Raw genomic sequence first — 230,686 nt, 5'->3', positions numbered from 1 at the left:
TTGCCAAACAAAAAGTTGATGAAGTTGTTGCCTTGAAAAAGCTGGCATCCGGAAAAGCAGATTATCAGGCTTTACAGCAGTATGCCGAAAATAAAAAAGCAATTGACACCCGCAAAATCTCAGCGTTGATCCATAACCAGGAAGTAAAAGACCGCGTAGATGTAACAACTGTAGATGATGCCAGGAGAAACAGTCCATTCAGCATAAGGAAAGAGGAACAGCAAAAAGTTTTGCAGCTTCCTCTCTTTCCAACAACAACTATCGGCTCTTTTCCTCAAACTAAGGAAGTAAGAGCATGGAGATCAAAATTTAAAAAAGGTGAACTGACTGCCGGGCAATATGATGATCTTCTTAAGAAAGAGACAGAAAGAACGATCCGCTGGCAGGAAGAAATCGGCATTGATGTTTTAGTTCACGGAGAATTTGAGCGTAATGATATGGTGGAATATTTCGGGGAACAGCTTTCAGGGTTTGCTTTTACCCAAAACGGATGGGTGCAGAGCTACGGAAGCCGCTGTGTAAAGCCTCCGGTGATCTATGGTGATGTGCACCGACCGCAGCCGATGACTGTTTACTGGTCCCAATATGCTCAGTCTTTAACTCAAAAATGGGTAAAAGGAATGCTTACAGGTCCTGTGACGATTCTTCAATGGTCTTTCGTGCGTGACGACCAGCCCCGTTCTTTGACTTGTAAACAGATTGCACTGGCCATTCGTGATGAGGTAAATGATTTGGAAAAAGCAGGAATCAGAATTATTCAGATTGATGAGCCGGCGATTCGAGAAGGCCTTCCGCTGAGAACATCTGACTGGCAAAATTATCTGAAATGGGCGGTTGAGGCCTTTAGAATTTCAGCAAGCGGTGTTGAAGATGCAACGCAGATCCATACGCATATGTGTTATTCTGAATTCAATGACATCATCCAGAATATTGCCGATATGGACGCCGATGTAATTACGATAGAATGTTCCAGAAGCCAGATGGAACTGCTGAATGCTTTTGCAGATTTCAAATATCCGAATGAGATAGGTCCGGGCGTTTACGATATTCATTCGCCGAGAGTTCCGTCAAAAGAAGAAATGGTTGAATTGCTGAAAAAAGCACAAGCTGTTATTCCCGCTCAGCAGCTTTGGGTAAACCCTGACTGTGGATTGAAAACCCGCCATTGGGATGAAACTGAAAAGGCATTGATTGCGATGGTAGAAGCAGCAAAAGAAGCAGCAAAAGCTTTTGATAAAGAAGAGAATTTAGCTAATCAATAGTATTGGGGCAGGAGTTTCTAAGCTCCTGCTTTTTTTGTTTTGGTCAAATATTTATAGCATTTTTATCACTACTTTTCCTTTTGCATGGCCACTTTCTACATATTTCACCGCTTCATTAGTGTTTCCGAATGAAAAAACTTTGTCGATAACAGGTTTTATCTCTCCGGTTTCTATCAGCTTTGTAATTTCTGCTAACTGCTTTCCGTCAGCTTTCATGAAAAGAAAGGAGTAATTACTATTTTGCTTATCCGCGATTCTTCTGACTTTACGGCTCAACAATTTTGCAGCCAATTTTACGTACCAGGGCATATTAAATTCATTGGCAAATAAAGGAGTTGGCGGACCGGAAATTGAAATAATTTTCCCCTCTGGCTTCAGGATATTGAATGATTTTTCCAGAGTTTTACTGTCCTGACTGTTCAGTACAACATCATAATCAGTCAGAATATCTTCAAAATTCTGTGTTTTATAATCGATCAGCACGTCTGCGCCAAGGTTCTTTAGGAGTTCAAAAATTTTTTCACTGGCCGTAGTAGCAACCGTTGCCCCTAAATACTTTGCCAGCTGTATAGCAAAAGTTCCGACACCACCGGAGCCGGCCTGAATAAAAACTTTCTGCCCGGACTGAACATTAGATTTTTCAACCAAAGCCTGCCAGGCCGTTAAACCCACCAACGGAATTGATGCTGCTTCTTCCATCGTCAGATTTTTAGGTTTTAAAGCAATATCTTTTTCATTAACAGAAATAAATTCCGCGAAAGTCCCAATATGAAAATCTGCTGCCCTTGCATAAATCTTATCCCCTGCTTTAAAGCTTTTTACTTTTGAGCCTACTTTTGTGATGACTCCTGCAACATCGTGACCTAAAATCAACGGCATTTTATAAGGTAAAATCAGTTTAAACTCACCGCTTTTTATTTTAGAATCCAGGAGATTGACACTTGCAGCGTAAATCTGAACCAAAACTTCATTTTCTCCGACGGCCGGTTCGGGTAGATCTATCAACTGCAGCTCACTGTCTTTTTTGTAACGGCTAATACTAAATGCTTTCATGCTTTAAGTTTTTATTTTAGAATCTGTTCTGCTTTCTTTGAATTTATAAATTTTTAGAAGACATTTTTTAACACTTCTTTCTGCGGTCATTTCTGTGATTACTGGCTAAGTGTTAAAAAGAACATTCTCCATTGTATTTTAAAATTTAATTCACTAAATTCGCTTGCATTTTACAAGTACAAATCTATGCAATAACTTTTAAATTGCAAGTTATTTTTTTTTAAATTATTGATTTATTTTATGCCAGCTTCAAAAAAAAGATCAGACTGCCCTATCAGTTGCTCACTGGATATCTGGGGAGACAAATGGTCACTGCTTATTATAAGAGACCTTCTGTATGCCCAACAGTGCACTTATGGAGATTTCCTGAAATCTGAAGAAAAAATAGCCACCAATATTCTGGCTTCCCGCCTTCTTATGCTGGAAGAAAACAAGCTTATCATCAAACTGGAGCACCCGGAAAGTAAGGCTAAAGTATTATATAAACTTACCAAAAAAGGTATTGAACTGCTCCCTATCCTCATTGAAATTAGTCTTTGGTCCGAAAAATATTCTGACATTCCGGACGACAAGAAACTGATGTTAAAAGAAGTAAAAAAGGATAAAGAGGTTTTTATAAATAAACATATTAAAGAGCTGAGTAAGGGAATACGGTAAATGTGATGAACAAAGTAAATACTCAATGTTCTAAAATTACCTGACTAAATTATTATGCTAAATATAATATATTTGTTAAATGACTGTCGAAGACTTCGTGAAAAATTTCTATCAGGAAAAACAAAACATTCTCAATTCAAGTTTTGACCATCAATCAAAATACAGAACTCTTGTTTCCACCAAAATTGAAGAATTGCATTTAGATGATATTGAAACTGAAAAATTAAAAAAGATTATTTCCTATCTTTTAGATGATACTTTATACTCCATCCTACTTGGTTTGGATGGTTCTGCAAGTATTGGAGATTCGCAAGAGACTTTTAAAATATATGATGAAGAAGATAATTTAATTTCTGAAGGTGGAGATCTGGGAGGTCATGCTTACGAATATTTTCACGAAAATAAATTAGAAACTGGAAATTCTAAATGTGATTTTATTGCACAAATTCATTTTAAAAATGAGAATGAAGGCGGAAGAACACATTATGTAAAAAGTAATTACAGATCACAGTTAGTTTTCAATTTTGATGATTATCAAACATCTGCCCGCCAAATTTATATTGGGACAGATCATGTTTTCCCCGGAGATATGGTGAATGCCGAGATTGATATTTTATCTCAGGAATATTTTCACAAAAAATTAAAAGCAGGAATAGGTTTCAAGCTATATGAAGGTTCACACTTAATTGGAACAGGAAAAGTTATTAAAATTGTAAATCCAAAACTTCAAGAATAATATGCGATTTCTGTTTTTTTTTCTATTCATTTCAACTTCAATATTTGGACAGTCAAATAATGATTTAAAAATCAGGCTAAAAAATTATATCTATCTAGACAGTATTAATGTTTTTTCTAAAGATTATCCAACCAAAATTATTGAGGGCTCCGGTTTTATTACAAATAAAAACAACAAAAATATAGGTTCAATCGGTTTTTCAATTAAAGTAACAAAAGATATCAATAACAGAATAATCCGTGTTTTAAAATCTAAATCTGATCATTATGAGAATTATGATAAGAAGCCTCAAAAAAGTATTATCAGTAAAATCACAATCTACTTTGATGAGTTTCAACAACCGGATTTAGCGAAATACCTTTCAGAAACTTTTATATCTGGTTCATTAGTAACAACAAAAACCCTCTTCTTTGATTTAAAAGACAATAATGATGATAGTTATGAGTTTCGTCAAATTAAAGATTTGCTAAACACAGTCAAAAAGGAAATAAAACAACTTTTTTCAGCTACCAAACAAATTAATAATCAAAAACTTACAGTTTCTCAATTTAAAAGCTTAATTTTGCACCCCGAAATAAGGATCATACATATGAAAAGAGTTGGTGAGCACAGAAAGCTTCTTGGGGTCGATAAAAACGTTACGTTGAAAGAACTAAAGACCATTTACAGAAATACGATGAAAGATTCGCATCCTGATAAATTTGCCAATGACGAAGCCGGGAAACTGGAAGCAGAAGAAAAGAGCAAATCTGTGATTGAAGCTTACCACTTTCTGGTAAGTATCAATGAGGAAACACAGGAAAAATATAAAGAGGAATATACAGAAACCATCACAAAATCTAATATCCAGGATTTTTATCTGGAGAAAGCGGTTTTAAAAATTCAGCATCTGAACGGAATGATGTATGAATACATTGGAGTTCCAAGAAATACGTATATCAAAATGGTTAACTCCGATTCGCCAAGCCGTTTTGCAAGAAGACACATTTACGGAAGTTTTATCTACAGAAAAGCCGGTGAGGTAATGGCAGATTAATTTTCTACTTATAAGATAAGTAAAGGCTTCCAGATTATTCTGGAAGCCTTTTTTAATGAGTAAAGAAACTGAATGATCATCTTTTGAGATGGATACTTTCGTTTTTTTTGACGCAAAGGATTCATTATTATATTTTATAGAAAGGATGCAAAGATGGAATCAATCAGAGATTGATTTGATTAAGGAAACGTAAAGCGCATCAGAAATCTAATGCGCTTTAATTAATCAAGATCCGGAGTCCGGAAAAGGTTCTTTCGTTTATAGGGTGACTACAATTTTACCTACTACCCTTTTTGTTTCCATTTCCAAGTGGGCATTAGCCATTTCCTCAAATGGAAAAATCCGATGGATATGAGGAATTAAAGACTTATTCTCAAGTAAATCTGCAATGACCTGGATTGTTTCTCTTTTAGAAGCCACCATCATGAATTCAAGATTTACATTCTGCTTTTCTGCTTTATCCTGAATGTTTTGAGGAATTTCAGGCGAAGGTAATGTCACGATAACACCTCCCGGCTTTACCACATCAATTGATTTCAGCAGTGTTTCTCCCTGAATGGTATCGATAATAATATCGATATCATTGACCATATTCAGACTGTCTTTTTGGGTATAGTCAATATGCTCATCCGCCCCGATGGACAGAACAAAGTTTTTATTATTTGCAGAGGAAGTTCCTATCACATAAGCTCCAAAATATTTAGCAATCTGTACCGCAAAATGACCAACTCCTCCTGAGGCAGCATGAATCAGAACCCTGTCGTTTTTCTTAATTTTAGCAACATCCACTAAGGCCTGATAAGCTGTTACCGCCGCTAAAGTAGCTGCTGCAGCCTCTTCAAATGTATGATTTTCTGGAATCAGAGCCAGATGGCTTTCGGGAGCAGCTGTATATTCTGAATAAGCTTTTCCGTTCCCGAAAAAATTGACCATTCCAAAAACCCTGTCCCCAACTTTAAAACCGGTTACTTCTTCTCCTATTTCGCTCACTTCACCTGCAATATCCCAGCCTAAGATCACCGGTCTTTCATCACCATATATCCAATTAAGAACATGATCATAGGCTCTGGCATTTACATCAACCGGATTGATACTTATTGCTTTTACCTGTACCAATACTTCAGTAGTTTTTATTTGCGGTTTTTCCGTATCAGTCAACTGCAGCTTATCAACACCTCCGGCTTCATTTAAAATAATTGTTTTCATTATATTTTTACTTTAAGTTTAAAACAAAAGTAAATTAATGCTATATTAGAGACAAGTATGCACTTTTTTGTACTCTACATACTAAAAGTATACTAATACTGATTATCAAAGTATTAATTTTAATAAAATCATGAAAAAATATCTAAAAGACGAACCTTCCTGCCCTGTAGACTATGCATTTAAAAGAATTGGTGGAAAATATAAAGGTAGAATATTGTGGTATCTGCATGTAAAGACGATCATGCGTTACGGTGAATTACGAAAAACGATCTCCGATATCACTCCGAAAATGCTTACCCAGACTTTGCGTGAGCTGGAAGATGACAGCCTTATCAGCAGAAAAGTCTATCATGAAGTTCCCCCAAAGGTAGAATATTCTTTAACTGATGTGGGCCGGCAGCTCATTCCTTTCATTGACTATTTAAGGATATGGGGAAATGAACAAATGGAAAAACAAAAAGCAAAGCAGAAAGTGTAACGAGTACCTATATTATTATAAAATTAAAAGCGCATCAGAAATCTGATGCGCTTTTAGGTTAATTAAGGTTAAATATCTTAGTCTATGTGTTTAGGAGTAAATCCGTCTTCACTTAATTCTTTGTGTACATAGTCGGCTTTCATTTCAGCTTCGTAGTCTACTTTTTCATGTTTACCCATTCTTCTTAGAATTGAATCAAATAAAGAATACACTACCGGTACAATGATCAGCGTCAGGAATAATGATGATGTTAAACCACCAATAATAACCCATGCCAGTCCGTTGTTCATCTCCGCTCCTGCTCCTTTTGCAATCGCAATCGGGATCATACCGAAGATCATTGCAATTGTTGTCATTAAGATCGGACGAAGACGTGCGTGGTTCGCCTGAATCAAAGCATCATGGGTACTTGCTCCTGCCTCTTTCCTCATATTCGCAAAGTCGACAATCATAATTGCGTTCTTTGCTACCAGACCAATCAACATGATCATCCCCAGCATCGTAAAGATGTTTAATGAATTGGCGGTGATGGCAAGAATAACCATTACCCCGATCAATGCCAGAGGAATAGAGAACAATACCACGAACGGATATACGAATGAGTCATACAATGAAACCATTACCAGATAAACCAATACGATAGCCGCCATCAATGCAATTCCTAAGGTACCGAAACCTTCAGTCTGGTTTTCCATATCACCACTCCAAATATAGCTTACTCCCGCCGGTTTGGTCTTTTCGTTCTCCATAAACTGAGCAGCCCATTCGTTGGCAACATCTCCTACAGGACGACCTACCACTTTAGATTTTACCTTTACAGAAGGTGATTTGTCTCTACGTTCCAATAAACTCGGTCCTGAACCCATTTTTACATCTGCAAACTGACTCAGTCTGATCTGCTCACCCTGAGGGTTTGTAAACATCAGGTTTCTTACATCATCAATAGATTGTCTGTTGGCATCACCAAAACGGATGTTGATGTCATATTCATATTCTCCGGCTCTGAATTTCCCGTCTGTATTTCCACTGAATGCCGTCTGCATCGTTTGTCCTACACTGGAAAGATTTAAGCCTAAAGATGCCATTTTATCTCTGTCGATATTCACCTGAACTTCCGGATTTCCAGAGTCAGTGGACAATTCTGCATCTACAGAACCTGGTACTTTTTTAAGCAATTCAAGAATTCTGTTGGCTTCTTTATTGGCTGTTTCGTTATCCTGAGCGGTTACTACCATTTCAATTGGTGCGTTATCTGCTCCCATCAATCCGATTGGTGCTGTTTTAAATTCAACTCCTGTGAATTTTTCTTCCAACGCTCTCTTGATTTTGGCAGACTTGATATCTGTACTTTCATTACGTTCAGATTTATCTACTAAAATCACCTGAATCTCTGACTGATACAAAGTAGCCTGAGCTCCACCAAATCCTGATGACTGCTGACCAACCGTGGTGATCATATCTACAACATCTTTATCATTTCTAAGGTATCTTTCAACCGCTAAAGTAATCTGATTGGTTTTTTCTACGGAAGCATCTTTTGGCAATTCCATCTGAACAAGGAACTGTCCTCTGTCCATTTTAGGGAAGAATTCACCACCAATAAATCCGAAAGCCACCAACATGAATGAAGAAATCAGGATAATGAAGGTTACAACCACTGTCATAATTCTTCTTAATGTTGTTTTCAACGCCCACTCCAGAATTCCTGTGATCCAGTGAGTGAATTTTTCCAATTGCTTTTCAAACCAAAGGATAAATTTCTCAAAAGGATTTTTACCTGTCAAATGCACCAGTTTACCATATCTTGAAGATAACCAAGGAATGATGGTAAATGAAGCTAATAACGAGAATAATGTGGCAATAACCACGGTGACGCAGAACTGCGCTAAGATATCAGACACCAATCCTGAACTCATCGCGATTGGTAAGAATACCACCACGATTACCAGGGTAATAGCCGTTACCGTAAACCCAATTTCTGAAGCTCCATCGTACGCTGCACGAATTCTGCTTTTCCCCATTTCCATGTGACGGTAAACGTTCTCCAAAACTACAATCGCATCATCCACAAGGATACCAACCACCAATGAAAGTCCTAATAAACTCATCAGGTTCAGGGTATAGCCCATCAGATACATTCCGATTACCGTTGCAATCAATGACATCGGGATAGAAACCATTACGATGAATGCGTTTCTGATGTTGTGAAGGAACAATAACATTACTACCGCTACCAGGATAATCGCTAAGAATAAGTCGAAAATTACATGGTCTGCAGCTTCAAGCGTAAAGTCTGTGGTATCATCTACAATATTTATTTTAATTGCCTGCGTTTTATAGTTGTTCTGAACATCAGCAATTGTTTTCTGAATGGCTTCTGAAACGGAAACCGCATTGGCATCAGACTGTTTTTTAACCTGAAGTAAAATCGTGGAATTCTGATTGTATCTTGCCACTTTCTCCACATCTTTCTGTGTATCGAAAACGGTGGCAATATCAGACAAACGTACCTGAGCTCCGTCTTTATTGGAAACTACAAGGTTGTTCATCTCATCTACACTTTTATACTTTCCGGAAAGTCTGATCGTAGATCTTGAAGTTCTCGTCTTCAAAGCTCCCGTCGGGAAATCCAGGTTGGAGGAAAGAATGGCCTGCTGTACATCTGCAATAGCAATACCATATCCCTGCATTTTCTTTTCATCTAAATTTACCTGAATTTCTCTCTCCTGCCCACCTACCAGGTCAACCTGAGCGACACCGTTTACACGGGAAAAAATAGGTTCTATTTTTTTATCTAAAAGGTCGTATAGATCTTTATTATTCAGCTTATCACTGGAAATACTCAGCGTCATGATCGGGAGATCATCCAGTGAGAACTTTTGCAAAGAAGGGGGATCTGCATCATCCGGAAGATCTGCCAAAATAGCATTTACCTTTCTCTGTGCATCATTCAAAGCATAATTTACATCGGCACCGGTATTCAGCTGAACCATAATAACCGATAAACTTTCATAAGATGAAGATTCTACTTTTTTTACGTTTTCCAGGGAACCCACGGCATCTTCAATTTTCCGGGTTACCGAAGTTTCCACCTCAGCAGGCGAAGCTCCCGGATATACCGTAGAAATGGTTACCATATTGGTTTCAAACTTCGGAATCAACTCGTACCCCATCATGGAGTAACTTAATAAACCACCCAATGTAAGTATCGTAAACAATACGATAACAAGGGACGGCCTTTTAATGGATATTTCTGCTAACTTCATCTTCTGTTACTTTACGATATTGATTTTCGAACCGTTATCAAGGTTGATTTGTCCGCTGGTAATTACCTGTTCACCGCCATTCAGTCCGCTTAAGATCTGAACTTTATCACCATACACTTTTCCTGTTTGTACTTTGATCAGTTTAGCAGTTCCGTTGCTTACGATAAATAACTGCCCTGAGCTTACTCCGTTTACAAAAGCTTGTGCAGGAACGGTCAGCATATTCTGAGTTTCAGCACCATGATTGGTTTTAAATAAAGCTGTTGCGTACATACCTGCTTTCAGGTTTCCTTTATTCTGAACTTCAATTTCAACCGGGAAATTTAAAGAAGCATCACTTTTAGGAGCAATGAAGGTAATTCTTCCGCTGAAAGACTCTCCAGGTAAAACATTTACATTAATTGGAACTTCCTGGCCCAACTGGATTCTTCCAACCTGGCTTTCGTCCACTAATACAGAAAGTTTCAAGCTGTTGATATTTACGATTTCAAACATGGAAGTTCCTACAGAAACCACGGTTCCCGGTTCTACCATCTTTTTATTGATCGTTCCGCTGATCCCCGCACGGATGCTGGTATCATTTACTCTTACTCCCTGTGCTCTTACGGCTGCCTGGGCATTTTTCAGCTGCAGTCTTGAGTTGTCAACCTGCTGTTTGGTAACTCCTCCGGTTTTGAAGGCATTTTCGTAACGTTGGTTATCAATAATCGCGTTCTGCAAATTATTCTGAGCCTGAGAAACATCCACTTCGATTGCGTCTTTTTTTATCACTGCCAAAGTCTGTCCTGCAGAAACTCTTGATCCTTCTTTTACCAGAACACTTACGATACGTCCTGCAATTTCGGAAGACTGATTCATTTCCTGCTTTGGAATGAATGTTCCGTTGGCTGTATAATCTGTGTCGATATTTTCTCTTGCAACAGTAACAACATTTACGTTGATTTTATCTACCTGCTTGGCAACTTCTTTTACTTCCTGCGTCTGTTTTTCTTTATTATCTGCAATCTTGTAAGCTGCCAGACCTATCAGGACAGCTGCTACGATGATATATATTAAGGTTTTTTTCATAGTTTATTACGGGTTTTGTAGTGTGTTTAATTCTCCTTTAGCCTTGATTAATTTTATTTCCGCCTGTTTGTAATCTAGTAAAGCATTTGCATAGTTCTGTTTTGCCTGGGTAAGAGCATTTTCAGCGTCTAAAACCTCTGTAAGCGTTGCCAAACCATACTGATAATTGGCCTGGGTATTTTTCTGAACTCTTTCTGCAAGCCCTACATTATCTTTCATGCTTTCGATATTGATTAATGCATTTTCCATATTGGTAATTGCATTTTTATAATCTAAACTTAAGCTCAGCTGAGTATTCTGGATATCTAAATCTAAATCCTGAATATCAATTTCTGCCTGATTGATTTTGGCTTTGGTAGCTCCTCCGGTGAAAATCGGAACATTAATATTCAAACCAATTGCTGAATAATCACTCCAAAGAACTCCATTATTAATCCCGTTGGTAAGAGGGAATTTTGCTCCCTGGCCACCCCAACCGTAATTGGCAACCAAACTCACTGTAGGATATAAATAAGCTTCCGTAGCTTTTTTGTTAAACTGAAGAAGTTCTCTGTTTTTGTTTAAAACTTTGATTTCTGTACGGTCATCCAGGTTTACAGTGCTTGCTACCAATTCAGGTCTTGGCTCAATTGTTTTTTCTTCAAGCTCAATATCTGTAGAAATGGGAACTCCCATGTAAAATTTCAAAGCATTTTTTGAAAGCTCTACCGAGTTGATTAATGTCTGCTTGTTTGAACCAATATTGGTCAGCTGAACGTTGGTACGATCTAAATCAATGGCTTTTGCCAACCCGTTATCAACCAGGCTCTTGATTACATTTCTCGTTTTTTCCGTATTAGCGTAGCTGGCTTCAACCGTTTTAAGATTCTCTTCCTGAACAAAAACCTGATAATACGCTGTTGCTACATTTTCAATGATCTGTTCATTCGTTAACTGAGCATTTAAAACATAAAATTCTCTTGTTGATTTTGCCGCTTTAAGACCGGTAAAAACTCTTTGGTCAAATATTGCCTGCTGAAGCTGTACAGAAGCTGTTGAGCTCCATGGCTGTCCCAGCTGTGCTCTGATTCTCTCCCCACCGAATTCAAGCAAAGATTCCTGAATAACCGGATTGTAAGTTAAACCTGCCGTGGCACTTATCTGAGGTAAAGCTCCGGCTCTGGCCTCATCAATTTTATATTCAGCTTTTCTGATCTGTAATGCTGCTTTTTTGGCTTCTGCCTTATTTTGCAGGGCCTGCTTGATGGCTTCCTGTAAAGAAACCTGCTGCTGGGCAGATACGGATGAAAAACCGAAAATCATAAATGCTGCAGCTATCCCAATTTTTAGCTTATTAGCAGTTATACGTTTTCTTTTCATAATTATATACTTCGTTTATTTTTTTAATGTAATTTTTCTCGTCAATGTTTTTTATTTCTAAAGGACGAATCATTTCTTAAAATACTTTAACATTTTTTTAATTTTTGAAAAGCATGTTGATAATGATCTCTTTTCTTTCGGAAATAATTTTGTCATATTCTTCATCACTAATCATCAGATTCTCCATAAATAAAGGTCTTATGGCACTTGGAAACACAAGTAATGAAACCATATTCAGAATAAACTGAACGGGAGCCATTTTTTCAATATTTCCCAGTTCCATTTCTTTTTCAATGTCTTTATAAAGAGTTTCCAGTACATCTTCTTCTATTTCTCTCTGGTGACAGTTCCCTTTGTTGATCTGTGAAACGATGTAAGTTTCCAGGTATGGGTACTGAAGACTTGTAGAAAGACTGCCTTCTATAAACTTGCTGATCTTCACCTTAAAAGGCAGATCTGCGTTCTGAATAATCTTAGATTTCTCCTGTTCCACCCGTTGAGCTTCATCAAAAATGATCTGAATAAGATTATCCCTTGAACGGAAATAATAATTGATCAGTGTTCTGTTCACTCCGGCTTCATCTGCAATTTCCTGGGTAGTAGCGTCAAACTTCCCTTTCACAAAGAATAAATTCTTCGCTGTCTCTTTTATTAATTCCTGTGTTTGGTCTTTTTTTGCTTGATTTGACATTATTGTTAAACAATTTTGTGCAAATGTAAATCAAATTTTATTTTTGACAAAATTGTTAAACAAATTAATTAAACAAATTTGTCATGATTTACATCATGTTTTTTGAATGTTCATACTATTCAATCATAGCATGCGTTCAAAATATCAAAAACTATTTTATTTATCGCAAAGGCAAGCAAGTAGATTTCTCATTGTGTATAAAGGAAAACAAGGACATTCATTCAGCAAGGCAATACAAAATAGACTTTGCTCCGCCTGTGAAAAATTGGAGAAAGAACGTACAGCAGGACGTTCTGGGAATAGGGATAAATACAAAAACGGGCAGAAGATTCTGCCCGTTTTATTTTTATAATAATTTTATTTTGTCTTCTGAAATATCGACGATCTTATCTTTATACAATCCGCCGAGTGCTTTTTTAAAGTTCTTTTTACTCATCTGAAGTTCATCTTTAATCTCTTCAGGAGAAGATTTGTCTGACAAATAGAGAAGTCCGTAGTTTTCTTCCAGCTTGTCAAGAATCTTCTGTTTGAATTCATCTATATTCTCGAAACCTTCCGGCTGAAGGGAAACATCAATCTTACCGTCTTCACGGATAGCTTTAATATAGCCGCTTTCTTCCGATAAAGGATACAGCTTTTTGAATACGTCTGATGCATAAACAAGACCGATATATTTTTTATTGATCACCACATTCCAGCCTAACTCGCTTTCATTCATCATGAGAAGATCTACCTTTTCACCTTTTTCGAAGGGAAGGTCTTGATATTGTGGATTTCTTTTGAATTTTGTAGTTCCGGTAATCAGATCAAGGTCTTCATCCACATATAAATGGACGAGATATCTTTTTCCTTCAATAATTTTGGATTTCTGCTGTTTGTAAGGGATAAAAAGATCTTTTATAATTCCCCAATCCATAAACGCTCCGCTCGGAAGACTCTGCACACAGCTCATTACGGCATACTCTCCTACTTCAGCCAATGGAATTTCAGTGGTTGCTTTTAATTTACCGTCATCCTGATAAACAAAAACTTCAACATCATCACCAATTTCTTTTTCATCGCTGGTGAAAACCTTAGGCAAGAAAGCCTTCTCACCTGATTCGTCCGCCAGGATCCATCCTGAATAGTTTTTTTCTGAAATTTTTAAAGTCTGGGTTTTTCCGAGTTGCATTGAATATAAAATTAGCCACAAAGGTACGGAAAATTGAAGATTTAAACTATGTATCTTATTTTCATGTGCTCCTTCTGATATTCTGTAGCATTGAATTTTCAAGTTAATACCTTCACAGGATGCAGCTGCTGAAGTTTTTTCAGAAACTTTAATTTCCCGGTATTTTTTTATTCCTATTTTCTTAATTATAAAAAAGAGAAGCAAAAAATGCTTCTCTTTATCTATTTTGGCATCTGTGGCGCTCTCATTTTGTATTGATAACTGTGCAGCGTTTTCAGAAAATGTTCAAGGTCCGTGAGTTCAGTATCGGTAAGGTTCAGTTTTTCCAGCATACCTGACTTTTTGGGAGCCAGCGGACTGTCTCTGTTTCTTTTTTCATTGGGCATACCCGCATTGTACATATTCAGGACTCCTCTGATATTAGGAAACAATCCGTTGTGCATATAAGGTGCCGTTTGCGAAACTTCCCTTAAAGTAGGCGTTTTAAATTTTCCTACATCTTCATTTTTCTTACTGATATTATAAAGCCCAAGATCTTCATATTCTCTTCCGAAATAAGTAAGTCCAATATTATGAAACTTCTGATCCGAGAAGTAAGGTGTATTGTGGCAGTTGATACAGTTTGCCTTTGTTCTGAACAAATGAAGTCCATTAATTTCTGAATCTGTCAGCACATCCTTTTCTCCACCGATAAATCTGTCGAATTTCGATTTAGGACTGATGATCGTTCTTTCGAAAGTAGCAATAGCTTTAACGATATTTTCTTCTGTAATTTTATCGTCACCGAAAGCTTTTTGGAAATGTTCTTTATAGCCTTTAATTCTGGAAATAGTTTTTACGGCTAATCTTGAATGGAAATTCATTTCTACAGGATTTTCTATCGGAGCTTTTGCCTGTTCTTCCAAAGTTGCCGCTCTACCATCCCAGAAATATTTTTTGGCATAAATGATATTAAGAACGGTAGGTGCATTCCTGGTTCCCAATTGTCTGTCATGTCCATAAGCTACTCTTCTTCCGTCTGCCCAGGCTAATTCAGGATCATGGCAATTGGCGCATGAAATCTGTCCAGATTTGGAAAGCCTCGGATCAAAGAAAAGAATCTTTCCTAGTTCTTCCTTATCCTTGGAATAAGGATTCTCTTTAGGATACTCAGGTTTAGTCAGTGAACCTATATCTATAAACCCGTCTTTTGCTTCATCAAACAAATGCGGTTTCGGCCACAGATCCTGATTCCCGCTTCCATAAAGGTCTCTCAGTTCCTGTTGGGTGTATCCTTTCTGAATATTTCCAAAGTCAGAAAAGGAATAAATAGCAAATAATACTGCAGATAACGACAAAAGATACTTCATAATTTTCTAATAAAACAGGGATATTCCCGCATTGAAATACAGGTTCGGGTTTCCGTTATATTCCGTATTCTCTTCTAATCTATTATTCAGTGCGAACAATGTTGCAAAATTAGTAAATATTTTCAGGTCTGTCCTGGAAGTTACCTTCTGATAAAACTGAAGTCCGAACTGAGGTCCCATTTTTGAAGTGCTGTCGAACTCGTGGTCATTTCTAATCACATTGTCATAGAGCAAAGTATTGGAAGATGCCGCTGTGTAATCAAGACTTGTGCTCAAAGGAAAATAGGATCGTGCTCCTACTTCCAGATTTACCTTCTGTTTATCCGTAAAGAAAATATCTTTGTTGAATCTCAGGTTAAGGTTCAGGCTTTTTACATATTTATTAGTAGCTCCTAGAAGATCTATGGCAGAAAAATTACTGTAAACAGCCTCAAGCGTTGTTCCCAGCTTTATTTTTTCTCCGTCTCTCAAAAGAAAATGATTTGCCATTGCAACCTTATCCAGTGTCATTCTATAATTTTGTCCAAACTCTGAATTATTATAATTATCTCCGGTAATGCTCTGAAAGTTGACATTAGACATAAAATCCATCCTTTCACCTTTATACCAGTAGTTCGCATCAGTCCGGTAATTGATAAGCCTGTACTTCATTTTCTCCAGACTTTCATCAAAATAGGTAGATCCGCTTGTCTGATTTCTTTTTTCTCCATCATTTCCAAAAAGATCCTGCATTTTTTTACTGTAGGAAAAATTAATATTAAAGAAATTTCTCTTATTTTCAAATGCATATCCTCCTCCAAAATTACGGTCTATGGTTCTGTAGCTATAATCCGTATACGCAGGGAAATAGATCAGTCTGCCATAGCCATTGGAGAATCTTACATAATATTCAGGGTTAGCAGGTGCGTTAACTGATTCATTAACGGCTATAAGATCGTACGTTTCTGATCTTCTTCCCAAACCTCCAAAAACTGAAAGCTGATGCTTTCCTAAACGGTAACCTGCAAATAATTTCCCTGAATAATCTGCTGTATTAATATCCGGTCTCGGATCAGATTTCCTATATGAACTTTGGTTTTTATAATCAATAACAGCTCCAATCTCAAGACCTTTCCAAGGATTATAGGATAAACCTCCCTGCACACGGTAGTTTTGTGTTTCCCATTTTGCCTTTTTAGGAACGAAGAGATAATTTGGATTCAGGACAAACTGATCTTCGGTTCTACCATTAGTCAGATTATAACCTAGATCATCTTCTATAACAAACTGATAATCAAAACTTCCCAAAAGTCTTAATTTTTCAGAAATATTATATATCCCCTGGGTTCTAAAAGCAAATTCATTAGATTTCTCTGCAGTCTGTACTCTTTTTAGATTCAGATCTTTTATGGTTGCGCTGAGTTCTGTCTCTGTAAAATCCGAGAATTTTTGTTTTGAAAACTGAATTGGGTTTTCCCAGATTCTACCCAATTGATTATAATAGATCTGGTTTCTCGGGATAAAAATGCTGTCTTGCAGCTGTGCCGAAACACAACTGAATGACAGTATGGGTATTATATATAAAATTTTAAATCTCATTACTTTTTATTGCTGGAAACCTCTTGGGTCTGCCTTTTGTTTTACAAAATCGTTTGCCGAATTGTTGGTATCCGTCAAAACTTTTCTTTTACCTCCATTAGGAAGATCAACTAATTCTTTTGTCTTTCTGATCACGGCCTGGGAATTGAAAGAAGCATCGCAAGCAACAGAAGAAGCGTCGGTAGAAGCACTCAGCATTTTCGGTCTCTGGGAGTTTGGATTATAATGCTGAAGATCTACCCCATCGATAATAATACTATTTGGAATCTGTTTAAAGTATCTGGTATTGGAACTAACAGTAAGTACAGACGGGTCAGAATAGTCAGGCAGCGCATTAAAATCATCCGTTCTAAAAATGATGAAGCTGTCTCTTCCTAAATTATCCATAATGAAATCGTTATTCGGGCTCCAATATCCCTGTCTTCCCCAATAGGCAATCTGAACATCCGGCACAGCAGGATTTTGAATATCATATTTGTAAACAGGTTCTCCAATGGAAAGATTGAAATTTCCAAGATATACTTCGAAATTGGAAGTACTTAAATCCACGGTTAAAGCAGGATTCTGTACCGTTATAGGCGTTCCTGTATTATCTACCAATGGAGCTTTATGATTAACTCCGTTCTGAGCAATGACGATACTTTCTCCCGGAAAGATCGGGTACTGTGTTCCATTTCCGGGAATCCTAAATACATAGTCTGCATACACATAATCTGTATTAGCTGCGTTTCCGGCAGTCATTCCAAGAGATTTGCTCCAGTCAAACTGTCCGTTAGCTTGGGAATAGGCATTATTGGTTGCTGTATTGGTTTTACCATAAAGTTGCCCTATGTATAAGCCATCAGCATAGATCACTCCATTGGAATTGTTATAGATCTCAATAAACTGATCTCTGAATCCTGCACCCTGTGTGGTATGTGAACCGGCATATGAAATCTGCTTGATTAATAGGTCTCCAATCCTTGCTCCGCTTAATTCAATAGAAGTTTTCTGAATATTGGCGTTGATAATAGCATTTTCCTGTACTCCGTTGAAACTGATTTCTGCAGCTGGTGCCTGGTATCCAAATGTAGTGTTAAATTCACTGGCAATCATTTTTTTAGATACAGTGATCTTATAGATTCCCGGAATCACATTTTGAAAATTTGCAAAACCATTGGCGTCTGTATTTAAAGTATAGGTATCCCCGGAATTATTGTTAACCATTACTACTGTTGCATTTTTTGAATACTTCCCTCCATAATTGGAATCATATTTTACTTCAACCTGATAGCTTACCGGCTGCAGGGTACTTCCATTTCCGTTTCCGAAATCATCATCTCTGCAGGAAACCAGCATTAGCATAATTGTTAAAAAACTCAATAATTGTTTCATAAGATATATTAGTTAATTTTTAAAATTCATATTCTATTTTAGCTCCAAATGAAAGCTTCAGAAGATCTGTCTTTAATGTTTCATAGGTCCTCCCGTTTTCAGTTATCGTTTGAACCTGTTTCAGGTCCAGGAAGTTATTGGCATAGAAAGAAAACTTAAATCCGTTCTGAAAATCTTTGGAGACTTTAAGATTAAAGTTATGAAACACCTTTCCAAGCTTTGTATTTTCCTGATCTACATCTGTATCCTTGATGTTGGCAAACTGATTGGGATCATTGATCTGTTCCTGCGTCAGTTCTACTTTCTCAATATTTGTATTAATATAGGCGTACAGATTCTTTGGATTGAATACATCTTTATCATCAATAAAGAAATGCTGGGATCTCAGGGAAATCACAAGACCCGCTTTGGGAAGATGATAGTTCAATGCTGCTCCTACTGTCAGTTGCGTGTATTTTGGTTCGTAAGAACGATAAATTCCAAAAATAGCTCCGTTATTATAGTTTTTAGCAAAATAGTATCGGTCTGTATTGGAATTATTTTTGGTCTCCACATAACTTCCGTTAACTTCGAGACTTACATTTCTAACTGGAAGCTTATCCAGATTCATCATTAATTCGAAACCTTTATCCTGAGATTCCAGACTATTTACAATTCTGTTCTGCAGATAATACAAATCTTTGTATCCTGTGATATCATAGGTAGGAATGTTGGTCCCGTTATAGTTGATCTGAAGCTGTGCCTGTTGTCTTTTAGAAGCAAAATATTCGTTCGTGAAACCATCGTAGAGTTTGTTATAGTAAGCTGTCAGCCCTACATTACCCAATGGAAACTTGTAATCGAGTCCTACTTCTGAACGTGCACTTTTTGAAGGCTTCAAATCCTTATTATCAGCATAATCGATAAAAGTCTGTACAATACCCAGATTGTAATATCCTGGAAGACGTATATCTCCTAAAATCTGGTCATAATATCTTGGTCCGGTATAGATCATATTGATTGAAGGTGCTTTGGATGCAATACCAAAACCTCCTCTGAACTTGAAGCTTTTATAAATCAGATAGGTATTAATTCTGGGCTGCAGTACGGAAGCCCCAAACTGATTGTCAAATCTCACCCCGGCATTTAAATTGAAAATATAACTTCCAAATTTTTTGAATACATTATCTTCTGCATAGAATGAGTACTGATATTCAGCTCTTATGTTTTCACCATAATTATAAGGTCTGAAAGCCTGTCCACCACCTGCAAGAACAGTACTTAAAGTCTCCGGCGATCCTAATCTTCCCGCCCCTTTATTATCACTGCTTCTTAATGAGGTACCAATCACGAAGTTATGGATCCAGTTGCTTTCGGTTTTCAGATTTTTTTTCAGTTCTCCGGAAAAGAACATGGAAATGGGTTTTCCTTCTACTTCCATCACCTGCCTGTAATTAATTGGAGTATAGGAGCCTACATACACCCCTTCAGATGTACTTGTACCTACAATATCCCCGCCACTGCTGATTATTTTGGACTCATAACTGTTTTGATAGGCTTGACTGTAGTTTGCATTGATACTCAGATTATCAAAGAAAGAGTCTTTAAATCTCCAGTTAAAACGGTTAGAAATACGAAAATCTCGCTTCTTATTGTTAACAATCTTTTCTGTGATATCTTCCTGCTCTACATTGACATCATCAAAGTTATCTCCGTAATCTATAGAAAAAGAGTTGCTGATGTTCTTATTTTTATTGTATACACTCCACATCAAACTGGTAGCAACCCTTTGATATCTGTTGAATTTGGTTCTTGGATTTGAGTTTGAGCTGAGATAATTGACATTTAGATTTATAAAACCAAACCTGTCGTTGATCTTGAATCCTTTATTCAGATTAACCTCCTGTGTTCCTTCTCGTAAGGCAATATAGGCTCTGTATGGCGTTCTGCCACTTTTCTGCTGTATGGTAACAAGACCTGAAGTTAAATCTCCATATCTGGCAGAAGGTATTCCCTGCACCACTTCTACACTTTCAATATTGTCTACAGGGATCTGTCTTAAATCTGCTCCGTAATTGGCATTGGAAAAGTAACCGCCTTCGTGTCCAAAGCCGAGGGTATTGGGTGAAAATAATGCTCCCTCATGATTTAATGTTCTTGCAATTGGTGTATAATTTCCTCCGTAGCTCTGCATATTCTCATTATTTGAAATGGGAATACCATCCACTACAATGGCAGTACCGAAAGATTTGTTTCCGAAGCCTTCATTCGTAACACTGGTCGGCAATGATGACCGGAAAACAATGGGCTTGAATTCATTTAGGTTAAGATTCCGAAGCTTTTGTCCCGGGATCTGCTCCAACACCTCGTTTAATGAGAATGCCTGAATATTCTTTAACGCTTCTTCTTTAATCTCAATCTCAGAATAGTTTTTCTTTTTGGCAGCTAATGCAATTTCCTTGATACGGATGGATGCTGTCTGCATTTCTACAGTAATTCTGTCAGATGGTACCGTTATATACGTTTTCTTTTCTTCAAGAAGCCCTGATCCTGAAAAAACCAACGTCTCATTAGAATGATAATTGATTTTAAATAGCCCTGAATTATCCGTTACCGCCCAGATTCCTGTGTTCTCCACACCTACCTTGACTCCCGAAACCGGCTTCTTGCTGTCCGCTGCTACTACAATCCCGGTCACAGTCTGACCACTAACGGAAAGAATAACAAACTGAAAAGCAATCAGTAATACTCTTTTCTTCAACTTTAACAATTTTTGGTAAAATTATTTATAATTTTTCTAAATAAAAATAAAAGTTTCAGAATTTTTCATGATTTTTTTCTTCACAAATTGTAGAATTATTCAGAAAAGCAGAATAATAATAGTTAAAATCTATAAAAGTGCAGGAATGAGGATGGAAGCTCACTTTATCGAATTACTATCATAAAAGTTATAGAAGGAGAATTTCTTAGTATTCCTTATCTAACCCCGAGTAAAGAATAGTACAATAAAAAAGAGAAGCAAAATGCTTCTCTTTAATTAAATATTTTGAATTTAAATCTTTCAATCAAAATTACATATGAATTGGTCTCTTCCCTGTTGCATCCAATGCCGCTTCTTTAATAGCTTCAGCATAGGTTGGGTGAGCATGAGAACTTCTTGCAATGTCTTCAGCACTTGCACGGAATTCCATAGCAATTACTCCTTCTGCGATAAGGTCGGCAGCTCTCGCTCCAATGATATGCATTCCTAAAACCTCGTCTGTTTTTTCGTCTGCAATAATTTTTACAAGACCGTCGATATCACCACTTGCACGGCTTCTACCTAACGCTCTCATAGGGAAAGAACCTACTTTGTAAGCTACTCCTTCTTCTTTTAGCTGCTCTTCTGTTTTACCCACTCCGGCAACTTCCGGCCAAGTGTACACAACACCAGGGATCAGATTATAGTTGATGTGAGGTTTCTGGCCTGCCAGGATTTCAGCCACCAAAACTCCTTCTTCTTCCGCTTTGTGAGCAAGCATTGCCCCTTTGATCACGTCACCGATCGCATAGATATTGGCAACGTTAGTCTGTAAGTGGTCGTTTGTTTTTACTCTTCCTCTTTCGTCAAGTTCTACCCCTGCTTTTTCAAGAGCAAGACCGTCTGTATAAGGTCTTCTGCCTACAGATACCAAACAGTAATCTCCTTCTACCGTTACTTCTTCTCCTTTTTTGTCTTTAGCGGTGATCTTCACAGTATCTCCGTTTCTTTCGACAGCAGAAACAGCCGTAGAAAGCATAAATTTCATTCCCTGCTTCTTAAGAACTTTAGTCAGTTCCTTGCTTAAAGCTCCGTCCATTCCAGGAATGATCTTATCCATAAATTCAACAACAGTTACCTGAGCACCTAATCTTAAATATACAGAACCCAATTCAAGACCGATAACTCCACCACCGATTACTACCAGGTGTTTAGGAATTTCTTTAAGGTTTAAAGCTTCTGTAGAAGTAATCACTCTTTCTTTATCAATAGAGATGAAAGGTAAAGAAGAAGGCTTGGAACCGGTTGCGATAATGGTATATTTGGATTCGATGGTTTCAGAAGAACCGTCGTTTTTTGTTACTTTGATCTGAGTAGCAGATTCGAAGCTTCCCAATCCTTCAAAAACAGTGATTTTGTTTTTGCTCATCAGGTAGTTGATCCCATCTGTATTCTGTTTTACCACTTCATTCTTACGCTCGATCATTCTTGCGATATCAGCCTGTGGCTCATTGATAATGATTCCGTGGCCCGCGAAGTTGTGCTTCGCATTTTCGAAATGTTCAGAGCTGTCTAAAAGCGCTTTTGACGGAATACATCCAACGTTAAGACAAGTTCCGCCTAAAGTTGAATATTTTTCAATAATTGCTGTTTTGAAACCTAACTGTGCCGCACGGATAGCAGCTACATAACCTCCAGGACCAGAACCGATTACGGTAACATCGAATTGACTCATGTTATTATATGAATTTGTTTATTATTATCTTTCTTAATTCTCACAAATTTACTGATTAATTGCCACACCCCCAAGTGAGTTTTGTCAAGTTTATGTATGAATTTGGAATTTAAAAAAAACAAGTGTTATCTGTTTGCATTGATCCATATAATAACGGCAAGAAAAATCAAAGGAATTCCAATTTTAATTCCTCCTAAAATAATCACTACCATTCCTGCCAAGAGAACAACAGTACCTACTATATATAATACGATGCTTATAACAGAGCGGTATTTATTTTTTTGTTTTATAGCTTTTTGTTTCTCAGCATGAATGTCTTTCATAACTTCATCTACATCTTTTTGATCATACCCCTCTTGAATGATGAGTCGATAGATGTATTTTTCATTATAATTTTCAGCAAGATAACTTCTATACTTATTGTATATTTCTTGTTTTAATCCGCTAGTCATGGTTAAAAAATTTCAATTATTTTTATGGATTGTATTTTTTACCTATATTAAGTGTATACAACTAAAAAATGATCCTAAAATAATCAATAGAACTTTTATTCTCATTTATATTTTCACTTTATAACAGAAATCACGCATCTACGTCCATTTTTCCGGATCCAAACATTCCGGGACTGTCAAAAAAAGATCCACCATAAACATACCATTCAAGGTTTTCCAAATAGTCAACTGCATTTTCAGGGGTTATTTGTGAGCGGTCTTTTTTCGAAACGATTCCTTTGTACCATCTTCCCGATTTAGAATAATGTTCAAATTCAACAAAATAATGAATCCATATTCTTTGACAGAGTTTGCACTGTTGAATTGTTACTTCTGCATATCTTCCGTTAGTATGGTCTATGCCTAATTCAGAACTTCTGTATTCAGTATAGTCCGAAGTCGGTTTTTCACAACCACATCCAATCTTGGGAATTTTATTCATTGATGAATATTGATTTTATTTAAAATTAATGAAGGGTCAAATGTAAAAAATATGAACCCATAACGCAAATCCAGCAATTATTTTTTCATCAGGTCCAACAAAACTTTCTCATATTTATCCAAAATAATATCCTTTGAAAACCTTGATCTGATAGAATTTTTTATTCCATCACGGTTATAATTTCCCTGTAAAACTTTCATGACTTTTTGGGAAAAATCTTCATAATTTTCAATATTTGAAACTTCTCCGTTTACCTGGTGCTGGATGATCTCATTGATGCCACCAGGACAGTTATTGGCCAAAGAATAAGTTCCGCAGGCACCCGCTTCCAAAAGAACATTCGGAAAACCTTCATACCTTGAAGAAAGAATGAAGAGATCTGCATATTTTAAATACTGGTAAGGATTATCCTGTCTCCCATGGAAAATAACATTTTTAAGTCCCAGAAAATCCTTCATCTGGAGCAGTACATCTTTATCTTTACCGTCACCCAGAATATGAAGCATAATATTTTCGTTTTTAAGTCTCGAAAATACTTTCAGCAGGTTATCAAAACCTTTTCTGGCCGAAAGATTTCCTATGGCTACAACGTTTTTATAATTGTACTTGAAACATTCAGGTTTAGCAGAAGTTCCTAGTTTTTCATTGATAAAATCGAAATCAACAGGGTTGTTTATTTTTACAATTTTCTTTTTCTTAATATTAAAATTATCAACAAGATCATGCATCATATCGTCGCTCTGGGCGATGATCCTCTGATAGTTATTATAAAAATTATAGAAAAATTTGATTTCTTTCCGCGTTACATGCTGTGTTACCACATTCGTTTCCCTGGCAATGAATTTTGTCCTTGGAAAAAGCTTAATGAATAACGCCAGATAGGCATTCACTTCACCAAAGCCCGAAAACACAATATCTGGTTTTCTGCGGTAAATCTCTCCTAAAATAGGTTTCAAAGAATGCCTGATTCTTTCCGTATTGATGTCGATGATTTCAACATCTTTTTTAAGAAAATTAAGATATCCGCCCTGTTTGCGAAGCAATAGGATTTTGGGTTCAAACCGGTCTCTGGAAAGGTGATTGGCTATGGTGGTAACAATTCTTTCTGCACCACCGGTTTCCAAATCCGGCAGAATAAATATGACAGATATTTTTTTCATCAGTTAAAGTTAGTAAAAAGTTTTATTAAGTTTCAAATATTGATATTCGGAACATTTCATTAAAGTTAATAAAGCGAGTTATTAAGCTTAAAAAAGCCCTTCCAAAGAAGAGCTTATGTTTAAAATATCTTGATTTTTTTAATTTGCCACATCACTGATAAATTTTATCCTCAGCATTCTTACTTCTTCATCAGAAAGTTCATCTCCGAACTCATCGAGAAGCACTTTCATGCTGTCGCTTTCAGATTCGGTCATGAATTCCATGAAGCCGTCTACAATATCTTCATCGAAATTATCTTCGATATAATAGTCGATATTCAGCTTTGTTCCCTGGTAAACGATACTTTCCATTTCTTTTAAAAGCTCATTCATGGAAAGGTTCTTGGCTCTGGCAATATCTTCGAGGTCGATCTTTTTATCGGTACTCTGGATAATGAAAACTTTATGGCTAGATTTGTTGGCCACCTGCTTCAGTACCATATCCTGGGTACGCTCGATATTGTTCTCGTCAACGTAACCTTTAATGAAGTCTGCGAATTCTTTACCGTATTTTTTGGCTTTTCCTTCTCCCACCCCATAGATCTTGGCGATTTCTTCCAATGAAATAGGATACTGAACCGTCATATCCTCCAAACTTGGATCCATAAAAACCGTATAAGGCGGAATTCCATGTTTCTTGGCTACTTTTTTTCTCAGATCTTTTAACTGGCCGAAGAGATTCTGATCAAGGCCTGTGCTGGCCTGCATTTGTACCTGCTCACTCTCTGCTTTGGTCTGGGAAAGATCAAATTCCCTGTCTTCAGCAATTAAGAATAGTTCTTTAGACTGGTTTTCTAAGAAGTTTCTTGCTTTATCAGACATCTTTAAAACACCGTAGGTTTCAATATCTTTCTGCAGAAACCCCTGAACAGTTGCCTGTCTCAAAATGGTTTTCCAGTAGTTATCTTTTTCCTCTTTTCCGAAACCGAAATGAGAGGTCTGTTCTAATTTATAGGATTTCGTAACCGCATTTTCTTTCCCAACGATCACTGAGATCAGATCTTTAGACTTGAATTTTTCTCCTGTATCTTTAATAAGGGTTAAAGCTTTTCTCAAATCCGATGTCGCTTCTTTTAATTTCGGTGGGTTAGAGGAATTGTCACACATATTGGCTCCGTCTCCTTTCACCGGATCAAAATTTTCCCCGAAATAATAAAGAATATACTGTCTCCTGCTCATTGAAGTTTCGGCATAACCTACCACTTCATTTAAAAGCTGTAACCCGATTTCTCTTTCGGAAACAGGCTTTTGGGCGAGGAATTTTTCCAGCTTTTCAATATCCTTAGGATCATAAAATGCCAGGCAATAACCTTCGCCACCGTCCCTTCCTGCTCTCCCTGTTTCCTGATAATAGCTTTCCAGAGATTTTGGAAAATCATAATGGATCACAAAACGAACATCCGGCTTGTCAATTCCCATTCCAAAGGCTATTGTAGCGACAATAACGTCTACTTCCTCCATGAGAAATTTATCCTGGTTAGCCACCCTTACTTTCTGGTCAAGACCGGCGTGATAGGGCAGCGCATTGATACCGTTTACCTGCAGCAACTGAGCAAATTCTTCAACTTTTCTTCTGCTTAAACAGTAAATAATTCCGGACTTTCCTTTATGCTGATTGATAAATCGTACAATCTCCTTGTCTACATTAACTTTGGGACGTACTTCGTAGTACAGGTTCGGACGGTTGAAACTTTCTTTAAAAACCAACGCGTCGCTCATTCCTAAAGTTTTCTGGATGTCGTCCTGAACTTTCGGTGTTGCGGTAGCTGTTAAAGCGATCACCGGAACCTCCGCAATCCTGTCAATAATTGATTTCAAATTTCTGTATTCAGGTCTGAAATCATGTCCCCATTCTGAAATACAGTGCGCTTCATCAATAGCCACGAAAGAGATCTTAACTTCTTTAAGGAAATCCAGATAATCTTCTTTGATCAACGATTCCGGAGCGACATACAAAAGCTTGGTCTTACCGCCTTTAATGTCGTCAAAAACCTGTTTGGTCTGTGTCTTATTTAATGATGAATTTAAAACGTGCGCTACCCCATCATCAGATGAAAGACCGTTTACCGCATCTACCTGATTCTTCATTAACGCTATTAAGGGCGAAACTACTATTGCCGTACCTTCTGAAATAAGTGCCGGAAGCTGGTAACATAATGACTTACCTCCTCCTGTCGGCATTAAAACAAATATATCTTTCCCACTAAGTAGGTTTTCTATAATTTGTTCCTGCTGGCCTTTAAATGTAGAAAACCCGAAATACTTTTTCAATTCGCCTGATAAATTGGCTTTTTTTGCGTTCATCTAATTTTCTATTGCTAAATTTGCATCCAACCCAAAGTTATAAAAATTCTGCTTAAAATAAAAGCGAACGAATTTATAAAAAATAAAACTTATATTAAATATTCTTTTTTAAATATAACGTTTTTTAATGGATTTTTTGTATACCTTAAAATTATAAAATGGAAAGAGCCGACCTTATTTCAATTGCAAAGAGCACTTTAGAGATAGAAATTTCAGAACTTGAAAAATTAAAGAACAGGATAGGTGAAGATTTTGCCAGAGCAGTGGAGATTATTCATTCGGCAAAAGGGAAATTAATTGTTGTGGGAATCGGAAAATCTGCCCATGTAGGTAATAAAATTGTTGCTACATTAAATTCTACAGGCACTCCGTCACAGTTCCTCCATGCTTCTGAAGCGATCCACGGAGATCTTGGGGTGATCCAGAAGCAGGATGTGGTTTTATGCATCTCAAATTCCGGGAATTCACCGGAGATAGCTAATCTTGTTCCTTATTTAAGAGATTATTCTTCTGCTCTGATCGGCATGACAGGAAATAAGAACAGTAAGCTTGCTGAATTCTCCGAAATCGTTCTGGATACTCACGTAGATGTGGAAGCCTGCCCTAATAAACTGGCACCGACAAGCTCAACCACAATCCAGATGGCACTTGGAGATGCTATGGCTGTTGCTTTAATGGAGCTGAATGATTTCAGAGAAAATGATTTTGCTAAATTCCACCCGGGAGGAAGTTTGGGAAAGAATCTTGTTTCAAAAGTAGACCAGTTCTTATCCCCTCAGAAACCTCAGGTTGAGGGAAATGCACCGGTAAGAGACGTTATTATTTCAATCAGTGCATCAAGCCATGGAATTACGGTGGTAACACAGGACGAAAAAATAATTGGTGTGATTACCGACGGAGATTTGAGAAGAATGCTGATGAAAGGGGATGATATCACTAAAGTTCAGGCAAAAGACATCATGTCTGCCCATCCTAAAACCATCGAAAGGGATATTTTGGCCAAAGAGGCTATGAAAATCCTGAAAGAAAACAACATAGGCCAGCTTATTGTCACAGAAAACGGAACATATTTCGGAATCATTGATCTTCATACATTGCTGGATGAAGGGATCAATTGATCTATTTAAAATTATTTTCATTAACCCATAATAAATCAGCAGACGGTATCTACAAAATACCGTCTGTTCTTTTCTGAAACCAAACATAAAAGTATTTCCTTATAAACTTAGACAAAATCACATTCAATAATTCTAAATACTGATTATTATTTCATAATTTCGCAGACTTAAACGGCTTACCTTTTACAGGTTTGCTATTTTAGAGAGACTTAGTATATGGACGAAAAAAAAGAAATGTCCTTTTTGGGACATATTGGAGAATTAAGAGGCCACCTTGTCCGCTCAATTATTGCTATTATAATTGTAGCTGTGGCTGTAGGATTCAATATCAACTGGATCATGGACCACATCTTTTTTGGTCCGACCCGGAATGATTTTCCAACTTTCAGGGTAGTCAACCATTTCTCAAGAATGCTTTTAGGGGAAGACAGCATCCATCTTCCAAAAGATTTTCCGGTTCGTGTACAGCGGCTTTATCAGCAGTTCAATGTCATGATGGCTGTTTCTGTTTTCGGAGGTCTGGTAGGTGCTTTTCCTTATATTGTATGGGAATTATGGAGATTTATAGGTCCTGCCCTTCATCCTAAAGAAAGGAAGAATTCTATCTTTATTATCAATGCCGTATGGATCCTGTTTATGACAGGAGTTTTATGCGGGTATTTTTTAATTCTTCCGTTCGCCGTGAATTTCGGAGTTATTTTTAAAATCTCCGATATTATCATCCCCTTGTATGATTTAAGTGATTATACCACACTTTTTTTACAGGTAATTTTAGGTATGGGAGTTATTTTTCTGTTCCCTATTCTTATCTATTTCCTTACGAGTATAGGAATTCTGACTCCCATGTTTATGAAAACCTATCGCCGCCATGCTATTGTTCTGATTATGGTCGTTGCCGCGATTATTACGCCGGCAGATGTTTTAAGTATGCTGATGGCCGCTTTTCCGTTGCTTATCCTGTATGAATTCAGTATTGTCATGTGTTCTTTCACTTACAAAAAAGTGCAGAAAAATGCTGGAAATCTGCCAACTGTTCAATAATACAGATTAAATTAAATATAAAATACTATCAAACAACTCTTTACACTAAAGGAGTTGTTTTTTTTGATATTTTATTTTCAATAATTACTGAAAGTTCAAAAATATATTTACCTTTGAACTAAGATTTAAATAAAACAAATTCTTAATCCCATGAAAAGCCTTTATAACAAATTAAATTACGGAATTGCTGCAGTCTGGATTATCAATGGCCTTTTCTGTAAGGTATTAAACTTAGTTCCGCGCCATGAAGAGATCGTCACAAGAATTTTAGGTGGTAATTATTCAAGAACACTAGCCCTACTGATTGGATGTTCAGAAATTCTGATGGCTATATGGATCTTTACGGGCATTAATTCTAGGTTAAATGCCATTACACAAATCGTAATTATTGCTGCGATGAATCTGCTTGAATTTATATTGGCTCCCGATTTACTGCTTTGGGGTAAATTTAATTCATTATTTGCTTTTCTCTTTATCCTGCTTATTTATTTTAATGAGTTTCATTTGAATCCAAAAAAACTAAATCATCATGTTTGACTTTTTAAAAAACCATCCGTTCGCTGTTGAAGCTTTTTTCGAAAGTTCTCTTGTTCTGACCTTTGCAGTACCTAAAGAACAGCTGCAGCATCTTATTCCGGAATGTCTGGAACTCGACATTTTTCAGGATCAATGGGCTTTTGTAGCAGCAGCAATGGTTCAGACAAAAGATTTACGTCCAAAAGGCTTTCCAAAATTGATGGGAAATGATTTTTTCCTGATCGGCTACCGGGTATTTGTAAGATACAGGAGCAATACCGGAAAAAGATTACGCGGATTGTATATTCTTAAATCTGAAACAGATAAAAAGAAAATGGAATTCATGGGTAATGTGTTTACTCATTACAATTATTCTACGACAGACATTCGGCAGACACAAACAAAAAATGCAAAAGAAATACAGTCTGTGAAGTCCGGATTTAAAGTCCGCATCAGCAAAAAAGAAGAAAATATATCGCTGCCTCCTCAGTCGCCATTTGCAGACTGGAAAGAAGCAAGAAGGTTTGCGGGACCATTACCTTTTACTTTTACCTGCAATAAAGAAACTCAGGAAGTTCTTATTATAGAAGGCGTAAGACAAAACTGGACTCCTGCACCGGTGAAGGTCATCGATTATAATTTCGGATTTTTAGATACGCTGAAACTGGAAAATCCCATTTTAGCCAATGCTTTTATCATTAAAAATATTCCATACTACTGGAAAAAAGGAAAAACTGAATCATGGAAACAAAAAGAAGAAAATTTCAAGGCGTCTTAAATATTTTAAGCTTTAACCGCCATTTTTATATCATAGGAATAGGGATTTTAGCCTTAATTACGATGAGTCATCAAATATCTGAATGGTCAGATCTTATATATTGGCTTATCATGGCTGCCTTTCTTTATGGACTTATCATGCCATTAATTGTGTCAGCTTATGTTTATGATTTTTCAGGATATTATAATTTCCAATGGCTGGAAAACTGTTCAATTGATGAATCAAAAGTACAGCAGATTTTAAACATCAATGCCGGTTTTGATGAAACGAGCTACATTATTAAAGACAACTTTCCACAAGCCGGTTTAAAAGTGTTTGATTTTTATGACCCGAAACGACATACAGAACCGGCTATAGTAAGAGCCCGGAAAGTAAGTATGGTATATCCTGACACCCAGCAGATGCAGTCCAATTCAATCCCTTTGCCTGATCAATCGGCTGATATTGTTTTTCTGCTTTCTGCTGTACATGAAATAAGATCAAACGAGGAAAAAATCCTGTTCCTGAAAGAATGTCGGCGCTTATGCAAGACCGATGGAAAGATAATTATGGTAGAACACCTGAGAGATTTCCCTAATTTTTTAGCTTTTTCAATCGGTTTTACACATTTTTTCTCAAAAGCTGTATGGAAGAATGCTTTTAGCAGTGCCGGTTTTGCGTCATTCAATGAGGTAAAGTTTACTCCTTTCATGTCAATCTTTATCTGTACTCCTTAGTCATTAAATAAAATGGAACTTCATTTACAAATAACCGGAATGCTTCTTATTGTTTTAGCATTTGTACATGTTATTTTCCCTAAACATTTTAACTGGGAAAAAGAACTCCAGTCACTGAGCCTTATGAACCGGCAAATGATGTGGGTGCATACTTTATTTATTGCCTTAACGGTATTTCTTATGGGTTTACTCTGCATCACCTCTCCACACGAGTTAACAGATACCGGCCTGGGTAAAAAAATAGCCCTTGGATTTGCAGTCTTCTGGAGCATCCGGTTATTCATTCAATTTTTCGGATATTCCTCAAAATTATGGAAAGGAAAATCTTTTGAAACGATTATTCATATTATTTTTTCCCTATTCTGGATATACATAAGTGGTTTGTTTTGGATAATCTATTTCAATAAGTAGAATAAACCTAAATTATTGCCATTAATTTTTCTATTTTTGATTGAACTTAATTTAATTTTAATGAAAAAGCTGACCTATACACTTTTATTTGCTTCAGGACTTGTTTTCGGGCAGTTCTTTGAGAAAGATAAAGTCTTCACAAAACAGGATACACTGAAAGGTTCTGATACTCAGTTCAGAAATTTTTGGGATGTCAAAAAATATGACCTTTCTGTAGAACCGGATTTTGCACAGAAAAGCATCAAAGGATATAACAAAATCAGCTTTGAGATTACCAAAGACATTTCCGACCCTGTTTTCCAGATCGATTTGCAGAATCCGATGAAAGCAGATAAGCTAGAGGGTAATTTTCCTATTGCCAGCTATAAGCAGGATGGTGACTTTATTTTCGTCACGGCCAAAAAGAAATTCAAAAAGGGTGAAAAATATACTATTGATGTAACCTATTCCGGAAAACCAACGATTGCAAAAAATGCACCCTGGGACGGAGGCTGGGTCTTCACTAAAGACGAAAATGGAAATCCGTGGATGAGCGTTGCCGACGAAGGAATCGGAGCCTCCATATGGCTTCCGACAAAGGATATCTGGAGTGATGAACCTGAAAACGGTATCATTATGAAGATCATTACTCCCAATGATCTTGTAGGAGTTGGCAACGGAAGACTGATCAACAAAAAAACGGAAGGCAGCAAAACAGCTTATACCTGGGAAGTGAAGAATCCGATCAATGCCTATTCTATCATTCCGAATATTGGTAAATACGTCAATTTTAAAGATACGTTTAATGGTGAGAAAGGAAAACTTGACCTCGATTACTGGGTATTGAACTACAATCTTGAAAAAGCAAAAAAACAGTTCCAACAGGTAAAACCGATGCTTTCTGCATTTGAATACTGGTTCGGACCGTATCCTTTCTACGAAGATTCTTACAAACTGGTTGATTCTCCTTATCTCGGTATGGAACACCAGAGCAATGTAGCTTATGGAAATGACTATCAAAACGGTTACCGGGGTAAAGACCTTTCCGGAACAGGTGTAGGTCTTCAATGGGATTATATCATCATTCATGAAAGCGGCCATGAATGGTTTGCCAATAATATTACGGCAAAAGACCAGGCAGATATGTGGATCCATGAGAGTTTCACCATGTATTCCGAGGTTCTTTTCGTAGAAAAATATATGGATAAAAAATCGGCAGACATCTATGCTATAGGCGTCCGTAACAACATAGAGAATGACGTTCCGATTATCGGAAAATATGGTGTGAGAAATGAAGGAAGTGGCGATATGTATCCGAAAGGAGCCAACATGCTTCATACTATACGGCAGGTGATCAATAATGATGAAAAATTCAGGCAGATTTTAAGAGGTCTGGGTAAAGACTTCTACCATCAGACAGTAACCACCAAGCAGATTGAAGATTATATGTCTTCTCAATCAGGAATTGATCTTTCAAGTATCTTCAATCAATATTTAAGAACAGTAAAAATTCCTAATCTTGAGTATTCCCAAAACGGCGATTCTTTAAAGTTCCGGTACACAGATGGGGTTAAAGATCTTAAACTTCCCATCATTATTAACGGTGACCAGACCATTAATCCTACCGAAAACTGGCAGACGGTAAAACTTAAAAAGGCTACACCGGTAGAATTTAACAAGAACTATTATATCAATTATAATCAGGTTCAGTAAATAAAACAAAGAACAAAAGGCAAAATCGTTACAGTACGGGTTTGCCTTTTTTTATTTCAGCTCTGGAAGTTTCCTGCAAATTTTCAAAATAAGTAAAGTTCTTTTAAAACTTTAAGAAAAGTTTAATATTGTATTCCGTAACAAAATGATCAAATAAACTACTATTTAACTATAAAATTTAAACCTAATGAGAAAAACAGCAATCAGCCTAGGCCTTTTCGCCGCTTTTTTGGCTAATGCCCAGTCTATAAAAACAACGATTGATCTTGTGAATGTAAAAGACGACAAGGTAGCCGTTACTATGGAATTTCCGAAAATGAAATCCGGAGATATCAAGTTTCATTTCCCCAAAACCGTTCCCGGTACATACTCTGTAGATGATTACGGGAGATTTGTGGAAGGGATCAAATTTTATGATAACAAAGGAAAAGAATTGACCTATACTAAAGTTAATGACAATACGTATTCTTTAAAAAATGCGAAGGCATTAAGCAAAGTAACCTACCTGGTGAATGACAGTTTTGATGATGAAATGGACAATTCAAAGCATAAAGCTGTGTTTTCTCCGTCAGGAACCGATATCGAGGAAGGAAAAATATATATGATCAACACCCATGGCTTTATTGGGTATATCGACAATATGCAGGATGTTCCGTATCAGCTTATCGTTCAGAAACCTGCGGGCTTCTATGGAACAACAGCTCTGGTGGATCAGGATAAATCTGATGCTACAGATACGTTTACACTGGCCAATTATGCTAAAGTGACGGATTCTCCGCTCATGTATACGAAGCCGGATTATATTACCTTCAATGCAGGAGGAATGGATCTGGTGCTGGGTGTTTATTCTCCTACCGGAAAATATAAGGCTGCAGACTTTAAAGACAATCTTGAAAAAATGGTACTGGCTCAGAAGAAATTCCTGGGAGACATGAATACCAATAAAAAATATGCGATCATGCTTTACCTTTCGGGAGGCGAGGGACCGCAGATTAAAGGTTTCGGGGCATTGGAACATCACGAGTCAACCAGTGTTGTACTTCCTGAAATGATGCCTAAAGAAGCAATCGACAAAACAATTACAGATGTTGTTTCCCATGAATTTTTCCATACTGTTAATCCTTTGAAAACACATTCTGAAGAGATTCATTATTTCGATTATGCAGATCCTAAAATGTCGCAGCATTTATGGATGTATGAAGGAGGTACGGAATATTTTGCCAATCTTTTCCAGATTCAGGAAGGACTGATCAATAAGAATGAGTTTCTTCAGAGAATCAATGAGAAGATTACCAATTCAAAGAATTATGACGATACGATGCCGTTTACAGTCATGAGTAAAAATGTTCTGAAAGATGAATATAAAGATCAGTACAGAAATGTTTATGAAAAAGGAACATTGCTGACTATGTGTCTGGATATTGAACTGAGAAAACTATCTAACGGAGAAATGGGTTATCGTGATATGATCAGAAAGCTGTCTCAGAGATTCGGAGAGAACAAACCGTTCAAGGATGACAAGTTGATTGATGAATTGGTAACAGTAACCGGCTACCCGCAGGTAAAGGATTTTTACAATAAATATATCGCAGGAAACCAGCCGACACCTTATGCCGAATATCTGAATATGGTAGGCGTAGAAGCCAAAAAGCAGGATACACCTCCGCTTTTCTGGTTCATCAAAGATCCCAACCAAACAGGCTATAATGACAAAAATAATACTTTTGTATTTGACGAAAGCTCTGCATTATCACCTTTTGCTAAGAGTGTAGGATTTAAGATCACTGACGAAATTGTTGCGCTGGATGGAAAAACAATCGATATTCAGAAAATGCAGGAATTTATAGGATATACCAAAACAATCAAGGAAGGACAGGATGTTACTGTTACTATTCTCAGAAAAAACGGCGGCAAAACCGACAAGATAGATCTTAAAGGGAAAGCTATTTTAGACAAAATGACCATAGAAACATTGCAGTACAAAGCAAATCCTACCCCGGCAGAACAGAAACTGCAGAATCAGTGGCTGACCGGAAAAAAGTAATAGAAAATTTAAACAACAGATCATAAAAAAGCGGGAAAATTTCCCGCTTTTTCTGTATTCTTTATGGAGTACTTTGCTTATGCAAAAGTTCAAGAGTATGTTTTACATGATCATTGCCTTTCCATTCATCGTGGCCGGGAATGACCTTGGCACTGGAAGGATATTTAGCCTGCAGGTTTTTCATCGTCAACGGCCATTGCTGTATATTGGCTTCTCCGGTATAGCCAAGATCAACAGCAGAACTGCTTTTCACCAGGCAGCCGCCATCCAGAACATTATATTTTGGAAACCATACCACTACATTATCTGCCGTGTGGCCTTCACCCAGGAAATCTACAATAAATTCTTCTCCTCCTATTTTATATTTCTTTCCGGTTTTTATTAAATTATTTGAAGTTGCTTTGCCTTCTTTTTTCAATAATTCGTTGGTTTTAGCAGTAGCATAAGTTTTGATTCCTTTATTATTGTAAAAGCTCAGATCTCCGGCCCTGTCAGCATGTGAATGCGTTGCAAATACAGCAATTACCGGTAAGTTATGGCGCTTTTTTATGGTATCCATAAGGCTTTGATACTGGGTTTTCTGCCACGGAACATCAAACAGGACAACTCCTTTTTTCGTGATCAGATAAAGTGCGTTGGTTGAGTATTCTTTACCTCCAAAAACCCCAAATGTTTTATACAGATAGAGTTTTGAATTTAAAGGCGGTTCAATAACAAAATCGCGTACCTGTGCATAAAAAAAATTAGCCAGGAATAAAAACAACGCCGTAAAAGCCTTAACACTTTTCTTCATAATTTTTTATAGTATTTAATTGTTAATCAAAAATATAGATTGGAGTGGAATAATTGGAATCAATTTGTATCCGGAAGAAGTGCAAATCTATTTATTATTTACTGAAACCGGCTCACATCAAAAGGGGTTTAACTTTTTTTTATACTATAAAAACACTGAAAATCCGTTCTAATTCTTTTTTGGAAATAGAATAAATTTGAAAATTCGAACATAAAAGGAATTAATAAAGACTGGTTTGGAACTGGCTTATTTCGGCAATAAAGCTTGTGATTTACGCTTTCCTTATTGTTATTCTGAATGTAGTGCCCTTTCCTACTTCAGTTTGGGAAATTTTAATATCTCCGTTATGATATTCGTGAATAACCCTTCTAGCCAGTGAAAGCCCCAGTCCCCAACCTCTTTTCTTAGTTGAATAACCTGGTTTAAAAGCATTTCTTGCCTGCTGTTTTGTCATTCCGCTTCCGGAATCTTTCACTTCGATCAGGATATTTTTATTTCTCTCAAAAATGTACATATCCAATGTACCTTCTCCTTTCATGGCATCTACAGCATTTTTTACCAGGTTTTCAATGACCCAGCTCATCAGGATTTTGTTGTGGGGAACAAGAATAGTATATGTTGGAAGATGGAGACTGAAATTTATTTTCTTGGAGATTCTTGTTTTCAGGTAATTGTAATTCTCTACAATGGTCTCATTGAAATTCATGTCATTGAGTTCCGGAACGGATCCTATTTTAGAAAAACGCTCGGAAATAGTCCTCAGCCTTTCAATATCTTTCTCGATCTCGTAAATGCCTTCGGACTCCGGATTATCCAGCTTCATAATTTCCATCCAGCCGATCATGGACGACAGAGGAGTTCCGATCTGATGGGCCGTTTCTTTGGCCAGCCCGGCCCAGAGATAACCTTCATCCGTTTTTTTAATTGTTCGCAGAAACCAGAATGAAAACAGAAAATAGCACAGAATAAAAAAGCCCAATATAAAAGGAGAATATCTCAAATCATTAAGTAACCTTGAGTTATCATAATAAACAAACTGATTATTTCCATCAGGTATTTTTATTTCAATAGGCGGATAGCTTTTCGCCATTTTTTTAGCCAGAAGAGTGATCTGAACAGGGTCGTTTTCTATTTCCTGCGGAATATTCTTATGAACCATAGGCCGGTCATCCCTATCCAGCACAATCATTGGAATCGTGTTGTTAGAACTGTATATTTTGAGAATCAGTTCCTGAACTTCCAGGCTGGGAGTTACTTCCTGCTGAAATTTCAGCGCACTTACCAGAATATCTACGCGCTTGATTTCCTCTTTCCTGAGAAAGTTAATAAGAATCGTTGAGGCCACCACAATAGTGACAACTACTAAAGTCATCAGTAAAAATATAATCCAGTTATTCAGTCTGGTAAGTATGGATTTCCTCAAGCTGTTTTTTATTTTAAGACATTCAGAATTTTCTGCAGTTCTGTACTTCCGCTTCCCTGATAGTTATTAATGATGATTGAAAATACATATTTTTTACCGTCTTTTGCTGTATGATATCCTGCAAAAGATTTGGTATCCCTCATTGTTCCGCTTTTCATCTTTATTCCGTCCTGAACCGGGAAACCGTCGTAATAAACATCAAACCAAGGCTGTTTCTTTGCATACAGCAAAGCCTGAACTTCAGCTTTGGCAGCAACATAATTTTGCGGCGAAAGTCCGCTTCCATCAGCAAAATTGATCATATTCGGGTTGATTCCTTTAGATTTCCAGAAGTCTTTTAAGTAGGCAACTCCGTTCTTAAAGCTGGAATTCCCTTTCTTTTCTTTTCCTAAAGTTTTAATTAAAGCTTCCCCATAAAGGTTGACACTTTTCCGAAGAAACCAATAGACTATTTTATCTAAAGTTGGAGACTCATAGCTGGAAATTATATTTTTGGGAGCTCCCGGCATCACTTTTCCTTCCAGTTCGAGCTGTGAGCTGGTGGTTATTTTTCCGGAGAGTTCAATGCCTGACTCTTTAAGCCATTGCTGTACTTCTGCTCCCAGCTGCATTGGCGGATTGGGAACAGCACCGGAAACCGTAACTGTTTTTCCAGCTGGCAGTGTACCGTTGATTAATGCTACCTCAGAATGTGGTGCAGTAAAAATCAGACTCTGATCAGAACTTCCGCCTGTCTTCAGGTCATTCAGCCATTTTACATTTTCAAGCGGATAGGAAAAGCCTTTAAACTCTGTCCCGTTAATATTGATATCAAACTGATTTTCTCTCCAGTTGGTTCCCCAGATTCCTGCACCGTAATAGTTGCCGAGATCATCCCAGGGCCAACCTCCCGGAATCGTCTGATGGTCAAAATAGGAATCATCAATTATCAGATTGCCCGAGATCTTTGTGATTCCTGAGCTTTTAAGAGCATCAATGAGTTTCTTTTTAAAATTTTCAGGTTTGTAAGCTTCATACCTCCAGCTTCCTAAAGTGGGGTCACCGTTTGAACTGATAATGAAATCTCCGTTCACAATCCCGGCAGACAAACTTCCGGAATAACCTGCTGTTGTTTTATAGGTGTAATTTTCCCCCAATGTTTCAAGAGCAGCTCCTGCAGTGAAAATTTTCTGCGTAGAAGCTGTTGACAGGCCTTTATTACCCTGATATTCGTAAATAAATGTTCCGTTTTCATCGGTAACATAAAATGATAAGCCGGACGAAACAGCTCCCGAAGATTCCATAAGATCTTTGGTGGCTTTATCCAGTTTCTGCGCAATATTCTGGGCAGACAGTACCTGAACCGACAGTATAAGAACTGCAAGTGTTTTTTTCATTGCAAGGCTTTTATAAATCTAAACTTTATAGTCACGCTTCCCGGAATATAATTCACGAAGCGTCCATTATTCAATTCCTGATCAAATATAATAAAAATAAGAGCTTGTTTTTGACAGCTTAAAGTATACTTCCCGCCTCTATTTCATAAGGTTCTTTATCTTTCTCAAAGATTCTTGTCATTTCGCTGCCTTCTACTGTGATTTTATCTCCAGTTCTCCGGATCCAGTTTCCTTCACGAAGCCCGATTACTTTCGTGTCATTCTGCGTCAGGAATTCTCTGATCCTGGTTTCCCTTGTTTCTCCGTTATGCTTTAAATCAGGGTTTGGGTCCAGATAATGTGGATTGAGATTGAACGGAACAAGTCCCATACAGTCGAAACTTGGCGGATAAACAATAGGCATATCATTCGTGGTTTTCATATTCTGACCTCCGATATTGCTTCCGGCACTGCATCCCAGATAGGCTTTTCCGCTTTCAACATTTTTCTTCAGAACAGACATCAGGCCTTCCTCATGCAGTGTTTTTACCAGTAAAAAAGTGTTCCCTCCCCCTGTAAAATATCCCTGTGCATGATGTAAAGCTTCTGTTTTATTTTCAAATTCGTGAAGACCTTTTACTTTAATGTTGATGGTTTCAAAGAAAGAACGTGCCTTTGCTGTATAATCGTCATGGGAAATTCCGCCGGGCCTGGCAAAAGGAATGAAGATGATTTCATCAACTCCTTTATATAGTTCAATTAATTCTTCTCTTAAGTATTCTAAATATTCTCCTCCGAAAATTGTGGAAGTAGACGCTAATATGATATTCATACTGGGAAATTATAGTGATTATTAAAAACGGTTCAATTACAAAGATAAACTCAATCCCTGACGAATCAAAAATTAAGCTAAAAAAAATAGTTTATCCGTTAATATTCTCTAAAAAAACTTAAAGGCTCTAAAATTTAATTTTTTGTGGAATTATTATTGAATTTTAGAATTCAGTTTTAAAAAATGTAAGATTATGAAAATGAGTAAAATTAATATCAAAAATTTGTTTTTAGGGTTAATACTTGCCGGAACTGCAAGCCTTGTCAATGCACAGACTACTAAAGTGGACAGTGCAAATAATACAACAAATACGGCTGCTACAGCGCAGGCAGGAAGCAATTCAACTATTGACGGTCTTAAGAAGCAGATTGAAGCCAACCCAAAAGATACGGAAGCACTTTCAAAGCTAGCGACAGCTTATCAGGAAGCTTCAGACTGGACAAATGCGGTTGAAACATGGAAAAAAATATCTGTTTTACTACCGGACTGGGCTCCGTCTTATTACAGCCAGGCCTATGCCTATCAGTCTGCTAAAGATGATGCCAATGCCAAAATTGCTTATGAAAAGTATATTGCCACTGTAAAACCTGCAGAAGTAGAGCAAAATAAGAAAAATCTGGCGTATGCTTATTTTTATCTTGCCTTTACAGAACAGAAAAGTGACCCTAACAAAGCAAAAGAACATATTGCTAAATCTCTAGAATATGATCCTACCAATCAGGACGCTCTAAAACTTAGCAAAGCTTTAAATTCATAAAAAATAAATCCGGAAAATATTTTCCGGATTTTATTTTTCCCTATCGGCTTTAATTCTCAACAACTTATTTTAATCAATTTTCTTACCGAAGAAATCCGTTTCTCCATGGAGATGCCGGATGATCTTTTCGATATTCCTATCGATGCTGGCATCAGTTTTCAGATTGTTGATATACCGGATCAGTTCATGTTTCCTGGACGGGATCAGGTTTTCAAAATTGCGGGTGGCTACAGCACTTCCTTTAATAGCTGCATCCAGTTTGGGATGAATAGAAATTGTCCGGTCTGAATCATCAAATTCAATAAAAACTTCAATCATTTCTCCTATTCTTTTGGGAGAATTTTTTAGCATTAAAAGATTTACATACAGTCTCCATTCCCCTAAATATTTCATCAGGTTCTGTCTGAATTCTTTACCGTTTACCGTTCCTTTTACGGGAACAGGGCTTTTATCCTTCCCTGCGGCCTTGAAAATTTCAGTTAAGATCTCTTCAGGAACAAAAACAAAAGGATTGATACCGATAATTTCAAGTACGGCTGTAAAACTGCTGTTTTTCATGTTTAACAAAGATAATATTTTATAGTGAATGAGTTATTTGATGCGAGGTTGTGAGATTCGGGTAACTTCTAACTTCTAACTTCTAACTTCTAACTTCTAACTTCTACCAAAATTAAAATTTTCCACTCACAAAGGGAATCATTATCTTTGCAGGAATAAATCTATCGAACGAAATGAAATTTTTTATTGACACAGCCAATTTAGAGCAGATCAAAGAAGCAAGAGACCTTGGAATTTTAGATGGGGTAACTACCAATCCTTCATTAATGGCAAAAGAAGGAATCCAGGGGAACGAAGCGATCAAAAATCACTACAAAACGATCTGTGAACTTGTAGACGGAGATATTTCTGCTGAAGTACTTTCCACTACATATGAAGAAATGATTAAGGAAGGTGATGAATTGGCCGCCATTCACCCGAATATCGTGGTAAAGATCCCGATGATCAAAGACGGAATCAAAGCTTTAAAATATTTTTCCGATAAAGGGATCAAAACAAACTGTACGCTTATTTTCTCTGCAGGACAGGCTCTTTTAGCCGCTAAAGCAGGAGCTACTTATGTTTCTCCTTTCTTGGGAAGATTAGATGATATTTCAACTGACGGATTAAACCTTATCCAGGAAATCAGATTAATTTTTGATAACTATATGTATGAGACTGAGATTCTGGCAGCATCTATCCGTCACTCTATGCACATCATCGACTGTGCTAAAATCGGGGCAGATGTGATCACCTCTCCACTTCCTCCGATCTTGAGCTTGTTGAAGCATCCTTTAACAGACAGCGGATTGGCTCAGTTTGTAGCAGATTCTCAGAAATTAGCTTAATTATTGAAAAGCTATTCAGATATACAATCCCGGAACTTTTTCGTTTCGGGATTTTTTTATTGTAACGGATGCAATTCGTCTTCCCAGTTTAATCGATATTTTTAATAATCTTACATGGATTTCCCACAGCGACAACATGATCAGGAATATCTTTAGTAACAACACTTCCCGCTCCTATCACCGTATTATTCCCGATAGAAACCCCGGGCAGAACCACTACATTACCTCCCAGCCATACATTATCTCCTACTGTGATCGGATGGGCATATTCCAGCCCTTCATTTCGCTGTTTTGCATCCAGCGGATGGCCTGCGGTATAAAAACTGCAATTCGGACCGATAAAAACATTGTCCCCGAATTTCACTTTTGCACAGTCTAAAACAGTGAGATTATGATTGGCATAAAAATTCTCTCCCACTTCAATATTGTAGCCGTAATCGCACCAGAAATTAGGTTCGATACAAATATTTTCTTTTGTGCTTCCGAGAATTCTTTTAATCAATCCGTTTCTGTTCTGCGTATCCGAATTTTTCAGCTGATTGTACTCCAGGCACAGATCTTTGCATGCCATACGTTCACCGATCAGCTGCTCATCATAGTTGGCATTGTACAGAAGTCCGGCCTCGCATTTTTCCTTTTCTGTCATAATATTTAGATTCAAGGTTTAAGGTTTAAGGTTTAAGGTTTATTAAAGATACGGACAATAACAAAAAAACAGAATAGTCATTAATAACCATTCTGTTCTCTATTAAAAAATTATGCAGATTACTTCACCAGATCAGGTTCGATCGGGTTGTTATTTTTCTGAAGCGATTCTTTGGTTCTTTTTTCCATTTCCTTGAAGACCTGGTTGGGGTCTGACAGCTCTTTTCCGTCTGGAGTTTTCATTTTAAAGGCTACTTTTGTATTTGAATCGCCTCCATTTCTCATCAACATTTCTCTCATATTTTTAGTTGGATCATTTACGTAGGCTTTCCATACTTTTTTATACTGGTCTTTTGTGATTTCAAGTTCTTTTCCGCCCATTCCCATTATTCTGATATTATCCGGAAGTTGTGCGTCTTTTTCCTCTGAAGGATTCTGTATCGTTTTATTTCCTACCAGTGTCATGATATGTGAGCCTGTTGCATCCTCCATCTTTACGATAAGCCCCGGAAGGCCATAGAATTTATAGGGTCCGTCCTGAAAAGGAATATCTGCCGAAAACCAGGCAGTCCATTCTCTTCCGCCATAGCTTGTAACAGCTTTCTGGGCGTTGTACTCCCCTATTTTCTGTTTTTCAGGAAGAATTTTCCATTCAGGCCTTTTATCTTCCACTACTTTATATTTGTCTGTACTTATCGTTGTGAAAAGATAAGTTTTGAAATCGGGGTAGCTTTTTGTCACTTTATAAGATACCTGACCGGGTTTTTCTCTTCTGTTGATACTGATATTGCCACTGCCTGAATTTATCTGTTTCTGCACCTCTGCCGCGGAAGTGGAATCTGAAACAAATTTATCGTGGCTGTAATAGGATGATCCGGTTTTATTGATATCCAAAAGCATCATTTCCTTTTTCACGTCTTCTTTATTATTGGAATCGGGAATGAATTTATATTCATAAAAAAACCTGTTGGTCTGGGCTTGGGATAGTATGCCCAGAAGCAAAAAAAATAAAATTTTAGTTTTCATCATAATTTGAATTTAATAATAAAAAAGCTCTGCCAATAACATTGACAAAGCTTAATGATACTTATTTTTTTGTCTGAATTCTTATTTCGCCACGTCTGATATTCGCTCCATTTTCTTTGTTAATGGTAATGCTTGCGATATTTTCGGGTTTTACTGCATCCATTTCACTTTTGGTTATTTCTCTTCCATCCAGGAAAATCTTAGTATCGTCCCAGCCATTCACTTTGAACTTTTTCACGCCATTCATCGCAATCATTCCGTTGGCATCTTTCTTAATATAATCTGCTTGCAGCTCCATGGTTCTGTTTAGTGAACCCGGTTGAACAGTATTGGTACTTTTGTAAAAATAAACATTTCCTTTAGCTCCCTTTAAGGCATCCAGTCTGGCTTTTTCACCTGCTTTTCTTGCTTTTTCTCCTTCAAGCCTAGCTCTTTCACCGGCTATTCTGGCCTGCTCACCTGCTATTCTTGCGGCTTCGCCGTGTATTCTTCCGAAATCTCCTGCTTTCATGGCTTCAATTCTGGCTTTCTCTCCCATTTCTCTGGCCTTTTCGCTTAATTTCATGGCTTCGATGCTCGCCTTTTCTGCTCTCTTACTGGCTGCTTTCCTTTCTCTGATTGCTTTTCTTGATACTTTCGAATCTCCTGAATCCCAATTTTGAATATTGTTAAATTTCATTACCCTTACCCTCGGAGCATTGGGAGCTGCAGGAGGTTCCGGAACGTCCGGGAAGTCTATATCTAAATTTGAAAGATCCGGCATTTCCACGTCAAGTTCCTCAAGGGCTTTAGTCTTGTTTTTCCACTCATCAGATTTGAAGAAATCATTTATTCTTTTTGCTTCTGCATGGGGAATGGTAAAAGCCATTTTAAAATCATCAGAATTGGTAATTCTTCCTATTTCACCTGAAAGCTCACTGATTTCATCCACTTTCTGCTGAAATTCTTTGCTTTCCGGCTTCAGGGATTTTAAAGCTTTACTTTTCTCTTCTATTTTCTTTCCAAGTTCTGCTATTTCTTTCTCACTGTAAGATTCTTTGAAGAATTTTGGGCTTATGATTTCTCTTTTTTCAGTTTCCTTAGGGGTTATGGTATCTCTTTTGATCTGAGAAACGGCTTCTTTAATCGCTGTATTGGTTTCTTTAATTTCTTTGTTCTTGGCATTCACCATATAGGCGAAAGCTACTGAAAATAAAACCGGTAATGCAAAAATTCTCCGCGCATATCCGAATTTGGTTTTTGGTTTTTGTAACATTTTGAGTCGTTTTTTTAGATTTGAACTGAGAAACGGACTGGCAGCAGGCAACTGTGTTCCGGAAAAGTGGCTTACTAAAAGCATCTGCGCAAATGCTTTGGTATCCGATTGTTTTACGGCCTTTTTATCGGCCAGGTATTCGTGGATCAGACTGATCTCTTTTTTAATGATATGAAAAAACGGATTGAACCAGAAAACAGAGGTAATGATCTCAATAAAGATCTTATCGAATGAATGTTTCTGTTCAATATGAACCATCTCATGTTTTAAAATCTGTTCTCCCACATCAGAATTCAATGTGATGGTGTTTTTCCAGAAAAGATTTTTAAAATATGAAAACGGTGCTTCTGTCAGGTCTGTACGGTAAAAGTTGATCCCGTCAAAACTTTCTTTTTGAAACTGCTTTTTAAGCTTCTGGATCTTGAGGATCCCAAAAATCAGCTTCCCTATAAAATAGAGAGAAACCAGTCCCAAAGCTGAAAAAATAATTCTAAAATAAATGTGGCCATTGTCTATGTTTTTTTCTGTATTAAAATTCTGTATCTTATCTAGGAGCAAATACATATCACTATTTACTTCTATTGTAAAATCATCTACCCTGATCAGGGGCAACAGCAGGGATACGACCATTGCAAACAGGAGATAAAATCTGTTATAATGATGAAATGTCTTGTCTTTTAAAGACAACTGATAATATAAAAACATTACACCGGAGCATACAATTACTTTTCCCAAGTATAAAAACACAGTTTCCATGATCAGTTAGTTTTTCTTTTTGAGTTCGTTCAGAAGCATTTCGAGGTCTTCCACGGTCATTTCATTCTTTTCTACCAGGAAAGAAACGGCACTTTTATAAGAACCTTTGAAATAATTTTTTACAAGACTTTTCATGGTTTTCCCGGAATACTGTTCTTTGGTAATCAACGGGAAATATTCATGCTGCCTTCCATATACATGATAGTCTACAAATTCTTTGTCCTTTAATACTTTTAAAATGGTAGAAACGGTATTGGTATGGGGTTTTGGTTCCGGAAAAAGGTCCAGAATATCTTTCAGAAAACCTTTCTCGAGTTTCCATAAATACTGCATCACCTGTTCTTCTGCTTTTGTTAAATTCTGAATTTTCATATCCTGTTCATTATCATTAAAATGATATATCATTTGATAAAATTCTATATCACTAAGAAATTAGTTATACAAATGTAGAAATAAAATCGAATCAAACAACTATTTTTTTAGTGATAAAAGATCAATTAATATAATCAACTGATAATCAATGTAATAAATTATATTAAAATATGTTAAATTTTTAATATACCTCTTTTATTGCCTGTTTAATCTACATAAAAAGTCAGCATAAAGCCATAAATTCTTAAAACTTGTTAATTTTTATTAAATAAAATTAAAATGAATTTGTTTAAAGTGAGAAAATATATTTATTTTAGTGCTTTAAAAATTTCTCATGAAAAGATATAACTTATTGATTGTACTATTACTGCTTATTTTTAATGTGACTACAGCTCAAAAGAAAAATTCTCCGGCTGCAGACCTCAGTATCTTAAAGGAAACGAAAACGAAGATCGAAAACACTGTTCCATTGGTAATCAAGCACCTTCAGGCTATCGCTGATAAGGAAGGTGACAACAATATCGTTGCCAACGGAAAGACTGCTTTAGGAAAAGAATATGGTATTCTGGAATCTGAATGGTTCCTGTACAGAAATAATATGAAGAACTGTATCCTTAACAATTCTTCCAAGAAAGCTAAAAAATGTATGGAATATCATACGCAGTACCTAAGAAATACATTCATCAACTACAACAATTATATCTCAAACCTTACAAGAAAGAACGGATACCTTGGTGTGGAAGGGGATACAAAATTTGATTTCAAGCCGGCAGAAATCAGTACAAAATTAAGTGAAGCTTATTTCAGTGCCAGTGATGCGGCAGGAAGAATGAAAAGTGGGCAGAAAAAAGAGTTTTTGGAACAGACCATGTCTGAGGATAACAAGCTTACGCCTTACGGTCAATTGGCTCAATAAAATATTAATCTAAACAATAAGAAATCCTGCTTTTTAAAGCAGGATTTTTGTTTTAAATACATACATTACAATTTCCCGGCCCAGAAACATCATCAGATTGCTCAAACTTACATAAAAAAGAGAACTGCAAATGCGGTTCTCTTTTTAGTTAGAATATATACAATACATTAATCATTATTATATTCTGATGAAAAATCAGGTGTGTTATGAAAAAGTCTCCGCCGGAATGTTATGCACTATTCATAAAAACATTCAGAAAAAGTAGAAAAATGAGGCGGAGATCTTTAACATAAATAAACTCTGACTCCAGTTTCCTGATCAGTAAGAGCAATACAAAAGTAAGCTTCAGATCTATTCCGGTAAAAAATATACTGTAGAATTAAATAAAGCACTTTGTAGAAGTAATACTACTTTGAGATAACAGTATAATTGATGGCATGATCTGATGATGTATGTTCATCTGCTGATTGCTATACCCTACTTCCACCAGTGATAATAATTGTGAAGCCCGTCATACTCAAATCCACAACGCGGATACAAGGCATTTCCGATATCATTGCTTTTTTCTGTTTCAAGCATCAATCCACAGGCATCCGTTTCTTCACACCATTGTTTACTCCGGTCTATAAGCCCTACGGAAATTCCTTTTCCTCTGTAATCCGGATGTACAAAAAGATCACTTAAAAGCCATTGTTTCTGCAGTCTTGTGTAATGGAACAACTTATAGAGCTGTACAAAACCTATGGCTTTTCCATCAGCAAATGCCAGAAAAATATCTGATTCATTATTCAGAAATCTTTCTTTAAGGAATATTTTCCCTTTTTCTACATCAGATTCCTGACGGTAAAAAATGCGGTAAAGGTTGAAGAGTTCTGCAGTTTCGTTCAGGTCTTCAAGGCCTGCTTTCTTAATTGTGTAATTCATCTCTTTAATTATTTTAAAATTAACAATGCAAAAGTATTTTGAAATAGGACTACATTTGTACTCCAGATATTAAACAACTGATAGTCCAGCATGCTTCCATTCGAACACATCATCAACATTGATAAAGAAAACAAAATTGCAGTTTACAGACAGATCGCGGTTTCTATTATTACAGCCATAAGAAACGGTGTGCTAAAACCACGTTATCATCTTCCCGGAACCCGGGAACTTTCAAAAGCATTGGGAATACATCGCAAAACAGTCATTGCAGCCTATGATGAATTACATGCGCAGGGGTGGATTACGATCATTCCAAGAAAATACACTGCTGTATCCGACCATATCCCATTACTGAAGCCTCAACGATGGAACGCAGCGGATGCAGTCCCTTCTTACGAAAACAGCTTCAGTCTTCCGTTCAGACGGATTGATGAAGAAATAGAAAAATCACGATCTGGATTGCTTCCTGAAATCATTATTGACGACGGACATCCTGATGTAAGGCTTTCACCAATTGATGAGCTTTTGAAAACCTATCGTTCGTACACATCCAAAAGACACACCATCAAAAATGCCAATATCGGGACAGAACAAGGCACTTCAAGGCTTCGGGAAGAGCTGGCCCATTACCTTTGCGAAACAAGAGGTCTTACTATAAGTTCAGAAAACATACTGATTACTCATGGTGCACAGATGAGCATTTATCTTGCCGCACAGCTTATTCTGGGACCTGATACCTATGTCATTGTAGGATCGCCCAATTATCCGGCTGCCAATGCTGCATTTGAGCAGACCGGTGCAAAGCTTATAGAAGTACCTGTGGATGAGAACGGCATTAACACCGAAGATGTTGAACTGATCTGTAAAAAGAAAAAGATTAGTGCGGTTTACGTTATTCCCCACCATCATTATCCTACCACAGTCACGCTCAGCGCTGCCAGGAGAATGAAACTGCAGGAGCTGGCGGCTACCTATTCTTTTGCAATTATTGAAGACGATTATGACTATGATTACCATTATAACTCTTCACCGTATCTTCCTCTGGCTGGAAGCGGCCATAATGGAAATATTATTTATATCGGATCTTTCTCCAAAATCCTGGATCCTTCTCTCAGAATCGGTTTTATGGTGGCTCCAACAAACTTTATTGAGCAATGCACAGCATTACGGAAAATCATTGACGTAGGTGGTGACGGCTATATGCAAAATGCGGTGGCTTTTCTGATCAGGGAAGGTGAGCTTAAACGGCATCTTAAAAAGGCAAAAAAGATCTACCATCAACGCAGAGACTTTCTGGACGGTTTATTGAAAAACAGATTAAGTCCATATATTTCCTATGCTCTGCCATCTGGCGGAATGGCTTTCTGGATCAGATTGTCACCTGAGTATCCAGTACGCCATTTAATAGAGATTCCACAGTTAAAAATTTTACGCACTGATGAAAAACTGAATGCTTTCCGGTTTGGTTTTGCTTCAATGGATGAGAAGGAATTAGAAATAACAGTAGATTTTTTAAAAACAGCTTTGGATCGTTTCTGATGATCAATAGATTTTAAGTCAGTCAAAAAATACAGCATGTTCCGGATTTTATAAAAGCAATGAGCTTCAGAAATTTGCATTATAAAATGTAAAATAATGAAGAACATCATCCGGAGAATTGAAAATATAGACTGGCAAGACGTCACTGAAGCCCTGCATCAAAAAGGATATGCCGTGATACCCGGTTTATTATCAGATAATGAATGCGAAGCATTAAAATCAGATTATGACAACGTGGACTTATACCGCAAAACGGTTGTTATGGCCCGCCACCGTTTTGGATTGGGTGAGTATAAATACTTTAATTATCCGTTGCCAGATTTGATTCAAACAATAAGAACAAGCATATATCCGCATCTGGTTCCTGTTGCCAATGCTTGGTTTAAGGTACTTAGGATTGATATGGATTTCCCATTGGAGCATACGGCATTACTTCAGCAGTGCCATGACAACGGCCAGCGGAAAGCAACTCCTTTAATTTTAAAATATGGAAAGGGAGGTTTTAATACTTTACATCAGGATCTTTACGGAGATATTTACTTTCCAATTCAACTCGTTTTGATGTTAAATGAGCCCGAAAAAGATTTTACTGGCGGAGAATTTGTCCTTACCCAACAGATTCCCAGAGCACAGTCCAAAATTATTGTCCTCCATCCTAAGAAAGGTGATGCTTTGATTTTTACCACCAATTTTAAACCTGAAAAAGGAGCTAAAGGATATTACAGAGTAAATATGAAGCACGGTGTGAGTGAAGTAAAAGAAGGCAGCCGTTGTACATTGGGAATTATTTTTCATGATGCCGTCAGTTAACAAATGGAGCAGCATACTGAACTATCTCCCGATGTTTTAAGAAGCCGGATCAGAAGCGGGGAAATTAAATTCGGGGGAAACCGTAGACTAAAAATTTACGGAATGCTCCACTGCTCTTCCGGTAAGAGGATGAAACAGGAAAACAGGGTCTTTTTTAAATCTGAAAAAGAAGCAATAGAAAATAAGTACCGCCCATGTGGACACTGCATGAAGGCGAAATATAAGCTATGGAAAAATAAAGAATAGGTTTTGTATCCTTGATGAAATTGTTTCATTCATCATCCCGACGTTGAAATAAGTATGCAGTTTTCAATAAAATCTTTCATTTTTCTTGTAAAAATATTTTTCTTGAATGAATATTTTTCTCGAGCTTCTATAAAAATAAAAAATATTTCACTCAAAAATTTCATTTCCCTTTGTTGAATTATACATAACAAAAAAGTTTTAGAAAACATGAGTTCCCGTAATTGTGAATAAGTTTTATATTGTACATTGCATTATAATAAATAGATAAATGAAAAAGATATTATATTCATTTTGCTTAATCCCAAGTTTTATTTTAGCACAAAATAATAAGGCTGTCATTGAAGTTAACTATGAAACCAAACTGATTTCCGACAGCCTTAACAGAGACAAGGTAAATATTTATGCTTCAACTTTACTGTGCAATAATGTGGAATCAGTTTATTTTAGTAGAGAAGCTAAAGCATTTTATAACGGAACATCAAAAGAAACGATAAGTACAAGTGCAGGTGCAATTCCTAAATATCCTAAATCAGTTGGAAGCGTGTATAAAACAAAAGAAAATTTATTTGTGTCCCTTCCAGTTGGTAAATACATATTTACTTATGAGGAGCCAAAGTTGCAGTGGGAAATCTTAAACGACACAAAGGATATAAAAGGTTTTAAATCCCGATTAGCTAAAGCAACAACCGACACTGGTGATATTTATTTTGCCTGGTTTACAAATGATATTACCATTCCCGATGGACCATTTCGATTTAAAGATCTTTCTGGGTTGGTTCTTGAAGTCTATAATAAAAATAAGACAATAGAAATTTACGCAACAGATATTAAAAAATCCAATGAATCAATCGAACCATTAAATTATGGGAATGATGTGAAAACAAAATCTAAACAACAGTTTTTAGAGGCGAGAAAAAATTACACCGAGAACCCATCAATGTATAACGGAAATTTAAAGGTTGTGGATTCTAACGGAAATGACAGAACAAAAACAATGTCAGATCGATTAAAAAAAATGAACACTTTTCTTGATTAAACTTTAATTTTAAATATTTTGTCTATGAAAAAATTACTTTTTGTGGGCGCATTAGCCCTTTCAGCATTTACTTTTGCAAATCCAAAAGATGAAGCAAAGCCTGAGGTACAACAAGAGAAAACAACAGAGGTTAAGGAACTTACCCAAGAACAAAAAAAAGCATTAGCTTTAATGTTTCAAACATGGTCAGTTTCCTATACTAATTCATGTGGAACAACAAATACAGTTTTTTTCCAATCTGATAACCCAGATGGAAGCCAAGCGTTTATTAGAGAGTTAGCCTTTGCGGTGAACTCTACATATGATATTTGCTAATTGTTTTAAATTCAAAGAAAAAAGAGTCCGTTTTCACAAGTTGTGAGACGGACTCTTCAATTAAAAATTTCAAATTATTCCTTCAAACACATAATAAAAACAGAACGATTGAGATTTATGCTATTGTTATCAGGAAATCAGAAGAAATAATAGAGCCCGTTAAACTATGGGAATGATGAATATGGAAACGAAAAAACTAAAAAGATGACCGATCGAGTAAAAAGCCAAACTACTTTTCTGGATTGAAATCTGATCTTGAAACTGCTTAATATTTAATTGAAACCTTCTCTGTTAATTTGCAGATCATTCCGATTTCATGTATTAAAGATATAAAGCAAAAAGAAGCAATAATTTATTGCTTCTTTTGTCTAGTAGCGGGAACCGGACTCGAACCGATGACCTTCGGGTTATGAGCCCGACGAGCTACCTACTGCTCCATCCCGCGGTGTATTTTTAGAGTGCTTACCGAAAGCACTTAACTTAGTAGCGGGAACCGGACTCGAACCGATGACCTTCGGGTTATGAGCCCGACGAGCTACCTACTGCTCCATCCCGCGGTATATTTTTAGAGTACTTACCGAAAGTACTTAATTTAGTAGCGGGAACCGGACTCGAACCGATGACCTTCGGGTTATGAGCCCGACGAGCTACCTACTGCTCCATCCCGCGGTGTATTTTTAGAGTGCTTACCGAAAGCACTTTCTTAGTAGCGGGAACCGGACTCGAACCGATGACCTTCGGGTTATGAGCCCGACGAGCTACCTACTGCTCCATCCCGCGATATTGTGAGTGCAAAGATACGGCTATTTTTTGAAAATCCTAATTTTTCTTTTAAATAAAGGACTTTTATGAAAACTATTTTATTATTTGTATCTTTGTTTTATGGCAAAAATACTGAAAATTTACCCTGACAACCCTCAGGAAAATCTTGTGAATGAGGTTATTAAAACCTTACAAAACGGCGGACTGATTATCTATCCTTCCGATACGATCTATGCTCTGGGATGTAATATTTTTGACATAAAAGCCATGGAAAAACTGGCCCAACTCAAAAAAATCAAGCTGGAAAAGTCTCAGTTCTCGATTATCTGCAACGACCTGAGTCATCTTTCAGATTTTACAAGACCTATTGACACCTCAGTCTTCAGGTTTCTGAAAAGCCACCTTCCCGGACCGTTTACCTTTATTCTGGATGCCAACAAGAGCCTTCCTTTGGCGTATAAAAATCATAAAACCATTGGTATCCGTGTTCCTGACCATCCGATTCCGCAGCTTATTGTGGAAAAACTGGGCCATCCAATTGCTTCAACATCTATAAAGGACGATGACGAAATCATTGAATATTCTACAGATCCGGAACTGATCGCTGAAAAGTATGATCATCTGGTGGATATTGTCATCGATTCCGGATATGGTGACAATGTAGCTTCCACTATTGTGGATCTTACCTCAGGAGAACCTGAAATTATCCGTCAGGGAAAAGGAATTATTTAATTTGAAAGTTAAAGCGATCGTTTTTGAAGTATGAGTTGGTACGGTAAATATGCAGTAGGTATTCTTTTTACCTTTGTACTTCTTGCTGCGGTGATGCTTTATATCTTTCCGGTTATTTACTTTATTACAGGAATAAAGGGAATTACATCAACCAATTTTTTTTATACCAGGATTGCTCTTTGGGTGGTTCTTGCTTTGGTCTTTCTTTATAATTTCTCCGTAGAAAAAATGCCTTTTCTGCTATGGAAAGAGAAAAAATATCCTGTATTATTTTATATTAAAACTTTTATTAATTTATATCTGATCTGTGCTTTAGGCAGTGCCTTTCTTAACCTTATTATCCAGGTTTTTGTCCAGGAAGATATAAGCAGAAAGCTGATACAGATCTCATCACTTTTTAAGAACAATTATTGGCTGATTGTCTTTATCTGCCTTACCGCAGGTGTTGTAGAAGAATTTCTAATGCGGGGATATATTCAGCCAAGAATTGAAAAAATATACAATAACCAATATCTCGGCATTTTAGTTTCTGCTGCGTTATTTGGAATTTTACACAGCACATACGGAACGGTAGCCCAGGTCGTAGTCCCTTTTTTTATCGGAACCGTTTTTGCTTTATTTTATAAAAAATATTCAAACATTAAGATCCTGATCATCTCTCATTTTATGTACGACTTTGTCTCTATGATGATCATGAATTTTATTGATACTAAACATTTATCTGTATTCTAACATTATGAAAATTATAACTTCTCCAGCGAAACTGATGAACGTTGAGAATTCAACCGACTTATTAAGATCAACAACTCCAAAATTCATCGAAGAAGCTGCATTCATCCAGTCTTATCTGAAGCATAAATCTCCGAAATACCTTTCGGAACTCATGGAAATATCACCTAAACTGGCCGATGAGAACTGGGAAAGAAACCAGAAATGGAAAGCTAAGCCAACGGCAAAAGAATCTGCTCCTGCTCTATTTGCTTTTACAGGAGAGGTTTACAGAGGGCTGGATGCAAAAACTCTGGATAAAAATGCTGTTGATTATTTACAGAAAAACCACAGGATGCTTTCCGGATTGTACGGTCTGCTGAAGCCTTCTGATAAAGTAATGCTCTACAGGCTGGAAATGGGACGACACTTTGAATTCGATCAATACAAAAATTTATATGAATTCTGGAGAGAAAAGGTGACAAAACAGTTGAACTCCGAGATGAAAAAAGGTGAAATCCTTCTTCACCTGGCCAGCAATGAATATGGAAAAGTAATTGACAGGAAAAAATTAAATCATAAAGTCATTGATTTTGATTTCTATGAATTAAAAGACGGAAAACTGAAAACCATCGTTGTCTATACCAAGCATGCAAGAGGCCTTATGGTAAGATTTTGTGCGGAGACCAATGCCAAGACCGTGAATGACGTGAAGGCATTCAATTATGAAGGTTATCTGATCGATGAGGAAAAATCTACAGACACTAAACTGGTTTTCACAAGATAAATGACAATATCAGCATTCAAAAAATATTTTAAAACTGAGCTTTCCGAACTTTATAACGATTCGGAAACTTCTTTTTTATGCAGTGTTTTTATACAGAAAATTACAGGTTTTGACTCGTTTCATCAGAGAAGACTGACGGACCAGGAACTTCTTATTGATGATGAAAAACAACTTATCCAGGCTGTTTCAGACTTAAAAACCGGAAGACCATATCAGCAAATCCTTGGGGAAACAGAATTTTACGGAATGGTATTTTTTGTGGATAAGCATGTCCTTATTCCGCGTCCTGAAACGGAGGAGCTGCTTGAAATAGCAATTCATACCATCAAAAATTCAGAATTAAATGTTCACGGTTTAAAGATTCTGGATATCGGAACCGGAAGCGGTGTGATTCCACTGGTCTTAAAAAAATATTTTCCCGGAGCAGAAATTTCATCCATTGATTTTTCTGAAAAAGCTTTGGAAACGGCTAAGCGAAATGCAGAACATCATCAGCTGGAGATCAATTTCATTCATGCGGATTATCTGAACTTTGAATTAACAGAAAGTTATGATATTATCATTTCCAATCCTCCCTATATAGGAATTGAAGAGGACACTGAAATTGCTGATTCAGTTAAGGAATTTGAGCCAAAAATGGCGCTCTTCTCCCCTGTTCAGGACGCTTTGATCTTCTACCGTAAAATTGCAGAAGATGCTCAACAACATCTGAAAAACAAGGGCTTTTTATTTTTGGAAATCAATCAGAAACTTGGCCCCGAAACACTTGAATTATATACCGGATATTTCTCTGAAATCCAACTGATCAAAGATTTATCTGAAAATGACCGTTTTATTATGGGAAAGAAATAAAAATTGAATCATGGAAATCATCGCACACTCTGTCAACGAAATTAAAATAGCCGAAATTGTTTCCGATGAAATGATCATTCAGTCTGCTCAGGATGGGTTGGATCTTCTCGGAAATGTTTATTATCAGGGCTTTGATAAGGTAATCATTTACGAAAACAATATCACTCCTGAATTCTTTGATCTTAAAACCAAAATGGCGGGAGATATACTGCAAAAGTTCTCTAATTACCGTATAGGACTTGCCATCGTAGGAGATTTTGAAAAGTATCAAAGTAAAAGCATCAGAGATTTTATTTTTGAAAGCAATAAAACGAAGCATATTAACTTTACTGAAACACTTGAAAATGCTTTGGAAAGGCTGGGAAACTGACAACTATTTCAAAAAATATACATCTGCTCTTATACCCCAAATCTGTGGGAATATTTTTAACGCAAAGTTTTGCTATTCTTACTGTTTATTAAAGAATGCAAAGATGTGATCAACAAGTTGATCTGATGAAGCAGATGGATAAACAGGACTTTATATATTCCAGTTATTTATATCGGTCTTTCAATTTCAACTTCCTCTTTTTTCTTTTCAAAAAAGCGGATCGCATCTTCAACTGCCTTATCAACAGGTTGATACCGAAGCCCTAATTCCTCTGAAGATTTCCGGTTCGAGTAATAATTATTGATTATTAAGGCTTTCATATTTGGAGAGCTCAGACTCGTTTTTATCTTCAGTTTTCTCATCATATCTCCTATTATTCCCAATACAGCCAACGCTGAGTTGGGTAACGGGATCATAACGGGAGTCTGCTCTGTTATGGTATTCACTTTTCTGAAAAACTCTCTGTAAGTAAGATTTTCATTAGCCAACAGGTATTTCTCACCGTCCTTTCCTTTTTCAACGGCTTTTATAATTCCTTCGGCCACGTCTTCAGCATGAACAAAATTTTTTCCGCCTTTTGGATAGAAAACAAACTTCTTATTCCATGTCCAAAAAATGATTTTCCCTGAGCTTGGCTTGCGGTCATAAGCGCCGATCATGAAAGTAGGATTCACAATAACCACTTTTGTTTTCCTGCTCTGCTGCAAAAGGTAATTCTCAGTTTCCAGTTTGCTTTTAGCATAGTATGAACGGGTAAATGGATATCGCTGCGGAGCTTCTTCATTTCCCAAGACCGCAGAATTTCCATAGCCTAAAGTGTTGGCCGTACTTACGAACAGGAATTTTTCTGCTCCGGCGGCCTCTGTTTGAGCAAACAGATGAACCACAGCGTCATAATTCGTCTTTCTATAGTCTTCATAATGCAGCAGGTCCTGACTGGTTTCAGCCGCAATATGGATAACCGTATTCACCTCCTGCAGATGTTCTGAAATATCTGAAAAAAGATCTCCTTCTATGAGTCTGAAATTTTCATTTTCTTCGCCCATCCAGCTGCTTTTCTTACGCACCAGAGCAGTAACAGAATAATCATATTTTAATAATTTAATGATGGTATTGGTACCCAGAAGCCCTGTGGCTCCGGTCACAAAAACTTTTTTCATGCTTCAATCTCTTTTTTAATGGCACTGGTCATCAGAGGCAGTTTGATCCATATCGGCAGGATCTTCATGATCAGCCAGCTTATGGGATTCACCATAATAACGGAATCTTTTCTGAAAAGTTGCCTGATGCAATACACTGCTACCTTATTCGGATCCAGGAGGGTAAGCTTTCCTAAAATGCCTTGTTTTTCAATTCTTTTACAGACATCAACGTTGGTTTTCATTGCTCCCGGATTTACCACACTTACAAAAACATTGGTGTCTTTCAGCTCTTCATGGAGTCCTCTTGAGAAGGAATGGATAAAGGTTTTGGAAGCAGGATACACTGTTTTAAAGCCTATGGGAGAAAAAGCGGCCATGCTGGATACATTCAGAATATACGCTTTGGGCTGTCTCAGCAGATTGGGCAGCAGCTGATGGGTAATCAGTGAGGTAGCGGCTACATTCACCTGTAAAATGGTATTGATATAAGATGGCGAAGCATCTACAAATTTCTTCGTGCCTCCAAGTCCTGCATTATTGATCAGGATATGAATTTCAAAAGACCGGTTCAGCCATTCGGTAAGCTTCATAACATTTTCATTCACGGAAAGGTCTGTTTCATAATAATGCGCTTTGATCTGATAGGCCTCTTCAAGCCACTGGGACAATTCCTTTAAATGCTGTCCCGGAAGACTTACCAGAATAACATTGATATTCTTACTGGCCAGATTTTCAGCAAATGCTTTTCCCAGTCCCTGACTCGCTCCCGTTACTACAGCATATGATTCTTTGGTATCCATAAAACAATTTTATGATGCAAAGCTATCCTGAAAAGTATCATTGAATGTTCAGGGTTATCTGAGTGAACCTATTTTTCAGTTAAAAGAAAACAACCGTAATATATTGATCTTAAATCAATTAATTAAAACAGAACGTTAAAACTTATAAACCCGAACCATTTTTATACTCAGAAGGAGTCTGATCGGTCAGTTTTTTAAAAGTAGTATTGAAAGAAGTTTTGGAATTGAATCCGGATTCATAGACAATTCCTAAAATTGACAGTTTGCTGTGAGGATCTTTAAGAAGTTTCTTCGCATATTCTATTCTGTATTCATTCACGTACTGGAAAAAGTTCTTTTTAAATCCGGTATTGATCACATAGGACAGATGATGGGTGGAAATAGACAGGAGCTCAGAAAGACGGATCAGATTGAGTTCACTGTCCAGATAAGGCTTTTGCTTGTCCATAATTTCTTCCAGCTGGTTTTTAATCTTTATCAGTTCGTCATCGGAGATCAGCTTTTTCTTTACTTCTTCGGTTTCCGGATCTTCATCAATGGAGATCAACTCTTCGCGCTGTTTTTCTTCCAGGGGATAAATTTCTTTCTGTTTTAAAGAATAATATCCAACAAAATAAATAACCAACAGAAAAGCGCCGTTAATGAAAAAATTCAGTGCAGTGGAATCATAGAATAAATTATAAACTACGTAGACAATGTTGATGATGAAAATAATAACCGTAATATATTCCAGCCAGTTCAGATTGATACCTTCCGTATTCGCAGAAAACTGCTGGATCCTTTTTTTGTGCTTCCGGATAGTGAAATAGGAAAGACTGGTATAAAATAAGGTCTGAAAAAGAATTAATCCTATAAAAACAAAATTAAAAACAGCATCGTTTTCGAATTCTCCAAAGCGCTTTACTATAATATTGATCCAAAAGATGACAGGCAGAATCAGATATTTCAGATCTGAAACTTTAAATTTAAATGAAGGATTGGTATAAAGTAACACACTGAAATAAAATATGATTGGCGTCAGAAACTGGATTATCTGGACGGAAATGATGGAGTGAACCTCTACCGGAGCATCGTTCACCAAAGTAAGAACCTCATCCAGCCAGAAACTAGACCATAAAAAAAGAAATATCCCAAACCAAAAATTGGCCTTTCTGTTCACCCTTAAAGGATTGGACAGTTTCAGTAAAGAAAGCAAGACCAATGAACCATAGATTAATACAACGATGAAGCGGTTTAATTCTGATGTGTTCATTGGTCTTGATATTTTGATTAAAGATAATCTTTTATCCTATTCTTTTCCTGACGAAAATTTCGTAGCCCAGATAGATCAGCGGAAGCGACATGATACCCAGATACAGCGCATTGTGTATGGCAGCATCCGGAGCTACAGCCACTGCATAAACCAATCCGAAAAACGCGCCTCCAAGATGGGCAGCATGTCCGATATTATCGTGCTGTCTTGGGTTCATCATCATATACACAGAATATCCAAAATACAGCAGTCCGAAAATATACCCTTTAACCGGAATCGGAATAAAGAAGATATAGATACCGATATCAGGAATCATAGCTATAGATGCGAATAATATTCCCGAAACGCCTCCACTTGCCCCTACTGCAGAATACCACGGCTGTTTCTGGTAAATGTAAAGCGAGAGGAAATTCCCCAGCAATATGGAACCCAGATATACAATCGTGAAACCGAGATTTCCGAAAGTCTGGATAACAATGGGACCAAAGAAATACAGTGTCATCATATTAAACACCAGATGCATAATGTCAGCATGCAGAAACCCTGATGAAAGCAGACGGATGTATTCTTTTCTACCCAGAATGGCTCCTACACTGAATTTATATTTCTCAGTGATACCTGGATTATTGAAGGCAACAAAACTGATAATGGCCGTAATTATAATAAATAAGATGAGAATATTCATAATTTTAATTCTTAATTTTCTGGTTCCCCGTTTTCAAACAGATCCCCGATGATAGTCCGGTCATCATCTACAATACCGTCTCCTGTTTCCGGTTCCTCATAAACTTCAGGTTCTTCTTCTACAGGCTCAGGAATGCTGATATTGATTGTTTTTACTTTAAATTTTGTGAACTGGTTTCCAATAGCCTTTATTCCTTTTACGGCAATGAACTCGTCAATAGGTATGGTTTCCGGATCACGGTCTTTACCTTTATCTTTAGCAAAAATAATTTCCGCCGAAGCACCGTCTGCTACGATTACATTTTCAATAAATGATTTCGGGTGTTCCGAAGGCATGAAAGTCTGTATATTGGCTGTATTTTCCAGCAAAAATCTCTTGATAAAATACATTTCCTTCTCTCCGTCGTAGTAAATACAGGTTACCGGCTGTTGCGGCTTCCATTTTTCCAGCACCAGATATTCATCATCGAAACGGTTTCCAAGGTCGAAAGACACCAGCTTCACTTCACCATTGGTGTTGATCGTCAGAATTTTGTCGTCTCCTTTAAAACTCCCCAGAAGAGTTCCCCTTGCATCGGCATTCAGTCTTCTCACGGTATCATCAAACCAGATTTTTCTGGGAGCCAGCGTAGAAACACCTTCCTCTTTCATATCGACCTTTTTCACGGAATATTTGGTGACCAGATTTCCTTTTGAATCTCTTCCTTTGATGGCAAGATCGGAGAAATCAATTTCCATTTTATTTTTCCTGATCCTTGGATTCGGTTTTAAAAGGACGGTCACTGTTTCCGCTTCCCCGTTAGGATTGGCCGAGAAATACAGGGTTTCCGAACCTTTTTTATCAGAAGCCAGCGGATAATCCGTATTCCTGGTCACCGCCGTTACAGAAAAACGTTTCATATAATACGGCCCGTCTCTGCCTTCGCGGTAGATCATATTGTAAACCGTTCTTTTATCGTTTTTCTTCCATATGGCGACGTGCAGGATATCTTTTCCTACGAATGTTTTGGCATCCACCTTTACCACCTTCATGGTTCCGTCTTTTCTGAAGATGATGATATCATCAATATCCGAGCAGTCGAACAGATACTGATCTTTTTTCAGTGATGTCCCGATAAATCCTTCCTCAAAATTGGCATAGAACTTTTCGTTGGCCACTGCTACTTTGGTAGCATCAATAGTATCAAAAATTCTAAGCTCTGTTTTTCTCTGCTTGTCTTTTCCGTATTTTTTCTGAATATTTAAATAATACTCAATAGCATAAGCAATCAGGTTGGCCAGATGGTGTTTTACCTGTTCTATTTTGCCCTCAAGAGCGGCTATATTTTCTTTAAATTTATCTAAATCGAATCTTGAAATCCTTTTGATCCTGATCTCAGTCAGTTTTAAAATATCCTCTTCTGTTACCGCTCTTAAAAGATGTTTGGTATGAGGCTTCAATCCCATATCAATGGTTTTAATAACATCTTCCCAGGTCTTTACCTCTTCAATATCATGATAGATCCTGTTCTCGATAAAGATCCTTTCCAGTGAAGAGAAATGCCAGCTTTCCTGAAGCTCGTGAAGCTCAATTTCAAGCTCTTTCTTAAGCAGTGAAACCGTGTGTTCCGTATTCATTTTCAGGATATCGGACACATTCATAAACATTGGCTTATCCCCTACAATCACGCATGCATTCGGAGAAATTGTTACCTGGCAGTCTGTAAATGCATAGAGTGCATCTATGGTTTTGTCCGGCGACACATCATTGTGAAGATGAACGAGGATCTCTACCGTATCAGAAGTATTGTCTTCAATCTTTTTGATCTTGATCTTTCCTTTTTCGTTGGCCTTCAGAATAGAATCAATCAGATCGCCTGTATTTTTTGAGAAAGGAAGTTCTGAAATTACCAGCGTGTGCTTATCAGTTTGGGTAATTCTGGCTCTGGCTCTTACCTTACCGCCCCTGTGGCCGTCATTGTATTCGGAAACATCAAGGTAACCGGCGGTCATAAAGTCAGGAAACAGTTCAAATTTCTTTCCTTTTAAATGAGCAACCGATGCGTTGATAAGCTCATTGAAATTATGGGGCAGAATTTTCGTAGAAAGTCCCACACCAATCCCTTCTACCCCTTGTGCAAGCAGCAGTGGAAATTTTACAGGAAGATCAATAGGCTCATTGTTTCTGCCGTCATAGGATTTGGCCCATTCCGTAGTTTTAGGATTAAAGACCACTTCCAGTGCGAAAGGTGTCAGCCTGGCCTCGATGTATCTTGCCGCTGCTGCTGAGTCTCCGGTATAGATATTTCCCCAGTTTCCCTGGGTATCTATCAGGAGTTCTTTCTGGCCGATCTGCACCATGGCATCCGTAATGGAAGCATCTCCATGAGGGTGATATTTCATGGTATTTCCTACGATATTGGCTACTTTATTGTAACGGCCGTCCTCCAGTTCCCGCATAGAGTGCATGATCCGTCTCTGAACAGGCTTTAGCCCATCATAAACGGAAGGAATCGCTCTATCCAGAATTACATAGGAAGCATAGTCCAGAAACCAGTCTTTATAAAGTCCTGAGACTTTTTTCAAGCTCTCACTTTCGTGCGAGTTTTCTTCTGTCGTCATCTGTTTTTAATCGTTTTTCTCTTTATTAGTTTTTACTACTTTGTTCAGAGAGAGTTTTAAATCATTTACTTCTTTTCCGCTCAAATAAGATATTTCATATTTGAGGATGGTAGAACCACTGTTCTTGCTTGAGATGGTAACGTATAGCCTTTTAACAAAAAAGACACTGACGATCTCGTACTTTATCAGTTTATATTTTGGAAATTCATCATGAAGAGGTTTATCCAAAAAAGGAATGATATTCCTGTTCTTAAAGTTCAGGGCTTCTCCATCACTGTCATATTCAAATATTTGTCTGCCGTTCAGGTGAAAAACCACCATCAGTATGATTGGAACAATAACAAGAATATAACTTTCTTTTCCTACAGCATGAAACCTGTACTCATTCAACAAAAATGCTGCAATTCCAAATATGACCATCATTATCAATAATGTATGTACAAAATTGTAAACCGAAGCCTTGTTGCGGTTGCTGAGTCTCATTTGCGATATTTGTGTTTATTGGTTTTTAATTTTATCCTGCTATTTCATCCAGGATTTCTTTTTTATCAATATCCGGATCTTCTACTACAAGATTTTCAAGGATAAACACCTGCCTGTCCGGTGTATTTTTACCCATATAAAATTCAAGCAGCTGATCTATTGTCTGGTCTTTGCCTATCACGACAGGCTCCAGACGGATATCTTTTCCGATAAAATGTTTGAACTCATCGGGTGAAATTTCTCCGAGTCCTTTGAATCGGGTAATTTCAGGGTTCTTCCCAAGCTCATTCAACGCTTTTATTCTCTCCATTTCGGTGTAGCAGTATCTTGTCTCTTTTTTATTTCTCACCCGGAACAATGGGGTCTGAAGAATATAAAGATGTCCGTTCTTAATCAGATCAGGGAAGAACTGAAGGAAAAACGTGATCATCAGAAGACGGATGTGCATACCATCCACATCGGCATCAGTAGATATAATTACCTGGTTGTATCTCAGATCTTCGAGACTTTCTTCTATATTCAATGCAGCCTGAAGAAGATTGAACTCTTCATTTTCGTATACTACTTTTTTCGTCAGTCCGTAGCAGTTCAAAGGTTTCCCTTTCAGCGAAAATACGGCCTGGGTCTCCACGTCTCTGGATTTGGTGATAGATCCGGATGCGGAATCTCCCTCGGTAATGAAAATCTGGGTCTCCCCTTTTCTTTCATTCTTCTGGTCGTTGTAATGCTGTCTGCAGTCGCGAAGTTTTTTATTGTGAAGGGATACTTTTTTGGCTCTTTCTCTTGCCAGCTTCTGAATTCCTGAAAGCTCCTTTCTTTCTCTTTCGGAGATAAGGATCTTTCTTTGGATCGCTTCGGCAATTTCCGGATTTCTATGCAGGAAATTATCGAGTTTGCTTTTCAGAAAATCAATGATAAAAGTCCTTACAGTAGGTCCGTTGGGTCCCATATCACTGGATCCCAGCTTCGTTTTGGTCTGGGATTCGAATACAGGCTCTTCTACGTTGATAGAAATGGCTGCAATAATAGATTTTCTGATATCTGAAGCATCAAAGTTTTTATTGAAAAACTCACGGATCGTCTTTACATATGCTTCCCGGAAGGCATTAAGATGTGTCCCTCCCTGTGTGGTATTCTGCCCGTTCACGAAAGAAAAATAGGTTTCAGTCTGTGATTTGTCAGAATGCGTAATGGCGAGCTCTATATCCGTATCTTTCAGGTGAATGATGGAATACAGAATTTCGTTTTCCATTTCCTCTTCCAAAAGATCTTTAAGTCCGTTTTCAGAATAATAGGTCTCGCCGTTGAAAATAATTTTCAGTCCGGGATTCAGGTACGCATAGTTGCGCAGCATCTTTTCTATATATTCTTTCCTGTATTTGAAATGAAGGAAGATCTCTCCGTCAGGAACAAAGGAAATCTCCGTTCCGTTTCGGTCTGAAGTATCTTTTTCTTCATGGTTTTCCGTGATCAGTCCTCTGGAAAATTCCGCCATTTTCATTTTTCCTTCACGGAATGATCTTACGCGGAAATATTCTGAAAGGGCATTAACAGCTTTGGTACCAACCCCGTTCAATCCTACAGATTTCTTGAAGGCTTTGCTGTCATACTTTCCACCGGTATTCATTTTGGAAACGGCATCTACGACCTTTCCCAGCGGAATTCCACGGCCAAAGTCACGGATACTGACTTTACCGTCGTCCACTTTTATTTCAATTCTTTTCCCTGATTTCATTCTGAACTCATCAATAGAGTTGTCCAGAATTTCTTTAAGCAGAATGTAAATACCGTCGTCCGCAGAGGAACCGTCTCCGAGCTTCCCGATGTACATTCCTGGGCGCAGACGGATGTGTTCCTGCCAGTCGAGGGTTCTGATATTATCTTCGGAGTAGATTGGATTTATTTCTTGTGACATATATGATTTCAGCAAACATACAAAAGTACGAAATTGTACAAAATTATCCGAATTTTTTCGATTCGTTTTTTTTAATATTTAACCTTAAAGATTGTATTATTATTAATCAAATTATATATTTACCACATTATTCAATAACCAGTGAAAAAAATTATACTTTTTCATCTATTTTCTTTTATCTTGTTATCCTCATTATTTTTTGCCCAGATCCCCGGAATGGTCAATTATAATGATGGAGATGGCCTTAACAATTCGTATACCTACTCAATCAGTCAGGATAAAACCGGCTTTTTGTGGATAGGAAGTGATAACGGACTGTTTCGGTTTGATGGAAAGGAGTTTAAGCATTTCACCAATAAGCAGGGTTTAAAGAACATCGAAGCCCTGTCATGCATTCCTTTATCCAACGGGGAAATTTTTATTGCCCCTTTTCTGAATGATTTTGCCTATTTGAAAAATGGCAGGATTATCAACTCGGATTTTAACAGAGAACTACAGAAAATGCAGTTCACCGTTAATCCCGGGTATTATCTTGACGGTGAATCTCTTTATCTGTACTCTGCTTATAATCTGGACAATATTTACATGTACCGGAATGAAAAGGTGAGCACAATTCCTTTGGAAATCAAGAGCCAGACAGATTCTTATTATGCTTTCGGCCTGAACATCGCGGATAAGATGCTGTATCTGCATCGTCAGGGAAAAAGGGAAAATATTCAGGCTTATAATATCATGACGAAAAAGAAAATAAGCTGCAATATTTCTATGAAGAAAAACACGGTGATATTTAGGAAAGGTGACATTTTTGTTTTCAGAAACAAAAGAACAATAGAAGTTTATAAACTCTATAACAAATTGTATTTCAAAAAAATCAAAAGCTATACCGCACAGGAAAATATTCACCGGCTGGTTATAGATAATAACTACCGGCTCTGGCTATGTCCTGAAGAAGGCGGAGCTCTTTATTTTAAACAGCCGTTACTGGATGAGAGCAGGCTTTCCGATCCTGTCCGAATGATGGAAAACTATATTCTCAACGATATTTTGGTGGACAGAGACAACAATACATGGTTTTCTACCCGGAATAATGGCATTTTTTTCATTGCTGACCAGTTTTTTAAAAATTATGTTCACTTCCCGATTAAAAATAATTCATCAAACATAAAGGCCATTGCCAAAAACAGTCATGGTATTTTTCTGGGCTATAACGAAGCTAAGAGTGGCATTTATCACAACGGACAGATAACAGATCTTGTTTTTGAGAGAAATATTAAAATAGAGCACAAATCTATCTTTTCTGAGGGAAATACAGTCATATTCGGGCTTACAAGAAGTCTTTTTCAGTATGATATCGTAACCAGGAAAAAATATTTTTTAAAGGATTATCTTTTAAAAAATATTGTGCCCTATACCCCGGGATCTATCATATTATGCACATCATACGGACTTATTGCGTATAATTACAAAACAGGCAGCTATACGGAAATACTCAGTAAAGAAAGGATGTATACAGCTCTCCCGTATGCCAGGGACAGCCTGCTTGCCGGAAATTTTAAAGATCTTTATAAAGTAAATACCGTTTCTAAAAAGAAAAAAATATTTTTGAAGGGATACTATTTTACGGATCTTAAAAAATTCGGTCATAATCTGTATATCGGGGCTACTAACGTTAACGGCATCATTCTTTTTAGTAACTCCAAAATCCTCAGGAAAATTACTGAAAAAACCGGACTGATTACAGGTCAGGTCAAAAAAATTGAAGTAGAAAATAAACATGTATTCTGGGCAAGCACCAATTATGGACTCAGCAGGGTTGAGCTTAAAGGTTCTGCTGTCAAAATCAATAATTTCACACAGACAGACGGCCTGCCATCAAATGCGGTGTCCGGATGTATTATTTCCGGTGATACCATTTATGTAGGAACCTCAAAAGGCCTGGGAATTCTTTCTGTTAAAAACCTGATGAGCCAAAAGAAATTCATCAACAAAAAAGTAATCATCAATTCAGTTGTGATTGGCGGCAGGGAAATTTTTGACATCAGACAGCCGTTAACGGGCCAAACTCCTCACAATGATGTTACCTTCAATGTAAGTTTTCCGGATTTCATTTCCCAAGGAAAGATAAGTTACCGGTATAAGATCGATGGACTCAGCAATGCCTGGCAAACGGGCACTTCCCAGAAGATCATTTTTTCTTCTCTTCCTCCGGGCAGTTATACATTTAAGATTTTCGGTATCGGTTATAATGGGAAACAGTCTTATGGCTCTACGAATCTGCAATTTGAGATTCTTCCCAAATTCTGGCAGACCTGGTGGTTCAGGCTGATGATGATAAGTCTTGGTGCTGCTGTCCTGTTTATTCTGATCCACTTTTATTTTCAGAAGCAAAGAAATAAAAAGCTGGAAACATTATACTATGAAAAAAAGATTGCCGAGCTTGAACTGCAGGCGATCAAAGCACAAATCAACCCCCATTTCATTTATAACTGCCTCAATTCTATCCAGTTTCTTCTGTATAAAAAAGATTATAAAGAAACAGAGAACTATCTTGAAGTATTTGCTCAAATGATCCGGAAAACCCTGTATTATTCAGAGAAAACATTCATGTCTATCAAAGATGAAGCAGATTATCTTTCATTATATCTGAGTATGGAAAAACTCAGGTTAAAAGATCTGTTCGACTACAAAATCAGCTTATCTGAAAACATCAACGAAAACTGGGTGCTCCCTTCCCTGCTGATCCAGCCTTTTGTAGAAAATGCCATCAAACACGGAATTGCCGGATTAAAGGACAGAAAAGGAAACATACAGGTATCTTTTGAGCATACCGGAACATCAATCTGTATCATAATAGAAGATAATGGTACAGGCATTAATAGCAAAAGAAAAACAAGCCCTGATTCTTTTGGGGTAAGATTATCTCAGAAAAGGATTGAAACATTCAGGCAGCTTTTTGAGACTCATATCATACTTGAGATCCATGATCTTTCTGAAAAAGAGCAAAGACCGGGAACGCAGATTAAACTTTATATAAAACCTTATGAAAACCAAAATACAGGCATACATCATTGATGATGAACAGGACGGAAGAGATTATATCGCTCTTTTGCTGAAGAATGAATTTCCTGAGATCCAGGCGGTATTTCAGGCATCAAGCGTAGAAGAAGCTTATATTTATCTTACTAAAAATTCACCGGATATTCTTTTTCTGGATGTGCAGCTGAAAGACGGTACTGCTTTTGATCTTCTTTCAAAATTCAGAGAAATAGACTCCCGGATTATTTTCATTACGGCATTTGAAAATTTTGCGATCCAGGCTATTAAAAACGGTGCAGCAGATTATTTGCTCAAGCCTATCAGGAAAATAGATTTTATCATTGCCGTGAATAAAGTACTGGAATCGATTAAAAAAAGTAAAAGCCAGCCGGGGATTTCTTCCAGCGAGAACAAAATCAGCCTTCCTACCCTGCAGGGTTTCAAATTAACCAATATCAGTGATATCATCCGCTGTGAGGCAGATTCCAGCTATACAACCTTTTATCTTACGGATAAAACGAAAATCATTGTTTCCAAAACACTGCATGAATTTGAAGAGCATCTTACAAAATATAATTTTTTCAGGATCCATCATAAACATCTGATCAACCTTTTTCACCTTAAAGAATATATTAAAGGGAAAGGCGGGCAGGTCGTGATGGCAGACCATTCTGTCCTGGATGTTTCTGTGCGTAAAAAGAATGATTTCTTAAGCAAGATAGAAGATTTAGAATAAAAACTGCAGTTCAGGATTCTATTTCCGTTTTGTTATCTGCCTTCCAGTTTTTTAATCATCTTTTTCAGCATAACCGGAACGATCAACTGGTGGAAAGGGCGTACAGGAATGAAATACAGCATTCCCATCCGGTTGTGGTATTTCACGGTAGTTGAAATTGTTAAAAAACTATTTTCAGTGCCGTGCTGTATATTATCATAAAAAATGGAAACCCTGAAATCAAGGTGTTTGTCATTCTCCCCTATGATAATTTCGCGGTCCGTTTTATCGAATATTTGGAAAATTCCTATCTGATCTCCCACTTCAAGTTTAAAATCATCCGGTGATAATGGTTTACTGCTGCCTGTTCCGGTTTTCAGTCCGAGCATTTTCACAATACTGTTCCTGAAAGCAAACATCTTCTTTCCCCACTGAGGAGTGCTGGTGAAAAAAGCCCTGCCTATTTCTTCCGTGCTGATATTTCGTTTAGTATTCAATTCTCCTTTAAAACTGTCTGTATAATCAAAAAGCTTTTCTTCCTTAAATAAAACAGACCCTTCCGGTATTGAAGTCTTTATAATTTTCATGGTATCAGAGTGGATTTGAGTTTCGTTCTTACAAATGTAGTTGGCTTGCTGCAGAAAAGAAGTGAGGAATCTCAGTTTTCTTTTTTTAATTACAATTATGAGCAATCAGGCTTCACTTATTAGAAAAATGTATTCACTTATTAAATCACACTAAAGAGATTTTAAAAACTGTTCTAATTTTACTCTGTACCCAATAATTATTAATCATTAAAGTTTTTGTTGGTTTTTGATGTATAAAATCAATGTAATATTATGATAAGAATATATTTTTTAACCATTTATCTGCTTTTGGGATACCTTATAGTGAATGCCCAGGCACCATGCTCAGATTTTAATGATCCCAGTAATCCTCCCGGACTTTGGACTCCTGCTCCCTTTCCCAATGGAAATGTAGGCGTTTCTGCCGGTACTCCGAATGCGCTAGATGGCTCCCAGTATATTATTCTTGATGATGATTCAGGCGGATCATGGTATATCAATCCTTCCGATTTTAAAAATTTAGGGCAAAGGTTTTTAGGCCAGTGTCTTTATTTTGATTTCTATCTTGAAAAAGATGGTGGTTATGGTGCTCCGATTCACCCTACCATCTACATCATGTCCGGCAATCAGTACATTACTTTTGTAGCCAATGTCACCGTAACTCCTGGAAGTGGATGGGTTCGTGTGCGTGCACCGATTGCCAATAGTACAGGAACTGCTCTTCCAAGCAATTCGGATGGAACCTGGACGCTGGGCTCAGCAATAACGACTACTGATTTTAATAACATTATGAACAATTCCACGGCTGTTATGATATCTCCGGATTATACTTCAAATCCAAGCGAAAGAGTATGGTATGATAATATCTGCGTGAAATCGTGTGACGGATGTACTGCAGATTTTAAACTTGATACTTCATTCAGCACCGTAACCAATGCAGCTACCGCTAATTTAACCCTGATGAATCCAGTTCTGGTTTCTACGCCTAACAATCCGGGAAGTACCTATACCGTGGCATGGGGTGACGGAACTTCTTCACCTTACATTACTTCTACTCTAAGCCATACTTATATGACTCCCGGAACGTATACAATCTGCGTGACTGAAAAGAAAGATAAAATGATCATGTGTACCAGATGCTTTACATTCTGCTACTCAAAAAGAGACACTATACCTGCAAAAGACGACGGAGCAACCGCATTGAAATCTCCACTTTCCGACCTTGAGAGCATTGCTAAAGCAGAACTTCAGGCAGGCAAACAGAAAGGAATTAATATGGTTCCTAATCCAGCTAAAAACCATGTGGACCTACAAACCAACCTTCCTAAAAGAGAACTGGTGTCGGTAAGATTGATGGATCTTTCGGGAAAAATAATGCTTGAAAAATCTGAAATCCTCAACAGCGGGTCCCAGACCCTTACCCTGAATACGGAAAAGCTGGTACAGGGTGTCTACATCGTTGAAGTTAAATCTGAACATATCAAAAGTTCTCAGAAACTCCTGATTTCAAAATAAAGTCTCACAGAATGATACAACTTCAAAGACTGTCCTTGCATGGGACAGTCTTTTTTTATGGAATTTCTGCTTCTGATTACAAAAAATGAATTAAATTCGAAGTAAGTAAAAAAAATCCTTTAATGATACAACTTCCATTAACCAAGCTTTCAGATGTAGGAACTACTATTTTCAGCCAGATGACACAGCTCGCCAATGAAAATGAGGCCATCAACCTTTCTCAGGGATTTCCTGATTTCATGCCGGATGCTGAACTGCTGGATCATGTCAGTCATTTTATCCAAAAAGGATTCAACCAATATGCTCCGCTGGGAGGGATGATGCCGCTCAAAGAAGAGATTGCAAGAAAAATAGAGAACAGTCACAAAGCGGTTTATCATCCGGATACTGAGATCACAATGACTGCCGGCGGAACCCAGGCTATTTTTACAGCCATTGCCACTTTTGTTAAGAAAGATGATGAGGTAATCATTTTTGAACCTGCTTACGACTGTTATGAGCCTACAGTAGAGCTCTTTGGAGGAATTGTAAAGCGTTTTGAGATGAAAGCTCCGGATTATGAGATCGATTGGAATACCGTAAATACTCTGGTGAGCGATAAAACCAAGATGATCATCCTTAATAATCCCAATAATCCTTCCGGGAAAATTTTAAAAGAAAATGATCTGCAGGAACTCATCAAAATTGTAAAAGACACTTCCATCCTTATCCTGAGTGATGAAGTATATGAAAATATTGTTTTTGACGGAAAACAGCATTTGAGTATCTGCCAATATCCTGAACTTAAAGAAAGAAGTCTTCTCGTTGCTTCGTTTGGAAAGCTTTTTCATGTCACAGGCTGGAAAACAGGCTACTGTGCTGCTCCAAAAAACCTTACCGATGAATTCAGAAAGGTTCATCAGTTCAATGTTTTCTGTGTCAATACGCCTATCCAGCTTGCCCTTGCTGAATACATGAAAAATGATGAACATTATCTTAACCTGAACAGTTTTTTTCAGGAAAAGAGGGATTTTCTAAGAAAAGGTCTCGCAGGTACATCCTTCGGGCTTCTTGACTGTGAAGGAACCTACTTCCAGGCTCTTACCTATGATAAGATATCTGATAAAAATGATTTTGATTTTGCCTCGGAACTGACGATCAGTCATAAGGTGGCAAGCGTTCCTTTTTCGTCATTCTATAAAAATAAAAGGAATGACCACGTGATCCGCCTGTGTTTCGCAAAAAAGCAGGAAACACTGGAAAGAGCCATAGAAAATCTTTCCAGGCTTTAGTTTAGATTTTTATATAAGAGGTGAAAGGAGCCTGGCCAGATACTCGAAGAATACTTTCGTTTTCGGTCTTTTTTTCCATGATGCAAGACTAATTTCCTCGCAGTCATTCATATCTTCGTGAAAGAGGTTCTGAAGCTTTTCATTAATTTTTTCATTAAAAACCAGGGCATTGACCTCGAAATTCAGTTCCTGACTTCTTACGTCCATATTGGCTGTTCCTACAGATGAAAAGTTATCATCAATAACCATTGTTTTAGCATGGATAAAACCTTTTTTGTAAAAGAAAATCCTCACATTATTTTCCAGAAGCTCTTCGTAATAAGAATAGGCCGCAGCATTCACAATCATGGAATCGCCGGATTTAGGAACCATAAGCCTTACATCGATTCCGGAAAGGGCTGCCTGCTTGATGGCATTCAGCACAGTCTCTACCGGGATAAAGTATGGAGTGACAATATATATTCTTTTTCTGGCTGAAAGTACCGCTGAAGCCGTACTGAGCATAATGGAAGGCTTGGTATCAGGGCCACTGGCCGCCGCCTGAATAAGCGAATTTCCCTCCTCCTGGTTCTTAAAATCAAAATAAAGCTTAGAAATTTCAGGGATCTTCTCTGTGGCAAAGATCCAGTTACTGAGAAATAAAAACTGAAAGTAGAAAGCTGCTTCCCCTTTTATATAAAGATGAACGTCTCTCCAGTACTGGATAGGATTAGGATTAATATATTTGTCAGAAACATTGATTCCGCCCGTAAAAACCTCTGCCCCATCTACAATAATGATCTTTCGGTGATCCCTGTAATTGACTCTGTTAGCCAATAGTCTGAATGTAATTTTGTTAACAGGAGACAACTGGACACCTCCTTCTTTTAGCCTTTTCAAAAGATTACGCCCTATTTTCCCACTCCCCATATCATCATAGAGAAAACGGACGATTACACCTTCTTCTGCCTTTTTGATCAGCAGATCGGCAAGCCTGTTCCCAATTCCGTCATTGTCATAGATATAATATTCAAGGTGGATATGATGAACTGCCTTTTCAATGACCTCAAAAACTTTTTCAAATTTACCTTCTCCATTGATCAGTATTTCTGCATGGTTTCCCGGTGAAAGCGGAGAATGGGAAGCATTATAAAGAAAATTGACTGTTGTTAAAAACTGCCCAATTTCTTCTGTATGCTTTTCTAAGGTTGCATGATGTGTTTTCTTTATATAGGCACTTACATCCTGATAGACCCGTTCGTTCCGTGCAATTTTAAAAGTATAGAACTTATTTTTCCGGTAATTGACTCCAAATACAAAATAGATGATGATCCCAGCCACCGGAAGAAAAATGATCAGCATAAGATACGCAAGGGTTTTACCCGTATTTTTGGTATCCATAATAATTTTACCGGCCAGAAAAACAATCCCGACAAGATAAAGACCTTCAAGCATCAGAAGGATATAGGGAAACTGATCGAAAAACTCTTTTATCATATGATGAACTTTGCAGATACTAAAGATAAGTAAAAAGGCAAAAAGATGAAGAATGGAATCGGTAATCCGTGTTTCTGTTTACAAAAAAACCAGCTCGTTTCAGATCTGGTTTTATTTTTTTGATTTAAAAGCTGTTTGTCTATTAATGATATTTTATAAAAACATGCCACCGGAAGCTTCTATTCTCTGTCCGTTGATCCAGCCTGCATCTTCGGTGCAAAGGAAAGCCACTACCCCTCCGATATCATCCGGAAGTCCGGCTCTGCCCAATGCAGTAACATTTGAAATCATTGAGTTTACACTCTGATCATCTCTTGTTCTTCCGCCTCCAAAATCTGTTTCGATGGCTCCCGGCGCTATAACGTTTGCCTTAATTTTACGGGGTCCGAGTTCTTTGGCCATATATTTTGTCAGCATTTCTACGCCTGCCTTCACAGAACCGTAAACAGAAGATCCCGGTAGAGCAAATCTTGCCAATCCTGATGAAATATTGATAATCCCGCCGCCGTCACTGATGAAAGGAAGCATTTTCTGTGTCAGAAAGAAAACTCCTTTAAAATGAACATTTACGATGTCGTCCAGCTGTTCTTCCGTAGTTTCCATAATAGGAGCATATAAAGCTGTTCCTGCATTGTTGATCAGGAAATCAATGTTTGGGCTGCCTGTTTCAGTTTGCAGATGATCTGTGATTTTTTTTACAAATGCATCGAAGCTTTTTACATCTCTGGTATCCAACTGGTAAGCAGCTGCCTTTTGGCCCAGTGCTTTTATTTCGCTAACTACAGCATCAGCTTCCTCACTGCTGTTTTTGTAAGTAATAATGACATCTAATCCTTTTTGAGCAATCTTAAGAGCTGCATTTTTTCCAAGTCCACGGCTTCCGCCTGTAATTAATGCAATTTTAGTTTTTGTATTCATCGTTTTATATTATTTATTTTTAATGATACAAAGTTGGAAAATTCCACAGAAGGAATGTTTGCCTGAATCAATCTGAAATTTGCAAAATTCAAATCATGTCCGGAACTGCATTGGGGTAAATGAAGTCTTTCTTTTGAAAAAGTTGGAAAAATGAGCGATTTCTTCAAAACCCAGGGCATAAGAAATCTCGGAAACATTCCATTTAGTTTGCCTTAAAAGAATTTTAGCCTCCTGAACCAGTCGGTCAGCAATAAATTCAGTGGTTGTTTTTCCGGTACTTTCTTTTAATTTTTTATTCAAATAATTCACATGAACGGCCAGTCTGTCGGCATAATCTTTTGCCGTTTTCAGCTGTAATCTCTGATCTGAAGATTCTATCGGAAACTGTCTTTCCAAAAGTTCTATAAATAATGACACTACCCGTAACGAGGCATCATTGGATGCGGACAGTTTTGCAGCAGGCTGCAGCTTCTGCCCGTAATGGATCAGCTCCAGCACATAATTCCTGATCAGGTCATATTTGAAAATATAGTCGGAAGCTATTTCCTGTTTTATTTTTGTGAACAGAATTTCAATTTCGTCCGCCAGCTTATCATCAATTTCAAACAACGGAATATTTCCCGGCTGAAAAATTGGAAGGTCTTCCAATGAAAACCGGGATTGTGATTTGATGAAAAAATCCTCCGTAAATACACAGAAACTTCCCGACTGGTCAGGGTCTTCCGGCACCCAGTGATACGGAACTTTTGGGGTAGCAAATAATAAAGCATTCTTTTTGATGGCTATGATTTTGTCCGCATATTCTGCCCTGTTCTGTCCCCTGATCAGGCTTATTTTGTAATATTTCCTTCTGTTGTAAGGCATTTCCGAAGTAGTTCGAGCCCTTTCAATAGTCTGCCTGATATCGAAGACATTAAAATGCCCGATATCTTTATGAAGCCCTTTCGGAAAAATACTTTCGAGATCTTTCCCCAGTTTGGCAGCCATCTCTTTATAGAAGTCTTCAAGGGATGAATGAGTAATCTTTTCCATAGCTGAACTGTTTGTAAAATTCAAATATACAAAGTTAGCCTAATTTGAAAATGAAAAAATATTTTACTTTTTTTTCTACAGCAGGTGATATACCTATTAATATTTTTCTTACCTTAGTTTTCAAACTAACCCACTAAAAATCAAAACAATGAAAGATCAAAATTTACCAAAAGGAAAAAAACTGAACAAAAAGCAATTAAGAAGCATTACCGGAGGATTACTGGACTGTATTGATCCTATGACAGGAGGCTGCAAAAAAGTGTCAATAAGCTGTGCGCAGCTGCAATGCAGACCTGGAATAGAGCCTTAATAAAGAATTAAAACCGTTCAGTTAATGAGCGGTTTTTTTAATTATTTTCCATGAAAAAACGCTCCAGAGATCATCTCCGAAGCGTTTTCTATTATAACTAACTTTAATATATTCTTATACGTTGAATCTAAAGTGCATGATGTCACCATCCTGAACGATATATTCTTTACCTTCAACAGAAAGTTTTCCGGCTTCTTTAATTTTTACTTCCGAACCATAAGTGATATAATCATTATACTTGATTACTTCTGCACGGATAAATCCTTTTTCGAAGTCTGTGTGGATCACTCCGGCAGCCTGTGGAGCTGTCCAGCCCTGTCCAATGGTCCATGCTCTTACCTCTTTTACACCCGCTGTAAAATAAGTCTGAAGTTTCAATAAATCGTAAGCTTTTCTGATCAGACGGTTTACGCCCGGCTCTTCAAGTCCCAATTCTTCAAGGAAGATTTCTCTTTCTTCAAATGTTTCCAGTTCATTGATATCTGCCTCGATCTGTGCTGCTAAAACAACAGTCTCTGCGCCTTCGCTTTTAGCCATCGCATCGATCTTTTCTATCCATTCGTTACCGTTTTTGATAGAATTTTCGTCTACGTTACATACATATAATACAGGCTTTTTGGTTAAAAGCTGAATATCTTCTATGATAGGCTGAGTTAAATCATTAACCGGAAATTCTCTTGCATTTTTTCCATCTTCGATGAATTTTTCCAGGTTCTGAAGTGTTTCATACACCAGGATATCATCTTTTTTTCCGGATTTGATGAATTTTTTAGCTTTTTCAACAGCTTTTCCTACTGTTTCAAGATCTTTAAGCTGTAATTCGATGTCGATAATTTCCTTATCTCTCATTGGGTCTACAGAACCTTCAACGTGGATAATATTACCGTTATCAAAGCATCTTAAAACATGGATAATTGCTTCACACTCGCGGATGTTGGCAAGAAACTGGTTTCCCAGTCCTTCTCCTTTGCTGGCTCCTTTTACAAGACCTGCAATGTCAACAATTTCAACTACAGCCGGCAATACTCTTTCTGGATTAACTATTTTTTCAAGTTCAAAAAGTCTCTGATCCGGTACAGATACCGTACCCAGGTTCGGTTCTATCGTACAGAAAGGATAGTTTGCAGATTGAGCTTTAGCGTTGCTTAAGCAGTTAAAGAGAGTTGATTTACCTACATTCGGAAGGCCTACAATTCCACATTTCATATTGTAAAATTCAAAGTTTAATATTCAATGATGCTATTTAAGTCCAGGCTGGAAGCTGATGTTTACATTCATACTCCGGACCACTGAACTTTCAGCCTGCAAAGATAGTGAATTTAAAAGGAGTTTCATAATAAAAAAATCTGCCAGGGTTTAGGCAGATTTTTAATAATTTTTTGTCCATCAATTGGTTTTTATGGATTGTCTCCCGTGGCATCCTGAGCCAAAGGAACATCATTCGGTGCATCCTGCAATGTTTTATCTAAAGTAAATAAGGACTCATCTGTAGCACGGTCACCGCCAGCAATTTTCAATTTATCAATCAGGTTGGCAGCCAGTGTTTCTTCTTCTATCTGCTCCTGTACAAACCACTGCATAAAATTCCATGTAGCCCAGTCTTTTTCTTCCAACGCCAGGTCTACTATTCTGTAAATTGCTGTAGTATTATCGACTTCATGTTTAAAGACACCGTCGAAACAGGCCGTTAAAGATTCCGGATCAGCAGGAGGAGCCGGAATGGCATCTACTTTCGGTTTCCCACCTCTGTTCAGCACATATTCCATAAACTTAATAGAATGATTTCTTTCTTCCTGCGCATGCCTGTAAAGGAAATTGGCAATTCCCTGATATCCTTTATCATCTGCCCAGATCCCGTAAGACAAAAAAACATGTGATGCATGAATTTCTTTATTCATCTGATCACTTAATGCCTTTTCAATGATCGGGGAAAGTCTGTTGGTATTCATAATGCTATATTTTTGTGATTATTGAAATAATAATGCAAAAATAGTTCCGCCACTGTTTTATCTTTTTTCTAATTAATTTTTAAACATTTTTAAGTCACTGATATAAAGACGACTAAGTATTTAATTTATAGTTATTCTAAAATAAACTGATCTTCAATTTTTTAAATCAATTTTGTTTTTGGTAACGCAAAAACGCAAATTCTTTCCACTTTGAATGTTTTAAGGCGCAAGGATTTTATCTCCGATACAATTTTTGTTCTGTTGAATGTTCGAAAAAAACCAGCTCTCACTGAACTGGTTCTGTTATTTAAAGGTTATTGTTTTATTGTTTTTCTTAAGGTAAATTAGACCAATGGCAACTTTCTAAAGCTATTTTACCTTTTTAGCCATATAGTCACTTTCATTTCCAAGTCTGTCTACTGCTTTTATTGCAACGGCATTCAGTTTTCTGCCTTCTTTAGATTTTGGAATATCTCTGGAAAGGGTATCCAATGTAAGGATTTCTGTTTCCCAAACTCCGTTGTACTGGGTAAAAAGCACCCACTGGAAGACATTTCCTATATTTTTTGTACTCCAATTTGTTTGTACGAAACTTCCGTTATCAGCTATAAATAAAGTGGGAGTCTGTAATGGAACTGCTTTTATCCATGGTGTTTTCGGAACCAATGCTTTTTCGCTGTAAGGTCCGTTTTTCAGAGCAGGAAGCATGCCTGCATTTTTCGTTAACCCTGCAATGCTCCAATGAATTTCTCCGGCATTGTTCTTCAGGATCTGTCTGGAGATTTCAATCTGATTTTTAATTTCCGTAGGACGGTCTGATACCTTGATCTCAACGGTATTAAGGCCCGGCCAAAGATGACGGTTCATTGTATTTTCGGATTTCCACCAGTTCAGTAATGCTTCAAAGCCCTGGCCTTTGGCATCGATCGGCCAGTACAGCTGTGGGGAAAAATAATCTACCCAGCCTTTATTCAGCCATAATTTTGCATCAGCATACAGTTCGTCATATTGAGAAGAACCAACGATCCCTGCAGGATATCCGGGCTTCCAGATTCCAAACGGACTGATCCCGAATCTTACATACTCTTTCTCTGCATGAATTTCTTTGTAAATCCTCTCTACAAATTTATTGACATTATCCCTTCTCCAGTCTGCTCTGGATAATGCACCGCCGCTTCTCTGGTATTCATTCCAGGTTGCATTGTCAGGAAAGTCTGCTCCCCTGTTGTAGGTAGCGTAAGGATAGAAATAATCATCAAAATGTATAGCATCAATGTCATATCTTTTCACAATATCTTTTACAACATTGGAAACATGCCCCTGCGTTTTGGGATTGGCAGGATCGAACCAGTACATTCCGTTCTTTAATCTTACCACAATATCGGAAAGTTTGTTCGCCATAGAGAGGCTGTTTACAGCTCCTCCGTTTGAATGGTGGGCACGGTAAGGATTTAACCACACGTGCAACTCTATGCCTCTTTTATGCGCTTCTTCAATCCAGAACTGAAGAGGGTCATAATTGGGATAGGGAGCCACTCCTGTTTCTCCGGTCAGAAAGAATGACCAGGGTTCTATATTACTGGTGTATAATGCGTCTGCAGAAGGTCTGATCTGGAAGATGGCGGCATTGAAGTTGTTATCTTTCAGCATATCGAGCATGTTTATAGCTTCTGCTTTCTGCTGATCAACCGATAAATTATTCCTTGATGGCCAGTTGATATTGGCTACACTGGCGATCCAGGCTCCGCGGAATTCTCTTTTAACCTCCGGAAGAACGGTTCTGAAGTTCTCCTCAGCCGGAGGTACTGCTGTTACAGGTTTTACGGCTGTAACCGGATCTTTAGGCTTTATGGTATTATTGCTGGGTTTCGCTGTATTTTTTGTCGGTGTTGTTTTTACTGTATTGTTCTGGACGGAGCAACTGGCAAATGATGCAAAAACTCCGGCTAAAACAGTAAGCTTTATGATATTCATTCTCATCGTTTGCAAACTACTTTAATTTTATTTCTTCTAAGAGATTATTATGCCAAAATAAACATTTTAAGACATAGTGTAATAAAAAAGCCCCGAAAAATTCGAGGCTTTTCTATATTATATAAGAATTTCTTATGCTTTCGCTGATCTGTCCATTCTTTTTCTTTCTTCTTCAGAAAGGATTTTCTTTCTCATTCTGATGAAGTTTGGAGTTACCTCAATTGCTTCGTCACCCTGGATGTATTCCATACATTCTTCCAGTGAGAATAAGATTTTCGGTGCCACACCAGTATCTTTATCTTTTCCGGAAGCTCTCATGTTGTTCAGCTGTTTTGCTTCTACGATGTTTACCACCAAATCTCCAGGCTTGTTTTGTTCACCGATGATCATCCCTGCATAGATTTCCTCACCCGGATCAACATAAAACTTACCTCTGTCCTGTAATTTAGCAATAGAATATTCTGTAGCCGGACCTTGAGTTTTGCTGATCAAAACACCGTTGCTTCTTCCAGGAATAGCCCCTTTGAAAGGCTTGTATTCTGTGAAACGGTGTGCCATAATAGCTTCACCAGCAGTAGCAGTCAACATTTGGGAACGTAATCCGATTAAACCTCTTGAAGGAATTTCGAATTCCATATGCTGCATTTCACCTTTAGTTTCCATAATATGAAGGTCACCTTTTCTCTGAGTAGCCAGGTCGATTACTCTTGAAGCATATTCTTCAGGAACGTCAACTACCAAAGATTCGTAAGGCTCACATTTTTCACCGTCAATTTCTCTAAGGATAACCTGTGGCTGACCGATTGTCATTTCGTAACCTTCTCTTCTCATGGTTTCAATTAAAACTGACAAGTGAAGAATACCTCTACCGAATACCAAGAAAGTGTTTGCATCATCAGTTTGCTCAACTCTTAATGCTAAGTTTTTCTCTAATTCTTTTGTTAATCTTTCTTTCAGGTGGTTAGAAGTTACATACTTACCGTCTTTACCGAAGAAAGGTGAATTGTTGATAGAGAACGTCATGTTCAGGGTAGGCTCATCAATGGCTGTTCTTGGCAATGGCTCCGGATTTTCAAGATCTACGAATGAATCACCGATCTGGAAAGCATCAAAACCTACAACAGCACAGATGTCTCCTGCTTTTACTTCTGTAACTTTTTTCTTTCCTAATCCTTCAAAAACGTATAATTCCTTTACTTTTCCTTTCAGAACTTTACCGTCTGCCTGAGCAAGACCGATCCACTGAGATTCTTTGATCTCTCCTCTGATCACTTTTCCGATTGCAATTCTTCCCAAGAAAGAAGAAAAGTCAAGAGAAACGATCTGCATCTGTAGGTTTCCTTCCTCTACTTTAGGTTCAGGAACATATTGTAGGATACCATCCAATAATGGAAGAATATCTTCAGTTTGCTCCAGTGAAGTATTGAACCAACCTTGTTTGGAAGATCCGTAGAACGTTGGGAAATCCAATTGTTCTTCAGTAGCCTCAAGGTTGAAGAATAAGTCAAATACCTGGTCATGAACTTCTTCAGGACGACAGTTTGGCTTATCTACTTTGTTGATAACAACTAAAGGTCTAAGTCCTAATTCCAATGCTTTCTGAAGTACGAATCTCGTCTGAGGCATTGGTCCTTCAAAGGCATCAACCAACAGGATTACCCCGTCTGCCATTTTTAGAACTCTTTCTACCTCACCACCGAAATCGGCGTGACCAGGAGTATCAATTACATTAATTTTAGTGTCTTTATAGGTAACAGAAATATTTTTGGATAAGATCGTAATACCTCTTTCTCTTTCAAGGTCATTGTTATCCATTATTAATTCTCCACTTTCCTGATTTTCTCTGAAAATGTTTGTAGCATGAATAATCTTGTCAACCAAAGTCGTCTTCCCGTGGTCAACGTGTGCGATAATCGCAATATTTCTAATGTTTTGCATGAATGATTTTTACGGGTGCAAAAATAGTGATTTCTAATGAATAATGAGCAAGAATATAAATTAATTAACAAATTCATAATGAGCAAGTTCACAACTAAGCCCCGGTAAAGCTTTAAAATTGAAGATTTTATAAATTTATTTAAATTAAAGTTTAAGAATCTACCATTGGGTTTTAATGATCAGGTCTGCCAATATTTTTGTAAAAAATAAATGCAAAAGACCTGAATTAAAATAATTGCTCCAAATTTCAGCAAAAATGATTTTTTTGAAACTTTATGCCTGAAAATGAGCATTCCTAAAATTGCCCCTATAGTTCCTCCTATAAAAGCCGTTCCTAAAAGTGTACTTTCCGGAACTCTTCTTTTATGTTTAATCGAAAGTCTTTTATCCCAGCCGAAAATAATGAAAGTAAAAAGATTTATTATCAACAGAATGTATATCGTAACCATAGGGCAAAAGTAGTGAATTAGGCGGTGGCTTCGAGTGCCTCAGCCACCTTGTATTGGTCTTTTGATGATAAATTTGTCTTTTTATTTCTTACTATAATCTAAAACAAAAAGTTATTTCTGACTATATTTCCAAAGGTGGCAGCCACCTTATCTCTCAGCCATTTCATTCTTCAGAAAGTAAATCTCTATATGCCACAGCTAATTGAGGAAGCAACTCAGTATGTCCATTAATCAATGCTTCTTTTTTCTTCCGACTCCATCCCTGTATCTGTTTCTCTCTGTAAAAAGCAAGATCAATACGTTGATATTCTTCATAATAGATAAGCTTAACGGGGAGTCTGTTTTTGTATGATTAGAACCTTTCCCCAATTGATGCTGAAGAATTCTACGTTCAAGATTATTTGTACTTCCGGTATAATAACTGTCATCTGCACACAATAAAATATACATCCAACCCTTGCTATCTTCTTTCATATTTGTGTTTTCATAAATATAAAAAAGTTTTATCAGTTCTCTAAATTTAATGCTTTAGCCTCATAAAAAAAGCTGCCTTCCTAAGAAAGCAGCTCAGAGTATTTGTATCTAACAAATTATTTTTTAGCTTTTACATCAACAGCAATTTCGATGTCTTTGCTGATCATCCATTCTGCCGGATCTGCTTCTGAAGTACCGAATTTGATTCCCCAATCTGCTCTGTTCACTGTAAATTTAGCCTGAACTGAAGCCGAACCTTCAGTAACATCTACTTTAGCAGGGAAAGTTACGTTCATTGTTTTTCCTGATAATGTAAGGTTTCCGCTTACTGTTTTGTTAGCTCCGGCTACTGCATCTGCAGGTGCTTCTTTAAGATCTGTAACACTTGTAATTTTAAAATCTGAAGTTGGATTCTTTGCTGTATCAAAGAAATCAGGATTTTTTAAGTGCGCTTCAAGATCTGCAGGTTTTTTATCTTTTTCTGTTACTGAAGCCGGATCTACTTTAATAGAATTCATATCGATTACAAAGTTTCCAGCTGTTAGCTGACCTCCCTCGATGCTTAGATCTCCTGATTTTACGTTAAGTGTTCCCCAACGAGGAGCCATACCTCCTTTGTGGAAAGCTTTCCAGTTTACTACAGAAGTGGCAACATCAACTGGCAAAACTTCACCTTTGCTCTCTGCTACTTTCTGCTCTGTTGCAGTTGCAGCAGTATCTGCTGATTTTTCTTTTGTACACGATGCTGCAAGTAATCCTATTCCTACTAATGCAATTACACTAAGTTTTTTCATATTGTTTATTTGTTTAGAAAATTGTTTAAAACTCTAAATTTAAGAATTTCAAAAATAGAAAACCATATTAAATATCAACTTAACATACATCAAGAAATGAAAATTTCTGTTTTTATTTGCCATTATAAAAAATGAACAGCTGAAAAAGGGCGATCCAAAATATTACTCTCCACAGTAAAATTGCCTATTTTAGCTGTTTAAAATTATTATCTTCGTGATTGATCACAGCATCCTCCGGATGAAAATCCTTTTACACTGAGTTGTGAATTGCTTTCAAAAATTATTATCTTCGTGATTGATCACAGCGTATTGGCTCCTGGAATGGATCACAATTTAGTTGTGAATTGCTTTCAAAAATTATTATCTTCGTGATTGATCACAGCGTGACGGGTAACGTCAAAGGATTTTCATTGGTTGTGAATTGCTTTCAAAAATTATTATCTTCGTGATTGATCACAGCGTGACGATGTACAGTTAGGTACGTTGCTTAGTTGTGAATTGCTTTCAAAAATTATTATCTTCGTGATTGATCACAGCGGGATATGATGAGGTTTCAGATTATAGCGAGTTGTGAATTGCTTTCAAAAATTATTATCTTCGTGATTGATCACAGCTATTACCGGATTGCCTTCATACTTTGCAGCGTTGTGAATTGCTTTCAAAAATTATTATCTTCGTGATTGATCACAGCTCTTCTGAGAAAGTTCCTTAAAGTCTGTAGGTTGTGAATTGCTTTCAAAAATTATTATCTTCGTGATTGATCACAGCTCTCGATAGTTACTGTATTAGATGGGAAATGTTGTGAATTGCTTTCAAAAATTATTATCTTCGTGATTGATCACAGCAAGATCATATACTTCTTTTGCGTACTCTTGTTGTGAATTGCTTTCAAAAATTATTATCTTCGTGATTGATCACAGCTTTTAGACTTTCAGAAGTTGGCGACGAATAGTTGTGAATTGCTTTCAAAAATTATTATCTTCGTGATTGATCACAGCTATCTTTGTTGCCGTACTGCATCTTGACGAGTTGTGAATTGCTTTCAAAAATTATTATCTTCGTGATTGATCACAGCCAGATTTCTTCTTTCCTGGTCCAGCTGTAGGTTGTGAATTGCTTTCAAAAATTATTATCTTCGTGATTGATCACAGCGTTGTTCAAAGTAAGTCGGATAACTATTAAGTTGTGAATTGCTTTCAAAAATTATTATCTTCGTGATTGATCACAGCTAAGGCGCGGTACTGTCGATTTACGGGCTAGTTGTGAATTGCTTTCAAAAATTATTATCTTCGTGATTGATCACAGCTTCGCAAGTCTGTAAGCTGCATGCCCATTTGTTGTGAATTGCTTTCAAAAATTATTATCTTCGTGATTGATCACAGCTATTTTCATGTACTGCATTGCTTAAAATGGGTTGTGAATTGCTTTCAAAAATTATTATCTTCGTGATTGATCACAGCCTGCTGTCTAGTTCACTAAATGAAATAACGGTTGTGAATTGCTTTCAAAAATTATTATCTTCGTGATTGATCACAGCGCAACACGAACAATATTATAATAGTAATGAGTTGTGAATTGCTTTCAAAAATTATTATCTTCGTGATTGATCACAGCAGGGAGAACTTGTAGGTCAGGCTGTTGATAGTTGTGAATTGCTTTCAAAAATTATTATCTTCGTGATTGATCACAGCTGCTTTGGTTGCTGCATCTAAAAAGGATGAGTTGTGAATTGCTTTCAAAAATTATTATCTTCGTGATTGATCACAGCAATCGTGCATGATTTTTGGCAATGGGAATCGTTGTGAATTGCTTTCAAAAATTATTATCTTCGTGATTGATCACAGCAGATATAAAAGCGATAACGGGACAAAAAGAGTTGTGAATTGCTTTCAAAAATTATTATCTTCGTGATTGATCACAGCGCTTCATCGATATAGATAAAGTGAGGAATGGTTGTGAATTGCTTTCAAAAATTATTATCTTCGTGATTGATCACAGCAAGTTTCCTGAATTAGAAAGGGAAACTATAGTTGTGAATTGCTTTCAAAAATTATTATCTTCGTGATTGATCACAGCATGAATGAGATATTCGAAGAGCAAGCAGAGTTGTGAATTGCTTTCAAAAATTATTATCTTCGTGATTGATCACAGCTTATCGTGAAAAGCTTCCAAAGTTCAATAAGTTGTGAATTGCTTTCAAAAATTATTATCTTCGTGATTGATCACAGCCACCTAAGGGAATGATTGAAGCAGAAGGTGGTTGTGAATTGCTTTCAAAAATTATTATCTTCGTGATTGATCACAGCTATGACGTTAGCTGCCTTCCTTAACAAGCTGTTGTGAATTGCTTTCAAAAATTATTATCTTCGTGATTGATCACAGCCAGCGGTGGCTAACTCCATGAGACCTACCTGTTGTGAATTGCTTTCAAAAATTATTATCTTCGTGATTGATCACAGCGTTATAAGAATGGCGTAATAAAAATTTATAGTTGTGAATTGCTTTCAAAAATTATTATCTTCGTGATTGATCACAGCAAACCTACAGAAAAGACTTCTTATTGTGGAGTTGTGAATTGCTTTCAAAAATTATTATCTTCGTGATTGATCACAGCCCAATCCATAAATATTCTTACAAGCCGTAGTTGTGAATTGCTTTCAAAAATTATTATCTTCGTGATTGATCACAGCTCAATATGCAGAACATTCTTATAATGAGCAGTTGTGAATTGCTTTCAAAAATTATTATCTTCGTGATTGATCACAGCTGCTCAGCTAAAGCCCAAGAAACATTACTAGTTGTGAATTGCTTTCAAAAATTATTATCTTCGTGATTGATCACAGCTTGTATTGGCTGAAACCGTTACACCGACTCGTTGTGAATTGCTTTCAAAAATTATTATCTTCGTGATTGATCACAGCCGGAAGCTATTATTCATTATACTTCGAGCTGTTGTGAATTGCTTTCAAAAATTATTATCTTCGTGATTGATCACAGCCTAGAGAAGCAAGTAGTTATCACACCGACAGTTGTGAATTGCTTTCAAAAATTATTATCTTCGTGATTGATCACAGCCTCAAAATTTAATCCATTGATTTTCAATGGATTTTTTAATTATTCAGGATCTGAAAATTAGAATAATTCCAGCTGCTGAAAGGTGGGAGGAGGTTCTTCTCTATTCCTGGCAAAGAAAATCTCAATATCCCCAAATTGCTTATCCGTAATAGACATTATGGCTACCTTACCTGCTTTAGGCAGCATATTTTTAACTCTTTTGATATGCACTTCGGCATTTTCCCGACTCGGGCAATGTCTTACATACATTGAAAACTGAAACAGAGTAAATCCGTCATCAAGCAGCCGCTTTCTGAACAAATTAGCATCACGCATATTGGCTTTGGTTTCGGTTGGTAAATCATACAGTACTAACACCCACATAATTCGGTATGCATTAAACCTTTCGGCATTCATAAAAACTGAGGATAAGAGACCAGACGTTTTTCTCCTGTATAGCATTTATAAAGGGAAGAAGCAGTTGTTTTTACGGCAACCAATAATGGTCTCGTCTTATCATCAATCAAAACATCCACTGTTGCAATTTTCAATAGATGGGCTTTAAACTCTTTTGTGAGATCCTCGGAATCCGGATTTTGCATCAGCCATTGCATCACGAGGGAATCTACAAATGGTCGATATGGCTCCATAATATCATCTGCTAGGCAATATGGATTATATTTATTTTTATGAAAAATTCCCAACACAGGCAGTAATCCCGTTTCTACCAATGCCCGGGCAACAATACTTCTTAATACAGCATAACCAAAATTAAAAAAATGATTAGGTGAATCTCCAAAACGCTGTCTTAAAAAATCCAGGCTAATAAGATATTTCCAGTAATGTTGCGCAGCAATTCCTTCCATATTGGTGATATCTCCACTTTTTACATTTCGTTGATATTCAAGCATAGGTTCGTAATAATTACCTAATTTCAGAAGAACCTCTTTTTGATTTTCTATTTTACATTCTATCGTTTGCTTCCATAGCTGCTTCTTGAGTGGTTCACTTGCATCCAGCTGATCTTTTATACGATCTGAGTGCTCTGTATGCCCATACAGCGGCAACATAATACCATGAGGAAGATGATGTGCATCACAGCTTACTACAACCACATTATTCCCCATCATTCTTTGAATCAGCTGATGTGAAATGGTAATCTGAAAATGATCCAACATCAGCAATCCTAGATCCTCTACCGGAACCTTTCCTTTCAGTTCACGGGAGGAAGGCTCCAAAATGTACATCTGCTCATCCTTGAGCTTTAAATAGGCTGGATTGCCAATATAGATAGAGCGGGTAATCATAATTTATTCTCCTACTTTAATGATGGAACCTAAATGATTAATCTTGATTTTCTGTAGTCTATTTAGATTTGTATTTGAAGTTATTATTTCCCATGTTATATTTCTTAAAATAGGATTATTACGATCAATTGTAGTTTCCAAATGATGCCTAAAATCAATTTGAAATTGTCCGTTAGATTTTTTACTCATTTTTTGAAGTCTAAATAATTTCTTACTAATCACTGCCCTATTTTTGGTATCAAAAAAATCTAATTCATTCTCTTCCATAGGATGTGAAGAATGTTTTAGGTCCAAAACAAATAAGTCATTAATCTGCATTGAAAACTTAAAACTACCTAAATCAGCAGCATCATTCCTATTAATAATCGGATATGGTTTTCCTACCTGAGAAATATTAAACTTTCCAATTTCAACTGCATCCCAGAAAGAAACTACTTTTTCATTGTACTTTCCTTTATCGTCAAAGTAAATTAATGCATGATGATTTCCACCTGTTTTCACATATCCATCTCTTACTTTTTCAACCTTGCTTTCTTCGTAAACTTTTACAGATTTGATTTGAATTCCTTTTTCTTTATTTAACCAAATCGGATCTTCTTCTAAATTGGAAAATGCTTTTTTTATTCCTCCTTTTTCTTCAATCCGAGGTTTAATAATTTTTTCTTTGATTTTCTGATCAACAATTTTTTCTACCTGAGCTGTGGTAAAATTTTCATTTAGAGAAACTCGTTTTACACATACATTTTCATAAACGAAAACTTCTTTAAGTTCACCATCTTGAAATAGTATGGGATCTTTTTTAATATTTTCAGAAGAAAAAGCGTCATCAATACTTCCATATTTCTCAACCCTTTTGTTAATTAATTTTTTGACAGATACATCAACTATATTCTCTAGATTATTAAATTTATGATTTAGTTTTTCCTTTTTCTCCGAAATCCTTTTTATTCTTCCCATTACAGTTTCTTCGTGAAGTCTGCCTCTGGGTGTCCAGGTTATTTGCTCTCGTAATGAATTCTTTGGCTTGTTTATATTTTTACTTAAGACTTTTGACGACTTTTTAACAGATATAAAAATTTGATCTAAGTGTTTACGAGTTTCTTCTCTTAAATTTTCTATAGGAGTTTTTGACCAATCGTCAATCTGATCAGCAAAAGCCTTTAAATCAAAATTTTCTACATTTAAAAATTTCGCATTCGACTCAAGTTCTTCTTTTGACATTCCACTTTTTTCGTACTGATAAAGTTTATTAAGGTTATTGAGTCTGAAGATGATCTTCTGATCTGTCAAAGCACAAATTAGTGCATCTACAGCGTGATGCCGATGATCATCTCTTTTTGACCAATCTCTGATTATTTTTATTTCTTTTGTTTTGTTAATTCCATCTTTTATAATCTTAGTATCTACCAGATCTAAGAGTTTATATTTATCATAATTTACTTCCTGCATTACTTGCTTCAACCTCCATTTATCTCTAAGAAAATCTGTAACCTGTCCGGTTGTAGTAAATACATTTTCACAAATATTTTTAAGAAGTTTTACTGTTTCTTTGGAAATATATTGAGAATCTTTTTTCATCCTTTCTACAAAATCAGACGGAATATCATCTCCCTTACAAATCAGATTATCAAATTTTGCTTTACTTATCTTTCCTTTTCCATCATTATAAAGTTCATTTACTTTTTCTAAATATTGCCCAAATATATCTTCATTTTTCCCACTCATAAAATCGTAGGCAGTCAATTGATTTTTTGTTGAATTACATTTTTTATGAGCAAGAATAAAATTATTCATATTGTTCGTAAATGATCTCGATTTTGGAAGTATGTGTTCAATATCTGCCTGACCAGAAATAAAATCAGACATTGTAATTTCCCGGCTGCAGTAAAGACACTGTCCATTAGATTCCTGCCAAAGTCTGTACCGCTGAATATCCCTTCCATTAACAATCTTGTACTGATATTCATTGCTTAGTACCTCTCTGATTTTATCATTTTCTTTTTTATTCCTGAAATTGGAAACACTTATTCTTTTTCTTTGTTTAGCACTATTTCTAAGTTCCCGAGCTAACTCAACTCTTATTTCATCAATTTGCCCATACTTATCAATGATTTGATTTATAATATTCACAACCTGATTAAGTACTTGTTCAACAACCGGATTTCTCAAGCTATTTTTAAGGATTGGCTGAAGTCTGTTTATAATTTCAATTTTTGTTTTATATCCGCTATGATCATAACCAACTTTGTCATAAGCCTCACTATATCCCAAGCCTTGTTCCATAAAAGGAAGAATTTTCTTAATAGCTCTTGTTGATAAGCTTCCATAATCAGCATTATAGGAAACTTCATCCGCAAAAACTTTTGCCTGTACTTTAGTGAAGCTAAATCTTTTTTGAAGCGTATTTATAATTTCATCATCCGTAGGTAATGAATAGGTAATATGCCAAAGTTCAAATAATCCTCCTTTTTCATCATTATTATAAGGATTAAATTGTAGATATCTTTCACATTCATTATCATTTAAACCTACATTCTTTAAAGTCTTTTTAATTACTGAATATGTTCTGCTTCCATCCAGTTCAGGGAAATTGAGATAAACATTCTGACCTTGAAATGAAAGTATTCTTTTTATTTCATTAGCTGATAATTTGAATTTTGTATTTAATTTAATCCCAGTAAATAAATTATTTACAAGCGTTTTTTTCTGTTCCAACGTCGGTTTATATTTATCGCCATTTTCAAAAGTAATTTCAAGATCATTTACTTTTTGCCAAATACGGAATAGTTCAAAAAAAGGAGATGATTTACTTATTGTTTTATGAAATTTTTCAAAAGCACAATCAGAGACAAGCCCTTTTTGACTCTTCAATGGTCTTTGATAAAAAAGAATTTCATTTTTTATTTTGTGATATAATGTATTTTTATTTTTTGAGCCAGAATTTCCTATTAAGACCTCAGGATAAAAATGGTTTTGAAAATTCCATATTCTATCAAATTCTTCAATATAGGAGGATCTTAAATAGGTTCTTTTACGCAAGTTTGTATTTTGCACACTATCGGCCGTCAATAGTTCATTATACAATTGTTGTCCAATAGTTTTATTTTCCAGATTGCTTTCCAATTGAGCAATTGCCAATTTGTATTCTGAAGAATTTTCTTCAGCAGTTTTAGATTTCCTATTGCTCAAAAAGCCTCTCCTTTGGTTTAAGTGTATTAACACCCTCCCTATTTCCTGCAATGATAATTTTCTTTCTAACGAATCGTTTCGTAATTTATAAAGACTTAATTCATCTAATCTTATTAAATTTTCATCAGGATACATATTTAATTCCCTTAAAAAAGTATATAATTTACTCTTTCTCAGTTTTGTTCTCTGATAACCTCTCCTAATTCCTCTTGAGGTAGTTCTTGGCAAATTTTTGCTTGCCGTATTACCAGAATAGAACTTACCATGAAAATTTGGATCTTCAGGTATAATTCTTACTGCTAGCTCTTTAATTTCTTTTTTATTATTTTCTTCTTGGACGACTGCAACTCCTACAGATGAAACACCTACATCTAATCCTATTATTAGTTTCATAATTATTAGTTTTTAATAAATATAAAAATAGAAATAAAAAAAACATTCGAATTATGGATTCCCATAATTACAGTAAAGATTTTTTCTTCTATATTTGTATCAATAATTTTGAAAGCAATTCACGATAAGGATTATTCCGTTGTGAAAACATTCAAGGCGGGGCAACTCGCCTTTTTTCATTCTAAAGCAGTATTTTAGCCTTCGAAAACAAAATAATGACAACCGTAACCTTTATACAGCAACAGCTCAACATCTCCGAAAAAAGCATCAACAATACCCTTCAATTATTAGCAGAAGACTGCACTATTCCGTTTATTTCACGCTATAGAAAGGACAAAACGGGAAACCTGGACGAAGTTCAGATCGAACAGATCTCGAAGATCAGTAAGCAGTTTGAAGAAATTGTAAAGCGAAAAGACAGCATTTTAAAATCAATTGAAGAGCAGAATGCTCTGACAGCCGAACTGAAACAGAGAATTGAGGAGAGTTTTGATATTCTGGAGCTGGAAGATTTGTATTTACCCTTTAAAAAGCGCAGAAAAACAAAAGCAGATACTGCCAAAGAGAAAGGTTTGGAACCTTTAGCAAAAATCATTATGAGCCAGAAAAGCAATGATCTGCAGTTTCTTGCCTCAAAATACATGAACAATGAAGTTCCATCGGAAGAAGAAGCACTTCAGGGGGCAAGGGATATCATGGCAGAATGGATCAATGAAAATATGTACGTCCGTAAAAATCTTCGCCGCCTGTTCCAGCGTAAGGCGGTCATCACTTCTAAAGTAGTGAAGGCTAAAAAAGATGAAGAGGATGCACAGAAATTCTCACAGTATTTCGAATGGGAAGAAAATCTTAACAGAACGCCTTCTCACAGGCTTTTAGCAATGCTCAGAGCTGAATCTGAAGGTTTTGTGAAACTGAATATAGGAATAGATAAAGAAGAGGCCATTGATTTTATCGAAAAAGCCATCATTAAATCCAATAATGAAAGCTCGGATCAGATTGCTCTTGCCATTAAAGACAGCTATAAAAGACTTTTAGAACCTGCTATTTCCAATGAAGCTTTGCAGGAGGCTAAGGAAAAAGCAGATAAAAAAGCAATTGAAATATTTTCTGAAAACCTGAGCCAGCTTCTTCTTGCCCCGCCTTTAGGTGAAAAGAGAATTTTAGCCATTGATCCGGGGTACAAAAGCGGCTGTAAGGTGGTCTGCATTGATGAAAAAGGTGATCTTCTCCATAATGAAACCCTCTACCCTCACGCTCCACAGAATGAAAGCGGGATGGCCATGAAAAAGATCCGTTCTATGGTAAATGCCTACAATATTGAAGCGATCTCCATCGGAAACGGAACGGCAAGCCGTGAAACTGAGTTTTTCATCAAGAAAATTGCTTTTGATAAGCCACTGCAGGTTTTTGTGATTTCTGAGGCAGGAGCATCGGTATATTCTGCAAGTAAAATTGCGAGGGATGAATTCCCTTCTTATGATGTAACGGTGCGTGGTGCAGTTTCTATTGGGAGAAGACTGGCGGATCCACTGGCGGAATTGGTGAAAATTGATGCAAAATCTATCGGTGTAGGCCAATACCAGCACGATGTAGACCAAACCCAATTGAAAAACGAACTTGATTCTACAGTTATGAAGTGTGTAAATTCTGTAGGAATCAACCTGAATACAGCAAGCAAGTCACTTTTAAGCTATGTTTCGGGGATCGGGGAGAAAATGGCGGAGAATATTGTGAATTACCGAACGGAGAACGGCGCTTTTGAAGACAGAAAACAGCTTAAAAAAGTTCCGAGGCTTGGTGAAAAAGCTTACCAGCAGGCTGCAGCTTTTGTAAGAATTGCCAATGCGAAAAATCCACTCGACAATTCTGCTGTACATCCTGAAGCGTACGGAATCGTAGAAAAAATGGCCAAAGACCTGGGCATTAAAACCAATGAACTGATTGCCAGCAAAGAAAAAACAGCTTTGGTAAATCCTGAAAATTATGTTACAGAAGAAATAGGAATTTTAGGAATTAAAGATATTTTGAAAGAACTTGAAAAACCGGGATTAGATCCCAGAAAAGCGGCTAAAGTATTTGAATTTGATCCTCATGTAAAAAGTATCCGGGATTTAAAAGCCGGCATGATTCTTCCCGGAATTGTCAATAATATTACAGCTTTCGGGTGTTTCGTGGATATGGGAATTAAGGAAAGCGGGCTTGTCCATATTTCCCAGCTGAAGGACGGATTTGTTTCTGATGTAAATGAAGTGGTAAAACTTCATCAACATGTACGCGTAAGAGTGACAGAAGTGGATGAAGCAAGAAAAAGAGTGCAGCTAAGTATGATTTTATAATGCATTTAAAAGACCGTTAAAACACCAACCCAATAAATAACAATACACTTGAGCTATAAGAATTTAATTTTCGACCTGGATGGAACACTTTGGGATCCCAGAGCCACAATCATCAAAGTATGGAATGAGGTCCTGATGAAACATGAGCTGATAAAAAAAGAGATGGAACCCGAAGATATGAACCAATATCTGGGTTTACTGGCAGATGATATTTTGAAAGATATCATTCCGGGAATTTCTGATCAGAAGGTAAAGGAAGTTCTTTCTGAGGTTGTACAGCGTGAAAGTAAAGTCCTGCGCCTTTATGGCGGCATTTTGTATGACAGGGTTGCAGAAACCCTGCGCCATCTGGCAGTAAATCATCAGCTTTTCATAGTCAGCAACTGTCAGGACGGATATATTGAAGCATTTTTAGACTATTACCAGTTCAACAACTTATTTACAGATATTGAATGTTACGGCCGGACTCAAAAACCGAAATCGGAGAATATCCGTCTGATTATCGAAAGGAATAATTTAACCCCTGAAAACTCGGTTTATATTGGTGATACGCAGACGGATTATGATTCTGCCACCTCTAATAATCTGCCGTTTGTTTTCTGTGAATATGGCTTTGGAAAGTTGAGTACAGGTGATTATAAACCTTCGATTTTTAAATTTTCGGATTTAGAAGTCTATGTTTAATCTTTATTTTTAAACTCTAAGAAAAGCATTCAGGCTATGAAATTACCGGAATTAAGCGTATCATGAGAATATCAGAACTTAAGGACAGAAGAATTATCCGCAGAGCGACCCGCCAATTTGATGAATTCGGATACAGGATTTATAATTCTTTTGAATATGATTTTCCATATGACGTAACTTATAAAGGTAGCGAAAGAGAAAGACTTTTTGCTAAACTTATAGATATGTTGCCGTTTTTCCTGGTTTTCTTATTTGTGTTTGAGAAAATGACTTTCATTAGTTTTCTATACTCCATTCCGTGTGTTATTATTTCAGGAACTTTATATGAATGGTATTGGGGTACGACTTTAGGTAAGTCTGTATTTAAAATAAAGGTGATTAATGATTTTGGAAATTACCCCAGCCTGTTATTATCTTTAAAAAGAAACTTTTTGTGCCTCACAAATTTATGCCCAACTTTCACAGATTACATTCCTCCAGTAAACCACACATGGGAAGAGGAGAGCACTCAGATGAATTTCAGTATGAATCTGAACAACAAGATCTGCAAAACCTATATCGTTAAGAAAAATAAAATTCAGGAGATAAGAAATCTTCTCTACCCACATAAGACAAAGGCTATACACTAATCTGTACAGCCTTTATTCTTAAGATTTAATAAAACTAAATCATCTATATCTCAATCTGAAACCTACCATCTTTACTTATAGTCCTTAGAATCTCTCCTCGGCTCTCTGGCTTCCGGCCATTTTACCGTTTCACCTTTATCGTCCTTAGGCAATACTCTCCTTTCTCTGCTTGTAAATTCAGGATCTTCTGATGCCATATAAGCCAATGCAGCTGTTAAAACCACATTATTTTTCACCTCATCAAAAACGATTTTGTCATAGGTATCTTTCGTCGTGTGCCATGTGTAGCCGAAATATCCCCAGTTCAGAGAACTTAAAGAAAAGCCAGGTACTCCGGCTGCTACAAATGATGCATGATCAGAGCCACCTCCGCCAGGCATTCCCGGAAAGTCTGTTTTTATATGGTCTCTCACTGTTTTTGGAACTCCGGTTAGCCATTTTCCGATATAGCTGTAAGAATCCACGAATCCCTGTCCGCTGATATTGATCACACGTCCCGTTCCGTTATCCTGATTGAATACTGCCTGGGTTCCTTTCATGATCTGCGGGTTATCTGCCACGAAGCCTCTGGAACCGTTCAATCCCTGCTCTTCACTACCCCAAAGTCCAACAACGATAGTTCTTTTATTATTTGGGTAATATTTTTTCAGTATTCTCATGGTTTCAAGCATGGTAAGTGTACCTGTTCCGTTGTCTGTAGCTCCCTGTGCTCCGTCCCATGAATCAAGGTGGGCAGAAAGAATCACATATTCTTCAGGTTTTTCTTTTCCTTTGATGATCCCGATCGTGTTGAAGTTTTTTGCATCAGGAAGAATTTTAGACTGCGCTTCTACCTTAATCTTGGGTTTCGCTCCCTTTTCTGCCATTCTGTAAAGCATACCGTAATCTTCTACATCGATATCTATCATTGGAATCTTTGACGTTTTAGCTCCGAAAATCCTGTTTGCTCCCATGATTCCTGTCCAGTTGGAAATAGCAATTCCTGCTGCTCCCGCCTTTTCCAGCGCTTCCGGAAGCGTATTGTTATCATAACCTATATTTTTTATATAATCGCGGAAGTCTTTTCCGGCCTGCTCTTTTTCTGCTTTCAGTTTTTCATACAGTTCCGGAGTGGCAAATTCTTTAATCTGCTCGTCTGAACGCCCGATCTTCTGGTACTGTGCCATAAGCACTATTTTTCCTTTTGCAGAAGTAAGCCACGCATCAAATTCAGCTTTGGAAGAAACTTTTGGAAGTACTACCACCTCAGCTTCCACTGCTTTTTTCGTTGCCGGACTCCACGCAAGCTGTGTTGCAGCCAATGATTTCACGCGGGGATACACCATGTCTACATGGGTAATTCCACGCTGCCATCCTTTCCATGTACCGAATTGCTGAAGGCTGGATTCTATTCCCCAGGAACGGAGTTTTGCCGCCGACCATTCATTCGCAGCCAGCATTTCAGGAGTGCCCACAAGACGCGGTCCGATACCGTCCAGAAGCTCATATGCCATATTTTCCAGTTGGGAACTGTTATTAATTTCATCTACAAAGCTTTTCACAATAGGATCAAGCTTTTCTTTCGGATCTACCTTCACCTGAGCCCATGAGAACTGGGCGGCCAGCATAAGTGCAGGCACAGCAAAAAATTTATTTATCTTCATAACATATATTGAATGCTTAAAGATAGCAGAATTTGCGTGAATAAAGAAGAAAATACAGAAATTAAAGGGCTATTTTACAGATTTGCCAATATAGTAATTTTGGTCAAACAGGATCATTTGATCAGTGAAATTAAGGCATAAAAAAAACCGGCTCAGTGAGCCGGTTTGGGAACGAATTATTTTTTAGCTTCTTCTACAGAAACTTTTCTGAATTCTTTGAACAGTTTGCTAAGTTCTAAAGCTGATTTACGAGCTCTTGTACCTGCAGCTTTGTTTCCTTTTTCTGCTTGTTGGTTAGCTTCAGTTGCGAACGCTTCGAATTCAGCGTTGATTTTTTCAATTAGTTCTTTCATTATTTTTAAAATTTAGGGTGCAAATATAGGTTTTATGGTAATTCCAGCCTAACTCCGACTAAAAAATTTTGAGCCAAAATGCTATTTTTTTCTTCTTTTCCTTCACCGGACTGTCATTTTTTATGGTTATAATAAAAATTCAGTGCTTTTATTAGGTCTATTTAGCTTGTAATAGGAATATCCGGCCATTATATTTTCATTTCATCCATCCATTTATTCTTATTCAAAATTCTATCTTTTTTTAATGATAACCTTACAAAACTGTTTGCTTCTTAAAATTGACAGTTCCCAGATAATAAAACAGCAGACTGAAAAGCAATAGCGGCCCCAACATGGCTAACCAGTTGATTTTGCTCCGTTCATTATAATATTCCAGTTGAAATTGCTGCCAGTTGATACGGTCTGTCGGTTCATTCGCAAAGATTTTAGGATAAAACAAAAGCCTTTTGCCTTCATGAAAACGTTCTGCGGCCTGCGTAAACCTCAACTGATCGGCTAATCCGGATCCTGTAAGATCACTCAACTGAAACTGTACGTGAAGTCCGGGTACAAAGTAAGAAAGCGTACGGCTCATTTCTTCTCTTTTCCAAAGTTTTGCCTTTAAATGATCGGACTGACTTTTAGATTCATCATCTCCCATTTGCTGCATCGCGTAATACCAAAGCCAGTTGAAGCTTTCTTTTGGGAAACCATACGATCTGAACTGCGGGTAATGTCTGTAAAATTTTTCTATAGTCGGTTGCTGATCGGTATCCCATTTTTCATGATAGGCTTCTCTCTGCTCAATTGCCGTATCCAGTGCTTCCGGTAAAGGATATCTGCTTAAAATAAAAGTATTGAGCACGGCAGGAAGAATAACCGTGAGTACAATCCAGAAACATAAAAGCCCGGCAGCACCTGCTCTGGAACTTTTATTCCAGGAAACTACCCAGAAACTCAAAGCAAACCAAACGATAATATAAAAGACCGATACCAGAACAAAACCTGCCAGTGCTCCATTAATCCTCAAATCCAGGATGGGAACTGCCAGAATAATCAGCAACAGTAAAACCCCGGTAATAACCGCAAAACGGACCATGAATTTTTTAAACAAAATCCTGAAAGGTCTTTGGGACTGTACGGAAAGCAGAATCCATGTACTTTCCTCTTTTTCTTCGGACAGAAGATTATAACAGTAGGAAATAATCACTAACGGGAAGAGAAAAATAATTACAAAACCCAGATCCAGGCTGCCCAAAAGCAGACTTACAGGATTCTGAAGATCCGTATCATATTTCTGTCCTTCCAGGTTTCTGATTGTTAAGCTCTGTATGGAAGGATTCACGTCCCTCTGCCCTATTGAAAGTGCATTCAGGTTGTCTGTTTTATTAACCAATCCAAATTTCAGGTAATATAATAAGAGTCCGAGATCCTTTTCTATATAGCCCGTATATCTCTGGATATGTTCTTTCTGGTATACAGCCGTATGCTCAATATTGGCTTTCTGTTTTTCTATAAACTGTCTTCCCACAAAAATACTGACCAGTCCTGATAACAGCAGGAACAGCATTCCCAGATAGGCAGACTGGGAACGGATAAAGTTCTTAAATAATAAAAGATACATGATTAATTTATTTTTATTGTTTTAGACATAAAATGAAGGACAAAAAGAAGACCCAATCCCCACACCAGAAGGGAGAGTACAGAAACCATCTCGTTCTGAAACAGTGTTCTCTGACCAATAAACCGGTATTGAAAATCAGGGAGTTCTTTCCAGTGGTCCCTGCTGATGGTGTAAGGTCTATCATTATTCTGTTGCTTTTTGTTGCTGATGTTTTCCATCTGCAGTTTGTTCATTAGCTGTGCCAGCCGATATCTGTATTCTTCAACCTGCTCCTGATAATTGATATAGGAATTAAAATCTGAACCGGTAAGTGCTGCCGATAAATCTTTAACCGCCTGGAAAGGATTCACAAAGGCCAGTGAACGGTTAATGCTGTTCTGATCTTCATAAATATCAAGCTGTTTTTGCCAATTTCTGTTGTAAATTCCGGAACTGATTTTTTCTCCTTCGGCCATGATATAGCCACTGTAATTAAAAGGCAGTTCTTCCACGGTTTTCACCTGATAAGCACTCAGAAGGGAATCTTTTATTCGTTTGTAATAGATATCATTCGGATTGTGGCTGTCTCCGGTTTTCACCAGTTCGTTTTCCACTTTGGTATCAAAATCTATCTTTGAGGGCGCCGGATGCAGATAAGCACCGAAAGCCTGTGCTGTCCTGGGAATAATAACGATAAACAGCAGCCACAAACCAATCAGCTTCACTAAAGAAGATCTTGAAGTTTTGCTCACTGCGGATACCATCACGCAAACGCTGCAGACAATAAAAAAGTAGATCAGATAAACCCCGGCGATCCAGAACAGACGCAGAAATGCATCACCCGTACTTTTAAAGCCTGTCTGGGAAAACCACATGGCTGCAGACAGGATCATCACCGGAATAAAAATGAGCCCCACCAGGCAAAGCAGTCCCAGTATCTTTCCCGCCAGCAGCTCTTTCCATCGTACACCCTGACTGATCAGTACTTTCAAAGTATTATTCTCACGTTCTGCCGAAATACAGCTGAATCCCAGAAAAAATATAAATAATGGAATCAGAGTCTGCAGGATCATGGCCGTGCTTACTTCTCCGAATCTCAACATTCCAGATGAAAATCCAGCCTCCGAGAAATTAACGGTATTCTGCTTATGGGCTTCCAGAAATACTGAATTTCCCATATATCGTTCCAATCCGTAATCAAAAAAGCTTAAAGGATATCTTGCCCTGAAGATCAGATAACCGTAATGAGCCATTCTGTGGGGATGTTTATCCGGCTTCCCTTCCCATTGCTGGCGTACATCCACCTGATGTTTTATTCTGGCATCTTCCTGTACTTTATAGTCGTGCCAGCCTGTATAGGCAGCAAACACAAACAGAAGGCTGAGGATCAGCAGAAGAAAAATGACCGCCTTATTCTGCAATGACTGTTTCCAAAGCTGTATTGAAATCAGACGGATAATATGTATTCTCATAATCTTAATATTTAAAATTTATAAACTGCCGTGAGCACTGCATTTCTTGGCGCTCCGGGAAACAGACGGAGATAATTCTGCGCACCCAGCCAGTAAGTCGTATTAAAAAGGTTATTGATATTGAGCGAAATTCTTACAGGCCCTTGTTTCGGGGTGTAATAAACAGCCGCATCAAAGACTGTGTATTCAGGGACCAGGAACGAGCGGTTATACATAGGAACTTTATTTCCGCTGTACTGAACACCTAATCCTAGGGCAATATCTTTCAAAAAAGAGGTTTCTCTAAAACTGTATTTCTGCCAGATATTGGCACTGTGAAACGGGGTATTCTGTTTTCTGGCGCCTATCAGCGCAGGATTGATATCGTCAATAATTCTTGCATCATTATATCCGTAAGAGGCAAACACCTGCCATGCCCGCGATATATTCCCGATAATGTCCATCTCAAAACCCCGGCTGCGTTCCTGTCCTCTGGTTATCAGACGATCCGGTTCTGCAGGGTCGTTAGCATTCAGCAGTATATTTCTCTGGCGAATCTCATAAACAGCAACATCAATATGGATTTTTTTATTAAAGAAATCAGCTTTCATCCCAACCTCTTTGGACTGACTTCTCAGAGGGTCGAAAGCCCGGCCCTGAGGAATCACTACCGGAGCCAGTGATGCTGTGTTCGACTGTGGCTGAAATCCTTCGATATAGGAAGCATAGAGATTCATACGTTCATTCAGATTATAGGTAAGACCTATTCTCGGGATCAGTTTGCTGTCTTTGACAACGATTTCATTATTCTCCTTATATTGGGTAACATCCTGAAACCATTCCTGTCTGAGACTCAGGAACAAATTGAACCGGTTCCATTTCATCTGATCCTGAATGTAAATCCCATTAGACTTTATGAGAGCCGGCGGCAGCGCAGTCTTTGAAAATACATACTCATCTGTATTTTTTATATTGTAAGCTGAATTAACCAAATTAAAGTGCTCCACATTGGGCTTAGGCATTGTAATTCCGTCAACAGTCACCATTTGATAGTCACCTGCATTCTGAGGATTATAAGAAGAAGCTGTTTTTCCGCTGGTCAGAAGGTATCCTCTGGCTGTATTCTGTGCTCCGCCTTTGTACTTATGGGTGCTTATAAAATCATAGCCTGTAAGAATTTTATGTTCAATGGGTCCTGTTTTAAGATTAAATACCAGATAAGCGTTGAGATTATCTGTATTCCAGAACTGGTTTCTCTGGACCATCTGCATTCCGGCCAACGTTAGAATAGGTTTGTTGTCCGCATCTACAGCAAAAGCATTCGTCGTTCTGTGTTCCTGGAGGTCTTCCTTCCAGGTCTGTTTCATATAGGATGCATTGATGCTGATCTTATCGGTAATCCGGTGCGTAAAATTGGACATAATGATCAGCTCCTTTGATTTGAAATAATCATTAACGGCTCCAAGATTGAAACTGATGGGAGTACTCCGCAGATCTGTCATTCCGTCCACCGCTCCGAAGATGGGTTGCCCTCTGTCTATTTTTCCGTTGAGGTCGCTGTAGATCATTTCTACGTTGATGGCAGTCCTGTCATTTGGGATATAGGAAATTGAAGGAGACACCAAAACACTCTTCTGCGCCTGAATATCCCTGAAACTCTGTGCCTGCGCATAGCCGGCATTAAATCTGTATAAAAGTGTTTTCTCCTTGTTCAACGGTCCTGTAAAATCCAGGGAACTTCTTATGGTGCTAAAGCTCCCCACGCTCATCGTCACTTCCCGGCTTGGGGACTTCAATGGCTTTTTAGTCACCAAAACAATGCTTCCTCCAGGATCCACACTGGAAAGAACAGCACTGGCCGGACCTTTTATAACTTCGATCTTTTCAAGGTTGGTGGTAATGGGCTGCATAAAATAATACTGCCGGGTCCGCATTCCGTTGATGATCGTTCCTTCTTCATTCTGTGCAATTCCCCGGATGCTGAACTGGTTGTAGTAACTCACAGGAGTTACGCTGCTGGCCATTTTTACCGCATCACCCAGCTGAAAAGCCTGCCGGTCACTGATCAGTTCCTTGCTCACCGTAGAGATTGAAAAGGGAATATCCTTGTTCTGAACTCCAATTTTAGTGGCCGAGAAAGAATAGTCACTCTGGTATTTTTTTGAGGCCCTGCCTAAAATCTCCACTTCCTGAATAGTTCCAACTTTATACAGGCGAATAATCAGTTTTTTGTTTAAAAATGTACTGTCCGCCTCAATCTGTTCGGTATACGTATCGTAAGATTCAGCATTGACACTGATTTCATAGGTTCCTCTTCTGATATCCGGAATGCTGAAATTCCCGTCAGAGGATGTTGCCTCATATCTGTTTTCGTTATTTTTAATAATGATTCGGACCTCTTTTAGCCTGTGATGATTTTCGCCAATGACTTCCCCGGACAATGTTTCCTGCGCACAGATCTTCACACTGGCGGCGGCCAGTGCTACTGCGATATATAAATGTTTCATTATCCGGTTTTTAAATGGTTTCTAAGTAAATTTTCTGCAGTTCATCAGCAGTTACAGATTTAGCATCAAGGATATGAACCAATCTTCCTTCTTTCATGATGCCGATCCGCGTTCCCACATTCACTGCATTGAAAATATCATGGGTTGCCATCATAATGCTCTTCCCTTTTGCAGCCAGATCTTTACAGATTCTGGTAAATTCTGCGGTAGCTTTCGGATCAAGTCCCGAAGTGGGTTCGTCCATTAAAATGAGATCTGCATTTTTTGCAACAGCGATGGCAATGGCCACTTTCTGACGCATTCCTTTGGAGTAGGCAGCCAGCTTCTTTCTGTGGGCTTCCTTCTGAAGACTTGTGTTCTCCAACAACATTCCCAGCTCTTCTCCGGAATACCTGAAACCTGCCATCTGACTGAAGAAATCTAAGTTTTCAATCCCTGTAAGATGAGGATACAGCTGTACCACTTCCGGAATATAAGCCATATACTTTTTGGTAGTTTCCCCATTGATTTCCACCGGAATACCTTTGATAAGGGCCTGACCGGAACTTGGTTTTAAGAAACCTAAGAATATATTGATCGTTGTGGTTTTGCCGGCTCCGTTTTGTCCGAGCAGACAGAAAATTTCTCCTTTTTGTACGGATATATTGAGTCCGCTTAGCGCAGCAACATGGTTGTACTGCTTACTAAGCTCAATAGCTTGTAATATTGACATGAAAATGTATTATGTAATTAAATAATTAAAAGAAGTTCAGCCCGCAAAGGCAGGCTTGGGATTTTTAAAAATTATAATACAGCCGGTGGGCCTCTGTCCGATAAAGAAAAAAGAGTGTAAGAAAATATAAAACCTGGAGAAGAAAAGATCTTATCCGTGATTTTTGTTAAAGAAAAAGCAGCAGTGTATATCTTCCCGGTTTCACCTTCGCCCAAGAGTTTGTGGTGACAGATGGGGCACTTTGTATCACAGGATGAAAAGGCCTTTTTGAATATTTTTCCATTTTCCCCTTTTGGCTGCTGGAAGGAATTTCCTGCATTCTGACTGTGAAGAAAATGGTGGTGGAGATATTCCGCCGGAGAAACAGCAAAAGCATAAACAGCAATGAAAATTGCCGTCAAAAAGTTTTTAAAATGCCTTGTGACTCTCAATGGATAGATTTGCTGATTGAAATTGAATGTTGCGAAATTAAAAAAATATTTAATTAACATAAGGTTTTACTGGGATCAATTTCAAAATTTTCCGGAAATCCTGGTCATTCAACGCAGCTCCTTCACTTTTCTTCCTGCATTCTCCAGCAATTTCATACTTTCCTGCGTGATCCGGTCAGCAAAAACGATCCGGAAATGATGACTGTATTCATCCGTTAATGAAAATGTATTTCCGGGGGTGAACAGAATTCTGTTTTTGTCACAATAATCGAAGAATCTCTTCATGTCAGTTCCTTCCGGGAGTTTTCCCCAAATGCTGTACCCCCCTTCCGGATTATGAAAATAGGAATCTTCGGGAAAGTAATGCCGTAAAGCTCCCAACAGCTCCATAGCCTGCCTGTTCAACTGTTTACGGAATGACCGAAGGTGCCGTTCATAAGTATTTCCCTGAAGAAGCTTTAGCATAAGCTCCTGATAAATGGGCGAAACAGATCTTCCCAGGACAAACCTTGCCTTTTCCGAGCGGGCATAAAAACGTCCGGTATGCAGCCATCCCAAACGGATGCCCGGCGCCAGCGTTTTTGAAAATGAAGAATAGGTCATCACCCATCCTGAATGGTCAAAGCTTTTGATGCATCCTGGTCTTTTGTTACCAAAATAAAGATCGCCGTAGATATCATTTTCAATAATCGGAACCTGATAAACAGAGGCGACAGCCAACAGCTCTCTTTTAGCATCATCACTCATTACAATCCCAGTTGGGTTGTGAAAATTTGGAGTGACTACTACAGCTTTTATATCATCCGAATCACAGACATTTCTGAAGTATTCTGTATCAAAGCCGTTCTCGTAATGCACAGGGATTTCGATCATTTTAAGTCCAAGATTCGCCACCGCCTCCAAAACGGAGAAAACACACGGACTTTCAACGGCCACAATATCTCCGGGATCAGTTACTGCCCTTAATGCTATTGTCAGTGCCTGCAGTGCACCATCCGTAATGATAAGTTCATCAGGGTTCATTAAACATCCGTGAGCTGACATCTGTATGGAAATCTGCTTTCTCAGTTCGTACAAACCATTTGCCGGGTAATAACGCAATAATGCAGTTCCTTTTTCGCGGATCACTTCCTGCATTGTTCTTAGGATCAGCTTTTGCGGAATCAGAAGGTCACCCGGTGCTGCCATATTGAAAGAACTGGACTCCGAAGGTTTATTCCTGGCAGAAGTCAGCATCACATTTTTTGCAAATGCGGCATCTCTCACAACAGGAATCAGCTCTGTTCTGGCTGTTGAAATATGGTCTTCAACAGAGGTTACAAAATATCCTGAACGCGGGCTGCTTTCTATCAGTCCTTTCATCATCAGATATTCAAAGCCACTTTGAACAGAACTTATACTCAGCTGATATCTGTTTTTAATCTCGCGTACGGAAGGCAGGCGATCTCCTTTCAGCAAAATCCTGCTTCTGATCTGCTCTTCAATAACCGATGTAAAAATTTCATATTTATAGGATCGCATCATCATCTCGTCACACTGTACTGTACAAATTTATAAAATAAATAACTGTACCGATAAAATTTATGAAAACTGTATCCCTTTCGAATTCAATAATCTTCTAATTTTGAATAAAAAAGATTCATGAATATAATTTCAAAATTTACAGTGGGTTCTGAGGAGGGAATTTCTGATCTTATAACCATTATCGATTCTTCAGTCTATGCTATGCACAGGGAACTGGTTCCTGAGGAGAACATCAAAAAATATATTGAAAATGATATTGATCCCAGGAAAATGATCAATGACCTGAATGACCTTTCCAACCAGTTGATCATTATGTATGCAGATGATCAGCCCGCAGGCTACAGTATTCTGAAAAGCGGTTCCGGCCATCCTGGGCTGTCCGAAGGGAAAAGAACTACGGAGATCAGCTTTGTTATCCTTCCGGAATTCGATTCACCGGAAACCAGGGAATCGCTTTGGAAGAAATGCAGGTCTGCAGCTAGTTTTACAGAGATCATCTGGATTAATATGATGGTTCATGATCCGCTTTTGGAATTTTTAAAAGAATCAGGTTTTACCCTAGTTGCTGATGCTGCAGCCGGACCTTTTCAGCTTCCTTCTCAGATATTAAAATTCGAAATCATTAAAGGTTAAATTCTTGCGAAATTTTCGGGCTTCTACGTTTTAAAATAGTTTGGCAGCTGTATTTTTTTGAACCAAAAAAGGCAAAATAAATTGAGTAAAACTATTTTACCGATGATCAGGACATAACAGAAATTGTTCAGGATTCATTATGATTTACGTATCTTTGATTTTTATAAGTTCTATATCATGAGTGATCAACTGGAAACTATTGAAGATTATTACAGACGCATCCGGAACAATCAGATAAAAATGTTTGATTCGGATGATTTTGAGACAGGAAAGTCGCATTTTAACGTCTCCATGCGCAAGTATTGCAGTTTTAAAAGTCCGTACAACCGCCGTGATTATTATAAGATAAGCTTTATTATTGGAAAAGGCAGATTTCAATATGGATCGCATGAACTGTATATTGACCGTCCTGCCCTCTTTTTTCCTTCGCCTAATATTCCGTATTCATGGGAATGTGACGGAGATCTTCAGGAAGGGTATTTCTGTCTCTTCAATCAGGAGTTTTTTAGCGGAAATACTGAATTCAACCTTTTTAAAAAAACCTCGCTGTTTAAGGAATGGAGCAAACCTATTGTTTTTTTAACTGATGAACAAACCCAGCTGGCTACTCTTTATTTTGAGCAGATGCATAAACTGAATAATTCGGCCTATCCATTCCGGTGCAACAGTATTAAAAGTCATCTGGCCTCTGTAATGCACCTCGCTTTGGAGAACCGTGTAGATGATATCAATCCGAATGAACTTCCTGCCAATATCCGTTTATACCGCCTCTTTGATGAGCTGCTCAACAAGCAGTTTCCCCTGGACTCTCCTGCTTATCCGCTCGCTCTGAAAACGGCCTCTGACTTTGCAGATCAGCTTAATGTGCATGTGAATCATCTGAATTCATCGGTAAAATCTGTCACTCAGCTTACCACAACTCAAATTATCAAAGACAGAGTATTTGAAGAGTCCAAAAACCTTTTGAAGTACACTAACTGGGATATTGCTGAAATAGGATATACTTTGGGGTTTGAACAGCCTTCCCATTTCAATAATTTCTTTAAAAAACATGCAGAGGTTTCACCCTTAAAATTTAAAAACGCATTTTAAATCTTTGATTTTTGTAATTTTTACTTTGTCTTTTAAAATTGTATTTCTGTATTTCCGGCCTATTTTTGCCTAGTAAAATAACGAACGAATATGTTGTTGAAAGAAGCATCTGAAAAAAGAATCAGATTAATCACCATTATGGCTTTTGTGTCGATCCCCCTTTCGGGATTTGTCACTGATATTTATTTACCATCGTTTCCATCGATGGCAAAGGAGATGCAGGTCTCTGAAAAGGATATCCAGATCACTTTAACGTCTTACTTACTGAGCTATGGGATTTCACAGCTTTTTGTCGGAGGAATTCTGGACAGTATCGGGCGTTACCGTCCAAAGCTGATCGCTCTGTTCCTGTTAATTATCAGCAGTATTCTGATTACAATGACTGACAGTATTCTGCTGATCTGCCTGCTCCGTATTCTCCAGGGAGCCGCAGTTTCTGTACTGGTTGTTGCCACCAGGGCTATTTTTGTGGATCTCTATGATTCTGAAAAAGTAAAGCATTATCTGAGCTATTTCACGATCGTCTGGTCATGCGGACCTATTTTAGCTCCTTTTTTGGGTGGATATCTTGAAAAGCTTTTTAACTGGCATGCCAATTTCCATTTTCTGGCTTTGTATGCAGGAATCCTATTTTTATTTGAATGGTTTTTCAGTGGTGAAAGCTTACCGGAGAGAAAGAAACTTAATCTTTCTGAAAACATCAGCCTGTATAAAATGATGCTGAAAAACAGAATTTTTATGCTCGGGATTTTTATTTTAGGGCTAAGCTACTCTATTGTGATGCTTTTCAATATTACAGGCCCTTTTATCATTGAAAATACGTTTCACTTTACCCCTGTAGTTATCGGATACTGTACCCTGATCTTAGGATTTTCATGGATGATTGGCGGTTTTATAGGAAAACGGAGACTTAAGCTTGATTTTAAAGAGAGAATCTTACAGCCTATCGTTTTACAGCTGATCCTGATTGCGGGACTGATTGCAACCAGTTTTTATGCGGAAAGTCTTTTCATTATGGTCCCTTTTGCATTTTTTATTCATATCTGTTCCGGGATCTTGTTTACGTCATTTTTTACCACGAGTATGCTTTATTTCCCTAAGAATGCCGGGACTGCAGGTGGACTGATGGGTGGACTGGTCTATGTAATTACTTCTATTACAAGTTTTATTATTTCAGTCAGTGGAACCGTCACGGAACAGGATGGTCTTGCCTGGCGTTATCTTGTAATTGCCATTATACTTTTAGGAATTATCCTGGTCATGCATCAGGCCGTTAAAAAAGAACAAGCAGAGAATTGATCTCTGCTTTTTTATTTTCAATGAAATCTTCACTATTTTTTAATAAATGCAATGGCATCTACTTCTATCAGCATGTCCTCTATTGCCAGCCGGGGAACCGGAATTAAAGTACTTGCCGGGAATTCATTATTTTTCCATACTTTATGCATTTCCTCGGTCCATATCCTAAGTTTCTCCTGATCATGATCAACAATTAAAATCGTAATTTTAAGAATATCATTCACTCCTAACTTATAATCAGCAAGCGCGGTTTCTAAATTGTTCAGGGAAAATTTAACCTGGGTTCTAAAGTCTTTAGAAAGATGATGTTCCAAGCCTTCTCCTCCGCTTTGCCCGGATATAAATACATATTTTCCCTCAGCTTCATTTGTTGTAGCGTGAGAAAAAGCAAACGGAGTCGGATCAAAAAGACCTTTTGGATTTTTGTGGGTGATAGTAGCCACATTAGCTGTTTTTTTTGATTTATGGTGATTTGTATTTTGTGAAAAAGCTAAAAATCCCATACAGAGCGTGGATAAATTAAATACTATACTTCTCATGATGTCTATTATTTTGTTCTGAATATGGAAGCAAATATAGATTCCAATATGTTCAGAAACATAAACATATGTTGAAGCTTTTAGCTTTTATAGACGGTATATTTACCCATTTTATTTGGAATAACGGCAATATAAGTACAGAGCACTTTGATACAAGCATATGCTTATTTCGGGTAAACCCATACAATCAGCTTTTCTTATCTTTATTAAATATTACAAATTCTCATAAGTCTGTTCTATTAAAAAAGATACTGCTTTTTTAATTTTATCGCGACCGTCATCAGTATTAAGGTCTATACCACAAAACACACTGCCATTTACGGAAGCATACATATTCAGGTAATAAAGTCCTGAAACTAAAATGGCTGCTATGGCACGGAAATCCTGCGAGCGTTCTCCGAAATGAGGATCAATAACTAACTTAAAAAGAGCTTCCCCGTTTTCTTCCTGCATATTGGTAAGCTTTGTAAGGGATTTCCGGGATTCAGACAAGCGCCACAATAATAGTTTCTGCAGCTCCTTGTTGCTGCGCACATAATCAAATTGCTGCAGTAACATGGCCTCAGTAAATGCTTTTCCCCCGTCTTTTAGGTCGGGCATCATTGTTTCGGTGGTTACATTACTCCAGTAATCCTGGGACCGGATATATTCATCCATCAGGCCATCCATTCCGCCAAAATAGGTATAGATCATTTTTTTATCTACTCCGGCTGTGGCTGCGATGTCGTTGATCTTCAATGCCGCATATCCTTTTGTTTTCAATATCTTTCCAACGGCATCCAAAAATTTCTTTTTACTGCGTTCCTTGTTCCGGACACTTCCTGCAGCTGATTTTCTTTCCATAGCTAAACATTCGATGATACAAGTTTAAGGAAATTTTAATTATTTTAGACACCACTTAGTGTCCTATTTCGTATATTTGCGCAAACTAAACCATTCAATATATATTTTAAACACTATTTAGGTTGAAAAAACTAAAACAATTCAGGTCGTACCATTGCTGTGCATTTTGAGGCAGAACAGCATTCCGATGCAGGGAAAAAATGAGTTGATGATCAATAAAGGCTTCATCTTCATTCTCATTCCGAAGGCTGTACAAACGCTGATTTTAAACATTAACCGATCTGAATTCCAAATTTTGCACAGGAGGTCAATCATAAATCAAGCAGCCAGCTGAAGATAAATTGAATGATCGCACCGTAAAAATGGGATTAGTTTATTTCCTCAGTTTAAAAATGCTTCAGAAATAATGATAAGATAAAATGATGATGAAATGGTTACCTGGAAACAACTGATGGCGTGGTATTAAAGCATTACAATCAGCTGTTCCGGTACAAAGATGATTCCGAATCTAAACAACTAAGGTAAAAACACTAAATGTGACAGCATCATTAAAATTTAATGATGCTGTCTTTTATTTTATATGAAATAGTTAATATTTAATCTGAATAGCTACAGTTACACTTCATTAAATTAAAGAATACAGACCAATAAACATCTACTGACACCCTCTTGTCACAACTCTATTCTAATTTTGCAGCATAATTTAAAATCTTAAACAATATGAATTTAGTATCAATACGTATTATCACAGCTAATATTGAGAATTTAGTACCATTTTATGAGCAAATAACAGGAATTCAGGCTATACGATATACTCCTGATTTTGCTGAGCTGAAAACAGCAACCGCAACTATTGCTATCGGAAGTATAAGAACACTGCAGTTTTTTGGTGGGGAAAGTGTGGCACAGCCTGCGGAAAACCGTTCTGCGATTATAGAATTTTTAACTGATGATGTAGATAGAGAATTTAAACGGTTACAAAGCTTTCTGTCTTCTTACCTTTTACAGGAACCTACTATGATGCCCTGGGGGAACAAATCATTATTGTTCAGAGATCCTGACGGCAATCTGGTCAACTTATTTACGCCTGCAACAAAAGTTTCAACAGAAACATTTACAGCTAAAAAATAAGTAAAAGATTAAAAGGCATTTATCTGTATAACTGACAGGGATAAAATAAGAAAAGTGACCATTTAAAAATGGTCACTTTTAATTATCTTAAGTCTGCTGGCAGTGTCAGCTCAATGGACAGTATATTTTTATATAAATGATTTGGTATTAATTTTTATTTATCCGACTGCCACCCAACGTAGACCTGGATTACCTCATCACTGAATATTCTTTCTTATTTGCAAGGACATCCAGCATTACTTTTGCAATTCTGGCTCTTTCATCCTCCGAAAGATTAGAACCTGAAGGCAGGCACAGGCTATTCCCAAAAAGGTCCTCTGCTACTGTCCCACCGTAATAGGGTGCATCTTTAAATATAGGCTGCAGGTGCATTGGTTTCCAGATAGGACGGGATTCGATGTTTTCTTTCAGAAATGCCAGACGTAAATCTTCATAATTTTTTGATGATTTTGTTTTGGTATCGTCTATGGTAATAACGGATAACCAATGATTACTGAAAAAATCTGAATCAGGTTCTGAAAATATTTTCACTCCTTCTATATTTTCACAGATTTCAGAATAAAAACTGTGCATTTTTCTACGGCCTTCTACTCTCTCAGCCAACACTTCCATTTGCCCTCTTCCTATTCCTGCACTGATATTACTCATTCTGTAATTGTATCCAATCTGAGAATGCTGATAATGCGGGGCATCATCTCTAGCCTGAGTAGAGAGGAATACAGCCTGGTCTTTGTCTTCCTGGGAATGGCATACCAATGCGCCACCTCCGGAAGTCGTAATAATTTTGTTCCCGTTGAATGACAAGATACCAAAACGGCCAAAAGTTCCGCAGGCTTTTCCTTTATATGTAGAGCCTAATGATTCAGCAGCATCCTCAATTAAAGGAATATCATACTCAGCAGCAATTGATAAAATTTCATCCATTTTTGCAGGCATTCCGTAAAGATTAACCACAATAATCGCTTTGGGCTTTTTGCCTTTTGAAATCCTGTCTTCTATCGCTTCCTTTAAAGCCACAGGACACATGTTCCAGGTATCTTTTTCGGAATCTATAAAGACCGGCACAGCTCCCAGATAGACGATAGGATTAGCAGAGGCGGAAAATGTCATAGACTGACAGATAACCTCGTCTCCATGAGTGACATCGCACTCAATTAATGCCAGGTGTAAAGCAGCAGTTCCCGCAGAAAGTGCAGCTACTTTTACATCTTCATTTAAGAATAACTCCAAATCTTGTTCAAAACCATCAACATTCGGTCCTAAAGGTGCTACCCAATTTGCGTCGAATGCTTCTTTAATGTATTTTAATTCATTTCCTCCCAAATGGGGAGATGACAACCACACTTTTGATTTCATATTTTACTATTCTAAATTTTACTAAATATTTAAACTTCTACTTTTTATTATTTTACCCGGATTGCCTACTACTGTAGCACCATCCGGTACATCGCTAATAATGACAGCTCCTGCACCAATGGTGCACCATTTGCCAATTTCTATTCCCTGTATCACACTGGCTCCAATTCCAATATGGGATCCTTCCCCTACATATACGTTCCCGGCCAGCGCCACATTGGGAGATATATGAACAAAATCTTCAATTATACAATCGTGATCAATAGAAGCATTGGTATTGATAATACAGTGCTTCCCTATCTTTACTGCTGCATTTATAGTAACACCGGGCATCACGATAGTTCCTTCTTCGATTTTTAATCTCTTAGACAGTATTGCCTTGGGATGAAGGAGGGTAACATAATTGAAATGCTCACCTCTATTAACTACTCTTTTCCGCAACCTGTTATTTCCTATAGAAATAAGTACTTCTATAGCATAGGGCGGAGCTTCATGAATAACAGTATAATTCAATACTCTCTCCTTCGACGGATTTTCGTCTATATAAGCTTCAATATTATAACCGCATTCTTCGGCGATTTCAGCCACTACTTTGCCATGACCACTTGCTCCGTATAAATACATATTCTAACTACATTTAATTTAAATTAATTATTTCCTGTAAAAGCCTCTACCGTGGCCTGATCAGCCTGGTTTATGCCTTCCTTTTTAATTACTTTTTTTAAAGTAAGGAACATCACTTTGCAATCTGTTGCAAATGATACATTATCTATGTACCAAATATCTAATTCAAATTTCATCGTCCAGGAAATGGCATTTCTCCCATTTACCTGCGCCCAGCCTGTAATGCCGGGGCGTATATTGTGTCTTCGTTTTTGAGATTCGTTATATAAAGACAGGTATTGTGGCAACAGCGGTCTGGGACCTATAAGCGCCATGTCTCCTTTCAATACATTAATCAGCTGCGGAAGCTCATCGAGGGAAGTCTGACGTATAAAACTTCCAATACGTGTTAAGCGTTCCGAATCAGGCAGGTAGTTACCCTGTCCGTCTTTTTTATCATTCATAGTCTTAAACTTGATGATATTGAATATCTTCTCATTTAATCCCGGCCGTGCCTGCAAAAAGAATGGTTTACCCTGATTTGCGAAATACAGCAGGACCATAACCACAATGAAAACAGGTGATAACAAGATCAGTCCTATTAATGCAATCAGAAAATCTATAACCCTTTTAAAAAAAAATTTATACACGGTAATCTTTTTCTTTGATTAGTTTTTTGTATTCACTCAATAAAGCGTCCCAAATGACAGACTGCTCGTAACGGGATTCTATCATTGGACGGGCATTCATTTTTAATTTCTGGTAATAATCGGTGTCCGATTTCATTCTTTCCATTGCTTCACCAAGCTTCTCACTGTTTTTCACAGGAACTATTACTCCATTCTGGTTTTCTATAATAATTTCGTTGCATCCGTTGATATCGGACACTATACTCGGCAATTCCATCGCTCCCGCCTGCATCACTACATTTGGAAATCCTTCCCGGTAGCTTGGAAAGGCCAATGCATCAGAAATAGCAAAATAAGGGCGAACATCTTTCTGAAAACCTACAGATATGATGTCCGGGTTATTTTCAATTTCTTCCAATGTATCCGGATGCAGAGGATCCAGCTCCTGTTCCAGTGGGCCAACCAGTAATAATTTGGAGTGGCGCTGTGAATTTTCTTTTTTATTTATCTGAGAAAAGGCTTTAACCAATTCATTAATTCCCTTATCTCCTACCAAGCGTCCTACAAAGACAAAGACAAAATCTTCCTCTTCTATATTCAGCTCTTTTTTTAAAAGTGTTTTCTGTTCTTCTGTAACCTGGTCAGGCGAGAAATGTTTCAGATCGATACCATTCACATTGCCATTTCCAATAACTTTTAAAGATTTTGAGGTTATTTTGTAATTAATTAAATCTTTTCTCACTCCTTCGCCTTCCGGATAAATGTGGGTAGCCGCGGAACATAATAGCTTATCCATACTGATAAGAAGTTTCTGCGTCATCCCTTTTCTTGTCGGAAAAATAAGCCCGGTAAAGGTGTGTATACGGATTGGCACTCCTGCCATTTTCCCTGACAGCATGGTTAAAAGTCCTGCTTTAGGGGTCATAGAATGCACAATGACCGGCTTTTCTCTTTTTAAAACTTTATACAATTTATAGAGAGAGGTCAGATCTTTTAAAGGACTGATTCCTCTTTCCATATTCACTTCAATCGTTTTTATACCTTCCCTTTGTTTTACTTCGTCAAGCAGCTGACCTTCTGAAGATATACCTACAATATCATAAAACTCGCTTAAAAACTTCAATTGTCCTTTTAATAAAACATTCAAAGACAATGGTATTGTTGATGTCCGAATTATTTTCATATTAGTATAAGGATTGAATATCTTTTATTAATCTGTTTCTGCTATCCGTCACCAGACTCATGGATTGCTCCAGCTGTGATTTTATATGATCATATTCGGAAATGGCTTTATCAAACTTGTTAATCAGCCAATCTGACTCTACATCCTGAATCTGAACCACATAATCATCTAAATTAAAATCGCCCATGATCCCCAGCGCTTTATTACCTCCATATCCAATAGCAATGGAAGGCACCAGAGATGTCAATGAAAATATAATTGAATGAAAACGCGTCCCTATGAAAAAGTAAAAATTGGAATAAACTGCTTTCAGTAGATCACAAGATAAATTTTCGTTGATCCAGATGATATTAGGATCCTGAACTTTTTCAAGCAAATCTTTGATGGCATTACGGTCGTCTTCGTGGGAATTGGGGCCTAATGACTGGTTACATAAAGCGACCTTATACCCTTTACTCAACAGGTGTTTCGTAAGATCTGCAACTGAGTTGATGTATTTTTTGTACAGACCTTCCGGGTTTGATAATCCTGGAAAACGCCATGGACGGATGGTAACGCCTACAATTTTATCTTCTGGTGTTAAATTATATTTCTGCAATATCTTTAAAGCTTCTTCCTGACTTCCTTTTTCCAGGAAAAACCCAAGATCCATTTCTACCGGAATGTTTTTTTCCAACAGCTGGCCTAAGCTTTTGGAAGAAACATTTTCCCGTGCATACACCAAATCAAGCTGATTAAATACTGTACGTACCTGCTGCTTAACCGTTAATCCGATAAATGGTCCATATGAATTGGGTAAAAAAACAACTTTCTTCCCTAATGCTTTAGCCAGTCTTACATAGAATAAGAAATACCACATTAGGTAAGGCGCCGTTTTTTCACCGTAAGCATGGATAAAGCCTCCACCTTTCACAAAAATGGTTTTTGCCTCATGAAACTGTTTAACGGTTTGATAGGTTTTATGGTCAAAGTTTTTCTTTACTTTATCAAGATCATTACATATTTTAATTAAATATCTCGTGTTTTTAAAGTCCAACCCTGCATTTCTAATCTGCTTTAAAAGTTCAAATTTTGATTCTTTAATATGCTCTCCTGATTTATGCTGTCCTCTGCGGGGATGTTTTAAAATATTATCTAATAATTTAAAGCCATGCTCTTCAGACTGCTTACACAATAATGCTCTTTCTTCGTCATTATCACCGGCATCCAGTATATATACTTCGTCATAAAGCCCGGTATCTTTGGCCAGCCTCCAGCTTTCCCAAACCAATGCCTGGTCTCCTTTATTTAAATCTGTTACTCCTGGTACTATTATAGCATTATTCATTCTAAATCAATTTTCCTTGTTTAATCCTGTGTGTGTTTTGCTTTACTTTATGGTTGATGTATATATTCAGTGCTATTCCAAAAGGAATTGCGATGAGGGTATACAGCTTATTGGGGGAACCTTTAAAAAAATTCCATTTTTTAGCAAAAAGACATGAGGATATATAGTGTACTGAGTTCTTTAGCACTATTTTTTTATTTATCCCATACTTCATTTTCACTTTTCTATATTCAATAAATGAATTGGGGCTGTCTTTATATCTTTTATACAATCCATTGGACAATCCGTCCTGTTGGTATTCAATGATACAGTAGATTTCATTTGAGAGGAGAAATTTATAATCCTGATCAATCAGTGTAAATATCCAGCTGACCTCATGAAAAATTTCATTTTCAAAATAAGGGTATGGCAGATACTTTTTATAGATTTCTGTATCAAAAATATATTTCTTGTCTCCTTTAATTTTATAATGATCTACTAATTCGGAATAGGTAGATTCTTTTATATCCGGTAACTTTTCTCCTGCTACGGAACCGTCTTCATAGGCATCCAGACCAATAATTCCTGCAGAATTGCTTTTTCTATTGGCTTTCCAGAATTTTAATATTTTTTCAATACCATCAGCAGGCAGATAATCATCGGAATCTATACAGGTAAACAACTCAGTATCTATATAGTTCAGGGCTAATATCTGAGCGGCCAGCTTTCCTTTATTCTTCTGATAATAATACTGTATTTCGATCCTGGCTTCTTCTTTCCATATTTCAACCTGGGCGGAAGTATTATCTCCGGAGCCATCATCTACAATGATCCATTTAAAATCCTGACTGCTTTGACTGCATAAAGAGTCATACAGCCTGATCAGCGTTTTTTCTCTATTAAAGGTTGGCGTAAAAACAGTTATTGACTTCATGATTTACCCAATTTTTTAAAGATTTTATCAAACTCTTCCACCTGGTTGCTTTTATCATAGTTATTGACAATCAATGATTTTCCATTGCCGGCAATGAACTTGTACAGCTCTCTGTCATTATAAAGTTTATAGATGTACTCATAATAGTCGTCTACACTATTGTGAGTGGCAATATATCCGGTAAAATTGTGCAGAATATAATCCGTCACCCCTCCCACCGGATTGGCAATAACGGGTATTTCAAAAGCCAAAGCTTCCATGATGACACGAGGTAATCCCTCTGTATCGGACGGATGTATCAAAATATCGCTGTTTTTGAAAATGCTGTATGGATCTTTTTGATTGAGCAGGATCTCTACATGATCATCAAGTTTATATTGACTGATGTCCTTACGGATTTTATTTAAAAAGTTCTCTGAAACGGGCGTATCATATACGGCTCCCATTAAGATTATTTTAAAATTAATGTTGTTTTCTTTTAATCTTCTGGCTAAAGAAATTGATAAGTCCTGTCCTTTTGCCGGTAAAAAGCCACCACAATGTAAAATCACCATGGGATCGTTATCCTTCCTCTCTGGTTTTTCTTTTCTGTACTGATCCACTTTTGCTAAATCAATAGCATTCGGCACCACAAAAACATTTTCTAAAGGAGCCAAACCTCCTGTATAAATAGCCTGTCTGGTAGCCTGGGAAACTCCAATAAAATAATCGGAATTGTACTTAAACATCAGCTTTTTAAGGAAGCCAATAGAGTTGTAAGCGAACCAGCCCCGGGCAAAATAAGCTATCTTATAATCCTTTCCTTTCTTTAAGATGGAATTGGTTTTAATATTATTTACAATAACTACATCCGGCTTAAAGGTGTTCTGAAATTTTTTGAATTCTTTTTTCAGCCTGATCCAGTCTAATAAAAATAAAGTGATATTTATACCGACTTTAAGGGGATTTCTGGTACTGAAAATCGCAATAGGGCTATCATTTTTCTTTAAAATCTTTATTGGGATTTTATTGGCTTTTACATCTTCAGTAAATTCATTGCAACTGCCCCAGAAATCTACGATAACCGAATTATGCCCCTCTTCATTTAGTCGTTTCGCCAATTCAATAGTGCTCTTACGGGCACCACCATGAATTTGAACGGCTTCAAGGAAAATTATGTTCATTTTTTATATCACTTTCATTATATAATTAGATAAAATTCGGGTTATTAGTTTTTAGCTGAGTTTTAACTTGAATAAACAACTACAACACTTTCAGAGCTATAAAGCCAAAAATATTGCCGCTATTTTCAATAATAAAAATGATTTTTTTTCAGATCTGTGTGTTCAGATATCAATAGTAACGTAGCAAAATTATCTTTAAAATAATACAATTATGTGAATTATTTGTTACAATAATTGAATTATTAATGAATTTTTAACTACATAAAACAAATATACAAAAAAATAATATGTCACGAATATTTGAATCAAAGTTTATATTTTATTAACTATTGATAAAATGGTAAATAGAAATAATACATTAAAATCCATTTAAAAAATTGTGAACAATCTCGTATTCCAAATTAACCTTAGATTCATTCCAGTTTAGGGCTGTATCATAAAATCCTAAGCATCGATCATATACATAAGGCTGGAATCCGTAGCTGATCTCCACAATTAAGGGCTGCTCCTTGGAATCGAATATAAAATCGTAGGCAACACATACCATATTTAACTGCCGGGCCGCTTTAAAAGCGATATTTACAGCTTCCAAATTAAATTTTCCCGGGGCAAATTCCAGCATTCCACTGCCTGACGCTCTAAAATCGTTATCTCTTGTATTTCTTTTAAGATAATAGCATTTATCACCAATAACAATAAGCCTTATATCGTATGTCAGGTTAGGAATAAATTCTTGAAAATAAACGTAGTTTCGTTGTTTTGGGAAAACTTTATATTGTTTATCTACAAAAATACCTTTGAATCCCCATTTAATAATTCTCAGAAAATTATGTTTTGTTTTCTGTCTCCAGAATCTTTCGATGGTATCTGTAAAAACCGCCCATGAATCAAAGGCGTCAAACCCGCGTCCAAATGCCTGCTTTACTATTTTTCTTGCCTGGCTTTTTGTTTTTACAAGCTTTACATTGATTGATCCTGCGCCTCCTTTTAATTTAAAAACTTTTGGGAAGGATGTATTTTCTACATACTTTTCTGCCTCTTTTTTATGATAAAAAACATCTGCTTTTACCAACGGTACCCCTAAAGCTTCCAGAAGGTATTTCTGCGCCACTTTATCATCAAAATGCCAGTAAGCGTCTTCATTAGGAAATGTTTTTACACCTATCTGGTTGACTGACCTGAATAAGCTTTTTGCATGCAGCATATCTTCAAAATAATTCTGATTGAAATGCCACATAAAATGAGTAACCTCATTTACCTTTATCTGCCTGATAATATCATTATCAAAAGCATTCAATATCACATAAGGTATCTTTTTTTCTTCCAGATATTCAATCCAGCGGTCAGAAAAACTTCCTTTACGATGATGTATTCCTATCTTCATTTTATTAATATTGTTTAATCACTTTAAACGAGTCTGTTCCATATATACTTTTAGGAGGAACCTCTCCTTTAACAACACTCCCAGCCATTATTACAGATCCTTCTCTGATAATAGCTCCACCCAAGATCATCACATTTGATCCTATCCAGACATTATCTTCAATAATAATTGCTCTTCCTTCATCAGCTATGGTTAATCTATCAATTGGATTGTCCATAGCCAAAATATGTCCATTGGAATCTATAATATTTGTATTGGCAGCAATCAAACAATTGTTTCCAATTTCTATTTTTTTCACTGCATGAATGCAGGTCCCATGTATTCTACAATTCTCACCAATAATGATTTCAGCCTGTGGCCTGTCTGCCAATAACTTACACGGGGAGTGCATGTTTATGTGATATTTTCTTTTTGATGAATTAATCAATGTATTTTTTCCTATTAGTATTTGGGCATCTTTATGTTTAAAGATCACAGGGATTCCTTTAAAATAGATATTTCCTAAAAAGTCAATACCTTTTAATCTTTTATAATAGCCGCTTAGGAATAGGTTAATAACCTTGTTATAAATTTTATTTATTATCATTTTTCAGCCATTTAAAAAAGAGATTAGAACCGATTAAACATCTTACCAGACTCAGGCTTATGGCTGACCCGAAAATCGTAAAATAGTTAATTAGTGGAATTGTAATAAAGAAGCCCAATATGGAAAATAATAATGTATTCTTCATGACCAACTTGTCCTGGCGGTTCACAATAAAATAATTAAGTCCGAAGATATTATATAGTGTATAGCCGAACAGCCCTATTGATAATATTAACAGTATCCAAAAGGCGTTATCATAATTTACATTTAAATACCAGAAAATCAGCTTATTAAAAACTAAAACCCCTATTATCATTACTGTTATTGTGGTCAGCATCATTTTCTTATACCACTGAAATGCATCTTTCCTGCGATTTAAGAACGGGAAAAATACACGGGACAGGATTTCGATTAAGGTGACAATCAGATTGACTATCGTCAAAATAGCCTGATAAATACCTACCAGCTTGGCTGTTCCTAAAATTCCCAATACGAAAGTACTGGTATTGTTGTACAGGGTAGGAACAAACTGGTTGATGAAAATAGGCAGATTAACTTTAATAGATTTAACAATCATCTTATAGGGTAGAAAAATAAATTTCAGTTTATATTTCTTAACCAGTACATATTGCCCCACTAAACCAGCACCAACATACCCGGCACTTTGTAAGAGAGGGTAAATCCAGAAATCACTTTCTTTTTTAATGAAAATAAAAACGCATAAAGTAAAAAACAGCTTAATTCCTAAATTCAAATAAGTGATATAGCGCATTTTTTCAATTCCCTGAAAAAACCATTCAGGAAATAATACATATCCCAATAAAAGTAAGCTTGTATAAAAATAGATTTCTTTGTTTTCGTAAAACGGTGGATACAAAAACACTGCTATAGCGATCAATAGCCAGGAAAGTAATAAGAACAGTGTTTTAATCGTCAGAACTTTACTGTAGATAATATTCAGTTTTTTAGGACTGTCTCTATAAATGGCTACATCACGGGTCGCTGTGATCCTAAAACTAAAATCAGTTAAGGCTGTAAAATAAGCTATCAGCGATGCTGAAAAGACAATAACACCATATTTTTCAAATCCTATTACTCTTAAAATATAGGGTAAAGTAACTAATGGCAACAGCATTCCTATTAACTGCAATGCAGATAATGAAACAAAGTTTTCCAACAATGCTTTTTTATCCTTAGTATTAAAAATCTTTTTTATTCTGTTAACCATTATTTTAAGGTAATCGTTTCGTCATTACTTTTAAACTTTTGACCAAAACTATTTGCATTTTTAGAAGCCGCCCCCAGTTTTCCAAAATCCATATTTACATTGACCTGATGTGAAGCTCCTTTAAATGATCTGAATTTTGCTGTTGCGTTATTTTGTGAAGAAAAATTACTAACACTAATATTTCCATTCAACTGAGGAAAGCCTGCATTAGGCTTATCTCTGGTCACGGCCATTCCAAAGCCAATTTTGGATCCATTATCCTTAAAATTGTTGATCGCAACTGAGATTGCTTTCTGTTGTTTACCCACCATATTTCCTGGGGAGATTATAATTCCATAGTTTCCGTTATTTACAGTCTCTATATTATTAAGCTTAACATTTTTCACATCGTAGGCATTGCTGTCCGGCTCAATGTCTATACCCGCCTGCGGATTGGTTCCTGATGTATTGGCAATGTAAGCGTTTTCCAACACCAGGTTAGTTACCCCTCCTATGGTCAGTCCGTTTCTACGGTTATCTTTCAATATAACATTCTTAATCGTTATACCCGAAGAATTGATGCCATTTCTGCCACCTATACAAATACCGTCTCCCCACGTGCTTTCAATTGAAGATCCGATAATATTAATATTACTGCTTGACAGTATGTATATTCCCATTCCCCATTCTCCGGTAGTAGACAAATGTTTATGTTTATCTCCGATCAGACTGGGATAATAAATATCTACATTCTGAATATTGAATAAATTGAGTATGCCGTTGCGATCCTTAGCATTAGGTTTCATAATCAGCTTTGAATTCTTCTGAAACAGAATTTTTTGATTCGACTTTAATGTCAGTCCGTTTTCGTTAACCAAAACAGGAAAATCAGGCATAATTAAGGTTGAGTTTTCATTGAGTCCTTTCTGAATAAAGTCAGTGTAATCTTTATCTCCTTTATCAGAATATCCTTTTGGCAGATAAACAGTAAGGTCTTTTGCCGTCTTAAAATATCCGCTTTTGACTGCTGAATAGCCTGAAAAACGGTCTTTGACATAATATTGACAATTTCCATAAAAATATATCAATCCAAAAAATAACAATATTACCTTTTTCATTTTGCTGAATTTAATTTATTAATCATTGTAAAGAATGGTATAAACACAACCAAGTTGATAAACAGTGTCGCAGAAATAGATCCTATATTAATCATCATTGAGGTTGAACACCCAAAAGCAAGAATAACATATAAAAAGAACAATACGGGTGAATTTGTAGCATAAGCTTTTGTCTCAAATCTAAAAGCTAAGACAGTTAAAACAAATATATAGATGTAGAAGAAATACTGTGAAAAATGATAGAGCCCTGCTACAGAAATCGGCACAATCTGATCTCTGGAACGGCCGGCACCGTATATCTGGTCATTGAACTTAATGTTGGTCTTATAATTGTCATTGGAAAATCTGGAGAGTACGGGAATATTTTGCGTAATATCAGAAATAAAATAATAATATTTATCAAAAGGATTTACCTGATTCTTTTGATAAGAATCATATCCTATTGCATAATTGGCTACCCCTCCGAAATACGCATTCAATTGATGGAGGGTGAAAAAACCACCTACATCAGCATTTTTTGTATTTCCGGAAAACTTAGCCAGCGAAGCCACCATTAATATAAGCCCAAAGAAAACAGTAGTATAAGTAAGCACTTTTTTCCTGTATGCCGGATAAAAATAAATCAATAAGAGGATTAAAGGAAAAGAAGCATATACAATACTGAAACGGCTGATCCCGACAATAATGGTCGCATTTATTAATACAACAAGTATGGAAAACATAAGCTTCGTACCCTGCCTGAGCTTGAATGAATTGATAACTGAAAAAATAAAAAGAACAATATATGCCCTCATTACAGGGAACATGATACTTACCAGTGGGGAAATATTTTCCAGATCCCCTGAAACTTTAAGTTTTAAATAAGTGGAAATATCCCATACAAAACTTAATTTATGTAAAAAGCTTCTATTAGATGCAATAATCAGTATGAATAGAAAAAATAAGCCTGTAGTAATAGTATTTAACGGTAAAAAATTTAATTTGCCGGCTTTCTGTTTTGCCTCTTTCGAATAAGTGCAGATATGATAGGCAATTAAGATAAACAACAGCTCAATAAGCATCATCGAAACAGCATAAGCTTCGTTAACTGTGCTACTTCCAAACCTTAGTTTATCACCTCCTATAAAAAGAAGAGGAATAACAATATAACGTACAATCTGCTGAATGGTTATGATCCAAAAAATGAAATAGGATTTAAGTTTTACAAATATATTTGCAATAAACAGTGTAAAAAAACCCAACCCTATTGGTAAGAAATAAACATCCTGATAAGAAGTATTACTGACTTTCCCATAGATAAAAAAACCTATAGAGAAAAACAGAAAACTTAAAGTGAATAAAACTAATTTATATGATTTATTTCCCTCCATGCTCAATAGGCTGCTTACTTCTTAGTTAAAATAAATAGTATAATACGGTACAAACATTTCAAAATCGGAATAAAATCCGGAAAAGCCAGGAGAAAAAGTAACCTGTACCTTTTCTCCCTACTTTAATTTTTTATTACAGTCTGGAATCACATTCTTCCAGGATTCCCTTTACATCATAAATGATCCCTTCCTCCTTCAGGTAATTATTCAGGTTTATATCCATAAATTCCTTGTGTGCAACGGTAAGAATGATTGCATCAAACTTTTCATCCGGAATCCCGTTGATCACATCCAGGTCGTACTCATGTTTTACTTCTTCAGGCTTAGCCCACGGATCAAAAGTAGTGACGTGCAAAGCATAATCTTCAAGCCCGCGGATCACATCTACCGCTTTGGTATTACGTACATCCGGGCAGTTCTCCTTAAAGGTAATTCCTAAGTTTAAGACTCTGGCACCATTGATCGTGATCTTCTTTTTAATCATCGTTTTTACGAGTTGGGAAGCAACATACTGCCCCATAGAATCGTTAAGACGACGCCCCGCCAGGATAATTTCAGGGTGGTAACCGTTTTCCTGTGCCTTCTGAGCCAGGTAATAAGGATCTACTCCAATACAGTGACCGCCTACCAAACCTGGTTTGAATGGCAAAAAGTTCCATTTGGTTCCTGCCGCTTCCAATACAGCATGGGTATCAATTTCCAGAAGATTGAAAATTTTTGCCAGCTCATTTACAAAAGCGATGTTAATATCTCTCTGCGAGTTTTCAATAACTTTGGCAGCTTCCGCAATCTTAATAGTCGGGGCCAAATGAGTCCCGGCAATAATCACAGATTTATATAAAGTATCTACTACTTTTCCTATTTCCGGTGTAGAACCTGAAGTTACTTTCAGGATTTTCTCTACCGTATGTTCTTTATCTCCGGGATTAATACGCTCCGGAGAATATCCTGCAAAGAAATCCTGGTTGAACTTCAATCCTGAAACTTTTTCCAGAACTGGGATACACTCCTCTTCAGTAGCACCCGGATATACAGTAGATTCATAAATGACAATATCTCCTTTTGACAATACCTTACCCACAGTTTCCGATGATTTATATAACGGGGTCAGATCGGGACGGTTATGCTTATCAACCGGCGTTGGAACCGTAATAATATAGATGTTTGCATCCTGGATATCATTGATATCGGCAGAACAGTACAATCCATTTTCATTGGAATGGTGAAGAGGGTTTTCCTGTTTTAATATAGCTTTCAATACTTCGTTTTCCACTTCTAAAGTATTATCTACACCAGTATTTAATTCCTCAATCCTTTTCTGATTGATATCAAAACCTACAACCGGATACTGGGTTGCAAATAATCGTGCTAAAGGCAGACCTACGTATCCTAATCCGATAACGGCAATTTTATATTGTTTTTCCACAAAGACTCGATTTAAACTTGTTTATTTTAAATTTTCCCAATACCAGCTGATAGCTTCTTTCAATCCTTTTTCTATCGTATGGGTAGGCTGATATCCTAATAATTTTCCTGCTTTTTCAACAGATGCTAGTGAGTGCGGGATATCCCCCACACGGTTTGGACCATAAATGACATTAACTTCAGCAATTTTTTCATCGAATTCACTTAAATACTTTTTAAGATATCCAATCAGATCATTCAGTGTTGTACGGTCACCTACTGCTGTATTGTAAACCGTATTGACTGCCTCAGGATTCTCGGTAAGCATCGCCAGCTCATTCATCTGAATGACATTATCGATGTAAGTAAAATCACGTGAATAATCTCCGGTACCGTTAATGGTAGGTGATTCATGGTTGATTAACTGCTTTACAAATAAAGGAATCACAGCAGCATAAGCTCCGTTCGGGTCCTGTCTGCGTCCAAATACATTGAAATATCTTAAACCAATACACTGCATTCCGTATGTTTTTCCAAACACATCAGCATACAATTCGTTTACATATTTGGTAATGGCATATGGTGATAACGGTTTCCCGATCACATCTTCCACTTTAGGCAATGATGCCGAATCACCATAAGTAGATGATGAAGCAGCATATACAAAACGTTTTACATTGGCATCACGCGCAGCAATCAGCATATTTAAAAATCCTGAAACATTAACATCGTTACTTGTAATAGGATCTTTAATTGATCTTGGAACAGAGCCCAGTGCCGCCTGATGCAATATATAATCTACATTTTCTACTGCTCTTTGACAAATTTCCAAATCACGGATATCACCTTCAATCAGTTTATAATTTGGATTTCCAATGAAAGGCTCAATGTTATGACGATGTCCTGTTGCGAAATTATCTAAACAAACAACATAATAACCCTTATTTAAAAAATACTCTGTTAAGTTAGAACCAATAAATCCTGCTCCTCCTGTAATTAAAATTTTATGCATTTCTATGATTTAAAAATTTTCTTCCACCAACTGCTTTTATCCTTGGTCTGGCTGTAACCATAGCCGTAGCTGTAGTTATACCCATAACCTCCTGCCCGTCTGGAAACATCATTAACGACAAAAGATACATTCGTCAGTTTAGAGTCTCTTACCAGGTCGTTGGCAAAATCTATCAATATATTTTTTGATACTCCGGATCTTACTACATACAATGTTGCATCTGCTGCATCTGCAATACTCAATGTATCCGAAACCAGCATTAGCGGTGCAGAATCTATAATAATATAGGCATACTGAGAAGACATCTGCTCAATAAGCTTCTGATATCTTCCATTAGAAAGCAATTCCTGAGGATTGGGAGGAATGGATCCTGCATAAATGACATCACATGAAGGATTCGTAGTTGATGTATGGATAAGGTCTTCCACATTTACCGAATCATCATATAAATATTCTGTAAGACCTTTTCTTTTCACAGGTTCACTGTCATATCTCTGAATCTGAGGGTTACGGATATCCGAACCAATCAGAAGGGCTCTTCCGTTTTTATTAGCTATGGTAAGGGCAAGATTTACGGATACCAGGGTTTTCCCTTCACCTTTTACCGAAGAAGTTACCATAATTACTTTGGCAGAATCTTTTGTAGGCAAAACGAATTTAAGATTGGAAACAAGAACCCTGAATGCCTCAGCCAGCTCAGAAAAGTCGTTTTTCTGCACCAAATGGTTTTCATTATCTTTAAGTGACGGAATATCTACCAGTACGCCCAATCCGGAACGCTCCTTAATATCATCTCTGTTATAGATTTTGTCATCCAGCATAAACAGTAAATAGAAGACTGCAAAAGGAATGAGCATCCCAAGAAAAAGAGCTCCTGGAAGAATAATATCTTTTTTAGGTGATACAGGAGTATCTTCTGTAAATGCTGGGTTTACAATTTTCGCTTTCGGCACTTCTACCGATAGATTGATTGCATTTTCTTCTCTTTTCTGCAGGAGAAATAAGAAGAGCTGCTCTTTAAGATTTTGCTGACGTTCTATTCCTCTGTAAACCTTAGACTGTCCCGGAACTTTTTCTATGACATTATTACTGGTTGAAATTTGGTTTTGAAGTTGGGCAATTCCTGTCTGTACCGTTTGCTTCTGCTCATTGATATTGTCGCGAATAATGTTCTTCAGAGAAGCAATTTCCCTGTTCATCTCTATAACAGCAGGGTTTTCGTTGGTCGCTTGCTTAAGAGTTTTATTTCTACTGATAATAAGCAAATTATATTGGGAGATAGACTGTTCCAATGAAGGACTTAGCCCCAGATTAGAAGGCATAAGCTGATTGTTGCTTTTTAAAGCTTCTGCTGAAAGGGAATTCAGAAGATCAAGCTGTGCCTGCTGCTGAAGAAGCACTTTAGTATTCTCGCTTGTATTCTGCAGGGCAAGTTCTGCCTGCGCCTGCAAATCAACGATGCGGTTACGGTTTTGGAAATCTTCTTTCTGGTTTTCTACTCCGGAGAGATCTTTAGTGATCACTTCCAGTCTTTTATCAATAAATGCCTGGGTATTCTGAGCCTGAAGGTTTTTGTCCCTCAGTCCGTCCAGATTATACTGTTTGGTCACTTCGTTCAGAATGGCCTCTGACTTTTCAGGAAGAGATCCTATCAGGCTAATTTCCATTAGCATAGCTTTTTCATCCGGAATATTTACCCGTATTGTTTTTTCAAGCTTTTTTACTTTTTCAATGGGACTTGAGAAAATAATTTTATATTCAGAATTCGCTGTAATAGCAGCATTTCTCTGCAAAATCACCGTTCCAAAGTCCAGTTGTAAAGGAATATTAAATTTCCCTATGACATCCTTTTTTTTCTCACTGTGAAGCGTAAACTGATCTCCCTTTATTTCCGATATGGAGTATTGGGAGGATACAAACTTTTCATTAGTATAGCTTAATATCTTTGCAGTTATAGGTGCTTTGGCAAACAGCTGTGAATCTTTAATTTCTCCTGCATTAAAATATTCTACATTGAGATTAAGGTTTTTCACCACCTGCATCAGTATAGGCCGGGAGTTCACCACTGCTGCCTCACTTTTCAGTTCATCTGCATTGCCCAGACCTATTCCGAGATTATCAAGATCAGCCAAAGCTGAAGAAAGGTCATTTTGCTTTTTATCAAATTTGAGGGTAGTCTTTGACTGATATTTGGGAACACTGTATCTAAGATAAATGTAAGCACCTGTTACAAAAACTATGATAGAAGCAATAAACCATGGCCATTTGTACAGGTATTTAGAAATGGTTTTTCTTATATTCAATTTTTCCTGCTTTGCCTGAAATTCTGTCTGCTGCATATTTTTATTATCTTGTTAAAGCAACAATAAGTGTCCCTGCCGTTAGTAATGCGCCAATAATCTGGAATGTAAGAGCTCTGTTCGGATTGGTATTGGCCTGAACCTGCTTGTTTTTATCCGGCTGTACATATAATATGTCGTTTTGCTTCATATAATAATACGGTGAGCTTACAATATCCGATCTGGAAAGATCAATATTAACAACCTGATCTACACCATCGTCCCCTGTACGGATAAGTTTTACATTCGTTCGGTCTCCATAATCCGTCATATCACCTGCAAGACCAAGTGCCTGAAACACATTAATTTTCTGGGAAACACTTTCTTTCTGACCCGGATCTTTAACTTCACCCAAAATACTTACATTGAAGTTTTTTAGAGTAATCGACACCATAGGATCCGTAAGATATCTCTTCAGACGGGACTCTAAATCCTGTTTTAGTTGTACCTGAGTCATTCCTTTAGTGTAAACATTCCCCAAAACAGGGAAAGAGATATATCCCTCTTCATTCACTAAATATTCACTTGGCTGTACATATTGATTGATTCCGGTAGTAGCCTCGCTTCCTACCTTATTGGTGGTATTAAGGTTGAAAGGCTTTACAGCAATTTCATCGAGTGCAGAAACAAGGATCAAAAGAACATCCCCTTCCTGAATATGCAAACCCTGAAACTTTGCTTTAGCCACTTCCTCTTCCATATTATCCTTTGACATATACACCATATTCTGCTTGGGCTTACATGAAAGTAAAGTAACCGATAACAGTATTATATATGTAATAATAGTTTTCTTCATATGTTATTTAAATCTATTCGAATTAATACTCAATTTTATTAAAGATATTTACAACAAAAGTCAGAATTAAGTATATTTTTCATATTAAACACAAATTCACTTAAATTTGAAATAGGTCTAAATGAATATATCTTATTTTAAAAGTCAATTCATTTTGTAGCAATTTTCATTCCGATTAGAAATAAAACAGTAAAAATATTTGTTTATTTTCCACTTATTAATATCATAATTTCAACTATGTTATTGATAGACTTCATGTTCCGGTGTCTTATCTAAAATTTCAAATTCTGAATTATTACTTATAAATTCCGGCACAATTACTTTTAGAATTTTAACCACCTGTAAACTCTCTTTTTTTAGAGCCGACCGCATAATCTGTTTGCACAATAGCTCAATATCCTCAAATTCCATCAATGGATCTCTTGATATCATTATTTTATCATGATGGGTAGGAATAGTCGTAGAATTATCCGTTAAAAGTTCCTCATACAGCTTTTCGCCTGGCCTTAAACCAATAAAATCAATTTTAATATCAACATCCGGTGTATATCCCGACAACTTTATCATTCTTTTTGCCAGATCCAGGATTTTGATAGGCTTCCCCATATCAAAAACATAAATTTCACCTCCTTTTCCCATTGTTCCTGCCTGAAGCACCAGCTCACAAGCTTCGGGAATAGTCATAAAATAACGGATAATATCAGGATGGGTAATAGTAACCGGACCTCCTTTTTCAATCTGTTTTCTGAAATGCGGTATTACAGAACCGTTAGATCCCAATACATTTCCAAAACGGGTGGTAATAAATTTCGTAGTATTATCCGGAGAGTTTTGTAAAGACTGCACAAAAAGTTCGGCAGCTCTTTTAGAGGCACCCATCACATTGGTTGGGTTCACTGCCTTATCAGTAGATACCATCACAAAACGACTGACATTATATTGTCTGGATAATAATGCTAAGTTTCTGGTGCCTCCGATATTTACAAAAATAGCTTCATGAGGGTTATCTTCTATCAAGGGAACATGCTTATAGGCTGCTGCATGATACACTATTGAAAAACGGTAATCCTCAAATAATTTTTCAAGCCTGTAGTGGTTCGAAATATCTGCCAGCACAAATTTGAAATTTTGGTCCGGGAATCTTTCCAGCAATTCAAGTTTCAGCTCATGTAAAGGTGATTCAGCCTGATCCACAACCACAATAAGGGATGAATCCAACTGGGCAACCTGCCTTACAATTTCGCTTCCAATAGACCCCGCGCCTCCGGTTACCAGAATACTTTTATTAAAATGACGGCTTTTTACCTCTTTACTTTCTATCTTTATAGGACTACGGTCCAGCAAATCTTCAATTTGAAGGGGAGTGATACCTCCCACAATACCATCTTCCTTTATTTTGTTAAGGCATGGCGCTTTCAGCACTTTCAATCCTCTATCCAATGCAAGGGCCATCCATTCTTCCATTTCCGTTTTATCAATCCTTCCCCGGATTAAAACGGCATCAAATTGATGGGTCAGATCTTCACTTTTAAGAAGTTCCTTCTTATTATAAACTTTATGGCCTAGCAGCATTGCTTTTTTGGAGTCCGATCTGGCACTAAAAAAACCCGCCAGCTGATAAGCATGCCCCGGATTATGAATGATCGCATTCGCCAATGAGACGGATTCGCCTTCCACTCCTACAACAGCAATTCTTATTTTGGATAAAGCACCCTTATACTTACGATCCATAACCATACTAAAAAGCTGACTCGTAAGCATTCTGAAAAAGAACATCAGGAGGGTGGAGATGAAAAAGAACAGAAAAAGAGCCGGATATAAATAGAGTGGCCTGCCCAACACCATAGCGGATATAAAATTCAGCCCCAGCAACGCTATAAAGGTACTACCTGAAGACCACAGGATTTTAAAAAAATCAAAAAAAGTAGAATATCTTATAATTCCTGCATACGTTTTGAAAAGGAGCATAAACAGAATATTTACTCCAATAATCGTTAAAATTTTTTCATTGAGATATTCAACAAAATAAATTGTAACGTGCAGTTTTTTTAATAACAGGTAGATCGTTAAGACAGAAAAAGAAACGATTGAAATATCTATAAAAAAAACTAACCACCTAGGTACATACCTTAACTCTTTAATTTTAAAAACATTCCCCATACTACAGATAAACCTAAAAATATTATATTTTTTTATTTAATTCAACATTTGGTGGTTTTTAATTTTGAACAAATATAATTAATTATTAATATATTATTTAGCCTCATATATTAATTTAACATATTATATAATGAAATTATCTCCTATTTTAATCTTGCAAAATTTATAGCTTTCATATCTTATTGCAACACAGTATTTTTCAAATTTTAAACTAAAATGTTAAAATATGATAATGTTAAAAAAAGATTTCCCAGTGTTTATTTTATTATGGTTGACCTATTATTACGACCAAAGCATATTAATAAAAAAAGAAGACCGTTTTAGGTCTTCTTCTTAGTTCATGACAATTGAAATTACCTTAAGATATTTCGATTAATCTCGGTGGTTTCTGTTTGGCATCCTCTTTCTTTGGAATGGTCAGTAAAAGCAGTCCATTCTCATATTTTGCATTGATATTATCCTGATCAACAACATCCTTTGGAAGCTCCAGACTTCTTTGGAAAGACTGATAACTGAACTCCCTGCGGGTAAAATTATCCTGCTTTTTTTCGCTGGTATCCTGCTTAGAGGATGAAATGGTCAAGAGGTTTCCATCGAGTTTTATCTCGAAATCTTTTTTATCCATTCCCGGCGCAGCAATCTGCACCTCATAAGCATCTTCATCTTCTCTGATATTTACTGAAGGAACCGTTGTACTGGTTGATGAATAATTGTTGTTTCCCCAGTTAAAAAGTTCACGATTAAAAAAATCATCGAAAAGACCTGGAAGAGCTAAATAGCCATTCGGGTTTCTTTTAATAAGACTCATAATAATCCTTTTAAGTTAAGTTAAACAATCATTTTACACACAATCAGCTGGCCAGCTGTACATGAAAAACATCAAAAAAAATACCATGCTGGAAAATGTGTTTTTTTTTCACAAAAAGTGACAAAATTTCACTTTATACTTCAAAAATTTCCCGTTTTTTATTTTAAACTGAATAACCTGCGAATCTTATTATGTTACTCCCGCCTGCAGTTAATCTATTATGATCTCGCTCATAGAAGCATTGATGAGTAAATATCTAATTTTGAACAACCATAGCATTTAAAACACTAACTCATCATTAAAATAAACTTATGAAAAATTTATTCTTATCAATCATGGCCGTAAGCTTTATCGTTTTAGCTTGTAAAAAAAATAACGAAGATAAAAATACAGCGTCTGCTGATTCAGCCAATACCCAAAGTTTTTATCCCGATACTGACACAGCTGCCTCATCCCCCCGGAACTCTGCAGACAGTACAGCAGGTCGGGACAGTATAAACACTAAAACTCATATAGGCGGTAGAAAAACAAGCAATAATAATACCGGTAATGCCACCGGTACTATCAATGCAGCAGTATCAGACAGTGCACGTCCCAACAGATAAATTATAACTTGTACCGGAACTCCTACGGTCAATCTCATCTGTAAATCCATGAAAGGTTTGCCTACTATTTGATTTGGGCAATGTCTGCTGATGTATTGATGAACCGAAACATTGTTTCAGTTGTTTTATATTTTATGACTTTAAATAGTATAATGTTTTAAATAGCTGATCTTTAATTATTTGCCTCTGCCTCCATTCACTCTCTGTTATAAAAAGATAACTTTATCCTGCTATGATTTTTGAATTAACCTTTTTAAGGCTTTATAAATTGTAAAAAAATCAGTATTTTCGCAGTCGGAAATCATAAGTGACAGGTCTTTTGAGACTATTCACTGCTGATGAACATGGCTGCATAGTTTAATGGATAGAACTTCGGATTTCGGCTCCGACAGTGAGGGTTCGAATCCTTCTGCGGTCACTTTAATAAAAGAGAATTTGTATATTATTGATAATTAAATAATTGCATTTTCTCTTTTTTGTTTTGTGATAATTATTAAGCATACTTCCCTTTAAAATAAAGCAGACAGCTATAAACAAGAAGCCTTACATTTTAGAATGTAAGGCTTTTATTGTATTGAATTTTTTAAGCTTAGAACGTAATCTTCACTCCTCCCAGAATCTGGGCACCTAAGACTTTATAGCCTTTATAGGTCTGGTAATTAGAATTCAGAAGGTTGTTTCCGATGGCAAAAACGCTGAAGTTTTTGTGGAACTTATATTCTGCAGAAAGATTTAAATCTGCATAGCCTCCCACTTTATCATTCCTGTTTTCCGTAGACTGATAAACCAGATCAGGATTGGCTACTCCTTCGATAGCAAAAGAATTGGTTGTTCTGTCGCTGGCAAAGATTCCTTTGAATCCTAACAGTAATTTTTTATCCAGCATGGTGTATTTTGCTCCGATGCTGGCATTGACTAAAGGAACATTATAAATATCCTCGTAATTCTTCAGGTCGTATTTGGTAAACCTTACTTCTCCGTCTAAAATCAGGTTTTCAAGAGGAAAATACTGTACACTTCCTTTGATATCACTTACATTTCCGTCATCATAAACCGCAGAAAATGTATTGGCAAAATTATAGGCAGAACGGTTCAAAGTATAAACGTTGTCGAAAAGGCTGTTTCCCTGGAAGAACATAATATCTTTCATCTTTCCGTAGCCGGCAGAGAAGTCATATTTGAATGTTTCATCAATATCCCCTCTCAATCCTATATAGAAATGATATTTCGTCTCTGTTGGCTTTAAAAACTGGTCAGAAACAATAAATGGATTGACCTGCAACATATCTCCGAAAGTATTAAGCTTTAAGCCCCCGTCTACCCCACCGTAGAATTTAAATTCTTTAGCAGCAGCAAACTGGAACTCTGCCTGCGGAAACCAGTATGTTTTATTATTTTTGACCTCACCACCAAGCACATCATTTGAATTCTTAGCATTTAAGAAAGAAAATGTAGATCCCAGCATTAAATAAGAGTCTCCTTTTCTGAACGTCACTTTCGGGTCTAAAGTTGTATTAAAGAAATTGGATGAATTTTTGTCAACAATGGCAAATTCCGTTTTCACAGCCTCTAATCCTACTCCTAAGTCCGCATTTAAATTAATTCCTGACTTTCCGATCTCAACAGCATGCTTGGAAAGGTTCGCCAAAATGGAAACCTGGTTTTCCTGTGCATCAAAATGATCTTTAAGGAAAGATGATTTTACTCTTACATCATTTAAAATCTCATTGGAGTAAAAATCGTAATATCCGTTCACCTTGAACTGGCTTACTCTCTGCTTCAGATCTACATCTGCTGCAGGTTCCAGAGCATAGATCCCGTAATATCTGTTATTATCCAGTCCATACTGTGCATTCAGATTAAATTTTCCTTTTTCACCATATGAGTTCAGATAAGCTCCGATCGCCGTAGCACTCTGCTTGGAATCCCAGGCATATTCTTTTTTCAGACCCAGGGTGGAAAGAAAATGGAAATCTGCCCCTACTTCCAGCTTATTATCAAGCGTCTTGGAAATATTGGCATCGGCAAGGATTTTCCCGAAGTTACCCATTCCGAACTGTACATAATTATTCTGAGCTGTTCCTTCGAATTTCGGAGTTACATCCTGTCCTTGTATTGTGGAAGTTTTAAAATCAGAAACCGCAGGCACATCTGTAATCGTATATTTCACAGGGTTCTGGGATTTCTCTTCCGGCGGATAATTCTTAATCGTTTCCACAGAGGTTTTCTTCTTCTCGATCTTCTTCACCTCCGGTTCCCTCTTCTTATTAAGAATCAGTTTCTCCTCCTTGATCTGGGAAAACGCAAACTGCGAAAACCCTAAAAATAATATGGATAATAATTGAATTTTTCTGTTCATTGTTCAATATTTGTATTAATGTATAATATCGGATGTATAATGTACTTACTGGGTTCTACATTACACTTTATACACTTTACTTTTTAATCTGCTTTTTAACCTCTTTTGCTTCTGCTACAATCTCCGGGAAATCTTTATAGTTCTCAATGATCTGGTCGCAGGTATAGCTTGCCTGATAATTATCTTTCAGTCCCACATAGTTTTTCGCCATCAGTACCAAGGCTTTTGCTCCCCAATAGTCTTCGGATGCATAGTTATTGGCCAGCTTGAAGATGGTCTCATTTGAAGATTTGAATGCTTTTCCTTTATTCTGATAATAAGCTTTTGCATACAATGCTTCTGCCGCCACCGATGTGTTGGATGATTTTTCAAGGGAAGTATAAGCGGTCTGTGCGTCTTTATCTTTTCCAGAATTCATTAAGCTTCTCGCTTTGATCACTTTCGCTGTTTCAATGACTGCTGAAGAGTTTTTCGTGTTGGCAATCACTGCATCGGCCAGCTTTTCAGCCTGAGAGAAGTTTTTCTCATCCGCATACATCTTCATCAGCTCTACATTCGCATAGTTCTTAATGCTGATATCTGAAGAGTTTTTGAGGTTCTCAAGGTATTTTTGGGCTTCTGCCGTATTCCCCTGAGCAATGAAGATCTGCGCCAGGCGGGTTTGTGCATCATCCTGGTAATCATTCTGAACCGAGGCCACTTCCTGAAGAACCAGAAGGGCTTTCGTAGCATTATTGGTTTGATAATAACTTTCTCCCAGTTCGTATTTAGCCTGATAAAGGCCTTCTCCCGTAGGATTCTGTGTTAAATATTTTTCGTAGTAAGAAATAGCGTTTTTGTAATCTTTCTTGGTGAAATACTGTTTTCCGGTAGAAAGATTAATTTCGTCGATCTCAGAAGCATCCACATTCACACCGATGCTCTTTGCAAAGTTTTCATATCCTGAAACATCTCCGTTCTTCGTGAAAACAGGTTTGGCCGCCTGAACGATCTTCTCAGCATATGCTGTATTTTTATACTGCTCACCTAAAGATTTAAGCTCAGAAAGGGCTTTATCGCTTTGGTTCAGGTCAATATAATTTTGTGCTCTGTAAATAGATGCGTTGGCAATAAGATCTTTATCCGAAGATGTTTTGATCACTTTGGCAAAAGCATCATTGGAGTTCGCAAAATCATCCTGGGCAGCGTAAGCCGTTCCCATTTCATACTGAGCATCGTCGTAATATTCTGAAGACGGATATTTGGATAAAAGATTCTTTAAATTGATAATCTTAGCCTGCGTATCTCCTTTAAATCCTAAAGCCATCGCTTTCTGGTATAAGGTATAATCCATAGCATCTTCATTTTTATCATAAATCGCAATCGCCTCGTTCAGGTCATTATTCGCGTAATGAATATCTGCCAAGCGAAGTTCCGCATCATTTTTAAATTCAGGCTTCGGATTGCCCAGATACTGTTTGAAATAGGTCTGTGCCTGATCAAACTTTTTAGCTTTGAAATAAGCATAGCCCAAATCGTATGGAAGCTGCTGTTTTTCAGGGAAATTTTCGTTAATAAGCTTCTCATAACGGGCAATGGCAGACGGATAATTTCCTTTCTGGTAATACACCTGGCCTAACCAATATAATGCTCTGTTATAAAACTCTTTATTGATATTGAATCCCAGGCTTCTCAGAAAATATTTTTCAGCTTCATCATAATTTCCTTTGTTGAATTCTTCTGTTCCCAATAAATAAGAAACCTCCTGATCTACTTTATTGATCTCGGGAGTAGAGTCCTGAAGTCTGTCGATCGCATTCAGGGTTTCTTTATAGTTTCCGGAATATAAATAAGATTTCACAAGGAGCGATCTCATTTCCGGAGCATTCGCATCATTCTGATTGTTGTTGATATAGCTTTGGATCACTGCAGAAGGGCTTTCGAACGGGTTTCCGATATCATAGCTTAATTTTGCATACTGTTCGTGTGCTAATTTCTTTACTTTGGCATCATAATCCATCTGGTAGGAAGAACGGAACGCGGAAAGGGCTTCCTGCTTTTTATCTACTGCCAGATAGGCATTTCCTAACTGATAATAAGCATTTTGTGCCAGTGCCGAATTGCTATTGATAAGCTGGTTATAATAAGAAACAGCCTCATCATATTTTTTCAGCTGTGCAGCTACAAATCCCATTTCATAAAGGTCATTTTCAGAAGGATTCTGCTGTACATTCAAATAATCTTTAAGGTGTGGATATGCTGAATTATAGTCATTCTTCATGAAATAACTTTCTCCAATAATCTTATGAACCTCTGCTTTATAAGCTTCAGAAATGTCCTCGTTCAGGAGAGCAGTTCCTTCGGTAATTGCCTGGTCATAATTCTTGTCGTTATAGTACATCTGTACATAATAAGGACGCACCAGTTTAGAAAACTTAGGCTGGTCCTTTACCGAATCGAAATACTGAAATGCTTTGTCACTCTGTCTGTCTGAATAGTATAGGTGCCCCAGCATATAAGCAATGTCTCCTTTCTGGGATTCATCTGCTGTTTTATAGGCTTCCTCAAGAGCATCTGTAGCTCCTTTGGTATCACCCATCATGAATTTGGCATAGCCCAGCTTCAGAATATACTGCGTATTCTCTTCTTTTGAAAGTTGGTACTGATTCACTTTTTTCAGTGTCTCTAAAGCTTTTTCAAAGTCTTTTTTAGCCAGATAGTAATCGGCCAGCGGAAGATTAGCCTGAGCAAAATACGCAGAATTTGGATATTCTTTCATGAAGGCCGTTAACCCTTCCTCCGCATGGTTTTTCTGCAGAATTACCCCGATCACGTTATCAAAAAACTGCGCTGCTTCCTTTCTCGATTTGGACAAATTCTGGTTATAGAAATACTGTCTTGCATATTCGAACTGGGAAGCATTGTATATTTTGGTCTGATAAAGATTTTCTGCGAGGCTAAATCTGTAATTTTCTTTCTGTGTAAAGTACTGTGACTGTTGCGCTTCGGAAGTTCCGAAATAAAGCACGGCAGCTGAGAGAAGGATTTTTTTTGAATTCATTCTTTTTCTGAATAAAAAGATTAGTCTATATAAGTTAACGAAAATATTAAAAACTTATTGTTTAAGCAAGTTTTAAAAGGTTTAATAATCCAAAATACCCATTGAATACATTTCACTGCCTGATGATAAAAAATGATTACTTTAGTATCATAAAAGTTCAATGGATATCAATATAGAATTATCATAAAAATATTTTGATTTAATTCTCATTCTACAGCAGCTAAAAACATACCATATCATGAAAATTAAGATACTTTTAGCATTAATATTTGTCAATCTCATGCAGGCTCAGAAGTTTTACTTCCCGAAAACAGCAGTAACCGACTCTGCTGTTCTGGAAAAACAAATGCCTCTGCTGGCTTCAAAACTGATGACACAACCGGAATTGCTTAAGCTTAAAAAAACGAACAGACTCGCTTTTTCTGATAACCTGTTACGGCTGCAGATGGTCGCCAAAGACTATAAAACATCTATCACAACATTAGCAGATTACCGGAATCAATTTGCGGATCATCATATGGCCGGAAACAAATTTATTGCCTATGAATTTTACAGTATGGCAAAACTGGTGGAGGAAAAAGAAAAAATAAGTTTCTCCGATGCACTTCAGAAAGCATTCAATAAAAAGTATGAAAGCCTCCCGGAACAATTGCTCACCAAAATAGGTTTAGCCGTTGACGGAGATGTTTCTGCCTCCAGAAAGTTATTGAAAGAAACACTGAGCAAACAGAAAGATAAGGACAGTATAGATTACGCCCCGGCTCTGGCCTTATGTAAAAGTTACCTAAACTATAAGATCTTTTCCGCTACTAAACCTCAGATTGTACAGTTGGCGGAGTTAAAAGACCGGGAGAAATTCATTACCGAAACAAAGGATCTGAAAACAAAAAACGGAAATACCCTGACGATCACTATTGTCAGAAAAAAGGAAAACACCTCTCCTCTGCCCGTTATTCTTACCAATAATATCTATGCCGGACCTTTTGATTCATATTTTGGAAAAAGAGCTGCCGTTTATAATTATGTAGGAGCTGTTGTAAATACACGTGGCAAAAGAAACAGCAATGATGAAAACAATCCTTTCGAGCATGAATCACAGGACATTTATGAAGTGATCGACTGGGTAAGCAAACAGCCCTGGAGCAACGGTAAAGTGGGGATGATCGGTGGAAGTTATTTAGGTTTCAGCCAGTGGGCAGCTGTAAAAAAACTGCATCCGGCGTTAAAAACAATTGTTCCGCAGGTTGCTGTAGGTATTGGAATAGATTATCCTTCCCAAAATAATGTATTCATGAGCTATATGCTGCAGTGGATCAATTATGTCACGAACAATAAGCTTACTGATGAAGCCGATTTTAATAATTTCACGAAATGGGATTCTATCAATACGGCATGGTACAAAAGCGGAAAATCGTTCAGGGCTTTAGATAGCATCAGCGGTAAGCCCAACAGGATATTCCAAAGATGGCTGGATCATCCGGGTTACGATCAGTACTGGCAGAAAATGGTTCCTTATAAAGGAGATTTTGCAAACATCAATATTCCTATTTTAACGACTACAGGATATTATGATGATGACCAGATTGGAGCACTCTCCTACTTTAAGGCTCATCATCAGTATAATAAGAATGCCAATCATTACCTGGTCATGGGTCCGTATGATCATGGCGGCGCGCAAAGCTTTGGATTTACCTTCGTAAACGGCAGACCCATAGATCCTGTGGCCAGAATAAGTATTGATGATTTAGCTTTTTCCTGGTTTGATTATATTCTGAAAAACGGTAAAAAACCAGCCCTTTTAAAAGATAAAATTAATTTTCAGGTGATGAATACCAATACATGGAAACATGTTCCCAGCCTTGAAAAAATGCATAATTCAACGCTTAAGTTTTACCTTCAGGACCGTAAAAGCAGTCCATCTGTTTTTAATCTGCCCACAGAGAAAAGCTTTATTAAACAGACGGTTGATTTTAAAAACCGGGATCAAAAAGATACTTATCACTCCGTAAGTAAAACAGACAGCATAAAAACCACGAATTCAGTATATTTTGAAAGTGAGGTTTTGGGCAAAGACCTTATTATAAGTGGAAACCCGGCAGGATTCTTCAATGTTTCCATTAACAAAAAAGATTTTGACACGGATACTTATCTGTACCAGATACAACCGGATGGCAAAGCTGTCCTGTTATCAACCCATATGGTAAGAGCGAGCTATGCAAAAGACAATGCTTTACGACAGCTTCTTGAACCTGGTAAAATAGAACAGATTCCTATAAAAAATTCAATATTCATCAGCAAAAAAATAGAAAAAGGAAGCAGGCTTGTTCTGTTGGTGGGCGTCAATAAAAGCCCAAGCTGGCAGATCAATTACGGAACAGGAAAAGATGTGAGCGATGAAACGATCAAGGATTCCGGCGAGCCGCTGGAAATAAAATGGTACAATGACAGCTATGTCGAAATTCCTATTTATCAAGAATAAAGGCCTTTGACGCTTAAAGTCTCAGCCCTTTTAACAAAATATTATGATTACACCCATCACCAAAATAAAAAATCATTACATTTGCTTTTTTTCAAACTCAAATACATATTGAATGAATCAACTTTTTAGAAGGAAAAACTATTCAGAAACAGATACTTCTACCAGCCTTTTAAGGGTCTTAGGTGTTTGGGATATTGTTTTTTTTGGTATAGCAGCCATTATTGGAGCAGGAAGTTTCAGCAGTTTAGGTGAAGCAGTTTTCAGAGGCGGCCCCGGAGTGATTCTATTGTATTTGATTTGTGGCTTTGCCTGCGGTTTTACCGCATTATGCTATGCTGAATTTGCGAGCAGAATTCCTACGGCGGGTTCTGCCTATACGTATGCTTATGCCAGCTTTGGAGAACTGATCGCATGGGTGATCGGATGGGCCTTAATTATGGAATATTCTTTCGGGAATATTTATGTGGCTTTTTCCTGGTCCGACTATTTCACCAGCTTTTTAGAACGTCTGGGCATGCATATCCCTGATTATCTTACCTGCAGCTATACAGAAGCCCGGAAGGCTTTTCAGAACGGTTCTGAGAATAAGGAACTTTTAAACGCTTGGAAGTCTGCCCCACTGATCGGCAGTTTAAAATTCATCGTTGACGTTCCTGCATTAGTGATCAACGGTCTCATTACGTGGCTATGTTACGTAGGTGTAAAAGAAAGTAAAAACTTCAATAATTCTTTAGTTATTTTAAAACTTGCGGTTATTGTTTTAGTGATCCTGGTAGGCTTCGCTTATATCAATACGGATAACTGGACACCGGTAAATCCGGAAACGCAGGTCGCTTCCTTCATGCCCAACGGTTTTGCGGGAGTAATGAGTGCAGTTTCAGGAGTTTTCTTTGCCTACATCGGTTTTGATGCATTGAGTGTTCTTTCCGAAGAGACCAAAGATCCTCAGAAGACCCTTCCAAAAGGGATGATCGTTTCTCTTGTGCTTTGTACGGTAATTTATATTGCTTTAACACTTGTTCTAACAGGAATGGTTGATTACAGGAAGTTTGACGGTATAGGAGATCCGCTTTCATTCATATTTGAAAAATCAAATGCTAATGTGGCCTGGATGGAACTGGTCGTTTCTTTCGTAGCTATTGTTGCCATTACTACTGTATTATTGGTATTCCAGATGGGGCAGCCGAGAATCTGGTATGCGATGAGCCGCGACGGACTGATGCCTGAGAAATTCAAGACTGTACATCCAAAATACAAAACGCCTTCATTTGCTACCATCATTACAGGTATTGCAGTAGGAGTTCCGATCCTTTTTACGGATAAAACTTTTATTCTAGATTTCACAAGTATCGGAACGATCTTCGCTTTCGTGCTGGTTTGTGCGGGAGTTTTAATGCTTCCTGCAAAGGAAAAGATCAAAGGCCGATTCCACCTTCCTTATATTAATGGTAAATTCATATTCCCTGCTATCTTTATCGGTGGATTAATTGGGTTCTATATCTGGCAGCCGGAATTTTTCATTAACCTGACGGACTGGAGTGATCCAAAAGAAGGCGAGTTCAGAGCTTCTATTTTCGTTTTTATTCTGATCAATCTGGTTCTGTGTGTTTTTACTTTTATTAAGAATTTCTCTTTAATTCCTTTAATCGGATTAAGCTCCTGCTTATATCTTCTTACGGGGATGAGCCATGAAAACTGGTTCTGGTTCGGACTTTGGTTTGCTTTGGGGCTGGTGATCTATTTCTGTTACGGTTATAAAAACAGTAAGCTAAGAAAAGAAGCGGTATAAAATAATCAACATAAATATAAATAAAGTATAATAAAGGGCAAATTCGCAGATCAGCAAATTTGCCCTTTATTTTTTCATCAAATCGGCAGAATTATTGCATAGGTCTCCACAGAAACTATAACTAATACTGCCATGTCAGAAAGAATAAAAACTTACGGGGAATTTTATCAGTTCTATCTTACCGAGCACAGTAAAACAGGAACAAGAATCTTTCATTTCATCGGAACACTTCTGGTATTTGTTGTGATCTGGTATGTTATCAGTTCAGGCAAGGAGAGGTTTTTGTGGTATATTCCGATCGTAGGATATGGTTTTGCCTGGTTCAGTCATGCAGTCATAGAGAAAAATAAACCCGCAACTTTCAAGTATCCCCTGTGGTCATTGGTTTCGGATTTCAGGCTGTTTTTTGAGCTCCTGACCGGGAAACAAAAATTCAGAGGAATAGCTCCGGCACCAAAGGAAACAGAGAGTTCTGAAAATGGGTAAGAACTTATTTACTTTAACTACAAAAGCTTTTACCAACTGGGATCTTTTAAGCTTAATAATCAGGGGTTAGAAGCATTTTCTGATTCTATAGATAATCAATACTGCTTTTCCAGAATATCATAATGGATGGTATTTATTATTTTCTCTGCTAAAGCATCTCCATCCACCTTGGTATGTTCCGGTCTGTAGGTCGAAAATGTAACCGTTTTGTCTTTATTAAATGTAACGGTCACTTCTTCAAGAATCTGACCTTCAACATAAAACTGAAGCCTGTCATCCACTATCTTCCAGAACGAAAGCCTGGGTTCGGAGGGCATACAGTCTCCCGCGCTTCCTTCCATATAATTATAGACAGCAAAACCGTCATCCCTTATAGAATAGTTTCTCATCAGGCGGCAATTGTCAAAATCCTTAATTACTTTTTTATTGTTTTCATAAAAACCGGATTCTTTCAGTTTCCAGAATCCTGTGATATCCTCTTTCTTTAATTGTTGAGCGCAGAGAAAGGAACTGGCTGTTAAGAACAGTATTCCTGTATATATTTTATTCATTATACTGATAGGTTGTATTTTATTTATTTGAGAGAATTTGAGATAAAAAGGTTTTAATTTTCGGCGGCCTCCGGCCGCCGAAAAATAAAACCCAACATTAAATATAACTTTAAGTACAAAACACAAAGTATTATATATCAATCTATTTAAACTTCTTTCTAAAGTTAAACTTGATCATATTCATTAGACCAGGTTCAATAATATCGATCCCCAATCCAAAATTACTGTCTGCAACCGTATGATGATCTTCCCGGAATTTTTCAAACTGATCCTGCGGAATTTCAAGATTCACCAGAGGATTGTATTCTATAAAAACAGCAGCACCATTCTTAGCAATTTTCTTACGGCTTTTATACTCAAAATAGGGATTGCTTATCGTGCTTTCCTGAACGGTATATTTTTCCTGGGTATCAATCTTTTGATCTGTATTCAGACTGATCTCATACTTTTCACTGTCGAAGTTATGCCAGAAAGGAAGATCTTTATGTATAAAATCTCTTGCACTTGCCTTAATGACATTGCGGTCAAAATACATTAAGAAACGGTTTTTCTGGGGATCTACATAATAAGGGTTTTCTACTGTAGCGGTATAATAAATTTTGAATTCATTCAGCTTTTTATCATCACTAACAATATCAATGGCTGCATCTTTAAAAATATTCCTGATATCTGTTCCGTTCCTGTCATTAGAATAATTAAGCCCATAAAACAGAAAACTGTTCCAGCTGTCCACGATTTCCCTTTTGTTGGTCGTCTTAAAATATCTTCTCATCGCATTGGCGCGGTTTCCTTTATACGTCGTGGTCAGCTTCAGCCGCCCTGTTGTATTTTGGGCATTGAACTCAATCTTTTCATCAATACAGTAATAGGGAAATTGATATGATTTTCTTTCCTGCAATATCTGATCCGGTTTTACTTCAAGATAATGCATAAAATAAATAAATCCACGGTTTTCTATCAGTCCGAATTCATCCCGGACCGTAGCATCCACAAAATATTCCTGACCCTTATAGTTAATCTTTACCACCACGTGATTAAAGCTAAGCAGTGAAGGCAGATAGTATTTAATATAATAATCTGTATGAAAGTTAACGAGAATCACTGAAGAATCAACGCCGATGTAATCTAAAATAATCTTCAGTAAAACGCATTTGGCCTTGCAGTCGCCCTGCTTATTTTCATACGTGAGAGAAGGTTCCTGCGGCCTGTGTCCATTCATCTCATCGGCATTGAAGATATAGTAAATATGATTCTGAACATATTCTATGGCAAACTGCAGCTTTTCATCCAGGCCGGCAATCGCATCCAGTTTTTCAGCAAGATTGGGCGCAAAATCCTTTAAGGAATATGCAGTGAACATTTCTTCATAAATCGGAGCAATATAATTGGACAGGTCTTTCCAGCTGTTTTCGGTTGCAAAATCTATAAACGGGAAAATTTCACGGCTGGCATCTGCCAAATTAATGTAATTTTCCTCTTCTATGATGAACTTCTCCCCTTTTTTCAGATGATGGATTTCAGGTTTCAAAACATTTCCCTGTTCATCCCTGAAAAATGTTTTTTTATAGGCAATATCCTGTTCCCGGTCATTGATAAAAGTAAACTTAAAGCTTCCGTATGCCCAATAATTATCCGGACTCACCCATACATGTTTTGAAAATTCCTTTCTCAGGAAATCACGCTCTGTAAATGCTTTAAACCGCGAATCTTCCAGGATCAGTACATCATAAAGCCTTAGATCCTTAATTGTAATATTGATCTTTTTATTACTGCTTAAAATTCCACCGCTGCTCTGGTTCTCGCTGTCGAGCACTTTTATCTTGGTATCCGGAATCTTATCGATCAACACACCGTCTCTCAAGACACTGATCCTGTGAATACTGTAAACTTCATTTTCTTCTACAACAACCTCCGAAACAGAAGCCCGCTCCAGATTTACCGGCTCATTAAGAGTATAGGCCATGCAGACGTATTCGCTGTTTTCATTATTGCTGGTATAATATTTTTTATCTAAAAAATAACAGTAATCTCTTCCTTCATCAACCTGTTTCCTCGAAAATTCAGAGTCTTTGATTTTATCAATCAGCTCATGATCTTCTATATTTCCAGCCCATGCTTCAGGCTTCTGAATTTTGTAATTTTCAATTTGAATCGGATTATTCATAGTATATTCTGGTAATAGTGTTCTTTGGTTAAAATTTTAGAAGTGCTCAAATTAAATAATTAAAAACTAAAAAACAATAGAAGAACTGCGTCAAAAACTTCGGCACAGTAATTGGAACCAAGAGGTAAAATAAAGTTTATGAAAATTATCGCAACCATTCTAAAAGGCGCTGTTCCTGCAGTAGCACTATTCGCAATGACACAATGTACCACAACGGCCAATACTGCCGGAGCCGATGAAAAAACCTTCATTGTAGGACCTGAAACTGCAGACTGTACAGGAGTAGCACCAATGAAATGCCTGCAGGTAAAAGAAAAAGCATCAGAAAGCTGGACCAATTTCTACACGAATATTGATGGATTTACTTATGAACCGGGATATGAATACGTTTTGAGAGTAAAAACCGAAAAAATTGCCAATCCTCCGGCGGATGGATCTTCCATAAAGTATACTCTGATCAAAGAGGTTTCGAAAACCAAGAAATAAGACGCAAAACTCCCGGAATCTCCGGGAGTTTTATTTTTATTGTTGTTCAGATTATACAGTCATTCCTATATCAATTCCTTTGATTTTTCTGTAAAGATCGGTGGCAAAGTTATCGGTCATTCCTGAAACAAAGTCTATCACCCCTAATACTTTCTGATAATCTGTTCCTTCTTCGTAAACAAATTGTCTCGGAAGAAGTTTTAATGCTTTTTTATCGTAAGATTTTCTTTCATCCTCAGGTTTCAGAATAGAGGGAATAAAATGATCAAGAAGCTCATACATGACATTATAGCCTGCATTCTCAATTTCCACCACAGCTTTATGGTTGTAGATTTTCTCAATAGAGAACGCCTCGATGTCCTGCAGGGCACGGTTCTCCGCTTTATAAATATCAAGAAGCCCGTTATCCAGATTTCCCTGGAGAATGTTCTCAAAATTATGCTTGTAAATCTCAAGGGATTTGTTAATCAGGGCATTAATCGCTTTTGCTCTCAGATATGAGATCTTTTCATTCTCATTGGAAATGGAAGCCAGCTTATTTTTCACCTTGTCCGTATCATTGCTTTCAGACTTTATGAGTTCAAAAAACAGATTCTCACAGTCTGCAGTGGATACAATTCCCAACCGGTGGGCATCTTCCATATCAATAATATTATAACAGATATCATCTGCAGCTTCTACAAGCCATACGAAAGGATGTCTTTTGAATATATAGGGCTCTTCATTTTCTAAGATTAAATTCGTTGCCTTTGCTATTTCCAGGAAAATTTCTTTCTCATTCTGGAAAAACCCGAATTTCTTTCTGTGAATGATCCCTTTTTTTCTGGCAACGGCTTCACACGGATATTTTGCAATACTCGCTAAAGTAGAAAAAGTAAGCTGGATTCCGCCATCGTCTTTTCCCTGCTGGCGCTGGGCCAGAACTCTTATGGCATTGGCATTTCCTTCAAAGTTCACAAGATCTGCCCATTCTTTTTCATTAAACTTCAGCTTCAGGTCTTTTTCATTCCGCTCAAAATAACTCGCAATCGCATCTTCTCCTGAATGCCCAAAAGCCGGGTTTCCGACATCATGACACAGACATGCCGCCGCAATTACGTTTCCTAAATTATGAAGATAAAAATTTTTAGAATCTTCTGTAAGGTCATTTTTATAGGCCTCAAAGATAAATTCCCCGATAATACTTCCCAAACTTCTGCCTACCGACGAAACTTCCAGCGAGTGCGTCAGCCGGTTGTGTACAAAAACACTTCCGGGAAGAGGAAAAACCTGGGTCTTATTCTGCAGCCTTCTGAAAGCAGAAGAGAAGATAATTCTGTCGAAATCTCTCTGAAAATCAGTTCTTGAAGCTTTAGTATGCGGATTGTTTCCTGTACGCTGATTCGTGAAAATCTGGTTTAAATTCATCATTTTTCAAAATTACTCCAAATTTTATTTTTACGGAATAGTATTTGAACTTTTATTGAAAAGCAAAGCCATGCCTGAAGGACCATCTATTATTTTAATGAAAGAAAGCCTGCAGCCGTTTACCGGAAATCAAGTGACGGAAGCTTCAGGCAATGCCAAATTCGAGAAGGAAACGCTGATTGGCCAAACTCTTCGTGAGATCCGCACCTTCGGAAAACAGACGTATCTTGTCTTAGATAATACAGCCATTCGTATTCATTTGCTGATGTTCGGGTCTTACAGCATTGATGAACAGACCAAACCTGACAAAAGCCTGCGCCTGTCTTTATTTTTCAAAACCGGAAGCATCTATTTTTACACCTGCTCCGTAAAATCTGTAGAACTGGAATTCCTATCCACGATAGACTGGGAAGCCGACATTATGAGTGATATCTGGAACCCTGAAAAAGCGGAGAAAAAACTGAAATCCAAACCGGATAGGATGGTCTGTGATGTCTTGATGGATCAGGATATTTTTTCCGGCTTGGGAAACATTATCAAAAATGAAGTTCTGTTCAGAATTGGTGTTCAGCCGGAAAGTAAAATAGGGAATCTGCCTGCGAAAAAAATGAAAGAGCTTATCGCTGAAGCCCGAAATTACAGTTTTGAATTCCTGGCCTGGAAGCGGGAATTCGTCTTAAAGAAACACTGGCTCGTCCATACCAAAACAATATGCCCGGAATGCGGACAGAAACTCGTGAAGAAACAGACGGGACTGGGAAAAAGGCGAAGCTTCTACTGCGAAAAGGATCAGACGCTTTATTAAACAATTTACTGCAGCCTGCATTTCAAAACTTATTTACAAAATCTATTTTCATCAGTGCTTTTTCCATTCACGGAAACGGCCGGAAACATCCTATATTTGGGTCTTTCAATGAAAACTATGATTCATCAGCGACTGATGAATAAATAACCAAACAACACTTAAATTCTTACCAATGACAGATAATACATGGCTGAACAGATGGAACGACCGGTACAGCAGTGAAGAATTCGCTTACGGAACAGAGCCCAATAATTATTTAAAAGAGCAGTTAGAAAAACTGGAACCCGGTTCTATCCTATTTCCTGCAGAAGGTGAAGGCCGGAATGCTGTTTTTGCAGCTACAAAAGGATGGAAAGTTTCCGCTTTCGATATCAGCAGCGAAGGTAAAAGTAAAGCGCTACGGCTTGCTGAAAATCAAAAAACATCTATTGACTATCAGATTGGCGAGCTTGAGACCCTGAACTTTCAGACGGAGCAGTTTGATTCCATTGCTCTTATTTATGCACACTTCCCAGCCGAAATTAAGTCTTCAATTCATCAGATGCTGGATAGGTATCTGCGTAAGGGAGGTATTATTATTTTTGAAGCCTTCAGCAAAAGTCATCTTGATTATGTAACAAAAAATGAAAAGGTGGGCGGGCCTAAAGATATTGGGTCATTATTTTCAATGGATGAGATCAGAGCTGACTTTCCCAACTATGATATTATAGAGCTTGAAGAAAAAGAAATAGAGCTCAGCGAAGGCATATTTCACAACGGAACAGGTTCTGTGATCCGTTTTACAGGCCGAAAGCTGTAATTTATCCCTCAGAATTCAGAAATCCACCGGCGTATTTTGTGAAGAAATCGGATCTGTAGACTTCACCTATGGGAATTTCAGATTCATCAATATAAATATTATGATTGTCAAACGAATCGATAAAATCAAAATTGACTACATAAGATTTGCTTACTCGCAGAAAAGTTTCCCACGAAATTTTCTGGTGGATGGTTTTCAGGTTCATGGCTGTAATGAGCTTCTGCTGCCTGGTATGGATAACAACATAATCTTTCAGGCCTTCTATAAATTTAATATCTGAAAAACTGATCTTGTAGAATCTCCGGTCTGCCTTAATGAATAAGAAATCTGCCGTATTGGATTCTACTGTATTTTTTACCGTATCTTGTGATAAGAGCTCTGTATAGAGAATGGCTTTTTCCATAGCTTTCTCCAGTCTTTTGCTATCTATTGGTTTCAGCAGATAGTCTACAGCTTCCAGTTCGTAACTTTTTAAGGCATACTGGGAATAGGCTGTAGTGAAAATGATCAGGGATTTTTTGGGAAGCATTTCAGCAAATTCCAGCCCGGTTACCATCGGCATTTCAATATCCAGAAAGATCAGATCTACGTTGTTTGTGTTAAGGAAGTCCAGAGCTGAAGGAGCATTGGAAAACTCTCCCAGGATTTCGGCTTTTGATGTTTCATTGATCAAAGAACGCATTTCTGCTCTTGCCAACGGTTCGTCATCTACTATAATACAGTTCATACAGGAATTTTTAAATTAACGGTGTATTCTTTTTCTCCGGAAGCAATTTCCAGGCTGAATGTGTTTCCGTAGAGAAGCTCAAGCCTTCTTTTAATATTGGCAAGTCCCAGTCCGCCGTAGTTTGCATTGGATATATTCAGACTCGGATTCATTGAATTGGTACAGGCAAAATGGAGTATTTTATCTTTAACGCTTATATCTATTGTCACATACGATGTTCTACTGCTGATATCCACACTGTGTTTTACGGCATTTTCAACAAAAGTCGTAAATAAGTTGGGAGGAATAAAAGTACTTTTTAAAGTTCTGCTTTCTGTTTCTGCATTTATATCAAAGGCAAAATTTTCTCTTCTTATTTTTTCAAGATTAAGGAAGTTGGACAAAAAATCTATTTCCGAAGTCAGGAGGGTTTTCTCTTCACCATTTTCATACAGCTGATACCTTAAAAACTCTGAAAGTTTAACAATTACTGCAGATGCTTTTTCAGGATCTGTTCTTGTAAGCGCTTTCACATTATTCAGCATATTAAAGAGAAAATGCGGATTGATCTGGTTGCGGAGTTCATTCAGTTCCATCTGCAGGGTAAGATTATTGAGCTCGGTTATCCTTTTGGTATCATTGATCCATTTCTGAAGCAGCTTTACCGTAGTTGTGGTCAGAATAATCGGAATACACATGATGATCCCTTCATAGATGCTTCCTTTCTCTCCTTCCTTCCTGATATTTTCCACTCTGAAATCTTCAAAAAAGAATTTAAAACCATTGCCTATCATATTCAGTCCCACCACACCCATGAGCACCAGGAGGATCAGATAGGTAATATATTTTGTTTTAAAGAAAAATTTTGGCACCAGGACATAGATATTAATATATACCATTACAATCAGTACGGTATATACAAACAATAAAACATAATACTGATAAATCCCGGAATACCAGTGCCAGAACCGTGCACTGTAGAGCAGTAAGAAAAAGAAAATAAGAAACAGCAGATGCCTGCGGAACTTAAACCGGTCTTCAACCAGAAAGTCCATGACCAGGGTTTCCTTAAATCTTTGTGTGCTGTATTTCATAGTCCGTTTTTAATACAGAACAAAAATAGAGAATAACGTAAGAAGTCTCTATAATATTATACAAACCCTGGATTTTTTTATACGAATTGTAAAGTACACAGGTTTCGTATAAAATAGAAGCGGTTTGGTATAAAAAAAAATTCCGGCTCTGTTATTCTGTCTTTCTTTGACATGAATTTTTATGCTTATGGAATTAGCCGTTTTTCAGGAACTCACAGAAGAAATAACCTCAGAATGTTTTTATATGACAGAATCCCAGCAAGAAGAGAAGGTAATACAGATGATCGACCTGCATCATTTCGTGGAATGCTATCATTCGGAGATCAGGATTTTAAACTATATTCAGCATCCTGTTAATATTGTAGAGGAGAATGGGGATAAGAAAGGGATCCTGTTTTATAATCTGAAACATTCTTCCCCTTTTGACTGGAATAGTTTTGAGGAATTTAAGAGACAGAACCTACTTAAAGAGATCTGGTTTGTCTTTGTGGAAGAAGATGTCATTGCTGATACCTTTCGCCATAGAAATTTTATCATAGAGAACAGCATCGAGATATTTTATGACAAGATATTTGTGTTCCATTTTTTTCAATCCGCCATCCATACTTTACAATAAACCATGAAAACACTGAGAAAAGTCCTTGTACCGCTTGCTATGTTCCCTTTAAAGAATATTGCCTATGCTCAAAAAAGAGACAGTATTCCACTGAAGGTAAGAGCATTTTTTGCTGACAAATTTCCACAGAACCGCGATCTTAATATTGATTATACCCAAACAACACCCTACCGTTTTTCTTCCAAGCTTCAGGAAACAGAACTGCCTGACAATAAGATGAAAGGTTTCCAGCAATTAAAAGTTAATGCCAATATTTATTTTATAAAAAATAAAAACTGGCTGTTGAGCACTGCCCTGAATTATCGTTATACGGCATTCAGTACTGAAGAACCGGTTTTATCCGGAACAGAAAAAAAGAATGATTTCCATTATCATTCAGAATCTGTCAATCTCAGTTATTTTTCCAAGTTATTCAATAAGACAGCAATCTATACTGCCAGTGCTTCGGTGGATGGAAGTGACCGGCATTTTGAAAGAATCAGAGGGCTGATGACTGCTTCTATTGTTTTAAAAGCTACTCCAAAAACAAAAATGCTGGTGGGGCTGGCCGGCTTTATTGATCCGAGTGCTCAGATTCCCCTGTTGCCGATATTTACCTATGAAAACAAATTCAGCAACGGATGGGTTCTTGACATCCTGCTTCCTAAAAAACTGCTGATCAGAAGAGATATTTTCACTAACAGCAGAATTTCTCTGGGTACAGAAATGGATAATACGTCCTTTTATATATACCGAAATACTAAAACTTATGAATTCCGGCAGCTGGAGATTAATTCCGGGGCTATTTATGAGCATAATCTCGGCAGTAATTTCATAGGAACTCTAAAAGCCGGAATCAGAGCGGTTCCACAGGCAAGAGTGTTTGATAAGGAAGAATCTTTAAAAGATTATCTCTTTGAAGCCAGTTACAAACCTTCATTCTATTTCAACATCGGAATATCTTACAATCCTTTTGCAAATCCCAGAGTAAAATAATTTCAAATATCGGTCTTAAACTTAAGAAAGTCCTTAATGGTTTAAATCTTTAAATAATTAAATTTTATCAAAAAATCAATGCGTCCCCATTTTTGAAAACACATTAATGATGATCACTCCTATAACGATCAGTGCAATTCCAAGAATGGCGGGCAGATCCGGAACCTGTTTAAAAGCAATAATCCCAATGAGTGTTATAAAGACAATCCCTACTCCGGACCATATTGCATAGGTTATTCCAACAGGGATCTGCCGTAAGGTAAGGCTCAGGAAATAAAATGCGGTAGCGTATCCTATAACCGTAACTACGGAAGGCCAAAGCTTTGAAAACTCTTCAGACTTTTTCAGAAAAGTTGTCGCTATAATTTCAAATACGATTGCTAAGGCCAGAAATATATAACTGCGTCCCATAATAAGGCTTATTTTCTACAAAAATAGGGAAAAGCTGTTTCTTGACGCTAAAAACTGAACAATAAGATCAACATTATTGCTCCATCTTATTCCTGTTATCTAACTTCTTATATTTCCTTTTGTTATATGAATGATATGATAAAGAATATTTTAAGAAAATGCTTCTTTTAATATCACTCTCATGTGAATATTTATCAAAGTATTTACTATTACAATTTACAAAAATAAAAAGTGATCATTCTTAAATAGTTCTGACAGTAGATGTTTCAAACTGTCATTATTTCCAAATCATGTGACAAAATTTTCAATTTGGTGTCATACAATTTGTCAGTCTTTAAATATTCCGGGATAAAATTTGTTTCCGAACAATAAGTTTTCTTAACATAATAATTCTTTTTCTACACTAAATCTGACGTTCAAATGGTATGCTAAAAGTGAATATTATGCATGGCATTTTTAATTTTTTGTTTTATCAAGTCCAATATAGAAGTATTGAAACAGTTATCAACTTTTCAATTTTTTACAGATAAGACAATAAACATATTAATAATTTCATAAAAACGTATTAATTTTATGTAAACAAATAGTCAACAAAAACAAACAATTAAAACCTATAACACACTGATATACATCATGATTATTTGCTTTGGCACGTGATTTGAAAACTGTAATATTGCAATTAGAAAATTGATAAAATAAAGTCAAATAATTAAATAAAACAAAAAATGGTAACTTACATCGGTATCGCAACATGTGTAGTAGTATTCGCTTCTTACTTTATGACAGTAAAAAGAGAACAAAGAAACTAAGTTCTATTTAAGGCAAGCCTATAGAACATCTATATTAATTGTATTGTTTATGTTTTTTAATCTGAATATTCAGATTCTGCTCTTTTACTCAACGGAGTAAAAGGGCCTAAAAAACATATCCTTTAACAGAATTTCATAGCAAATTTTATATATCCCAATAGTCAAGCCGAACACCTAGTTCGGCTTTTCTTGTTAAATATCTGTGAACGGGCTAAAGCCCATTTCTATTGACATTCTCCCTTTCCCGGTCTGGACTACCTTCTAAATCTGATTCAGGCTCCACTCATCATTCAATAAAGCTTTATCTTTGTACAGATAAGAATTATTTAGTTTTAGCATGAATCTGTACAATCTCATCATTCAGGACAAAGAGGAAGTGACCCTCAACGACGTATTTCTCGGTAACGACAACAGAGCTCAACTGGTACAGCTCATTAAAGAACATACTTACGTAAAAGAACTGCAGGAATATGGACTTCCTGTAAATAATAAGATCCTTCTGCAGGGCAATTCCGGATGTGGAAAAACGATGACTGCCAAAGCTGTTGCCAATGCTTTGGGCAAAAATATACTGATCTTAAACCTGAGCAATATCGTTTCTTCCCGTATCGGGGAAACTTCGCAAAACATTAAAATGATCTTTGATAAAGCTGCAAGGGAAAGATCTGTTCTTTTTCTGGATGAACTGGATCAGATCGGGAAAGCGAGAGGAAGCGATGATAAAGATGTCGGTGAGATGAGAAGACTGGTGAACACTTTGCTCCAGCTGATCGATTATTATCCTGAAAATGCTCTTTTAATCTGTGCCACAAATCATGCAGAAATCATTGATACAGCCTTACTGAGACGTTTCCAGCTGAAAATCAGCTATGAAATGCCTGCTGCTGAATTTCTGGATACTTTTTATGATGATCTCCTGTCAAAATTCCCGGAAGAACTGAGAAAAATAGACCGTAAATACAGCATTTCTTTTGCTGAAGCGAAAGACCATGCTTTAACATCGGTAAAATCAGCTTTAATTAAAAAACTGGAAGCCAGAGAAATTACGCAGCCATGAAAGACGATATCCTCCACAATCTTGAGATCATCAATAACAGAATAAAGAAGGCCTGTGAAAAAGCGGGCAGAAATCCTGATGAAGTCAGATTACTGCTGGCAACAAAAACTGTTTCTGCTGACCGTATTAAAACAGCTTTACAAAACGGACAAAACTTAATTGCAGAGAATAAAGTTCAGGAACTGAAAGAGAAATATGATGAGCTGAAAGATATACCACATGAAAATCATTTTATTGGACATCTTCAGACCAATAAGATCAAGGATATTTTAAAGTATGATGTGGTCTGTGTACAGTCTATGGACCGTCTGGATCTTGCAGAAAAGCTCCATCAAAGGCTTTTACCGGAAGGAAAAACAATGGAGGTACTGATTCAGGTGAATACTTCTAACGAAGAAAGTAAATTCGGAGTGCATCCGGATCATGCTGTTGAACTGACAAGAAAAATTTCTGAATTCAACACATTAAAGATTAAAGGACTGATGACCATTGGCCTTTTCAGTGCAGAAACAGAGAAAGTAAGAAGCTGTTTTAAAATCCTGAGATCCCTACAGCAGGAAATCATCAGCCAGAGTATTCCCAACGTAGAAATGAAGGAACTGTCCATGGGAATGAGCGGCGATCTGGAAACAGCCATTGAAGAAGGTGCCACCATTGTAAGGGTGGGAACGGCTGTTTTTGGAGCAAGGATGTATCCGGATTCTTATTATTGGAACGAGGGGAAATAGTAACTTAAAAAATCATATCGGCTTTTATCTTTTCAAAATAACCTCTCGCAACCGCTCTTCATGTTGATCTCCCCAAGCCCCCAATATGGAAATTACAGGAATCAGTGTCTTACCAAAATCCGTAAGATAATACTCTACTTTTGGTGGAACCTGAGCATAAATAATCTTTGAGACCAGTTCATGTTCTTCCAGTTCTTTCAGCTGAATATTCAGTACCCGTCTTGAAGCATCAGGAATTTTGCGATGAAGTTCACTCGGACGTTGATAGCCTTCATTAATAAACCACAGCAAACGGATCTTCCATTTTCCGTACAGTACTTCGCCGATCAGGTCAAGACCGCAATTTAAGTTCAAAGGAATTTTTCTTTCATACATACTGTAAAATTAGCCCAATGTTCCAAAATGTACAATAGGGGAAAAATTACTCCCTATGCAATTCGATTTTCCCTTATTGCCGGAAATGAAGATACTTCGGAAATTTGTATGAAAGAATTTAAGAAATGGAAAATCAATTTAATTTTAATGATGAGCTAAAAGACAAAACAGCCCTGGTCACAGGTGGCACAAAAGGAACTGGAAAAGCCATTGCAGAAAGATTATTAAGTGCAGGAGCTACCGTAATTATTGTTGCAAGAAACCCGCCTGAAGAAGAAAATCCGGGTCTGCATTTTATTTCAGCAGATCTCAGCTCCCCTCGGGGAACTCAAAAAGTGGTGGAAGAGGTTATACAGAAATTTGGGAAACTCGATATTTTAGTCAACAATCTTGGAGGCTCAGAGACCAAAGGAGGAGGTTTCGCCGTGTTGACCGACGAAGACTGGCTACAATCCCTACAGACCAACCTTTTATCGCCGGTACGCCTGGACAGAGGTTTTTTACCACAAATGACTGAAAGGAAAACCGGTGTCATTATTCATATTGCCTCCATTCAGGCCAGATTACCATTATATGACAGTACGCTTCCCTATGCCGCTGCAAAGGCGGGCTTACTTAATTACAGCAAAAGCCTATCCAACGAAGTTGCTCCAAAAGGAGTCCGCGTATTAACTGTTTCACCCGGCTGGATCATGACTAAAGCTTCTACAAGGATGATGGAACGGATAGCTGAAACCAATAAAAGCAGTGTAGAACAGGCTGCACAAAGTGTAATGGATGCATTGGGAGGAATTCCTTACGGAAGACCGGCAAAACCCGAGGAAGTAGCTGAACTGGTAGGATTCCTGGTTTCACCAAGAGCTAATTATCTCACAGGAACGGAATACATTATTGATGGAGGAACGATACCCACGATTTAATAACTTAAAAATAAAACAAAATGAATTTACCCAACATCATTTCAAAATTAGTGAAAGCACAAACCCAATTTGACAGCCATGCCTATGCTGATTGCTTTACCGACACCGCTGTTGTATTTGACGAAGGCAAAACCCACACGGGCAAAACAGAAATACAAAACTGGATTGACGCAGCCAACAAAGAGTATAAGATAACCATGAAACCTTTAGATTACATCGAAAAAGACAATATTTTGTCAGCGGAAATTTCAGGAACATTTCCAGGGAGCCCACTTATTTTAAAATATAATTTCGAACTAAGCGGAGGACTTATTGAGTCATTGAAAATTACAGGTTAAAGACAAATAATACAATTGCCCATAATTTCTTCCCATTTATATTTATACGCAGTAATTTCCTGAGTTCAGGATAAGAGAATATCTGAACAATTGTATTTTTATTGCAAAGGCAAACAAAGTAAATTCTCTGGCATGTTAATAAAGAAAACAAGGACATTCATTCAGCAAAGTAAAGCCAATATATATCCTTGTATGGCTTAGCAATAAATGAAACGGCTCTGTTATCTCAAATAAATGTTTTTTTAAGGTTTGTCCATTTTTGCATTTAGTTTAATCATTATTCCAAAAATTAGTTTAATTTAATATTCCTATTTATCACATATAGAATTATTATTCATATAGGTTAGTTGGTATCTTTTTTGATCATAAAATATTTAAAACCAAACAAATACATCTATATGATTAAAAAATTATTCTTGAGCTGTCTATTCATGGCAGTAATGTTCCTGTCTTCGTGTGAGAAGGATCATAATACATCACAGACAAATAATAGTGAAGTATCAATTAAAACAGTTTCAATGGTAACTTTTGGTACCATGGCTGTAGCACTTCTTGTAGCATACAGCTCCCGAAGAAGATAACATGATAAAAATAATAAAAAAATGACCCGCCTGGATTCCAGACGGGTCATTTTATATGAATTATATTCTGATTACATATAAGCTTCAATCGGCTCACAAGTACAAACCAGGTTTCTGTCTCCGTAAGCTTCATCCACTCTGGATACGGAAGCAAAGAATTTATGGTCTCTTACCCACTCCAGCGGATAAGCTGCCTTTTCTCTGCTGTATGGCTTATCCCAGGAATCCGAGATTACCAGCTGCTCGGTGTGGGGAGCATTTTTAAGGACATTGTTGGCCTGATCTGCCTCTCCGTTAGCAATCTCATCAATCTCTTTTTTGATTGAAATTAATGCCTCTGCAAAACGGTCGATTTCAGACTTGCTTTCAGATTCTGTAGGTTCAATCATTAATGTTCCTGCTACAGGGAAAGAAACCGTAGGAGCATGGAATCCATAGTCCATCAGTCTCTTCGCAACATCCGCTACTTCAATTCCTAAAGATTTGAACTGACGGAAGTCTACGATACATTCGTGAGCCACTCTTCCACTTTCGTTTGAATACAGGATCGGGAAATGCTCTGCCAAAATCTCTTTAAGGTAATTGGCATTTAAGATGGCGTGGCCTGTTGCTTTTTTCAGCCCATCAGTTCCTAACATCTTAATGTAAGAATAAGAAATGTTAAGAATCAAACCTGAACCGTAAGGTGCTGCAGAAATACCTTCGATAGCTTCTTTAGTTCCGACTCTGATATTCGCATTGGAAGGTAGGAAAGGAACCAGGTGCTTAGCCACACAGATTGGTCCAACTCCAGGGCCTCCTCCTCCGTGAGGAATAGCAAAAGTCTTGTGTAAATTCAGGTGACATACGTCTGCTCCGATGTTTCCGGGACTTGTAAATCCTACCTGAGCGTTCATATTGGCACCATCCATATATACCTGTCCGCCATGTTCGTGGATAAGGCTGGTAATTTCTTTAATGTTTGCGTCAAAGAATCCGTAAGTTGACGGATACGTGATCATTACGCAGGATAAATTCGCAGAATTCTGCTCTGTCTTAGCTTTTAAATCTTCAAAATCGATTTCTCCGCTTTCAAGATTTTTCACCACTACGATTTTCATTCCTGCCATCGCTGCAGAAGCCGGGTTTGTTCCGTGTGCAGACTGAGGGATCAATACTACATTTCTGTGGCCTTCACCTCTTGAAATGTGATATTCTCTGATCACCATTAATCCTGCATATTCTCCCTGAGCTCCGGAGTTCGGCTGTAATGAAGTTCCTGCGAAACCAGTAATCTCAGCAAGGTCTTTTTCCAGTTCTTTGATCATTTCCTGGTAACCTCCGGCCTGATCTACCGGTACAAACGGGTGAACACTTCCCCAGTCTGCCCATGAAAGTGGAAGCATTTGGGTAGCTGCGTTCAGCTTCATGGTACAAGATCCAAGAGAGATCATTGAGTGCGTTAATGATAAGTCTTTTCTTTCAAGACGCTTGATGTAACGCATCAATTCTGTTTCTGTATGGTATTTGTTGAATACCTGCTCCGTAAGAATTTCGTCTTTTCTCAACAATTCTTCAGGAATGCTGTATCCTTCTTTAATTTCTAATTTGAAAGTCTGCTTGTCCTTAAACTGAGCAAAAGAAGCCATCAGAACATTTAATTTCTCCAATGTTGTACTCTCGTTGATCGCTACACTTACTACACCTTCTGTGAAATAGTTCAGATTAAGTCTGTGATCAAGCATCATTCTCATTAATCTTCCTTTTTCATCCTCGCTCATTGTGATTTTCACAGTATCGAAGATCGGCTCTTCAACCGTCTGGTATCCTAATGCTTTAAGACCGTTTTTCAAAGCATTTGCTTTAAAGTGGATCTGATCAGCGATGTAGTTTAACCCTTTCGGACCGTGATACACTGCATACATTCCTGCCATTACCGCAAGAAGTACCTGTGCTGTACAGATATTAGACGTTGCTCTTTCTCTTTTGATGTGCTGCTCTCTGGTCTGAAGCGCCATTCTCAGTGCACGTTTTCCGTACATATCCTGAGAAACTCCGATGATTCTTCCCGGAATGTCTCTTTTATAATCTTCTCTGCAAGAGAAAAATGCTGCGTGAGGTCCTCCGTAACCCAGTGGAATACCAAATCTCTGTGAAGTTCCAACAGCACAGTCAGCTCCCATAGAAGCCGGTGATTTTAATTTAACCAAAGCCATCGGATCACAAGCTACAACCACCTGCAGATCTAATTTCTTATAATTTACAATATCTTCCGTGTAATCTAAAACGATCCCGTTTTTTCCCGGATACTGTAATAGGACACCGTAATACGTTTCGTCAAGCTGGTGAGTTTCGTGGTCACCTTCTACGATTTCGATGGCTAAACCTTCTGCCTTTGTTTTTAAAACAGAAACTGTCTGAGGTAAAACAAGATCGGAAACGAAGAATTTGTTGGCATTCGCTTTTTTCTGGTCCTTCGTTCTGTTGTTAAAGAACATGTGCATAGCCTCAGCAGCAGCAGTGGATTCATCTAAAAGAGAAGCATTAGCCAGCCCAAAACCTGTAAGATCACACACTACTGTCTGGAAATTCAGAAGAGCTTCCAGTCTTCCCTGTGCAATTTCAGCCTGATAAGGGGTATACGCAGTATACCAGCTAGGATTTTCGAAGATGTTTCTCTGAATAGCTGAAGGCAATAAAGTATTGTGGTATCCAAAACCGATATAACTAGTATAATCAGTATTTTTCGACGCCAGCTCTTTGGAATGGTTCAGCATTTCGTATTCTGAAAGTGGCTCAGAGATCTCAAGATCTTTCTCTAAACGGATAGAAGAAGGAATGGTCTGAGAAATTAGTTCTTCAATACTTGAAACGCCCAATCTTTCCAACATTGCCTGTTTATCGGCTTCATTAAGGGAAATGTGACGGCTCACAAACTGTTCTGTATTCATTTTTATTTATTAGATTTTGTTCGTAAAAAAGATTCGTAAAATTACAATTTTTTAAGCGACTGTACAAGGGTTTCTACATTGCCAAAACGATAGAGAAAAACTCTTGCCTGTTTTAATTTATTAAGTCTAAGTTTTCAACTTTCTATTGTAGAGTTTAAATCGTTCAGGGAAATATTTTTATCATTACGCCTGCATTTTCAGCTTAAAACAAGGGATTAAAATCACCTTAAACACACTGATATACAGATGTTATAAGATTTATGAAATTTTATTAATTATATTTATTCTAAATTAATATATTTGCAGCATGAATATGATTGTCCCATTTAAAGTACCGCCTTTATCGCCAGTATACGCATTCAATAATGAAGACCTGTTTTGTGAAAAAAAATCATGTTGTAAGAAATTCAAAAAAGGAAAAAGATGCAAAAAGTGTCCGGGAAGAAAAAAGATGGCTTAAACTAGCCAAAATTTCTGAACAGGAAATATATTGCTGCCGCCAAAATAAGAATTCCCCAGATCAACATCATGATCTTTGGCTGGCCTGTTCTGTTGACCGGTGTTCTGGGCTGAGGCTTAAACATTTCTTCAACGTTGTCTCTAAACTGAGCAGCATCATTCTCAAAGACTTCAGTAATCGTAATTCCCTGTACTGCCGTTTTGTGAAGCAGAGAATTTGTAGCATGAAGCAATAGCTGAAATTTCCCGTCTTTAAATTCTGTGATCTTAAATATTCTTTCTCCAAAAGGTTTTTCAAGGCCGAAAGGCAGTATTTTTACCACATCGGCATTATTCGTCTGCCAGTTAATGATAATCTCCTCTCCTTTTTTAGCATGAACTTTATTAGAAGTAAAAGTCTTGATGGAAGGCGGAGTATTATACCTGAAACTTTTCTGATGGTTCTCTAAATTCTGATCATAGGTACGTCTCTTTCCTGAATCACTCAATATTTCATACGCTTCCTGAATTTCACGGAAGCGCCCGGCAAAGAAATCGTCGTTATCATTCTTATCCGGATGGTATTTTAAAGATAATTTTCTATAAGCCTTTTTGATGTCTTCTTCTGAAGCATCCGGAGAAATTCCGAGAAAATAGTAGTAGTCTTTCATTGAGCTATACAAAAATAGGAATTTATTTTTTTCTGTATTGCTTCTGTGAGGTAAAAAAAATTCCGGCGCGGGAAGCTTTGCTTCCCGCGCCGGAATTAACAATTTCAATTTAGTTATTTACTGCTTATGCTTCTACAGTATTATCCTTATTTTCTTTACGGCAGCATCTTGAAGCAAATTCTTTTTTGAATTTTCCTTTCAGTTCCTGATACTGCTCTTCGTCCATTTCTCTGATCTTATCAGCCAAGCCGAAAGGTGATTTTTCTTTGATTCCGTATTCGCTGAAAATACCTTTTATAAATCTTTTTCTTTGTATTGCTTTTTTGGCGATTAATGCCACCCCAACAACAGCTAATGCTCCCAGAGCTCCTTTTAATGCTGAATTTTTCATTTTTTCAAAATTTTAAATTTTACTACTTCTTGTTTTTTATATAGACGGATGAATTTCAATTTTACTTTACTACTTCTTAAATTTTAAATTATCCGTTGTTTCTGTTGAAGAATCCTCCCGAACATCTGTTTTTCCAAACTTCCTTAAATTTCTCCCGTTCTTCAGGGGACAGTCCAGCCATTTTCTCTCTCATCTTTCTTTCTTTAAAGTCTCTCATTCCCTTTCCAAAATGGAATCCTCCAAAAAGGATCTTACTTAAGATCAGAATTCCCATCGCCTGCCAGAATGTAATGGATTTCACACCCAGGATCTCAGGAAGCAGACAGTTCCAAAGCCACATTACAATAAATGTAACGGTAACTAAGATCAATGGTGGACATAAGAGTAAAAAAATCCAGCCTTTTTTGTGTTTATAATTCATAATTTCTTTTTTACTAACTATTTAAATCTTCGTATAATTTTCTCAGTCGGTTTCTTAAATGCTTCACAGCATAGTTTTTCCTACTGATAATGGTCTTGATATTGTCACCCTGTTCATCGGCTATCTGCTGTAGAGTTTTGTCATTAAGTTCATTTTCCACATACACGAGTCTTTGTTTCTCAGGAAGTTCATCCAATGCTTCAAAAAGCTTTTTCCAGATTTCGTCCTGGAACATCTTAACTTCAGGACCTGCGCTTTCGTCCAGCAATAAGATATCTTTGATAGAAAAACTTCCGTCTTCATCTTCATAGACGAAATCTTCAAGATTTTCCGTTTTCTTCTTGCGGTAACGGTCGGTGATTTTATTTGCAGTCACTCTATACAGCCAGCCACCAACGTTCACAATCTCAGAAAGATTGGTTAAACTGCTGAACTGAAACCACACTTCCTGCAGAATATCTTCCGCATCTTCTGCGTTTTTCACTTTCGGACGAATATAAGACATCAGCTTTCCTCCGTACTTTGAAACGGTTTGTGAGATGATACTTGCTTTCTCCTCCTGTGGCATTGTTATTTCTTCGACAACCTCCATATTGCTATGACGATCTGCCTTTTGGTTTTACTTTAATAAATTTAAAATATTTTTTCCGGAAATTCGGATTTTCTTTTGTTGGCCGTAGTTTTAATTATTTTTATTTTGTAATCATTGAGTTTAAAATAAACACTAATAACACAAACGTTTACACTAATATCACAAATAATTCACTGTTCATTTGTGAAAATCATTAGTCATTATTTGAGTTTAAATAAAAAACGGAGAGCATTACACTCTCCGTCTCTATAATTATAAAAATGAAATTTTATTTCTTATTGAAATTCTCTGCAAAAAAACCCAGCATATATTGATACAGCTCCAGTCTGTTCGGTTCTTTTCCAAATCCATGCCCCTCATCATATTTTACCAAATATGGAACTTCAAAACCTTTGGCACGCATTGCTTTTACAATCTGATCAGATTCATTGATATTAACTCTCGGATCATTGGCTCCCTGCACTACAAATAAAGGTTTCTTGATTTTATCAATCTGAAAAACCGGAGAAACTTCTTTGGCAATTTTTGCCTCTTCAGGATTGTCAAGATCATACCAAATCTCTTTTACCATTTCTTTGTAAGGCTTCCAGTACTCCGGGAAAGAATCGAAGAAGGTGAAAATATTGGATACTCCTACATAATCTACACCGCAGGCATACAGATCCGGAGTCTTAATAAGGCCCATAAGAGTGGCATAACCGCCGTGGCTTCCCCCATAAATCGCAATCTTATCTTTGTCTACCCAACCCTGTTCTATCGCATATTTTACACCATCTTCCACATCATCCATTGCTTTTCTTCCGATCTGCTTGTATCCTGCTTTCTGGAATTCTTTTCCATAGCCTCCGGAAATTCTAAAGTTCACCTGAAGCGTTGCATATCCTCTGCTGGCAAAAAGCTGTGTTTCCGGGTTGAATCCCCATTCATCACGGATTCCCTGCGGACCGCCGTGAGGATTCACAATTAAAGGTACTTTTTTACCTTCAAGAGCAGCTTTGGGAAGGGTGATGTATCCTCTGATTGTTAATCCGTCCCTGCTTTTGAATTCGATAGGTCTCATTTCTGCCATATCTTCTTCTTTCAGCTGAGGCATCAGGTTGTAAAGAAGATTTATTTTTTTACTTTTTGTATCATATTCGTAGTAAGCTCCATAAAATTTGTCGCTTCCCACATAAACCAAAAGTTTATCATTATTATCATCTGAAGATACGATAGAAAACTGTTTGTCTTTAAATTCAGATTTCAGTTGAGCATCAATTTCTTTATAAAACTGACTTACCGGAACGGTTTCGCTTTTGATTCCGTCATAGCTTACATAATCCAATTCGTAATTCCTGTTTTTCCCGGCAACACTGATGGAGCTTACATCAAAAACAGGATTAGAATATATTTCTTTGATCACAGCATTCTTCTTCAGGTCATACAGCACAATCCTGGACTTGTCACTGTCCAGATTGGTAACAACATACGCCTCATCTTTATTCTTGGAATTATCATTAAGTCCTATGATGCTGAAGGTATCTTTCCAGTCTGTAGACTTAAGCAGATTAAATTTTCCTGTCTGCAGATCTTTATAGTAGGTTTTGGTTGTCAGCCCATTTTCAAGAACGGTATATCCTCTGAGATTGCCGTCTTTATCAAAAATATAATCATCAATAGGACTGTTGACATCTTTATTTTCATAAAGCTGGGTCATTTCTCCCGTGTTGAAATTGATCTTATACGGTTCGAAAATCTGCTTGTTATTTTTGTTCATTGTTACCACAACAAATTCCGTATCTTTTATCAGCCTTACTGATCCCAGTGTAATTCCTTCAAAAGGCGTCAGATCTTTAAGGTTTTTCCCATCGATATCTGCTGCGTAAAGGTGAATATTTTCATTTCCTCCTCTATCCTGGGTAAAGAAAAGGCGTTTTTTGTCAAGCCAGCCATAGCTTTTGATAAGGTCGTCTTTTTCAACAATAGCTTTGGTGATTTTCCCTGTTTTCAGTTCTTTTACATAAACATGATTCTTCTTGTCCTTATCCTTTTCTTTGTAGGAAAGATACAGCCCATCCGGAGATATTTTAAACTGAGAAGCATTGGGTCTTGCAAAATAATCTTCTACCTTATATTTGAAGTTTCCTTTATCATAAGAGATCAGTTTCTCAAGATTTGCTTTAGTGGATGGAAGCGTAGGGTCGCCCGGCAGTTTTGCCGTTGAGGTCTGTGCATTAATCATAATTGCTGACAGTACGACCTGAGCCGCACCAAAAATTTTAGTATTAATATTCATAATTCATATTTTGGATGGTTAAATTGTCTAACTGCGATCTTTAATTAATAAAAATCTTATACATAATATGACAGTCTTCCCAACAAAATGTTACATTCATTATGAAATTTTATGAAAAAAAAACGGGTTTAAGGTATAAAGTCTGTTTCTAATTTAAGTAAATTCCGAAATACCAAGTCCACGCAATCAGGATAAGCTGCATTGGGATCCTTTGAGCGTAAAGATATTTCATACCCGGCCCGGTGTAATCTGCTTTGAAAATATTAATGTTTTTCCTGGAAGAATTGATGTTGGCGATAAAAACCAGAATATAAAAAATAATCAGCAGTATGGCCGTTACTTCTCTTACTGAAGGAATCATCAGTCCAATTCCCGCAGCAATTTCCAGAACTCCTGTAAAATATACCCAGAACATTTTGCCGGGAAGAAAATCAGGGATCATCATGGCCATTCCTTTCTGGAATTTAAAATGAGAAAACCCTGTAAATATGATAAATACAGCCATTCCCAGATTTCCTGAAAATAAAAAGTCCGGCTTTCCCTGAAAAGCCCAGGTTCCCAACAGAGCCAAAATAAATGTACCGAAAAGGATCGTTAATAATTTCATGTTTTTATATTTATCGCTATAGAAAGATAGTGTAAATTTTGCATAAATAACCCTTACAGGTTCCAGAAAACTGTAAGGGTCTTGCTTTTTAAATAAATTTACTTTGTTACGCTTTTTCAGCTAGACTTTTGACCACTTCCAGTCCTTGTTTAAATCCTGTGTCCATGTGCTCTTCCCATTCTTTGTCGACCTGTACCTCAACATGAAGCTTTGTTTTCCCCTCGAAATCAATAAGGATATATTTTTCAAAACACCCGCTCCATTCCATTATTTCTTTGCTTTGGGTATCTTCATTTCCTTCTTTATCTACCATTCCCAGATGTTTAAAAATAATCTGGTTTGGCTCATCCAGGCTGTCAATGGTCGATACCATTCCTTCACCTTCTGCATTTACAAAATAGGTTTTTCCGCCCACTTTCCAGTCGGATTTCATTTTGGATCCGGAACCGAAAAATTGGGTCCATTCGGTATAGGTATCAGGATTCCAAAGAACGTCCCAGACTTTTTGTAATGGAGCGTTGATTATAATTTCGTAAGATAAAGTTTCCATATTGTATATTTTTGTGATGAGTATTTATAGTTGATTTTCTGAAAGATTTTTCACAATTCCCAAAGCATTTGGAAATTTTTCTTCAAAAAAATCTTTAAATTCTTCAGGAGTCTGAATTTCAATCTTCAGTATTGTCCCTGTCGGTGTTTCTTCTAAAATATACCTTTCTGTAGCTTCTCCCCAGTTCTGCTCAGTCTCTACTCCTCCATAAATCTCCCCGAGATGCAGAAATTTCATTTCTTTATTCGGTATATTTTTTTCAACCCGGCTGTACATGCCGTTGTTATCCGGATCAAAAAATTTCATTATACTTCCTTCTTCAAAAGTTCCCATATAGAAAGAACCTTCTGTAAATGCCGTTGTCCACTGTCTGTACGTCATATCGCTCCAGAGAACATCCCAAACTTTTTCAGGAGGAGCATCAATTTGGATCTCAAAAAATAATTTCTGCATTGCTGTTTGTTTAGATGTTAGATAGTTAGAAGTTAGAAGTTAATTTTAATCATTAGATTTTAGATCATAGATGCCTCATTTTTCTAACTTCTAATTTCTAACTTCTTGCTTCTACTTCAATTAGCCTCCTACAAAATCACCGCCATTGATGTGGATCACTTCTCCTGTAATATAATCTGCATCTTTAGAGGCAAGGAAAACATAGGCCGGTGCGACTTCTGATGGCTGCCCCGCCCGTTTCAGCGGTGTATCTTTTCCAAATGTTGACAGATCATCGAAGGCTTCTTTCACCAGAGGTGTCCATATGGGACCGGGAGCAATTCCGTTGACTAAAATTTTCTTTTCGGCGAGATTGGCTGAAAGAGAGCGGATAAAGGATAAAATAGCTCCTTTTGTAGCCGCATAATCGATCAGGTGATCACTTCCTCTGTAGGCTGTAACGGATGTAGTGCAGATAATCCGGCCTCCTTCACCAATTAATGGTAAAAAGTCTCTCGTAAAAGAAATCATGGAGATGATATTGGTATTAAAAGTTTCCTGAATCTGCTCATCGGAGATTTTTTCAAGACTGCTTTTTGAGGTATGAATTCCTGCATTATTAACCAGGATATCCAAATTATCCCATGTTTTTTTTATCTTTTCAGCACATTTTGTTCTGAAAGCTTTTTTGGTAAGATCTCCTTTGATGAGAATACACTGTCTGCCTTCTTTTTCAACAAGCTTTTTTGTTTCTTTGGCATCATCATCGCTTTCTTTATAAATAATCGCGACATCTGCCCCTTCTCTTGCAAAATGAACGGCTACAGCCTGTCCTATTCCACTGTCTCCGCCTGAAATGACGGCGTTTTTTCCTTGAAGTTTCTGACTTCCCCGGTAATCGTTCCGGATGATCTCCGGAAAGAGTCCTTCTTGGGGAACTTTTGATTTAGATTGTGATCTGTTCTGTGTTTTCATAAGCAAATCTTTTATAAGTCACATCAAACAGCAAGCCGAAAACTGAAATTCAAAAGTGTAAAACAGGCAAATCCGTCGTTTCGTTTACGAATGGTAAGCCTCTTCCAGGTCTTTTATAACAATCTTCTGCATTTTCATCATCGCCTGTACTACTTTTTGCGATTTTGACTGATCTGAATCATTCATCAGCTGAATGAGCCTTTTCGGAACAATCTGCCAGCTGAATCCATATCTGTCTTTCAGCCATCCGCACATGCTTTCTCTTCCTCCATCAGAAATAAGGGTATTCCAGAGATAATCGGTCTGTTCCTGATCATCCGTCATGATCACGACAGAGATCCCTTCATTAAAATCAAATGGATGGTCATAAGAATTATCCATACAGAAAAAGCTGTAACCATTAATAGTAAAATGGGCATGCTGTATATTTTCTGCCGGTTCGGGGATAGGATGTCCTTCTCCTCCATCGCCATATTTCAGGATATTTCCAATGCTTGAATTGGGGAATGTCCTGGTATAAAACTCCATGGCTTCCTTTGCTTTTCCATTATTTTGATGGATAAACATCAGCGTAGGAATAATTTTCTGATCTTCCGGCTTCTCACCTAAAAACAGCTGCCAGGTAACACCATATTTGTCCTGTACCCAACCGTATTTCGGGCTCCAGGAATAGGAATCCAAGGGCATGAGAGCAATTCCACCTTCCATAAGTTTGTCCCAATACTGCTGTACTTCCTCTTCTGTTTTACAGATGACCATGAAAGAAACTGAAGGATTTTTTTTAAAATGAGGCCCGCCGTTCAGCAGCATCAATTTCTGCCCGAACAGATCAATGTTCATGACTACCGGAGTATCTGCAGTGATCTTTCCGTCAAAGACCTCGCAATAAAATTCTGCAGCCTCTTTTGATTCTTCGTCAAACCAGAGACATGGAAAAATATCGTTATTCATAATATTAAATTTAAGGGTAAAAAATACAGTCTATTGATCTTCGCTGATGAAAAAGCATCATACGATAACAAAGATATCCGGTATTCTGTAATTAGTTTTTGAAAGAGACCTGATGTTCTTCCATATGGTTTTTCAGTCTTTCCATAGCATTTCTTCCGATACCATGAAGGTTCATGATCTCTTCTTCAGAATAGCCCGAAAGTTTTTCAAGAGAATCAATTTTTTCTCTTTCTAAAGCTCTTCTTGCCGGTGCTGCAATAATGCCAGACAGGAAATTATTATTTCTAACAACATGATTAACAGCACAAATGGAGCTTAAACATTTTGCCATTATGACCAGATTTATCATGACTGAAATTGGGTGTTTTAGTGATTTTCAACATACTTGTGAAAATTATTGAGAATAGCATACCAGCCATCCCGCTGCATTTCCACGGAGTTTTGTTTTTCGGGGTCAAAAATTTCGGTAACTTTTGTGGTATTTTCGTCTATCTTATCAAAAATAACCTCCACTTTCCGGCCGTCTTCCAGATGGTATTTAATAGTGGAATTCGTAACCACTTCATCATAGATTCCCTCAAATTCAAAACCGAAGCTTTTGTCTTTTGCTTCCATTCTGGTTTTAAATTTTCCTCCCACTCTCAAATCGTTTTCGGAACTGGGACACTGCCAGGATTCATCGGCAAAATTCCATTTTGTAATATGCTTGGGCTCATTAAAATAATTCCAAACCTTTTCTACCGGGGCTAAAATTGTAATGTCTATCTTAATTGGGTCCATTTGTTTTATTTTTTAATATTGAAAATAAGAAGGCAGTCCGGGTTTGAACTGCCCTCAATAAATTTAGTTAAATATAAGATTATTTTGCAGATTCTTCATTATAGTTCACCATCCAATGAACTCCATATTTATCCTGGAAGCTTCCGAAATAGTCTCCCCAGAACTGGTCTTCAATTGGCATTTCTATGTTTCCTCCTTCGGAAAGCCCTTTAAAAAGCCTGTCCGCTTCTTCTTTGGATTCAGGGAAAATAGATACATAATTATTATTTCCCACGTTAAGGGTCTGTCCGAAGCTTGGAACAATATCCGAAGCCATAAGAAGGTCGTCCCCGATTGGCAGAGCAATATGCATCACCCTGTTTTTTTCTTCGTCTGATAAGTTTTCGGTACCGGGAGCATTACCCATTTTGAAAACTTCTCCACGAAATTCCCCTCCGAAAACAGATTTGTAAAAATTGAAAGCTTCTTCTGCTTTCCCGTCGAAATTTAAGTACGGATTTAATTTAGCCATGATTTCTGATTTTTAAATGTTATTGTTAATTAGTTAAATGTAAGTTTTAAATTAACCATCAAGCCTGATTAAGCTTTTAAGAATTTATCTTCATACAGCCTTAATGGTTTAAAAATTTCGTCACCTCGCTTACTGTAAAGTTGATGAGTCCGGAATCTGTGTTTCCTTCGAAATCTGCCATCATATAAGAGCCGTGGCCTTCCGGCAGGATCATCAGTCTGGATCCGGGGACCAGACGCCACATTTCCACTACATGTTCAGGTTTCATAACATCCTGGTCTCCGCTCATGAATAAGGCGGGAACTTTTATGGATGTCAAAATCTTCTCGTCCCAGTCTTCAAATGTCTGCATCCTTTTGCTGTCTTTATCAAACAGGTTTTCAAGTTTTGAAAAGTCAGGATTCAGGTTAAGAAAATTGATTTTAAGAGGTTCCGGCATAGATTCGAGAGTGGCTTCTTCCATACTTTCAAAAAAGCCTTCCATCATACCGTTTCTTTTATAAAATGCAGATGCAATGATGATCTTTTCTGTTATTTCAGGGTAGAGATTCGCTATCTGCAGCACGGTGTTTCCTCCGTTGCTGAATCCCCAGAATAAAGCTTTTCCGATCTGAAGTTCCTTTAAAAGAGCTGCTACATCATGGGCATCCTGTTCAAAGGTTTCGGGAATATCACGATGATCGCTCATCCCGTGGTTCTGCAGATCAATGCCTATGAGCTGAAATTGGTTTTCAAGCCTGGAAATTATTTCTTTAAAATCAAACAGGAGGGAAGAACCTCCGCCATGGACTAGTACCAGAGGTTTTCCGGAACCGTAGATCTCATAGTACATGCGGATTCCGTTGACCTGTTTATGGCCTTTTTCTTTAGGTTCCATTAATTAATATTTCAGATTTTCATCCACATCATATTTCATTCCCGGATAATCCAGAATTCGTCTCATCAGACCTATCTGGCCGCATAAATAATCCTCACGGCCGATACACATTCCTACGAAATTAAGTTTGGTTTCACGGATAAAAGGAATATTCATCCCGATTTCAAAGATTTCATCCAGTTCTTCATCTGTAACTTCCCAAAGCTTCTGATATACTTTTGGTGAAATGTCATGGAAATTTTTCTCCAGCTCATCTAAACCCGGATAGCTGAAATTTTCGTCCAGAGCTTTTCCCTGAAAAAAAAGGTCGCTGTGAGGATCTTCATCCTTCAGTCCTAAAACCCAGCCCAAGGCATAACGCATATTGACAAAGTTTCCTGCCATCCATACGATATGATTGGTTTTTCCTTCAATTCTTTTCAAAGCATCTTCTTCCGAAATACCGTCCAAAACATTAAGAAAGTTTTGAGAATGCATTCTGTAAGCCGGAATCACGAGCTCCATTTTTTTTGATTTTGGTGTGTCCATTCTTTAATTTTTAGTGATTGGTGTGTTTTGTAGAGAAGGTGAACTTCTTCTACAGTTCTTTTATTCTAAGCATGGTTATTTTACAGCACCGGGCTTGCCTAAGATTCTTCTGAGATAACCCAGCTGCCCGCTGTGATAAATTTCGTGAAGGCAAAAGATGGCAATATCATTAATGGCTTCAGGATTAAATTTTTCAATACTGTTAAGTTTTGCTTCGAGCTTGTCCTGGGACTTTTGAAGGTAAGATTTTAATTCTTCAAAATCTATCAGTTCATCTTTTCTTTCCAGTGGAATCTCTCCTCTGTTGTAGCAGGAAAATTTTTCGCTGTCCCAGACAGATTCTTCTCCAAGCGTATTGAGAAATCCATTTCTTATATAAATTAAATGTCCCAGAATCCAGTTCATGCAGTTGGCTTCACCATTTGGGAAGATCATAGATTCTTCCGGGGTAATGCCTTCGGTATTCATAGAAATAACTTTGTAATTGCTGAATACCTGAACTTTCACTATTTCAATGTCGTTTGATTTTGATTCCATAGCGGTAGATTTTGTTGTGATATCATCGTTGATCTTTATTCAGCAGGCATCTGGGAAATATCGGCAAACGTAATATTCCAGCCATGTCCGTCTAAATCCCAAAAAGAGTTTTGGTACATCCAACCGTAATCCTGAGGCTCCTCATGTTGTGAAGCTCCGTTTTCCAGAGCTGTATTCACCACCTGATCAACTTCTTCACGGCTGTTCAACGCAATGGCTACAAGAACCTGTGTGGTATCGCCTTTCGGAACAGGTCTTTCGGAGAAAGTCTGAAAATATTCTTCTGTCAGGAACATGATGTAGATGTTATCTTCCTTCATCACCACACAGACTGCTTTATCATCTGAAAATTGCTCATTAATTGCAAATCCGAGTCTGGTCCAGAATTCTTTTGTTTTCTGCACATCTTTTACGGGAAGGTTGACATAAATTTGATTGGCTTTCATAATAGTAATTTTTTTGTGTTAAACTTTTAACCAAAATTACCAAGCCCTGATGAAAATCAACTTGCCATAAGGCAAGATTTAATTTTTCTTCGAATGGGAAACAATTTCTTTGCGGATACGGCTTAAGGAAGTATCTGTAACTCCCAGATAAGATGCGATTTGTTTAAGGGGAGCAAACTGTACCACCTGAGGTTTCTGCTCCAAAAGATTAAGATAACGCCTGGTAGCGGAAAGGGTAAACATTTCTACAGAGCGCTGTTTGTAGACAAAAAGTTCTTTTGACATCCATGCTCTTCCCCATTCTCTGAGATTGGGTATTTTATGGAAAAGCTCCTGAAATGTCTCATAATCAAATTTCCAGCATTCACAGTCTGTGATACAGATGATATTCTCCTGGGTTGGGATTCTCTGAAAAATTGACAAGACCTCAATAATAATCTCGTTATCAGCAAAGAAGTGTGTGGTTACCTCATTTCCGCTGAAATCATTCACGTATGAACGGGCAAGGCCTTTTTCCAGGATATAATATTCATTGGCCGTCTTTCCTTCTTCCAGAATAATGTCTCCTTTCTGGAATGAAACTTTTTCGTGAGCCTGAAATATTTCGTCAAGCTCTTCCTGAAGAAAAAACGGGAAATCGTAACAGATCTCTAAGGCTTTGCTGGTCATTGAGTTGTTGCTTTATTAAAGCTTTAAAAATATAATTTTTAATTGAAACCGGGATATAAAAAATTAAACAAATTAATGGAATACATCAAAAGAAACCCATTTTACTGTATTGTTATCAATTGTTTTTATTCTTTCTAAATAATTAAACAGTTTTTAGTGATCCCTGTCAGCCTAAAATATCAGAACAAAGAAAGCTGGATCGGTTTTGGATTTTTGGGAGGCTGCGCGTCCCCGAAGACTGTTTTTCCTCCGAAGCGCCATGAATTCTGTCTTTCTTCCTCAATAACCTGCTGGATATCAAAATCGGGAGTAAAATCTTTTTCAGTGGCAGCTACAATCTGATGCAGCTTATTTAAAGTATTCAGCTTATCGGAATTTCCAAGTTTTGATTTTTCAATTCCTTTTCTGAGAATGGTGATGCTTTCGTCATAGGTTTTAGTGGGAACCGGGAAAGGATGCCCGTCTTTTCCTCCATGGGCAAAGGAAAACCTCGCCGGATCGGCAAACCTTGAAGGCGCTCCGTGGATCACCTCACTCACTAAGGCTAAAGACTGCATGGTTCTGGGCCCTACTCCTTCCAGCATTAAAAGGTCTTCAAAATTCTGAGGCTGCTGCTCACGGGTTACATACAAAAGAGCACCGAGACGTTTTAAATCAATATCTGAAGCCTGTACATCATGATGAGCCGGAAGAATTAACCTCGAAAAATCTTTCATCACATCAATAGAATCAGTATGGGAAATATCCAGAATTCCCTGGCGGTTTTCTGAAGCATCGGCATCCGTAAGATTGAGGATTCTTCCTCGTGAAATACCATTGATACCTGTGTGGGGCTCTTCTATAAATGATTTGATATTTTCTGAATGCCAGTGATACCGTCTTGCAGTACCATCGGTCTCATGCATTCCCTGCTGTACCACGCTCCAGCTGCCGTTATCTGCCAGAATAAAATTGTGCAGATAGAGCTGGTAACCATCCTGAATGGCTGTGTTATCCACTTTTGCAGAGAGTTTGCTGGCTCTTACGAGTTCATGCCCGTTCAGACCTGTTTTATCAGCAATATGAAGGAGCTCGGAAGGAGTTTCCCTTGAGAATTTGCCTTTTCCGCCACAAATATAAAGGCCCAGCGACTTTGAATTGGGATTTATGGACCGCTTCAAAGCGCCCATTACAGAAGTTGTAATTCCTGAGGAGTGCCAGTCCATACCCATCACAGCACCAAAGCTCTGGAACCAGAACGGGTCTGCAAGCCTACGGAGAACCTCATCTTTTCCGTAATCCATCAGCATCACTTCAATCATGGAAAGTCCAAGCACAGACATGCGTTCATACAGCCATGGCGGTACTTTTCCGTAGTGTAAAGGCAGATCTGCTGTTCCTGAACGTTTCATTGTATTTTAAAGTGTAAAGATAGCTAATTTACGGTTTCTTTTTGATGATTTGAATCATCAGTTCCGCTATAATAAGTTGTAGTTAAAGCCTTTTTATAACTGTTTTTTTTTTATGTAGTCTGTTGCATTGAATGAATTAATGAATAGAGAAAAATTCAAGATCTCTGTGTCTTTCCTCAATATATTTCTCATTAAATATAATGGTGTTTCCGAATGGATCATTTACCGTAAAAGATACGGCACCATAAAATGTTTTCTCGAGACCCGGACGGTTGTATTTATATTTTTTATCAATTAATTCTTTGTGGTAAGCTGGAATTCCCTCGCCCCAGATCATAATTCTGGTTCCGGGTGTTCCGTCTCCGTGATGTTCGCTTAAATGAAAAACCATATCTCCTTTTTTCACTTCCATGTAAACGGGGGTATTTTCTTCAAAACAATGTTCCCACACTACTTCAAAGCCCAACCAATCTACATAAAACTCTATGGTTTTTTGATAGTCAAAGATCCGGAAGACAGGAATGATCTGTGTAGCTTTCATAATAATTTTTATAGTGAAAATGATATTTCTGTTGATAAATAAAGCTACTGATGTGAAAGTATATTGATTAAATTTCCGAACGGATCTTTTACAAAAAACCTTCGTACTCCCCATTCTTCACCGGTGATCCCATAAGTGATTTCAAAACCGGCCTGCTTCATTTTTCCGTAAAGCTCATCCAGATTATTTACTCCTATTGAAAGCAGAGGAACTTCTGTATCATTTCCGCCCTGAGTGGCAAAACTTATCTGAACCCTGGCCTCTTCCTGGTTCCCGAAAGTTTTGATCCAGCCATGATCCATGAGAATTTCAAGACCCAGCATATCTTTATAAAAACGATCTGCCTCAGCCAAATGATCTGCTTTTATATTGGCCACAATTCTTTTTACCATTTTATATAAATTAAGAGTTTACAATATAAGTCACTGTTAATAATAAGTGATTGTTCTTACAATTTTCTGTATAATTTCTTTATCATCCGGAGTTTCTGAATCATAAAACTCTTCAGATAAAGTACGCTCTACCCAGTTACCTTTTTCATCATACTTATATACAAATTTAAAATATCTAGGCTCTTCATCTTTTCCGTCAGTAACGATGTAGTCCTGTAAGTCACCATATTTATTATAGTAGTATTTAATATATTCATTTTCAGCAATAAGCTTTTTGGTAACCGGATCTACTTTTGATGAATAAGTCAGGTAGTCAATACTTATGTCCTCAATAGATGCAGATGTTAAAAGGATTACAGGTTTTTTTTCATATACTATATTTTCTATTTTACTATCCCGGGGCTGCTGATAGGCCTTTATAGATTTACTCACAAGCTTCACCAAAGAGGGTTCTCCTTCTTTACTGAAATTTAAATCAATTTGGTCAGTATATCCCTTATAATAATATTTACTTGTATTTCCTGAAGTATCATAGTTGAAAATTTCCCATTGGGTTGTTTTAACTTTACCTATCAGATCATAATTTTCATATTGCTTGTTTTGAAATTTTTTGGGAGTACTGGTTTCTGAACGGAATTCTGTTTTCTTTTTCTCCTGTCCGCTACAGCCAATAAAGAAAAATAAAAGCAGAAGTGTTGAAAAGCCTGAGCTGTAAACTCTTCTGTTAAATTTAATTATTTTCATGGTATGAATTGTTTGATGTTGCTAATAAAGAAACCGGGAACTCAATTATTGGACTATGGGTTAGAATTACCGTCACTTGTTTAGATAATTCTTCAGAGTCAAAAAAGCCTTGTGAATGAGTTTTTCACAAGGCTTATACAATCTTATTATTATATTACTTCAATGCGTCAATTGCTGCGCTGTAATTAGGCTCGGTAGTAATTTCCGGAACCTGCTCCGTATACACTACTTTGTTGTTTTCGTCTGTAACAATTACGGCGCGGCTCAGCAGTCCTTTCATAGGTGAATCTGTAATAGTCACTTCGTAATCATCTCCAAAGCTGCTTCTGAAATCTGAAAGCGTTTCTACATTGTTTAAGCCTTCAGCTGCACAGAATCTTCCTAATGCAAATGGAAGGTCTTTAGAAACATTGATTACTACCGTATTATCAAGTTTTGAAGCTTCTTCATTGAATTTTCTTGCAGAAGCTGCGCAAATCCCTGTATCAATGCTCGGGAAGATATTGAATACCTTCTTTTTCCCATCAAAATCTGAAAGAAGTTTCACGTTCAGGCCGGAATCTACCAATGCAAAATCTCTTACGGTTGTTCCTACTGACGGAAGGGTTCCTATTGTATTTACTTCGTTTCCTTTAAGGGTAATCGTTGACATAATTTTATTTTTTTAGTTTTTCAAATTTACTTAAAATAGAAAGTTTCTGAAGTCAATTAAAGGTTAAATAATTCTTAAAGTCCTTAGAATCTAGAGCATTATTAAGTCTAAGTTTCAGTAACTCTGGCGCTGATCATAAAACATTATTGTATTTTTCTTCCCGGTTAAAGGTAGAATTTCGGCTTCAAAGTAAAAATAGAGAGAAACAATTGTTTAAAAAGATATACTGACTTCTTTTTTTATGCAAAATACCCTTATAAAACAATCATATTTAGTAAATTTGTGATTCTTAAAAAATCAAATAATAAATAACAGTATAATGTCAGACAAATCAAAAATCTATTACACCCTTACGGATGAGGCTCCAATGTTGGCAACACACTCGTTTTTACCTATTGTAAAAGCTTTTACAAAATCAGCAAACATTGAAATTGCAGTTCCGGATATTTCTTTATCTGGAAGAATTTTGGCTAACTTCCCTGAGTTTTTGAAAGATGACCAGAAAATCGGTGATGCCTTGGCTGAATTAGGTCAATTGGCCACTCAACCGGATGCAAACATTATCAAATTACCTAATATTTCGGCTTCGGCTCCACAGCTAGATGAGGCTATTGCAGAATTGCAGTCTAAAGGTTTCGCGGTTCCAAATTATCCTGCAGAGCCTAAGAATGATGAAGAAAAAGCAATCAAAGCTAAATATGCCAAAGTTTTAGGAAGTGCCGTAAACCCTGTGCTAAGAGAAGGAAATTCTGACAGACGTGCTCCAAAAGCAGTTAAAAACTATGCAAAAGCCAATCCTCACAGAATGGGTGACTGGGCTTCTGACAGCAAAACTGATGTTGCTCACATGGAAGGAGGGGATTTCTACGGAACTGAAACTTCAACCACTGTAGAAAATGCTACAAAATTCAAAATTACATTCAAAGATAATGACGGCGCTGAAACTTTACTAAAAGATTTCGCAGGTCTTCAGGCCGGAGAAGTGATCGATTCTTCTGTAATGAATTTAAACTCATTAAAAGCATTTGTTCAGCAGGCTATTGATGAGGCTAAAAACAAAAACGTACTTCTTTCTGCACACCTTAAAGCAACGATGATGAAGATCTCTGATCCTATCATCTTCGGTGCTATTGTTGAGACATATTTCAAAGATGTTTTCACCAAATATGCCGAGACATTCAAGTCTTTAGATGTTAATCCAAATAACGGTCTTGCTGATCTTTTCGAAAAAATCAAAGGAAATGCCCAGGAAGCTGATATTAAAGCTGATATTGAAACGGCTTTAGCCAGCGGACCAAGAGTGGCTATGGTAAATTCTGACAAAGGTATTACCAACTTCCACGTTCCTTCTGATATCATTGTTGACGCATCTATGGCTGCACTGGTAAGAGGAGGCGGTAAAATGTGGAACAAAGACGGAAACGAAGAAGATACGGTATGTATCATTCCGGACCGTTCTTATGCAGGTTTCTATCAGTCTGTTATTGATGATATGAAAGCTCACGGAAAACTGGATCCTACAACTATGGGATCTGTTCCGAACGTAGGTTTAATGGCTCAAAAAGCTGAAGAATACGGTTCTCACGACAAAACGTTCCAGGCAACAGCTGACGGAACCATCGAAGTTCAGGATGAAGCAGGAAACGTTCTTCTTTCTCAAAAAGTAGAAAAAGGAGATATCTTCAGAATGTGCCAGACTAAAGATGCACCAATTCAGGACTGGGTGAAACTGGCAGTAAACAGATCCAGACTTTCTGATACGCCTGCTATTTTCTGGTTGGATAAAGGAAGAGCACACGACAGAGAAATCATCAAAAAAGTAGAGAAATATCTTAAGGATCACGATACGGCAGGTCTAGACATCAGAATTCTTGATGTAAAAGATGCGATGACTGAAACGCTTAAAAGAGCAAGAGAAGGAAAAGATACCATTTCTGTTTCAGGAAACGTATTAAGAGATTATTTAACTGACCTTTTCCCTATCCTTGAACTGGGTACTTCTGCCAAAATGCTTTCTATTGTTCCATTGATGAACGGAGGAGGTTTATTCGAAACAGGTGCCGGAGGTTCTGCTCCAAAACACATTGAACAGTTCCTGGAAGAAGGATATCTTAGATGGGATTCCCTAGGTGAATTCTTGGCGCTTCAGGCTTCCTTAGAGCATTTGGCTCAAACACAGGGAAATACAAAATCCCAGGTTCTGGCTGATGCATTAGACGAAGCTAACGCCAAATTCTTGGCTACAGATAAATCTCCAGCAAGAAAAGTTGGTCAGATTGATAACAGAGGTTCTCACTTCTATTTAGCCATGTATTGGGCTGAAGCTTTGGCTAACCAGACTGCAGACGCTGAATTGGCAGCTCATTTCGCTCCGGTTGCAGCAGCATTGCAGGAGAGCGAAGCTGTGATTAACGAAGAATTAATCAGTGCTCAGGGTAAACCTCAGAATATCGACGGCTACTACAAAACTGATACGTACAAAACGTATGCAGCGATGAGACCAAGCACAGTATTAAATGAAATTATTGACGGAATTTAATTTCTGACCGATATAAATAGAAAGCTCCTTTTTAAGGGGCTTTTTTTGATTCATAATATCCAAATGAATAGGTTTTACAGCCCAAAGAGTTTTTTTGTATATTTCCTGCATTGAAAACAATTTTATAAACCATCAATATGAAAATCATTAATTATATTTTAATCATATTATTCTTCAGCAGCGGCTGCTCTGCCCAGCATTATCAGCTGATTGAAGCAGTTCATACAATAAACCCCGGAGGTGTAAGAGGTTCCAGATCGGAAAACTTTGCTATCAAAGCAAAGAATATTTCAAAAATGGACCCCAAATATCTATTGGCAGGAAATGTAAAAATACCTTTAAAAAAAGAAAACAAAAACGGAATATTACATCTGCAGGGAATCTACTTTCCTGAATCCCCCGATCAAATAACCATAGATGAGGATGGTACAATAAAAAAGCCAGAACAGGATCAGGTATTTGATCTTAACAAGGTATATCTGGTATCTGAAAATAAAAAAAATAAAAAACAGATCAAGCAGAAAATAAATTTTCTTCACAAAAACAACGAAAACAATAATAAAATACCAACAGATAAAGAAAATCTTCCTGAATAAATTTGATTTCATTGAAATAAATATTTTTTTTGACAATAAAAAAAACCTATTTTTATAGAGTTAAAAAAACAAGTATGAAGTTAAAATCAATTTTCGGAGTGGGCCTTACAGTGGCTTCACTTTATCTTAATGCACAGGAAGTGCAGAAAAGCACAGCAAATAACGCCTCAAAGGTTAATAAAAAGTATCTGAAACACATTCAGGATATCACAAATTCTTATCAAAAAAAAGTTCAGGACGCCAGGGATCATAAGCAAAAGCCACCTGATGAATATTATTTACATGATTTCATTGCTACTATGGACCCTGAAACCGGAACTATACACAACAAAAATTATGTGGATCTTGAACAAAAGGTAGCAAGCGGCAAATTTCAGCCTGAAAAAAGTTTAAAACTATTCAATGGTGCTACCGGAGGGCAGGCCAGTAAGAACATTAGCAATCTATGGATAGAAAGAGGCCCTTATGAAACAGGAGGGAGAGTAAGAGGCATCATGTTTGACCCTAATGACGCTACAGGCAAAAAAGTTTGGGCAGGTGGTGTTTCAGGCGGATTATGGTTTAATAACGACATCTCCAATCCTAATTCCGAGTGGACGCTGGTAGATGCATTTTGGTCCAATACCACGGTATCATGCATTACTTCAGACCCTAATAATCCCCAGATTTTTTACGTAGGAACCGGAGAAGTTGAAACCGGGGACTTCAGCGGTTTAGGGATCTGGAAAACAACCAATGGCGGCGCTACATGGCAGCAGGTATTTAATCTGGAAAACGGATATGCTTCCAATGGGGTAAAAAAAGGGATGTACAATATCCCTTCTATTAAAGTGGTAAATAATAACGGAGTCTCCGAAGTATACGCAGGAGTTGCAGGAACTTATTTTGGTGATGCGCTAACTTTTGCCGGATTATATGAAGCCGGACTCTATAAATCTACTGACGGAACAAATTTCACCTTAGTAAACAGTTTGCTTTCTACAGCCACTAGGGGATATGATATTCAGGATATAGAAGTAGGTACAGATAACGCTATATGGGTATCCACAAGACGGAGCGTTTTCGGCGGTTCCACCTCTGGCGGAAAAATTTTTAAATCTACCGATCATGGTGCTACATTTACCAACGTATATGATGTAGGAAACAGTAGTGCAAGGGTAATGGTAGAAGTTTCCAGCACCAATCCTTTAAAGGCTTATGCATTAATGCAAGGAGAAACAACTGCGGAACCGGTCAGAATTGCGAAAACAACAGACGGCGGTACGAGCTGGATTTCCACTAATGTCGCAGGATCAGGGATTACACTGCCCAACCCTGTAGATACAAGCCAGCCTGACAACGATTTTACAAGAGGTCAGTCATTTTATGATTTAGTCATTGAAACAGATCCTGCCAATGACGATCATGTTTACGTAGGAGGGATAGATTCTTATAAAAGTACGGATGGCGGTACAACCTGGGCCCAGTATACCAAATGGTCCAATAACAATGTACTTAATACTACTAATATTTCTTTGGTACATGCAGACCAGCATGCGTTGGTTTTTAATCCAAAGAATCCAAGCCAGTTTGTCATGGGTAATGACGGAGGTATTTTCTTTGCTCCAAATAAAGATAATCTTGCCACTACAACAGCCATAGGAATGAGAAATAAACGTTTTAATGTGACTCAATTCTATCATGGCACCTTAAATCCTTCTGCGACAGCTGCAGCTGAAGATATGATTCTGGGCGCTCAGGACAATGGCACGAAAAGGCTTTCAGGAGCTGTTTTGGCCAATAATTTCTATAACACTTCAGAAGTATATGGCGGTGACGGGGCTTATACAGCGTTTGATGATCAGAATAAATACCTTATCGCATCTTATACTAATAACTACCATTTTATTTTTAATGCACAGGGAGGATATTATCTTCTGGCTGCAGCGCAAAGAGATGCCGGACAATTTATAAACCCTCTGGCAGTGGACAGAAATCTGGATATCGCTTATACCAATGCCAATGGATCAGGCTCAACTTCTATTGTATTAAACAGAGTAAGCGGTCTGGCTAGTGTACCATTAAGCCTTGTGAGAACCCAGCTAACCATTGCTACAGTAGCGGCAGGTGAATTTGTTACCGATATTTTTGCTTCGCCATATACCACTGCAAGCTCTACCCTTTTCATTGGTCTGTCTTCAGGAAAATTGTACAAGGTGACCAATGCCAATACAACACCTAGTACTGCAACCATCAATTATAATTTCGGAGGATATATTTCCGATATCAAACTGGGAGCTTCTGAAAATGAGATCATGGTCACAGTTTCCAATTTCAATAAAACAAGTGTATTTTACAGTACTGATGGGGGAACAACATGGGTTTCAAAAGAAGGAAATCTGCCTGATATTCCTGTAAAAGCTATTTTCATGAATCCTCAGGATAATAATGAGGTTATTCTGGGAACTTATTACGGAGTATGGGGAACCTCTAATTTCCAGGCTGCTTCACCTACATGGGCTCTATATTCCGATGGTTTAGGTAAGTTTAAAGTTAATCATTTTGATTACCGTCCATCTGATAAGACTATACTAGCAGTAACTTACGGAAGAGGGGCTTTCACTACCAAGGTTAATGACGTCACTTTATCTACAAGCAACGCCCAGTATAACCTTATGAAAAACCAGGTATATCCTAACCCCACCAGAGGTCCTCTTCATGTAAAGCTTGAAAACGGGAAAGCTGCAGATATAGAGATTTATGATGCTTCCGGAAAACTTGTTCTGACAAAAAACAATATAAAGTCTGGTGAAGAATTTAATATTGAAAATCTAGGAAAAGGTGATTATGTATTAAAGGTTCTCCAAAATGGAACTATGGTCTACACTTCCGTGATCATAAGAAAATAAGAAATAAAATTTAAAATAAAAACAGCAAGGTAAGGCAGTCTTATCTTGTTGTTTTTAATATTTATAATTGATGAAAAAAAGCTACATATTCGCGCTGTCATTAGGGATGATTGGATTTGTACATGCGCAGGAAAGTGAAAAAAATATTGATGAAATAGAAATCCATGCAAGAGCAAAAGTCATAAAAGAGCGTGAAGAATTTAAAAAACATGCACAGTCTACAGAAATCATTTCCGAATATGAAATCAACCGGAATAATCCCGCATTTATAGAACAGAGCCTCAATACCATGGCAGGAGTCCAGGTGGAAAAAAGAACCCAGCTGGGAGGCCAGAGAATTATACTGAGAGGCTACGGAAACGACCAGAAATTCAACAACTGGGGTATCAAGATGTACCTGAACAATATTCCTCTTACCGGTGCAGACGGAGTTACCATTCTGGATGATGTCAATTTCGGCCTGATCAACCATATAGATGTGATAAAAGGTCCTGCAGCAACATTGTACGGTGGTGGTTCCGGCGGCGCTGTAAGGCTTTATATAAAACCGGAAAATCAAAAAGGAACTTCTGTTTCCGAACAGTTCAATACCGGATCTTTTGGCCTTTTTCAGAGCTCTACTTCAGCTTCCAGCGTTGGAGAAAAACATTCTGTAACGGCTAATTTTACCCATATCGGAAGCGATGGATACCGCCCTCATGGAAAAAGCATTAAGAATTTCTACAATATTAACGGTGAATTTAAGCTGAATCCAAAGCAGACCGTCACCCTATTGGCTTCCCATGGAAATTCTCTGGAACAGGTATCAGGGCAGATTTCCTATGACGACTACTATAACGGTATTGATAATGGAAATTTCGCCTACATCAGAAGAGGTGCAAAGACCAAATTTGTTACTTCCAGAGCTGGAATCGGACATATCTGGAAGATCAGCAAAAACTTCAGCAACAATACTACTCTATTTTATACCGGGACTACGGGTGACAGGATTGCAGCTGGAGCTTATGAAACTTCTTCGGCATCCAATTACGGTCTCAGGTCAGTATTTCTATTCAACAAAGACTGGGATCATTTCAAGAGCCAGACAGAATTCGGAATTGAAATCCAGCAGTCGAATTCTACCATTTCCAATTACCGTTTCAAAAGTGTAAAAATTACGGATCCTCCCATATTAAGACCTTTATATGAAGGTTCCTATTTTAAATACACCAATGACCAGTCCAATTATTTTGCTGTTGAAAAAATCACCTATAAACCTTGGAATTTAATGTTCCTGGCAGGGATCAGCATCAATCAAATCAGCTACAACAGAAAAGATCTGTTTGCCCTTCCCGGTCTGTTCTTAGTAAATGGCAATGATCTTTACAATAAGGATCTGTCTTTTGATAAGAAATTTAAAGCAGTAGCCACCCCTCATTTTGCCCTTCAAAAAACATGGAAAAATCAGATCTTCAACCTCAGCTACAGTGAAGGGTACAATGCGCCGACTTCTGCCACCTCCTTTACACCCGTTCTTAATGAAATCAATGATAACCTTATTGCAGAAAAGGCAAAAATGTGGGATTTCAGCATTCAGGGACTGATCGGAAATACGTCTATAGATTATCAGTTCTCATTATTCAGTATTCATATTAAAGATAAACTGACCCAATTAAGAGACAGACTCAACGATGCAGAAAAAACACCATATTCTTACTGGGCCAACACAGGAGACCAGAAAAATAAAGGACTGGAAATAAGTGCCGGATATTCTTACAAGCCTAAAAATTCCTTTGTTGCTAAAATCCAGCCTTTTGTAAGCTATACATACAGTGATTTTAAATATTCCAGGTTCAGTACCTATCTAAAAGAATCTGACCGCGCAGCAGATGTCTATTCTTATGACAACAACAGCGTGGCCGGGGTACCCAAAACAAAGTTCACTTTAGGATTAGACTTTGATACTAAAATGGGGTTATACTGGCAGAATACATACAGTTTTATGGGAAGTGTGTACACTGATTTTGAAAACACAAACCAAATGAAAAGCTTCGGACTGCTCAACTCTAAAATCGGCTACAGGCATACTTTCAATAAATTTGATGTAGATGTATTTGTGATAGGAAATAATTTAACCAGCCAGATTAATTATACTTTCCTGTTTTACGGAAACAGTATCAATGATACAGATATGGACAACCAATATAACAACTCTGCTGTTTATACTGATGTTAATCCAGGCCCCAGCAAAGCTTATTTCTTTACAGGATTTAAAGTGAAATATAATTTTTAAAAACCTTCACAGGCTGTACAGCAATAAATAAATCCCCTCACTTTTGAGGGGATTATTATTGTAAACTATGTTGTAGAAAATTTAAGTGAAATCTAATTCATAAAGCTCTCAGGAATCCATTCGTAAGCAGCATCTTTCGTTTTTGTAAAGCCAAGTCCCGGCCAGGGAAGATGGTAAGCAAAAGCCTTCGTTTTACTTTCTGCCAGCTGTTTAAGTAATTTTTTTCGGGATTCCGCAGCAATATCCAGGTCTGTATCTCCTGAAAATCCCCATTCGGGATGTGGAAAAAGAATGACATCAGAATGAATCAGATCTGCAATATACATCAATTTTTCGCTGCCCGAAGTAATAGTAATCACCGTAAGGCCCGGCGTATGTCCCGGAGCCAGCTGAAAGCTGAAATGATCAAACAAAGGCTTTTTAAAATCATAAAACTTCAGCTTCGGACGGATCGTTTTCAGAATATTCTGGATGGGCGGAATGATCTGGTTAAGGAATTCCGGCTGACTCTTCAGAAAACTGTTTTTAAAATCTTTAATCGAAGCCTGAAGCCAAAAGTCATGCTCAATTTTTGAAATATAAAGATCGGCGTTAGGAAAAACAAGATGGTTCTGTTTGTCCACTACCCCGCCAATATGATCCGGATGAGCGTGAGAAATAAAAACATCGGTGATATCTTTTGGAGAAAATCCTGCTTTCTGCAGACTCTTCAGAATAAATCCTGTTCTTTCATCTGCAAAAATTCCCATTCCGGCATCCAGTAAAACAAGCCTGTCCTTGGTCTTGACAAGCATGAGATTCATTGCCATATCAACATAATCATCCGGACGGAAATTATCTCTTAGAAGAGATTTTAATTGAGAAATATCTGCCCTCGGAGCAAATGTATCAATGCTTTTCTCATGAATATATCCATCCGAAAGGATAAACAGCTCCAATTCGCCAAGCCTGATCTTTTTAAATGCTGAAAGGTCTTCTCCGGAATGAGATGAAAATATTCTGGTACTTCCAAAAGCATCAGAAAACGGAACAAAACTGAATGCTCCGGCCATGAGTCCGTTTTTTAAAAGTTCTCTTCTGTTCATAATCAAATGTGCATTTATATAACTTCCGGGATGCTGAATATCAGACAGCAGCCCGGAAGTATGGTGGGTTTAGTTATTGACTAATTTCATAGAACCTTCTGTGTATCTTTCTCCCACGTTGGGATATTTTTTCAGAAGTGCATCAATTGTTTCCATATCTGACGGCGACAGATCGATGTTTACGGCTTCAATATTCTCTTCAAGATATTTAATACGTTTCGTTCCCGGAATCGGAATAATGTCTTCTCCCTGGTTTAGTACCCAGGCTAAAGCTAACTGAGTCCCTTTTACGCCTTTAGACTGTGCAAATTCATTGATTTCTCTTGCCAGGTTTCTGTTATTTTCCAGATATTCTGCCTGGTAACGCGGTAATGTTTTTCTAAAATCTTCGTCACCGAAATTCTGCACTTCATTGATGTTGGCAAAAAGACCTCTGGCCAGCGGAGAATACGGCACCAGGGTAATTCCTAACTCTCTGATGGTTGGAAGTATTTCTTTTTCCACATCTTTGGTTAAGATAGAATATTCTGACTGCAGTGCTGTAATAGGATGAATTTTATTCGCTTTTCTGATAGACTCTGCAGAAGCTTCTGATAACCCAAGGTATTTTACTTTTCCTTCTTTCACCAGCTCAGCCATTGCACCTACCGTTTCTTCCACCGGAATATTCGGATCTACCCTATGGGCATAATAGAGATCAATCGTATCGATTTTAAGCCTCTGAAGACTCAAGTCAACAGCCTGTCTGATCCACTCCGGTGAACCGTCAAAATAAGTTCCGGGAGCTCCGCTGTGGCTTGGCTTTCCATCTTTAAACCTGAATCCGAATTTGGTGGCAATAAAGATCTTATCCCTGTTGGGAACCAGAACTTTTGAGATCAGCTTTTCATTGTCTCCGGCAGCATACATATCTGCGGTGTCCCAGAAGTTCACCCCTAAATCCAATGCTCTGTGTAAAGTATTGATGCTTTCCTGTTCATCGGCCGGACCATATGCAAAGCTCATTCCCATACACCCTAATCCTATTGCAGATAACTGCTCTCCTGTGTTTCCTAATTGTCTGAATTTCATAATCGCTGTGATTTTTAATTGATAGAACAAAATTAGAACAAGAATGGAATGAATGGAATATAGAATTCAAACTAAGAATTATAAAATTCAAACAATCTCTGTTCTTACTGCATTGGGAGCCACACCAGTCTGCTTTTTAAAGAAATTGGTAAAATAAGCAGGTTCTTCAAACCCTAATCCATAGGCAATCTCGGAAATATTCCAGTCTGTGTGCTTCAGCAAAGCATTGGCTTCCTGAACAACCCTCAAAGCAATCTGCTGGCTTGTCGTTTTTCCGGTCATTTCTTTTACGGCACGGTTTAAAGAATTCACATGGATAGAAAGACTCTGGGCATAATCATTAGGTGTCTTTAATTTCAGGCATGCTTCGGGACTGTCGATTGGGAACTGTCTTTCCAGAAGTTCCATAAACAATGATGCTACTCTCTGAGAAGCATTCTGATAAGGCTCAAAGCTCTCTGCAGGCTGCATTTTCATCGTTTCATGGATCAGAAGATGAAGGTAAGCCCGAAGCATATCATACTTGTGCATATATTCCGTTTCGATCTCGGTCATCATCTTGGTAAAGAGGTCCGAGACTGTTTTTTGCTGTTCTTGATCCACAAAGAAAACAGGAGTTCCGCCAATTTTAAAAAGCTGTGAATCCAGAAGATTTCCAAGGCGTATCCCATTCTGCAGGAACTGGTCTGTAAAAAGGCAGAACCAGCCTTTCTGGTCTTCATCATCTGTTTCCCACGAGTAAGGAACCAGAGGATTGGAAAACAGCAGCGCAGGACGGTCTACATCAATCCACTTGTCTGCATAGTGAAGTTTCCCTTTCCCTATAATAAGTGAAATTTTATAATAGTCTCTTCTGCTGTAAGGTGAGATCAGTGCACAGCTTTCGCGTGAAAAGACATTGAAATGTCCCAAGCCGGAAGTTGCGACCGCATCCGGCCTTTCCATAGTTGCATTCCGAAGATAAAATCCGTTTATTGTTTCTTTAGATTCCATACTGCTAAGTTATAAAATTCAAACAAATAAAACATCCTCCTCATGGTCACAGATATAATAAAAAAGTGACCGGCAAATACCGGTCACTTGAAAAATTGAATATATAGTTGTTAAACTGGTCTAGTGCTTATGTCCGTTTTTCTTATTCACTTTATACACTTTGGATTTTTGGACTTTAGCCTTCTTGTAGTTGTTTTTATTACGATTATAAACCGCTACAGGGTTCTGGCCTTTATAATATTTAGTTTTAAACTTAGTATACTTTTCTCTTCCAAGTATCCTTTCTATTTCATAATATCTGTCCTCTCTCCATCGGTCCGGATTGCCTACGTATACCCTGTTCCAGGAATCATAATCACGGTATCTGTCGTTCAGTGCATTCAGCTGCGTCGTCTGTACTGCAGAAAGCACAAGGTCTGTAGCTACCCTTTGCCAGTTGATGTCTGTTATACTTCTTCTGTAATCGTTATAATAATCTGATTGTGCATAAGTGAGGCCAAATGTGCCTGCAAGCATTAATGCGATTAACATTTTTTTCATCTTTAGTTTGTTTTTAAGTTAAACTGTTTTACCATAGCCAATTTAAGTGCCAAAGTTTATTACAGTTATTTATAATATTGTTAAATAAAACACAACATGCTGATAATCTGATGAATAAAATCACGACCATCAATCTGTTTTATAGAAAAAATTACTTTCTGAAATATCGTCGGATAATAAATCAACAAATTTCTCCTACAAATAATGCGATTTAAATCTATTTCACAGCCATTTTCTACTTTAAAACTTTAAATACCTTAAAATTCGTTAAGTTTCAGGAAAACTCATGTTTTGTATTATTTTAATTTGTAATTTTAAGAGTGAGAAGCATAAGCCTGCAAGGATTTTATGCCGCCAGATTATTAAATGCTTTATGAACCGAATGAAGCAAGTCATTAATTTAACTCACTAAATCTTAATATTATGGAAAATATAAAGTTTGAGATATCACCATATCAGGATGAATTACAGCTGTTAATTGATGGAGAAAAAGCAGGATATATGTCTATAAAAATTGACGGGAGGCTGCTGATTGTATATTATACTAAAATTACTGAAGAGCGGGAAGGCCACGGATACGCTAAAATGCTCCTTGACGAGCTGGTGCGTTATTCCGAAGAAAAAGATCTTCTGGTAGATCCAGAATGTGATTTCGTACGCCAGCAATTTGAAAATCATCCTGCAAGGTATAAAGATATCTGGCACGCCTGATCATTCTTCCCACCATTCTCCGAACTGATGCTGAGACCGGTTCATATCCACTACTTCTCCTATCATAGGGGTAAGTATGCTGAGCCCTTTTTCTTTTCCCAATCCTGTTATTTTTTGGAGTGGTTCATCCCAGGGATGAAGAGCCAGCGCAAATTTTGAAGAGTGAACGGGAATAATATTCTCAGCTTTAAGATCAACAGCTGCCTGAATGACGTCTTCCGGTAGCGTGTGAATATACCTCCAGGCTTCGCCATACTGACCATTCTCAAGAACGGCATAATCAAAAGGCCCAAACTGGTCACCAATTGTTTTAAAATGGAAATCGTAACCACTGTCGCCACCCAGAAATATTTTTTTTGTGGGAGTTTCCAAAACATAGGAAGTCCACAGCGTATTATTCTGCTTGATTTTCCTGCCTGAAAAATGTCTTGCCGGGGTAAAGTTGATTTTCAAACTGTTTTTTAAAAGAACTTCTGCTCCCCATTCTTCCTCAATCAGGTTTTCTTCACGATAGCCCCATCTTTCCAAATGAGCGCCTACTCCTAACGGAACAATAGCCTTTCCTGTCCGTTGTCTGATTGATTTTACTGTTGGATAATCCAGATGGTCGAAATGGTCGTGCGTAATCACCAGATAATCGAGATTGGGAATATCTTCCGGCTTAAATATATCTGAGCCTTTAAAAGCTTTATTGAAATATTTAAACGGAGAGCCATACAGGCTCAGAACGGGATCTACAAGAAAAGAAACGCCATCCGTCTGCAGGTAATAAGATGAATGCCCCAGCCAGATAAAAACATCCTGATCTTTCGGGATACTTTTTAAATCCGTATGGATGGACGGAATATCTTTCAAAGGTTTCAGCAATGGGTGTTTTTTACCTAAAATAAAATCGTAAGTAACCTTTACTGTACTGTAACCTTCGGCAACAGGCGGAGTATGGCTGATGTTCTGGAATTTCCTGTTTTTATAAAGTTTCGACTTCTTTATACGCTCCAGCCGTCTGCCTTTGGGTTCTCTTCCGAAAGCAGGCAGATTCATCACTATCAGGTAAGCCGTCACCAAAAGACCAGCCAGTAAAATCAAATATACCATCTTCATTAAAATAGGCAGCAAAGGTATTGACTTTTGATCTGACATGGAAAATTCGGTATTTTTTTTAACTTAATTTATAAAGCTTTCTGAATAATTTATTATTTATTTAAATTAAAATAATCGTAAACTTTTTAACTTAGCCGATTGAAAAAAAATTCAAAATACGTTGAAAAATTATTCGATAATACTGCTGGCTGCAGCACTCTCTTCATGCACGTCTATCAGAAGGCATAATGAGCAGAGAGCGGCATGCATAGGCCCCGACGAGCTTAAGGAGGACATAGATTATGCCTACTTAAAGCTCCAAAAGATGCATCCCCAGCTTTACTGGTATATTTCCAAAAAGGATCTTGACTATAAATTTGACAGTCTTAAACAAACAATCCACCAGCCTTTAACTCCACTTCAGTTTTATTTTAAACTGCAGCCTGTTATTGCCGATATCCGTGAAGGGCATCTGGCATTGAGAATTCCAAGAAAAAAATTTACTAAAAGCCAGATTAAAGCTCTTGAACATAAAAAAGGAATGTTCAGCCGTTTTGAATATTATATACAGGATGATCATTTGTTTATTGTTGAAAATAAAGATTCAATAGAGAATATAAAGCCGGGAACTGAAATACTGGCGATCAATAATATTCCTATATCTGAATATATAAAGAAATACCGTCAACTGATCAGCAGTGACGGTTACAATACTACTTTTCAATCGTATTTTCTGAAGGATGTTTTCTTTAATTTTTATACTGCAGAAAACGGGCTTACCAATACCGCATTTATAGAAACGCTGTACAACGGCACAAAACAGACCTATACCCTTCACCGGGAATCTAAGTCTAAGAATGACATGGAAAAGGATAAAGAGCAGGAAAAGCGAACTCCGGAAAAGAAAGTAAATGATTATGTAGCCTTTAGCAATTCTTATAACCGTAATTTTAAATTCCTGGATAAAGACAGCACAACAGCCTATATAAAGATAAAGAGTTTTTCAAGTGATTATTCGGAAAAGTTTTACAGGGAAACATTTGCAAAAATAAAAAATGCGGGATCTGCATATTTAATCATAGATGTCCGCAATAATTACGGTGGATCCCTGCACGAGATCAACAACCTGTACTCCTATCTGGCCCCGGAACCCTATGTCCTGATAAAGCCTTCACAGCTTGTCTCAAGGATTACTCCGTTAAAAACCAATTATTTCAGGAAAAGTACTCCTTTTCAATATGCTTTTAAGAGCCTTGCCTATCCTACTTATGTCTTTGCGCAGACCTTCAGTACTTATAAAAAGGATGGGAAAGTGTATTACAAAATGAAAGCAGCAAAACCTACAAAACCCAATAAAAATGCTTTTCAGGGAAAAGTGTTTGTTCTGATCAACGGGGGAAGCTTTTCTGCATCCTCAATCATTACAGCAAAACTGAAATATGATCAACGGGCAACCCTGGTTGGCGAAGAAACCGGTGGCGCCAATGACGGCACTGTGGCCGGATTTTATTCTTACCAGAAACTTCCGCATTCGAAGATCAATCTTCCTATCGGACTGTTGCTGGTACAGCCCAACATCAATTTTCTGAATACAAAAAGAGGAGTTGTTCCGGATGTCACGATCACTGAAAGTATGCAGGATATTATTAATAAAAAAGATCCGCAGCTGGAATGGGTGAAAAATAAGATTGCAGAAGAGAAAAGTAAATAATTTAGAGTTTCGGCGGGCTTTCAGCCCGCCGAAACTGTTTTCATTTTTTATAAAAAAACCCGGCAAAATTTTCTGCCGGGCCTCATTGTGTTTTTTTAAGCTCTACTCCAACATCTGTTTATTAAAAACAGAGCCTTTGTACGAAATAATGTAATCAATAAACTCTTCATAAGTTTATCTATCAAATTGAACAGTCAGTTTAAATTTGAGCAATCATAAAGTTCAAATACATTGCTGACATTTCACATTTCATTAGTTAGTAGAAAAAAAGACAAAATGTTACACTAAAAAGTGAAATCTTTATTTTTTATTTTTCACACCTTCATCAACCCTTTATTACAGCCGTTTTTAAGGATACCATTCTTGACAGAAATTATATAATTTCCTATAAAAAATCCTGACAAAAATTTTTGCCAGGATTTAATCTGTATTCTTATGATAAAAGAGACTTTTAATTCAGACTGTTTAACGCCTTTTGGAGAGATTGAATATCAATAAAATCAAGCTTTACTCCGATAATAATGAAAAGCAGAAGGATAATTGTTAAAAATCCAATGATAAAAATATATACCGAGACAAACCATATAACGGTATTCAGGATATTTCCCCTGAGTCCGAATTTATTCATAAAAAACCTCTGTGACCGCTCAAACCATGAATTTTGGCGCATTTTTTTTGACTCTACTTCCAGACCATTGAGTTCATCCACCAAGCGTACAACATCTTCAATATATCTGCCGTACATATAATAGATCCAGTATTTTATAATGAACCACACCAGCATCAGGGTAATCAGGAAGCTGACCCCGAAAATGGCCAGGTTATATTGTATTTCAAAATGAAAGTTGATTTTAATAAGAGACAGCAAAAAGGCAAGTGGAATGTAGGAAATATAATAGGAAATATAGATTTCTTTCGATATCAGAAGCTGTGTTTTAAGATTGAACAGATCGTAGTTTGTATTAATACCGCTTTTACGGAGTATTTTATAAAGCTTCAGAAAACGGGAATAAAAATAAATAATGAAAGCAAGCGTCAGGGCGACGACAAAAGCCGATATAATAATGATATTAGTATCACCGGAAGCAAATGGAAACCCCATCAGAAGCATGGGCAGAGTGATAACCATCAACCAGAACTCTGTTTCCATGTTGATCTTCAGCATCTGCATCGGCGAATGAATCTCACGCTGCTTTTCCAGAGAAATTTCAGGCAGATCCTGCCTGGTATCTTTATTCCAAAGTTCTTTAAAGTTTTCTAACTCCATCTGTTTCTGTTTTTAAATCTGGTCTTTTCTTTGCCTTTCGATGATCTCCTTCAATTTTGTTTTAGCTCTGTTCAGCTTTACGCGGGCATTTACTTCAGTTATTCCTAACTGCTGAGCAATTTCTTTACCCGGAAAATCTTCCAAAAAGAAAAAAATAAGTGCCTTGTCTATAGGGCTGAGCTGGTGGATAGCTTCATACATTAACTTCATATTTCTATCATCTGCATCGTTATAGGATTCTTGCGGAACAACAAGATTCTCTACTCTCTGATTTTGTATAAAACTACGTTTTTTTTTGCTACGCAGAAATACGATCGCTGTATTTAGTGCAGTTCGGTAGAGCCATGTTGAGAAGTCACTTCTCCTTTGGAAATCGCCGTATGATTTCCAGGCCTGATAAATGATCTCCTGATAAAGATCATTCTGATCATCCTGATCGTCCATATACATTTTAGAGATCTTGAAAATAACACCTTTATGTTTCTCAATTTTCTCCAAAAATTCTTTTTCCATTAAAGACATTATTGAAACTCTATTCGTAAAGAAATATTTTGATAAAATATTGCTTTTTTAACATAAAAACTAAAAACTCCACGCCTCAAAGTACAAAATCCTCAAGAAATTTCTTTATTTTTTGAGGATTATTATTTTATGTTAAATAGAGTTAAAAAAACTGTCTAGAAAATATAGTCTGTGCTTAAAAAATTAGAGTCATGTTCTCTTACGATTGTATTTAATAATTTTTTGTTGGAATCGGTCAGTTTTGCGGCTACCAGAGACCTGATTGAAAATGAGCGAAGGGCATCAAAAACAGAAAGTGTTCCCTCGGCACTGTCTTTTCTTCCGGTGAACGGGAAAACATCCGGACCACGCTGTGCCTGGCAATTGATGTTGACACGGCTTACCAGATTCACAAAAGGATCAATTAATCTGGAAACTTCCTGCGGATCTTCACTGAAAATGCTCACCTGCATCCCATGAGAAGCATTCACCTGATAATCTATAGGCTCTTCAAGGTCTTCAAACGGAACTACAGGGATGACCGGTCCGAACTGTTCCTCATGGTACAGCTTCATATCACTGCTAACAGGATAAACCACTGCAGGAAAAACAAAAGATTCTTCGGTAAAGCCTCCATTTTCATTTAAGACTTTTGCACCTTTTGCCAATGCATCATCAATACATTCTTTTAAATAAGGTGGTTTATTCACTTCCGGCAGCGGAGTCACTTTTACGTCTTTCTCCCACGGAAGACCCGGCTTCAATGCCGAAACAGCAGCACTTAATTTCTGGGTAAACTCTTCAGCAATCTCTTTTTGAACAAATATCAGCTTCAGTGCTGTGCACCGTTGTCCGTTGAACGACAGTGCGCCCAGGATACATTCGCTTACCGCAACATCCAGATTTGCATTTTTAGTAACGATGGCTGCATTTTTAGCATCAAGGCTGAGGATCGCGCGAAGGCGGTTCACTTTAGGGTGTAGTTTCTTCAGTCCGTTGGCTACTTTACTGGATCCGATAAAGGCCAGGACATTTACTTTTCCGCTTTCCATGATCGGGGTGATGATCTCTGAACCTTTTCCGTACAGCGTATTGACCGTTCCTTTCGGGAAGGCTTCTTTAAACGCATTTAATAAAGGATAATGAGCTAAAACGCCATGCTTAGGAAGTTTGAATAGAATAGTATTTCCCATAATAAGAGCAGGGATCAGCGTGGTGAAGATCTCATTTAAAGGATAATTGAACGGCCCCATGCTTAAAACCACTCCCAGTGGAGCTCTTCTTATCTGTGCTATGGTTCCTTCCGCCTCCTGGAAACGGGAAGATTCCCTATCCAGGTCTTTCAGTGCATCAATGGTTTGGTTGATATAATCTACAGTACGATCAAATTCTTTTGTTGAATCGGCTAAAGTTTTCCCGATCTCCCACATCAGTAATTTAATAACCAGATCCCGCTGTTCGATCATCAGGTAGACAAACTTCTGCATACATTTAATTCTTCCTTCCACAGACATATTGGGCCATTCTCCCAGACCGTTATCATAGGCCTTAACGGAAGCTTCAAGAACATCCATTGCCTCCTTCGGACCAATATTAGGAATGCTTCCCAAAAGTTTTCTCTCGAGGCCATTTTCCGTAGGAATACACACAGGCGAATAAATATTCTGAACCTCACCCTTCCACTCTACCAGTTCTCCGTTCAGAAGATAAACCTTCTGGTGGATTTCGGGAACTTTATATTCTTGGGGAATTTCATTTTCACTTTTAAAAATATCCTGCAATGACAGCTTGTTTACTGAATCCATAAATTTATTTTTTGATAATTTGAATGTAAAAATTGCCTTTTACAGAATAAAGGTAGACGTTACAATTGGTAAAAAAAATAGGAGGCTGATAGATTTGCTCTATTTGACGGGTATTTGAATTAAAATTAATAATCCGCTTCTAAAAAAAGAATAATTTTGTTTAAAAATAAATACATGTTTTCAAAATTAGCTTTCAGCACCTTATTATTCTTTTCGGCATTTATTTTTGCCCAGAATACAAAACATACTGTTTTAATGGGAGGAAAACCGGTACATACCTACGCCAAACTGCCTGCAGTGAATAAAGCAGCACCCAAGTTTACCCTTACGGATGTTACCATGAAAGATCAGACGCTTGATTCTTATAAAGGAAAGTACGTGATCCTCAATATTTTTCCGAGTGTAGATACCGGAGTCTGTTCCGCTTCTGTCCATCATTTCAATGAAGATGCAGGCAATATTCCGAACACGGTGGTTCTTTGTATTTCCAAAGATCTGCCTTTTGCCCAAAAAAGATTTTGCGGTGCAGAGGGGATTAAGAATGTGGTCATGCTTTCGGATTTCCGTTCTGATTTTGGAAAAACGTATGGTGTAGAAATTACAGATTCTGCGATGAAAGGTCTTCTGAGCAGAGCTGTTGTGGTTATTGACCCTTCAGGAAAAATTATTTATGAAGAGCAGGTTGCCGATATTTCGCAGGAGCCGAATTATGAAGCAGCGATTGCAGCAGTGAAAAAATAATCTTTTGCTTTTGGATAATTTAATTCTGGGCTGCGGCGATCTTCGATCGCCGCAGCCCAGAATTATTTCTTTACTTTCCATTTCTTTTTCGTGGTCACTACGATCACTCCATTTTGAGCTTTTGAGCCATAGATTGAAGTGGCTGCAGCATCTTTCAGAACACTCATGGTTTTTATTGCATTGGGATCTACTTCCTGCAAATCTTCTAAACTGGCTATTTTTCCGTTCATGACCACTAAAGGTTTATGATCTTTCCTCAAACTGGAACTTGCTCCACCAATTCTTATCGGTTGATTATCTGCTGGCATTGGCCTACTAACTATTCCCTGAAGTTTTGATACAGTTTCTTCCTGCTTATTTGCTTTGACATTTAATTCAGATGCGGGAATTACTGTCGTTGATCCAATCATTTTTTGATCTTTTCGGCTATGAAATGTGGTGGTCACCATTTCTGTCATTTCTTCTGTTTTTAAAGTGTCGTTTGTTGTAATTTGCTGGGCATGTACGGAAACCAAACCTCCGGTTGTAAGAATAAAACCTGCTGCAAACTTTACAAATACCGAATTGAGGTAAGAATACTGCAGGTTCCTGTTCAGTTGGGACTCATAAAAATTTCCGCAAATGTTCTCTGAAGGATCAGAAAAAACCTCCATTATTTCCTCATCGGAAGCAATGGTAAAATCCCTGACAGTTTTGGAGCATACGGAACAAAATCTTCCTTTTTCCTCAGGAGTCATGGTGTTCCAGTTTTCGTGACATGGTTCTGGTATGGTGATTTTCATAGTTTCTTTTCTATTAAAGATGCAGGAAGCATTAAAAAGGTTGGAAACTTTCGTATTTTTTTTGACGCAAAGTTTCAATTTCCAAACTGTAGATTTTAAGGCTGCAAAGAAGGAATCAATCTACGATTGATTAATGAGGCGCACGTTTTATCCCGCACCTTCATCAGTGGCAAAGCCACCATCCTTTGCTTCTCTTAGAATAATAAGCTGCCATTGTAAAAACTTTGCGTTTAAAAAAAACATCTCATTCCCACCTTCTATCCTGAAATAAAAAACAGAATTATCCAAGGCTAATAAAAAGTACAACCCCTATTTTTTCTGCGTAATATTTTGCATATTTGTAGAAAATACGGTTATGCAAAAAGAAAAACTACGTGACGTAAGAAAAAGAAAAGGTTTTACGCAGCAGCAGATCGCAGATATCCTGGCAACAGATGTTTCCAACTACAGCAGAAAAGAAAGCGGAGATGTAGCTATAAGAAAAGAAGAATGGGAAAAGATTGCCCGTTTTCTTGAAGTTCCCGTGGAAGAAATATATCAGGAAGAGGAAGCTAAACAAATCAATCATTTTGATAATATTACATCAAGCAGTAGTTTTGGAAATAATATAAGTGGTAATTATTACTGCAACGTTCCGGAATTCCTTCTGGAAAGCCAGAGAGAGCTTATAGAGATTCTTAAAAAGGAAAACCAAAGACTGGAGGAAGAACTGAAAAAGTATAAAAAATAAATAGTCAAATTTTGATTATCAGGTATAAAAAACTCAGCGGTGTGCTGAGTTTTTTGGTGATCAGGCGCAAAAGTTAAGATTTACTTAAAAAGTAAAAAAATAAATCATCGGATAGAGAATATTGTTATATTTGAAATTCAAACAAATTAAACAATTACTATGAAAAATTTAAAAAAGGTTTCGAGAGAGCAGTTAAAGCAGGTAAATGGAGGCAGCGGCACTCCGAGCTGCAGAGTTGGATTCATTTACAGATGTGACGCAGTGGGTGTATGCGATGAGTTGTCCGGCCTTGAAGACTGCTTATGTGGATGCGTCCCTGTACTTCCTATCCCTTAAATGATATAAACCCTCTTTTGGAGGGTTTTTATTGTCTGTATTTTCACATTCCGGAACTATTCAGTCCTGTTTCTAAACATCTTCTTCATTTAGTTATACTTACAGGCTTTTTCCTAAGCCCTGCTCTTTTGCGGCATTCGGAGAAGAATTCTTAGCTGCCTTTACCAGCTCATTATTGTCTGTGTATACAAGCTCCCAGCCCGGAACCTCCTTCATTGCGGTAAGTAAACCAATATAAGTTTTCAGTGTTTTTTCCAGATCCTTACGGATAGCAGAAGCATTTTTCATCTGGCGGAGACCGGCATTGGCTTCTGCCTGCTCTGCAAAAACAGTTTCAAAGTCTGCCTGCCTGCTTTTCATTTCGTCAAAGGCTGTCCTAAGGGAAAGTGCGCTTATTTTCTGGCTGTTTTCCGGAAGCTCCAGCGTTTCGATCAGCTTTTTCATCTGGGCGGTCTGGGAAGAATAGCTCAGCTGATCCAGGTTCAGCCCGAAAGTCTTAAATACCTGATACAGCTCTTCTGCCAGCTGATAATTAACTGCTGTAGGAAGCTTCCTGTAGCCGTTCAGAAATGCCTTCAGGCTTCTGTACGCCAAATCCCTTTCATGATCCAAAGCCGCCACATCTTTTCCTTTTCCGCTGTAGACCTGTTTGGTATACACTTTATCGTAATCGGCATACGAAGCCTGCAAAGCAGCGGTAAGAGGATGGTTGGTAATAACAGGATATTTTCCGGATTGGGCATTGGAAATAATTCTCTGAGCTAAAGTCGCAAGATCTTTAGTACTCAACTGGGTGAGTGCAATTTTCATTTGTTTGTGTTTTGATTAATAATTTAAAAAATTAAATATATAAAAAAGTTGGTAAGTTACAACAAGCCTTAAAACACATCTCCAGACTGCTCCGGAGATTTCCCTGAAGCTACGGGAGACTTCCCGAGGTTTCAGGAAGTTAAAAATACTGTTGTTTGCAATGAACGGAGGGGTTGGGAAGTTTGGTTTAAGGTTGCTTTAAAGCTTCGAAGATGTTGAGGAGCTTGAAAAGCCTTGGGATTATGGGAAGCCGTAATCGAAATATTTTTTAGTTTTTTATATTTGAATATTAATACCATTAAAAACTAATATATAAATAATATGAAACTCTACTCATTAAAAATTTCAGGTTATAAAAGGTTGAAAAACGTAAACGTTGTTTTTGGAGATGCAACATTTCTTATCGGACAAAATAATTGTGGAAAAAGTTCAGTAATTAAAGCAATAGAAATTTTATTATCTGTTAAAAAACATCTAACAACAGCCGACTTTCATTCAATAATAGATGAAGAAACTAATGAAGTAAAAGTTGATACCAATATAGTAACACTTGAAGCAGAATTTAGAAATCTTCCTGCTGAAGCCAAAACCTGGAGAGGGTTTAAAGGAAGAATTTTCAACTATAAACAATCAGAAGATTCTGAAGAAACAGGACTATCTGTTATTTATAGAAAAACATATGAGTTAGGTAAAGATGTAGTTATTGAATTTAAGTCTAAAGTTAGAAATATAAAAAATATTTATTCTGAATGTAAAAGCCCACAAGATTATATTAATGTTGGGTTACCTCAAGAAATTATTGAAGAATATTTTCCTGATTTACATTCTAATATAGGACGAGCTAAGCCAGCATTAGAAAAATTAGACTTGATAGACGAAATTTGGGATATTTCTGAAGAAGAAACTTGGTTTCAAAATCCAGGAGGAATTCCAGGAAATGTACTTAAAATGCTACCTAGATTTTTACTAATTCCAGTTGATGTTGGCTTACATGAAATTCAAGGGTCTGGTAATGGTGTGCTTAGTACAACTCTCGGTGAATTATTTCAGACTGTTAGAGAAAATTCACAACATTTTAAAAATGCACAAATACATTTAAACGATCTCGCAAAAGAGTTGGATCCACAAGATGAAGAATCTGAGTTTGGCAAAATGATGAGTGAATTAAACACAGTGTTATCAACTGTTTTTCCGGATTCAAAATTACATGCAACGACAAGTTTAAGTGATCCTTCAAGCCTAAAGCCAGCATTCAATGTTGAAATGTCAAGTAACATAAAAACATCTGTTGATAATCAAGGCACTGGAATGATTAGAGCTGCTGTTTTCGGAATGTTAAGATACAGACAACTGTGGTTATCAAAAAAAGAGGATAATGTACGTTCATTAATTATTTGTTTTGAAGAGCCTGAAACTTATTTACATCCAAGCGCAGCAAATCAAATGAGAGAAGCTATTTATGAATTAAGCTCAAATACATCACAAATAATTGCATCAACACATTCACCTTATATTATTGATTTATCTCGTAAGCCAAAACAAATTTTAAATAGGCTTTATAATAATGGTAACCATGTAGATTGCAATACTTTTAGTGTTACTGAAAAATTTAAAGAGCTTCAAGATAATGATAAAAATTATGTAAAAATGATTTTAAAAATTGATAACTATGTCTCAAGGATATTTTTCACAAAAAATGTTATAATTGTTGAGGGAGATACAGAAGATATCTTAATAAGAGAAACTTTAAAACGTTTAGACAAAGCTAAATATTTTAAAATTTTATCAGATTTTGAAATTATTAAAGCACGTGGAAAAGCTGCTATAATTGGATTGGTCAAATATTTAACTTCGATGGGAATAAAACCCATTGTAGTTCATGATCTAGATTCGGCAGAGCCCAATGCTGCAAAATATAATGAGCCCATTAAAAACGTTTTAGATGGAAATGGAAGGATTATTATAATGACCAATAGTGTTGAAGAAGAACTGGGATACGAAGCTACTTCAGAAAAGCCATATAAAGCATATAAGAAAACTTTGGAATGGAATGATAATTGGGATGATTTACCTAATAATTGGAAATTAAAAATGTTAGAAATTTTTGATGGATATATTTAACATAAAAAACCTGCCTCACAGCAGGTTTCTTGATATCTAAAAAGTTTTAAAACAAACTATCATCCACAAAATTCGGAAGCGTTACTTTCAGATTCGGCTCTGCTTCCATGGCTCTTTTAATGGCGAAAACAGCGCCTTCATTTCTGGCCCAGCTTCTTCTGGAGATTCCGTTGTTTACGTCCCAGAAAAGCATAGATTTCAGTCTTCTCTCGGCATCGGCACTTCCGTCAAGGAGCATTCCGAAACCACCGTTAATGACTTCGCCCCAGCCTACTCCGCCGCCGTTATGAATAGACACCCATGTAGCACCACGGAAACTGTCACCAATCACGTTGTGAATGGCCATATCTGCGGTAAATCTTGAACCGTCATAGATATTGGAAGTCTCCCGGTAAGGCGAATCGGTACCGGAAACATCATGGTGGTCCCTGCCTAAAACTACAGGACCGATCTCTCCGTTTTTAATGGCACTGTTGAAGGCTTCCGCAATCTTCATTCTTCCTTCTGCATCGGCATACAGGATTCTGGCCTGTGAACCGACTACCAGCTTGTTTTCCTGAGCCCCTTTGATCCACTGGATATTGTCTTTCATCTGCTGCTGGATCTCTTCAGGAGAATTCTTCACCATTTCCTCCAAAACAGCGCATGCAATATCATCTGTTTTCTGTAAATCTTCCGGTTTTCCGCTGGTACATACCCAACGGAACGGGCCAAAACCATAATCGAAACACATAGGCCCCATGATATCCTGAACGTAGCTCGGATATTTGAACTCCCTTCCAAGGGTAGGATTTTCTGCCATTACATCCGCGCCTGCTCTAGAAGCTTCCAGTAAAAAAGCGTTCCCATAATCAAAGAAATAAGTTCCTTTCTGTGTATGTTTATTGATGGCTGCGGCATGTCTTCTTAAAGTTTCCTGAACTTTTTCTTTGAACAGTTCAGGTTCTTCCGCCATCATCCTGTTTGATTCCTCAAAGCTCTGTCCGGCCGGATAATATCCGCCAGCCCAGGGATTATGAAGGGATGTCTGGTCTGATCCTATATCGATTTTCAAATTCTTTTCATCAAATTTCTCCCAAACCTCAACAATATTTCCAAGGTAAGCCAGGGAAACTGTTTCTTTATTTTCCTGGGCTGTTCTTACTCTTGCTATCAGTTCATCTATATTCTCATAAATCTCATTCACCCATTTCTGATCATGACGGATCCTGGTGATTTTAGGGTTCACTTCAGCACATACCGTGATACAGCCGGCAATATTTCCTGCTTTGGGCTGTGCTCCACTCATTCCTCCCAATCCGGAGGTTACAAAAAGCCCTCCTTTCGGTTCTTTTTTTATCTTTCTGAAGGCATTCAGAACGGTGATGGTTGTTCCGTGAACAATTCCCTGAGGGCCAATATACATATAGCTTCCCGCCGTCATCTGTCCATATTGGGTAACGCCTAAAGCATTGAATTTCTCCCAGTCATCCGGTTTGGAATAATTGGGGATCATCATTCCATTAGTTACCACTACCCTCGGTGCATCTTTATGTGACGGGAAAAGCCCCATCGGATGCCCGGAATACATCGTCAACGTCTGCTCATCCGTCATTTCCGACAGATATTTCATCGTTAAAAGATACTGGGCCCAGTTGGAAAATACAGCTCCGTTTCCTCCGTAAGTAATAAGCTCATGAGGATGCTGCGCCACAGCATAATCAAGATTATTCTGGATCATCAGCATAATGGCTTTTGCCTGCTCAGATTTTCCGGGATATTCTTCAATTGCCCTTGCCTTCATTTCATAATCGGGACGGAAACGGTACATATAAATTCTGCCATATTTCTCCAGCTCCTCTCTGAATTCAGGCAGCAGTTCTGCATGAAACTTAGGCTCGAAATAACGCAGGGCATTTTTCAAGGCAAGCTTTTTCTCTTCTTCCCCTAAAATCTCTTTACGCTTCGGTGCATGGTTGATATTGGTCTCGTATGGTTTAGGCTGTGGCAGCTGATCAGGAATCCCCTGCTGTATCTGTTCTTGAAATGTCATATTGCTATTTAAAGTTCAATGTTTAGAATCAATATTTAAAGTTTTAAAGATATTCAAATTAGAAAATATAGGCAAATAAAAGGCGAAAAGGTAATTCCGCATGAAGATTAAAATAAACGCAATGGTAAACAAAGGTTATAAATCATTCAGTTGATTTTTAGGTTAAACAAAGCCGTTTCACTTATTGATAAGTAATACTCAGGAAATATTTTGTATTTCTTTGCTACAAATGAAGATACCGACTGAAAATTCCCCTACTCCGGAGGGGTGGATTTCAAAATTCATGGAATTTTGGAAGACGGGGTGGTCCCATAATACTGAATAATAAAATACTCCAAATCCTTCATCACTACATGCATATTATTCCTAATATCAAAATCAGAGATCCTGAAAACAAGAAGTCCCAAAGATTCAAGGTATTCCTGCCTTATTCCATCGTAAACCTGTTGTTCGTCATGGCTTGAACCATCAATTTCAATGATAAGCCCTAAAGCTTTCACGTAAAAATCTACAATATAATTTCCAATAATTCTTTGTCTGTCAAAATCTATATGGTGAAATGTTCCGGCCCGAACTTTTTTCCAGAAAATAACTTCACCCAGAATTCCGGCTTTTCGCTTTTCTTTCAATAATACAATTAATTGAGGATTAAAGGGTAGATTTTCTACGAAGTTTCTACGGATGGGTACGCCATTGATATGGGTTAGTATTTCTTTCATTGTTTGTGTTTTTTCTTGTTTACCACCCCGTCTTCTCCTTTCAGTCGAATCCACCCCTCCAATGGAAGGGAATGATAGTCTGCAGAAAACAGGTGGTTTCCAAAAATAACAAAACCTCACTGAAAATCAGTAAGGCTGTTTTATTGTATCCGCTTAAGATTTAAGTTAAAACATCGTCATTATCTTCCTCATGGTCATCTTCGTTGTCACTGAGGCTCCAGTAATTATTTTCTTCGTCTTCAGCTCCTATTTCTTCCATATCATCGTCATCTTCGCTTCCCGGAATATCGAGCCCTTTATCTATTTTATCATCATCTTCGTCCTCATTTAATATGGGATTTCCATCGCCGTCGAGCGGGATATGTTTTTCTTTATTAAATATATCTTCATTAGGATTATAATCCATTTGCTCCAGCTTTCTGTTCTGTTCATTGGTATTGTTTTCAGGTGTCATAATATGATGTATTTAAGGTTTAACAATAGAGAACAAAAATAATTCCAAGCTGCTATGAATTTTCAGAATATACTTCCGGATTGGCACAATAAGGAATTTTCTCCCCTTTAGAAAAGGCGATAATATTTTCGGCGGCTATTTTTGCCATTCCTGTTCTGGCTTCCATAGTAGCAGAGCCTATATGTGGCAATACACAAACACTGGAAAGCTCCAAAAGAGGGCTTTCTTTGGACATGGGTTCCGGATTGGTAACATCCAGACCTGCTCCCCAGATCTGTTTTGAAACCAGTGCCTCATACAGATCCTTCTCATTCTGAAAACCGCCTCTTGCCGTATTGATGAAAATAGCATTGGATTTCATTTTTTCAAAAACAGGACCGTTAAAGAGATCCTTCTGCTCAGGAGTGAAATTGGCGTGGACACTCAGTACATCCGACTGTTCAATAAGTTCTTCAAAAGAAACATACGTAGCATTCAGCTTTTCTTCTGCTTCTTCATTCCGGTTCCGGTTGTGGTAAATGACTTTCATATCAAAAGCCTTCTGCGACTTTTCAGCCATTTCGAAACCAATTCTTCCCAATCCCATAATTCCTAAAGTTTTCCCGTACAATTCCTGTCCCAGTGCATGCAGCGGGTCAAAATCGCCCCAGTTCCCGTCTTTTACCTTCTGAAAATTATAGCTCGCCCGTCTTGCTACAGACTGCATCAGCAGAAAAGCTATATCAGAAGTGGCTTTACTGAGGACATCCGGTGTATTTCCTACCGGAATATTTCTGCGATTGGCTTCTTTAACATCCACATGATCAAAACCTACAGAATACAAAGCAATTGTTTTTATATTGGGACACTGATCGAAAAAATCCCTGTCGTACTTAAATTCTGCTCCTATGCTTAAAATGGCATCGTTATTCTGACAATAGATCAGCCATTCTTCATGAGACAGGTTTTCATGTTCGGGAATAAAAACTTCCAGCCCGGCTTCTTTTAACATACTAAGTCCAGCTTCAGGAATTCTTTTGTTTACAAATACTTTCATTATTTATTTTGTATTTATTGGTGCTTTAAAATTTCAAATAAAAAACCTCACTCCTGTTAAAAAAGTGAGGTTCTTAACTTTAATATTAAAAATTACTGCTTTTCATCCGATTCGTTCTGATTTTTGTCCCAGGCTTGAGAAGCCATCTCCTGAATTTCTTCCCAAACATCCTTTGCCGATTTCTGTGCATGAGCCATAAATCCCTGTTTGGTTGCTTCCTGATTCTTAGTTTTCATATCATTCATATAATCCTTCACCTGCTGGCTATAGCTTTCTGCGTGATATCCTGGATTATTATGCAGATTCTTCTGAATATTACTGAAATCGTGTGAGGATTTAAATCTATTCGTATCCATAATAATAAAATTTAAGTGATTAGGTACTCTATTGAATCCAATTACTGTTCCGAACCGGTCTTAAAGTTTATTAAAAAATCGAAGTTTCTTTTTAACCACAAAAGACACGAAATTTTTAATTTATTTAAACACTTTAGGCACTTTAGTTTTAAAAAGTTTTACCATCCTGAAAATAGTAAGACCATATCAAGCAGAAAATCAAAGATTTTCATAAAAACTTAAGTGTGATTCATATATGCAAAGTAAATATGTATTCATGTTAATGATTGGTATCTCCAAGCATCGGAACAAATTTATAAGCCCCAAATTCTTCTTTTTCGAATTGTGTAGGAGCCGTTTTTGTAAATCTGTACAGGATCTGTTCATCGGTAGGCCCTAACGGAATGACCATTTTTCCACCTATATTTAACTGTTTTAATAGTTCTGTGGGTAAAACCGAAGCTCCACAGGTAACAATAATCTTATCAAAAGGAGCAAAAGTAGGAAGCCCGGCAAAGCCGTCTCCAAAACTCTGAAATTTCGGATTCATGTGCAGCTCACGGAATTTCTTCTTTGAGAAATCAAAAAGATCTTTCTGCCTTTCCACCGTATAGACCAGGGCTTTCATAGCGATCAGAACGGCTGTCTGGTATCCGCATCCGGTCCCGATTTCCAGAACTTTTTCGCCTGGTTTTACCTGCAGCAACTCGGATTGTTCCGCTACTGTTGAGGGATGGGAAATAGTCTGATGTGATAAAATAGGAAATGCCCGGTCTTCATAAGCAAAATCCTCAAAAATACTTTCGATAAAAAGATGTCTCGGAACGTCATTCATTGCCGAAAGTACATTTTCATCCGAGATCCCTATTTTATGTCTTAAATATTCGACCAGAATCTTTCTTTTTCCTTTATGTACAAACGAATCATGCATCATTGGTAAGATAATAGTTATTAGGTTACAGGTAATAGTTCCTGCAAAAGTAAAAAAACTATCCATACTTATCAACCTAAAAGCAACAGGGTATTTCTTAACACCTAAAATTCTTATCTTTACAAAAATTAAAAAAATCTATGTTAAAAGCAGGTTTGGTAGGTGCCGGACATCTGGGGAAGATCCATTTACGACTTCTTAACCAGTCAGATAAGTACGAGCTGGTAGGTTTCCACGATAAAGATCCTGAAAACGGGAAAAAAATAGAAGCAGAATTCGGGTATAAATATTTTGAAAATTTTGATGAACTTCTTGAGCAGATCGATATGCTGGATATTGTGACCCCCACAGTCTATCATTATGATTACGCTCTAAAAGCAATTGAAAAAGGTCTTCATTTTTTCATTGAAAAACCGGTAACCCAAACACTTGAGCAGGCGGAAGAAATTCTTCACAAATGTCAGGAAAACGGTATTAAGGCGCAGGTTGGACATGTTGAAAGATACAACCCCGCTTTTATTGCCACTAAAGAATACATTAAAAATCCAATGTTTATTGAGATCCACAGGCTGGCTGAATTCAATCCCAGAGGGACGGATGTTTCTGTAGTACTGGACCTTATGATTCATGATCTGGATATTTTGCTGAGCATGGCTAAATCTAAGGTTAAAAATATTCATGCGAGCGGTGTCTGTGTGGTAAGTAAAACTCCGGATATTGCCAATGCCAGAATAGAATTTGAAAACGGCTGTGTAGCCAACCTTACCACTTCCAGAATTTCTATGAAAGCCATGAGAAAAAGCCGTTTTTTCCAGAAAGATGCGTATATTTCTGTTGACTTTCTGGAGAAAAAAGCTGAAGTGATCCGGATGAAAGACGCTCCTGAAAACCCTACTCCTTTTGATATGATTATTGAAAATGCTGACGGAGAAAAGAACCAGATCTTATTTGAATACCCTAATATTGAACCCAATAATGCCATCCTTGATGAATTAAATTCTTTTGCAGATGCCATTACTGACGGCAAAAATGTGGAAGTTTCCCTGGAAGACGGAACGGAAGCTTTAAAGGTTGCTCTTGAAATTGTACGACTGATTTCAAAATAAGATTTATTCTAAGCTTTATCTTTGTACACATTAAACGCAAAGAAAGACAAAGAATTGACATCCATTTCTTTAAATAAGATAACAAAGGCGTTTCACTTATTTCCGAAATACAAGGATTCAAAAGTATGCAACGGTTTATATATTATATCAGGCTGTCATTTGGAATGACAGCCTGATATATTTTGTCGTTAACACAGAACAAGATTGACTATTTCCTTTTTTCTCGGAAATAATCTTTTCATTGCAAAAATTTAATTTTTGTTCTGGATTTTTTAAATATATTTGTCTTTCTTAAAACTATTGTTCTGTAATTCTCTCCTATAATTTAAAATAAATAAATCTATATGAAAAGAGCCATTCTATTATCTGCTTTATTATTGTCTCAATTTGGGACATCACAATTATTAAAAACTGACGGACAGAAAATAATTAATGACAAGGGAGAAAACATCCAGCTGCGGGGCCTGGGCCTTGGCGGGTGGATGCTTCAGGAAGGATATATGCTGAAAACAGCTGATTTTGCAGGGCCTCAGCACAAGATCAAAGAGAAAATCACTGAATTAATTGGGGAAGACGGAATGAAGGATTTCTATAAAGCTTACCTGAAAAACGGTATCACCAGACAGGATATCGATTTTCTTGCTAAAGCGGGTTTCAATTCCGTAAGGCTTCCGATGCATTATGATCTATATACTCCTCCCATTGAAAAGGAACCGGTAAAAGGACAGAATACATGGCTGGAAGAAGGTTTTAAAATGACAGATGACCTTCTGAAATGGTGTGCCGCCAATAAAATATACCTGATTCTTGATCTTCATGCAGCACCGGGCGGACAGGGAAATGACGTCAACATTTCAGACAACGATAAAACAAAACCTTCTCTCTGGGAAAGCATTGAAAATCAAAATAAAACAATCGCTTTGTGGAGAAAGCTGGCTGAGCGGTATAAGGATGAGCCGTGGATCGGCGGTTATGACCTGATCAATGAGCCGAATATCAATTTCACCGGAAAAAACCCGAACGGTACCGATGAAATGTCGAACGCTCCGCTCTGGAAACTGCAGAAAGACATTACAGCTGCTATCCGGGAAACGGATAAAAAGCATATCATATTTATTGAAGGAAACGGATGGGGAAACAATTATAACGGACTGATTCCGATCTGGGACAGCAATATGGCATTCAGCTTTCATAAATACTGGAATTATAATAATGATGAAACCATACAGTCTATTCTTGATCTCAGGACAAAACACAACATGCCTATCTGGCTCGGGGAAACCGGGGAAAACTCCAATGTATGGTTTACGGAGCTGATCCAGCTTCTGGACAGACATCATATCGGATATGCATTCTGGCCGATGAAAAAGATCGATAATATTGCAGGAATTACCAATGTCAAAATTACTCCTGAATATGAAAAACTCCTGAATTACTGGAAAAACGGTGGCGAAAAACCTTCTAAAGACTTTGCCACAAAAGCCTTGATGAAGATCGCGGAGAATTATAAATTCAGTAATGTGGAGATCAAGAATGACATTATAGATGCCATGTTCCGACAGGTTAACGACGAGTCGGCAAAACCGTTTAAAAAACATCAGATTCCGGGAAGAGTATTTGCTTCGGACTATGATTTGGGTAGAATGGGTTCGGCTTATCTGGATAAAGATTTTATCAACCTTTGGGTAAGTGATCCGAAGAAAAGATCGGAATGGAATTCCGGGCAGCAGATGAGAAATGACGGTGTGGATATTTACCATGACGGCATTACCAATACTTATTATGTGGGTAAAACGGAAGCGGGAGAATGGCTTCAGTATACCATTGATGCAAAATCCGAGAAAAAATATACCTTCAGCATCAGATATGCGGGTAAGAATGATGCCGGTATCAGGTTGGAAGATGCTTCGGGAAAACTGCTGGCCAAAGTTTCACTGCCCTCCACCGGAGGAGATGAAAACTGGAAAACAGTTTCGGTTAAGAACCTATCTCTGAAGCAAGGAACAAATAAAATCAGGCTCCACTTTGAAAGCAGTGGTTCTAATCTGAATTATTTTGAAATAGACTAATAATTATCTTAAATTGCAAATCCCTTTTAGTATCTGAAAGGGATTTTTCTTTAATCATTATACTATGAAAAAAATAGGACTTTTCTTTCTTCTGATTTCGTCGTTGGCTGTGGCTCAAAAATCTGTTTTGGAGCAGAAAATAAATTCTATTACCGAAGGTAAAAAAGCAACGGTTGGAGTTTCTGTGCTGGGCTTTGAAAATAATTTTAAATACAATAAAAACGGGGACAAACCACTTCCTACTTTAAGTGTTTTCAAATTTCATATTGCGTGTGCCGTTTTAGATCTTGTGGATAAAGGAAAGCTGTCTTTGGATCAGAAACTTTTCTTCAAAAAAGAAGATATGCTGGAAAACACCTGGTCGCCTATCCGTGAAAAGTATCCTGATGCCAATATTTCACTCACTTTGGGAGAGGTATTGGATTATACGGTGGCATTAAGTGACAATAACGGCTGTGACCTTTTGTTGAAACTAATCGGGGGTACGCAGACGGTTCAGAAGTTTATGGATAGCAAAGGAGTAAAAGGTTTTCAGATCAAGCGCAACGAAGATGATATGCATAAAAACTGGAAAACGCAGTACGACAATTACAGCACTCCCAATTCTGCTGTACAGCTTCTTAAAAAGTTCTATGATGGAAAACTGCTTTCAAAAAAGTCTACAGATTATTTAATGCAGATTATGATCGGCACGAAAACCGGTACGAATAAAATTGTTGAACAGCTTCCTAAAAACACACCTGTTGCCCATAAAACTGGTGCTTCCGGAAAAAATAACGAAGGACTCACCGTTGCTGAAAACGACATGGGAATCATTACGCTTCTGAACGGAAAACATTACGCAATTGCCATATTTGTAAGCAATTCCATGGAAAGTGATGCTGTGAACTGCAAAATGGTTTCTGATATTTCGAAAGCAGTCTGGGATGATTTTAATAAGTAAAATATTAAGCTTATTTTTAAAGCTGAAAAACCGGTGAATTTTGTTCGTTAATCCGGAAAAACTATGAGTATGAAAAAAATAGTATTAGCAACATTTCTTTTCTGTTCTGCATTCTTTTTTTCGCAAAAGAGCATGAACTACGTACGCATAAGCTATGGCAGTATCTGCTGCGGAACACCTTCTACAAAACCTGTGACAGATTATCTGAAAAAGTTTGAGAAGAGCAATAAGCTGAGAGCTTTTGAAATCCTGGAACAAAGTGGCTTGGGAAGAGAAGGTGAATTTACTTTATACATCGGGACAGACAAACTGAATAAAAAACAGAAAGCTGCCTTCAAAAAAGGCCTTGAATCTGTTATTACTTCACAAAATAAAACCAGAAAACAGAACAGTGACGGCACGGTGGATTTCGATCCGGCGGTGACTGTTTATAAATCTGATTTAGCAGATATTAAAAATTTAACTATCTATAAAAAATAAAAGAAAAAAATGATCAAAAACATTGTAGTTATTGGAGCTGGAACCATGGGAAATGGGATTGCGCATACTTTTGCACAAAGCGGATTCAAAGTAAATCTGGTAGATGTATCGCAGGATGCTCTGGACAGAGGACTGAAAACAATTACAACTAACCTTGACAGAATAATTGCAAAGGGAAACCTTACAGAAGAGCAGAAAGCTGAAACATTAGGAAACATCAGTACTTTTACAGCGCTTAAAGAAGCGGCAGGTAACGCAGATCTAGTCGTAGAGGCAGCCACTGAAAACCAGGATCTGAAACTGAAGATCTTCGGACAGATGGATGAATTTGCACCTGCGGACTGTATCCTGGCTACGAATACTTCTTCAATTTCTATTACAAAAATCGCTGCGGCTACCAAAAGAGCTGATAAAGTAATCGGAATGCATTTTATGAATCCGGTTCCTATTATGAAGCTGGTAGAAATCATCAAAGGATATTCTACTTCCAAGGAAACTTTTGATGCTATTTATGAAATGAGCAAAACACTGGGTAAAGTCCCTGTAGAAGTGAATGACTACCCTGGTTTCGTTGCCAACAGGATTCTGATGCCCATGATCAATGAGTCTATTGAAACACTTTACAACGGAGTGGCTGGTGTAGAAGAAATTGATACGGTCATGAAGCTTGGTATGGCACATCCGATGGGACCGCTTCAGCTGGCAGATTTTATCGGTCTTGATATCTGTCTTGCCATTCTTAATGTCATGTACGACGGTTTCAAAAACCCTAAATATGCTCCGAACCCACTTTTGGTAAATATGGTAATGGCCGGAAAACTGGGTGTAAAGTCGGGAGAAGGTTTCTATGATTATTCGGAAAGCAAAAAAGCTGAAAAAGTTTCAAAAATGTTTTTGAAATAACTGAATGAAATTAAAGGAAAGAAATATCCAGATAGCAATGGTCATCATCACTGTAATGATGACCATTCTTCGTTTTATATTAAATGAGAAAGGAAGGGTAAATCCCGATTCTATCCGTTTTATGAGATTCGCGCATGGTCTTCCTACTATTGACAATACTACCACTCCGGTAGGTTATCCTGTTGGCATCAGGCTGTTTACATTCCTTGGCTTCGACGAGTTCTGGGGAAGTAAGGCTCTTGGAATTGCTGCTTATCTTTTTATTATTTATTTCTGCTGGAAAAAAAAGTTCTATAAACGTGAAGCCATTGCAGTATGCGGATTGTTCATCTTTGTGTCATTGTTTGCCTATACGATGAGCGAAGCCCTTATTATTCCTTTTGTGTTTTTATTTTTATATACTGCCTCGCAGATCATTACAGGAAAATTAGAAAAAGGAAAAGCTATTTTTTATCTCTCGCTTTCATTAATTGCTCTTTATAATATCAGGTATAGTGCTTTATTCTTTATTGGAGGAACCGGACTTTACGGTCTGATATTTTTGAGAAAAAAATATTCATCGGTATTTATTATCTCCAGTAGTATAGGAATTTTGTTTGTGGGAGCTTATAAACTTCTATTTATTGATTATTTTAATGAAAATTATATCAATCAGGCTCTGGTTATGGGAATTCACCCCACTTCCAAGTTAATGAAAGAGCTGATAGAGGGATTGACTACTTCATTCAATCCTTTCATCCATATTGCAGATCCCCGGGGAAGCTTTATCAATTATGGTATTTATGGCATTGGTGCTTTGAATATCTTTTTGATGATTTATCTTTTTATAAAAAATAAGCTGTCTGAAACGGAATATTTCTTTATCATTATCAGTATTTCCGGCATTGTATGCTCTTATTTTGTCCAGTATTTTTATTCGGTCATTCCATTGGATTACAGAATTATAGGACCTTTTATAATCCCTGTATGGCTTATTTACTTTAACAGACTTTTCAGGATTTTCAATACTAAAACCTATGCAATCACTGCACTGAGCCTATTATCCGGACTCGCCTTCACCTGGCTGTCCAAAGGAAATTATCTTGAAAACAGAAGAGCTGCCTCAGATTTTTTAAAAAGCGAGAAACTGGATAAAGTTCCTATACAGTTTTTTATTTTAAATGAAGAAAGTCTTGAAAGAATACAGGTTGCTGAACTTTTAAGTACGGTAAACCCTGATATTACCCTTACTTTCAAGCCTGAAGATACGCTCCGCAGAACGACTCTTACAAGGTATAAAGTTTTGCAAAAAATTAAAATCAACAGGAACAAATATCAATAATTTTATTATCTTTGATTAAAGTTAAAATATAAAAAAATGAAATTACCAAAGTTTTTATTAGCAGACAATTCGGAATTTCCTGAAGATTTATTCGTAGTTCACACAGAATATCCAAGATTTATCTTAAACGTTGAGGAAGAGGAAGTTGAGTGGCTAGATGATTTGGAAGGTGACGATGAAGAAACTATGGCAGACGAAGCTACAAAAGTTGTAGAGGCTGCATTTAAATGGTGTGATGAAGAGTTGGCTAAGTACGACGAAGAAGAGGAAGAATAAATAACTACCTAAACATAAAAAAGGAACTCAAATTGAGTTCCTTTTTATTTTATTCCGCTTTATTGAATTTCAACAGCAGTAAATTGTCTTTATAAAGCTCTAAGGTAGTACCGGAAATCACATATTTGTTGGCTTTCCCCACCATATCCATAAAATTCTGCTCAACGCTCATATTGTTGCACATCATTCTGGTAGATCCCATCTGTCCGGCAGAAAAATCACCTGTGGAAGGATCTATCTTGGCTGTTCCGAAATAGTTGTTGCATCCTCCATTTCCATTGATCTTTTCTCCTTCAATATTAAGGGTCGGAACCTTACCTTTCACATTATCTGCCAATGTCCATTTTGTATTGGCCAGTGAAGGCTGTGCCTTTCCTACTTTAGATGCAGAAGCACTGGACAATGTACCGCAAGATGCCAGAACGGCAGCCGCAGCTATACTTAAAAAAAGATTTTTCATTTTATTCTTTTTGATTTACTCAAATTTAAGGAAATTATATTATTTAAACGGACCGAGAGGAATTTTATTACTTTCGAAAAGTTCTATTTTAGGATTAACTTCTAAGGATCAGTGGGATTAATGTCTTTAAATTAACTTTGTTTACTTCTTAGATGATGGTTTAATTTTTGGCTAAAGCCAATCATCCTGGGCATTGTTAAAACGGGCTAAAGCCCGTTTCTATGGAATGGTAATCTGAAGATCATTAAATTTCTTTTTTCTCTCGCAGATTTGGCTGATTGAGCAGATCTTTATACTTGAAAATATATACTGTAAGATTATGTAGAATTTAATTTGCAATGATTACAAAACAAAAAAACGGGCTGAAGCCCGTTTTTTTGTTATATTTTATCTGAATTAAGATCTTAATTCTGCGTTGTATTCTTTTTGGAATGCTTTGATCAGAGAATCCATTACTTCAGAAATTTCTTTCTCTTCCAATGTTTTTTCTTCATTAAGAAGTTCAAAACTCATCGCATAAGATTTTTTTCCTTCCGGAAGGTTCTTCCCTTCATACACATCGAATAAGTTAATCCCTTTGATGAAAGGAGATTTATTCTTTTTCGCAGTCTGATACAGATCCTGATAGTTTATATTCTTATCGATCAATAAAGCAAGATCTCTTCTGATCTTGTTGAATTTAGGAATATCTTTAAACTTAAGTACATTTTTAGAACGTAATTCCTGAGCCAGTTCAAGCTCTATTTCTGCATAGAAACATTCCTGATCAATATCAAAGTCTTTCAGTAAAACCGGAGATACTTTTCCAATTCTTACTAAAGTTTTTCCTCCGGCTTCATAAGCTAATGAGTCGGAGAACCTTTCATCTGCTAAAGCAGTTTCTTTATAATCAACTCCCAGTTTCTCTAATAATACTTTTACATACGCTTTAAGATTGTAGAAGCTTACTGCTGATTTAGGCTGAAGCCAGTTTTCAGCCACGTCTCTTCCGGTAACAAGAAGGGCGAGCTGTTTTCTTTCTTCATATTTATCTTTTTTATGATAAATTTTCCCGAATTCAAAGAATTTGATATCCTGATTCTTTCTGTTAATGTTGTACACTGCATTCTGAAGAAGTCCTTCCAGTAAAGATTTTCTCATGAAGGCAAGGTCACCACTCAATGGATTCAGCAATTTTACAGCATCGGTTTCATCTTTTACAGAAGTCAGCGAGTTGTTCATAGCTTCGTTGAAGCCAAGTCCCTGCAGTGTTCTTGCCCAGTTATTCTCGAGCTCATCCTGATCGTTAGCACTTAATTTTACCGGTGTAAATGATATTTTCTGCGGAGCATCAATCTTATTGTATCCGTAAATTCTCAGGATTTCCTCAATTACGTCAATTTCTCTCGTTACATCTGCTCTGTAAGCAGGAACAGAGATTTCAAGCCCATTCTGGATCTCATTTAAAACCTGGATTTCAAGAGATTTCAGAATTTCCTTTACTTTTTCTCTGTGGATCTTTGTTCCTAAGATCTGTTCGATCTTTGAGAATCTGATGATCACATAATTATCTTCTATTTTCTTTGGATATTCCTCCAACAGATCGCCCACCAGTTTCCCTCCTGCAATCTCCTGAATCATTTTGATGGCATGGGTTATTGCTGTCCTGGTAATATTAGGGTCTACTCCTCTTTCAAATCTGAAAGAAGCATCTGTATTTAAACCATGAAATTTAGCCCCTTTTCTTACGGCAACCGGATTGAAATAAGCGCTTTCCAGGAATATGTTTTTTGTTTCATCAGAAACTCCTGAGTTGGCACCGCCAAAAACTCCTGCAATACACATTGGGTTATCATTACCGTCTTTGATCATGACTTCAGAACCATTCAAAGTTCTTTCAACACCATCCAAGGTAGTAAATTTCGTTCCTTCTTTTACTGTACCCACTTTTACTTTACTGCCAGTGATTTTATCAGCATCAAATGCATGAAGTGGCTGTCCGTAACCGTGAAGAATATAGTTCGTAATATCTACAATATTGTTGATCGGGCTTAAACCTATTGCTTTCAGTCTGTCTTTTAACCAGGCCGGAGATTCGGCTATTTTCACTTCTTCAATGACAGCTCCGATATATCTTGGGCATAGCTCAGCGTCTTCCACTTCTAAAGTAAAGTTATGTGAGCCTTCACCATTCAAAACTTCAGAATTCAGTTTTTCAAACGTTGATTTTTGCTGGTTGGTGGAAAGAAAAGCATGAAGATCTCTTGCCACACCATAATGTGACATGGCATCTGTTCTGTTGGGCGTTAACCCGATTTCGATCACTTCATCGTTGGCCAATTCAAAATAGTCAGCAAAGTTCTTCCCTACTTCATATTTAGTTTCATCCAAAACCATAATTCCTCCGTGGTCTTCACTAAGGCCAAGTTCATCTTCTGCACAGATCATTCCCTGAGAAACCTCACTTCTGATCTTTGCTTCTTTGATCTCAAAAAAGTTTCCGGTTTTATCATAGATCTTAGTTCCGACAACAGCTACAGGAACTGTCTGTCCTGCTTCAACATTGGGAGCACCGCAAACAATATTTAATATTTTCCCATTGCCTACATCAACTGTTGTTTTTTTTAGTTTATCTGCATTCGGATGTTTTTCGCAGGTCAATACTTTTCCTACGACAATACCTTCCAGACTCCCCCTTACACTTTCAAATTTTTCTATCCCCTCCACTTCAAGACCTATATCTGTCAGGAATTCTCCAATCCTTTCCGTTTTCAGTTCCGTTTTGATAAAGTCTTTAAGCCAGTTGTTTGATATTTTCATTTGCTATATTTTGAAAAATTATTGAATTTCCGCACACTATGTACTGCACGATTTTTCCCGTACAAATGTCGTGTTTTTTTAAGAAATAGAGAAATTTAGCAATCATTTTAAAACAAATAGTTTTTATTAATTCCTTCTTGCCGAATGAGCAAATTTTCCTATAAAAAAGATAAATATGTTGATATTATCTTTAGAATTTGTAATTATTCCAATAAAATACTCTCTAAAAAGTCTGAGCTTGTTTAAAATAAAAAAAGAGACTGAAAAATTCAATCTCTTATAGCTTTATTTATTTAAATGTTACAATCCGATTACCGGCATTGATAACATCAGTATATTTTCACTTTCTTCAAGACCGTCAAGAGGTTCGATAATCCCCGGTCTGTTCGGTTGAGACATTTTCATAGTGATATCATCAGAACCTAAAATGGTAAGCATTTCCGTTAAAAACTTAGAGCTGAAACCAATATTAATGTCTTCCCCATTATAATCGCAAGGAATCTGCATATCCGCTTTGTTTGCATATTCTGTATCTTCTGCATGAAGGTGAAGAATGTTGGCAGACAGTTTAAATCGTACCTGATTCGTAGATTTATTGGACATAATTGATGCTCTTTTGATCGCTCCCAGAAGAAGATTTCTGTTGATCGTCAGTACATTGGGATTTTCTTTCGGGATTACCGCTGTATAATTAGGGTATTTACCGTCTATCAGTCTACAGATCCAGATATGCTTTCCAAAAGTAAACTTAGCCATATTCTCATTAAAGTCGATGGTAACGTCTTCGTTAGAGCTGGCCAGAATATTTTTGAAAATATTCAAAGGTTTCTTAGGCATGATAAATTCCATTGGCTCGGCATTCATCAGGTCTGTTCTTTTGTAAACTACCAGTCTGTGGGAGTCCGTAGAAACAAAATTGGTTTCATTTTCTCCAAACTGGAACAATACTCCCGTCATTACGGGACGAAGAGAGTCATTGCTTGTTGCAAAAAGAGTGTTTGTCAACGCTTCAGATAAAACTCCTGCCGGCATTACCACTGTTTGAGACGCATCAAATTCGGGAAGTTCGGGATAATCATCAGCGTTATCCAGTGCTACAGCGAAATTATCTTTCTCATCTAAAATCTCAAGCTGGCTTCCGGTTCCTTCTGCATTATCCTTTACAACGAACGTTAAAGGCTGTTCTCCATACGTCTTGATAAAATCTTGAAAAATTTTAGCAGGAACGGCAAATTTACCCGAATCATCAGACTTTACGTCCAGAGAGGTAACAAGAGTAGTCTCGCCATCAGATGCTGTAATGGTAACGTTATTTCCGTCTAGTTCAAAAAGATAGTTTTCTAAAATCGGTCTCGATTGAGAGCTTGATATTACGCCACTTACAGTTTGCAATGCTTTCTGCAGTTCACCACTTGAAATAATAAATTTCATAGATTTAAAAATAAGTTTCTACAAATATAATAAATAGAAACTATAATGAAAAAAATAATCTTAAGGAGTTTTGAACAAATATCATTAAGCTGATTTAAGACATGATTTTAACGCCCGGATTTAATTCTGATCTTTAATTCTGATCTTTATTTTCTCATTAATGAGTGAATATTGATCTGAGAATGGGTACTGAATATTTCACTTGCATCAAAATTACAAATCTTATCTTTGTTAAAAACAAGCTATGCAAAAACCGCCTGTTCACAGAAGTTTTTTAAATGCTTTCCGGGGTATTTTCCAGATGATAAAAACGGAAAGAAATTTCCGGATCGAACTTGCTGCTTTTTTTATAAACCTGATTCTGATATTTTATTTTAAGCTTTCACCGCTTGATACAGCTCTAATCCTTATGGCTTCAACGGGTGTTTTAAGTGCTGAAATATTCAATACGGCTATAGAAAAGATATGTGATATGGTCCAGCCTGATTTTGATAAAAGAATTGGTTTTATTAAAGATATTTCTGCGGGAGCGGTTCTTTTGATGGCAATTGGATCTGTTGCAGTAGGAATTATTGTTTACTGGAAATATATATTTCAATAAAAAAGCACTTCTGAAAAGAAATGCCTGAATTTTTTAAGCGCAGTGAAAGTCCCAGGATTCGGAGGTCATACAGCCGTTAAATTTTGGACAATACCAGCCATAAGGATAATTACAATGTCCGTTTTCATCAAGAGGGACAGTAATCAAAGGTGGATTTACCCCTTTTCCATTGACACTCTTTAGTTCCTGTCTGTTAAGTTTTTTTAGATTTTTCATATTTTTTTATTTGTCAGTATAAAACTACAAATAAAAATGATATTTCACCAAATTAAGATAAATTAATCATAAATATTTTTCTATAATTGGGATTGCGGTTTCAGCCATTATGCCATATCCCTTTTCATTGGGATGAACACCGTCTCCGGAAAGTAAAATTTCTTTATCTCTTAAGAATGCGGCGTAAAAATCAATGTAATGCAGAGCATTTTCAACAGTGAGATCTTTAAGAATCCGGTTATAAACAAGAACGTTGTCATTTGTTCTTAATTTCCCTGTTGCAGTCTTCACACCGTCTACTTCCCGGGAAACAGGGAGAATGCTTACCAGGTAAATATCATTCGTATACTGTTTTGCATGCTGAATGGCCTCCATCATATTGCTTCTGAACTGGACAGGATTTACCATAGATCCTCCGTTCTTGATGACCAGATCATTGGCTCCATACCCGATAAAAACAATATTTCCTTCGGCTGAATTTCTGGCTGCCAGCTCATAAGGCATCCGTTTCAACAGGCCTTCTGTGGTTTCGCCTCCTATTCCAAGATTAAAAAGGATCACCTCGTTGCTTCCTTCATGAAACTGCTGCAGGGCATATCTTTTAAGAATATCAACCCATCCTCCGAATACTCCGTCATATTCTCCATACGTAATGCTGTCTCCAAAGAACAGCCCGTAAATCATTTTCTTCATATTTTAGAAAGCTAGATATTAGATGTTAGAATCTAGTTTTTTTTATCACTCCAAAATTAGTGTAATATTTTTATGGGATTCTATAATTTCAACTAAAATTTCAAAGAGGGTCTGCCCTTTTCCTGAAAGCAAATCATCCAGTTTTTGCTGTATCAACTCTATGTTAAATGGTTTTCCCTGCCTGATTTTATTTTCGTAAAAATTCCGGGTTAATTCAAGACCTAAATCTTCTTTTGATTTTTGGGACTCTTTCCATATGATCTCAATTTCCTCTCCGCTTTCAAATACTCCGAAACCGCTGTACAGAATGTCATCCAAGCCGTCCAGTGTTCCTATTTTCCAGTCTGTCTCTTTCATCAACACTGAAGAAACTTCATCATAGAATCCGGGCAGGTCTGAAAAATGGCTGCCATTTATAATAATTTTGTTTCTACCTGATTCCAATCCTTATTTAATTTTTATACGCTTAATCTTGGTAAATATAAAAAATGACCGCCATTCTGTGGCGGTCATTTCTATTTTATTTGAAGTATTCTACTCCGTTTTTGAATATGTTGTGGTAATTCGCAGTCGGTATGTTTTTCATGAGGCCTTCTGCAAAACGCTCAGGATGCCCCATTCTTCCGTAAATCTTTCCGCATGGGCTGGTCACTCCTTCAATTCCGAATAATGAATTATTAGGATTAAAAGGCATCCCGTGGGCGATGTTTCCATCAAGATCTATGTACTGGGTAGCGATCTGTCCGTTTTCGTAAAGCTTTTTGATTTCTTCTTCGGAAGCCATGAAACGACCTTCTCCGTGCGAGATAGGAATAGTAAATACCTGGTCTTTCATTCCTTTTAACCAAGGGCTGTCGTCGTTGATCACCTTTACATTTACCATCTGGGAAATATGTCTTCTAATGGCATTGTGGGCCAACGTCGGAGAGTTTTCATCCAGATCTTTGATTCTTCCGTAAGGTAACAGACCGGATTTAACCAATGCCTGGAAACCATTACAGATACCGATGATCATGCCGTCTCTGTCCAGTAATTCGTGAACAGCGTTTTTCATTTTCTCGTTTTTCAGAACGTTTACGATGAACTTAGCAGAACCATCCGGCTCATCCCCTGCTGAGAAACCACCAGAGAATGCCAGAATCTGGGATGTCCTGATCTCTTCTACCCATGCATCAATACTTTCGTCCAGCAATTGGTGACTGATATTTTTCAAAGGCAGACTGCTGATCACAGCACCTTCTTTCTGGAATGCATTTAAGGTATCGTACTCGCAGTTTGTTCCCGGAAATACAGGAGCAAATACTTTCGGCTGAGCAATTCCATGCTTTTTAATAATAATATTTCTTGGATGGATTGAGTTTGATTTCTCATCGATCTCAACCGTCAGCTTTTCTTTTTCCCTGGTTGGGAAAAGGTTTTCGAATGTTCCGGTATACGCTGCAACAAGATCCAGTATCGTAGATTCCAAACCGTTTATCGTTAAAACACCTGAGTCTTTTACTTCACCGATCTGCTGAAGAGAAGCATTACTCAGCTCTTCTTTTGATTCAATGATTAAGCTACCTATGTTTTTAGCCAATAAAGCATTTTCGTCAATATTGATCTCTGCTCCCAGCCTGTTTCCAAAGCTCATTTTTGCTAAAGCTACCGCAGCACCTCCTTCCTTAATGGTTTTTACGGAAACAATTTTTCCGGCTTTGATATTTTCAAAAATAAATTCGAAAATTTCTTTTAAGCTTTCATAGTTTGGAAGTCCGTTTTCCTGAGGAGTATGGCTGAAGAAATATATTTTGTTTCCAGCCTGCTTAAATTCCGGGGAAATTACATTTTTCTTGTCACCATTGGCACAGGCAAATGAAATCAATGTTGGCGGAACATTCAGATCCTGGTAAGTACCGCTCATAGAATCTTTTCCTCCGATAGCCGCAAGGCCTAAATTAATCTGGGCATCATAAGCTCCTAAAAGAGAGGCTAAAGGTTTACCCCATTTCTCGGGATTTTGCCCCAGTTTTTCGAAATATTCTTGGAAGCTCAATCTGATATTCTTGTAATCACCACCCATGGCAGCAATTTTAGCAACACTTTCCACTACGGCATAGGAAGCTCCCAACAGTGAATTCTGTTTTGAAATTCCGGTATCAAATCCCCAGCTTGCGAAGGAAACAGTTTCAATATCTTTTGCTCCCAGAATCGGCAGCGTCTGAGCACTTCCTTCCATCAGCGTCTGCTGATATTTTCCTCCAAGAGGCATCGCTACTGTTGTTCCTCCTACAGAAGAGTCGAACATTTCCAGCAATCCTTTTTGTGAAGCTACATTTTTATCACTTAATATTTTAAGGAAGTTCTCTTTTGTAAAAGATGCTGTTTCTTCTTTTACGTGTTCAAGATGGGTAATTTTTACATCCTGTGATTTTGAACATCCGTTGGTATCTAAGAATTCTCTTGAAAGGTCAACAATTTTATCTCCTTTCCAGAACATCTGCATTCTTCCAGAATCGGTCACTTTTGCTACTTCTACAGCTACAATGTTTTCATCTTCACAGAATTTGATGAACTGCTCTTTATCTTTCGGATCAACTACAACCGCCATTCTTTCCTGAGATTCGGAAATAGCAAGCTCAGTTCCGTTTAATCCTTCATACTTTAAAGGTAAAACATCAAGATTCACTTCTAAGGAATCTGCAATTTCCCCGATGGCTACAGAAACACCTCCTGCTCCGAAATCATTAGATTTTTTGATAAGTTTTGTTACTGCAGGGTTTCTGAACAGTCTCTGAATTTTACGTTCTTCAACGGCATTTCCTTTCTGAACCTCAGAGCTCATGGTATGAATAGAGGTTTCGTCCTGCTCTTTTGAGCTTCCGCTTGCTCCACCAACACCGTCACGGCCTGTTGCACCACCTAAAATGATGATAGAATCACCATTGGCAGGTTTTTCACGTCTTACCCAATCTACAGGAACTGCTCCGGTAACAAAGCCTACTTCCATTCTTTTGGCTTTGTAGCCTTCATCATAGATCTCCGAAACCATTGTTGTGGCAAGACCGATCTGGTTTCCATAAGATGAATACCCGTTGGCAGCCTGTTTTGTGATGGTTTTCTGAGGTAATTTTCCCGGTAAAGTTTTGTCAACCGGTTCCAAAACATCGGCAGCACCAGTCAGTCTCATCGCCTGAAATACAAATGATCTTCCGGACAAAGGATCTCTGATGGCACCTCCCAAACAGGTTGAAGCACCCCCAAAAGGTTCAATTTCCGTAGGGTGATTGTGGGTTTCATTTTTGAATAATAAATACCATGGCTCTTTTTTACCGTCGTATTCTGCTTCGATCTGGATGGTACATGCATTGATCTCGTCAGAAACAACAAGATTCTCCAGGTTACCTGTTTTATGGAAGTATCTTCCGCATACTGTTGCCAGATCCATTAAAGAGATCGGCTTCAGCTCACGGCCTAAGAATTTTCTTTTTTCGATATAGTCATTGAAAATGGTTTCCAATGTATGTTTAAAATCTCCTTCAAACAGAATGTCTGACAATTCTGTTTCAAAAGTGGTATGGCGACAGTGGTCGCTCCAATAGGTGTCTAAAACCTTCAGTTCCGTTTCGGTAGGGTTTCTTTTTTCTGTTTTAAAGTATTCCTGAATGAATTTCAGGTCGTCCAATCCTAAAGCAAAGCCGTGATTATTGTAAAAGTTTTCAAGTTCTGTATCATCAAAACTGATAAAACCTTCGTGGATCAAAACTTTTGTCGGAACTTCATCTGCAGGAATATTTAAGATGGTAAGATCTTTTTCCTGAGATTCCACTTTATTGATCAGAAGATCTTTGATCTTTACAAGGTCTGCTTCAGAAACTCCTTCAAACTGGATCAGCTTTCCGCTTCTTACTTTTGATTTTTCATTCTCCGTAAGCAAAGCAATACACTGCTGCGCAGAATCTGCACGCTGGTCATACTGGCCGGGCAAAAATTCCATGGCAAAATGGATTCCTTCGGCAGGATTTTCTTCATGTAAAATATCAGTAACCGGATCTACGAAAGTGCTGTTGACAACCTTTTCGAATTCACCGTCATTCAAATTGAAAATATCGTACACATTGTACACTTTCACACTTTTGATTGACGGCACAACCGCTTTTACTTCATCAAAAATTTTTGGACTTTCAACATCGAAAATTCCTCTTTTTTCTACGAAAATTCTTTTTTTATTAGACATTAGATGTCAGATATTTAAATATTATTAGACTTATTTACTTAATTTATTCGGATTGTCGGGATGTTCTTTTTGAAATTGCTGGGCCTGTTCGGTTTCATTTTTCAGCCATTTTTGAAAAGGGATTTTTTCATTTCCAAATTCAAGGGCAAAAATATTTTTACCGTCTTCTGAGATTAAAAATTGATAATCCGATATTCCTGCTTCCGTTTTTCTATAATCATATGTATTTACCTGATAGAACGGGAAATTTTCTTTTGGTCTTTCTACAATTTCAAAAAATAACTTCTTCTCATTATCAGAGAGTTTTGTATAATGATTTACATAATATATTTGTGAAAGCTTCTTGTTTTGTTCATTGAAAAACTGAAGAATCGTCTTCTCCTTTTCATTATAATTAAAAGGGTTTGGATAATATTTTTCTCCAATTTCTACCGCATTCTCTGATTTTGAAATAGGTATTGCCATTTCCCCTTTGAAATTCATTACTCCCCAAGTCCCCCCAACGATTGCTTTGTGCTCATCTTCTGTTTTTTCCCAGTCACAACCGTCACAGAAAGCAGTGTAACCATAATTGAAAGGCGATGCAAAATCATGAGTCGGTTCAATAACAACTTTTCCATTTCTGTCCACAAAACCCACTTTTCCATTTTTAACAAACCTTCTGACACCTTCGGAAAAATAATCTGCTCCGTTGTCGTAAAATAAAGGTCTATAAAGGAAATTCCCTTTTTTGTCGTAAACATACCCCCATGCATTTTTTTCTTTTGCCTCTCCTTTTTTAACACCATCAAAATAAATAGTTTCCCCCTCAACTAATTCTCCATCTTCAAGGTTTGAGAAGATTTTAAATTGTGCAGGCACAATAATTTCCCCTTTCTGATTCTTAACTCCTACCAAAGAATCTTTAGCAATAAAATATTTTAAAACCTCTTTCTTCTGGGAAAAAGAAAGTGTGGGTATCATGGAAATGAGTAAAAGAATTCTTTTCATGTTGAATCAAATAAAATATGCAGCCCAAAAGGACTGCATATGTTTTATACTTTAAGATCAGCCTCCAGTCCTATCAAATCTTTATTTTTATCCAGAATCGGCTGGACTTCATTGCTGATGAACTCCTCTGTCTGGATCGGTGCGAAACCTATAAAGTTTTTAGGATCTAAAACTTCTTTTAATTTTGATTTATCTAGTTTTAAAGAATCATCGTTTAAGATTCTTTCAATAAGGTCATTTTCTTTGCCTTCCTCTTTCACCTTCTTGGAAGCTTCCATAGAATGAACTCTGATCACTTCGTGAATTTCCTGACGATCACCGCCGGCTTTCACTTCTTCCATGATGATATATTCCGTGGCCATGAAAGGAAGTTCTTCCATAATATGCTTGTTGATTCTGTTTGGATATACAACGATTCCATTCATGATGTTGTTCCAGATTAACAGGATGGCATCAACAGCAAGGAATGCCTGAGGAATCGTCAGTCTTTTGTTCGCAGAATCATCCAAAGTTCTTTCAAACCACTGGGTAGAAGCTACCATCGCAGAACTTGTCGTCAGGGACATTACATATTTTGCCAAAGCTCCGATTCTTTCACTTCTCATTGGGTTACGTTTGTAAGCCATTGCTGATGAACCGATCTGGTTTTTCTCGAACGGCTCTTCAATTTCTTTAAGATTTTGAAGAAGACGCAAATCATTGGTGAATTTATGAGCAGACTGCGCAATATTTCCTAATAAAGCCACTACTTTAGCATCAATTTTTCGGTCATAAGTCTGACCCGAAACACCGAATACTTTTTCGAAACCAAATCTTTTTGAAAGTTCTTTATCTAAGTGCTTTACTTTGGAGTAGTCGCCATTGAAAAGCTCTAAGAAACTTGCAGCAGTTCCTGTAGTTCCTTTTACTCCTCTGAAACGAAGTGTTTCCAGGAAGAAATCCAGCTCTTCAATATCAAGAACCAAACTCTGTAGCCAAAGTGTAGCTCTTTTTCCAACAGTAGTCAGCTGAGCCGGTTGGAAATGGGTAAACCCCAGGGTAGGAAGATCTTTATACTGAATAGAAAAATCTGCTAAGTTTTTCATCACATTAACCAGCTTTTTCTTTAAGATCAAAAGCCCGTCACGGATCTGAATAAGGTCTGTATTATCTCCTACAAAAGCCGAAGTAGCACCTAAGTGGATAATTCCTTTTGCCGAAGGCGCCACATCACCATAAGTGTGAACGTGAGCCATTACATCATGACGGAATTTTTTTTCGTACTCAGCTGCTTTATCGTAATCGATGTTTTCGGCATTGGCTTTCAGCTCAGCGATCTGTCCGTCTGTAATATCAAGACCTAAATCTTTTTCAATTTCAGCCAAAGCTATCCAAAGCTTTCTCCAGGTACGGAATTTGTTATTATGTGAGAAATTAAACAACATTTCTTCACTGGAATAGCGCTCTTCCAATGGATTTTTGTAGGAATTCATTCTTTCTTTTACTTTTAGATGTACAAAAATACGGATTTTCAGTGAGAGATGAAAATTGTGAATGCTGTTTTAAATTTTACTCAAAACTGATCCTTTATTCTGGGTTTTCAAAGAGATTAAAACCTGTTTTTTGAAGACTATTTATTAATTCTAAATATATAAAAAGCCGTTCTTCGAACGGCTTTGTTGTTTGTTTTGGGCAAGGATCAAATGCTACAGAGCAAGTCCGCACTCTGACCCTACAGGAATACATTTCCTCACGAATGAACACCAGAAATAACCTGGTAAACACATAGGAATACCTCCCTGAACTGTTTTCAATTCTTGTTTTGTAAGTTTTTTTAGATTTTTCATAATACTATTTTTTTGTTTTTTCCTACTTATCAGCTTTTCGGATTTCGCTATAATTTGGTTATACCAATATACATTTTTTTAGTTAAAAGTATAATTTAATCTTAATTATTTATTTTTTTCAAAATTATCAAAGAATATTTTTAATTGAAAACATATCAAAACCTGTCAGCATTTCATAAAAAAGCCGCTCTTTCGAAGCGGCATGTATATTATAAATTGAGATTTATTGATAAATCACAACATTGTCTTTTTTAATCTGATATCCTTTTTTCTTAAAAGGAACTAAAACATAAGCTTCTTTAATATAGCTTCCACTTTTCCACATTTTACTTTTTCCTGCTCTCTCAAGGATAATGCTTTGTGCATTTTCATAAGGAATGAAAACTTCAGCTTTTTTCATATCCTTACTAAAAATAACAGCTGTCATTGAAGTGTAACTTTTATCTGAGCTTATTTCTTTTAATTTAATTTTCTGTTCGAAGACCCTCACACAATCATTTTTGATTTGTGAATACGTATAGCCTGCGGAGCCTTTACAGCCATGAACGTCTTTATCACCTCCTAGAACCGGCGATTTTTGTTGGGCAAAGGCTAAAAAACCGAGGAACATTGTGCACAATAAAATAGTTTTTCTCATATTAAAATATTAATGGTTAAGTTTTTATACAATAACAATAGTAAAAAGGTATTAGTTAATCTAAGATACAAAAAAGCCACTCATTTTGAAAGGTTTACAACTATATTATTTAGTTATGTATTTCCTGGATATTATATTACCAGAATTGGTTCCGATCATAGTATACAATTTTCCAGGCCTCTAGTAAAAAATATGTCTTCGTAAAAATTAGACTCTTTATGCAATTAAGAAAAGAGACTGTCTTAGCGGACAGTCTCAATTGTACTTTTATAATCTGGATTTACTGATAAATCACAACCTTGTCTTTTTTAAGCTGATATCCGTTCTTTTTAAAAGGAACCAATACATATCCATCTTTTTTCCAGATTTTACTTTTCCCCGCTCTTGTAAGAATCAGGCTTTCTCCATCTGTATCCGGAACGAAAACTTCGGCTTTTTTCAAATCTTTACTGAAAATAACGGCAGCCATTGAGGTAGAGCTTCCTTTAGGGGCAACTTCTGTTAATTTAATCTTCTGCTCAAATACCCTTACACAATCTTTTTTGATTTGGGAATAGGTATATCCTGCCGAACCAATACATCCGTGAGCATCTCTGTCACCACCTTTGATCTGTGCGAATATAAAAGAGCCCAAAAACATTGCGCCAAGTAAAATCGTTTTTTTCATAATTATTATCTTAAAGTTATAACTGTGCTATTAAAAATCATGCCAAAAAGGAAAAGCCACTCAAAGAATGGCTTTAGCTATTATTATTTGGTCCAGTTGATTTTTGAGTGTTTCACATCATCAGAATTGGTTCCGATCATGATATCAAATTCTCCCGGCTCCCAGTCAAATTTCAATTCTCCATTATAGAATTTCAAGCTTTCTGGTGTAATATCGAAGGTTACTTTTTTAGATTCTCCTTTTTTCAGGAAGATTTTCTGGAATCCTTTCAGTTCTTTTACCGGTCTTGTCATACTTCCTACCATATCTCTGATATACAGCTGTACCACTTCGGCTCCGTCATAGTTTCCTGAATTGGTAACCGTTACTGAAGCCTGAACGGTCTGATTTCCTTTTGGATTAGGATTGGAAACTGACATATCGGAATAACTGAATTTAGAATAACTCAGGCCATAACCGAACGGATATAAAGGTGTATTACATTCATCCATATAATTGGAACGGAATCTTTCGTATACACATTTATCGACTTTATCCTGACTTAGCGGACGTCCGGTATTTTTTGCATTATAATAAATCGGAACCTGTCCTAAGCTTCTTGGGAAGGTCATCGGAAGTTTTCCTGAAGGATTTACTTTTCCGAATAAAACATCTGAGATAGCATTTCCCGCTTCGGAGCCGGCAAACCATGCGTTCAAGATAGCATCAGGCGTATCTTTCACATTGGTTAAAGCTAAAGGGCGTCCTGTATAAAGTACCATCGCTATCGGCTTTCCGGTCTTTTTCAGTTCATTTAATAAATCAACCTGAGACTGAGGAATGGTAATTTCTGTTCTTGATGAAGACTCACCGCTCATTTCCGCAGATTCTCCAATTGCCAAAACAATAACATCTGCTTTATTGGCTATATCAACAGCTTCTTTTAATAACTGTTCTTTGGAACGGCTGTCTCGGTCTGTCTTTTTACCATGAGCTGCATAAATATCTTCTAATTTGGCATCGTAATCAATGTTAGCACCTTTTGCGGAAAGGAATTTCACTTCTTTGCCATAATTAGCCTGAAGACCCTGTACTAATGACACTGAAGCTGCATGTTTTGTAGCAACGCTCCAGGTTCCGGCCATATTCAGAGAGTTATTTACCAATGGACCGATAACGGCTACGGTACCGGATTTTTTCAGTGGCAATACCTGATTCTCATTTTTTAATAAAACCATAGACTGAGCTGCTGCACTTCTTGCCACATTACGGTTCTCCATATTGTAAACCTCTTTTGCAGCCAGTTTCGCATCACCGTAACGGTAAGGATCGTCGAATAATCCAAGGTCATATTTTGCTTCAAGAATTCGTCTTGCTGCCATGTCAATCTCAGCTTGTGTAACTTTCCCTTCATTCAGAGACTTTTTAAGAGTCGTTAAAAACCCTTCTCCTACCATATCCATATCTACTCCGGCTTTCAAAGCTAAAGCTGACACCTGCTGAAGGTCTCCCATTCCGTGTTCTGTCATTTCATTGATCCCGGTATAATCGGTCACTACGAAACCTTTGAAATTCCACATTTTTCTGAGTACATCGGTTTGCAGCCATCTATTTCCGGTTGCCGGAACTCCGTCTACTTCATTGAAAGAGGCCATTACAGAAGCTACTCCAGCATCTACAGCGGCTTTATAGGGCGGAAAATATTCATTGAACATTCTCACATGGCTCATGTCCACAGTATTATAATCACGGCCAGCCTCACCTGCACCATATAACGCAAAGTGTTTTACACAGGCTAAAATGGTATTACCAACAGAAAGGTCTTTTCCCTGATAGCCATAGACCATATTTTTAGAAATTTCACTTCCTAAATAAGGATCTTCTCCGGAGCCTTCGGAAACCCTTCCCCATCTCGGTTCACGGGAAATATCCACCATCGGCGAGAAGGTCCAGTTGATCCCGTCTGAAGAAGCTTCTTTGGCAGCAACTCTTGCAGACTGCTGTACAAGGTTCATATCCCAGGAAGCAGCAAG

The 230,686-nt window shown here is 37.3% G+C and carries 208 protein-coding genes, 5 tRNA genes and 1 CRISPR repeat array (2 of these 214 only partly in view); of the genes, 71 read left to right on the top strand and 142 right to left on the bottom strand.

What is annotated here, in order from left to right:
• Positions 1–1,262, top strand: the 3' portion of a protein-coding gene (gene metE / locus J4Q03_RS03900) for a 5-methyltetrahydropteroyltriglutamate--homocysteine S-methyltransferase (protein ID WP_426046897.1). The gene continues 1,072 nt to the left of window position 1, outside the view; only the last 1,262 of its 2,334 coding nucleotides appear in the window; its start codon lies beyond the left edge, outside the window; it ends in the stop codon at positions 1,260–1,262.
• A gap of 51 nt (positions 1,263–1,313) precedes the next feature.
• Here the strand turns inward: metE and J4Q03_RS03895 are convergent, their stop codons facing one another.
• On the bottom strand, positions 1,314–2,315 hold the full coding sequence (locus tag J4Q03_RS03895; protein WP_426046896.1) for an NADP-dependent oxidoreductase: 1,002 nt from the start codon (positions 2,313–2,315) through the stop codon (positions 1,314–1,316).
• Between the two features lie 240 nt (positions 2,316–2,555).
• On the opposite strand from J4Q03_RS03895, the gene J4Q03_RS03890 reads away from it, so the two are divergent.
• The 3 genes from J4Q03_RS03890 (at position 2,556) to J4Q03_RS03880 (ending at position 4,744) form a co-directional block, all read left to right on the top strand.
• The gene (locus J4Q03_RS03890; RefSeq protein ID WP_426046895.1) at positions 2,556–2,972 is read left to right on the top strand and encodes a winged helix-turn-helix transcriptional regulator; all 417 of its coding nucleotides are present in this window, start codon (positions 2,556–2,558) and stop codon (positions 2,970–2,972) included.
• 97 nt (positions 2,973–3,069) lie between these two features.
• A complete protein-coding gene (locus J4Q03_RS03885; protein ID WP_426046894.1) occupies positions 3,070–3,708 on the top strand; it encodes a hypothetical protein in 639 nt (212 codons plus the stop codon).
• Between the two features lie 589 nt (positions 3,709–4,297).
• On the top strand, positions 4,298–4,744 hold the full coding sequence (locus J4Q03_RS03880) for a KTSC domain-containing protein (protein ID WP_426046893.1): 447 nt from the start codon (positions 4,298–4,300) through the stop codon (positions 4,742–4,744).
• A gap of 258 nt (positions 4,745–5,002) precedes the next feature.
• On the opposite strand, the gene J4Q03_RS03875 is transcribed toward J4Q03_RS03880, so the two are convergent.
• Positions 5,003–5,950: an NADP-dependent oxidoreductase gene (locus J4Q03_RS03875; RefSeq protein ID WP_426046892.1), complete on the bottom strand. Its 948-nt coding sequence runs from the start codon at positions 5,948–5,950 to the stop codon at positions 5,003–5,005.
• Positions 5,951–6,080: 130 nt separating this feature from the next.
• Here J4Q03_RS03875 and J4Q03_RS03870 point away from each other — a divergent pair, with 130 nt between their 5' ends.
• Positions 6,081–6,428: a winged helix-turn-helix transcriptional regulator gene (locus tag J4Q03_RS03870; RefSeq protein ID WP_426046891.1), complete on the top strand. Its 348-nt coding sequence runs from the start codon at positions 6,081–6,083 to the stop codon at positions 6,426–6,428.
• 77 nt (positions 6,429–6,505) lie between these two features.
• Here J4Q03_RS03870 and J4Q03_RS03865 read toward each other — a convergent pair whose 3' ends face one another.
• The 14 genes from J4Q03_RS03865 to recQ form a co-directional block, all read right to left on the bottom strand.
• Positions 6,506–9,694: an efflux RND transporter permease subunit gene (locus J4Q03_RS03865; RefSeq protein ID WP_426046890.1), complete on the bottom strand. Its 3,189-nt coding sequence runs from the start codon at positions 9,692–9,694 to the stop codon at positions 6,506–6,508.
• Between the two features lie 6 nt (positions 9,695–9,700).
• On the bottom strand, positions 9,701–10,762 hold the full coding sequence (locus tag J4Q03_RS03860) for an efflux RND transporter periplasmic adaptor subunit (RefSeq protein ID WP_426046889.1): 1,062 nt from the start codon (positions 10,760–10,762) through the stop codon (positions 9,701–9,703).
• Positions 10,763–10,768: 6 nt separating this feature from the next.
• Entirely contained in the window at positions 10,769–12,121 is a 1,353-nt protein-coding gene (locus J4Q03_RS03855) for a TolC family protein (RefSeq protein WP_426046888.1), read from the bottom strand.
• A 97-nt stretch (positions 12,122–12,218) separates the two neighbouring features.
• Complete coding sequence (locus J4Q03_RS03850) at positions 12,219–12,812, bottom strand: TetR/AcrR family transcriptional regulator (protein WP_426046887.1); 594 nt, start codon at positions 12,810–12,812, stop codon at positions 12,219–12,221.
• Positions 12,813–13,158: 346 nt separating this feature from the next.
• Positions 13,159–13,983, bottom strand: a complete 825-nt coding sequence (locus tag J4Q03_RS03845) for a CvfB family protein (protein ID WP_426046886.1) — start codon at positions 13,981–13,983, stop codon at positions 13,159–13,161.
• A 221-nt stretch (positions 13,984–14,204) separates the two neighbouring features.
• Positions 14,205–15,332 (bottom strand): cytochrome-c peroxidase, encoded by a 1,128-nt coding sequence (locus tag J4Q03_RS03840; RefSeq protein WP_426046885.1) that lies wholly within the window; start codon positions 15,330–15,332, stop codon positions 14,205–14,207.
• A gap of 6 nt (positions 15,333–15,338) precedes the next feature.
• Complete coding sequence (locus J4Q03_RS03835; RefSeq protein ID WP_426046884.1) at positions 15,339–16,910, bottom strand: DUF6850 family outer membrane beta-barrel protein; 1,572 nt, start codon at positions 16,908–16,910, stop codon at positions 15,339–15,341.
• 6 nt (positions 16,911–16,916) lie between these two features.
• Positions 16,917–18,284, bottom strand: a complete 1,368-nt coding sequence (locus J4Q03_RS03830) for a DUF4876 domain-containing protein (protein WP_426046883.1) — start codon at positions 18,282–18,284, stop codon at positions 16,917–16,919.
• Positions 18,285–18,303: 19 nt separating this feature from the next.
• A complete protein-coding gene (locus J4Q03_RS03825) occupies positions 18,304–21,024 on the bottom strand; it encodes a TonB-dependent receptor (protein ID WP_426046882.1) in 2,721 nt (906 codons plus the stop codon).
• A gap of 310 nt (positions 21,025–21,334) precedes the next feature.
• Positions 21,335–22,738: a dihydrolipoyl dehydrogenase gene (lpdA, locus tag J4Q03_RS03820; protein ID WP_426046881.1), complete on the bottom strand. Its 1,404-nt coding sequence runs from the start codon at positions 22,736–22,738 to the stop codon at positions 21,335–21,337.
• A 125-nt stretch (positions 22,739–22,863) separates the two neighbouring features.
• Positions 22,864–23,190 (bottom strand): hypothetical protein, encoded by a 327-nt coding sequence (locus J4Q03_RS03815; protein WP_426046880.1) that lies wholly within the window; start codon positions 23,188–23,190, stop codon positions 22,864–22,866.
• A 130-nt stretch (positions 23,191–23,320) separates the two neighbouring features.
• Positions 23,321–23,671 carry a hypothetical protein gene (locus J4Q03_RS03810; RefSeq protein WP_426046879.1) on the bottom strand — a complete coding sequence of 117 codons (351 nt, stop codon included), beginning with the start codon at positions 23,669–23,671 and terminating at the stop codon, positions 23,321–23,323.
• Positions 23,672–23,748: 77 nt separating this feature from the next.
• Positions 23,749–24,831, bottom strand: a complete 1,083-nt coding sequence (locus tag J4Q03_RS03805; RefSeq protein WP_426046878.1) for a glycosyltransferase — start codon at positions 24,829–24,831, stop codon at positions 23,749–23,751.
• Between the two features lie 138 nt (positions 24,832–24,969).
• On the bottom strand, positions 24,970–27,174 hold the full coding sequence (gene recQ / locus J4Q03_RS03800) for a DNA helicase RecQ (protein WP_426046877.1): 2,205 nt from the start codon (positions 27,172–27,174) through the stop codon (positions 24,970–24,972).
• Between the two features lie 158 nt (positions 27,175–27,332).
• Here recQ and J4Q03_RS03795 point away from each other — a divergent pair, with 158 nt between their 5' ends.
• The 8 genes from J4Q03_RS03795 to J4Q03_RS03760 all read left to right on the top strand — a co-directional run bounded on the left by J4Q03_RS03795 (position 27,333) and on the right by J4Q03_RS03760 (position 35,490).
• Complete coding sequence (locus J4Q03_RS03795; protein ID WP_426046876.1) at positions 27,333–28,292, top strand: KpsF/GutQ family sugar-phosphate isomerase; 960 nt, start codon at positions 27,333–27,335, stop codon at positions 28,290–28,292.
• Between the two features lie 216 nt (positions 28,293–28,508).
• On the top strand, positions 28,509–29,333 hold the full coding sequence (gene tatC, locus J4Q03_RS03790; RefSeq protein ID WP_426046875.1) for a twin-arginine translocase subunit TatC: 825 nt from the start codon (positions 28,509–28,511) through the stop codon (positions 29,331–29,333).
• A 150-nt stretch (positions 29,334–29,483) separates the two neighbouring features.
• Positions 29,484–29,870, top strand: coding sequence for a DoxX-like family protein (locus J4Q03_RS03785; RefSeq protein ID WP_426046874.1), 387 nt, complete (start codon positions 29,484–29,486; stop codon positions 29,868–29,870).
• Entirely contained in the window at positions 29,863–30,627 is a 765-nt protein-coding gene (locus J4Q03_RS03780) for a DUF2071 domain-containing protein (RefSeq protein ID WP_426046873.1), read from the top strand. The genes J4Q03_RS03785 and J4Q03_RS03780 overlap by 8 nt, the downstream gene beginning before the upstream one ends.
• On the top strand, positions 30,591–31,343 hold the full coding sequence (locus tag J4Q03_RS03775; protein ID WP_426046872.1) for a class I SAM-dependent methyltransferase: 753 nt from the start codon (positions 30,591–30,593) through the stop codon (positions 31,341–31,343). The genes J4Q03_RS03780 and J4Q03_RS03775 overlap by 37 nt, the downstream gene beginning before the upstream one ends.
• 12 nt (positions 31,344–31,355) lie before the next feature.
• Complete coding sequence (locus tag J4Q03_RS03770) at positions 31,356–31,754, top strand: hypothetical protein (RefSeq protein ID WP_426046871.1); 399 nt, start codon at positions 31,356–31,358, stop codon at positions 31,752–31,754.
• A 60-nt stretch (positions 31,755–31,814) separates the two neighbouring features.
• Positions 31,815–33,446, top strand: coding sequence for a M1 family metallopeptidase (locus J4Q03_RS03765; RefSeq protein ID WP_426046870.1), 1,632 nt, complete (start codon positions 31,815–31,817; stop codon positions 33,444–33,446).
• Positions 33,447–33,633: 187 nt separating this feature from the next.
• Entirely contained in the window at positions 33,634–35,490 is a 1,857-nt protein-coding gene (locus J4Q03_RS03760; protein ID WP_426046869.1) for a PDZ domain-containing protein, read from the top strand.
• A gap of 61 nt (positions 35,491–35,551) precedes the next feature.
• Here the strand turns inward: J4Q03_RS03760 and blaIND are convergent, their stop codons facing one another.
• The 4 genes from blaIND to pepE form a co-directional block, all read right to left on the bottom strand.
• Positions 35,552–36,283, bottom strand: a complete 732-nt coding sequence (gene blaIND / locus J4Q03_RS03755) for an IND family subclass B1 metallo-beta-lactamase (protein ID WP_426046868.1) — start codon at positions 36,281–36,283, stop codon at positions 35,552–35,554.
• 271 nt (positions 36,284–36,554) lie between these two features.
• A complete protein-coding gene (locus J4Q03_RS03750; RefSeq protein ID WP_426046867.1) occupies positions 36,555–37,706 on the bottom strand; it encodes a sensor histidine kinase in 1,152 nt (383 codons plus the stop codon).
• An 8-nt stretch (positions 37,707–37,714) separates the two neighbouring features.
• Positions 37,715–39,082, bottom strand: a complete 1,368-nt coding sequence (gene dacB / locus J4Q03_RS03745; protein WP_426046866.1) for a D-alanyl-D-alanine carboxypeptidase/D-alanyl-D-alanine endopeptidase — start codon at positions 39,080–39,082, stop codon at positions 37,715–37,717.
• A 118-nt stretch (positions 39,083–39,200) separates the two neighbouring features.
• On the bottom strand, positions 39,201–39,893 hold the full coding sequence (gene pepE / locus J4Q03_RS03740; protein ID WP_426046865.1) for a dipeptidase PepE: 693 nt from the start codon (positions 39,891–39,893) through the stop codon (positions 39,201–39,203).
• Between the two features lie 193 nt (positions 39,894–40,086).
• Here pepE and J4Q03_RS03735 point away from each other — a divergent pair, with 193 nt between their 5' ends.
• Positions 40,087–40,650 (top strand): tetratricopeptide repeat protein, encoded by a 564-nt coding sequence (locus J4Q03_RS03735; protein WP_426046864.1) that lies wholly within the window; start codon positions 40,087–40,089, stop codon positions 40,648–40,650.
• 69 nt (positions 40,651–40,719) lie between these two features.
• On the opposite strand, the gene J4Q03_RS03730 is transcribed toward J4Q03_RS03735, so the two are convergent.
• On the bottom strand, positions 40,720–41,208 hold the full coding sequence (locus J4Q03_RS03730; protein ID WP_426046863.1) for a DUF1905 domain-containing protein: 489 nt from the start codon (positions 41,206–41,208) through the stop codon (positions 40,720–40,722).
• Positions 41,209–41,381: 173 nt separating this feature from the next.
• Between J4Q03_RS03730 and fsa the strand changes: the two genes are divergently transcribed.
• Positions 41,382–42,035 carry a fructose-6-phosphate aldolase gene (fsa, locus tag J4Q03_RS03725; RefSeq protein ID WP_307209089.1) on the top strand — a complete coding sequence of 218 codons (654 nt, stop codon included), beginning with the start codon at positions 41,382–41,384 and terminating at the stop codon, positions 42,033–42,035.
• A gap of 88 nt (positions 42,036–42,123) precedes the next feature.
• Here fsa and J4Q03_RS03720 read toward each other — a convergent pair whose 3' ends face one another.
• The 4 genes from J4Q03_RS03720 to J4Q03_RS03705 form a co-directional block, all read right to left on the bottom strand.
• Entirely contained in the window at positions 42,124–42,681 is a 558-nt protein-coding gene (locus J4Q03_RS03720) for a sugar O-acetyltransferase (protein ID WP_426046862.1), read from the bottom strand.
• Positions 42,682–42,800: 119 nt separating this feature from the next.
• Entirely contained in the window at positions 42,801–43,709 is a 909-nt protein-coding gene (locus J4Q03_RS03715; protein WP_426046861.1) for a GLPGLI family protein, read from the bottom strand.
• Positions 43,710–43,767: 58 nt separating this feature from the next.
• The gene (locus tag J4Q03_RS03710; RefSeq protein WP_426046860.1) at positions 43,768–45,717 is read right to left on the bottom strand and encodes a M56 family metallopeptidase; all 1,950 of its coding nucleotides are present in this window, start codon (positions 45,715–45,717) and stop codon (positions 43,768–43,770) included.
• Between the two features lie 6 nt (positions 45,718–45,723).
• Positions 45,724–46,089: a BlaI/MecI/CopY family transcriptional regulator gene (locus J4Q03_RS03705; RefSeq protein ID WP_306843065.1), complete on the bottom strand. Its 366-nt coding sequence runs from the start codon at positions 46,087–46,089 to the stop codon at positions 45,724–45,726.
• Between the two features lie 334 nt (positions 46,090–46,423).
• On the opposite strand from J4Q03_RS03705, the gene J4Q03_RS03700 reads away from it, so the two are divergent.
• Complete coding sequence (locus J4Q03_RS03700) at positions 46,424–47,005, top strand: hypothetical protein (protein ID WP_306843066.1); 582 nt, start codon at positions 46,424–46,426, stop codon at positions 47,003–47,005.
• A 477-nt stretch (positions 47,006–47,482) separates the two neighbouring features.
• On the opposite strand, the gene J4Q03_RS03695 is transcribed toward J4Q03_RS03700, so the two are convergent.
• Entirely contained in the window at positions 47,483–47,929 is a 447-nt protein-coding gene (locus J4Q03_RS03695; protein ID WP_426046859.1) for a GNAT family N-acetyltransferase, read from the bottom strand.
• A gap of 90 nt (positions 47,930–48,019) precedes the next feature.
• Here J4Q03_RS03695 and J4Q03_RS03690 point away from each other — a divergent pair, with 90 nt between their 5' ends.
• From J4Q03_RS03690 to J4Q03_RS03670, 5 genes are all read left to right on the top strand, one after another.
• Complete coding sequence (locus J4Q03_RS03690) at positions 48,020–49,468, top strand: PLP-dependent aminotransferase family protein (protein ID WP_426046858.1); 1,449 nt, start codon at positions 48,020–48,022, stop codon at positions 49,466–49,468.
• Between the two features lie 96 nt (positions 49,469–49,564).
• Positions 49,565–50,278, top strand: coding sequence for a 2OG-Fe(II) oxygenase (locus tag J4Q03_RS03685; protein WP_426046857.1), 714 nt, complete (start codon positions 49,565–49,567; stop codon positions 50,276–50,278).
• A gap of 3 nt (positions 50,279–50,281) precedes the next feature.
• Positions 50,282–50,524, top strand: a complete 243-nt coding sequence (locus tag J4Q03_RS03680) for an Ada metal-binding domain-containing protein (RefSeq protein ID WP_426046856.1) — start codon at positions 50,282–50,284, stop codon at positions 50,522–50,524.
• A gap of 268 nt (positions 50,525–50,792) precedes the next feature.
• Positions 50,793–51,560, top strand: coding sequence for a GLPGLI family protein (locus J4Q03_RS03675; RefSeq protein WP_426046855.1), 768 nt, complete (start codon positions 50,793–50,795; stop codon positions 51,558–51,560).
• A 24-nt stretch (positions 51,561–51,584) separates the two neighbouring features.
• Entirely contained in the window at positions 51,585–51,875 is a 291-nt protein-coding gene (locus tag J4Q03_RS03670) for a hypothetical protein (RefSeq protein ID WP_426046854.1), read from the top strand.
• 372 nt (positions 51,876–52,247) lie between these two features.
• Here the strand turns inward: J4Q03_RS03670 and J4Q03_RS03665 are convergent.
• The 4 genes from J4Q03_RS03665 to J4Q03_RS03650 form a co-directional block, all read right to left on the bottom strand.
• Positions 52,248–52,320: transfer RNA gene (locus J4Q03_RS03665), tRNA-Met, on the bottom strand.
• Between the two features lie 39 nt (positions 52,321–52,359).
• Positions 52,360–52,432, bottom strand: a tRNA-Met gene (locus J4Q03_RS03660).
• A gap of 39 nt (positions 52,433–52,471) precedes the next feature.
• Positions 52,472–52,544, bottom strand: a tRNA-Met gene (locus tag J4Q03_RS03655).
• A 38-nt stretch (positions 52,545–52,582) separates the two neighbouring features.
• Positions 52,583–52,655: transfer RNA gene (locus J4Q03_RS03650), tRNA-Met, on the bottom strand.
• A 102-nt stretch (positions 52,656–52,757) separates the two neighbouring features.
• Here J4Q03_RS03650 and J4Q03_RS03645 point away from each other — a divergent pair.
• The 5 genes from J4Q03_RS03645 to J4Q03_RS03625 are packed head-to-tail and all read left to right on the top strand — an operon-like array spanning position 52,758 to position 56,086.
• Positions 52,758–53,369: an L-threonylcarbamoyladenylate synthase gene (locus J4Q03_RS03645; RefSeq protein ID WP_116010546.1), complete on the top strand. Its 612-nt coding sequence runs from the start codon at positions 52,758–52,760 to the stop codon at positions 53,367–53,369.
• Positions 53,370–53,399: 30 nt separating this feature from the next.
• Entirely contained in the window at positions 53,400–54,101 is a 702-nt protein-coding gene (locus J4Q03_RS03640) for a CPBP family intramembrane glutamic endopeptidase (RefSeq protein ID WP_426046853.1), read from the top strand.
• A 4-nt stretch (positions 54,102–54,105) separates the two neighbouring features.
• A complete protein-coding gene (gene yaaA / locus J4Q03_RS03635) occupies positions 54,106–54,864 on the top strand; it encodes a peroxide stress protein YaaA (RefSeq protein ID WP_426046852.1) in 759 nt (252 codons plus the stop codon).
• Positions 54,865–55,716, top strand: coding sequence for a peptide chain release factor N(5)-glutamine methyltransferase (gene prmC / locus J4Q03_RS03630; protein WP_426046851.1), 852 nt, complete (start codon positions 54,865–54,867; stop codon positions 55,714–55,716).
• Between the two features lie 10 nt (positions 55,717–55,726).
• Positions 55,727–56,086, top strand: a complete 360-nt coding sequence (locus tag J4Q03_RS03625; protein ID WP_426046850.1) for a DUF4180 domain-containing protein — start codon at positions 55,727–55,729, stop codon at positions 56,084–56,086.
• Positions 56,087–56,253: 167 nt separating this feature from the next.
• Here J4Q03_RS03625 and J4Q03_RS03620 read toward each other — a convergent pair whose 3' ends face one another.
• The 7 genes from J4Q03_RS03620 to J4Q03_RS03590 all read right to left on the bottom strand — a co-directional run bounded on the left by J4Q03_RS03620 (position 56,254) and on the right by J4Q03_RS03590 (position 64,963).
• Positions 56,254–57,246, bottom strand: a complete 993-nt coding sequence (locus tag J4Q03_RS03620; RefSeq protein ID WP_426046849.1) for an NAD-dependent epimerase/dehydratase family protein — start codon at positions 57,244–57,246, stop codon at positions 56,254–56,256.
• Complete coding sequence (locus tag J4Q03_RS03615) at positions 57,243–58,028, bottom strand: SDR family NAD(P)-dependent oxidoreductase (RefSeq protein ID WP_426046848.1); 786 nt, start codon at positions 58,026–58,028, stop codon at positions 57,243–57,245. The genes J4Q03_RS03620 and J4Q03_RS03615 overlap by 4 nt, the downstream gene beginning before the upstream one ends.
• Before the next feature lie 142 nt (positions 58,029–58,170).
• Positions 58,171–59,280 carry a helix-turn-helix domain-containing protein gene (locus J4Q03_RS03610; protein ID WP_426046847.1) on the bottom strand — a complete coding sequence of 370 codons (1,110 nt, stop codon included), beginning with the start codon at positions 59,278–59,280 and terminating at the stop codon, positions 58,171–58,173.
• Between the two features lie 31 nt (positions 59,281–59,311).
• Positions 59,312–59,965: a rhomboid family intramembrane serine protease gene (locus J4Q03_RS03605; protein WP_426046846.1), complete on the bottom strand. Its 654-nt coding sequence runs from the start codon at positions 59,963–59,965 to the stop codon at positions 59,312–59,314.
• Between the two features lie 11 nt (positions 59,966–59,976).
• Positions 59,977–62,565 carry a DNA gyrase/topoisomerase IV subunit A gene (locus J4Q03_RS03600; protein WP_426046845.1) on the bottom strand — a complete coding sequence of 863 codons (2,589 nt, stop codon included), beginning with the start codon at positions 62,563–62,565 and terminating at the stop codon, positions 59,977–59,979.
• Positions 62,566–62,571: 6 nt separating this feature from the next.
• Positions 62,572–62,988 carry a hypothetical protein gene (locus J4Q03_RS03595; RefSeq protein ID WP_426046844.1) on the bottom strand — a complete coding sequence of 139 codons (417 nt, stop codon included), beginning with the start codon at positions 62,986–62,988 and terminating at the stop codon, positions 62,572–62,574.
• A gap of 91 nt (positions 62,989–63,079) precedes the next feature.
• The gene (locus J4Q03_RS03590; protein WP_426046843.1) at positions 63,080–64,963 is read right to left on the bottom strand and encodes a DNA topoisomerase IV subunit B; all 1,884 of its coding nucleotides are present in this window, start codon (positions 64,961–64,963) and stop codon (positions 63,080–63,082) included.
• A gap of 180 nt (positions 64,964–65,143) precedes the next feature.
• Between J4Q03_RS03590 and J4Q03_RS03585 the strand changes: the two genes are divergently transcribed.
• Together J4Q03_RS03585 and J4Q03_RS03580 are read left to right on the top strand one after the other, a co-directional pair.
• Positions 65,144–68,035: a histidine kinase gene (locus J4Q03_RS03585; protein ID WP_426046842.1), complete on the top strand. Its 2,892-nt coding sequence runs from the start codon at positions 65,144–65,146 to the stop codon at positions 68,033–68,035.
• Positions 68,004–68,735, top strand: coding sequence for a LytR/AlgR family response regulator transcription factor (locus tag J4Q03_RS03580; protein WP_426046841.1), 732 nt, complete (start codon positions 68,004–68,006; stop codon positions 68,733–68,735). Before J4Q03_RS03585 ends, J4Q03_RS03580 begins: the two co-directional genes overlap by 32 nt.
• A 32-nt stretch (positions 68,736–68,767) precedes the next feature.
• Here the strand turns inward: J4Q03_RS03580 and J4Q03_RS03575 are convergent, their stop codons facing one another.
• On the bottom strand, positions 68,768–69,301 hold the full coding sequence (locus J4Q03_RS03575) for a DUF2867 domain-containing protein (protein ID WP_426046840.1): 534 nt from the start codon (positions 69,299–69,301) through the stop codon (positions 68,768–68,770).
• A gap of 252 nt (positions 69,302–69,553) precedes the next feature.
• Here J4Q03_RS03575 and J4Q03_RS03570 point away from each other — a divergent pair, with 252 nt between their 5' ends.
• Both J4Q03_RS03570 and J4Q03_RS03565 read left to right on the top strand, forming a co-directional pair.
• Positions 69,554–70,795, top strand: coding sequence for a T9SS type A sorting domain-containing protein (locus J4Q03_RS03570; protein ID WP_426046839.1), 1,242 nt, complete (start codon positions 69,554–69,556; stop codon positions 70,793–70,795).
• A 122-nt stretch (positions 70,796–70,917) separates the two neighbouring features.
• Complete coding sequence (locus J4Q03_RS03565; protein ID WP_426046838.1) at positions 70,918–72,066, top strand: methionine aminotransferase; 1,149 nt, start codon at positions 70,918–70,920, stop codon at positions 72,064–72,066.
• 9 nt (positions 72,067–72,075) lie between these two features.
• Here J4Q03_RS03565 and cls read toward each other — a convergent pair whose 3' ends face one another.
• The 3 genes from cls to J4Q03_RS03550 all read right to left on the bottom strand — a co-directional run bounded on the left by cls (position 72,076) and on the right by J4Q03_RS03550 (position 75,492).
• The gene (cls, locus tag J4Q03_RS03560; RefSeq protein ID WP_426046837.1) at positions 72,076–73,542 is read right to left on the bottom strand and encodes a cardiolipin synthase; all 1,467 of its coding nucleotides are present in this window, start codon (positions 73,540–73,542) and stop codon (positions 72,076–72,078) included.
• Positions 73,543–73,695: 153 nt separating this feature from the next.
• Positions 73,696–74,460 carry an SDR family NAD(P)-dependent oxidoreductase gene (locus J4Q03_RS03555; RefSeq protein WP_426046836.1) on the bottom strand — a complete coding sequence of 255 codons (765 nt, stop codon included), beginning with the start codon at positions 74,458–74,460 and terminating at the stop codon, positions 73,696–73,698.
• Positions 74,461–74,553: 93 nt separating this feature from the next.
• The gene (locus tag J4Q03_RS03550) at positions 74,554–75,492 is read right to left on the bottom strand and encodes a helix-turn-helix domain-containing protein (protein WP_426046835.1); all 939 of its coding nucleotides are present in this window, start codon (positions 75,490–75,492) and stop codon (positions 74,554–74,556) included.
• 148 nt (positions 75,493–75,640) lie between these two features.
• Here J4Q03_RS03550 and J4Q03_RS03545 point away from each other — a divergent pair, with 148 nt between their 5' ends.
• Positions 75,641–75,802 (top strand): bacteriocin, encoded by a 162-nt coding sequence (locus J4Q03_RS03545; protein WP_426046834.1) that lies wholly within the window; start codon positions 75,641–75,643, stop codon positions 75,800–75,802.
• Between the two features lie 114 nt (positions 75,803–75,916).
• Here the strand turns inward: J4Q03_RS03545 and ychF are convergent, their stop codons facing one another.
• From ychF to cas9, 10 genes are all read right to left on the bottom strand, one after another.
• Positions 75,917–77,008 carry a redox-regulated ATPase YchF gene (gene ychF, locus J4Q03_RS03540; protein WP_426046833.1) on the bottom strand — a complete coding sequence of 364 codons (1,092 nt, stop codon included), beginning with the start codon at positions 77,006–77,008 and terminating at the stop codon, positions 75,917–75,919.
• A gap of 191 nt (positions 77,009–77,199) precedes the next feature.
• Complete coding sequence (locus J4Q03_RS03535; RefSeq protein WP_426046832.1) at positions 77,200–77,751, bottom strand: ferritin; 552 nt, start codon at positions 77,749–77,751, stop codon at positions 77,200–77,202.
• 369 nt (positions 77,752–78,120) lie between these two features.
• Positions 78,121–79,731 carry a glycoside hydrolase family 10 protein gene (locus tag J4Q03_RS03530; protein WP_426046831.1) on the bottom strand — a complete coding sequence of 537 codons (1,611 nt, stop codon included), beginning with the start codon at positions 79,729–79,731 and terminating at the stop codon, positions 78,121–78,123.
• A gap of 126 nt (positions 79,732–79,857) precedes the next feature.
• The gene (typA, locus tag J4Q03_RS03525) at positions 79,858–81,663 is read right to left on the bottom strand and encodes a translational GTPase TypA (RefSeq protein WP_426046830.1); all 1,806 of its coding nucleotides are present in this window, start codon (positions 81,661–81,663) and stop codon (positions 79,858–79,860) included.
• A 179-nt stretch (positions 81,664–81,842) separates the two neighbouring features.
• Positions 81,843–82,037 carry a DUF1294 domain-containing protein gene (locus tag J4Q03_RS03520; RefSeq protein ID WP_426046971.1) on the bottom strand — a complete coding sequence of 65 codons (195 nt, stop codon included), beginning with the start codon at positions 82,035–82,037 and terminating at the stop codon, positions 81,843–81,845.
• Between the two features lie 306 nt (positions 82,038–82,343).
• Complete coding sequence (locus tag J4Q03_RS03515) at positions 82,344–82,586, bottom strand: GIY-YIG nuclease family protein (protein WP_426046829.1); 243 nt, start codon at positions 82,584–82,586, stop codon at positions 82,344–82,346.
• Positions 82,587–82,702: 116 nt separating this feature from the next.
• Positions 82,703–83,380, bottom strand: coding sequence for a YceI family protein (locus tag J4Q03_RS03510; RefSeq protein WP_426046828.1), 678 nt, complete (start codon positions 83,378–83,380; stop codon positions 82,703–82,705).
• 259 nt (positions 83,381–83,639) lie between these two features.
• Positions 83,640–86,455: direct repeats of the CRISPR family, unit length 47 nt; unit sequence GTTGTGAATTGCTTTCAAAAATTATTATCTTCGTGATTGATCACAGC.
• Between the two features lie 57 nt (positions 86,456–86,512).
• On the bottom strand, positions 86,513–86,851 hold the full coding sequence (gene cas2 / locus J4Q03_RS03505; RefSeq protein WP_169234486.1) for a CRISPR-associated endonuclease Cas2: 339 nt from the start codon (positions 86,849–86,851) through the stop codon (positions 86,513–86,515).
• Positions 86,848–87,741: a type II CRISPR-associated endonuclease Cas1 gene (gene cas1 / locus J4Q03_RS03500; RefSeq protein ID WP_426046827.1), complete on the bottom strand. Its 894-nt coding sequence runs from the start codon at positions 87,739–87,741 to the stop codon at positions 86,848–86,850. The genes cas2 and cas1 overlap by 4 nt, the downstream gene beginning before the upstream one ends.
• Before the next feature lie 3 nt (positions 87,742–87,744).
• Positions 87,745–91,323, bottom strand: coding sequence for a type II CRISPR RNA-guided endonuclease Cas9 (gene cas9 / locus J4Q03_RS03495; RefSeq protein WP_426046826.1), 3,579 nt, complete (start codon positions 91,321–91,323; stop codon positions 87,745–87,747).
• 215 nt (positions 91,324–91,538) lie between these two features.
• On the opposite strand from cas9, the gene J4Q03_RS03490 reads away from it, so the two are divergent.
• The 3 genes from J4Q03_RS03490 to J4Q03_RS03480 all read left to right on the top strand — a co-directional run bounded on the left by J4Q03_RS03490 (position 91,539) and on the right by J4Q03_RS03480 (position 94,975).
• The gene (locus tag J4Q03_RS03490) at positions 91,539–93,662 is read left to right on the top strand and encodes a Tex family protein (protein WP_426046825.1); all 2,124 of its coding nucleotides are present in this window, start codon (positions 91,539–91,541) and stop codon (positions 93,660–93,662) included.
• Between the two features lie 48 nt (positions 93,663–93,710).
• Complete coding sequence (locus J4Q03_RS03485) at positions 93,711–94,346, top strand: HAD family hydrolase (RefSeq protein WP_426046824.1); 636 nt, start codon at positions 93,711–93,713, stop codon at positions 94,344–94,346.
• A gap of 62 nt (positions 94,347–94,408) precedes the next feature.
• Positions 94,409–94,975, top strand: a complete 567-nt coding sequence (locus J4Q03_RS03480) for an RDD family protein (protein ID WP_426046823.1) — start codon at positions 94,409–94,411, stop codon at positions 94,973–94,975.
• A gap of 71 nt (positions 94,976–95,046) precedes the next feature.
• Here J4Q03_RS03480 and J4Q03_RS03475 read toward each other — a convergent pair whose 3' ends face one another.
• From J4Q03_RS03475 to J4Q03_RS03440, 8 genes are all read right to left on the bottom strand, one after another.
• Positions 95,047–96,618 (bottom strand): M20/M25/M40 family metallo-hydrolase, encoded by a 1,572-nt coding sequence (locus tag J4Q03_RS03475; protein ID WP_426046822.1) that lies wholly within the window; start codon positions 96,616–96,618, stop codon positions 95,047–95,049.
• Positions 96,619–96,794: 176 nt separating this feature from the next.
• Positions 96,795–96,971, bottom strand: coding sequence for a histone H1 (locus J4Q03_RS03470; protein WP_040994607.1), 177 nt, complete (start codon positions 96,969–96,971; stop codon positions 96,795–96,797).
• Between the two features lie 253 nt (positions 96,972–97,224).
• Positions 97,225–98,574 (bottom strand): DUF3526 domain-containing protein, encoded by a 1,350-nt coding sequence (locus J4Q03_RS03465; protein WP_426046821.1) that lies wholly within the window; start codon positions 98,572–98,574, stop codon positions 97,225–97,227.
• 2 nt (positions 98,575–98,576) lie between these two features.
• Positions 98,577–100,025, bottom strand: coding sequence for a DUF3526 domain-containing protein (locus tag J4Q03_RS03460; RefSeq protein WP_426046820.1), 1,449 nt, complete (start codon positions 100,023–100,025; stop codon positions 98,577–98,579).
• Between the two features lie 11 nt (positions 100,026–100,036).
• Positions 100,037–102,511, bottom strand: coding sequence for a TonB-dependent siderophore receptor (locus J4Q03_RS03455; protein WP_426046819.1), 2,475 nt, complete (start codon positions 102,509–102,511; stop codon positions 100,037–100,039).
• Positions 102,512–102,521: 10 nt separating this feature from the next.
• Positions 102,522–103,223: an ABC transporter ATP-binding protein gene (locus J4Q03_RS03450; RefSeq protein ID WP_426046818.1), complete on the bottom strand. Its 702-nt coding sequence runs from the start codon at positions 103,221–103,223 to the stop codon at positions 102,522–102,524.
• Between the two features lie 71 nt (positions 103,224–103,294).
• Positions 103,295–103,714: a hypothetical protein gene (locus J4Q03_RS03445; protein WP_426046817.1), complete on the bottom strand. Its 420-nt coding sequence runs from the start codon at positions 103,712–103,714 to the stop codon at positions 103,295–103,297.
• A gap of 48 nt (positions 103,715–103,762) precedes the next feature.
• Positions 103,763–105,181, bottom strand: coding sequence for a PLP-dependent aminotransferase family protein (locus tag J4Q03_RS03440; RefSeq protein WP_426046816.1), 1,419 nt, complete (start codon positions 105,179–105,181; stop codon positions 103,763–103,765).
• Positions 105,182–105,295: 114 nt separating this feature from the next.
• Between J4Q03_RS03440 and J4Q03_RS03435 the strand changes: the two genes are divergently transcribed.
• The 3 genes from J4Q03_RS03435 (at position 105,296) to J4Q03_RS03425 (ending at position 108,202) form a co-directional block, all read left to right on the top strand.
• Positions 105,296–105,811 carry a hypothetical protein gene (locus J4Q03_RS03435; protein WP_426046815.1) on the top strand — a complete coding sequence of 172 codons (516 nt, stop codon included), beginning with the start codon at positions 105,296–105,298 and terminating at the stop codon, positions 105,809–105,811.
• A 177-nt stretch (positions 105,812–105,988) separates the two neighbouring features.
• A complete protein-coding gene (locus J4Q03_RS03430) occupies positions 105,989–106,903 on the top strand; it encodes a helix-turn-helix domain-containing protein (protein WP_426046814.1) in 915 nt (304 codons plus the stop codon).
• 93 nt (positions 106,904–106,996) lie between these two features.
• A complete protein-coding gene (locus J4Q03_RS03425; protein ID WP_426046970.1) occupies positions 106,997–108,202 on the top strand; it encodes a Bcr/CflA family efflux MFS transporter in 1,206 nt (401 codons plus the stop codon).
• 32 nt (positions 108,203–108,234) lie between these two features.
• Here J4Q03_RS03425 and J4Q03_RS03420 read toward each other — a convergent pair whose 3' ends face one another.
• Positions 108,235–108,741 (bottom strand): RidA family protein, encoded by a 507-nt coding sequence (locus J4Q03_RS03420; protein WP_426046813.1) that lies wholly within the window; start codon positions 108,739–108,741, stop codon positions 108,235–108,237.
• Between the two features lie 213 nt (positions 108,742–108,954).
• Positions 108,955–109,584 (bottom strand): TetR/AcrR family transcriptional regulator, encoded by a 630-nt coding sequence (locus tag J4Q03_RS03415; RefSeq protein ID WP_426046812.1) that lies wholly within the window; start codon positions 109,582–109,584, stop codon positions 108,955–108,957.
• Positions 109,585–110,304: 720 nt separating this feature from the next.
• On the opposite strand from J4Q03_RS03415, the gene J4Q03_RS03410 reads away from it, so the two are divergent.
• On the top strand, positions 110,305–110,715 hold the full coding sequence (locus J4Q03_RS03410) for a VOC family protein (protein WP_426046811.1): 411 nt from the start codon (positions 110,305–110,307) through the stop codon (positions 110,713–110,715).
• Positions 110,716–110,904: 189 nt separating this feature from the next.
• Here J4Q03_RS03410 and J4Q03_RS03405 read toward each other — a convergent pair whose 3' ends face one another.
• The 18 genes from J4Q03_RS03405 to J4Q03_RS03320 all read right to left on the bottom strand — a co-directional run bounded on the left by J4Q03_RS03405 (position 110,905) and on the right by J4Q03_RS03320 (position 132,073).
• Positions 110,905–112,071: an aminotransferase class I/II-fold pyridoxal phosphate-dependent enzyme gene (locus tag J4Q03_RS03405; RefSeq protein ID WP_426046810.1), complete on the bottom strand. Its 1,167-nt coding sequence runs from the start codon at positions 112,069–112,071 to the stop codon at positions 110,905–110,907.
• 21 nt (positions 112,072–112,092) lie between these two features.
• Positions 112,093–112,695, bottom strand: a complete 603-nt coding sequence (locus J4Q03_RS03400; protein ID WP_426046809.1) for an acetyltransferase — start codon at positions 112,693–112,695, stop codon at positions 112,093–112,095.
• A 23-nt stretch (positions 112,696–112,718) separates the two neighbouring features.
• Positions 112,719–113,324, bottom strand: coding sequence for a sugar transferase (locus tag J4Q03_RS03395; RefSeq protein ID WP_426046808.1), 606 nt, complete (start codon positions 113,322–113,324; stop codon positions 112,719–112,721).
• Positions 113,317–114,486: a glycosyltransferase family 4 protein gene (locus tag J4Q03_RS03390; protein WP_426046807.1), complete on the bottom strand. Its 1,170-nt coding sequence runs from the start codon at positions 114,484–114,486 to the stop codon at positions 113,317–113,319. The genes J4Q03_RS03395 and J4Q03_RS03390 overlap by 8 nt, the downstream gene beginning before the upstream one ends.
• Before the next feature lies 1 nt (position 114,487).
• On the bottom strand, positions 114,488–115,813 hold the full coding sequence (locus tag J4Q03_RS03385; RefSeq protein ID WP_426046806.1) for a polysaccharide pyruvyl transferase family protein: 1,326 nt from the start codon (positions 115,811–115,813) through the stop codon (positions 114,488–114,490).
• 1 nt (position 115,814) lies between these two features.
• Positions 115,815–116,726, bottom strand: coding sequence for a glycosyltransferase family 2 protein (locus J4Q03_RS03380; RefSeq protein WP_426046805.1), 912 nt, complete (start codon positions 116,724–116,726; stop codon positions 115,815–115,817).
• The gene (locus tag J4Q03_RS03375) at positions 116,723–117,889 is read right to left on the bottom strand and encodes a glycosyltransferase family 4 protein (protein WP_426046804.1); all 1,167 of its coding nucleotides are present in this window, start codon (positions 117,887–117,889) and stop codon (positions 116,723–116,725) included. The genes J4Q03_RS03380 and J4Q03_RS03375 overlap by 4 nt, the downstream gene beginning before the upstream one ends.
• 358 nt (positions 117,890–118,247) lie before the next feature.
• The gene (locus J4Q03_RS03370; protein WP_426046803.1) at positions 118,248–119,273 is read right to left on the bottom strand and encodes an ATP-grasp domain-containing protein; all 1,026 of its coding nucleotides are present in this window, start codon (positions 119,271–119,273) and stop codon (positions 118,248–118,250) included.
• Between the two features lie 4 nt (positions 119,274–119,277).
• A complete protein-coding gene (locus J4Q03_RS03365; protein ID WP_426046802.1) occupies positions 119,278–119,859 on the bottom strand; it encodes an acyltransferase in 582 nt (193 codons plus the stop codon).
• The gene (locus J4Q03_RS03360; protein ID WP_426046801.1) at positions 119,846–121,087 is read right to left on the bottom strand and encodes an oligosaccharide flippase family protein; all 1,242 of its coding nucleotides are present in this window, start codon (positions 121,085–121,087) and stop codon (positions 119,846–119,848) included. Before J4Q03_RS03360 ends, J4Q03_RS03365 begins: the two co-directional genes overlap by 14 nt.
• A complete protein-coding gene (locus tag J4Q03_RS03355) occupies positions 121,087–122,184 on the bottom strand; it encodes a right-handed parallel beta-helix repeat-containing protein (protein ID WP_426046800.1) in 1,098 nt (365 codons plus the stop codon). The genes J4Q03_RS03360 and J4Q03_RS03355 overlap by 1 nt, the downstream gene beginning before the upstream one ends.
• Complete coding sequence (locus J4Q03_RS03350; protein ID WP_426046799.1) at positions 122,181–123,554, bottom strand: hypothetical protein; 1,374 nt, start codon at positions 123,552–123,554, stop codon at positions 122,181–122,183. The genes J4Q03_RS03355 and J4Q03_RS03350 overlap by 4 nt, the downstream gene beginning before the upstream one ends.
• A gap of 133 nt (positions 123,555–123,687) precedes the next feature.
• On the bottom strand, positions 123,688–124,980 hold the full coding sequence (locus tag J4Q03_RS03345) for a nucleotide sugar dehydrogenase (RefSeq protein ID WP_426046798.1): 1,293 nt from the start codon (positions 124,978–124,980) through the stop codon (positions 123,688–123,690).
• A 21-nt stretch (positions 124,981–125,001) separates the two neighbouring features.
• Entirely contained in the window at positions 125,002–125,970 is a 969-nt protein-coding gene (locus J4Q03_RS03340; protein ID WP_426046797.1) for an SDR family oxidoreductase, read from the bottom strand.
• A gap of 2 nt (positions 125,971–125,972) precedes the next feature.
• Positions 125,973–128,309, bottom strand: coding sequence for a GumC family protein (locus J4Q03_RS03335; RefSeq protein WP_426046796.1), 2,337 nt, complete (start codon positions 128,307–128,309; stop codon positions 125,973–125,975).
• Between the two features lie 7 nt (positions 128,310–128,316).
• The gene (locus J4Q03_RS03330; RefSeq protein ID WP_426046795.1) at positions 128,317–129,024 is read right to left on the bottom strand and encodes a polysaccharide biosynthesis/export family protein; all 708 of its coding nucleotides are present in this window, start codon (positions 129,022–129,024) and stop codon (positions 128,317–128,319) included.
• A 321-nt stretch (positions 129,025–129,345) separates the two neighbouring features.
• Positions 129,346–131,265, bottom strand: a complete 1,920-nt coding sequence (locus J4Q03_RS03325; protein WP_426046794.1) for a polysaccharide biosynthesis protein — start codon at positions 131,263–131,265, stop codon at positions 129,346–129,348.
• 358 nt (positions 131,266–131,623) lie between these two features.
• The gene (locus tag J4Q03_RS03320; protein ID WP_426046793.1) at positions 131,624–132,073 is read right to left on the bottom strand and encodes an Hsp20/alpha crystallin family protein; all 450 of its coding nucleotides are present in this window, start codon (positions 132,071–132,073) and stop codon (positions 131,624–131,626) included.
• A 311-nt stretch (positions 132,074–132,384) separates the two neighbouring features.
• Here J4Q03_RS03320 and J4Q03_RS03315 point away from each other — a divergent pair, with 311 nt between their 5' ends.
• Entirely contained in the window at positions 132,385–132,678 is a 294-nt protein-coding gene (locus tag J4Q03_RS03315) for a hypothetical protein (RefSeq protein WP_426046792.1), read from the top strand.
• A gap of 346 nt (positions 132,679–133,024) precedes the next feature.
• Positions 133,025–133,096 (top strand) — tRNA-Arg (locus tag J4Q03_RS03310).
• 171 nt (positions 133,097–133,267) lie between these two features.
• On the opposite strand, the gene J4Q03_RS03305 is transcribed toward J4Q03_RS03310, so the two are convergent.
• The gene (locus tag J4Q03_RS03305; RefSeq protein WP_426046791.1) at positions 133,268–135,037 is read right to left on the bottom strand and encodes a TonB-dependent receptor; all 1,770 of its coding nucleotides are present in this window, start codon (positions 135,035–135,037) and stop codon (positions 133,268–133,270) included.
• A 76-nt stretch (positions 135,038–135,113) separates the two neighbouring features.
• Positions 135,114–138,077: a tetratricopeptide repeat protein gene (locus tag J4Q03_RS03300; RefSeq protein ID WP_426046790.1), complete on the bottom strand. Its 2,964-nt coding sequence runs from the start codon at positions 138,075–138,077 to the stop codon at positions 135,114–135,116.
• A gap of 238 nt (positions 138,078–138,315) precedes the next feature.
• On the opposite strand from J4Q03_RS03300, the gene J4Q03_RS03295 reads away from it, so the two are divergent.
• The 3 genes from J4Q03_RS03295 (at position 138,316) to J4Q03_RS03285 (ending at position 142,831) form a co-directional block, all read left to right on the top strand.
• Positions 138,316–140,556 (top strand): CocE/NonD family hydrolase, encoded by a 2,241-nt coding sequence (locus tag J4Q03_RS03295; RefSeq protein WP_426046789.1) that lies wholly within the window; start codon positions 138,316–138,318, stop codon positions 140,554–140,556.
• 112 nt (positions 140,557–140,668) lie between these two features.
• Positions 140,669–142,345, top strand: coding sequence for an APC family permease (locus tag J4Q03_RS03290; RefSeq protein WP_426046788.1), 1,677 nt, complete (start codon positions 140,669–140,671; stop codon positions 142,343–142,345).
• Between the two features lie 132 nt (positions 142,346–142,477).
• On the top strand, positions 142,478–142,831 hold the full coding sequence (locus tag J4Q03_RS03285; protein WP_426046787.1) for an Mpo1-like protein: 354 nt from the start codon (positions 142,478–142,480) through the stop codon (positions 142,829–142,831).
• Between the two features lie 95 nt (positions 142,832–142,926).
• On the opposite strand, the gene J4Q03_RS03280 is transcribed toward J4Q03_RS03285, so the two are convergent.
• Both J4Q03_RS03280 and J4Q03_RS03275 read right to left on the bottom strand, forming a co-directional pair.
• Positions 142,927–143,382, bottom strand: coding sequence for a lipocalin family protein (locus tag J4Q03_RS03280; RefSeq protein WP_426046786.1), 456 nt, complete (start codon positions 143,380–143,382; stop codon positions 142,927–142,929).
• A 142-nt stretch (positions 143,383–143,524) separates the two neighbouring features.
• Complete coding sequence (locus J4Q03_RS03275; protein ID WP_426046785.1) at positions 143,525–145,546, bottom strand: DUF3857 domain-containing protein; 2,022 nt, start codon at positions 145,544–145,546, stop codon at positions 143,525–143,527.
• 138 nt (positions 145,547–145,684) lie between these two features.
• Here J4Q03_RS03275 and J4Q03_RS03270 point away from each other — a divergent pair, with 138 nt between their 5' ends.
• A complete protein-coding gene (locus J4Q03_RS03270; protein WP_426046784.1) occupies positions 145,685–146,032 on the top strand; it encodes a DUF4377 domain-containing protein in 348 nt (115 codons plus the stop codon).
• A gap of 51 nt (positions 146,033–146,083) precedes the next feature.
• On the opposite strand, the gene J4Q03_RS03265 is transcribed toward J4Q03_RS03270, so the two are convergent.
• A complete protein-coding gene (locus tag J4Q03_RS03265; RefSeq protein ID WP_426046969.1) occupies positions 146,084–147,439 on the bottom strand; it encodes a deoxyguanosinetriphosphate triphosphohydrolase in 1,356 nt (451 codons plus the stop codon).
• 70 nt (positions 147,440–147,509) lie between these two features.
• On the opposite strand from J4Q03_RS03265, the gene J4Q03_RS03260 reads away from it, so the two are divergent.
• Together J4Q03_RS03260 and J4Q03_RS03255 are read left to right on the top strand one after the other, a co-directional pair.
• The gene (locus tag J4Q03_RS03260; RefSeq protein ID WP_426046783.1) at positions 147,510–148,244 is read left to right on the top strand and encodes a DNA-formamidopyrimidine glycosylase family protein; all 735 of its coding nucleotides are present in this window, start codon (positions 147,510–147,512) and stop codon (positions 148,242–148,244) included.
• A gap of 172 nt (positions 148,245–148,416) precedes the next feature.
• A complete protein-coding gene (locus tag J4Q03_RS03255) occupies positions 148,417–149,043 on the top strand; it encodes a class I SAM-dependent methyltransferase (protein ID WP_426046782.1) in 627 nt (208 codons plus the stop codon).
• Position 149,044: 1 nt separating this feature from the next.
• On the opposite strand, the gene J4Q03_RS03250 is transcribed toward J4Q03_RS03255, so the two are convergent.
• Both J4Q03_RS03250 and J4Q03_RS03245 read right to left on the bottom strand, forming a co-directional pair.
• Positions 149,045–149,770: a LytR/AlgR family response regulator transcription factor gene (locus J4Q03_RS03250; RefSeq protein WP_426046781.1), complete on the bottom strand. Its 726-nt coding sequence runs from the start codon at positions 149,768–149,770 to the stop codon at positions 149,045–149,047.
• Entirely contained in the window at positions 149,767–150,843 is a 1,077-nt protein-coding gene (locus tag J4Q03_RS03245) for a sensor histidine kinase (RefSeq protein ID WP_426046780.1), read from the bottom strand. The genes J4Q03_RS03250 and J4Q03_RS03245 overlap by 4 nt, the downstream gene beginning before the upstream one ends.
• 187 nt (positions 150,844–151,030) lie before the next feature.
• On the opposite strand from J4Q03_RS03245, the gene J4Q03_RS03240 reads away from it, so the two are divergent.
• Together J4Q03_RS03240 and J4Q03_RS03235 are read left to right on the top strand one after the other, a co-directional pair.
• A complete protein-coding gene (locus J4Q03_RS03240; RefSeq protein ID WP_426046779.1) occupies positions 151,031–151,459 on the top strand; it encodes a hypothetical protein in 429 nt (142 codons plus the stop codon).
• A 3-nt stretch (positions 151,460–151,462) separates the two neighbouring features.
• Complete coding sequence (locus J4Q03_RS03235; RefSeq protein ID WP_426046778.1) at positions 151,463–152,434, top strand: DUF6268 family outer membrane beta-barrel protein; 972 nt, start codon at positions 151,463–151,465, stop codon at positions 152,432–152,434.
• Between the two features lie 75 nt (positions 152,435–152,509).
• On the opposite strand, the gene J4Q03_RS03230 is transcribed toward J4Q03_RS03235, so the two are convergent.
• Positions 152,510–152,845, bottom strand: coding sequence for a DMT family transporter (locus tag J4Q03_RS03230; protein ID WP_426046777.1), 336 nt, complete (start codon positions 152,843–152,845; stop codon positions 152,510–152,512).
• A gap of 1,146 nt (positions 152,846–153,991) precedes the next feature.
• Here J4Q03_RS03230 and J4Q03_RS03225 point away from each other — a divergent pair.
• Together J4Q03_RS03225 and J4Q03_RS03220 are read left to right on the top strand one after the other, a co-directional pair.
• Positions 153,992–154,711, top strand: a complete 720-nt coding sequence (locus tag J4Q03_RS03225) for an AAA family ATPase (protein ID WP_426046776.1) — start codon at positions 153,992–153,994, stop codon at positions 154,709–154,711.
• The gene (locus tag J4Q03_RS03220; RefSeq protein WP_426046775.1) at positions 154,708–155,439 is read left to right on the top strand and encodes a YggS family pyridoxal phosphate-dependent enzyme; all 732 of its coding nucleotides are present in this window, start codon (positions 154,708–154,710) and stop codon (positions 155,437–155,439) included. Before J4Q03_RS03225 ends, J4Q03_RS03220 begins: the two co-directional genes overlap by 4 nt.
• A gap of 24 nt (positions 155,440–155,463) precedes the next feature.
• Here J4Q03_RS03220 and J4Q03_RS03215 read toward each other — a convergent pair whose 3' ends face one another.
• Complete coding sequence (locus J4Q03_RS03215; RefSeq protein WP_426046774.1) at positions 155,464–155,814, bottom strand: winged helix-turn-helix transcriptional regulator; 351 nt, start codon at positions 155,812–155,814, stop codon at positions 155,464–155,466.
• Between the two features lie 125 nt (positions 155,815–155,939).
• On the opposite strand from J4Q03_RS03215, the gene J4Q03_RS03210 reads away from it, so the two are divergent.
• From J4Q03_RS03210 to J4Q03_RS03200, 3 genes are all read left to right on the top strand, one after another.
• Complete coding sequence (locus tag J4Q03_RS03210) at positions 155,940–156,734, top strand: SDR family oxidoreductase (RefSeq protein WP_426046773.1); 795 nt, start codon at positions 155,940–155,942, stop codon at positions 156,732–156,734.
• Between the two features lie 20 nt (positions 156,735–156,754).
• The gene (locus J4Q03_RS03205) at positions 156,755–157,072 is read left to right on the top strand and encodes a nuclear transport factor 2 family protein (protein WP_426046772.1); all 318 of its coding nucleotides are present in this window, start codon (positions 156,755–156,757) and stop codon (positions 157,070–157,072) included.
• A 416-nt stretch (positions 157,073–157,488) separates the two neighbouring features.
• Entirely contained in the window at positions 157,489–157,653 is a 165-nt protein-coding gene (locus tag J4Q03_RS03200) for a hypothetical protein (RefSeq protein WP_426046771.1), read from the top strand.
• A 71-nt stretch (positions 157,654–157,724) separates the two neighbouring features.
• On the opposite strand, the gene gcvP is transcribed toward J4Q03_RS03200, so the two are convergent.
• From gcvP to tpx (J4Q03_RS03080), 24 genes are all read right to left on the bottom strand, one after another.
• On the bottom strand, positions 157,725–160,583 hold the full coding sequence (gene gcvP / locus J4Q03_RS03195; protein WP_426046770.1) for an aminomethyl-transferring glycine dehydrogenase: 2,859 nt from the start codon (positions 160,581–160,583) through the stop codon (positions 157,725–157,727).
• Positions 160,584–161,044: 461 nt separating this feature from the next.
• Positions 161,045–161,692, bottom strand: a complete 648-nt coding sequence (locus J4Q03_RS03190; RefSeq protein WP_426046769.1) for a J domain-containing protein — start codon at positions 161,690–161,692, stop codon at positions 161,045–161,047.
• Positions 161,693–161,816: 124 nt separating this feature from the next.
• Positions 161,817–162,083, bottom strand: coding sequence for a hypothetical protein (locus tag J4Q03_RS03185; protein ID WP_426046768.1), 267 nt, complete (start codon positions 162,081–162,083; stop codon positions 161,817–161,819).
• 88 nt (positions 162,084–162,171) lie between these two features.
• Positions 162,172–162,504 carry a hypothetical protein gene (locus tag J4Q03_RS03180; RefSeq protein WP_426046767.1) on the bottom strand — a complete coding sequence of 111 codons (333 nt, stop codon included), beginning with the start codon at positions 162,502–162,504 and terminating at the stop codon, positions 162,172–162,174.
• A gap of 13 nt (positions 162,505–162,517) precedes the next feature.
• Complete coding sequence (locus J4Q03_RS03175; protein ID WP_426046766.1) at positions 162,518–163,096, bottom strand: RNA polymerase sigma factor; 579 nt, start codon at positions 163,094–163,096, stop codon at positions 162,518–162,520.
• A 268-nt stretch (positions 163,097–163,364) separates the two neighbouring features.
• Entirely contained in the window at positions 163,365–165,371 is a 2,007-nt protein-coding gene (locus tag J4Q03_RS03170) for a S9 family peptidase (RefSeq protein ID WP_426046765.1), read from the bottom strand.
• Positions 165,372–165,519: 148 nt separating this feature from the next.
• A complete protein-coding gene (locus J4Q03_RS03165; protein ID WP_426046764.1) occupies positions 165,520–165,978 on the bottom strand; it encodes a DoxX family protein in 459 nt (152 codons plus the stop codon).
• Between the two features lie 106 nt (positions 165,979–166,084).
• Complete coding sequence (locus J4Q03_RS03160) at positions 166,085–166,528, bottom strand: SRPBCC family protein (RefSeq protein ID WP_426046763.1); 444 nt, start codon at positions 166,526–166,528, stop codon at positions 166,085–166,087.
• Between the two features lie 24 nt (positions 166,529–166,552).
• On the bottom strand, positions 166,553–166,981 hold the full coding sequence (locus J4Q03_RS03155) for an SRPBCC domain-containing protein (protein ID WP_426046762.1): 429 nt from the start codon (positions 166,979–166,981) through the stop codon (positions 166,553–166,555).
• A 120-nt stretch (positions 166,982–167,101) separates the two neighbouring features.
• Positions 167,102–167,935, bottom strand: a complete 834-nt coding sequence (locus J4Q03_RS03150; protein ID WP_426046761.1) for an SDR family oxidoreductase — start codon at positions 167,933–167,935, stop codon at positions 167,102–167,104.
• 84 nt (positions 167,936–168,019) lie between these two features.
• On the bottom strand, positions 168,020–168,886 hold the full coding sequence (locus J4Q03_RS03145; protein ID WP_426046760.1) for a VOC family protein: 867 nt from the start codon (positions 168,884–168,886) through the stop codon (positions 168,020–168,022).
• A 91-nt stretch (positions 168,887–168,977) separates the two neighbouring features.
• Positions 168,978–169,217: a hypothetical protein gene (locus tag J4Q03_RS03140; RefSeq protein WP_426046759.1), complete on the bottom strand. Its 240-nt coding sequence runs from the start codon at positions 169,215–169,217 to the stop codon at positions 168,978–168,980.
• 35 nt (positions 169,218–169,252) lie between these two features.
• Positions 169,253–169,666 (bottom strand): SRPBCC family protein, encoded by a 414-nt coding sequence (locus J4Q03_RS03135; protein ID WP_426046758.1) that lies wholly within the window; start codon positions 169,664–169,666, stop codon positions 169,253–169,255.
• A gap of 79 nt (positions 169,667–169,745) precedes the next feature.
• The gene (locus J4Q03_RS03130; RefSeq protein WP_426046757.1) at positions 169,746–170,177 is read right to left on the bottom strand and encodes a VOC family protein; all 432 of its coding nucleotides are present in this window, start codon (positions 170,175–170,177) and stop codon (positions 169,746–169,748) included.
• 100 nt (positions 170,178–170,277) lie between these two features.
• Positions 170,278–171,054: an alpha/beta fold hydrolase gene (locus tag J4Q03_RS03125; RefSeq protein ID WP_426046756.1), complete on the bottom strand. Its 777-nt coding sequence runs from the start codon at positions 171,052–171,054 to the stop codon at positions 170,278–170,280.
• 3 nt (positions 171,055–171,057) lie between these two features.
• On the bottom strand, positions 171,058–171,582 hold the full coding sequence (locus tag J4Q03_RS03120; RefSeq protein WP_426046755.1) for a DinB family protein: 525 nt from the start codon (positions 171,580–171,582) through the stop codon (positions 171,058–171,060).
• Positions 171,583–171,657: 75 nt separating this feature from the next.
• Complete coding sequence (locus tag J4Q03_RS03115; RefSeq protein WP_426046754.1) at positions 171,658–172,119, bottom strand: hypothetical protein; 462 nt, start codon at positions 172,117–172,119, stop codon at positions 171,658–171,660.
• A 35-nt stretch (positions 172,120–172,154) separates the two neighbouring features.
• Positions 172,155–172,565, bottom strand: coding sequence for a VOC family protein (locus tag J4Q03_RS03110; RefSeq protein WP_426046753.1), 411 nt, complete (start codon positions 172,563–172,565; stop codon positions 172,155–172,157).
• 78 nt (positions 172,566–172,643) lie between these two features.
• Positions 172,644–173,234 (bottom strand): Crp/Fnr family transcriptional regulator, encoded by a 591-nt coding sequence (locus tag J4Q03_RS03105; RefSeq protein WP_116010645.1) that lies wholly within the window; start codon positions 173,232–173,234, stop codon positions 172,644–172,646.
• 179 nt (positions 173,235–173,413) lie between these two features.
• Positions 173,414–174,625, bottom strand: a complete 1,212-nt coding sequence (locus J4Q03_RS03100) for a DUF763 domain-containing protein (protein WP_426046752.1) — start codon at positions 174,623–174,625, stop codon at positions 173,414–173,416.
• A gap of 136 nt (positions 174,626–174,761) precedes the next feature.
• Positions 174,762–175,166: a glyoxalase superfamily protein gene (locus J4Q03_RS03095; protein ID WP_426046751.1), complete on the bottom strand. Its 405-nt coding sequence runs from the start codon at positions 175,164–175,166 to the stop codon at positions 174,762–174,764.
• Between the two features lie 44 nt (positions 175,167–175,210).
• Positions 175,211–175,558: a VOC family protein gene (locus tag J4Q03_RS03090; RefSeq protein WP_426046750.1), complete on the bottom strand. Its 348-nt coding sequence runs from the start codon at positions 175,556–175,558 to the stop codon at positions 175,211–175,213.
• 36 nt (positions 175,559–175,594) lie between these two features.
• Complete coding sequence (locus tag J4Q03_RS03085) at positions 175,595–176,302, bottom strand: hypothetical protein (RefSeq protein ID WP_426046749.1); 708 nt, start codon at positions 176,300–176,302, stop codon at positions 175,595–175,597.
• Positions 176,303–176,456: 154 nt separating this feature from the next.
• Positions 176,457–176,954, bottom strand: a complete 498-nt coding sequence (gene tpx / locus J4Q03_RS03080; protein WP_111954959.1) for a thiol peroxidase — start codon at positions 176,952–176,954, stop codon at positions 176,457–176,459.
• A gap of 319 nt (positions 176,955–177,273) precedes the next feature.
• Between tpx (J4Q03_RS03080) and J4Q03_RS03075 the strand changes: the two genes are divergently transcribed.
• From J4Q03_RS03075 to J4Q03_RS03060, 4 genes are all read left to right on the top strand, one after another.
• Positions 177,274–179,493, top strand: a complete 2,220-nt coding sequence (locus tag J4Q03_RS03075; RefSeq protein ID WP_426046748.1) for an NADP-dependent isocitrate dehydrogenase — start codon at positions 177,274–177,276, stop codon at positions 179,491–179,493.
• 137 nt (positions 179,494–179,630) lie between these two features.
• Complete coding sequence (locus tag J4Q03_RS03070; RefSeq protein WP_426046747.1) at positions 179,631–180,089, top strand: hypothetical protein; 459 nt, start codon at positions 179,631–179,633, stop codon at positions 180,087–180,089.
• Between the two features lie 74 nt (positions 180,090–180,163).
• Positions 180,164–182,977 carry a T9SS type A sorting domain-containing protein gene (locus J4Q03_RS03065; RefSeq protein ID WP_426046746.1) on the top strand — a complete coding sequence of 938 codons (2,814 nt, stop codon included), beginning with the start codon at positions 180,164–180,166 and terminating at the stop codon, positions 182,975–182,977.
• Positions 182,978–183,047: 70 nt separating this feature from the next.
• Complete coding sequence (locus J4Q03_RS03060) at positions 183,048–185,249, top strand: TonB-dependent receptor (RefSeq protein WP_426046745.1); 2,202 nt, start codon at positions 183,048–183,050, stop codon at positions 185,247–185,249.
• 92 nt (positions 185,250–185,341) lie between these two features.
• Here J4Q03_RS03060 and J4Q03_RS03055 read toward each other — a convergent pair whose 3' ends face one another.
• From J4Q03_RS03055 to J4Q03_RS03040, 4 genes are all read right to left on the bottom strand, one after another.
• Positions 185,342–186,334 (bottom strand): MBL fold metallo-hydrolase, encoded by a 993-nt coding sequence (locus tag J4Q03_RS03055; protein ID WP_426046744.1) that lies wholly within the window; start codon positions 186,332–186,334, stop codon positions 185,342–185,344.
• A gap of 69 nt (positions 186,335–186,403) precedes the next feature.
• Positions 186,404–187,405: an aldo/keto reductase gene (locus J4Q03_RS03050; RefSeq protein ID WP_426046743.1), complete on the bottom strand. Its 1,002-nt coding sequence runs from the start codon at positions 187,403–187,405 to the stop codon at positions 186,404–186,406.
• An 87-nt stretch (positions 187,406–187,492) separates the two neighbouring features.
• Positions 187,493–188,398: a helix-turn-helix domain-containing protein gene (locus tag J4Q03_RS03045; RefSeq protein ID WP_426046742.1), complete on the bottom strand. Its 906-nt coding sequence runs from the start codon at positions 188,396–188,398 to the stop codon at positions 187,493–187,495.
• 120 nt (positions 188,399–188,518) lie between these two features.
• Positions 188,519–188,938, bottom strand: a complete 420-nt coding sequence (locus J4Q03_RS03040; protein WP_426046741.1) for a hypothetical protein — start codon at positions 188,936–188,938, stop codon at positions 188,519–188,521.
• Between the two features lie 423 nt (positions 188,939–189,361).
• Between J4Q03_RS03040 and J4Q03_RS03035 the strand changes: the two genes are divergently transcribed.
• Positions 189,362–189,649, top strand: a complete 288-nt coding sequence (locus J4Q03_RS03035) for a GNAT family N-acetyltransferase (protein WP_048506657.1) — start codon at positions 189,362–189,364, stop codon at positions 189,647–189,649.
• Here the strand turns inward: J4Q03_RS03035 and J4Q03_RS03030 are convergent, their stop codons facing one another.
• A complete protein-coding gene (locus tag J4Q03_RS03030; RefSeq protein WP_426046740.1) occupies positions 189,650–190,789 on the bottom strand; it encodes an MBL fold metallo-hydrolase in 1,140 nt (379 codons plus the stop codon). It abuts the gene before it with no gap.
• A 121-nt stretch (positions 190,790–190,910) separates the two neighbouring features.
• Here J4Q03_RS03030 and J4Q03_RS03025 point away from each other — a divergent pair, with 121 nt between their 5' ends.
• Positions 190,911–192,440 carry a S41 family peptidase gene (locus J4Q03_RS03025; RefSeq protein ID WP_426046739.1) on the top strand — a complete coding sequence of 510 codons (1,530 nt, stop codon included), beginning with the start codon at positions 190,911–190,913 and terminating at the stop codon, positions 192,438–192,440.
• Positions 192,441–192,891: 451 nt separating this feature from the next.
• On the opposite strand, the gene J4Q03_RS03020 is transcribed toward J4Q03_RS03025, so the two are convergent.
• From J4Q03_RS03020 to J4Q03_RS03010, 3 genes are all read right to left on the bottom strand, one after another.
• On the bottom strand, positions 192,892–193,707 hold the full coding sequence (locus tag J4Q03_RS03020) for a hypothetical protein (RefSeq protein WP_426046738.1): 816 nt from the start codon (positions 193,705–193,707) through the stop codon (positions 192,892–192,894).
• Positions 193,708–193,719: 12 nt separating this feature from the next.
• Positions 193,720–194,229, bottom strand: a complete 510-nt coding sequence (locus J4Q03_RS03015; RefSeq protein ID WP_426046737.1) for an RNA polymerase sigma factor — start codon at positions 194,227–194,229, stop codon at positions 193,720–193,722.
• 155 nt (positions 194,230–194,384) lie between these two features.
• On the bottom strand, positions 194,385–196,013 hold the full coding sequence (locus J4Q03_RS03010) for an NADP-dependent glyceraldehyde-3-phosphate dehydrogenase (RefSeq protein ID WP_426046736.1): 1,629 nt from the start codon (positions 196,011–196,013) through the stop codon (positions 194,385–194,387).
• A gap of 174 nt (positions 196,014–196,187) precedes the next feature.
• Here J4Q03_RS03010 and tpx (J4Q03_RS03005) point away from each other — a divergent pair, with 174 nt between their 5' ends.
• Positions 196,188–196,754: a thiol peroxidase gene (gene tpx, locus J4Q03_RS03005; protein ID WP_426046735.1), complete on the top strand. Its 567-nt coding sequence runs from the start codon at positions 196,188–196,190 to the stop codon at positions 196,752–196,754.
• Positions 196,755–196,816: 62 nt separating this feature from the next.
• Here the strand turns inward: tpx (J4Q03_RS03005) and J4Q03_RS03000 are convergent, their stop codons facing one another.
• Positions 196,817–197,536, bottom strand: a complete 720-nt coding sequence (locus tag J4Q03_RS03000; protein WP_426046734.1) for a TonB-dependent receptor plug domain-containing protein — start codon at positions 197,534–197,536, stop codon at positions 196,817–196,819.
• Between the two features lie 147 nt (positions 197,537–197,683).
• Complete coding sequence (locus J4Q03_RS02995; RefSeq protein WP_426046733.1) at positions 197,684–197,842, bottom strand: hypothetical protein; 159 nt, start codon at positions 197,840–197,842, stop codon at positions 197,684–197,686.
• A 49-nt stretch (positions 197,843–197,891) separates the two neighbouring features.
• Between J4Q03_RS02995 and J4Q03_RS02990 the strand changes: the two genes are divergently transcribed.
• Positions 197,892–198,266, top strand: coding sequence for a helix-turn-helix transcriptional regulator (locus J4Q03_RS02990; RefSeq protein ID WP_426046732.1), 375 nt, complete (start codon positions 197,892–197,894; stop codon positions 198,264–198,266).
• 159 nt (positions 198,267–198,425) lie between these two features.
• Positions 198,426–198,602: a bacteriocin-like protein gene (locus J4Q03_RS02985; RefSeq protein ID WP_426046731.1), complete on the top strand. Its 177-nt coding sequence runs from the start codon at positions 198,426–198,428 to the stop codon at positions 198,600–198,602.
• Positions 198,603–198,701: 99 nt separating this feature from the next.
• On the opposite strand, the gene J4Q03_RS02980 is transcribed toward J4Q03_RS02985, so the two are convergent.
• Entirely contained in the window at positions 198,702–199,412 is a 711-nt protein-coding gene (locus J4Q03_RS02980) for a DUF6261 family protein (RefSeq protein WP_426046730.1), read from the bottom strand.
• Between the two features lie 321 nt (positions 199,413–199,733).
• On the opposite strand from J4Q03_RS02980, the gene J4Q03_RS02975 reads away from it, so the two are divergent.
• A complete protein-coding gene (locus tag J4Q03_RS02975; protein WP_426046729.1) occupies positions 199,734–201,533 on the top strand; it encodes an ATP-dependent nuclease in 1,800 nt (599 codons plus the stop codon).
• 46 nt (positions 201,534–201,579) lie between these two features.
• On the opposite strand, the gene J4Q03_RS02970 is transcribed toward J4Q03_RS02975, so the two are convergent.
• The 6 genes from J4Q03_RS02970 to J4Q03_RS02945 all read right to left on the bottom strand — a co-directional run bounded on the left by J4Q03_RS02970 (position 201,580) and on the right by J4Q03_RS02945 (position 207,040).
• Entirely contained in the window at positions 201,580–203,565 is a 1,986-nt protein-coding gene (locus J4Q03_RS02970; RefSeq protein WP_426046728.1) for a urocanate hydratase, read from the bottom strand.
• Positions 203,566–203,846: 281 nt separating this feature from the next.
• Complete coding sequence (locus J4Q03_RS02965) at positions 203,847–204,284, bottom strand: endonuclease domain-containing protein (protein ID WP_426046727.1); 438 nt, start codon at positions 204,282–204,284, stop codon at positions 203,847–203,849.
• Between the two features lie 160 nt (positions 204,285–204,444).
• A complete protein-coding gene (locus J4Q03_RS02960; RefSeq protein ID WP_426046726.1) occupies positions 204,445–204,738 on the bottom strand; it encodes a hypothetical protein in 294 nt (97 codons plus the stop codon).
• Positions 204,739–204,790: 52 nt separating this feature from the next.
• Positions 204,791–205,774 carry a 2-hydroxyacid dehydrogenase gene (locus J4Q03_RS02955; protein ID WP_426046725.1) on the bottom strand — a complete coding sequence of 328 codons (984 nt, stop codon included), beginning with the start codon at positions 205,772–205,774 and terminating at the stop codon, positions 204,791–204,793.
• Between the two features lie 92 nt (positions 205,775–205,866).
• Positions 205,867–206,130, bottom strand: a complete 264-nt coding sequence (locus tag J4Q03_RS02950) for a prevent-host-death protein (protein ID WP_426046724.1) — start codon at positions 206,128–206,130, stop codon at positions 205,867–205,869.
• 259 nt (positions 206,131–206,389) lie between these two features.
• Positions 206,390–207,040 (bottom strand): protein-L-isoaspartate(D-aspartate) O-methyltransferase, encoded by a 651-nt coding sequence (locus tag J4Q03_RS02945; protein WP_426046968.1) that lies wholly within the window; start codon positions 207,038–207,040, stop codon positions 206,390–206,392.
• Between the two features lie 140 nt (positions 207,041–207,180).
• On the opposite strand from J4Q03_RS02945, the gene J4Q03_RS02940 reads away from it, so the two are divergent.
• The 7 genes from J4Q03_RS02940 to J4Q03_RS02910 all read left to right on the top strand — a co-directional run bounded on the left by J4Q03_RS02940 (position 207,181) and on the right by J4Q03_RS02910 (position 214,138).
• Positions 207,181–208,146, top strand: a complete 966-nt coding sequence (locus tag J4Q03_RS02940) for a Gfo/Idh/MocA family protein (RefSeq protein ID WP_426046723.1) — start codon at positions 207,181–207,183, stop codon at positions 208,144–208,146.
• A 344-nt stretch (positions 208,147–208,490) separates the two neighbouring features.
• A complete protein-coding gene (locus J4Q03_RS02935) occupies positions 208,491–210,215 on the top strand; it encodes a cellulase family glycosylhydrolase (protein ID WP_426046722.1) in 1,725 nt (574 codons plus the stop codon).
• A 64-nt stretch (positions 210,216–210,279) separates the two neighbouring features.
• On the top strand, positions 210,280–211,158 hold the full coding sequence (gene bla-A / locus J4Q03_RS02930; RefSeq protein WP_426046721.1) for a CGA/CIA family class A beta-lactamase: 879 nt from the start codon (positions 210,280–210,282) through the stop codon (positions 211,156–211,158).
• A 69-nt stretch (positions 211,159–211,227) separates the two neighbouring features.
• On the top strand, positions 211,228–211,638 hold the full coding sequence (locus tag J4Q03_RS02925; RefSeq protein WP_426046720.1) for a hypothetical protein: 411 nt from the start codon (positions 211,228–211,230) through the stop codon (positions 211,636–211,638).
• 12 nt (positions 211,639–211,650) lie between these two features.
• The gene (locus J4Q03_RS02920; RefSeq protein WP_426046967.1) at positions 211,651–212,541 is read left to right on the top strand and encodes a 3-hydroxybutyryl-CoA dehydrogenase; all 891 of its coding nucleotides are present in this window, start codon (positions 211,651–211,653) and stop codon (positions 212,539–212,541) included.
• Positions 212,542–212,545: 4 nt separating this feature from the next.
• On the top strand, positions 212,546–213,862 hold the full coding sequence (locus J4Q03_RS02915) for a hypothetical protein (RefSeq protein ID WP_426046719.1): 1,317 nt from the start codon (positions 212,546–212,548) through the stop codon (positions 213,860–213,862).
• A 36-nt stretch (positions 213,863–213,898) separates the two neighbouring features.
• Positions 213,899–214,138, top strand: a complete 240-nt coding sequence (locus J4Q03_RS02910; RefSeq protein WP_007845674.1) for a hypothetical protein — start codon at positions 213,899–213,901, stop codon at positions 214,136–214,138.
• Between the two features lie 49 nt (positions 214,139–214,187).
• Here J4Q03_RS02910 and J4Q03_RS02905 read toward each other — a convergent pair whose 3' ends face one another.
• The 3 genes from J4Q03_RS02905 to dnaN form a co-directional block, all read right to left on the bottom strand.
• The gene (locus tag J4Q03_RS02905) at positions 214,188–214,598 is read right to left on the bottom strand and encodes an META domain-containing protein (RefSeq protein ID WP_426046718.1); all 411 of its coding nucleotides are present in this window, start codon (positions 214,596–214,598) and stop codon (positions 214,188–214,190) included.
• A gap of 396 nt (positions 214,599–214,994) precedes the next feature.
• On the bottom strand, positions 214,995–217,397 hold the full coding sequence (pheT, locus tag J4Q03_RS02900) for a phenylalanine--tRNA ligase subunit beta (RefSeq protein WP_426046717.1): 2,403 nt from the start codon (positions 217,395–217,397) through the stop codon (positions 214,995–214,997).
• A 300-nt stretch (positions 217,398–217,697) separates the two neighbouring features.
• Positions 217,698–218,828 (bottom strand): DNA polymerase III subunit beta, encoded by a 1,131-nt coding sequence (dnaN, locus tag J4Q03_RS02895; protein ID WP_426046716.1) that lies wholly within the window; start codon positions 218,826–218,828, stop codon positions 217,698–217,700.
• 244 nt (positions 218,829–219,072) lie between these two features.
• Here dnaN and J4Q03_RS02890 point away from each other — a divergent pair, with 244 nt between their 5' ends.
• Positions 219,073–219,429 carry a diacylglycerol kinase family protein gene (locus J4Q03_RS02890; RefSeq protein ID WP_426046715.1) on the top strand — a complete coding sequence of 119 codons (357 nt, stop codon included), beginning with the start codon at positions 219,073–219,075 and terminating at the stop codon, positions 219,427–219,429.
• A 33-nt stretch (positions 219,430–219,462) separates the two neighbouring features.
• Here the strand turns inward: J4Q03_RS02890 and J4Q03_RS02885 are convergent, their stop codons facing one another.
• The 10 genes from J4Q03_RS02885 to bglX all read right to left on the bottom strand — a co-directional run.
• Entirely contained in the window at positions 219,463–219,645 is a 183-nt protein-coding gene (locus J4Q03_RS02885; RefSeq protein ID WP_426046714.1) for a bacteriocin-like protein, read from the bottom strand.
• Positions 219,646–219,711: 66 nt separating this feature from the next.
• Complete coding sequence (locus J4Q03_RS02880) at positions 219,712–220,338, bottom strand: SGNH/GDSL hydrolase family protein (protein ID WP_426046713.1); 627 nt, start codon at positions 220,336–220,338, stop codon at positions 219,712–219,714.
• Positions 220,339–220,383: 45 nt separating this feature from the next.
• Positions 220,384–220,782: a ribonuclease inhibitor gene (locus J4Q03_RS02875; RefSeq protein ID WP_426046712.1), complete on the bottom strand. Its 399-nt coding sequence runs from the start codon at positions 220,780–220,782 to the stop codon at positions 220,384–220,386.
• 76 nt (positions 220,783–220,858) lie between these two features.
• Positions 220,859–224,554 (bottom strand): phosphoribosylformylglycinamidine synthase, encoded by a 3,696-nt coding sequence (locus tag J4Q03_RS02870; protein WP_426046711.1) that lies wholly within the window; start codon positions 224,552–224,554, stop codon positions 220,859–220,861.
• A 30-nt stretch (positions 224,555–224,584) separates the two neighbouring features.
• On the bottom strand, positions 224,585–225,544 hold the full coding sequence (locus J4Q03_RS02865) for a WG repeat-containing protein (RefSeq protein ID WP_426046710.1): 960 nt from the start codon (positions 225,542–225,544) through the stop codon (positions 224,585–224,587).
• Between the two features lie 44 nt (positions 225,545–225,588).
• A complete protein-coding gene (gene purB, locus J4Q03_RS02860; RefSeq protein ID WP_111954791.1) occupies positions 225,589–227,016 on the bottom strand; it encodes an adenylosuccinate lyase in 1,428 nt (475 codons plus the stop codon).
• Between the two features lie 213 nt (positions 227,017–227,229).
• Entirely contained in the window at positions 227,230–227,370 is a 141-nt protein-coding gene (locus J4Q03_RS02855; RefSeq protein ID WP_426046709.1) for a bacteriocin-like protein, read from the bottom strand.
• Between the two features lie 223 nt (positions 227,371–227,593).
• A complete protein-coding gene (locus tag J4Q03_RS02850) occupies positions 227,594–228,007 on the bottom strand; it encodes a hypothetical protein (protein WP_426046708.1) in 414 nt (137 codons plus the stop codon).
• Between the two features lie 280 nt (positions 228,008–228,287).
• On the bottom strand, positions 228,288–228,674 hold the full coding sequence (locus tag J4Q03_RS02845; protein WP_426046707.1) for a hypothetical protein: 387 nt from the start codon (positions 228,672–228,674) through the stop codon (positions 228,288–228,290).
• Between the two features lie 83 nt (positions 228,675–228,757).
• Positions 228,758–230,686, bottom strand: partial view of a beta-glucosidase BglX gene (gene bglX, locus J4Q03_RS02840; RefSeq protein ID WP_426046706.1) — the 3' portion only. 399 nt of this gene lie beyond the right edge of the window; the window shows 1,929 of its 2,328 coding nt (coding positions 400–2,328); its start codon lies beyond the right edge, outside the window — the gene reads right to left on this strand; it ends in the stop codon at positions 228,758–228,760.

Source organism: Chryseobacterium sp. NFX27, from assembly GCF_049887855.1.
Lineage (GTDB): Bacteria > Bacteroidota > Bacteroidia > Flavobacteriales > Weeksellaceae > Chryseobacterium.
Note: the sequence above shows the minus strand (reverse complement) of the source record. Positions and strands in the feature narration are given on the sequence as shown.

Excerpts from the sequence above, each read along its gene's own strand:
- J4Q03_RS03895 (WP_426046896.1), bottom strand. The coding sequence starts at position 2,315 with ATGAAAGCATTTAGTATTAGCCGTTACAAAAAAGACAGTGAGCTGCAG.
- J4Q03_RS03890 (WP_426046895.1), top strand. The coding sequence starts at position 2,556 with ATGCCAGCTTCAAAAAAAAGATCAGACTGCCCTATCAGTTGCTCACTG.
- J4Q03_RS03880 (WP_426046893.1), top strand. The coding sequence starts at position 4,298 with ATGAAAAGAGTTGGTGAGCACAGAAAGCTTCTTGGGGTCGATAAAAAC.
- J4Q03_RS03875 (WP_426046892.1), bottom strand. The coding sequence starts at position 5,950 with ATGAAAACAATTATTTTAAATGAAGCCGGAGGTGTTGATAAGCTGCAG.
- J4Q03_RS03870 (WP_426046891.1), top strand. The coding sequence starts at position 6,081 with ATGAAAAAATATCTAAAAGACGAACCTTCCTGCCCTGTAGACTATGCA.
- J4Q03_RS03865 (WP_426046890.1), bottom strand. The coding sequence starts at position 9,694 with ATGAAGTTAGCAGAAATATCCATTAAAAGGCCGTCCCTTGTTATCGTA.
- J4Q03_RS03860 (WP_426046889.1), bottom strand. The coding sequence starts at position 10,762 with ATGAAAAAAACCTTAATATATATCATCGTAGCAGCTGTCCTGATAGGT.
- J4Q03_RS03855 (WP_426046888.1), bottom strand. The coding sequence starts at position 12,121 with ATGAAAAGAAAACGTATAACTGCTAATAAGCTAAAAATTGGGATAGCT.
- J4Q03_RS03850 (WP_426046887.1), bottom strand. The coding sequence starts at position 12,812 with ATGTCAAATCAAGCAAAAAAAGACCAAACACAGGAATTAATAAAAGAG.
- J4Q03_RS03845 (WP_426046886.1), bottom strand. The coding sequence starts at position 13,983 with ATGCAACTCGGAAAAACCCAGACTTTAAAAATTTCAGAAAAAAACTAT.
- J4Q03_RS03840 (WP_426046885.1), bottom strand. The coding sequence starts at position 15,332 with ATGAAGTATCTTTTGTCGTTATCTGCAGTATTATTTGCTATTTATTCC.
- J4Q03_RS03835 (WP_426046884.1), bottom strand. The coding sequence starts at position 16,910 with ATGAGATTTAAAATTTTATATATAATACCCATACTGTCATTCAGTTGT.
- J4Q03_RS03830 (WP_426046883.1), bottom strand. The coding sequence starts at position 18,284 with ATGAAACAATTATTGAGTTTTTTAACAATTATGCTAATGCTGGTTTCC.
- lpdA (WP_426046881.1), bottom strand. The coding sequence starts at position 22,738 with ATGAGTCAATTCGATGTTACCGTAATCGGTTCTGGTCCTGGAGGTTAT.
- J4Q03_RS03815 (WP_426046880.1), bottom strand. The coding sequence starts at position 23,190 with ATGACTAGCGGATTAAAACAAGAAATATACAATAAGTATAGAAGTTAT.
- J4Q03_RS03810 (WP_426046879.1), bottom strand. The coding sequence starts at position 23,671 with ATGAATAAAATTCCCAAGATTGGATGTGGTTGTGAAAAACCGACTTCG.
- J4Q03_RS03805 (WP_426046878.1), bottom strand. The coding sequence starts at position 24,831 with ATGAAAAAAATATCTGTCATATTTATTCTGCCGGATTTGGAAACCGGT.
- recQ (WP_426046877.1), bottom strand. The coding sequence starts at position 27,174 with ATGAACGCAAAAAAAGCCAATTTATCAGGCGAATTGAAAAAGTATTTC.
- J4Q03_RS03795 (WP_426046876.1), top strand. The coding sequence starts at position 27,333 with ATGGAAAGAGCCGACCTTATTTCAATTGCAAAGAGCACTTTAGAGATA.
- tatC (WP_426046875.1), top strand. The coding sequence starts at position 28,509 with ATGGACGAAAAAAAAGAAATGTCCTTTTTGGGACATATTGGAGAATTA.
- J4Q03_RS03785 (WP_426046874.1), top strand. The coding sequence starts at position 29,484 with ATGAAAAGCCTTTATAACAAATTAAATTACGGAATTGCTGCAGTCTGG.
- J4Q03_RS03780 (WP_426046873.1), top strand. The coding sequence starts at position 29,863 with ATGTTTGACTTTTTAAAAAACCATCCGTTCGCTGTTGAAGCTTTTTTC.
- J4Q03_RS03775 (WP_426046872.1), top strand. The coding sequence starts at position 30,591 with ATGGAAACAAAAAGAAGAAAATTTCAAGGCGTCTTAAATATTTTAAGC.
- J4Q03_RS03770 (WP_426046871.1), top strand. The coding sequence starts at position 31,356 with ATGGAACTTCATTTACAAATAACCGGAATGCTTCTTATTGTTTTAGCA.
- J4Q03_RS03765 (WP_426046870.1), top strand. The coding sequence starts at position 31,815 with ATGAAAAAGCTGACCTATACACTTTTATTTGCTTCAGGACTTGTTTTC.
- J4Q03_RS03760 (WP_426046869.1), top strand. The coding sequence starts at position 33,634 with ATGAGAAAAACAGCAATCAGCCTAGGCCTTTTCGCCGCTTTTTTGGCT.
- blaIND (WP_426046868.1), bottom strand. The coding sequence starts at position 36,283 with ATGAAGAAAAGTGTTAAGGCTTTTACGGCGTTGTTTTTATTCCTGGCT.
- dacB (WP_426046866.1), bottom strand. The coding sequence starts at position 39,082 with ATGAAAAAAACACTTGCAGTTCTTATACTGTCGGTTCAGGTACTGTCT.
- pepE (WP_426046865.1), bottom strand. The coding sequence starts at position 39,893 with ATGAATATCATATTAGCGTCTACTTCCACAATTTTCGGAGGAGAATAT.
- J4Q03_RS03735 (WP_426046864.1), top strand. The coding sequence starts at position 40,087 with ATGAAAATGAGTAAAATTAATATCAAAAATTTGTTTTTAGGGTTAATA.
- J4Q03_RS03730 (WP_426046863.1), bottom strand. The coding sequence starts at position 41,208 with ATGAAAAACAGCAGTTTTACAGCCGTACTTGAAATTATCGGTATCAAT.
- fsa (WP_307209089.1), top strand. The coding sequence starts at position 41,382 with ATGAAATTTTTTATTGACACAGCCAATTTAGAGCAGATCAAAGAAGCA.
- J4Q03_RS03720 (WP_426046862.1), bottom strand. The coding sequence starts at position 42,681 with ATGACAGAAAAGGAAAAATGCGAGGCCGGACTTCTGTACAATGCCAAC.
- J4Q03_RS03715 (WP_426046861.1), bottom strand. The coding sequence starts at position 43,709 with ATGATGAAAACTAAAATTTTATTTTTTTTGCTTCTGGGCATACTATCC.
- J4Q03_RS03710 (WP_426046860.1), bottom strand. The coding sequence starts at position 45,717 with ATGGAAACTGTGTTTTTATACTTGGGAAAAGTAATTGTATGCTCCGGT.
- J4Q03_RS03705 (WP_306843065.1), bottom strand. The coding sequence starts at position 46,089 with ATGAAAATTCAGAATTTAACAAAAGCAGAAGAACAGGTGATGCAGTAT.
- J4Q03_RS03700 (WP_306843066.1), top strand. The coding sequence starts at position 46,424 with ATGAAAAGATATAACTTATTGATTGTACTATTACTGCTTATTTTTAAT.
- J4Q03_RS03695 (WP_426046859.1), bottom strand. The coding sequence starts at position 47,929 with ATGAATTACACAATTAAGAAAGCAGGCCTTGAAGACCTGAACGAAACT.
- J4Q03_RS03690 (WP_426046858.1), top strand. The coding sequence starts at position 48,020 with ATGCTTCCATTCGAACACATCATCAACATTGATAAAGAAAACAAAATT.
- J4Q03_RS03685 (WP_426046857.1), top strand. The coding sequence starts at position 49,565 with ATGAAGAACATCATCCGGAGAATTGAAAATATAGACTGGCAAGACGTC.
- J4Q03_RS03680 (WP_426046856.1), top strand. The coding sequence starts at position 50,282 with ATGGAGCAGCATACTGAACTATCTCCCGATGTTTTAAGAAGCCGGATC.
- J4Q03_RS03675 (WP_426046855.1), top strand. The coding sequence starts at position 50,793 with ATGAAAAAGATATTATATTCATTTTGCTTAATCCCAAGTTTTATTTTA.
- J4Q03_RS03670 (WP_426046854.1), top strand. The coding sequence starts at position 51,585 with ATGAAAAAATTACTTTTTGTGGGCGCATTAGCCCTTTCAGCATTTACT.
- J4Q03_RS03645 (WP_116010546.1), top strand. The coding sequence starts at position 52,758 with ATGGCAAAAATACTGAAAATTTACCCTGACAACCCTCAGGAAAATCTT.
- J4Q03_RS03640 (WP_426046853.1), top strand. The coding sequence starts at position 53,400 with ATGAGTTGGTACGGTAAATATGCAGTAGGTATTCTTTTTACCTTTGTA.
- yaaA (WP_426046852.1), top strand. The coding sequence starts at position 54,106 with ATGAAAATTATAACTTCTCCAGCGAAACTGATGAACGTTGAGAATTCA.
- prmC (WP_426046851.1), top strand. The coding sequence starts at position 54,865 with ATGACAATATCAGCATTCAAAAAATATTTTAAAACTGAGCTTTCCGAA.
- J4Q03_RS03625 (WP_426046850.1), top strand. The coding sequence starts at position 55,727 with ATGGAAATCATCGCACACTCTGTCAACGAAATTAAAATAGCCGAAATT.
- J4Q03_RS03620 (WP_426046849.1), bottom strand. The coding sequence starts at position 57,246 with ATGAAAAAAGTTTTTGTGACCGGAGCCACAGGGCTTCTGGGTACCAAT.
- J4Q03_RS03615 (WP_426046848.1), bottom strand. The coding sequence starts at position 58,028 with ATGGATACCAAAGAATCATATGCTGTAGTAACGGGAGCGAGTCAGGGA.
- J4Q03_RS03610 (WP_426046847.1), bottom strand. The coding sequence starts at position 59,280 with ATGAACACATCAGAATTAAACCGCTTCATCGTTGTATTAATCTATGGT.
- J4Q03_RS03605 (WP_426046846.1), bottom strand. The coding sequence starts at position 59,965 with ATGAATATTCTCATCTTATTTATTATAATTACGGCCATTATCAGTTTT.
- J4Q03_RS03600 (WP_426046845.1), bottom strand. The coding sequence starts at position 62,565 with ATGACGACAGAAGAAAACTCGCACGAAAGTGAGAGCTTGAAAAAAGTC.
- J4Q03_RS03595 (WP_426046844.1), bottom strand. The coding sequence starts at position 62,988 with ATGATGGTCATATTTGGAATTGCAGCATTTTTGTTGAATGAGTACAGG.
- J4Q03_RS03590 (WP_426046843.1), bottom strand. The coding sequence starts at position 64,963 with ATGTCACAAGAAATAAATCCAATCTACTCCGAAGATAATATCAGAACC.
- J4Q03_RS03580 (WP_426046841.1), top strand. The coding sequence starts at position 68,004 with ATGAAAACCAAAATACAGGCATACATCATTGATGATGAACAGGACGGA.
- J4Q03_RS03575 (WP_426046840.1), bottom strand. The coding sequence starts at position 69,301 with ATGAAAATTATAAAGACTTCAATACCGGAAGGGTCTGTTTTATTTAAG.
- J4Q03_RS03570 (WP_426046839.1), top strand. The coding sequence starts at position 69,554 with ATGATAAGAATATATTTTTTAACCATTTATCTGCTTTTGGGATACCTT.
- J4Q03_RS03565 (WP_426046838.1), top strand. The coding sequence starts at position 70,918 with ATGATACAACTTCCATTAACCAAGCTTTCAGATGTAGGAACTACTATT.
- cls (WP_426046837.1), bottom strand. The coding sequence starts at position 73,542 with ATGATAAAAGAGTTTTTCGATCAGTTTCCCTATATCCTTCTGATGCTT.
- J4Q03_RS03555 (WP_426046836.1), bottom strand. The coding sequence starts at position 74,460 with ATGAATACAAAAACTAAAATTGCATTAATTACAGGCGGAAGCCGTGGA.
- J4Q03_RS03550 (WP_426046835.1), bottom strand. The coding sequence starts at position 75,492 with ATGGAAAAGATTACTCATTCATCCCTTGAAGACTTCTATAAAGAGATG.
- J4Q03_RS03545 (WP_426046834.1), top strand. The coding sequence starts at position 75,641 with ATGAAAGATCAAAATTTACCAAAAGGAAAAAAACTGAACAAAAAGCAA.
- ychF (WP_426046833.1), bottom strand. The coding sequence starts at position 77,008 with ATGAAATGTGGAATTGTAGGCCTTCCGAATGTAGGTAAATCAACTCTC.
- J4Q03_RS03535 (WP_426046832.1), bottom strand. The coding sequence starts at position 77,751 with ATGAATACCAACAGACTTTCCCCGATCATTGAAAAGGCATTAAGTGAT.
- J4Q03_RS03530 (WP_426046831.1), bottom strand. The coding sequence starts at position 79,731 with ATGAGAATGAATATCATAAAGCTTACTGTTTTAGCCGGAGTTTTTGCA.
- typA (WP_426046830.1), bottom strand. The coding sequence starts at position 81,663 with ATGCAAAACATTAGAAATATTGCGATTATCGCACACGTTGACCACGGG.
- J4Q03_RS03515 (WP_426046829.1), bottom strand. The coding sequence starts at position 82,586 with ATGAAAGAAGATAGCAAGGGTTGGATGTATATTTTATTGTGTGCAGAT.
- J4Q03_RS03510 (WP_426046828.1), bottom strand. The coding sequence starts at position 83,380 with ATGAAAAAACTTAGTGTAATTGCATTAGTAGGAATAGGATTACTTGCA.
- cas2 (WP_169234486.1), bottom strand. The coding sequence starts at position 86,851 with ATGAATGCCGAAAGGTTTAATGCATACCGAATTATGTGGGTGTTAGTA.
- cas1 (WP_426046827.1), bottom strand. The coding sequence starts at position 87,741 with ATGATTACCCGCTCTATCTATATTGGCAATCCAGCCTATTTAAAGCTC.
- cas9 (WP_426046826.1), bottom strand. The coding sequence starts at position 91,323 with ATGAAACTAATAATAGGATTAGATGTAGGTGTTTCATCTGTAGGAGTT.
- J4Q03_RS03490 (WP_426046825.1), top strand. The coding sequence starts at position 91,539 with ATGACAACCGTAACCTTTATACAGCAACAGCTCAACATCTCCGAAAAA.
- J4Q03_RS03480 (WP_426046823.1), top strand. The coding sequence starts at position 94,409 with ATGAGAATATCAGAACTTAAGGACAGAAGAATTATCCGCAGAGCGACC.
- J4Q03_RS03475 (WP_426046822.1), bottom strand. The coding sequence starts at position 96,618 with ATGAAGATAAATAAATTTTTTGCTGTGCCTGCACTTATGCTGGCCGCC.
- J4Q03_RS03470 (WP_040994607.1), bottom strand. The coding sequence starts at position 96,971 with ATGAAAGAACTAATTGAAAAAATCAACGCTGAATTCGAAGCGTTCGCA.
- J4Q03_RS03465 (WP_426046821.1), bottom strand. The coding sequence starts at position 98,574 with ATGTATCTTTTATTATTTAAGAACTTTATCCGTTCCCAGTCTGCCTAT.
- J4Q03_RS03460 (WP_426046820.1), bottom strand. The coding sequence starts at position 100,025 with ATGAGAATACATATTATCCGTCTGATTTCAATACAGCTTTGGAAACAG.
- J4Q03_RS03455 (WP_426046819.1), bottom strand. The coding sequence starts at position 102,511 with ATGAAACATTTATATATCGCAGTAGCACTGGCCGCCGCCAGTGTGAAG.
- J4Q03_RS03450 (WP_426046818.1), bottom strand. The coding sequence starts at position 103,223 with ATGTCAATATTACAAGCTATTGAGCTTAGTAAGCAGTACAACCATGTT.
- J4Q03_RS03445 (WP_426046817.1), bottom strand. The coding sequence starts at position 103,714 with ATGTTAATTAAATATTTTTTTAATTTCGCAACATTCAATTTCAATCAG.
- J4Q03_RS03440 (WP_426046816.1), bottom strand. The coding sequence starts at position 105,181 with ATGATGATGCGATCCTATAAATATGAAATTTTTACATCGGTTATTGAA.
- J4Q03_RS03435 (WP_426046815.1), top strand. The coding sequence starts at position 105,296 with ATGAATATAATTTCAAAATTTACAGTGGGTTCTGAGGAGGGAATTTCT.
- J4Q03_RS03430 (WP_426046814.1), top strand. The coding sequence starts at position 105,989 with ATGAGTGATCAACTGGAAACTATTGAAGATTATTACAGACGCATCCGG.
- J4Q03_RS03420 (WP_426046813.1), bottom strand. The coding sequence starts at position 108,741 with ATGAGAAGTATAGTATTTAATTTATCCACGCTCTGTATGGGATTTTTA.
- J4Q03_RS03415 (WP_426046812.1), bottom strand. The coding sequence starts at position 109,584 with ATGGAAAGAAAATCAGCTGCAGGAAGTGTCCGGAACAAGGAACGCAGT.
- J4Q03_RS03410 (WP_426046811.1), top strand. The coding sequence starts at position 110,305 with ATGAATTTAGTATCAATACGTATTATCACAGCTAATATTGAGAATTTA.
- J4Q03_RS03405 (WP_426046810.1), bottom strand. The coding sequence starts at position 112,071 with ATGAAATCAAAAGTGTGGTTGTCATCTCCCCATTTGGGAGGAAATGAA.
- J4Q03_RS03400 (WP_426046809.1), bottom strand. The coding sequence starts at position 112,695 with ATGTATTTATACGGAGCAAGTGGTCATGGCAAAGTAGTGGCTGAAATC.
- J4Q03_RS03390 (WP_426046807.1), bottom strand. The coding sequence starts at position 114,486 with ATGAAAATAATTCGGACATCAACAATACCATTGTCTTTGAATGTTTTA.
- J4Q03_RS03385 (WP_426046806.1), bottom strand. The coding sequence starts at position 115,813 with ATGAATAATGCTATAATAGTACCAGGAGTAACAGATTTAAATAAAGGA.
- J4Q03_RS03380 (WP_426046805.1), bottom strand. The coding sequence starts at position 116,726 with ATGAAGTCAATAACTGTTTTTACGCCAACCTTTAATAGAGAAAAAACG.
- J4Q03_RS03375 (WP_426046804.1), bottom strand. The coding sequence starts at position 117,889 with ATGAACATAATTTTCCTTGAAGCCGTTCAAATTCATGGTGGTGCCCGT.
- J4Q03_RS03370 (WP_426046803.1), bottom strand. The coding sequence starts at position 119,273 with ATGAAGATAGGAATACATCATCGTAAAGGAAGTTTTTCTGACCGCTGG.
- J4Q03_RS03365 (WP_426046802.1), bottom strand. The coding sequence starts at position 119,859 with ATGATAATAAATAAAATTTATAACAAGGTTATTAACCTATTCCTAAGC.
- J4Q03_RS03360 (WP_426046801.1), bottom strand. The coding sequence starts at position 121,087 with ATGGTTAACAGAATAAAAAAGATTTTTAATACTAAGGATAAAAAAGCA.
- J4Q03_RS03355 (WP_426046800.1), bottom strand. The coding sequence starts at position 122,184 with ATGAAAAAGGTAATATTGTTATTTTTTGGATTGATATATTTTTATGGA.
- J4Q03_RS03350 (WP_426046799.1), bottom strand. The coding sequence starts at position 123,554 with ATGGAGGGAAATAAATCATATAAATTAGTTTTATTCACTTTAAGTTTT.
- J4Q03_RS03340 (WP_426046797.1), bottom strand. The coding sequence starts at position 125,970 with ATGCATAAAATTTTAATTACAGGAGGAGCAGGATTTATTGGTTCTAAC.
- J4Q03_RS03335 (WP_426046796.1), bottom strand. The coding sequence starts at position 128,309 with ATGCAGCAGACAGAATTTCAGGCAAAGCAGGAAAAATTGAATATAAGA.
- J4Q03_RS03330 (WP_426046795.1), bottom strand. The coding sequence starts at position 129,024 with ATGTCAAAGGATAATATGGAAGAGGAAGTGGCTAAAGCAAAGTTTCAG.
- J4Q03_RS03325 (WP_426046794.1), bottom strand. The coding sequence starts at position 131,265 with ATGGGGAATGTTTTTAAAATTAAAGAGTTAAGGTATGTACCTAGGTGG.
- J4Q03_RS03320 (WP_426046793.1), bottom strand. The coding sequence starts at position 132,073 with ATGAGTCTTATTAAAAGAAACCCGAATGGCTATTTAGCTCTTCCAGGT.
- J4Q03_RS03315 (WP_426046792.1), top strand. The coding sequence starts at position 132,385 with ATGAAAAATTTATTCTTATCAATCATGGCCGTAAGCTTTATCGTTTTA.
- J4Q03_RS03305 (WP_426046791.1), bottom strand. The coding sequence starts at position 135,037 with ATGAACAGAAAAATTCAATTATTATCCATATTATTTTTAGGGTTTTCG.
- J4Q03_RS03300 (WP_426046790.1), bottom strand. The coding sequence starts at position 138,077 with ATGAATTCAAAAAAAATCCTTCTCTCAGCTGCCGTGCTTTATTTCGGA.
- J4Q03_RS03295 (WP_426046789.1), top strand. The coding sequence starts at position 138,316 with ATGAAAATTAAGATACTTTTAGCATTAATATTTGTCAATCTCATGCAG.
- J4Q03_RS03290 (WP_426046788.1), top strand. The coding sequence starts at position 140,669 with ATGAATCAACTTTTTAGAAGGAAAAACTATTCAGAAACAGATACTTCT.
- J4Q03_RS03285 (WP_426046787.1), top strand. The coding sequence starts at position 142,478 with ATGTCAGAAAGAATAAAAACTTACGGGGAATTTTATCAGTTCTATCTT.
- J4Q03_RS03280 (WP_426046786.1), bottom strand. The coding sequence starts at position 143,382 with ATGAATAAAATATATACAGGAATACTGTTCTTAACAGCCAGTTCCTTT.
- J4Q03_RS03275 (WP_426046785.1), bottom strand. The coding sequence starts at position 145,546 with ATGAATAATCCGATTCAAATTGAAAATTACAAAATTCAGAAGCCTGAA.
- J4Q03_RS03270 (WP_426046784.1), top strand. The coding sequence starts at position 145,685 with ATGAAAATTATCGCAACCATTCTAAAAGGCGCTGTTCCTGCAGTAGCA.
- J4Q03_RS03265 (WP_426046969.1), bottom strand. The coding sequence starts at position 147,439 with ATGAATTTAAACCAGATTTTCACGAATCAGCGTACAGGAAACAATCCG.
- J4Q03_RS03260 (WP_426046783.1), top strand. The coding sequence starts at position 147,510 with ATGCCTGAAGGACCATCTATTATTTTAATGAAAGAAAGCCTGCAGCCG.
- J4Q03_RS03255 (WP_426046782.1), top strand. The coding sequence starts at position 148,417 with ATGACAGATAATACATGGCTGAACAGATGGAACGACCGGTACAGCAGT.
- J4Q03_RS03250 (WP_426046781.1), bottom strand. The coding sequence starts at position 149,770 with ATGAACTGTATTATAGTAGATGACGAACCGTTGGCAAGAGCAGAAATG.
- J4Q03_RS03245 (WP_426046780.1), bottom strand. The coding sequence starts at position 150,843 with ATGAAATACAGCACACAAAGATTTAAGGAAACCCTGGTCATGGACTTT.
- J4Q03_RS03240 (WP_426046779.1), top strand. The coding sequence starts at position 151,031 with ATGGAATTAGCCGTTTTTCAGGAACTCACAGAAGAAATAACCTCAGAA.
- J4Q03_RS03235 (WP_426046778.1), top strand. The coding sequence starts at position 151,463 with ATGAAAACACTGAGAAAAGTCCTTGTACCGCTTGCTATGTTCCCTTTA.
- J4Q03_RS03230 (WP_426046777.1), bottom strand. The coding sequence starts at position 152,845 with ATGGGACGCAGTTATATATTTCTGGCCTTAGCAATCGTATTTGAAATT.
- J4Q03_RS03225 (WP_426046776.1), top strand. The coding sequence starts at position 153,992 with ATGAATCTGTACAATCTCATCATTCAGGACAAAGAGGAAGTGACCCTC.
- J4Q03_RS03220 (WP_426046775.1), top strand. The coding sequence starts at position 154,708 with ATGAAAGACGATATCCTCCACAATCTTGAGATCATCAATAACAGAATA.
- J4Q03_RS03215 (WP_426046774.1), bottom strand. The coding sequence starts at position 155,814 with ATGTATGAAAGAAAAATTCCTTTGAACTTAAATTGCGGTCTTGACCTG.
- J4Q03_RS03210 (WP_426046773.1), top strand. The coding sequence starts at position 155,940 with ATGGAAAATCAATTTAATTTTAATGATGAGCTAAAAGACAAAACAGCC.
- J4Q03_RS03205 (WP_426046772.1), top strand. The coding sequence starts at position 156,755 with ATGAATTTACCCAACATCATTTCAAAATTAGTGAAAGCACAAACCCAA.
- gcvP (WP_426046770.1), bottom strand. The coding sequence starts at position 160,583 with ATGAATACAGAACAGTTTGTGAGCCGTCACATTTCCCTTAATGAAGCC.
- J4Q03_RS03190 (WP_426046769.1), bottom strand. The coding sequence starts at position 161,692 with ATGAAAGACTACTACTATTTTCTCGGAATTTCTCCGGATGCTTCAGAA.
- J4Q03_RS03185 (WP_426046768.1), bottom strand. The coding sequence starts at position 162,083 with ATGAAAAATTCAGCATTAAAAGGAGCTCTGGGAGCATTAGCTGTTGTT.
- J4Q03_RS03180 (WP_426046767.1), bottom strand. The coding sequence starts at position 162,504 with ATGAATTATAAACACAAAAAAGGCTGGATTTTTTTACTCTTATGTCCA.
- J4Q03_RS03175 (WP_426046766.1), bottom strand. The coding sequence starts at position 163,096 with ATGGAGGTTGTCGAAGAAATAACAATGCCACAGGAGGAGAAAGCAAGT.
- J4Q03_RS03170 (WP_426046765.1), bottom strand. The coding sequence starts at position 165,371 with ATGAATATTAATACTAAAATTTTTGGTGCGGCTCAGGTCGTACTGTCA.
- J4Q03_RS03165 (WP_426046764.1), bottom strand. The coding sequence starts at position 165,978 with ATGAAATTATTAACGATCCTTTTCGGTACATTTATTTTGGCTCTGTTG.
- J4Q03_RS03160 (WP_426046763.1), bottom strand. The coding sequence starts at position 166,528 with ATGGAAACTTTATCTTACGAAATTATAATCAACGCTCCATTACAAAAA.
- J4Q03_RS03155 (WP_426046762.1), bottom strand. The coding sequence starts at position 166,981 with ATGCAGAAATTATTTTTTGAGATCCAAATTGATGCTCCTCCTGAAAAA.
- J4Q03_RS03150 (WP_426046761.1), bottom strand. The coding sequence starts at position 167,935 with ATGAAAACACAGAACAGATCACAATCTAAATCAAAAGTTCCCCAAGAA.
- J4Q03_RS03145 (WP_426046760.1), bottom strand. The coding sequence starts at position 168,886 with ATGAATAACGATATTTTTCCATGTCTCTGGTTTGACGAAGAATCAAAA.
- J4Q03_RS03140 (WP_426046759.1), bottom strand. The coding sequence starts at position 169,217 with ATGGCAAAATGTTTAAGCTCCATTTGTGCTGTTAATCATGTTGTTAGA.
- J4Q03_RS03135 (WP_426046758.1), bottom strand. The coding sequence starts at position 169,666 with ATGGACCCAATTAAGATAGACATTACAATTTTAGCCCCGGTAGAAAAG.
- J4Q03_RS03130 (WP_426046757.1), bottom strand. The coding sequence starts at position 170,177 with ATGGCTAAATTAAATCCGTACTTAAATTTCGACGGGAAAGCAGAAGAA.
- J4Q03_RS03125 (WP_426046756.1), bottom strand. The coding sequence starts at position 171,054 with ATGGAACCTAAAGAAAAAGGCCATAAACAGGTCAACGGAATCCGCATG.
- J4Q03_RS03120 (WP_426046755.1), bottom strand. The coding sequence starts at position 171,582 with ATGGACACACCAAAATCAAAAAAAATGGAGCTCGTGATTCCGGCTTAC.
- J4Q03_RS03115 (WP_426046754.1), bottom strand. The coding sequence starts at position 172,119 with ATGGAATCAAAATCAAACGACATTGAAATAGTGAAAGTTCAGGTATTC.
- J4Q03_RS03110 (WP_426046753.1), bottom strand. The coding sequence starts at position 172,565 with ATGAAAGCCAATCAAATTTATGTCAACCTTCCCGTAAAAGATGTGCAG.
- J4Q03_RS03105 (WP_116010645.1), bottom strand. The coding sequence starts at position 173,234 with ATGACCAGCAAAGCCTTAGAGATCTGTTACGATTTCCCGTTTTTTCTT.
- J4Q03_RS03100 (WP_426046752.1), bottom strand. The coding sequence starts at position 174,625 with ATGAAACGTTCAGGAACAGCAGATCTGCCTTTACACTACGGAAAAGTA.
- J4Q03_RS03095 (WP_426046751.1), bottom strand. The coding sequence starts at position 175,166 with ATGAAAGCTACACAGATCATTCCTGTCTTCCGGATCTTTGACTATCAA.
- J4Q03_RS03090 (WP_426046750.1), bottom strand. The coding sequence starts at position 175,558 with ATGGTAAAAAGAATTGTGGCCAATATAAAAGCAGATCATTTGGCTGAG.
- J4Q03_RS03085 (WP_426046749.1), bottom strand. The coding sequence starts at position 176,302 with ATGAAAATAATTAAATTTAACAGAAGAGTTTACAGCTCAGGCTTTTCA.
- tpx (WP_111954959.1), bottom strand. The coding sequence starts at position 176,954 with ATGTCAACGATTACCCTTAAAGGAAACGAAGTAAATACAATAGGAACC.
- J4Q03_RS03075 (WP_426046748.1), top strand. The coding sequence starts at position 177,274 with ATGTCAGACAAATCAAAAATCTATTACACCCTTACGGATGAGGCTCCA.
- J4Q03_RS03070 (WP_426046747.1), top strand. The coding sequence starts at position 179,631 with ATGAAAATCATTAATTATATTTTAATCATATTATTCTTCAGCAGCGGC.
- J4Q03_RS03065 (WP_426046746.1), top strand. The coding sequence starts at position 180,164 with ATGAAGTTAAAATCAATTTTCGGAGTGGGCCTTACAGTGGCTTCACTT.
- J4Q03_RS03060 (WP_426046745.1), top strand. The coding sequence starts at position 183,048 with ATGAAAAAAAGCTACATATTCGCGCTGTCATTAGGGATGATTGGATTT.
- J4Q03_RS03055 (WP_426046744.1), bottom strand. The coding sequence starts at position 186,334 with ATGAACAGAAGAGAACTTTTAAAAAACGGACTCATGGCCGGAGCATTC.
- J4Q03_RS03050 (WP_426046743.1), bottom strand. The coding sequence starts at position 187,405 with ATGAAATTCAGACAATTAGGAAACACAGGAGAGCAGTTATCTGCAATA.
- J4Q03_RS03045 (WP_426046742.1), bottom strand. The coding sequence starts at position 188,398 with ATGGAATCTAAAGAAACAATAAACGGATTTTATCTTCGGAATGCAACT.
- J4Q03_RS03040 (WP_426046741.1), bottom strand. The coding sequence starts at position 188,938 with ATGAAAAAAATGTTAATCGCATTAATGCTTGCAGGCACATTTGGCCTC.
- J4Q03_RS03035 (WP_048506657.1), top strand. The coding sequence starts at position 189,362 with ATGGAAAATATAAAGTTTGAGATATCACCATATCAGGATGAATTACAG.
- J4Q03_RS03030 (WP_426046740.1), bottom strand. The coding sequence starts at position 190,789 with ATGTCAGATCAAAAGTCAATACCTTTGCTGCCTATTTTAATGAAGATG.
- J4Q03_RS03020 (WP_426046738.1), bottom strand. The coding sequence starts at position 193,707 with ATGGAGTTAGAAAACTTTAAAGAACTTTGGAATAAAGATACCAGGCAG.
- J4Q03_RS03015 (WP_426046737.1), bottom strand. The coding sequence starts at position 194,229 with ATGTCTTTAATGGAAAAAGAATTTTTGGAGAAAATTGAGAAACATAAA.
- J4Q03_RS03010 (WP_426046736.1), bottom strand. The coding sequence starts at position 196,013 with ATGGATTCAGTAAACAAGCTGTCATTGCAGGATATTTTTAAAAGTGAA.
- tpx (WP_426046735.1), top strand. The coding sequence starts at position 196,188 with ATGTTTTCAAAATTAGCTTTCAGCACCTTATTATTCTTTTCGGCATTT.
- J4Q03_RS03000 (WP_426046734.1), bottom strand. The coding sequence starts at position 197,536 with ATGAAAATCACCATACCAGAACCATGTCACGAAAACTGGAACACCATG.
- J4Q03_RS02990 (WP_426046732.1), top strand. The coding sequence starts at position 197,892 with ATGCAAAAAGAAAAACTACGTGACGTAAGAAAAAGAAAAGGTTTTACG.
- J4Q03_RS02985 (WP_426046731.1), top strand. The coding sequence starts at position 198,426 with ATGAAAAATTTAAAAAAGGTTTCGAGAGAGCAGTTAAAGCAGGTAAAT.
- J4Q03_RS02980 (WP_426046730.1), bottom strand. The coding sequence starts at position 199,412 with ATGAAAATTGCACTCACCCAGTTGAGTACTAAAGATCTTGCGACTTTA.
- J4Q03_RS02975 (WP_426046729.1), top strand. The coding sequence starts at position 199,734 with ATGAAACTCTACTCATTAAAAATTTCAGGTTATAAAAGGTTGAAAAAC.
- J4Q03_RS02970 (WP_426046728.1), bottom strand. The coding sequence starts at position 203,565 with ATGACATTTCAAGAACAGATACAGCAGGGGATTCCTGATCAGCTGCCA.
- J4Q03_RS02965 (WP_426046727.1), bottom strand. The coding sequence starts at position 204,284 with ATGAAAGAAATACTAACCCATATCAATGGCGTACCCATCCGTAGAAAC.
- J4Q03_RS02960 (WP_426046726.1), bottom strand. The coding sequence starts at position 204,738 with ATGACACCTGAAAACAATACCAATGAACAGAACAGAAAGCTGGAGCAA.
- J4Q03_RS02955 (WP_426046725.1), bottom strand. The coding sequence starts at position 205,774 with ATGAAAGTATTTGTAAACAAAAGAATTCCTGAAGCTGGACTTAGTATG.
- J4Q03_RS02950 (WP_426046724.1), bottom strand. The coding sequence starts at position 206,130 with ATGGATACGAATAGATTTAAATCCTCACACGATTTCAGTAATATTCAG.
- J4Q03_RS02945 (WP_426046968.1), bottom strand. The coding sequence starts at position 207,040 with ATGCATGATTCGTTTGTACATAAAGGAAAAAGAAAGATTCTGGTCGAA.
- J4Q03_RS02940 (WP_426046723.1), top strand. The coding sequence starts at position 207,181 with ATGTTAAAAGCAGGTTTGGTAGGTGCCGGACATCTGGGGAAGATCCAT.
- J4Q03_RS02935 (WP_426046722.1), top strand. The coding sequence starts at position 208,491 with ATGAAAAGAGCCATTCTATTATCTGCTTTATTATTGTCTCAATTTGGG.
- bla-A (WP_426046721.1), top strand. The coding sequence starts at position 210,280 with ATGAAAAAAATAGGACTTTTCTTTCTTCTGATTTCGTCGTTGGCTGTG.
- J4Q03_RS02925 (WP_426046720.1), top strand. The coding sequence starts at position 211,228 with ATGAAAAAAATAGTATTAGCAACATTTCTTTTCTGTTCTGCATTCTTT.
- J4Q03_RS02915 (WP_426046719.1), top strand. The coding sequence starts at position 212,546 with ATGAAATTAAAGGAAAGAAATATCCAGATAGCAATGGTCATCATCACT.
- J4Q03_RS02910 (WP_007845674.1), top strand. The coding sequence starts at position 213,899 with ATGAAATTACCAAAGTTTTTATTAGCAGACAATTCGGAATTTCCTGAA.
- J4Q03_RS02905 (WP_426046718.1), bottom strand. The coding sequence starts at position 214,598 with ATGAAAAATCTTTTTTTAAGTATAGCTGCGGCTGCCGTTCTGGCATCT.
- pheT (WP_426046717.1), bottom strand. The coding sequence starts at position 217,397 with ATGAAAATATCAAACAACTGGCTTAAAGACTTTATCAAAACGGAACTG.
- dnaN (WP_426046716.1), bottom strand. The coding sequence starts at position 218,828 with ATGAAATTTATTATTTCAAGTGGTGAACTGCAGAAAGCATTGCAAACT.
- J4Q03_RS02890 (WP_426046715.1), top strand. The coding sequence starts at position 219,073 with ATGCAAAAACCGCCTGTTCACAGAAGTTTTTTAAATGCTTTCCGGGGT.
- J4Q03_RS02885 (WP_426046714.1), bottom strand. The coding sequence starts at position 219,645 with ATGAAAAATCTAAAAAAACTTAACAGACAGGAACTAAAGAGTGTCAAT.
- J4Q03_RS02880 (WP_426046713.1), bottom strand. The coding sequence starts at position 220,338 with ATGAAGAAAATGATTTACGGGCTGTTCTTTGGAGACAGCATTACGTAT.
- J4Q03_RS02870 (WP_426046711.1), bottom strand. The coding sequence starts at position 224,554 with ATGTCTAATAAAAAAAGAATTTTCGTAGAAAAAAGAGGAATTTTCGAT.
- J4Q03_RS02865 (WP_426046710.1), bottom strand. The coding sequence starts at position 225,544 with ATGAAAAGAATTCTTTTACTCATTTCCATGATACCCACACTTTCTTTT.
- purB (WP_111954791.1), bottom strand. The coding sequence starts at position 227,016 with ATGAATTCCTACAAAAATCCATTGGAAGAGCGCTATTCCAGTGAAGAA.
- J4Q03_RS02855 (WP_426046709.1), bottom strand. The coding sequence starts at position 227,370 with ATGAAAAATCTAAAAAAACTTACAAAACAAGAATTGAAAACAGTTCAG.
- J4Q03_RS02850 (WP_426046708.1), bottom strand. The coding sequence starts at position 228,007 with ATGAGAAAAACTATTTTATTGTGCACAATGTTCCTCGGTTTTTTAGCC.
- J4Q03_RS02845 (WP_426046707.1), bottom strand. The coding sequence starts at position 228,674 with ATGAAAAAAACGATTTTACTTGGCGCAATGTTTTTGGGCTCTTTTATA.